The 225,754-nt window shown below is 63.7% G+C and carries 196 protein-coding genes, 6 tRNA genes and 1 pseudogene (2 of these 203 only partly in view); 123 read left to right on the plus strand and 80 right to left on the minus strand.

The genetic code is table 11. The features are described from left to right. From ACP7DW_RS15400 to ACP7DW_RS15415, 4 genes are all read right to left on the minus strand, one after another. On the minus strand, positions 1-205 hold the 5' portion of the coding sequence (locus ACP7DW_RS15400; protein WP_426055354.1) for a methionine ABC transporter permease. The gene continues 470 nt to the left of window position 1, outside the view; the window shows 205 of its 675 coding nt (coding positions 1-205); its start codon is at positions 203-205; its stop codon lies beyond the left edge, outside the window. Further along, on the minus strand, positions 198-1,007 hold the full coding sequence (locus ACP7DW_RS15405; protein ID WP_298413651.1) for a methionine ABC transporter ATP-binding protein: 810 nt from the start codon (positions 1,005-1,007) through the stop codon (positions 198-200). The genes ACP7DW_RS15400 and ACP7DW_RS15405 overlap by 8 nt, the downstream gene beginning before the upstream one ends. Before the next feature lie 324 nt (positions 1,008-1,331). Beyond that, entirely contained in the window at positions 1,332-1,769 is a 438-nt protein-coding gene (locus ACP7DW_RS15410) for a YbaN family protein (protein WP_426055353.1), read from the minus strand. Positions 1,770-1,979: 210 nt separating this feature from the next. Beyond that, positions 1,980-2,243: a hypothetical protein gene (locus ACP7DW_RS15415; RefSeq protein WP_426055352.1), complete on the minus strand. Its 264-nt coding sequence runs from the start codon at positions 2,241-2,243 to the stop codon at positions 1,980-1,982. A 26-nt stretch (positions 2,244-2,269) separates the two neighbouring features. On the opposite strand from ACP7DW_RS15415, the gene ACP7DW_RS15420 reads away from it, so the two are divergent. Continuing rightward, complete coding sequence (locus ACP7DW_RS15420) at positions 2,270-2,836, plus strand: YceI family protein (RefSeq protein ID WP_100873620.1); 567 nt, start codon at positions 2,270-2,272, stop codon at positions 2,834-2,836. A 126-nt stretch (positions 2,837-2,962) separates the two neighbouring features. Here the strand turns inward: ACP7DW_RS15420 and ACP7DW_RS15425 are convergent, their stop codons facing one another. Then, positions 2,963-4,771, minus strand: coding sequence for an NAD(P)-binding domain-containing protein (locus tag ACP7DW_RS15425; protein WP_426055351.1), 1,809 nt, complete (start codon positions 4,769-4,771; stop codon positions 2,963-2,965). 143 nt (positions 4,772-4,914) lie between these two features. Further along, positions 4,915-6,057 carry a helix-turn-helix domain-containing protein gene (locus ACP7DW_RS15430; protein WP_426055350.1) on the minus strand — a complete coding sequence of 381 codons (1,143 nt, stop codon included), beginning with the start codon at positions 6,055-6,057 and terminating at the stop codon, positions 4,915-4,917. Positions 6,058-6,271: 214 nt separating this feature from the next. Here ACP7DW_RS15430 and ACP7DW_RS15435 point away from each other — a divergent pair, with 214 nt between their 5' ends. From ACP7DW_RS15435 to ACP7DW_RS15445, 3 genes are all read left to right on the plus strand, one after another. Then, entirely contained in the window at positions 6,272-7,768 is a 1,497-nt protein-coding gene (locus tag ACP7DW_RS15435; protein ID WP_426055349.1) for an alginate export family protein, read from the plus strand. Positions 7,769-7,940: 172 nt separating this feature from the next. After that, a complete protein-coding gene (locus tag ACP7DW_RS15440) occupies positions 7,941-9,137 on the plus strand; it encodes a serine hydrolase domain-containing protein (protein WP_226939519.1) in 1,197 nt (398 codons plus the stop codon). Between the two features lie 106 nt (positions 9,138-9,243). Further along, on the plus strand, positions 9,244-10,785 hold the full coding sequence (locus ACP7DW_RS15445) for a CHASE2 domain-containing protein (protein WP_426055348.1): 1,542 nt from the start codon (positions 9,244-9,246) through the stop codon (positions 10,783-10,785). A gap of 174 nt (positions 10,786-10,959) precedes the next feature. Here the strand turns inward: ACP7DW_RS15445 and ACP7DW_RS15450 are convergent, their stop codons facing one another. Genes ACP7DW_RS15450 through ACP7DW_RS15460 form a run of 3 tightly spaced genes read right to left on the minus strand, consistent with a single transcriptional unit; the run spans position 10,960 to position 16,189 of the window. Further along, complete coding sequence (locus tag ACP7DW_RS15450; RefSeq protein WP_426055347.1) at positions 10,960-13,731, minus strand: Hsp70 family protein; 2,772 nt, start codon at positions 13,729-13,731, stop codon at positions 10,960-10,962. 2 nt (positions 13,732-13,733) lie between these two features. Next, positions 13,734-15,605 carry an Hsp70 family protein gene (locus tag ACP7DW_RS15455; protein ID WP_426055346.1) on the minus strand — a complete coding sequence of 624 codons (1,872 nt, stop codon included), beginning with the start codon at positions 15,603-15,605 and terminating at the stop codon, positions 13,734-13,736. Continuing rightward, entirely contained in the window at positions 15,602-16,189 is a 588-nt protein-coding gene (locus tag ACP7DW_RS15460) for a DUF2760 domain-containing protein (RefSeq protein ID WP_298413617.1), read from the minus strand. The genes ACP7DW_RS15455 and ACP7DW_RS15460 overlap by 4 nt, the downstream gene beginning before the upstream one ends. Positions 16,190-16,524: 335 nt before the next feature. On the opposite strand from ACP7DW_RS15460, the gene ACP7DW_RS15465 reads away from it, so the two are divergent. The 6 genes from ACP7DW_RS15465 to urtE all read left to right on the plus strand — a co-directional run bounded on the left by ACP7DW_RS15465 (position 16,525) and on the right by urtE (position 23,173). Further along, positions 16,525-17,331: a DUF4349 domain-containing protein gene (locus tag ACP7DW_RS15465; RefSeq protein ID WP_426055345.1), complete on the plus strand. Its 807-nt coding sequence runs from the start codon at positions 16,525-16,527 to the stop codon at positions 17,329-17,331. 188 nt (positions 17,332-17,519) lie between these two features. Further along, positions 17,520-18,770, plus strand: a complete 1,251-nt coding sequence (gene urtA, locus ACP7DW_RS15470; RefSeq protein ID WP_426055344.1) for an urea ABC transporter substrate-binding protein — start codon at positions 17,520-17,522, stop codon at positions 18,768-18,770. A gap of 176 nt (positions 18,771-18,946) precedes the next feature. Beyond that, positions 18,947-20,533, plus strand: coding sequence for an urea ABC transporter permease subunit UrtB (gene urtB / locus ACP7DW_RS15475; RefSeq protein ID WP_426055343.1), 1,587 nt, complete (start codon positions 18,947-18,949; stop codon positions 20,531-20,533). Beyond that, the gene (gene urtC, locus ACP7DW_RS15480; protein WP_426055342.1) at positions 20,530-21,645 is read left to right on the plus strand and encodes an urea ABC transporter permease subunit UrtC; all 1,116 of its coding nucleotides are present in this window, start codon (positions 20,530-20,532) and stop codon (positions 21,643-21,645) included. Before urtB ends, urtC begins: the two co-directional genes overlap by 4 nt. Then, positions 21,642-22,472 (plus strand): urea ABC transporter ATP-binding protein UrtD, encoded by an 831-nt coding sequence (gene urtD, locus ACP7DW_RS15485; RefSeq protein ID WP_071076532.1) that lies wholly within the window; start codon positions 21,642-21,644, stop codon positions 22,470-22,472. The genes urtC and urtD overlap by 4 nt, the downstream gene beginning before the upstream one ends. A 2-nt stretch (positions 22,473-22,474) precedes the next feature. Further along, positions 22,475-23,173, plus strand: coding sequence for an urea ABC transporter ATP-binding subunit UrtE (gene urtE / locus ACP7DW_RS15490; RefSeq protein WP_426055341.1), 699 nt, complete (start codon positions 22,475-22,477; stop codon positions 23,171-23,173). 139 nt (positions 23,174-23,312) lie between these two features. Here urtE and ACP7DW_RS15495 read toward each other — a convergent pair whose 3' ends face one another. Both ACP7DW_RS15495 and ACP7DW_RS15500 read right to left on the minus strand, forming a co-directional pair. Continuing rightward, positions 23,313-23,897 (minus strand): chromate transporter, encoded by a 585-nt coding sequence (locus ACP7DW_RS15495; protein ID WP_426055340.1) that lies wholly within the window; start codon positions 23,895-23,897, stop codon positions 23,313-23,315. Further along, positions 23,894-24,487 carry a chromate transporter gene (locus tag ACP7DW_RS15500; RefSeq protein WP_426055339.1) on the minus strand — a complete coding sequence of 198 codons (594 nt, stop codon included), beginning with the start codon at positions 24,485-24,487 and terminating at the stop codon, positions 23,894-23,896. The genes ACP7DW_RS15495 and ACP7DW_RS15500 overlap by 4 nt, the downstream gene beginning before the upstream one ends. A gap of 220 nt (positions 24,488-24,707) precedes the next feature. On the opposite strand from ACP7DW_RS15500, the gene ACP7DW_RS15505 reads away from it, so the two are divergent. Next, positions 24,708-24,929, plus strand: coding sequence for a hypothetical protein (locus tag ACP7DW_RS15505; protein WP_298413586.1), 222 nt, complete (start codon positions 24,708-24,710; stop codon positions 24,927-24,929). Between the two features lie 417 nt (positions 24,930-25,346). Here ACP7DW_RS15505 and ACP7DW_RS15510 read toward each other — a convergent pair whose 3' ends face one another. Continuing rightward, positions 25,347-25,946: a response regulator gene (locus tag ACP7DW_RS15510; RefSeq protein WP_426055338.1), complete on the minus strand. Its 600-nt coding sequence runs from the start codon at positions 25,944-25,946 to the stop codon at positions 25,347-25,349. A gap of 361 nt (positions 25,947-26,307) precedes the next feature. Beyond that, a complete protein-coding gene (locus ACP7DW_RS15515; RefSeq protein ID WP_426055337.1) occupies positions 26,308-26,850 on the minus strand; it encodes a phosphohydrolase in 543 nt (180 codons plus the stop codon). A gap of 203 nt (positions 26,851-27,053) precedes the next feature. Here ACP7DW_RS15515 and ACP7DW_RS15520 point away from each other — a divergent pair, with 203 nt between their 5' ends. Further along, positions 27,054-30,215 (plus strand): NAD(P)-binding protein, encoded by a 3,162-nt coding sequence (locus ACP7DW_RS15520; RefSeq protein ID WP_426055336.1) that lies wholly within the window; start codon positions 27,054-27,056, stop codon positions 30,213-30,215. A gap of 36 nt (positions 30,216-30,251) precedes the next feature. Here ACP7DW_RS15520 and ACP7DW_RS15525 read toward each other — a convergent pair whose 3' ends face one another. After that, on the minus strand, positions 30,252-33,143 hold the full coding sequence (locus tag ACP7DW_RS15525) for an ATP-binding protein (RefSeq protein ID WP_426055335.1): 2,892 nt from the start codon (positions 33,141-33,143) through the stop codon (positions 30,252-30,254). A 154-nt stretch (positions 33,144-33,297) separates the two neighbouring features. Here ACP7DW_RS15525 and ACP7DW_RS15530 point away from each other — a divergent pair, with 154 nt between their 5' ends. Next, positions 33,298-33,927 (plus strand): LysE family translocator, encoded by a 630-nt coding sequence (locus ACP7DW_RS15530; protein WP_426055334.1) that lies wholly within the window; start codon positions 33,298-33,300, stop codon positions 33,925-33,927. Here ACP7DW_RS15530 and ACP7DW_RS15535 read toward each other — a convergent pair. Beyond that, positions 33,890-34,678: a YceI family protein gene (locus tag ACP7DW_RS15535; RefSeq protein ID WP_426055333.1), complete on the minus strand. Its 789-nt coding sequence runs from the start codon at positions 34,676-34,678 to the stop codon at positions 33,890-33,892. The genes ACP7DW_RS15530 and ACP7DW_RS15535 overlap by 38 nt on opposite strands. 504 nt (positions 34,679-35,182) lie before the next feature. After that, positions 35,183-37,888 (minus strand): M1 family metallopeptidase, encoded by a 2,706-nt coding sequence (locus ACP7DW_RS15540; protein WP_426055332.1) that lies wholly within the window; start codon positions 37,886-37,888, stop codon positions 35,183-35,185. A gap of 253 nt (positions 37,889-38,141) precedes the next feature. Between ACP7DW_RS15540 and ACP7DW_RS15545 the strand changes: the two genes are divergently transcribed. After that, the gene (locus ACP7DW_RS15545; RefSeq protein ID WP_332861687.1) at positions 38,142-38,765 is read left to right on the plus strand and encodes a glutathione S-transferase family protein; all 624 of its coding nucleotides are present in this window, start codon (positions 38,142-38,144) and stop codon (positions 38,763-38,765) included. Positions 38,766-38,814: 49 nt separating this feature from the next. Here the strand turns inward: ACP7DW_RS15545 and ACP7DW_RS15550 are convergent, their stop codons facing one another. Beyond that, positions 38,815-40,926 (minus strand): prolyl oligopeptidase family serine peptidase, encoded by a 2,112-nt coding sequence (locus ACP7DW_RS15550; protein ID WP_426055331.1) that lies wholly within the window; start codon positions 40,924-40,926, stop codon positions 38,815-38,817. Between the two features lie 213 nt (positions 40,927-41,139). Continuing rightward, positions 41,140-42,771 (minus strand): CehA/McbA family metallohydrolase, encoded by a 1,632-nt coding sequence (locus ACP7DW_RS15555; RefSeq protein ID WP_426055330.1) that lies wholly within the window; start codon positions 42,769-42,771, stop codon positions 41,140-41,142. 395 nt (positions 42,772-43,166) lie between these two features. Here ACP7DW_RS15555 and ACP7DW_RS15560 point away from each other — a divergent pair, with 395 nt between their 5' ends. The 7 genes from ACP7DW_RS15560 to ACP7DW_RS15590 all read left to right on the plus strand — a co-directional run bounded on the left by ACP7DW_RS15560 (position 43,167) and on the right by ACP7DW_RS15590 (position 53,888). After that, on the plus strand, positions 43,167-44,462 hold the full coding sequence (locus ACP7DW_RS15560) for an MFS transporter (protein WP_426055329.1): 1,296 nt from the start codon (positions 43,167-43,169) through the stop codon (positions 44,460-44,462). Between the two features lie 10 nt (positions 44,463-44,472). Then, the gene (nirB, locus tag ACP7DW_RS15565; RefSeq protein ID WP_426055328.1) at positions 44,473-47,025 is read left to right on the plus strand and encodes a nitrite reductase large subunit NirB; all 2,553 of its coding nucleotides are present in this window, start codon (positions 44,473-44,475) and stop codon (positions 47,023-47,025) included. A gap of 12 nt (positions 47,026-47,037) precedes the next feature. Continuing rightward, entirely contained in the window at positions 47,038-47,391 is a 354-nt protein-coding gene (nirD, locus tag ACP7DW_RS15570; protein WP_096236303.1) for a nitrite reductase small subunit NirD, read from the plus strand. Next, positions 47,388-48,614 (plus strand): NAD(P)/FAD-dependent oxidoreductase, encoded by a 1,227-nt coding sequence (locus tag ACP7DW_RS15575; protein WP_426055327.1) that lies wholly within the window; start codon positions 47,388-47,390, stop codon positions 48,612-48,614. The genes nirD and ACP7DW_RS15575 overlap by 4 nt, the downstream gene beginning before the upstream one ends. An 11-nt stretch (positions 48,615-48,625) precedes the next feature. Next, entirely contained in the window at positions 48,626-51,295 is a 2,670-nt protein-coding gene (locus tag ACP7DW_RS15580) for a molybdopterin-dependent oxidoreductase (RefSeq protein WP_426055326.1), read from the plus strand. Between the two features lie 62 nt (positions 51,296-51,357). Continuing rightward, positions 51,358-51,888, plus strand: a complete 531-nt coding sequence (cysC, locus tag ACP7DW_RS15585; protein WP_426055325.1) for an adenylyl-sulfate kinase — start codon at positions 51,358-51,360, stop codon at positions 51,886-51,888. After that, on the plus strand, positions 51,885-53,888 hold the full coding sequence (locus ACP7DW_RS15590) for a diguanylate cyclase domain-containing protein (RefSeq protein ID WP_426055324.1): 2,004 nt from the start codon (positions 51,885-51,887) through the stop codon (positions 53,886-53,888). The genes cysC and ACP7DW_RS15590 overlap by 4 nt, the downstream gene beginning before the upstream one ends. A 3-nt stretch (positions 53,889-53,891) precedes the next feature. Here the strand turns inward: ACP7DW_RS15590 and ACP7DW_RS15595 are convergent, their stop codons facing one another. From ACP7DW_RS15595 to ACP7DW_RS15605, 3 genes are all read right to left on the minus strand, one after another. Continuing rightward, a complete protein-coding gene (locus tag ACP7DW_RS15595) occupies positions 53,892-54,809 on the minus strand; it encodes a pyridoxal-phosphate dependent enzyme (RefSeq protein WP_426055323.1) in 918 nt (305 codons plus the stop codon). A gap of 79 nt (positions 54,810-54,888) precedes the next feature. After that, positions 54,889-55,392 carry a MarR family winged helix-turn-helix transcriptional regulator gene (locus ACP7DW_RS15600; RefSeq protein WP_141169981.1) on the minus strand — a complete coding sequence of 168 codons (504 nt, stop codon included), beginning with the start codon at positions 55,390-55,392 and terminating at the stop codon, positions 54,889-54,891. 321 nt (positions 55,393-55,713) lie between these two features. Continuing rightward, on the minus strand, positions 55,714-56,595 hold the full coding sequence (locus ACP7DW_RS15605) for a LysR family transcriptional regulator (RefSeq protein WP_426055322.1): 882 nt from the start codon (positions 56,593-56,595) through the stop codon (positions 55,714-55,716). A 124-nt stretch (positions 56,596-56,719) separates the two neighbouring features. Between ACP7DW_RS15605 and ACP7DW_RS15610 the strand changes: the two genes are divergently transcribed. Continuing rightward, on the plus strand, positions 56,720-57,724 hold the full coding sequence (locus ACP7DW_RS15610; RefSeq protein WP_426055321.1) for a zinc-dependent alcohol dehydrogenase family protein: 1,005 nt from the start codon (positions 56,720-56,722) through the stop codon (positions 57,722-57,724). 61 nt (positions 57,725-57,785) lie between these two features. Here ACP7DW_RS15610 and ACP7DW_RS15615 read toward each other — a convergent pair whose 3' ends face one another. Further along, positions 57,786-58,547, minus strand: coding sequence for a DeoR/GlpR family DNA-binding transcription regulator (locus ACP7DW_RS15615; protein WP_141169978.1), 762 nt, complete (start codon positions 58,545-58,547; stop codon positions 57,786-57,788). Between the two features lie 194 nt (positions 58,548-58,741). On the opposite strand from ACP7DW_RS15615, the gene glpD reads away from it, so the two are divergent. From glpD to glpK, 8 genes are all read left to right on the plus strand, one after another. Continuing rightward, on the plus strand, positions 58,742-60,313 hold the full coding sequence (gene glpD / locus ACP7DW_RS15620) for a glycerol-3-phosphate dehydrogenase (protein WP_426055320.1): 1,572 nt from the start codon (positions 58,742-58,744) through the stop codon (positions 60,311-60,313). 74 nt (positions 60,314-60,387) lie between these two features. Then, positions 60,388-61,488 (plus strand): ABC transporter ATP-binding protein, encoded by a 1,101-nt coding sequence (locus ACP7DW_RS15625; protein WP_426055319.1) that lies wholly within the window; start codon positions 60,388-60,390, stop codon positions 61,486-61,488. A 1-nt stretch (position 61,489) separates the two neighbouring features. After that, the gene (locus tag ACP7DW_RS15630; RefSeq protein ID WP_426055318.1) at positions 61,490-62,581 is read left to right on the plus strand and encodes an ABC transporter ATP-binding protein; all 1,092 of its coding nucleotides are present in this window, start codon (positions 61,490-61,492) and stop codon (positions 62,579-62,581) included. Then, positions 62,581-63,465, plus strand: coding sequence for a carbohydrate ABC transporter permease (locus ACP7DW_RS15635; RefSeq protein ID WP_071076566.1), 885 nt, complete (start codon positions 62,581-62,583; stop codon positions 63,463-63,465). Before ACP7DW_RS15630 ends, ACP7DW_RS15635 begins: the two co-directional genes overlap by 1 nt. Beyond that, positions 63,462-64,268 (plus strand): carbohydrate ABC transporter permease, encoded by an 807-nt coding sequence (locus ACP7DW_RS15640; RefSeq protein ID WP_096236286.1) that lies wholly within the window; start codon positions 63,462-63,464, stop codon positions 64,266-64,268. Before ACP7DW_RS15635 ends, ACP7DW_RS15640 begins: the two co-directional genes overlap by 4 nt. Before the next feature lies 1 nt (position 64,269). Then, complete coding sequence (locus ACP7DW_RS15645; protein WP_426055317.1) at positions 64,270-64,572, plus strand: DUF2160 domain-containing protein; 303 nt, start codon at positions 64,270-64,272, stop codon at positions 64,570-64,572. Between the two features lie 70 nt (positions 64,573-64,642). After that, the gene (locus ACP7DW_RS15650) at positions 64,643-66,370 is read left to right on the plus strand and encodes an ABC transporter substrate-binding protein (RefSeq protein WP_099763197.1); all 1,728 of its coding nucleotides are present in this window, start codon (positions 64,643-64,645) and stop codon (positions 66,368-66,370) included. An 80-nt stretch (positions 66,371-66,450) separates the two neighbouring features. After that, entirely contained in the window at positions 66,451-67,944 is a 1,494-nt protein-coding gene (gene glpK, locus ACP7DW_RS15655) for a glycerol kinase GlpK (protein ID WP_426055316.1), read from the plus strand. 134 nt (positions 67,945-68,078) lie between these two features. Here glpK and ACP7DW_RS15660 read toward each other — a convergent pair whose 3' ends face one another. Then, positions 68,079-68,639 (minus strand): YdcF family protein, encoded by a 561-nt coding sequence (locus ACP7DW_RS15660; protein ID WP_426055315.1) that lies wholly within the window; start codon positions 68,637-68,639, stop codon positions 68,079-68,081. 54 nt (positions 68,640-68,693) lie between these two features. Beyond that, positions 68,694-69,326, minus strand: coding sequence for a cysteine hydrolase family protein (locus ACP7DW_RS15665; RefSeq protein ID WP_426055314.1), 633 nt, complete (start codon positions 69,324-69,326; stop codon positions 68,694-68,696). 160 nt (positions 69,327-69,486) lie between these two features. On the opposite strand from ACP7DW_RS15665, the gene ACP7DW_RS15670 reads away from it, so the two are divergent. Continuing rightward, a complete protein-coding gene (locus ACP7DW_RS15670) occupies positions 69,487-70,452 on the plus strand; it encodes a GlxA family transcriptional regulator (protein WP_426055509.1) in 966 nt (321 codons plus the stop codon). Positions 70,453-70,454: 2 nt separating this feature from the next. On the opposite strand, the gene ACP7DW_RS15675 is transcribed toward ACP7DW_RS15670, so the two are convergent. From ACP7DW_RS15675 to ACP7DW_RS15695, 5 genes are all read right to left on the minus strand, one after another. Next, positions 70,455-71,846, minus strand: coding sequence for a chemotaxis protein CheW (locus tag ACP7DW_RS15675; protein WP_426055313.1), 1,392 nt, complete (start codon positions 71,844-71,846; stop codon positions 70,455-70,457). A 2-nt stretch (positions 71,847-71,848) separates the two neighbouring features. Beyond that, entirely contained in the window at positions 71,849-73,570 is a 1,722-nt protein-coding gene (locus tag ACP7DW_RS15680) for a methyl-accepting chemotaxis protein (RefSeq protein WP_426055312.1), read from the minus strand. 317 nt (positions 73,571-73,887) lie between these two features. Further along, positions 73,888-74,763: a tetratricopeptide repeat protein gene (locus ACP7DW_RS15685; protein WP_426055311.1), complete on the minus strand. Its 876-nt coding sequence runs from the start codon at positions 74,761-74,763 to the stop codon at positions 73,888-73,890. Between the two features lie 77 nt (positions 74,764-74,840). After that, positions 74,841-75,188 carry a hypothetical protein gene (locus tag ACP7DW_RS15690; RefSeq protein ID WP_426055310.1) on the minus strand — a complete coding sequence of 116 codons (348 nt, stop codon included), beginning with the start codon at positions 75,186-75,188 and terminating at the stop codon, positions 74,841-74,843. A 147-nt stretch (positions 75,189-75,335) separates the two neighbouring features. After that, the gene (locus tag ACP7DW_RS15695; protein ID WP_034754979.1) at positions 75,336-75,836 is read right to left on the minus strand and encodes an Lrp/AsnC ligand binding domain-containing protein; all 501 of its coding nucleotides are present in this window, start codon (positions 75,834-75,836) and stop codon (positions 75,336-75,338) included. 105 nt (positions 75,837-75,941) lie between these two features. Between ACP7DW_RS15695 and ACP7DW_RS15700 the strand changes: the two genes are divergently transcribed. The 16 genes from ACP7DW_RS15700 (at position 75,942) to ACP7DW_RS15775 (ending at position 92,245) form a co-directional block, all read left to right on the plus strand. After that, positions 75,942-77,231 (plus strand): D-amino acid dehydrogenase, encoded by a 1,290-nt coding sequence (locus ACP7DW_RS15700; protein ID WP_426055309.1) that lies wholly within the window; start codon positions 75,942-75,944, stop codon positions 77,229-77,231. A gap of 13 nt (positions 77,232-77,244) precedes the next feature. Then, entirely contained in the window at positions 77,245-78,363 is a 1,119-nt protein-coding gene (gene alr / locus ACP7DW_RS15705) for an alanine racemase (RefSeq protein ID WP_426055308.1), read from the plus strand. Between the two features lie 86 nt (positions 78,364-78,449). Beyond that, the gene (locus ACP7DW_RS15710; RefSeq protein ID WP_096236264.1) at positions 78,450-79,007 is read left to right on the plus strand and encodes an NADPH-dependent FMN reductase; all 558 of its coding nucleotides are present in this window, start codon (positions 78,450-78,452) and stop codon (positions 79,005-79,007) included. Between the two features lie 126 nt (positions 79,008-79,133). Then, complete coding sequence (locus ACP7DW_RS15715; protein ID WP_426055307.1) at positions 79,134-80,726, plus strand: diguanylate cyclase; 1,593 nt, start codon at positions 79,134-79,136, stop codon at positions 80,724-80,726. A gap of 154 nt (positions 80,727-80,880) precedes the next feature. Next, positions 80,881-82,314 carry a cytochrome ubiquinol oxidase subunit I gene (locus ACP7DW_RS15720; RefSeq protein WP_426055306.1) on the plus strand — a complete coding sequence of 478 codons (1,434 nt, stop codon included), beginning with the start codon at positions 80,881-80,883 and terminating at the stop codon, positions 82,312-82,314. Then, positions 82,304-83,311, plus strand: a complete 1,008-nt coding sequence (gene cydB / locus ACP7DW_RS15725) for a cytochrome d ubiquinol oxidase subunit II (protein WP_426055305.1) — start codon at positions 82,304-82,306, stop codon at positions 83,309-83,311. Before ACP7DW_RS15720 ends, cydB begins: the two co-directional genes overlap by 11 nt. Next, positions 83,311-83,454: a DUF2474 domain-containing protein gene (locus ACP7DW_RS15730; protein WP_298413413.1), complete on the plus strand. Its 144-nt coding sequence runs from the start codon at positions 83,311-83,313 to the stop codon at positions 83,452-83,454. The genes cydB and ACP7DW_RS15730 overlap by 1 nt, the downstream gene beginning before the upstream one ends. Further along, a complete protein-coding gene (locus ACP7DW_RS15735; protein ID WP_426055304.1) occupies positions 83,454-83,984 on the plus strand; it encodes a hypothetical protein in 531 nt (176 codons plus the stop codon). Before ACP7DW_RS15730 ends, ACP7DW_RS15735 begins: the two co-directional genes overlap by 1 nt. Before the next feature lie 41 nt (positions 83,985-84,025). Next, positions 84,026-84,445 carry a hypothetical protein gene (locus tag ACP7DW_RS15740; RefSeq protein WP_426055303.1) on the plus strand — a complete coding sequence of 140 codons (420 nt, stop codon included), beginning with the start codon at positions 84,026-84,028 and terminating at the stop codon, positions 84,443-84,445. 115 nt (positions 84,446-84,560) lie between these two features. Beyond that, complete coding sequence (locus tag ACP7DW_RS15745; protein WP_426055302.1) at positions 84,561-84,893, plus strand: hypothetical protein; 333 nt, start codon at positions 84,561-84,563, stop codon at positions 84,891-84,893. A 1-nt stretch (position 84,894) separates the two neighbouring features. Beyond that, on the plus strand, positions 84,895-86,262 hold the full coding sequence (locus tag ACP7DW_RS15750; RefSeq protein ID WP_426055301.1) for a TolC family protein: 1,368 nt from the start codon (positions 84,895-84,897) through the stop codon (positions 86,260-86,262). A 2-nt stretch (positions 86,263-86,264) separates the two neighbouring features. Beyond that, positions 86,265-87,644: a multicopper oxidase family protein gene (locus ACP7DW_RS15755; RefSeq protein WP_426055300.1), complete on the plus strand. Its 1,380-nt coding sequence runs from the start codon at positions 86,265-86,267 to the stop codon at positions 87,642-87,644. A 192-nt stretch (positions 87,645-87,836) separates the two neighbouring features. Next, complete coding sequence (locus ACP7DW_RS15760) at positions 87,837-89,492, plus strand: methyl-accepting chemotaxis protein (protein WP_426055299.1); 1,656 nt, start codon at positions 87,837-87,839, stop codon at positions 89,490-89,492. Between the two features lie 83 nt (positions 89,493-89,575). Beyond that, entirely contained in the window at positions 89,576-90,343 is a 768-nt protein-coding gene (locus tag ACP7DW_RS15765; RefSeq protein WP_426055298.1) for a transporter, read from the plus strand. 93 nt (positions 90,344-90,436) lie between these two features. Next, positions 90,437-90,931, plus strand: a complete 495-nt coding sequence (locus ACP7DW_RS15770; RefSeq protein ID WP_426055297.1) for a hypothetical protein — start codon at positions 90,437-90,439, stop codon at positions 90,929-90,931. Positions 90,932-90,946: 15 nt separating this feature from the next. Next, positions 90,947-92,245: an NAD(P)/FAD-dependent oxidoreductase gene (locus ACP7DW_RS15775; protein ID WP_426055296.1), complete on the plus strand. Its 1,299-nt coding sequence runs from the start codon at positions 90,947-90,949 to the stop codon at positions 92,243-92,245. Between the two features lie 42 nt (positions 92,246-92,287). Here ACP7DW_RS15775 and ACP7DW_RS15780 read toward each other — a convergent pair whose 3' ends face one another. Together ACP7DW_RS15780 and ACP7DW_RS15785 are read right to left on the minus strand one after the other, a co-directional pair. Then, positions 92,288-92,803, minus strand: coding sequence for a DUF6265 family protein (locus ACP7DW_RS15780; RefSeq protein ID WP_426055295.1), 516 nt, complete (start codon positions 92,801-92,803; stop codon positions 92,288-92,290). A 50-nt stretch (positions 92,804-92,853) separates the two neighbouring features. After that, complete coding sequence (locus ACP7DW_RS15785; RefSeq protein WP_426055294.1) at positions 92,854-93,567, minus strand: sensor histidine kinase; 714 nt, start codon at positions 93,565-93,567, stop codon at positions 92,854-92,856. 307 nt (positions 93,568-93,874) lie between these two features. Here ACP7DW_RS15785 and ACP7DW_RS15790 point away from each other — a divergent pair, with 307 nt between their 5' ends. Next, positions 93,875-94,270: a hypothetical protein gene (locus tag ACP7DW_RS15790; RefSeq protein ID WP_071076604.1), complete on the plus strand. Its 396-nt coding sequence runs from the start codon at positions 93,875-93,877 to the stop codon at positions 94,268-94,270. A 74-nt stretch (positions 94,271-94,344) separates the two neighbouring features. Here the strand turns inward: ACP7DW_RS15790 and ACP7DW_RS15795 are convergent, their stop codons facing one another. Next, complete coding sequence (locus tag ACP7DW_RS15795) at positions 94,345-95,328, minus strand: diguanylate cyclase domain-containing protein (RefSeq protein WP_426055293.1); 984 nt, start codon at positions 95,326-95,328, stop codon at positions 94,345-94,347. A 310-nt stretch (positions 95,329-95,638) separates the two neighbouring features. Then, positions 95,639-98,119: an ATP-binding protein gene (locus tag ACP7DW_RS15800; protein ID WP_426055292.1), complete on the minus strand. Its 2,481-nt coding sequence runs from the start codon at positions 98,117-98,119 to the stop codon at positions 95,639-95,641. A 425-nt stretch (positions 98,120-98,544) separates the two neighbouring features. On the opposite strand from ACP7DW_RS15800, the gene ACP7DW_RS15805 reads away from it, so the two are divergent. The 4 genes from ACP7DW_RS15805 to ACP7DW_RS15820 all read left to right on the plus strand — a co-directional run bounded on the left by ACP7DW_RS15805 (position 98,545) and on the right by ACP7DW_RS15820 (position 99,172). Next, positions 98,545-98,621, plus strand: a tRNA-Arg gene (locus tag ACP7DW_RS15805). Between the two features lie 82 nt (positions 98,622-98,703). Next, positions 98,704-98,780, plus strand: a tRNA-Arg gene (locus tag ACP7DW_RS15810). A 78-nt stretch (positions 98,781-98,858) separates the two neighbouring features. Next, positions 98,859-98,935 (plus strand) — tRNA-Arg (locus ACP7DW_RS15815). Between the two features lie 160 nt (positions 98,936-99,095). Next, positions 99,096-99,172: transfer RNA gene (locus tag ACP7DW_RS15820), tRNA-Arg, on the plus strand. 55 nt (positions 99,173-99,227) lie between these two features. On the opposite strand, the gene ACP7DW_RS15825 is transcribed toward ACP7DW_RS15820, so the two are convergent. Further along, positions 99,228-100,100: a helix-turn-helix domain-containing protein gene (locus tag ACP7DW_RS15825; RefSeq protein ID WP_426055291.1), complete on the minus strand. Its 873-nt coding sequence runs from the start codon at positions 100,098-100,100 to the stop codon at positions 99,228-99,230. Between the two features lie 115 nt (positions 100,101-100,215). Here ACP7DW_RS15825 and ACP7DW_RS15830 point away from each other — a divergent pair, with 115 nt between their 5' ends. Further along, positions 100,216-101,172 (plus strand): phytanoyl-CoA dioxygenase family protein, encoded by a 957-nt coding sequence (locus ACP7DW_RS15830; RefSeq protein ID WP_426055290.1) that lies wholly within the window; start codon positions 100,216-100,218, stop codon positions 101,170-101,172. Positions 101,173-101,264: 92 nt separating this feature from the next. Next, positions 101,265-102,410: an alpha-hydroxy acid oxidase gene (locus tag ACP7DW_RS15835; protein ID WP_426055289.1), complete on the plus strand. Its 1,146-nt coding sequence runs from the start codon at positions 101,265-101,267 to the stop codon at positions 102,408-102,410. A 77-nt stretch (positions 102,411-102,487) separates the two neighbouring features. On the opposite strand, the pseudogene ACP7DW_RS15840 reads toward ACP7DW_RS15835, so the two are convergent. The 3 genes and pseudogenes from ACP7DW_RS15840 to ACP7DW_RS15850 form a co-directional block, all read right to left on the minus strand. Continuing rightward, positions 102,488-102,613 (minus strand): annotated as a pseudogene (locus tag ACP7DW_RS15840) (AAA family ATPase); the annotation flags it as partial. Between the two features lie 194 nt (positions 102,614-102,807). Further along, on the minus strand, positions 102,808-103,458 hold the full coding sequence (locus tag ACP7DW_RS15845) for a hypothetical protein (RefSeq protein ID WP_426055288.1): 651 nt from the start codon (positions 103,456-103,458) through the stop codon (positions 102,808-102,810). A 9-nt stretch (positions 103,459-103,467) separates the two neighbouring features. Then, positions 103,468-104,235, minus strand: coding sequence for a CPBP family intramembrane glutamic endopeptidase (locus ACP7DW_RS15850; RefSeq protein WP_426055287.1), 768 nt, complete (start codon positions 104,233-104,235; stop codon positions 103,468-103,470). Between the two features lie 178 nt (positions 104,236-104,413). On the opposite strand from ACP7DW_RS15850, the gene ACP7DW_RS15855 reads away from it, so the two are divergent. The 8 genes from ACP7DW_RS15855 (at position 104,414) to ACP7DW_RS15890 (ending at position 109,815) form a co-directional block, all read left to right on the plus strand. Then, a complete protein-coding gene (locus ACP7DW_RS15855) occupies positions 104,414-104,977 on the plus strand; it encodes a GNAT family N-acetyltransferase (RefSeq protein ID WP_426055286.1) in 564 nt (187 codons plus the stop codon). Next, a complete protein-coding gene (locus ACP7DW_RS15860; protein ID WP_426055285.1) occupies positions 104,974-105,321 on the plus strand; it encodes an SMI1/KNR4 family protein in 348 nt (115 codons plus the stop codon). Before ACP7DW_RS15855 ends, ACP7DW_RS15860 begins: the two co-directional genes overlap by 4 nt. Before the next feature lie 19 nt (positions 105,322-105,340). Next, entirely contained in the window at positions 105,341-105,880 is a 540-nt protein-coding gene (locus tag ACP7DW_RS15865; protein ID WP_426055284.1) for a GNAT family N-acetyltransferase, read from the plus strand. After that, positions 105,877-106,578 (plus strand): response regulator transcription factor, encoded by a 702-nt coding sequence (locus ACP7DW_RS15870; protein WP_426055283.1) that lies wholly within the window; start codon positions 105,877-105,879, stop codon positions 106,576-106,578. Before ACP7DW_RS15865 ends, ACP7DW_RS15870 begins: the two co-directional genes overlap by 4 nt. Beyond that, positions 106,575-107,798 carry a sensor histidine kinase gene (locus ACP7DW_RS15875; protein ID WP_426055282.1) on the plus strand — a complete coding sequence of 408 codons (1,224 nt, stop codon included), beginning with the start codon at positions 106,575-106,577 and terminating at the stop codon, positions 107,796-107,798. The genes ACP7DW_RS15870 and ACP7DW_RS15875 overlap by 4 nt, the downstream gene beginning before the upstream one ends. Positions 107,799-107,871: 73 nt before the next feature. Then, positions 107,872-108,747 (plus strand): extracellular catalytic domain type 1 short-chain-length polyhydroxyalkanoate depolymerase, encoded by an 876-nt coding sequence (locus ACP7DW_RS15880; RefSeq protein WP_426055281.1) that lies wholly within the window; start codon positions 107,872-107,874, stop codon positions 108,745-108,747. 70 nt (positions 108,748-108,817) lie between these two features. Then, positions 108,818-109,306: a hypothetical protein gene (locus ACP7DW_RS15885; protein WP_426055280.1), complete on the plus strand. Its 489-nt coding sequence runs from the start codon at positions 108,818-108,820 to the stop codon at positions 109,304-109,306. Beyond that, a complete protein-coding gene (locus ACP7DW_RS15890; protein WP_426055279.1) occupies positions 109,303-109,815 on the plus strand; it encodes a DUF1993 family protein in 513 nt (170 codons plus the stop codon). The genes ACP7DW_RS15885 and ACP7DW_RS15890 overlap by 4 nt, the downstream gene beginning before the upstream one ends. Before the next feature lie 3 nt (positions 109,816-109,818). Here ACP7DW_RS15890 and ACP7DW_RS15895 read toward each other — a convergent pair whose 3' ends face one another. Genes ACP7DW_RS15895 through ACP7DW_RS15905 form a run of 3 tightly spaced genes read right to left on the minus strand, consistent with a single transcriptional unit; the run spans position 109,819 to position 112,201 of the window. Continuing rightward, on the minus strand, positions 109,819-110,274 hold the full coding sequence (locus tag ACP7DW_RS15895) for a hypothetical protein (protein ID WP_426055278.1): 456 nt from the start codon (positions 110,272-110,274) through the stop codon (positions 109,819-109,821). Then, complete coding sequence (locus ACP7DW_RS15900; protein ID WP_426055277.1) at positions 110,271-111,242, minus strand: D-2-hydroxyacid dehydrogenase; 972 nt, start codon at positions 111,240-111,242, stop codon at positions 110,271-110,273. Before ACP7DW_RS15900 ends, ACP7DW_RS15895 begins: the two co-directional genes overlap by 4 nt. Continuing rightward, positions 111,239-112,201: a LysR substrate-binding domain-containing protein gene (locus ACP7DW_RS15905; protein WP_426055276.1), complete on the minus strand. Its 963-nt coding sequence runs from the start codon at positions 112,199-112,201 to the stop codon at positions 111,239-111,241. Before ACP7DW_RS15905 ends, ACP7DW_RS15900 begins: the two co-directional genes overlap by 4 nt. 191 nt (positions 112,202-112,392) lie before the next feature. On the opposite strand from ACP7DW_RS15905, the gene ACP7DW_RS15910 reads away from it, so the two are divergent. The 6 genes from ACP7DW_RS15910 (at position 112,393) to ACP7DW_RS15935 (ending at position 120,359) form a co-directional block, all read left to right on the plus strand. Continuing rightward, a complete protein-coding gene (locus tag ACP7DW_RS15910; protein ID WP_298413286.1) occupies positions 112,393-112,563 on the plus strand; it encodes a hypothetical protein in 171 nt (56 codons plus the stop codon). Beyond that, positions 112,560-113,420 (plus strand): alpha/beta hydrolase, encoded by an 861-nt coding sequence (locus ACP7DW_RS15915; RefSeq protein WP_426055275.1) that lies wholly within the window; start codon positions 112,560-112,562, stop codon positions 113,418-113,420. The genes ACP7DW_RS15910 and ACP7DW_RS15915 overlap by 4 nt, the downstream gene beginning before the upstream one ends. Positions 113,421-113,689: 269 nt before the next feature. After that, a complete protein-coding gene (locus ACP7DW_RS15920; RefSeq protein ID WP_426055274.1) occupies positions 113,690-114,934 on the plus strand; it encodes an efflux RND transporter periplasmic adaptor subunit in 1,245 nt (414 codons plus the stop codon). Positions 114,935-114,936: 2 nt separating this feature from the next. After that, the gene (locus tag ACP7DW_RS15925; protein ID WP_426055273.1) at positions 114,937-118,134 is read left to right on the plus strand and encodes an efflux RND transporter permease subunit; all 3,198 of its coding nucleotides are present in this window, start codon (positions 114,937-114,939) and stop codon (positions 118,132-118,134) included. Positions 118,135-118,184: 50 nt separating this feature from the next. After that, entirely contained in the window at positions 118,185-119,630 is a 1,446-nt protein-coding gene (locus ACP7DW_RS15930) for an efflux transporter outer membrane subunit (RefSeq protein WP_426055508.1), read from the plus strand. A 171-nt stretch (positions 119,631-119,801) separates the two neighbouring features. Next, positions 119,802-120,359, plus strand: coding sequence for a fasciclin domain-containing protein (locus ACP7DW_RS15935; protein ID WP_426055271.1), 558 nt, complete (start codon positions 119,802-119,804; stop codon positions 120,357-120,359). A gap of 67 nt (positions 120,360-120,426) precedes the next feature. On the opposite strand, the gene ACP7DW_RS15940 is transcribed toward ACP7DW_RS15935, so the two are convergent. The 6 genes from ACP7DW_RS15940 to ACP7DW_RS15965 form a co-directional block, all read right to left on the minus strand. Beyond that, positions 120,427-120,699, minus strand: a complete 273-nt coding sequence (locus ACP7DW_RS15940) for a hypothetical protein (protein ID WP_426055270.1) — start codon at positions 120,697-120,699, stop codon at positions 120,427-120,429. 45 nt (positions 120,700-120,744) lie between these two features. Further along, entirely contained in the window at positions 120,745-121,095 is a 351-nt protein-coding gene (locus ACP7DW_RS15945) for a hypothetical protein (RefSeq protein WP_426055269.1), read from the minus strand. 115 nt (positions 121,096-121,210) lie between these two features. Further along, positions 121,211-122,230, minus strand: coding sequence for a serine hydrolase domain-containing protein (locus ACP7DW_RS15950; protein ID WP_426055268.1), 1,020 nt, complete (start codon positions 122,228-122,230; stop codon positions 121,211-121,213). A gap of 213 nt (positions 122,231-122,443) precedes the next feature. Then, entirely contained in the window at positions 122,444-122,776 is a 333-nt protein-coding gene (locus ACP7DW_RS15955; RefSeq protein WP_426055267.1) for a hypothetical protein, read from the minus strand. 41 nt (positions 122,777-122,817) lie between these two features. Beyond that, positions 122,818-123,162, minus strand: coding sequence for a hypothetical protein (locus ACP7DW_RS15960; protein ID WP_426055266.1), 345 nt, complete (start codon positions 123,160-123,162; stop codon positions 122,818-122,820). A 222-nt stretch (positions 123,163-123,384) separates the two neighbouring features. Then, positions 123,385-123,714: a hypothetical protein gene (locus ACP7DW_RS15965; RefSeq protein WP_426055265.1), complete on the minus strand. Its 330-nt coding sequence runs from the start codon at positions 123,712-123,714 to the stop codon at positions 123,385-123,387. A gap of 210 nt (positions 123,715-123,924) precedes the next feature. Here ACP7DW_RS15965 and ligD point away from each other — a divergent pair, with 210 nt between their 5' ends. Further along, positions 123,925-124,845, plus strand: a complete 921-nt coding sequence (ligD, locus tag ACP7DW_RS15970) for a non-homologous end-joining DNA ligase (RefSeq protein WP_426055264.1) — start codon at positions 123,925-123,927, stop codon at positions 124,843-124,845. Here ligD and ACP7DW_RS15975 read toward each other — a convergent pair. Both ACP7DW_RS15975 and ACP7DW_RS15980 read right to left on the minus strand, forming a co-directional pair. Next, entirely contained in the window at positions 124,829-127,141 is a 2,313-nt protein-coding gene (locus tag ACP7DW_RS15975; protein ID WP_426055263.1) for a PAS domain S-box protein, read from the minus strand. The two genes, ligD and ACP7DW_RS15975, sit on opposite strands and share 17 nt — an antisense overlap. A gap of 346 nt (positions 127,142-127,487) precedes the next feature. Then, complete coding sequence (locus ACP7DW_RS15980) at positions 127,488-128,465, minus strand: SDR family oxidoreductase (RefSeq protein WP_426055262.1); 978 nt, start codon at positions 128,463-128,465, stop codon at positions 127,488-127,490. Positions 128,466-128,590: 125 nt separating this feature from the next. Here ACP7DW_RS15980 and ACP7DW_RS15985 point away from each other — a divergent pair, with 125 nt between their 5' ends. From ACP7DW_RS15985 to ACP7DW_RS16005, 5 genes are all read left to right on the plus strand, one after another. After that, positions 128,591-129,160 carry a TetR/AcrR family transcriptional regulator gene (locus ACP7DW_RS15985; RefSeq protein ID WP_426055261.1) on the plus strand — a complete coding sequence of 190 codons (570 nt, stop codon included), beginning with the start codon at positions 128,591-128,593 and terminating at the stop codon, positions 129,158-129,160. A gap of 66 nt (positions 129,161-129,226) precedes the next feature. Continuing rightward, positions 129,227-130,867: a SulP family inorganic anion transporter gene (locus ACP7DW_RS15990; RefSeq protein WP_426055260.1), complete on the plus strand. Its 1,641-nt coding sequence runs from the start codon at positions 129,227-129,229 to the stop codon at positions 130,865-130,867. Beyond that, positions 130,864-131,253, plus strand: coding sequence for an Imm1 family immunity protein (locus ACP7DW_RS15995; protein WP_426055259.1), 390 nt, complete (start codon positions 130,864-130,866; stop codon positions 131,251-131,253). The genes ACP7DW_RS15990 and ACP7DW_RS15995 overlap by 4 nt, the downstream gene beginning before the upstream one ends. A gap of 135 nt (positions 131,254-131,388) precedes the next feature. Then, entirely contained in the window at positions 131,389-131,526 is a 138-nt protein-coding gene (locus ACP7DW_RS16000) for a hypothetical protein (RefSeq protein WP_426055258.1), read from the plus strand. Next, positions 131,523-131,696 (plus strand): hypothetical protein, encoded by a 174-nt coding sequence (locus ACP7DW_RS16005; RefSeq protein WP_426055257.1) that lies wholly within the window; start codon positions 131,523-131,525, stop codon positions 131,694-131,696. The genes ACP7DW_RS16000 and ACP7DW_RS16005 overlap by 4 nt, the downstream gene beginning before the upstream one ends. A gap of 4 nt (positions 131,697-131,700) precedes the next feature. On the opposite strand, the gene ACP7DW_RS16010 is transcribed toward ACP7DW_RS16005, so the two are convergent. The 7 genes from ACP7DW_RS16010 to tssF form a co-directional block, all read right to left on the minus strand. Next, positions 131,701-132,180 (minus strand): GNAT family N-acetyltransferase, encoded by a 480-nt coding sequence (locus ACP7DW_RS16010; protein WP_426055256.1) that lies wholly within the window; start codon positions 132,178-132,180, stop codon positions 131,701-131,703. A 72-nt stretch (positions 132,181-132,252) separates the two neighbouring features. Continuing rightward, a complete protein-coding gene (locus tag ACP7DW_RS16015; RefSeq protein ID WP_426055255.1) occupies positions 132,253-133,368 on the minus strand; it encodes a T6SS immunity protein Tli4 family protein in 1,116 nt (371 codons plus the stop codon). Between the two features lie 2 nt (positions 133,369-133,370). After that, on the minus strand, positions 133,371-135,299 hold the full coding sequence (locus ACP7DW_RS16020; protein WP_426055254.1) for an esterase/lipase family protein: 1,929 nt from the start codon (positions 135,297-135,299) through the stop codon (positions 133,371-133,373). Then, complete coding sequence (locus ACP7DW_RS16025) at positions 135,296-137,893, minus strand: type VI secretion system Vgr family protein (RefSeq protein WP_426055253.1); 2,598 nt, start codon at positions 137,891-137,893, stop codon at positions 135,296-135,298. Before ACP7DW_RS16025 ends, ACP7DW_RS16020 begins: the two co-directional genes overlap by 4 nt. Positions 137,894-137,905: 12 nt before the next feature. Continuing rightward, complete coding sequence (locus ACP7DW_RS16030; protein WP_092605755.1) at positions 137,906-138,160, minus strand: PAAR domain-containing protein; 255 nt, start codon at positions 138,158-138,160, stop codon at positions 137,906-137,908. A 28-nt stretch (positions 138,161-138,188) separates the two neighbouring features. Beyond that, on the minus strand, positions 138,189-139,178 hold the full coding sequence (tssG, locus tag ACP7DW_RS16035; protein WP_426055507.1) for a type VI secretion system baseplate subunit TssG: 990 nt from the start codon (positions 139,176-139,178) through the stop codon (positions 138,189-138,191). Beyond that, positions 139,178-140,983: a type VI secretion system baseplate subunit TssF gene (tssF, locus tag ACP7DW_RS16040; RefSeq protein ID WP_426055252.1), complete on the minus strand. Its 1,806-nt coding sequence runs from the start codon at positions 140,981-140,983 to the stop codon at positions 139,178-139,180. Before tssF ends, tssG begins: the two co-directional genes overlap by 1 nt. A gap of 172 nt (positions 140,984-141,155) precedes the next feature. On the opposite strand from tssF, the gene tssK reads away from it, so the two are divergent. The 12 genes from tssK (at position 141,156) to ACP7DW_RS16100 (ending at position 156,073) form a co-directional block, all read left to right on the plus strand. After that, on the plus strand, positions 141,156-142,502 hold the full coding sequence (gene tssK / locus ACP7DW_RS16045; protein WP_426085220.1) for a type VI secretion system baseplate subunit TssK: 1,347 nt from the start codon (positions 141,156-141,158) through the stop codon (positions 142,500-142,502). A gap of 147 nt (positions 142,503-142,649) precedes the next feature. Beyond that, the gene (locus tag ACP7DW_RS16050) at positions 142,650-145,715 is read left to right on the plus strand and encodes a response regulator (RefSeq protein ID WP_426055250.1); all 3,066 of its coding nucleotides are present in this window, start codon (positions 142,650-142,652) and stop codon (positions 145,713-145,715) included. Next, entirely contained in the window at positions 145,712-147,877 is a 2,166-nt protein-coding gene (locus ACP7DW_RS16055; protein WP_426055249.1) for a sensor histidine kinase, read from the plus strand. Before ACP7DW_RS16050 ends, ACP7DW_RS16055 begins: the two co-directional genes overlap by 4 nt. 175 nt (positions 147,878-148,052) lie before the next feature. Continuing rightward, complete coding sequence (locus ACP7DW_RS16060; protein WP_426055248.1) at positions 148,053-150,257, plus strand: two-component system response regulator; 2,205 nt, start codon at positions 148,053-148,055, stop codon at positions 150,255-150,257. A 160-nt stretch (positions 150,258-150,417) separates the two neighbouring features. Further along, complete coding sequence (locus tag ACP7DW_RS16065) at positions 150,418-151,260, plus strand: urease accessory protein UreD (protein ID WP_426055247.1); 843 nt, start codon at positions 150,418-150,420, stop codon at positions 151,258-151,260. Positions 151,261-151,281: 21 nt separating this feature from the next. Further along, the gene (locus ACP7DW_RS16070) at positions 151,282-151,584 is read left to right on the plus strand and encodes an urease subunit gamma (RefSeq protein WP_426055246.1); all 303 of its coding nucleotides are present in this window, start codon (positions 151,282-151,284) and stop codon (positions 151,582-151,584) included. A 21-nt stretch (positions 151,585-151,605) separates the two neighbouring features. Beyond that, complete coding sequence (locus ACP7DW_RS16075; protein ID WP_071076649.1) at positions 151,606-151,935, plus strand: urease subunit beta; 330 nt, start codon at positions 151,606-151,608, stop codon at positions 151,933-151,935. 1 nt (position 151,936) lies between these two features. Further along, positions 151,937-153,637 (plus strand): urease subunit alpha, encoded by a 1,701-nt coding sequence (gene ureC, locus ACP7DW_RS16080; protein ID WP_426055245.1) that lies wholly within the window; start codon positions 151,937-151,939, stop codon positions 153,635-153,637. A gap of 13 nt (positions 153,638-153,650) precedes the next feature. Beyond that, complete coding sequence (gene ureE / locus ACP7DW_RS16085; RefSeq protein ID WP_426055244.1) at positions 153,651-154,175, plus strand: urease accessory protein UreE; 525 nt, start codon at positions 153,651-153,653, stop codon at positions 154,173-154,175. Then, positions 154,175-154,855 (plus strand): urease accessory protein UreF, encoded by a 681-nt coding sequence (locus ACP7DW_RS16090; protein ID WP_426055506.1) that lies wholly within the window; start codon positions 154,175-154,177, stop codon positions 154,853-154,855. The genes ureE and ACP7DW_RS16090 overlap by 1 nt, the downstream gene beginning before the upstream one ends. Before the next feature lie 22 nt (positions 154,856-154,877). Further along, the gene (gene ureG / locus ACP7DW_RS16095) at positions 154,878-155,516 is read left to right on the plus strand and encodes an urease accessory protein UreG (protein ID WP_034783159.1); all 639 of its coding nucleotides are present in this window, start codon (positions 154,878-154,880) and stop codon (positions 155,514-155,516) included. Continuing rightward, entirely contained in the window at positions 155,513-156,073 is a 561-nt protein-coding gene (locus ACP7DW_RS16100; RefSeq protein ID WP_426055243.1) for a HupE/UreJ family protein, read from the plus strand. The genes ureG and ACP7DW_RS16100 overlap by 4 nt, the downstream gene beginning before the upstream one ends. On the opposite strand, the gene ACP7DW_RS16105 is transcribed toward ACP7DW_RS16100, so the two are convergent. Further along, complete coding sequence (locus tag ACP7DW_RS16105) at positions 156,070-156,681, minus strand: 1-acyl-sn-glycerol-3-phosphate acyltransferase (protein ID WP_298404313.1); 612 nt, start codon at positions 156,679-156,681, stop codon at positions 156,070-156,072. The two genes, ACP7DW_RS16100 and ACP7DW_RS16105, sit on opposite strands and share 4 nt — an antisense overlap. A 250-nt stretch (positions 156,682-156,931) precedes the next feature. On the opposite strand from ACP7DW_RS16105, the gene ACP7DW_RS16110 reads away from it, so the two are divergent. After that, positions 156,932-157,153, plus strand: a complete 222-nt coding sequence (locus ACP7DW_RS16110; protein WP_426055242.1) for a hypothetical protein — start codon at positions 156,932-156,934, stop codon at positions 157,151-157,153. Positions 157,154-157,201: 48 nt separating this feature from the next. Here the strand turns inward: ACP7DW_RS16110 and ACP7DW_RS16115 are convergent, their stop codons facing one another. The 3 genes from ACP7DW_RS16115 to ACP7DW_RS16125 all read right to left on the minus strand — a co-directional run bounded on the left by ACP7DW_RS16115 (position 157,202) and on the right by ACP7DW_RS16125 (position 159,104). Beyond that, the gene (locus ACP7DW_RS16115; protein ID WP_426055241.1) at positions 157,202-158,266 is read right to left on the minus strand and encodes an alkene reductase; all 1,065 of its coding nucleotides are present in this window, start codon (positions 158,264-158,266) and stop codon (positions 157,202-157,204) included. Between the two features lie 56 nt (positions 158,267-158,322). Then, entirely contained in the window at positions 158,323-158,619 is a 297-nt protein-coding gene (locus ACP7DW_RS16120) for an ArsR/SmtB family transcription factor (protein ID WP_426055240.1), read from the minus strand. A gap of 122 nt (positions 158,620-158,741) precedes the next feature. Beyond that, complete coding sequence (locus ACP7DW_RS16125; protein WP_426055239.1) at positions 158,742-159,104, minus strand: DUF1304 domain-containing protein; 363 nt, start codon at positions 159,102-159,104, stop codon at positions 158,742-158,744. 194 nt (positions 159,105-159,298) lie between these two features. Here ACP7DW_RS16125 and sugE point away from each other — a divergent pair, with 194 nt between their 5' ends. Beyond that, positions 159,299-159,619, plus strand: a complete 321-nt coding sequence (sugE, locus tag ACP7DW_RS16130; RefSeq protein ID WP_289949514.1) for a quaternary ammonium compound efflux SMR transporter SugE — start codon at positions 159,299-159,301, stop codon at positions 159,617-159,619. A gap of 23 nt (positions 159,620-159,642) precedes the next feature. Beyond that, positions 159,643-159,972, plus strand: a complete 330-nt coding sequence (locus tag ACP7DW_RS16135) for an SMR family transporter (protein ID WP_426055505.1) — start codon at positions 159,643-159,645, stop codon at positions 159,970-159,972. Here the strand turns inward: ACP7DW_RS16135 and ACP7DW_RS16140 are convergent, their stop codons facing one another. Continuing rightward, positions 159,973-160,935, minus strand: coding sequence for a succinylglutamate desuccinylase (locus tag ACP7DW_RS16140; RefSeq protein WP_426055238.1), 963 nt, complete (start codon positions 160,933-160,935; stop codon positions 159,973-159,975). Positions 160,936-161,074: 139 nt separating this feature from the next. On the opposite strand from ACP7DW_RS16140, the gene ACP7DW_RS16145 reads away from it, so the two are divergent. After that, entirely contained in the window at positions 161,075-162,187 is a 1,113-nt protein-coding gene (locus ACP7DW_RS16145; protein WP_426055237.1) for an acyltransferase family protein, read from the plus strand. A 3-nt stretch (positions 162,188-162,190) separates the two neighbouring features. On the opposite strand, the gene ACP7DW_RS16150 is transcribed toward ACP7DW_RS16145, so the two are convergent. Then, positions 162,191-162,655, minus strand: coding sequence for a hypothetical protein (locus tag ACP7DW_RS16150; protein WP_426055236.1), 465 nt, complete (start codon positions 162,653-162,655; stop codon positions 162,191-162,193). 148 nt (positions 162,656-162,803) lie between these two features. On the opposite strand from ACP7DW_RS16150, the gene ACP7DW_RS16155 reads away from it, so the two are divergent. From ACP7DW_RS16155 to ACP7DW_RS16210, 12 genes are all read left to right on the plus strand, one after another. Then, positions 162,804-162,880: transfer RNA gene (locus tag ACP7DW_RS16155), tRNA-Val, on the plus strand. 80 nt (positions 162,881-162,960) lie between these two features. Beyond that, positions 162,961-163,037 (plus strand) — tRNA-Val (locus ACP7DW_RS16160). Between the two features lie 210 nt (positions 163,038-163,247). Then, positions 163,248-165,155: a threonine--tRNA ligase gene (thrS, locus tag ACP7DW_RS16165; protein ID WP_426055235.1), complete on the plus strand. Its 1,908-nt coding sequence runs from the start codon at positions 163,248-163,250 to the stop codon at positions 165,153-165,155. A gap of 12 nt (positions 165,156-165,167) precedes the next feature. After that, positions 165,168-165,728, plus strand: a complete 561-nt coding sequence (gene infC / locus ACP7DW_RS16170; RefSeq protein ID WP_426055504.1) for a translation initiation factor IF-3 — start codon at positions 165,168-165,170, stop codon at positions 165,726-165,728. A gap of 227 nt (positions 165,729-165,955) precedes the next feature. Then, positions 165,956-166,153, plus strand: a complete 198-nt coding sequence (rpmI, locus tag ACP7DW_RS16175) for a 50S ribosomal protein L35 (protein ID WP_010399216.1) — start codon at positions 165,956-165,958, stop codon at positions 166,151-166,153. Between the two features lie 26 nt (positions 166,154-166,179). After that, positions 166,180-166,539 (plus strand): 50S ribosomal protein L20, encoded by a 360-nt coding sequence (gene rplT / locus ACP7DW_RS16180; protein WP_010399214.1) that lies wholly within the window; start codon positions 166,180-166,182, stop codon positions 166,537-166,539. 145 nt (positions 166,540-166,684) lie between these two features. Further along, positions 166,685-167,701 (plus strand): phenylalanine--tRNA ligase subunit alpha, encoded by a 1,017-nt coding sequence (gene pheS, locus ACP7DW_RS16185; RefSeq protein ID WP_034751917.1) that lies wholly within the window; start codon positions 166,685-166,687, stop codon positions 167,699-167,701. Positions 167,702-167,782: 81 nt separating this feature from the next. Next, positions 167,783-170,209: a phenylalanine--tRNA ligase subunit beta gene (gene pheT / locus ACP7DW_RS16190; RefSeq protein WP_426055234.1), complete on the plus strand. Its 2,427-nt coding sequence runs from the start codon at positions 167,783-167,785 to the stop codon at positions 170,207-170,209. A gap of 169 nt (positions 170,210-170,378) precedes the next feature. Continuing rightward, positions 170,379-170,726 (plus strand): integration host factor subunit alpha, encoded by a 348-nt coding sequence (locus ACP7DW_RS16195; protein ID WP_010399205.1) that lies wholly within the window; start codon positions 170,379-170,381, stop codon positions 170,724-170,726. A 10-nt stretch (positions 170,727-170,736) separates the two neighbouring features. After that, entirely contained in the window at positions 170,737-171,141 is a 405-nt protein-coding gene (locus ACP7DW_RS16200; protein WP_426055233.1) for a MerR family transcriptional regulator, read from the plus strand. Between the two features lie 199 nt (positions 171,142-171,340). Next, positions 171,341-171,973: a response regulator gene (locus ACP7DW_RS16205; RefSeq protein ID WP_034783185.1), complete on the plus strand. Its 633-nt coding sequence runs from the start codon at positions 171,341-171,343 to the stop codon at positions 171,971-171,973. A gap of 144 nt (positions 171,974-172,117) precedes the next feature. Continuing rightward, the gene (locus tag ACP7DW_RS16210) at positions 172,118-173,533 is read left to right on the plus strand and encodes a sensor histidine kinase (protein WP_298404214.1); all 1,416 of its coding nucleotides are present in this window, start codon (positions 172,118-172,120) and stop codon (positions 173,531-173,533) included. A 73-nt stretch (positions 173,534-173,606) separates the two neighbouring features. On the opposite strand, the gene ACP7DW_RS16215 is transcribed toward ACP7DW_RS16210, so the two are convergent. Together ACP7DW_RS16215 and ACP7DW_RS16220 are read right to left on the minus strand one after the other, a co-directional pair. After that, complete coding sequence (locus ACP7DW_RS16215; RefSeq protein ID WP_077406202.1) at positions 173,607-174,416, minus strand: Crp/Fnr family transcriptional regulator; 810 nt, start codon at positions 174,414-174,416, stop codon at positions 173,607-173,609. 226 nt (positions 174,417-174,642) lie between these two features. Then, on the minus strand, positions 174,643-176,700 hold the full coding sequence (locus tag ACP7DW_RS16220) for a methyl-accepting chemotaxis protein (RefSeq protein ID WP_426055232.1): 2,058 nt from the start codon (positions 176,698-176,700) through the stop codon (positions 174,643-174,645). 174 nt (positions 176,701-176,874) lie between these two features. Between ACP7DW_RS16220 and ACP7DW_RS16225 the strand changes: the two genes are divergently transcribed. Beyond that, on the plus strand, positions 176,875-178,551 hold the full coding sequence (locus tag ACP7DW_RS16225; protein ID WP_426055503.1) for a peptide chain release factor 3: 1,677 nt from the start codon (positions 176,875-176,877) through the stop codon (positions 178,549-178,551). A 120-nt stretch (positions 178,552-178,671) separates the two neighbouring features. On the opposite strand, the gene ACP7DW_RS16230 is transcribed toward ACP7DW_RS16225, so the two are convergent. Then, entirely contained in the window at positions 178,672-180,564 is a 1,893-nt protein-coding gene (locus tag ACP7DW_RS16230) for a putative bifunctional diguanylate cyclase/phosphodiesterase (protein ID WP_426055231.1), read from the minus strand. A gap of 590 nt (positions 180,565-181,154) precedes the next feature. Between ACP7DW_RS16230 and rnk the strand changes: the two genes are divergently transcribed. Further along, on the plus strand, positions 181,155-181,562 hold the full coding sequence (gene rnk / locus ACP7DW_RS16235) for a nucleoside diphosphate kinase regulator (RefSeq protein ID WP_167389686.1): 408 nt from the start codon (positions 181,155-181,157) through the stop codon (positions 181,560-181,562). 56 nt (positions 181,563-181,618) lie between these two features. On the opposite strand, the gene ACP7DW_RS16240 is transcribed toward rnk, so the two are convergent. The 3 genes from ACP7DW_RS16240 to ACP7DW_RS16250 form a co-directional block, all read right to left on the minus strand. Further along, positions 181,619-182,647: a transporter gene (locus ACP7DW_RS16240; protein ID WP_426055230.1), complete on the minus strand. Its 1,029-nt coding sequence runs from the start codon at positions 182,645-182,647 to the stop codon at positions 181,619-181,621. A 116-nt stretch (positions 182,648-182,763) separates the two neighbouring features. Next, complete coding sequence (locus ACP7DW_RS16245) at positions 182,764-183,462, minus strand: YXWGXW repeat-containing protein (RefSeq protein ID WP_426055229.1); 699 nt, start codon at positions 183,460-183,462, stop codon at positions 182,764-182,766. A gap of 187 nt (positions 183,463-183,649) precedes the next feature. Beyond that, positions 183,650-183,886: a hypothetical protein gene (locus tag ACP7DW_RS16250; RefSeq protein WP_426055228.1), complete on the minus strand. Its 237-nt coding sequence runs from the start codon at positions 183,884-183,886 to the stop codon at positions 183,650-183,652. 321 nt (positions 183,887-184,207) lie between these two features. Here ACP7DW_RS16250 and ACP7DW_RS16255 point away from each other — a divergent pair, with 321 nt between their 5' ends. The 5 genes from ACP7DW_RS16255 (at position 184,208) to ACP7DW_RS16275 (ending at position 191,010) form a co-directional block, all read left to right on the plus strand. Then, positions 184,208-186,523 (plus strand): hypothetical protein, encoded by a 2,316-nt coding sequence (locus ACP7DW_RS16255; protein WP_426055227.1) that lies wholly within the window; start codon positions 184,208-184,210, stop codon positions 186,521-186,523. A gap of 19 nt (positions 186,524-186,542) precedes the next feature. After that, entirely contained in the window at positions 186,543-188,867 is a 2,325-nt protein-coding gene (locus tag ACP7DW_RS16260; RefSeq protein WP_426055226.1) for an SUMF1/EgtB/PvdO family nonheme iron enzyme, read from the plus strand. A gap of 35 nt (positions 188,868-188,902) precedes the next feature. Further along, positions 188,903-189,649: an SIMPL domain-containing protein gene (locus tag ACP7DW_RS16265; RefSeq protein ID WP_426055225.1), complete on the plus strand. Its 747-nt coding sequence runs from the start codon at positions 188,903-188,905 to the stop codon at positions 189,647-189,649. Positions 189,650-189,727: 78 nt separating this feature from the next. After that, on the plus strand, positions 189,728-190,126 hold the full coding sequence (locus ACP7DW_RS16270) for an OsmC family protein (RefSeq protein ID WP_099763291.1): 399 nt from the start codon (positions 189,728-189,730) through the stop codon (positions 190,124-190,126). Continuing rightward, on the plus strand, positions 190,123-191,010 hold the full coding sequence (locus ACP7DW_RS16275) for a pirin family protein (protein WP_426055224.1): 888 nt from the start codon (positions 190,123-190,125) through the stop codon (positions 191,008-191,010). Before ACP7DW_RS16270 ends, ACP7DW_RS16275 begins: the two co-directional genes overlap by 4 nt. Before the next feature lie 7 nt (positions 191,011-191,017). On the opposite strand, the gene ACP7DW_RS16280 is transcribed toward ACP7DW_RS16275, so the two are convergent. The 5 genes from ACP7DW_RS16280 to ACP7DW_RS16300 all read right to left on the minus strand — a co-directional run bounded on the left by ACP7DW_RS16280 (position 191,018) and on the right by ACP7DW_RS16300 (position 197,784). Continuing rightward, on the minus strand, positions 191,018-193,492 hold the full coding sequence (locus ACP7DW_RS16280; RefSeq protein WP_426055223.1) for a TonB-dependent siderophore receptor: 2,475 nt from the start codon (positions 193,490-193,492) through the stop codon (positions 191,018-191,020). Positions 193,493-193,605: 113 nt separating this feature from the next. After that, the gene (locus tag ACP7DW_RS16285) at positions 193,606-194,574 is read right to left on the minus strand and encodes a FecR domain-containing protein (RefSeq protein WP_426055222.1); all 969 of its coding nucleotides are present in this window, start codon (positions 194,572-194,574) and stop codon (positions 193,606-193,608) included. Continuing rightward, complete coding sequence (locus ACP7DW_RS16290) at positions 194,574-195,092, minus strand: sigma-70 family RNA polymerase sigma factor (RefSeq protein ID WP_426055221.1); 519 nt, start codon at positions 195,090-195,092, stop codon at positions 194,574-194,576. Before ACP7DW_RS16290 ends, ACP7DW_RS16285 begins: the two co-directional genes overlap by 1 nt. A 105-nt stretch (positions 195,093-195,197) precedes the next feature. Next, a complete protein-coding gene (locus ACP7DW_RS16295) occupies positions 195,198-195,800 on the minus strand; it encodes a metal-dependent hydrolase (protein ID WP_426055220.1) in 603 nt (200 codons plus the stop codon). 391 nt (positions 195,801-196,191) lie between these two features. Further along, complete coding sequence (locus tag ACP7DW_RS16300; protein WP_426055219.1) at positions 196,192-197,784, minus strand: FHA domain-containing protein; 1,593 nt, start codon at positions 197,782-197,784, stop codon at positions 196,192-196,194. A 333-nt stretch (positions 197,785-198,117) separates the two neighbouring features. On the opposite strand from ACP7DW_RS16300, the gene ACP7DW_RS16305 reads away from it, so the two are divergent. Continuing rightward, positions 198,118-198,537, plus strand: a complete 420-nt coding sequence (locus ACP7DW_RS16305) for a DUF2177 family protein (protein WP_426055218.1) — start codon at positions 198,118-198,120, stop codon at positions 198,535-198,537. Here ACP7DW_RS16305 and ACP7DW_RS16310 read toward each other — a convergent pair. The 3 genes from ACP7DW_RS16310 to ACP7DW_RS16320 form a co-directional block, all read right to left on the minus strand. Next, positions 198,518-199,468: a PP2C family protein-serine/threonine phosphatase gene (locus ACP7DW_RS16310; protein WP_426085158.1), complete on the minus strand. Its 951-nt coding sequence runs from the start codon at positions 199,466-199,468 to the stop codon at positions 198,518-198,520. The two genes, ACP7DW_RS16305 and ACP7DW_RS16310, sit on opposite strands and share 20 nt — an antisense overlap. Positions 199,469-199,775: 307 nt before the next feature. Continuing rightward, positions 199,776-200,228 carry a glycine zipper 2TM domain-containing protein gene (locus ACP7DW_RS16315; protein ID WP_426055216.1) on the minus strand — a complete coding sequence of 151 codons (453 nt, stop codon included), beginning with the start codon at positions 200,226-200,228 and terminating at the stop codon, positions 199,776-199,778. A gap of 120 nt (positions 200,229-200,348) precedes the next feature. Then, entirely contained in the window at positions 200,349-200,879 is a 531-nt protein-coding gene (locus tag ACP7DW_RS16320; RefSeq protein ID WP_298414566.1) for a GNAT family N-acetyltransferase, read from the minus strand. A 173-nt stretch (positions 200,880-201,052) separates the two neighbouring features. Here ACP7DW_RS16320 and ACP7DW_RS16325 point away from each other — a divergent pair, with 173 nt between their 5' ends. Next, positions 201,053-202,501, plus strand: coding sequence for a M20/M25/M40 family metallo-hydrolase (locus ACP7DW_RS16325; RefSeq protein ID WP_426055215.1), 1,449 nt, complete (start codon positions 201,053-201,055; stop codon positions 202,499-202,501). Between the two features lie 6 nt (positions 202,502-202,507). Next, positions 202,508-203,413 carry a LysR family transcriptional regulator gene (locus ACP7DW_RS16330; RefSeq protein WP_426055214.1) on the plus strand — a complete coding sequence of 302 codons (906 nt, stop codon included), beginning with the start codon at positions 202,508-202,510 and terminating at the stop codon, positions 203,411-203,413. Between the two features lie 52 nt (positions 203,414-203,465). Here the strand turns inward: ACP7DW_RS16330 and ACP7DW_RS16335 are convergent, their stop codons facing one another. From ACP7DW_RS16335 to ACP7DW_RS16345, 3 genes are all read right to left on the minus strand, one after another. Further along, positions 203,466-204,911: an MFS transporter gene (locus ACP7DW_RS16335; RefSeq protein WP_426055213.1), complete on the minus strand. Its 1,446-nt coding sequence runs from the start codon at positions 204,909-204,911 to the stop codon at positions 203,466-203,468. 127 nt (positions 204,912-205,038) lie between these two features. Beyond that, positions 205,039-206,427 carry a virulence factor gene (locus tag ACP7DW_RS16340; RefSeq protein WP_426055212.1) on the minus strand — a complete coding sequence of 463 codons (1,389 nt, stop codon included), beginning with the start codon at positions 206,425-206,427 and terminating at the stop codon, positions 205,039-205,041. A gap of 144 nt (positions 206,428-206,571) precedes the next feature. After that, positions 206,572-207,429 carry an MBL fold metallo-hydrolase gene (locus tag ACP7DW_RS16345; RefSeq protein WP_426055211.1) on the minus strand — a complete coding sequence of 286 codons (858 nt, stop codon included), beginning with the start codon at positions 207,427-207,429 and terminating at the stop codon, positions 206,572-206,574. A gap of 166 nt (positions 207,430-207,595) precedes the next feature. Here ACP7DW_RS16345 and ACP7DW_RS16350 point away from each other — a divergent pair, with 166 nt between their 5' ends. The 7 genes from ACP7DW_RS16350 (at position 207,596) to ACP7DW_RS16380 (ending at position 216,549) form a co-directional block, all read left to right on the plus strand. Then, entirely contained in the window at positions 207,596-207,832 is a 237-nt protein-coding gene (locus tag ACP7DW_RS16350; protein ID WP_426055210.1) for a hypothetical protein, read from the plus strand. A 123-nt stretch (positions 207,833-207,955) separates the two neighbouring features. Continuing rightward, complete coding sequence (locus tag ACP7DW_RS16355) at positions 207,956-208,204, plus strand: hypothetical protein (protein WP_096236077.1); 249 nt, start codon at positions 207,956-207,958, stop codon at positions 208,202-208,204. A gap of 342 nt (positions 208,205-208,546) precedes the next feature. Further along, positions 208,547-209,434: a methylisocitrate lyase gene (gene prpB / locus ACP7DW_RS16360; RefSeq protein ID WP_071076691.1), complete on the plus strand. Its 888-nt coding sequence runs from the start codon at positions 208,547-208,549 to the stop codon at positions 209,432-209,434. 75 nt (positions 209,435-209,509) lie between these two features. After that, positions 209,510-210,664 carry a bifunctional 2-methylcitrate synthase/citrate synthase gene (gene prpC, locus ACP7DW_RS16365; RefSeq protein ID WP_071076692.1) on the plus strand — a complete coding sequence of 385 codons (1,155 nt, stop codon included), beginning with the start codon at positions 209,510-209,512 and terminating at the stop codon, positions 210,662-210,664. 11 nt (positions 210,665-210,675) lie between these two features. Beyond that, on the plus strand, positions 210,676-213,270 hold the full coding sequence (gene acnD / locus ACP7DW_RS16370) for a Fe/S-dependent 2-methylisocitrate dehydratase AcnD (RefSeq protein ID WP_426055209.1): 2,595 nt from the start codon (positions 210,676-210,678) through the stop codon (positions 213,268-213,270). A gap of 99 nt (positions 213,271-213,369) precedes the next feature. Further along, positions 213,370-214,560, plus strand: coding sequence for a 2-methylaconitate cis-trans isomerase PrpF (gene prpF, locus ACP7DW_RS16375; protein WP_426055208.1), 1,191 nt, complete (start codon positions 213,370-213,372; stop codon positions 214,558-214,560). Positions 214,561-214,662: 102 nt separating this feature from the next. Then, positions 214,663-216,549 (plus strand): propionate--CoA ligase, encoded by a 1,887-nt coding sequence (locus tag ACP7DW_RS16380; RefSeq protein ID WP_426055207.1) that lies wholly within the window; start codon positions 214,663-214,665, stop codon positions 216,547-216,549. A gap of 44 nt (positions 216,550-216,593) precedes the next feature. Here the strand turns inward: ACP7DW_RS16380 and ACP7DW_RS16385 are convergent, their stop codons facing one another. Then, positions 216,594-217,316: a S24 family peptidase gene (locus ACP7DW_RS16385; protein WP_426055206.1), complete on the minus strand. Its 723-nt coding sequence runs from the start codon at positions 217,314-217,316 to the stop codon at positions 216,594-216,596. A 170-nt stretch (positions 217,317-217,486) separates the two neighbouring features. Between ACP7DW_RS16385 and ACP7DW_RS16390 the strand changes: the two genes are divergently transcribed. The 3 genes from ACP7DW_RS16390 (at position 217,487) to ACP7DW_RS16400 (ending at position 220,163) form a co-directional block, all read left to right on the plus strand. Continuing rightward, on the plus strand, positions 217,487-217,876 hold the full coding sequence (locus ACP7DW_RS16390; protein WP_426055205.1) for a winged helix-turn-helix transcriptional regulator: 390 nt from the start codon (positions 217,487-217,489) through the stop codon (positions 217,874-217,876). Between the two features lie 81 nt (positions 217,877-217,957). Beyond that, complete coding sequence (locus ACP7DW_RS16395; protein ID WP_426055204.1) at positions 217,958-218,386, plus strand: hypothetical protein; 429 nt, start codon at positions 217,958-217,960, stop codon at positions 218,384-218,386. A 277-nt stretch (positions 218,387-218,663) separates the two neighbouring features. Next, entirely contained in the window at positions 218,664-220,163 is a 1,500-nt protein-coding gene (locus ACP7DW_RS16400; protein WP_426055203.1) for a nucleobase:cation symporter-2 family protein, read from the plus strand. 27 nt (positions 220,164-220,190) lie between these two features. On the opposite strand, the gene ACP7DW_RS16405 is transcribed toward ACP7DW_RS16400, so the two are convergent. Then, positions 220,191-225,233 carry a diguanylate cyclase domain-containing protein gene (locus ACP7DW_RS16405; protein WP_426055202.1) on the minus strand — a complete coding sequence of 1,681 codons (5,043 nt, stop codon included), beginning with the start codon at positions 225,231-225,233 and terminating at the stop codon, positions 220,191-220,193. Positions 225,234-225,468: 235 nt separating this feature from the next. Here ACP7DW_RS16405 and ACP7DW_RS16410 point away from each other — a divergent pair, with 235 nt between their 5' ends. Continuing rightward, positions 225,469-225,754: the 5' portion of a hypothetical protein gene (locus ACP7DW_RS16410; RefSeq protein ID WP_426055201.1), read on the plus strand. 77 nt of this gene lie beyond the right edge of the window; the window shows 286 of its 363 coding nt (coding positions 1-286); it begins with the start codon at positions 225,469-225,471; the stop codon falls past the right edge of the window.

Below are 225,754 nucleotides of genomic sequence, written 5' to 3' on the forward strand. Positions count from 1 at the left end.
TATTGACCAGCCAGCCCAGGACCATCGACAGCGGGCGGTTTTCCAGCGACTGGCCTTCCGAGACGAGGAACAGCACAATGCCCAGCGGGCCGCCGATCAGGATCGCGGCCGTGAGACCGATACCCAGCATGGTCATGGTCTGGCCCAGCGCGACCCAGATTTCCGGCAGCAGGTTGACGACGTTATTGATCGATTCTTCAAACATGTGTTGCATCCTTCCATGCGGTGGCTTCAAACGCCTCGGTGCCGTAATACGCCAGCTCGCGTCCCAGCGCCGTCTTGCGCGGGGTGGCCGTGTCGCTCAACTCGAATTGTTCGGCGATGGCGCCGTTTTCCACGACGGCGACCCTGTTGCAGATGGCGCCCAGCACCGACAGCTCATGGCTGACGATGACGATGGTCACGCCAAGGCGCGCATTGATGTCGCGCAGCGTGTCGAGCAGGGCGCGCGTGGTTTCCGCGTCCAGCGCGGACGTCGGCTCGTCGCACAGCAGCACGTCGGGGTGGCTGGCCAGGGCGCGGGCAATCGCCACGCGCTGTTTCTGCCCGCCGGACAATTGCGCCGGATAGCTGTGCAGCTTGTCGGACAAGCCGACGAGCGCCAGGCATTCCTCGACCCTGGCGGCGATCTGCTCGCCCTTGGTCGTGCCATGGATTTTCAAGGGGAAGGCGACGTTGTCGAAGACGCTGGCGTTTTGCAGCAGATTGAATTGCTGGAAAATCATGCCGATATTCTGGCGCGCGTCGCGCAGCTCGCTCTTGCTCAGGCTCGTCAGTTCGCGCCCGGCCACGGTAATGGTGCCGCTGTCGGGACGCTCGAGCAGGTTAATCAGGCGCAGCAAGGTGGATTTGCCGGCGCCGCTCTTGCCGATCAGGCCGAAAATATCACCGGGATAGACGTCCAGCGTGACCGATTTGACCGCGTGGAATTGTTCGCCCTTGGGCAGCGCGAAGGTCTTGTTCGCGCCATCGATGCGAATCACCGGCGTACGGGGTGGTGTGGTCATGCAGTGTTTCCTTTTTTATTGGACCGTGACAGGCTTGCTTGCAGGGGCCAAATCGCCCGGCCTGCTACGTCGGTTGCGTAGTATACCTCCGATCGTGTTATTACTCCTACGACAGAATCTTGCTTTGAATATGCAAATAATGTCTATGCGCCCGTTTTCAAGTTGAAAAAGCGGGAAATTGGCGCTCCTGCCGAATTTAATCGCGTGGACGGGCGCAGTGGAGCCGCATCCTGGTGAAAAGTTCGACGCGCGCCGCGTGGGCGTCGCGGTGTTTTTATGTGCAGTTCGGCTGATTTGCCGTTTTTTTGATGTGGGCGCGGCCGTTTACTGCCCGCCGCTACCGTCTTCGCGGGCAGATTCTGCTCCGCTGGCGGCAGGGCCTTCGGGACGCCGCAACAGGTAGACGAGGACGGCGATTTCCATGGCGCCCACCATGGCGATGACCCACCACGGCGGATGGCCCAGGCACATGGCGACAAAGCCGATGGCCATGCCCAGGCAAGCCATGGCCTTGCCGCGCCGCGAGACGGCGCGGTGTTCGCGCCACTGGCGCAGCGGCGGGCCGAAGCGGGGATGCTGCAGCAGCCAGTGCTCGAGGCGCGGCGAGGCGCGGCTGAAGCAGGCCAGGGCGAGGATCAGGAAAATCGTCGTCGGCATGACGGGCAGCATGGCGCCGATGATGCCCAGCAGCACCATCAAGGCGCCAGCGGCGGTCCAGGCCCAGCGGCGCAGGCGCACGCCGTGCGCTTCGCGCAATGGCATCCGGGCGTGCGGCTCCTGCATCAGGCGAAGGCGCCGGCTGTCATGCCCTGGCTGCGGGACGGGGAGGTGGTGGGGTGCGAGTTCACTGTGCTCGTATCGTGGCGGGTGGCCGTCATGTTTTTCTGCTCTGGGTTCGGCTCTGTTTTTGGCTCTATTATGGAGGAATCAAGGCGACGCTGCATGCACGCCAGGGCCGCGATGATACCTAGCCTAAAGAATAATAACAAGAATCATTCTCATTTGATGCATGCTGCGGCGCCGGATAACGCTGGATATTTTGGGCAATGCAGACAATAATCGGCAGCAGTAGGCGCTGTCGTGGACATCATCATCGTTATTATCGATTTTATCGATGCTAACTAGGTATATTTTGCGTTTTACATCGATCTTCATGCCATGCATAATCTGTTGTAACTGAAGCCAGACAATCAGCCGCATGCGTTGCTCGCCTGCAGCTGCTTGCGGTTTTGACATCCTCCACTTTTTATCAGGAATCCACAATGAAAAAACTGCTCGCTTTTATCGCCGCCGCCGGCTTCTCGCTGTCCGCCGTTGCCGCGCCTGAAGTCTATGTCATCGATGGCAGCCACACTTTCCCCCGTTTCGAGTACACCCACATGGGCTTCTCGACGCAGCAAAGCCGTTTCAATAACACCACCGGCAAGGTCACGCTGGACCGCGCCGCCAAGACGGGCGCCGTCGAAGTGCTGATCGACACCAAGTCCGTCGATACGGGTTCGACCCTGTTCAACTCGCACATCCAGGGCGAAGACTTCCTCGACACGGCCAAGTACCCGGTCGCCACCTACAAATCGACCAAGTTCAATTTCGACGGCGACAAGCTGGCCTCCGTGGAAGGCAACCTGACCCTGAAAGGCGTGACCAAGCCAGTGACCTTGACCGTCACCTCGTTCGCCTGCGCACCGCACCCGATGCTGAAAAAAGACGCTTGCGGCGCCAACGCCACGGCCAAGATCAAGCGCTCGGAATTCAACGCCGGCAAATATGCGCCAGCTGTCAGCGATGACGTGACCCTGACGTTTGCCATCGAAGCTATTAAACAGTAATTGTTGGCTGCATGATGCAAAATGGCGGCGGACTTCGGTCCGCCGCCATTTTTTTTGGGGTGGCGGTAGGTCGGATTAGTGCGGCAAAGCCGCGCGTAATCCGACATGAGCCGGCATGCAAGACGATCACGCCAGGTGATGCACCTCCTGCTGTCCATACACGGGCGTGTTCAACCCCTCCATGCGCGCCTTCAACTGCAGCGACAGGTACTGCGAATAGTGGCGCGACTGGTGCAGGTTACCGCCGTGGAACCACAGCGCTTGCTGCTGCGTGGGCTTCCACATATTGCGCTGTTCGCCCTCCCACGGGCCAGGGTCCTTGGTGGTGTCGGAACCGAGGCCCCACACCTTGCCCACTTTATTCGCCACCTCGGGCGAGATCAGGTCGGCCGCCCAGCCGTTCATGGAGCCGTAGCCGGTGGCGTACACCACCAGGTCGGCCGGCAGTTCCGTGCCGTCGGACAGCACGATGGAATGACTTTTCAGCTCCTGCACGCCGACGCCGCTTTTCAGCTTGATCTTGCCGTCGGCGACCAGCTCGGAGGCGCCCACGTCGATGTAGTAGCCGGAGCCGCGGCGCAGGTATTTCATGAACAGGCCGGAATCGTCGTCGCCGAAATCGAGCATGAAGCCGCGCTCTTCCAGGCGCGCATAAAAATCCGCGTCGCGTTCGCGGATGGCCTTGAAGACGGGCTTCTGGAAGTCGGCCAGTATCTTGTACGGAATCGAGGCGAACGTCAGATCGGCCTTGTTTGTGGTCATGCCGGCCGCCAGCGCGCGTTCCGAATACAGGTCGCCCAGCGCCAGGTCCATCAGGGAATCGGACTTGACGATGTGCGTCGACGAGCGCTGCACCATGGTCACGTCCACGCCCGCTTCCCACAGGGCGGCGCAGATATCGTGCGCGGAATTGTTCGCGCCGATGACCACCACCTTCTTGCCCGCATACGCGTCCGGCCCCGGATGCTGCGACGAGTGCTGCTGTTCGCCCTGGAACACGTCCATGCCCTTGAACTTCGGCATGTTCGCCTTGCCCGACATGCCCGTGGCCAGCACCAGCTGCTTCGGCTTCAGGGTGACGGGCTGGCCGTCGCGCAGCACCTGCACCGTCCACTCGCCGGACGCTGCATCGAAGCTGGCCGATTCGCATGACGTTGAACCCCAGTAGTTCAGCTCCATCACCTTGGTGTACATTTCCAGCCAGTCGCCGACCTTGTCCTTCGGCGTGAAGACGGGCCAGTTGTCGGGAAAGGGGATATACGGCATGTGGTCGTACCAGACCGGGTCGTGCAGGCACAAGGACTTGTAGCGCTTGCGCCAGCTGTCGCCCGGGCGCGCGTTTTTCTCGATGATGATGGTGGGGACGTTCAACTGGCGCAGCCGCGCACCCAGCGCGATGCCGCCCTGGCCGCCGCCGATGATGACGCAATAGGGCTGGCGCGCGTAGCCCAGTTCCGTCGCTTCCTGTTCGCGCTGCTCCAGCCAGCTGCTGCGGTCCGTGCGCGCGCCGTGCTCCGCGCCCATGGGCCGGCGTCCGCCCTTGGCTTCCTCAAAACCCTTCAATTCGCTCATGGTGGTGAGCAGGGTCCAGATCTTGCCGTCGCGGATGCGGATGAAGCCCACGCCGCGCGCCACGTTCGTCTCCACCGTGATCCAGCTTTGCAGCACGCCGCCCGCTTCCACCGCATGTTCGCCGTCGGCGATGCGGATGGCAACGGGCTGCACGGCGCCCAGCTGGGCGGCCAGCATGGCGGCGATCTGCTCGCGGCCTTCCAGGGTTTTCAGGTTCCAGGTAAACAGCACCAGGTCGCGCCAGTAGCCGTCCTGTTCGAACAGTTGCGCGGCGCCCGTATTATCGTTGGCGCGAAGAGAGCCTTCGAGCTGCTCCAGGATGCCGGCCACGGCCAGGTCGTGCGGGTTGTTATCGGTTTGCATCGTGTCTCCTCCAAGTCTGCTGACTTTATGATGGGATGCGGCTGTGTTGCCGCTGACGATGTTGTAACACTGGCGTTTTGGCGCCGCATCCTGCAGCGCAGCATGGCGGCGATTGAGACGGAAATCTCAGCGCCTTTATCGCGTCATTGCCGGTGCGGCGGCGCGATGTGCAATTGCTTGAGGCGCCGGTACAGGGTGGCGCGCGAGATGCCCAGCATGGCCGCGGCCTGCAGCGGGCGCCATTTGGCGCTGTTCATGGCATGGATGATGCGCGTGCGCTCGGCCTGTTCCTGCGGCGTGCAGGCCGCCACGCCATCCGTCACGGGGGCCGTGTCCTTGACGCGTGCGCGCGGGCTGGTCTGGCGCAGCGGCGCGCGCACGCGGGCGTGCAGCCAGGTGCTGCCGCCGGCCAGGCGCAAGGACAGCAGATTGTGTCCGGCGCGCGCGTCGAACAGCCGCTCGGCGCGCACGTCCAGCACCTCGCCGACGGGGCGCGGCAGGGTGTCGAGACCCCCGATGACGTCGCGCGCGCAGCCGTTGGCGGCGACGACGTTGCCATGTTCGTCGATGGCGAGCAGCATCTCCGGCTGCACCTCCACGAAGTGGCGGTTGCGGTGCGCCAGCAGGATGCAGCAATGGCTGTAGGACTTGAGAAAGAAGCCGTCCTCGATCAGGGTGGCACCCTGTCGCACCAGCTGCCTGACTAGCCGCTGGCTGTCGCGCGCGTCGGGCGAATTCAGGGCCGATGCATCGAGCACGCCGATCAAGTCGCCGTGCGGCGAAAAAATCGGCGCGGCGCTGCAGGTCAGGCCCGTGAACGCGGCGCGGAAATGGTCGGTCTTGTGCACGGTGATGGCTTCCTGGTCGAGCAGCACGGAGGCGATGCCGCACGTGCCTTCCTCTTCTTCCGACCAGCACGAACCCGGGTACAGGCCCGCCTTCTTGAAGTCCTTGCGCTGGTCCGTGTCGACCACGTAGTCGATCGTCACGCCGCGCGCGTTGGCGAGGATGACGCAGTAGCCCGCTTCGCGCACCATGGCGTGCAGGCGCGGCAGGCACTGGCCCGTGGAACGCAGAAAGCCTTCCTCGGATTGCTGGATGGCGCGCAGTTCGGCGCCCGTCAGGATGCGCGGCCCCGTGGTGGAGGCGGGGTCGAGCCGGTAGTCGTCCAGCGAGCGCCGGTACGACGACGCCAGCCTGGCCGTCTCGGCCCCTGGGTTGACGATACGCCCGGCGATCAGGTCGCGCACGCGGTCGATATGGCTGGTCTGGCGGACGTAGGGCATGGCGCTCTCCGGTGTCTCGGTTGCTGGTGTTTGGATGGTTTTCCGTTTGTAGCACGAAGCGCAGGCACATGCATGTCGCATTGCAGCATGGAACTGTCGTGAGACGATCGTCTCAGCCCCTGGCCCCGCACAATTGGATGCTTTACAACAATAAAAAAGAGCATCTCTGATAACATCCGCTCAAATTGACAGTCGGTAATCGCAAGGGATATCTATGGCAATGCAAGTGATGTTCCTGATACGCAGAACGATGGTGCCAGCCTTGCTGGGAGCGAGCGCCGCCTGCGGCGCCGCCGGCCAGCTCGATCCCGATGGGCAGAGCAGCATGGAAAAAGAGGTGGCCCGGCGCGCCGCCGTAGAACTGGCCATCGGCGCCGACTGGCACATGACGCGTTCCGTGGAAGCGGGCGTGCAGGTGGCCGGCGAGAGCAATCTGTTCTGGAAGCTGTCGAATACGCCGGCGCGCAATCCCGACTTCGATTTCCATCCCTACTGGTACGAGTTCTATGTCAAGCCTGCGCTCGGCTTCAAGCGCAACCTGAGCGACGGCAGGCAGCTGTATGCACGCGTGTCTGCCGTCGGATCGGGCACCTTGCGCCACGACCCTTTCGGCGCGGGCGACACGGGCCGCATCTCGATCGAGGAATTCGTCGCCGGCATCCGCATGCCGCTCGGCGGCACGCGCGCCATGCTCGACCTGTCGGCCGGCGCGCAGAATTTTACGCTGGGCACCGGCATGCTGATCGCCAATGGCGGCTCGAACGGCTTTGACCGCGGCGCGCTGAAGCTCGGCCCGCGCAAGTCCTTCCAGAATTCCGTGGTGGCCAAGATAAGCCAGGATGCGTTCAGCGCCCAGGCGTTTTACCTCGACCCGAATGAAAACCCCGACAACGATAGCGGCACGCGCGTCGTCGGTGTCGACGTCAGCTACGCGCCCGCGAACGACCGCAAGGCCGGCATCGCGTATGGCAAGGTACCGCGTTCGCATGCCGCGTATCCGCAGGCGGCGCCGGGCGGCATCGGCGCACCGCTGGCCGTGCCCGATGGCCGCAAGGATCTGCAGTTCGTGTATGGCTACGCGCGCGTTCCCGTGCTGCCCAGCGTGTTGTCGAAAGGCTGGTTCGGCTTTGACGCGGCGCGCGAATGGAATACGCGCGAGCCGATGCGGGGCTGGGGTTGGCGTACGGAAGGGGGCTTTTCGCTGCCCGACGTGGCCTGGACACCGAAGTTCACGCTTGGCTACCAGAGTTTTTCAGGCGACGATCCGCGTACGGCGCGCAACGAGCGCTTCGACCCGCTGTTCTTCGAAGGCACGCCGGGCGCCTGGGCTTCGGGCAGCAAGGCCACCTGGGTTTTTGTGAATGCCAACGTGAACGCGCTGCAGGCCACCATCGAGCTGCACCCGACGCCAAAAGACACCGTGACCGCCTACCTGGCCCAGGTGCGGGCCAATCAGATGGGCAGCCCGCTGCAGTTCGGCCAGGCCACGCGCCTCGACGTGCCGGGCGACGCGCCCGTGGTGATCGCCGGCGTATTGCGCCCGATGCTGGCCAACGATGTCTTCGTCAAGTATGTGCGCGTGGTGAACCCGAATACCTATCTGACCCTGGGTTTCAGCGCCTCGTTCGCACAGTCGGGCGTCAACCAGCTGGTGAACGGGCAGGCCAGGACGTGGACGGGCTGGCTGGCCAACGTCGTATGGGTCTATTGAATATTCTGACAATCAAGGAGAGCATCGCATGAACGATTTCCCCAGCATGAAACGCCTGGCCCTGGCCGCCGCCTGCCTGGCGCTGGCCGCCGGCGCCCACGCGGCAGAGACGGACAAGGTAGCCGCCGCGCCGCTGTCGGCCGCCGCCAGCGATCCGGCCGCATTGCAATGGATGGTGGGCGCGCCGCCACCGCCCGATAAAATCATCCGCTTCGACGATGGCAGCTATTTCACGTTCCCGCAGTTGCGCTGGAGCGTGTCGCACTTCCGCCAGTTGATGCCGACGGTGAATGTGTCGCGCGGCCTGGGGGCGCCGCAGCCCCTGCAGCGCGCGCTGCGCAAGGATATCGACAGCCTGCGCTTCACGCCGCTGGGCAGCAAGGACAGCATGACCTGGGAGCAGTCGCTGGGCGCCAACTACACGGATGGCATCGTGGTGCTGCACCGCGGCCGCATCGTGTACGAACGTTATTTCGGCGTGCTGAAGGACAGCGGCCAGCATGGCGCCATGTCGGTGACGAAGTCCGTGATGGGCACCCTGGGTGCGGCGCTGGTGGCCGAAGGCAAGCTCGATCCGGACAAGCTGGTGGCCGACTACATCCCGGAACTGGCCAAGTCGGCGTTTGGCGACGCCACCGTGCGCCAGGTGCTCGACATGACCACGGGGCTGAAATTCAGCGAAGACTACGCCGACCCGAAGGCGGAGGTGTGGCAGCACGCGGCGGCCGGCAATCCGCTGCCCAAGCCCAAGGATTACACGGGGCCGCGCAGCTATTTCGAGTACCTGCAGACGGTGCAGCACCAGGGCAGGCATGGCGAGGCGTTCGGCTACCGCACGGTCAATGCCGACGTGCTGGGCTGGCTCATCGCCCGGGTCACGGGACAGAACGTCAACGAGTATCTGTCCGAGCACGTCTGGCGCAAGCTGGGCGCCGAGCAGGATGCCTACATGTCGGACGATTCGACGGGCACGCCGTTTGCCGGCGGCGGCTTGAGCGCGGGCTTGCGCGACCTGGCCCGCTTTGGCGAGATGCTGCGCAACGACGGCCGCTACAACGGCCAGCAGATCATTCCGAAGGCGGCGGTCGCGGACATCCGCCGCGGCGGCGACAAGCAGCTGTTCGCCAAGGGCGGCTACGATTTGCTCAAGGGCTGGAGCTACCGCGACATGTGGTGGGTCACGCATAACGACCATGGCGCCTACATGGCGCGCGGCGTGTACGGCCAGCGCATCTATGTCGATCCGAAGGCGGAAATGGTGATCGTGCGTTTTGCGTCCACGCCGACGGCGGCCAATGCGGCGAACGACCCGACCACCACGCCGGCCTTCGAGGCGCTGGGCAAGCTGCTGCTGGCCAAGCCGAAGTAGGCTGCCAGCCGTGCGGCGGACTGGGCATAACTACAATATACTGTCCTTCCGTCATCACTTGTTGCTTAAGTGATAATTTATTCGCCGCACGCAAGGAGTACGCCCAGTGGAAACCAGCCAGCCAGATCAACCGCGCCCGCCGCTCTGGCGGCGCCTGCTGTGGCCAATCGTCCAGCTGGGCTCGGCCTTCAAGCTGACCGGCACGCATCTGCTGCACCACGTGATCGGCGCCAGCCTGATCGCCGCGCTGATGCTGGTGCTGGAAGGTTTTCACGTGCTCGAATGGCTCGATGCGGCCATGCTGCGCGCCAGCGCGGAACAGGGGCAGCTGCTGGAGCGGGGCAAGGACCCGGGCGCCGCCTACCGGCCCGGCATCATCGAAATCGACCAGCCAGCGTTCGAACAGGTCTTCGACGAGCGTGAACCGTTGGAGCGCACGCGCCTGGAGCAATTGCTCGCCAGCGCCGCCGCGCGCGGCAGCAAGGTCTTGGCCATCGACCTGGACCTGGCGCCAGCCGTGTATGAACAGCACCAGGCGGGCGAACGGCCGCTGGACCGCCTGCTCGACCAGTTGGCCGCCGATGGCCGGCAACTGGTGCTGATCCTGCCCGAACAATCGGACCGGAATGCGAACCTGCCGTGGATACGCGCGCGCTGCGCGGCCGGCATTCACTTCGCCAGCCCGCGGATCCGCGAGCGCATGGGCGCCGTCACGCGCATCGAGCTGAAAAGCCCCGTGCTGGCGGCCGTGGCCTTCGAACTGGCGCATGGCGCCGATGAACAGGAACAGCAGCAACCGATGCCGGCCGTCTTGTCCGAGCAAAAGCAAGGGCTGGCGCTGGCCGGCCGCGTGTGCCAGCTGGCGCGGCGCACGGGCAGCGAAAAGGAATTGGCGCGCTGGGCGTTCGAGCCCGTCATCCACGGCGACGCCAAGGCGGCGTCCGAACAGAACGCCGTCACCGCGCCGTTTCACCCGGCCGCCGTGGCACCCCAGTTCCTGAACCCCACGCGCACGCGCGTCCAACTGATCGATGGCCAGGCCGGCGTGGCGGCGAATGCACTACGCAAGAACGTCGTGTATATCGGCAGCACCTATGATGTGCGCGACCGCTATACGACGGCCGAAGGCGAGCAGGCCAGCCTGCACCTGCACGCGGCGGCCCACACCTCGCTGGGCATCGGCACGGCCGACGTCAACAAATATGCGGTATTCGTGGCCGATATCGTCATCGGCGTGCTGCTGGGCTGCCTGTTCGGCGGCCTGTGGACCCTGTACGGCCGCGCCGAACTGGCCATCGACAAGCGCATGGAAGACCACGATTTCAGCCGCCTGCACCGCCTGGGTACCCTGTTCGAATTCTATGGCATCCGCCTGATGCTGGCGCTGGTGTGGGCTTCGCCGTTCGTCATCGGCGCGCTGGCCATCTACCTGTCGCGCGGCTTGCTCGAACAGGGCTGGTGGGTCAATCCCGGCCCCCTGATCGCCGGCATGTTCCTGCACGCGATGTCGCTGCGCGACGAAGCCCACCATCCGCACGAGGAAGTCGCTGGTCTGTCCGTGTGGGCCCAGCTGCGCCGCACGCACCCCGGCATCGTGCTGGTGCAGGCGCCGCTGGCGGTGGTGCTGTTGATCATCGCCGTGATTTAGCGCAGGGCGGCGTGCCGCAATGGCCTGGGTATGGCTGGCCGATAGTTTGCCGCGGTATTGCGGCGCGCGCAGCGAAGGGTAGGTCGGATCAGGCCGCAGGCCGTCATCCGACAACATTGTTGGCGATGCCTGTCGGATTACGCTACGCTAATCCGACCTACGTGACCCATGGTTTCAGCCGATCAGTTTCAAGCCCGGCGGCAGCGCCTCGCCCAGCATGCGTTTCGTGTTCGTTTCGTCCAGTTGCGTCACTTCGCTGACCATCGCCTGCCACAGGGGCGGGGCGCCCACGGCTTTCAGGCGGGCCAGGATGGTGGATCGCAGCTCGTCGGCGATGTCGCGCGAGCGGTCGCCCGTCATGCGCGCCAGGTGGGTGGCGGCAAACGCTGCCGGCTCCACCTTTTTCCAGTCCAGCGCCAGCAGCATGGTGAGCCATTCGGCCACGGTGGCGCTGTCGACCACTTCGTGCGCGCTGCCGTGGAAGGGCTGGCGCGCGCCGACCCTGGCCAGCGCCCACAGGGTATTCGTATCCGCCGCTTCGCTATCAGCCTTCTGCAGACGCTTGATCAGCCAGGCGCCCACTTCGGCCTTGTAGGCGCCGGGGATGCGCTCGAGCGAGGCGCCCAGGCGCAGCATGTCGTCGTCGCTGCCGTTCACCAGGGTCACGGGGCGGCTGCCGCGCTGGGCCGCATCGGCTTGCAGGTTGAAGGCGAAGTCGTCGAGCAGCCGCAATTGCTGCTGCGTGCTCAAGCCGCCGGCGACCCGGCGCCACAGGGTCCACCATTCGGCGCAGACCTGGTTGTCCTTGTGATGCTGGATGCCCGTGTCGAACAGGGCCCACAGCTGTTCGATGCGCCACGGGTCGAGCGCGTCGCCATAGCCGGGACGCAAACAGTAGCCTGCCAGGTTCAGCCAGACACGTTCGTGCTCGGCGGAGCGGCGCCGGCCACGCGCGCGTTGTAGCAAGGCGTCGAACAGCTGGCGCAGCAGCGGCGTGTCCCAGCTTTCGCGTCCGCCCAGCCCCCGTTCCAGGTGCTGGCGCAGCTGGCGCACTTCTTTGGCGTCGACCTTTTGCGCCTTGCCGCCGAAGATGCGCTCGATTTTTTCGATGGCTTCCTTCACGCGCGGCGAGGCAGTGGACGTTACGGCGTGGTTTTCCTCATCGCCCCGTAGCTGGAATTCCAGCAGCCAGCGCTGGCCGGCATCGGCTTCGGCCACGCAGTGCACTTCCAGCGTGCCCACTTCCGTCATGACGGTGGCCAGCTGCACGGTGATGTCGCGCTTGTCGCTGGCATCCTGTTTATCATGCAGCACGCTGGCCAGCGGCGGCAGGCGCAGGTATTCGCCGGCATCGAGGTCGACGAGCTCGCCCAGCTTGGGCGGCGTGCCCGCCTCAAAGAGGGAAGTGGCCAGGTGAAAGCGCACGGGCCGGCCCAGGCGCAGCGCGAACAGGCGCTCCGTCAGGCGGATTTCTTCGCCGCTGGCGCTGCCACGGGGCAGGATACAGACGGCGCGGTTGTCTTTGCCCGCTTCGCCCAGCACGAGAAAATAGCTGCGCGGCGAGCCGCCGCCGATGCGCGGCGCCTGGCCACGCCGGGCCAGCGCGTAGGCGACGGCGCCACGCGCCACGGCCACGTCGGGATTATCGTTGTGCAGGATGGTCAGGGGCTGACCCCTCCAGTGTTCCAGGGTGGCGGCCAGGCGGCGCGCCAATGCGTCGGCGCGGAACACGCCGCCGTTCAGCAGCAGGGTGTCGGGCAGCGCGCCCTGTTGCTGGTGCAAAAAGCTGGCCAGGTGGCGGGTGATGGCCGCGTCCTGCGCATACGGCAGGCCGAATTCGACGATGCCGGCGCGGCTTTTTTTCGCCGTCTCGCTCAGTTCCACCTTCGGGAAGAAGCCATCGACCACCAGGGCCGCCACTTCCTCGCGCGTGACGTCGGCGGAACGGCTGGCGCCGATCAGGCGCGATCCCGCGCCCAATAACGTCACGGTGGCGCTCTCGGGCGCGTCGTTCGACAGCAGCAATTCCTTGGCGGCGCGGCAGCGCTCCATCAGCTGCGACAATCGCGCGGCGGACAGCTTCATGCCACCTTCGACGCCTGCCGCCATGCGCGTTTCCACCAGGTGGGCCAGCGCCAGGTCCATATTGTCGCCGCCGAGTATCAAATGGTTGCCCACGCTGCTGCGCGTGAGCTGTGGTTCGCCATCGTCGTCGAAGGCCACGTCGATCAGGCTGAAATCGGTGGTGCCGCCGCCCACGTCGCACACTAAAATGCGGCGCGTGTTGGCCAGGTCGTCGCGCAGGGTGGCGCGCCGGCGCTGCAGATAATCATAAAAGGCCGCCTGCGGTTCTTCCACCAGACGCAAGGTGGGCAGACCCGCCAGGCGCGCCGCCTCCAGTGTGAGTGCGCGCGCACCCTCGTCGAACGAGGCGGGGATGGTCAGCACCAGTTCCTGGTTTTCGAGGAGAGCCTGCGGGAAGCGGTGATTCCAGGCTGCGCGCACATACGCGAGATAGCTGGCGCTGGCCGCCACGGGCGATACCTTGGCCACGTCGGCATCGGCGCCCCACGGCAAAATCGGCGCCTGGCGGTCCACGTTCGCATGCGACAGCCAGCTCTTCGCGCTGGAAACGAGGCGGCCCGGTACTTGCGCGCCGAGCTGGCGCGCCAGGGCGCCCAGCACGGGGTGTTGCGCGCTGGTGACATCGTCCTGTGGCCACGGCAGCGTCAAGTCGCCCGCCGCCAGCTCGCCGGGGGCAGGGTGGTAACGCACGGAAGGCAGCAGGGGGCATGCGCCCACTTCGCCGGGAGCGAGCAGCTGCTCGATGGCGAACAGCTGGATTGACGCCTGCGCATCGGCCGCATTGGCATAGGCGACCACCGTGTTGGTGGTGCCCAGGTCGATGCCGACCAGGAAGGCCGGCTTGCCCGCAGCGCTGCGCATGCTTATGGCTGCGGCGTGCCGCGCACGTCGAATTCCACCTTCCAGCGCTCGGCGCCGTCAGGGGAAACGGCCAGCAGTTCCAGCGTGCCCGCTTCCGTGACTCTGGCGTGCAGTTTGACTTGCACCACGTCGCCGGCCGAGCGGCCTTCGGCGGACAGCGTCGCCTGGATTTCGCTCAGCTCCTGCAATTCATCGGGACCCCAGAAGTCGAGCAAGTCGCCGATCTGGTCATTGCGGCGCGTGGACGAGGCGAAGAAGCGGAAGTGCACGGGTTCACCGACAACCAGGCCGAATTGCTGGCCTGGCAGTTCCAGTTCGCTGCCTTCTTCCATGCCGAACGGCGCCACGCACAGGGCCTGGATAGGCGGTTCCATGCCGGGGATGGCCGGCATGGCCGATTCGATGGCGACGTAGAAGGCGCTGGCCGTGCCGCCGCGAATGCGCACGCCATGGCCGCGCCGCACGTAGCTGTAGTAGGCGGCGCCGCGCGCCACGGCCAGGTCCAGGTCGGCCCCGGCCAGCATGCGCGCCGGTTCCGCGCCTTCCAGGTACAGCCAGTCATTGACGGTGGCCATGATGCGCTGCACCAGCAAGTCCGACTTGAAGACGCCGCCGTTGAACAGCACGGCCGTCGGGTGCAAGAAACTGGCGTCTTGTGACTGGCGGCCCGCGAAGCCTTCCAGTTCGCTGGTGGCCGCCACTTGCCGGCCCAAAAACGCGGCCAGATGGCGCGTGATGGCCGCGTCCTGCGCATACGGCAAGCCCAGTTGCGTCAGGCCGGCGCGCGTGCGCACGGCGGGGCGGCTCGATGCTTCCACTTGCGGGAAGAAGCCGTCGAGAATGAAGGTGGACACTTCGGCGCGCGTCAGTTCCGTGCGGATGGAGCCGCCGATCAGTTTCGAGCCGCGGCTCGGCACGACGATCGGTGCCACATCGAGGCCGCTGTCGGCCAGCAGGCTTTCCTTGGCGCTGCGGCAGCCGTAAGTGAGTGCGCGCATTTGCCAGGCGTCCAGCTGGGTGCCGTTGGCGGCCAGCTTGCGTGCCACCAGGTGGGCCAGCGCCAGGTCCATATTGTCGCCGCCGAGCAGGATGTGTTCACCGACGGCCACGCGGTGCGGTTCCAGCACGCCGTCGCGTTCGAGCACGGCGATCAGCGAAAAGTCGCTGGTGCCGCCGCCCACGTCGACCACTAAAATGATGTCGCCCGGCTTGACTTCCTTGCGCCAGCGGCCTTCGCTGGTCTGGATCCAGCTGTACAGGGCCGCTTGCGGCTCTTCCAGCAAGGTCAGCGAAGTGTAGCCGGCCGCCTGCGCCGCTTCCATCGTCAGCTCGCGCGCGGCCGGATCGAACGAGGCGGGTATCGTCACCGTGATTTCCTGCTGCGCGAACGGCGCTTGCGGGTGGGCGTGATCCCAGGCCTGGCGCAAGTGCGTCAGGTAGCGCGTGGCGGCCGTGATCGGCGAAATGCGCGCCACCTCAAGCGGCGCATCGTTGGGTAAAATCGCCGCGCGGCGATCGACGCCAGGGTGGCACAGCCAGCTTTTCGCGCTCGAGACCAGACGGATCGGCGTGGTGGCGCCGCGGCTGCGGGCCATCTCGCCCACGACGAACGGCGCTTCGGCTTCCTCGGTGACCCAGGGCAGGGCCAGGTCGCCCGCCGCCACTTCATCGGCGTGCGGCAGGTAGACGAACGAGGGCAGCAGTGCAAGGTCTTCGACCGTGCCCGGTGCCGACAGCTGCGGCACTTTCAGCACGCCGTGGCTGGACTTTTCGCCATCGCTCTCGACCAGGTTCACATAGGACAAGGCGCTGTGGGTGGTGCCCAGGTCGATGCCGATGGCGTAGCGCGGGGTCGGGTTGACGATATCGCTCACAGTTCCACCTCGGCCGGGGCCAGGATGGCGGCGTCGTGCTGTCCGCTCAGTTTCGGCAGGCGCACGCTGGCGGCGCGCCAGCCACGGTGGCTCAGGGTGCCCGTGAATGGCGCCGAGCCGACCACGTTGCCCGTCAGGCGAACTTGCGCGGAATCAAAACCTTCCTGCAGCACGATGCGGCTGCCCTCGGCTTCCTGGCGCACAGCCTCGATGGTGAAGTATTCGCGCATGACCTTGGCGCAGCCTTCGTGCACCACGCGGGCGGCCGCGCCGATGTCGGCATCGGCATGGCTGCCCAGGTTTTCCTGGGTGAAGTCGATCAGGCGTGCTTCGCGTTGCAGCAGCGCCAGCAGTTGCAGGGCGGCGTCCGGCGTGGCTTCTTTTAATATGACGGGCGCGGCGGCCGGCGTCGGCACGGGGGCTGGCGCAGGAGCAGGCGCCACGGGAGCGACGGGCGCCGCCTCGGGCAAGGACAGTTTTTCCACGCGGGCCGCATAGGCGGCGTCCGACAGGGTGCTGAAGAAGGCGCCGAAAGCCAGCGGGACGCGGCGCCAGAACGATGGGTGGGACGATGGTGTGCTCATAGGAACTCGTTTCTCTGATCTGTAGGGTGGCGTCGGCGGCGGGGGCCGCTTCGCAGGGTAGTGCATGTGCCAGGCCGACAGGGCCGGCTGCGTTTGCCCGCATGATACCAGCTACCGGGCCGCCGCCAAAGCCGCAGCGGCCGCTCACTGCGGGGAACAGGCCGCATTTTTATTGCGCTGGCGCAGAAGAACAGCGGATAGGCCTGTCTTTCGACTAAAATCGCCCCTTGTTTTTTCCTCATGACTTTTATGTGGCAATAAACTTGGCATGCGCAAGGCCACGCTTCACGCTTAACTAACAAGATAACAAGATAACAAGATAACAAGAGGAATCCATGAACACCCGTTTATACACAGGCATGCGGCTGCTGGCAGTGGCCGGCATGATCGTGCTGGCCGGTTGCGGTGGCAAGGGCGAGAGCGGCGGGCAATCCAGCGCCGCGCGTCTCGATGGCAAGGAAAAAGGCAGCGAGTTTCTTGCCTATGAACACAATGTCAGCGTCGATACGCACGAGGCGCAAGTGCGCCCCCTGTATGAACAAGTGGTCGCCGCCTGCAAGGCCGACACGGAAAACGGCTGCTTGCTGCGCGATTCCAGCGTCGACAGCGGACGTTACGTGCACGCGCGCATCAGCATGCGCGCCAAGCCGGCTGGCATCAAGAAGCTCGTGGCGCTGGTCGCGGCCGGCGGCGACGTCACGAGCCAGGGCACCAAGGTGGAAGACCTGGGGCGTCCCGTGCTCGACAGCAAGAAACGCCTGGAGATGCTCAAGCAATACCAGGCGCAGTTGCAGGACCTGGAAAAACGCTCGGGCACGAACGTCGACGCGCTGATCAAGGTGAGCAAGGAACTGGCCACCGTGCAGGTGGAACTGGAGCAGGCGACGGCGGCCAATGCGCTGTTGATGCAGCGCATCGACACGGACTTGCTGAATGTGGCCATCAGCGCCGAAGGCAAGCAATCGTTCTGGCGTCCCGTCAAGCGGGCGCTGGGCAATTTCACGGAAAACCTGTCGGAAGGCGTGGCCAACGCCATCACGGCCATGGCGTATATCCTGCCGTGGCTGGTCGCGTTCGTGCTGCTGTTCCCGCTGGGACGCAAGGGCTGGCGCCGCCTGCGTGGCACGCCGCGCAAGATGTAACGCCTGCCGCGCACCGTTTTACGGCAATTTGAAACCTGGCTGCACAGTCCTTGTGCAGCCAGGTTTTTTTTCGTGCGATGCTGGCCGCGTGCACCATGGCGGATGCCTGCCGGCGCTGGCATGCATTCTGCTTTAACAACATCGTATGCCCAGTCCGTCCCCCCCACGAATACATCACAGGAGTCTCCATGTCACGACGCATCATCCTGAAAGCGGCCGCCGCCGCATTCGCCCTGGTCACGTCCACCACCATGCAGGCCGCCCTGGCCGCCGACACCATCAAGGTGGGCATCTTGCACTCCCTGTCGGGCACCATGGCCATTTCCGAAACGTCGCTCAAGGATGTGGCGCTGATGACGATCGCCGAGATCAATGCCAAGGGCGGTGTGTTGGGCAAGAAGCTGGAAGCCGTCGTCGTCGACCCCGCGTCGAACTGGCCCTTGTTCGCGGAAAAAGCGCGCCAGCTGGTGGCGCAGGATAAAGTCGCTGTCGTGTTTGGCTGCTGGACGTCCGTGTCGCGCAAGTCGGTTTTACCCGTCTTCAAGGAACTCAACAGCCTGCTGTTTTACCCGGTGCAATACGAAGGCGAGGAGCTGGAAAAGAATGTGTTTTATACGGGCGCCGCGCCGAACCAGCAGGCGATCCCGGCTGTGGAATACCTGATGAGCAAGGATGGCGGCGGCGCCAAACGCTTCGTGCTGCTGGGCACGGACTATGTGTATCCGCGCACCACCAACAAGATCTTGCGCGCCTTCCTGAAAAGCAAAGGGGTCAAGGATAGCGATATCAGCGAGGTCTACACGCCGTTCGGCCATGCCGACTATCAAACCATCGTCGCCAACATCAAGAAGTTTTCCACGGGCGGCAAGACGGCCGTCATTTCCACCATCAATGGCGATTCGAACGTGCCGTTCTACAAGGAGCTGGGCAATGCGGGCTTGAAAGCCACGGACGTGCCCGTCGTCGCGTTTTCCGTGGGCGAGGAAGAGCTGCGCGGCATCGATACCAAGCCGCTGCTCGGGCACCTGGCGGCGTGGAATTACTTTGAATCCGTCAAGAACCCCGTGAATACAGCCTTCATCAAGCAGTGGAAGGCGTATGCGGTGGCGCAAAAGTTGCCGAACGCGGGTTCGGTCGTGACGAACGACCCGATGGAAGCGACCTATGTGGGCATCCACATGTGGGCGCAAGCCGTGGAAAAAGCCAAGTCGACGGATACGGACAAGGTGATCGCCGCCATGGCCGGCCAAAGCGTCAAGGCGCCATCGGGCTTCACGCTGACCATGGATGCGACGAATCACCATCTGCACAAGCCTGTGATGATCGGCGAGATCAAGGCCGATGGGCAATTCAATGTCGTGTGGAAAACCAAGGAGCCGATACGCGCCCAGCCGTGGAGCCCGTTTATCAAGGGTAATGAGGGCAAGCAGAAGTTGTAGGAGCTTGCGCGTCGAATCGTCATCGCAACCCCAGGCAAAGAGCTGGGGTCAGTAGCCTCGCGATCGGAATGCGGCCCCATTGGGGCGCATTCCCCCGGCGGGTCTGACCCCTGTCCTTGTCTTTGGGGGAAGGATACTTATCAAGACCTCGGCTTTACTACATGGAATCCATGCGCATGCAGATCCTCCCCAAACTGCTGGTCCTTGCCTGCCTGTTTTTAGTATCGTTGGCGCAGGCCGCCATCCCTCCCGAGCTGCTGAAACCGCTGTCCGGCGACGACCCCGATGCCCGCGTTGCGGCCGTCGCGCAGATTGCCGCCATGGCCACGCCCGAGGCCGCCCGTGTGCTGCAAGCCTTGCAGGACGACGCCTTGTATGCCGCGCCCGATGGCAAGGTGTATGTCGTCGACGGCGAGCAGGCGTACGACCCGGCAAGCGGCCAGAATGTGCCGCTGCCCGACGGCATCGATGGCGTGATGGTCAACAACCGCTTGCGCGCGGCCGTGGCGGGCGCCTTGTCGGGCTTGCAGTTGCTGGCGCCGGAGCGCAGCGCCCGGTTGGCGGCCGCGCAAGCCTTGCAAAAGGCCGTCGATCCCGCGCAGCTGCCCCTGATCCGCACGGCGCTGGCACGGGAAAACGATGCTGACATTAAACAGCTATTGCAGGTGCTGATCGCCAGCGCCAACCTGCATGCGCCCGACGCCTCCACGCGCAAGGCCGCCGTGCAGGCGCTGGCCGGCAGCAGCGATGCGCGCCTGCTGCCCGTGCTGCAAGCCATGCTGGAAAAGGATGGCGAGCCCGACGAGTCTGTGCAGCTGGCCGCCATCGAGACCATGCGCCAGATCAAGGGACGGGTGTCACGCATGGAGTTCGCCGGCAATGTGTTCTACGGCATTTCCCTGGGCAGCGTACTGCTGCTGGCGGCACTGGGCCTGGCCATCACCTTCGGCTTGATGGGCATCATCAACATGGCACATGGCGAATTGCTGATGATCGGCGCTTACACGACGTATCTGTGCCAGCTGTTTTTCCGCAGCTACTTGCCGGCCATGCAGGACTGGTATTTGCTGGCCGCCTTGCCGGCCGCCTTTGTTGTTGCCGGCCTGGTGGGCGTGGCGCTTGAGCGCACGGTGATCCGCTGGCTGTATGGCCGGCCGCTGGAAACCCTGCTGGCCACCTGGGGCATCAGCCTGATTCTGATGCAGCTTGTCCGCACCATCTTCGGCGCGCAAAACGTGGAGGTGGCCAACCCGGCCTGGATGTCGGGCGGCGTGACCGTGCTGGGCGGCCTCGTGTTGCCGTACAACCGGCTGGCCATCATCGTCTTCGCCGTCATCGTCGTGGTGGCCGTGTGGCTGATCCTCAACAAGACACGGTTGGGCCTGTTCGTGCGGGCCGTCACGCAAAACCGCCGCATGGCCGATTGCGTGGGCGTGGCCACGGGCAAGGTCGACATGCTGACCTTCGGCCTCGGTTCCGGCATCGCGGGTCTGGGCGGCGTGGCCCTGTCGCAGCTGGGCAATGTGGGGCCGGACCTGGGCCAAAGCTACATCGTCGACTCCTTCATGGTGGTGGTGCTGGGCGGCGTGGGCCAGCTGGCCGGCACCGTGATCGCCGCGCTGGGCCTGGGCGAAGTCAACAAATTCCTCGAACCGGTGGCCGGCGCCGTGCTGGCGAAGATCGCCATTCTCGTGTTCATCATCATTTTCATCCAGCGCCGGCCGCAGGGCCTGTTTGCCATGAAGGGACGCAGCGTCGAATGACTACCTCCTATCCGATAAAGCAGGGCCTGTTCACGCGGCCCGTCTGGCTGGCGATTGCCGCATGCACGGTGCTGGCGGCGCTGTTGCCGATTTTTAACCTGGCGTTTGCCGAAGGGCATGCCTTGCATGTGTCCGCCTACGCGGTGGCGCTGGTGGGCAAGTTCATGTGCTATGCGCTGGCCGCGCTGGCGCTGGACCTCGTCTGGGGTTACACGGGCATCCTGTCGCTGGGCCATGGCGTGTTCTTTGCGCTGGGCGCGTATGCGCACGGCATGTATCTGATGCGCGCCATCGGCGACCAGGGTCAGTACCACAGCAGCTTGCCCGACTTCATGGTCTTTCTCGACTGGAAGACTTACCCCTGGTACTGGGCCTTCACGGAACACTTCTGGTATTGCATGGCCCTCGTCGTGCTGGTGCCAGGCGTGCTGGCTTTTGTCTTCGGTTACTTTGCCTTTCGCTCGCGCATCAAGGGCGTGTATTTTTCCATCATCACGCAAGCGATGACGTATGCCTTCATGCTCTTGTTTTTCCGCAATGACACCGGCTTTGGCGGCAACAACGGTTTCACGGATTTCAAGACCATTCTTGGCCACAGCATCACGGCGCCCGCCACCCGGGCCGTGCTGTTCCTGCTGACGCTCACCTTCCTGCTGGCAGCGCTGGTCGGTGCGCGCGCCATCGTGCGCTCGAAGCTGGGCCGGGTGCTGCAGGGCGTGCGCGACAGCGAGGCGCGCTTGATGTTCCTCGGCTACAACCCGCTATGGTTCAAGCTGTTCGTCTGGACCTTGTCGGCCGTGCTGTGCGGCATCGCGGGCGCCCTGTACGTGCCGCAGGTGGGCATCATCAACCCGTCCGAGATGTCGCCGGCCAATTCCATCGAAATGGTCGTGTGGGTGGCCGTTGGCGGGCGCGGCACCTTGCTTGGCCCGATTTTGGGCGCCTTCACCGTGAACGGCTTGAAAAGCTGGTTCACGGCCGCCTTGCCGGAACTGTGGCTGTTCGCGCTGGGCCTGCTGTTCATCGGCGTCACCCTGTTCATGCAGCAAGGCATGCTGGGCGTGTTGAGCAAGCTCAAACGCAAGCCCGTCGTGGCAGAGGAGGCCGCATGAGCATCCGCATGTTGCCCGGCATGGCCAGCGCCGAAGCTGGCCCCACGTATTCGCGCGTGAAAGGCGAGGGTGTCGACACCACGCACGGCGCCATTTTGTACCTGGAAGACATCAGCGTGTCGTTTGACGGCTTCAAGGCCATCAACAAGCTGAGCCTCGATATTTCCGTGGGCGAATTGCGCTGCATCATCGGCCCGAACGGGGCGGGCAAGACGACGATGATGGATGTGATCACGGGCAAGACGCGGCCCACGTCCGGCACGGCCTGGTTCGGCCAGACCATGAATCTGGCCACGATGACGGAAGCGCAGATCGCCCACGCGGGCATCGGCCGCAAGTTCCAGCGTCCCACCGTGTTCGAGCAACACACGGTGTTCGATAACCTGGAGCTGGCCATGAAGATGGACAAGCGTGTGGCGCCCACCCTGTTTGCCCGCTTGAGCTCGGAGCAGGCGGGCAGGATCGAAGCGATCTTGCGGTTGATCCGTCTCAACGGCCATGAGGCGCGGCCGGCCGGCTTGCTGTCGCACGGGCAAAAGCAGTGGCTGGAAATCGGCATGCTCCTGATGCAGGAGCCGCAGCTGATCCTGCTGGACGAACCGGTGGCCGGCATGTCGGACGCGGAAACGGCGCGCACGGCGGAATTGCTCAATGAATTGCGCGGCAAACATTCGATCATGGTGGTCGAGCACGACATGGGTTTCGTCACGGACATTGCCCAGCAAGGCATCGTCACCGTGCTGCATGAAGGTGCCGTGCTGGCGCAGGGTCGCATGGACGAAGTGCAAGCCGACGAGCGGGTCATCGAAGTCTATCTGGGGAGGTAACCATGCTCGAAGTGCAACAGTTAAATCAATACTATGGCTCCTCGCATACCTTGCGCGGCATCAACCTATCGGCGCGCAAGGGCGAGTGCCTGGCCTTGCTGGGCCGCAATGGTGTGGGCAAAACGACCTTGTTGAAATGCCTGATGGGCGTGCTGCCCGTGGCGCAGGGCAAGGTCGTGTTTCAGGGGCGCGACATCACCAGGCTGGCGCCGCATGCGCGGGCACAGCTGGGCATCGCCTACGTGCCGCAGGGGCGCGACATCTTTGCGCGCCTGACGGTCGAGGAAAACTTGCTGATGGGTATGGCGGTGAAGCGCGGCAGACTGGCCTCGCGCATCGATCCTCACGTGTATGAACTGTTTCCGGTGCTCAAAGAGATGCTGCAGCGACGCGGCGGCGATTTGTCTGGCGGGCAACAGCAGCAGCTGGCCATCGCCCGCGCGCTGCTGGCCGAACCGCAATTGATCATCTTCGACGAGCCGACGGAGGGTATTCAGCCGTCCGTCATCAAGGATATCGGCAGGGTCATTTCCTTGTTGAAACAACGCGGCGACATGGCCATCGTGCTGTGCGAACAGTATTTCGATTTCGCCCGCGAGCTGGCCGACGACTTCATCGTGCTGTCGCGCGGCAGCGTGGTGGCCAGCGGCACGGCGGAACAGATGGATGGCGAGGAGGTCAAGCGCCACCTGGCCGTGTAGGCTTAATAACTGGCTTAACAACGCCTAACAAAACCGTAGCGAGCGGAAGGAAGTTGTGGTCGAGAAGCGCAACTGTACGAATGTACAGTGAGCATCGCAGGCCGCAAATTACGACGCGCAGTAGGTTTTGATAGGCGTACTAAACCAGCTGGAACCAGCCTAGTACGGCGCCAGCCGCCAGCAGCCACAATAAATGGATCTTCGTGCGCCAGATGATCAGGCCGGCCACGATGGACAGGCTCCACAGGGGCCAGTCCGTGCGGAGGTCATGGTTGGCGCCGCCCAAAATCATGCCGGTGGAAATCAGGAGGGCGACGACGACGGGCGCCATGCCTTGCTTGAAGGCGCGCACGGGACGCAGGTCGCGGTTGCGGTAGCCCCACTGCGCCGCCACGTAGGTGAGGGTGGTGCTGGGCAGCATGATGCCCACCATGGTCACCAGCACGCCCAGGTACGCGGCCGTGTAGCTGCCCGCATTCATGCCCACGTTCCAGCCCATCAGGGCGACGAACAGCACGTTGGGGCCGGGCGCGGCCTGGGCGATGGCGATGGACTCGTTGAATTGCGCCTGCGTCAGCCAGCCATGCTGCTCGACGAGGAAGCGGTGCATTTCGGAGGTAGTGGAAATGGCGCCGCCGATCGACATCAGCGACAGCATCAGGTAGTGGCCGAACAGGTTCAGCCAGTCGCCCGCGCTCAACACCAGTTGCAGCGGCGGATTCATGTGGACAGCTTTCGATACGTCAGCAGGCAGCCGATGCCGCCCAGGCCCAGCAGGATGTACAGCAGAGGCCAGCGCAGCACGGCCACCATCAGCACGCCCAGCGCGGTGATGGACAAGGTCAGCCACAGGGGCAGCGGATGTTTCACCAGCGCGGTCGCCAGTTTCACGCCCGTGGCGGCGATCATGCCGGCCGACACGGCGGCCATGCCGCGCAGTGCGCCCGCCATCTGCGGGTTGTCGCCACAGCGCGTGTACAGCACACCGAGCAGCAGCACGATAACGAGGGGCACGGCCAGCATGCCGGCCAGCGCCGCCAGTGCGCCGGGCAAGCCGAAATAGCGCCCGCCCACCATCAGCGACAGGTTGACGACATTCGGTCCGGGCATGATTTGCGCCACGGCCCAGTCTTCCAGGAATTCCTCCTGCGTCAGCCAGCGCTTGCGTTCGACCATTTCGCGCTGGATCACGGCCAGCACGCCGCCGAACCCCTGCAAGGCCAGCCAGGTGAAGGAGAAGAACAGGTCGGCCAGCGAGGCCGGTTGCGGGCGGGGCAGGTCGGGCGGGAGGGCGGCAGGGGGGGATGAGGGCATGGCTGATTATCGCCGTGGCCGATTGCGCTTGTCCATCGCTTTCGGCTCCAGTTGTGCCTGCAAGAAAAAAACTGTGGCTCATGTTTCCCTGCCATTGACTTCGAGAGTTTATCGGCAATACTTTATCGGCAACACGACCACTGTTCCTGTCAGCGCTGGTGTGGTTCGTACCGCTACGCCGTCTCCCCCCCTCCGTTCCCCTTCGCAGGAGTTGTTCATCATGCCACATTCCACCGAAACGCTGCATATGCCCGTCAAGACCGTCATGCCGCATGCCCGGGTCGATCAAAAGATGTGCGACATCGTCAATCTGGGCATTGCCGTGCAGGCCGCCTTCAGTACCTTGTGTGCGCTGGAATACCTGAAGTCATACAATGTCGCCCCGGAACTGATCGAGCGCGTGCTGCTGCATCCGGAGCAGCGCCGCCAGACTATGCATTGAATAGCCGCACAGCAACTATGTTGCCGGCAGCGCCAGTCCGGTGTTGTCGGATTGATCATTACGGCTCAGTTATGCACAAATGATGAGTTAACGAAATTGGCGAAATAATTTTCTTGAGATGATGAGTGGATTTCTAAGTAATTGATTTTAATGGGTTTTATTTTTGCTGTTTGATTGAGCAGTTTATTGAAAGCCGCACGGGCTGTGGCTTTGAAGCCTGTCAATAGGCGCTTATCCACAAAGATATCCACAGTCCGTGTGGATATCTGAAAAAGCGCTTAACAATCCGCTACTTAGGCAATAGGGGCCGATCAGCGCATGCCATCGGCCAGCAAGATGGGCCGGAATGGGGCATGCGGCAAACCTGTATGCCTATCCAGTGCTTTTGTTTTTATGACTGAAAGTAGCTGCGGCTGCTCAGGGTTTGCCGCCAGCCGGTTCCGCTGGCGCGTCGCCGCAGTGGGCCAGGGCGGCGGCGAGGTCGGCGACTTGTTGCTGCGCTTCGCGCAAGGTGGCATAGGTGCGCAGCGAGGCGATCACGGTGGTAAACAGCTTGCGCGTGGTCAGGTCGGTCTTGCACCAGAAATCATTGATGTCGTAGTCGATGATGATGCGGTGTTCCAGTGCCTGGCCAGGCTGGCCCGTGCGCAGGATGATGCGCACGGCACTGTTGTGCAAGTCTTCGCGCACCTGGCGCGCCACTTGCAGTCCGGCATCCTGGGTTTCCATGATGACATCGAGCAGCACCACGGCGATATCTTGTGTGCTGCGCAGCAAGGCGAGCGCCTCGGCGCCCGAATACGCGTGCAGAAAGCTCAGCCTGCGGCCCTGGAAACTGGCCTGGCTGAGCGCGAACTTGGTCACCACGTGCACATCGACATCGTCATCGACAATCAGCACGCGCCATGGCGCCGCGTTGGCGGACTCTGCCGCCGCGTCTGCCCGCCCGAGTGGTTCCTCAACCAGCCAGTCGGGTTCATCCGCTCCCTTGGCGGCACTGTCGCTATCCATATTCATGCATTTATCCACCGTTGATCGTGCTCACTCACTCCACACTATGCCAGTCTGCGGGGTTTGTCAAAACAATGCGGTTCAGGCAAGTCGGCCTGGAGCAAGATTGCGTATGCTCAGAAAAATATATTTTCATGGTGTTCGAGCAACTTTGCTTCGACGCAAAATCATGATTCTAAGTCATTGATTTCATTGGGGTAAAAAATTGCCTGTGAAATCAGCAAATTGTTGAAAGCCGCATCGATACTGGTGTTGCGGCTTGTCAAGAGGGGCTTATCAACAACTTTATCCACAGTTGCTGTGGATATCTGAAAAAGCCGTGCAAAAACCGGGGCTTACGCCCGTTCGTGCGGCAGGGTGGAAGCATTCACGCTACCAGCCCCAGCCCGCTCAACTGGGCAAAGGCATGCAGGAAGCGCTGCTTGGCTTCGGCCGGACCCATGGCGTCGATTATACCGGGCAAGGGGGCGATGCCGTCAAGGTACGCCCAGCGCTCGGCCGAGTGCGGCATCAGATCGCGCTTTTCCGTGGCCAGCGCGATCAGGTCGGCCCGCTTGATGGGCGCGTAATCGGAAAAATCCAGGCCATAGGTGGCGGCGATGATGGCGCTGACCTTGTCTTCCAGCACGGCAAATTCCGGCAGCAGCACTTTCAAGGGCTTCACCATGTCGCCCAGGTAGGCTTCCGCCGCGTCGTGCAGCAGGGCGGCCAGGCGCAAATGGGGCGGCACCAGCCCGGCGACGATCAGGCTGTGCTGGGCGACCGAGTAAAACACTTGCGTCTGTCCATTGAAGCGGCACTGATAAGCGAGGCCGTGGGCGATGTCTTCGATGGCGACCTTGTCGATATGCGGGCGCAAGGGATAAAAACGGTTGCCGGAATAAGTGGATACGTAGTCGGTAGTAATCATTTCTGGGTCAGCTCGCCTGCTTTGCACGGATGGTCCATCCTACACCGGATGGCCGCCACTTGCCTTTCGCTGCTACTTTTCGCCCTCCTGCTGAGCCTATGCATCTTGGCAAATCCTTTAATTTATTTCATATCATTCATTGATATTTCTCAAATACACTGTGGAAATCTTGTTTGTCTGAAATTCAAATTGGGGGCAGGGCAATGACGGCGATACCTTCGGCAAGACCTTCGTATATCTATCAGGGCGGTTCGGTGATGATGCACGCGCCGCTGCAATTGAAACAGTCGGAAATGTACGGCTATTTCGTCAGGGGCGACCTGGCCAGGCTGCAGGCCACCGTGAATACCACCTTGAACCAGGTGGCGGGCAAGCGCATGACCCTGAAAGCGCTGTCGCCGTACGTGATGCTGACGTTTACGCGCGTCAACCATGCGGATTCCGCCAACCCCGTCGACCAGGCCAAGGGCTGGATCACGGAAGTCGACATCGTCACCTGGATCATGGTGGGTCAGATGGATGCGGCGGGCAAGCTCGCGCAACTCTATTGGTACCCGTGCCATATCTTCGTCGATGACGCCATGGCCCTGATCAACGGGCGCGAACTGTTCGGCTATCCGAAATACCTGTGCGACTACGAGATGCCCGCCGCCGGCAGCGAGCCGCTGCGCTGCGCCGTCGCCGCCAAGGGTTTCCAGCATTTTTCGCCGGAAACGAAACTGGCGCTGCACCCCTTGCTGGAAGTGAACGCCACCGTGCAGACGGGGCAGCACAAACCCGTCAACAGCTTCCTGGAACTGATCGAGCAGGCCTTCCAGATTTTCCTCTCCATTCCCGATTTCTTCGACATGGACCAGGCCGGTTGGGCCGACATCCTGTCGCTGTTGCGCAAGCCCCGCATCGACCAGATCTTCCTCAAGCAATTCCCCGACAGCGCGGGCGTGAAAGCCGTGTACCAGGCCCTGGTGGCCGCGCCGGCCGAAGTCAACCGCCTGCACAGCGCGCGCCTGCTCGGCTACGAGTATGAATGCACCTTGCACGCGTTCGACAGCTTCCCGCTCGAGCAGACTTTGGGCTTGCAGCTGGGACCGCAGGCGGCGATATTGCCGTTCCATGTGAACTTCGACTTCACGGCCATGCCGGGCGAGGAACTGGTCGACAATTCGCAGATCGCGCCGGAAAAGATCGCCATCCTCGGTGGCGGCGTGGCGGCCATGACGGCGGCATATTATTTGACGAGCCAGCCGGGCTGGCAAAACCAGCATGCGATCACCGTCTACCAGCTGGGCTGGCGCCTGGGCGGCAAGGGCGCCAGCGGGCGCAATGCGCACGTGGGCCAGCGCATCGAGGAACACGGCCTGCACATCTGGTTCGGTTTCTATGCCAACGCCTTCAGGATGATCAAGGAAGCGTATGCCAGCCTGGAACGCCCGCCGGGCGCGCCGCTGGCCACCTGGCGCGACGCTTTCAAACAGCACGATTACGTGGCCCTGTCGGAAGACGTCAAGGGCCAGTGGCGCAACTGGTCGGTCGTCTTTCCCACCTTGCCGGGCGAGCCGGGCGAGGGCGGCGAAGACATCACCCTGTGGCAGATGGCCATCGCCATGGTGGGCTGGATCGAGCAGTGGCTGCGCCAGATCCGGCAAGTGGCCGATGCCGATGCGCGCATAGAGCGTGCCAGTGCCAGTGCCAGCGCCAGCGCGCAGTCAGGTGAAGGCGAAGGCGTGTGGCCGGGCTGGCTGCGCCGCCTGGCCGATGAGGTGGTGGGGCAGGCCGATGAACTGGGCCTCGACGTGGGTCTGTCCGTGGGCGCGCTGGCGGCGCTGGTGGCCGACCTGGCGCCGGACTCCGCGCGCCACGACCAGGCCCGCCACCAGCTGCTGGCAGGCACCCTGAACGGCATCCGCGCCTGGCTGCGCCTGCGCTACCGCACCCTGATCGATGGCGACGATGCGTTGCGCCGCCTGTTCACCTGCCTCGATCTGGGCATCACGGTCATGAAGGGCATGTTCGAGGATGGCGTGTTCAAGCACGGCTTCGACGTCATCAACGATATCGACTTCCGCGCCTGGTTGAGAAAACATGGCGGCGACGAGCAGTTCAGCGTCAACTCGGCGCCCGTGCGCGGCTTCTATGACCTGGTGTTCGCCTACGAAGGTGGCGACTTCGGGAAGCCGAACATCGAGGCGGGGACGCTGTTGCGGGCGATGGCGCGCATCGGCCTGGCCTACAAGGGCGGCATCATGTTCAAGATGCAGGCCGGCATGGGCGACACGATTTTCACGCCGCTGTACCAAGTGCTCGCCAAGCGCGGCGTGGAATTCAAATTCTTCCAGCGCGTGGAAGAGCTGGTGCCGGGCGCGGGCGACATCGACAGCATCCGCATCACGCAGCAGGTGCAATTGAAGGACCCGGCCGCAGGCTACGCGCCGCTGGTGGACGTGAAAGGCCTGGCTTGCTGGCCCAGCGCGCCCGATTACGCGCAGATCGAGCCGGCCCAGGCGGCGCTGCTGCAAGCGCAGGACGTCAACCTGGAATCGTACTGGAGCGGCTGGCCGCAGCAGTACCAGCAGGCGTTCGGCCGCCAGCTGCCGGCCACGGTCTTGAAAAAGGGCGTCGATTTCGACAAGGTGGTGTTCGGCATTTCCATCGGCTCGCTGCCCGCCCTGTGCCCGCAACTGCTGGCGCAAAGCCCGGCCCTGCAACTGGCGGCCGAGAAGGTGCAAACGGTGGCCACGCAGGCTTACCAGGTGTGGCTGAACAAAAACCTGGCGCAGATGGGCTGGACCACGCAGCCGAAAGGCCAGCAACCGGTGCTGTCGGCCTTCACGGAACCGTACGACACGTGGGCGCCGATGGATCAATTATTGGCGCACGAAGACTGGCCGGCGGGGCAGGAACCGAAAAACGTGTCGTATTTTTGCAGCGCCTTCCCCGTCGACAGCTACCCGCCCGTCACCGACACGGGCTTTCCCGCCCGCTGCGCGGCCAGGGCGAAAGCGGGCGCGCTGCACCAGCTGGAACGCGAGATCGGCGCACTGTGGCCCGAGGCGGGCGCGCCCGGTGCGTTTCCGTGGCAATGGCTGGTCGACGCGAAAGCCGGCACGGGGCCGGCGCGCTTCGACAGCCAGTACTGGCGCGCCAACGTCGACCCGTCCGAGCGCTACGTGATGTCGGTGGTGGGCAGCACGCAGTACCGGCTGGCCACCGACCAGTCGGGCTTCAGCAACCTGTTCCTGACGGGCGACTGGATCCGGACGGGCCTCAACGCGGGCTGCGTGGAAGCGGCCGTGATGGCGGGCATGCAGACCTCGCGCGCGATGACGGGCTATCCGGCCGTGATCCAGGGCGAGACGGATTTCTAGCCATGCGACGCCTGAGTTTGTTGTGTCTTGTTCCGCTCAAGCGCCCGGCTGAGCTTCCAGGTCGCGCCGCGCCACGTCCAGCGCCGCCTGCAGCTGTGGCAGCAATGGCTCCACGGTATCGAGCTGGCCATTCGAGGCCAGGGTTTCCATCTGGTGGCACAGGCCGTGCAGGGTGGGGCGGCTCAGGTAGCCGGCGCTGCCTTTCAAGGCGTGGAAGGCGGCAGCGGCCGCGCTGGCGTTGCCATCGCGCACGGCGTGGCAGGCCAGGTCCAGGCGCCGCGGCGCTTCCGTCAGGAACGCTTGCGCGATGCGCTGCAAGTGCTGCGGCGACAGGCCTGCCAGCGGCAGGATGTGCACGGGCGCCGTCATGGGATCGGCCGGCGCGGATGGCTCGTCGTCGGCGGCGTCCAGGCCGAACTGGCGCGCCAGCGTGTCGTCCCCGGTGGGCACGGCCGGCGGCAGCGCATGGCCGCGCGCCAGCAGCAGGTCGATGATGGCGTCGATTTTCTGGAACAGCAGCGCTTCGTCGACGGGCTTGCTGAGGAAGTCGTCCATGCCGCAGGCCAGGTAGCGTTGCCGGTCATGTTCGCTGGCGTTGGCCGTCAGCGCGAGGATGGGGATGTGCGCGTCGGGAATCGGGAATTGCGCGTTGCCGCCGTCGCGGATCAGGCGCGCCGCCTGTTCGCCATCCATCAGCGGCATGCGGCCATCCATCAGCACGCAGTCGTAGGCGCCCGTGCCCAGCGCGCGCAGCGCCTGCTCGCCGTTTTCCACGATGGTCACGGCATGGCCCATGCTTTCGAGCAGGGTGCCGATGATGATCTGGTTGGTGCGCACGTCTTCGGCGCACAGGATGCGCAGGCGGCAGGCATGGCGCGCCTGGCGTGCCGGCCGGCGCGCGTCGGCCGCCGGCGCGCTGCCATCGTGCAGCGGCAAGGTGAAATGGAAGCGCGAGCCGATGCCGACCCGGCTTTCCACGCCGATGCTGCCCTGCATCAGTTCGACCAATTCCTTGCAGATGGCCAGGCCCAGTCCCGTGCCGCCGTAGCGGCGCGTAGTGGAGTGGTCGGCCTGCTCGAATTTCTGGAACAGGCGCGGCAAGGTGTCCGCGTCGATGCCGGTGCCCGTGTCGCTGATGATGAAGTCGATCTCGCTGCGGCCATCGCGGCGCGGCGGCGTGCGGGCGCGCCGCACTTCCAGCAGCACTTCGCCATTGGCCGTGAATTTCAGTGCGTTGCCCAGCAGGTTGATGAGAATTTGCCGCAATCGCGTGGGATCGGCGCGCACGTAGCGCGGCAGGTCCAGCGCCAGTTCGCGGCGCAGCAGCAGGCTCTTGGCGTCGGCCTGGCCCTGCACGATGCCGGCCGCGTCGCCGATCAGCGCCAGCAGGTCGAAGTCCACCGTTTCCAGGGTCAGCTTGCCCGCGTCGATCTTCGAAAAATCGAGGATGTCATTGAGGATGGTCAGCAGCGAGACGCCATTGTGCAGGCCGATGCGCAGGTATTCCTGCGTGCGGCCCTTGACCGACTGGTCGCGCAGGGCGAATTTCAGCATGCCGATCACGCCGGCCAGCGGCGTGCGGATGTCGTGGCTCATGGCGGACAGAAAATCGATGCGGTGGCGGCTGACCACTTCCGCGTGCTCCTTGGCCTTGAGCAGGGCGTCGTTGCTGAGGGTCAGCGCCAGCGTGCGTTCCTGCACGCGCTGCTCCAGGTTGTTGCGCAGCAGGCGGATCTGGTCGGCCAGGGCAAACGCCAGCAGCAAGCCGTCGAGCGTGCCGCCGAGCAGGGTCACCAGCTGGGCGTTGGCCACCATGGCCGGCATCAGGCCCAGGTTGGCCGGCAGGATCAGGAAGCCGGGCAGCATCAGGGCGACGAAGGCGAGCACGAAGAAGCGCGCCGGCTGGTAGCCGCGGCACCAGACAACGATGCCGCAGATCAGCGCCAGCAGCATCCAGATGCTGATGACGATGGTGGCCAGGGTGTGCGCATACGACAGGGTAACGAAGCAGCTCGGTAGCAGCAGCAGGGGCAGCACCAGGTTGACTTTGCTGAGGTGGTACAGCCGCGGCGAGTAGTCGCGCAGGCGCAGGAAATGCGTGTAGAACAGCGTGCTGAAGACGGGCAGCAGGAAGAACGGCACGTAATGGAGCTGCAGCTGGTGCCAGTCGAACAGGTCGGCAAAGACGTGGAACGTCATGGCCCAGGCCAGGCCATACGTCAGCACGTACAGCGCGTAATACGCCGAGGCTTTTTCCAGGGTGATGGAAAAGATGAAGAAATTGAACAGGCCCAGCGCCAGCAGGGCGCCGATGGAGGCGACGATGAGGAAGTTTTCCTTGCCCACCAGCTTGCGGTAATCGTGCTGCGTCTGCACGCCGAACAGGGGGGCGCGCGCGTAATACGGGCTGGAAAAGCGGATCAGGATGTCATACGTGGCGCCCGGCGCCAGCTGCACGTTCTTGCCGTAGTGCAGCAAATACTCGTGCGGACGCTGGTAGCCCGTCAGCAAGGTCTGCGGCGCCGTCTGCGGTCCGGGGCCATACACGTGCAGGTCGACCAGGTCGATCAGGGTGTCGTTCGGGTCGATGACCCAGGCCGCGACGCTGCTGTCGTTGCGCACCTGCGCATGCAGCCAGTAGGCGCCGCCGAACAGGTCGACCCGTTCGGCCGGGCGCTGGCGGGCCAGCCAGGCGGGCAGGGCGGCCGCATCGGCAGGCGCGGTATCATTTCCGGCGAAAAACAGTTGCCCGCCGCTGCCCAGGTGCGCGATGCCTTGATTGCTCAGGGACAAGGGAGCCGCCTGCGCCGCGCCCGCCAGAGCCAGCAGACCGAACAGCAGGCCGAACAGGAGCGGCCAGCCGCATAGCCAGGCGCAGACGCGGAAACTCGAAGCGCTGTGGCGGGAGGGGGGCGGGTGGATAGGCATCGATGAGTATGGTGATGGTCGCGCGGGAACTGGCGGCAACGCCGTTGGCTGTAGAGTACTCATTTTAATCGACTCTTGGTGGCGCAAGGGCACTCATGTCCTGCCGGGATGGCGAGTGCTCCGGTATCATGGCGCCTTTGCCCGCGAGATATTCATGCTCAGTCCCGACCAGTTCCTGGCCTTCCTGGCCGCCGCCGTGTTGATCACCGCCAGTCCCGGCCCCGACAACCTGATGGTGCTGGGTGTGGGCATGTCGCGCGGGCGCCGCCAGGGCATGGCGTTCGGCCTGGGCTGTGCCCTTGGCTGCCTCACGCACACGGTGCTGGCGACCATCGGCGTGTCGGCCCTGCTGGCCGCCTCGCCCACGGCGTTTACCATGCTGAAAGTGGCTGGCGGTCTGTATCTGGTGTGGCTGGGCATCGGCGCCTTGCGCAGCCGTGGCGGCGCCAGAGTCGATGGCGCGGGCGCCTTGCCCGACGAGTCCTTGCTGCGCCTGTTTGGCAAAGGACTGTTTGCCAACAGTATCAATCCGAAAGTCGTGCTGTTTTTTCTGTCGTTCCTGCCGCAGTTTATCGTCGCGGGCCAGGGCAATGCCAGCTGGCAGACGGCGCAGCTGGGCCTGGTCTTTACGGCGCAGGCGTGCGTGCTGTTCGGCCTGCTCGGTTATTTTTCCGGCGCCGTCGGCCTGTGGCTCAACCGCCGCCCGCGCGCCGGCCTGTGGCTGGACCGGGTGGCCGGCACCATCTTCATCGGCCTGGGCTTGCGCCTGATCCTGGCGCGCTGAGGTCTTGCCGGGCGGTAATGCGAAACGCCAGTTCCATCTGGTCCTGCACGGCCATGGCGCCGCCCAGGATGGCGAACGGCACGATGCCGAAGTCGCTCTGTTTCAGCAGCAGGCTGCCGCTGGCCTGCAGGCCGCGCCCATCGGCCGCTTGCTCGACCCGCACCGGCAGCTGCACTGTGCGCGTCACGCCGTGCAGCGTGATGTCGGCCTCAAACACCTCGTTGTCGCCCGTGCGCCGGGCCTCGATGCTGACCCACGGATAGCGCTCGGCATCCAGCACGCGCACCAGCATATTGTGGCGCGTGCCGGCGATGGCGTCGGCCGACGGCGTCGTCGTCAGGCCGGCCGCCTGGCGCAAGCCCTCTTCATCCACACTCATCTGGTCGAGCCGGAACTGGAATTGCGCGCGTCCCGGCGCGGGCGTCACCACGCCCTGCAAGGTACGGCTGGCGATCACGTGGTCATGTCCCAGGCGGGCCAGCGCGCCGCCGCGCCGCACGGTGATCGTCAGCAGGGATTCCTGCGCGACGATATGCAGCACGCGCATGTCCGGCTGTTGCCACGCAGGCGCGGATGTGGCGGATGTGGCGGCAGCGGCGGCCGGCGCGGGTGCCTGGGCAGGAGCGGGCGGCAAGGGCGTGCAGGCCGCCAGCACGGCGCAGGCGAGCAGAAACGTGCTGCGGATGGCGGACGACAGGCGGTGGTTCTGGCTGGGCATGGGCAGAGAAGAGGGCAGGGGCAACAGGAGCATAGTACGCGATCGGCGCGGCAGCGCGTGCAATGTTAGAGCTACGTCATAAGGCGGTCATATGGCGCTGTTATGATGCTTTCGTTGGCACACAGCATGCGTTGCGCACATCACTACGTTCCGGGAGCGATAGGATGCAGGCATGACTCAACAGCTTAGCCGGTGAGCTCAACCATCGGCACCAGACACGTGAAACTTGTTTTTGTACTAATTATCGCAGGGTGCGGCAGGGGAAATACAGGGATAGGGCGGGGATTTAATGAAGTCCTAAGCCTGTCTAAGGCAAGGGCTGGCATAGTGGAGTCATGGCGCACGGAAACCCCGGGCGCAAGGTTGCCGGACACCTCAATGACCGGCACGATTTCCGCTTTCTTGTTTTTCCCAGTTTATCCCTGCGCTCTGAAACAGCGTTTCAACCGGCTACCGCACTTTGCGAAGCCGGTTTTTTTTGCCTGCGGTTTCATCGATCTTCATCGCCTCCCGGCGCCGCGGCGCCGGGAATGCCACTTAGCCCGTTTGCTTGGCCAGCCACGCATCGACGGCGGGCAGGCGCTCGGCGCGCACCTTGATGCGGTACTTGATGCCGGCCACGGAACTGTCGGCGTCGCCGCGTGCGCTGGCCGGCAGGTTGGCCTGCGCATACGCTTCCAGCTTGGCGATCATCTGCGGCTGCGCCGAGCCGGCGGCCAGGCGCGGGAAGTAACGGCTGCGCGAACTGGCGTCGATGCGCGCATTGACTTGCTCCAGGTGCGCCAGCGCGAAGTCGAAGGCCAGTTCCGGATGCCTGCGCGCCACGCGCGAGATCATGGCCGGGCTGTTGGTCACGCCCGGTTCATCCGTCAGCGCCAGCGCCAGCGCGCGCTGCGCCAGTGCCGTGTCGTCGCTCGACGCCAGCAGGTCGTACAACTGGTTCTTGACCAGCGGCGTCTTTTCCTGCTGCGCCCTGGCGTGCAATTGCTCCCAGGTGGCGGCGTCCGCATGCTGCGCCACCACGCCCAGGATGGTGCGGCGCAGCGGTGCGGGCATGGCGGAGGGATCCTGCTCGCTGGCCGCGTAACGGCGGCGCGCCTCGGCGATCACGCCCGGTTCACCCATGTCGCCGAGGATGGCGATCAACTGGCCGCGCAGGGTCGCCACGCTTGACGCTTCGCCCGCGCGCGCTTCCCAGCCCGTCTGCGCCATCATGGGCGCCAGGCGCGTCATGGCGAAGCGGCCGAAGGCCTGCTGGCGCGCTTTGCTCTCCGTGCTATCACCGGCATACTGTTCGTACAGGCCGCCCAGGGCGCCGGACACCTTGCCCAGCACCTGCGGGTCGGCCGACAGCGGCGTCGCCTTCACCAGTTCCAGGAAATCGGCCAGGTTTTGCGCACCGGCCAGGCCCAGCGACTGGCTGTCCGCTAGCAAGCCCAGTTGATCGATCGGCGCCAGGCGCGCAAAGCTGCCCGCCAGCGCGCGCGTGTTGGCGGGCGCGTACACGGTGCGGTAGTAGCCGCTCTGGCCCGCGTTCACCAGCAGGGCGCCGCAGCCGGGCACGTTCATGGTTGCCTTGCCATGCTTGACCAGCACGCGCGCCAGCTTGCCGTTGCCGACCGTCGAGGCGATCACCGGCACTTTCCATGACAGCGCTTTCTTCTCCGGCTGGTCCTTGGAAAATTCCGTTTGCGTCAGGCGCACGCGCGTATTGCCGTTCCTGCACACGGCGTCGCCCACCGTGATCATCGGCACGCCCGGCTGCAGGGTGAAATCATGGGCGATGGCGCTGACGGGCTTGCCCGCGGCCGCATCGACTTCGCGCCACAGGTCGTCCGACACCGTATTGCCATATGCATGCTTGCGCATGTAGCTGCGCACGGCCGTGCGCCAGGTGTCGGCCCCCACGTACGCTTCGAGCATGCGGATCACCGCTTCGCCTTTTTGATAGGTGATGCCGTCGAAAGCCTGGCTGGCCTGTTCCACGGTGGCGATGCGCTGCACCACGGGGTGCGTGGTGCGCAGCGCGTCCTGGCTCATCGCCGATTCGCGCCCGCCCACGCTGGACAGGGCCGTGTTCCATTCCGGGTGCAGACGCTCCGTGGTGCGGCTTTCCATCCACGACGCAAAACCTTCGTTGAGCCACAGGTCGTCCCACCAGCGCATGGTGACCAGGTCGCCGAACCACTGGTGCGCCATTTCATGCGACAGGGTGGTGTAGATGTTTTCCTTGTCCGACTGGGTCGAGATGGCCGGGTCGAGCAGCAGGCCGTATTCGAAGGTGAAGACGGCGCCCCAGTTTTCCATGGCGCCGAAGAACTGGCTGCGGCCCGGCGCGGCGATGTTGTCGAGCTTGGGCAGCGGGTAGCGCACGCCAAAATAATCGTTGTATTCGCGCAGCAGGGCGGCCGATTCTTCCAGCGCGAAGCGGCTTTGCGCCAGCGCGCCGCGCTTGGTGATGACGCCGATCTCCGTGCCGTCGGCCATCTTTGTCGCCCGCTCGAAGTCGCCCAGGCCGAAGAACAGCAGATACGTCGACATGCGCGGCGTGGTGGCGAAGTACACGTGCTTCATGCCATTGCCCAGTTCTTCGCTGCGGGCGATCGGCATGTTGCCGACGGCCATCTGCTTGCTCGGCACGACCACATCCAGCGCGAAGGTGGCCTTGTAGTCGGGTTCATCCCACGACGGCAGCATGCTGCGCGCGTCCGAATTTTCGAACTGCGTGTACAGCGCGCGCTGGCGGCCTTCGGGTGTGTCGTAGTCGAGCGAGAACAGGCCCGTGGCCTGCGTGCCGATCTTGCCGCTGTAATCGATGCGCAGCAGATACTCGCCCTTGGCCAGTGGCTCGGCAAAATGCACGGTGGCCGTCTGCTTGTCCGCATCGAAGTCGATCTTGCGCGTCACCTGCTTGCTGCCGCCCGCGCCTTCGATGGCGGCGGCCGTAAACGCCAGGTTCAGGGCATTGAAGGTGATGCTGGCCGTTGGCCTGTCGACGGCCACCTTGATGGCGGCTTCGCCCTTGAAGGTGGCGGCGGCGGCGTCCGGCGTGATCGACACGATATAGTGCAAGGGCGTGACGCCGCGCGGCAGCTGCGTGGTGGTGCCGGGTGCATGGCTGGCCGAGATGTACCTGGCGGCGGGAGCGGCGTGGCCCGCATGGGCTGTGGTGATGGAAGCCAGTGCCAGGACGGCGGCGGCCAGTTGGCTGCGCCGGAAGCGCGGAGTCGGTGTGCGATGCATGGTATGCCCTTGGTTCATGGATAAAACGCCCGCCAGCCGGATAGGCTGCGCTCGTTGATGACGGTTGGGGGACATCGCTGGAACGGGTGGCCAGCGTTCCCGTGCAGCAATCTAAGGCGAAACGGGGGCAAAGTCAACGCGCCAGGGGCGCCGCGCCACGACGGTGCGCTGGTATGATGAGGACCTGACTGTACTGCCACAGGCCAGTCCCGCAGCCGATTGTCCACCCCATAACGAGACGAGACCTACGCACATGAAACTGACTATCAGCCCCCGCACGCCCAATCCGCGCCGCGTCACCATGTTCATCGCCGAGAAGGGCATCACCGGCATCGAGGAAGTGGCGCTCGACCTGATGGCGGGCCAACACCGCGATCCCGCCTTCCTGGCGAAAAACCCGCTGGGCCGCGTGCCCGTGCTGGAACTGGACGACGGGCGCGTGCTGACCGAGACGCGCGCCATCTGCACCTACCTGGAAGGCTTGCAGCCGCAGCCCAATTTGATGGGCGAGGGTTTCGAGGAGCGCGCCTTCATTGAAATGGCCGACCGCCGCGTGGAACTGCACCTGTTCAGCGCCGCCGCCAACTGGGTACGCCACGGCCATCCGGCCCTGGTGGCGCTGGAAAATCCGCAGTTTCCCGATTTCGCCACGGCGCAGGCGGGCAAGCTGCGCGAAACGGCGCAATGGCTGGACCAGGTGCTGGCCGGCCAGCCCTACATCGCCGGCGAACGGTTTACGATTGCCGACATCACGGCCTTCTGCGCGCTGGAATTTGCGCGCGGCCTGATGAAATACCGGCCGGGCGCGGAAGGGTTACAGAACCTGCAAGCTTACCGCGACCGCATCGCCGAGCGCCCCAGCGCGCAGGCGAAGTAGGTCCACAAAAAACAAGGCCTGCGCCGGAATCCGGTGCAGGCGTTCTTTTTTACTTCAGCTGCTCCCACAGGAAGGTGTAGGTCAGTGCCCACATCAGCGCCTGCTGGTCGTTGTTGGCGGCGCCTGCATGGCCGCCTTCCGTGTTTTCCCAGTACAGCACGTCGTGGCCTTGCTCTTCCATCTTCGCCACCATCTTGCGCGCATGGCCGGGGTGGACCCGGTCGTCGCGCGTCGAAGTGGTAAACAGCACGCGCGGATATTTCTTGTCCTTGAAGACGTTATGGTACGGCGAGTACTTGCTGATGTAAGCCCATTGATCCGCCACGTCCGGATCGCCGTACTCTCCCATCCACGAGGCGCCCGCCAGCATCTTGTTATAGCGGCGCATGTCGAGCAGCGGCACCTGGCTGACGACGGCGTTGAATAAATCCGGACGCTGCACCAGCACGGCGCCCGTCAGCAGGCCGCCATTGCTGCCGCCCATGATGCCCAGGTGGCGCGGACTGGTGACCTTGCGCTTGATCAGGTCTTGCGCCACGGAGATGAAATCGTCATATGCGCGCTGGCGGTTTTCCTTCAAGGCCGCCTGGTGCCAGCGGGGGCCGAATTCGCCGCCGCCGCGGATATTGGCCAGCACATACACGCCGCCCTTTTCCAGCCAGGCCACACCGGTGGTGCCGCTGTAACTAGGTTTGAGCGACACTTCGAAGCCGCCGTAGCCATACAGCACGGTGGGGTTGCTGCCATCGAACTTGGTCTTCTTGTTCATGATGGCGAAATACGGCACCCTGGTGCCATCCTTCGACGTCGATTCGAATTGCTCCACCTTGTACGGCGCCGCGTCGTAGTAGGCGGGCAGCGACTTGATTTTCGTGCGTTTGTCGCTCTGCGCCGTGGCCAGGTACAGGGTGGTCGGGTTGAGGAAGTCCGTCACCGTCAGGAAGTACTGGTCGGAGTCGACGGGATCGAGCGCGCTGACGGCCAGGGTGCCCAGCTTCGGCGCATCGACGGCGCGGCGCTGCCACTTGCCGTTCACGTGGCGCAGTTCCGTCAGGCGGTTCTTGACCTTGTCCAGGGTGGTGACGAGGATGGCTGACTTGGTCGGCGTGACATTGTCCAGCGACGACGTGGCCGTGGGCGCGTACAGCACTTCCAGGTCCTGCTTGCCCTGCATGAAGGCCTTGAAGTCGGTCGCCAGCAATGAGCCTTGCAGGTAGGTTTTGCCGTTGACTTTCCAGTCCGAGCGCAGGGTGAGGATCAATTGGTCGCGCACGGTGAAGGCCGTCGCGTCGTCCGGCTTCGGCACCTTCTTCAAGTCGGCGCCGTCGCGCAGGAACATTTCGCCGCTGTAGAAATCGATTTGCCGCTCGATGAACTGGTGTTCGTAGCCGGGCGTGAAATCCTTGTAGGCGCCGGCGCTCAAGTCGTCGGCTTTTGCTTCATACAGCGTGTGTGCCTGCGCCAGCGGCGTGCCGCGCTGCCACTGTTTGATGATGCGCGGGTAGCCGGAGCTGGTCATCGTGCCGGGGCCGAAATCGGTGGAGACGAACAGGGTGTCCTGGTCGATCCAGCTGGCGCTGCCCTTCGCTTCGGGCAGGGTAAAACCGCCGTCGACAAAGGCGCGTTTGGCCACGTCGTATTCGCGCACCACCTTGGCGTCGCCGCCGCCGCGCGACAGGGAAATGAGGCAGCGTTCGCCCTTTGGATACAGGCAGGACGCGCCGCCCCAGACCCAGTTTTCATGCTCGCCGGCGGCCAGCTGGTCGAGGTCGATCACGGTTTCCCAGGCGGGTTCCGCCAGCTGGTATTGCGCCAGGGTGGTGCGGCGCCAGATGCCGCGCACGTGCTGGGCGTCGCGCCAGAAATTGTAGTAATACTCGCCTTCCTTGCTGACGTAGGGAATGCGTTCCTTCGAGTTGAGGATGGTTTTCAGGCGCGCCTGCAGGGCGGAGAAGCCGGGCCGGGCTTCCAATTCTTTGGTGGTGACGGCATTGTGCTGCTTGACCCAGGCCAGCGGCTTGTCGCCGAGGACGTCTTCCAGCCACAGGTGGGGATCAGCCGGAGCAGTGGCAGCGGCGGGCGTGGGTGCTTGTGCATGGGCGATGCCCGCTGCGGCCAGGCCGAGCAGCATGCTGCCGGCGAGATTGCGATATGACGACATGTAGGGTTCCTGGTTGGTCCGATGGAGGCCGCGTTGCAGGCAAAACGGCGCAGCCATGGTGCCATGGATTGCTGTTGGGAACCAGTGTCTATGGACGGCTACTTAAAAAATAGCTACTTTTCCAATATTGTTTGCTGGAAAAGGGCGAGGCCGTAGAATCTGCGGCACATGGTGTACCAGTTTGTGCTGTTGCCGTACCCTGATCCGCGGCGTTCACGGCAACTGATTGACCCACACGGGCGCCGACCAGACGATATTGCCATCGTCCTGCGTCAGGCGCACATAGTAGAAATGCGGGCCGGGCGCGGGCGTGAGGGTGAGCTCGGCCTGATCCGATACCTGCGTGACGGAGCCGTTGCCGCCCGGCACGCCGTGCAAGATGGCGATGGCCGCCGCCTGCCGCCCGGCGCTGTTGCTGAAATGGGTAGCCAGCTGCAAGGGGCCATGGTTGTCGAAACGCTCGCCCATCAGCTTGCCGTTGGCCGTGAACAGCAGCTGTGCGTGTTTGTCCATGGTGGCAAACACGCGGCGCGCGCGCAGCGCGTCGAGGAAGCTGTCGCGGGAAACGGGCATGCCGGCCGCCGGGCTGGCCACCAGCACGGCCGTGCGGTTGCCGTAGGCCGCGCCCCAGTTGGCGCAGTGGTTGTCCTGGTTGCTGCTGAATGCCAGGTGGTAGCCGGCCGCCAGGGCGCGGTTGCAGGCCGCCTCGTAATTGCTGCGCCGCGTCTCCGTTTCCTGGTCGTTGGTGGAAAACGCGGACGTGTTCATCACTTCGCACAGCACCATGGCCGTGTCGCCATCTGGTGTGTAGCCCAGCGGCTGGCCGTTGACGAGAAACTGGCCCGCATAGGCAGGGTGGTTGAACTGGCCGAGCCAGCCCCGTTCGCGCATCAGCGCGTACAGGCCCGCATAATCACCCTTCGGCGTTTCCAGGTCGGCCAGCAGTTCGCCGCCGGCATTCCTTTCCCAGCCCAGCAACTGCTCGCTATTGAAGATATTTAGATGGCCACCCTTGTTGATGACGCCCCATTCCATGCCGTACAGGGCCAAAAAGCCGGGATGGGCGTTTGTATACGCGGTCGCTTCGGCCAGGCCCGTCTGGTACAGGGCCTTCGCTTCGGCCGGCACGGCAGCACTGTTGGTACCGTCCGAACCGTCATACATATGGTTGTGCTCGGATGTCAGCAGGGCGTCCAGGCCGTGATCCTGCGCATACTTATAGGCATCGATGGGGCCGAACGGCGCCGTTTGCGGCTCTTGCGCGCCATGGCAGGCATCGAGTGCCGCGCCGCCGTCGCTGTGGCGCGTCTGGCTGTGCAGGTTGGCGTAGACGATGCGGTAGCCGGGCTGGTCATCGAGGCTGGACAGCTGTCGCAGGCCGGCCTGGAAGGCGGGCACCTTGGGCGCCGTGCTGGCGCCCCGCTGCACCTGGATGTGCCATTGCTGCTCCACTTGTGCCTCTTGCGGCGTGCCCGCATCGGCCACGGCCAACAGGCGCAACTGGTACAAGCCATCGGGCGCCAGCATGCGCCGTTCGCACGCATCGGCGTCGGCGCGGCCATCCCAGGGCAAGTTCACGCTCTTGCCGCCGGCGTCCACCTGTTGCGTGCCCGACCAGCGCCGCAGCACGGCCCCTTGCGGGCCGGGGCCGGACAAGGTCAGTGTCCAGTGCACGGCGTGCGTGCGGCCTGCGTCAGGATAGCTGAGGCGCACGACAAACGTACGGGCCTGCGTGACCCGCTCGCCGCGCGAGGCGTGAAAGGGCGCAACGACGGTGGCATCGAGTTCGCTATGCTCCTTCGGTTCTTGCGCGGCGGCGGTGTTGCTCCACGTAATGAGCAGCACGCCGGCGCACGCGCAAGCCAGCCAAGGCGGCCTTAGGCGTCGTCGCAGTGTCTTGACCATCGTGGCCTCCCGTGTCTGCTTCAGATGTAGTTTAGACAAAAGTTGCCACTTGCTGGTTCCCGCATGCACCAGCAAGTGGCGTGCTTGCACCTTGATTGGCCATGATCTGGCGCAAAGTCAGTGTGCATGGTGCCGCGCGCCCCTGGGAAAGCTGGCACGGCGCTTGCTACACAAGAGATACGGATCAACGGCGATCCCCTGAATAAACGCACAACGGTCCAACGACGGACCACCTGGACAACGGCGTCCGCTCTGGCTGATTTTTTTCATCGGCGGGGGCGGGCGCCGTTTTTGTTTGCATTTTTGTTATTTTCGGGATACTTCGGGAACCTATCATGGCCAGCCAAAAAGCAACGCGCATCGCGCTCTTCTCCCTCGCCACGCCGCCCATGCGGGCATTCCACCTGACGTGGATGGCATTTTTCGTGTGTTTCTTCGCCTGGTTCGCCTGCGCACCGCTGATGCCTGTCATCAAGGGCGAGTTCGGCCTTTCCCTGGCGCAAGTGGCGAACATCAATATCGCGGCCGTCGCCATCACCATCCTCGTGCGCCTGATCGTCGGACCCTTGTGCGACCGCTACGGCCCGCGCAAGACGTACACGGGCTTGCTGCTGCTGGGCGCCATTCCCGTGCTGGGCGTGGCCGCTTCGCAAAGCTATGAAAGCTTTCTGTTCTTTCGCCTGGGCATCGGCGCCGTCGGTGCCAGCTTTGTCATCACGCAATATCACACCTCCGTGATGTTCGCGCCCCGCGTGGTGGGCACGGCGAATGCCGCCGCCGCCGGCTGGGGCAATGCGGGTGGCGGGGCGGCACAGGCGCTGATGCCGCTGCTGCTCGGTGCCGTGCTGATGCTGGGCGTGTCCGAATCGCTGGGCTGGCGCATCGCCTTGCTGGTGCCGGGCGTGCTGATGCTGGTGATGGCCGTGCTGTACTGGCGCTATACGCAGGATTGCCCTGAAGGCAATTACTCGGACTTGCGCGCCGCAGGCGTGCCTATCGAGGGTGGCAAGAAGGGGGGCTGGGACAGCTTCAAGGCGGCCAGTTCCAACTATCGCGTGTGGCTACTGTTCGTCACCTATGGCGCCTGCTTCGGTATCGAGATTTTCATCCATAACATCGCCGCCGTGTATTACGTCGACCATTTCGGCCTGTCGCTGAAATCGGCGGGTCTGGCCGCCGGCAGCTTCGGCTTGCTGGCCCTGTTTGCCCGCGCCCTGGGCGGCTGGATGTCCGACAAGCTGGCCCTGCGCGGCAACCTGAACAGCCGCGTGACCCTGCTGTTCATGCTGATGATCGGCGAGGGCGTGGGCTTGCTGTGGTTTGCCAAAGTCGACAGCGTCACCTGGGCCGTCATCGCCATGCTGGTCTTCGGCCTGTTCACCCACATGGCGTGCGGCGCCACGTATGCGCTGGTGCCCTTCATCGACAGCCGCGCGCTGGGCGGCGTGGCCGGCATCATCGGCGCGGGCGGCAACGTGGGCGCCGTGGCGGCCGGTTTCCTGATGAAGGGCACGGGCGACATCCGCCAGACCCTGATCATCTTGAGCGCGCTGGTGGTGATCTCGGCCCTGTGCGCCATCGCCGCCCGTTTTACCGGACTGGCGGCCGAACCGAACATGGCCGCGGCCTGAGGAGAGCAGAATGAACCATCCCTTGAAGATCGTCGTCCTTGGCCATGGCATGGTCGGGCACAAATTCCTCGAACGCCTGGCCCTGGAAAACGCACCGCACTTGTGCGTGACGGTCTTGTGCGAAGAGCCGCGCCCCGCCTACGATCGCGTGCACCTGTCCGAATTTTTCAACGGCAAATCGGCCGAGGACCTCTCCCTGGTGGCGCCCGGCTTCTTCGACAAGGGCAACGTCGTGCTGAAGCTCAATGCGCGCGCCGTGTCCATCGACCGCGTGGCGAAAACCGTCACGGCCAGCACGGGTGAAGTGCTGGCTTACGACAAGCTGGTGTTCGCCACGGGTTCCACGCCCTTCGTGCCGCCGCTGCCGGGCAAGGAGCGCGATGGCTGCTTCGTTTACCGCACCATCGAAGACCTGGAAGCCATGCTGGCCTGGGGCGCCAAGTCCACCACGGGCGTGGTGATCGGCGGCGGACTGCTGGGACTCGAATGCGCGAAGGCCTTGCGCGATTTGAAGCTCGACACACACGTGGTGGAATTCGCGCCGCGCCTGATGGCCGTGCAGGTCGATGAAGGCGGCGCGCGCGTCCTGCGCCGCAAGATCGAGGAACTGGGCGTGACCGTGCACACGCAAAAGAACACCCTGGCCATCGTCGACGGTTTAGCGGCCACGCACCGCATGCAGTTCGCCGACGGCAGCCACCTGGAAGCGGACATGATCGTCTTCTCGGCCGGCATCCGCCCGCGCGACGAACTGGCGCGCGCCTGCGGCCTGGACGTGGGGCCGCGCGGCGGCATCGCCATCGACGACCGCTGCGTCACCTCCGACCCCGATATTTATGCGATCGGCGAATGCGCGCTGTGGGGCGGTTTGATCTTTGGCCTGGTGGCACCCGGCTATGAAATGGCGCGCATCGCCGCGCGCCATGTGTTGCAGGAGGAGGGCGAAGCGTCGTTCAAGGGCGCCGACATGAGCACCAAGCTCAAACTGATGGGCGTGGACGTGGCCAGCCTGGGCGACCCGCACGGCAATGCGCCGGGCAGCCGCTCCTACCAGTTCATGGATGAGCGCAAGCAGATCTACAAGAAGATCGTCGTCTCCGATTGCGGCAAATACCTGCTGGGCGGCGTGATGGTGGGCGACGCCAGCGAATACGGCACCTTGCTGCAGATGATGCTCAATAAAATCGAGCTGCCTGCATCGCCCGAATTCCTGATCCTGCCGCAGGCCGACGGCCAGCAAAAAGCGGGCCTGGGCGTCGATGCCTTGCCCGATGCGGCGCAAATCTGCTCGTGCAACGACGTCTCGAAAGGCGCGCTGTGCGCGGCCGTCGCCGCGGGCGCCACCAGCATCGGCGCGCTCAAAAGCTGCACTAAGGCGGGCACCGCCTGCGGCGGCTGCGTGCCCTTGGTGACGCAGATCATGAAGGCGGAAATGCAGAAGCATGGCCTGGCCGTCAACAACCACGTGTGCGAGCACTTTGCGTACTCGCGCCAGGAATTGCACCACCTGGTCCGCGTGGGCAAGCTCCGCAGCTTCGGCGAACTGCTGGCGGCGCATGGCCACGGTCTCGGTTGCGACGTGTGCAAGCCCGTGGCAGCGAATATCCTGGCATCGTGCTGGAACGATTTCGTGCTCTCGCCCGTGCACGCCAGCCTGCAGGACAGTAACGATTATTTCCTTGGCAATATCCAGAAGGATGGCACATATTCGGTGGTGCCGCGCATGCCGGGCGGCGAAGTGACGGCCGACGGCTTGATCGCCGTCGGCATGGTGGCGAAAAAATACGGGCTCTACACCAAGATCACGGGCGGCCAGCGGGTCGACCTGTTCGGCGCGCGCGTCGACCAGTTGCCCGCGATCTGGGAAGAGCTGATCGCGGCCGGCTTCGAATCGGGCCACGCCTACGGCAAATCCTTGCGCACGGTGAAATCGTGCGTCGGCTCCACCTGGTGCCGCTACGGCGTGGCCGACAGCGTGGGCTTTGCCATCGCGCTGGAAAACCGCTACAAGGGCTTGCGCACGCCGCACAAGATCAAGTTCGGCGTCTCCGGCTGCACGCGCGAATGCGCCGAGGCGCAGGGCAAGGATATCGGCCTGATCGCCACGGAAAAGGGCTGGAATTTGTACGTGTGCGGCAATGGCGGCATGAAGCCGCGCCACGCGGAACTGCTGGCGTCCGATCTCGATGAAGCGACCCTGGTGCGCTATGTCGACCGCTTCCTGATGTTTTACGTGCGCACGGCGGACCGCCTGCAGCGCACCAGCGTGTGGCGCGACAACCTGGAAGGGGGCCTCGATTACCTCAAGCGCGTCATCATCGACGACAGCCTGGGCTTGGGCGCCGAGCTGGAAGCGGAGATGCAGCACGTGGTCGACACCTACGCCTGTGAATGGAAAGCGGCCGTCACCGACCCCGCCGTGCGCCAGCGTTTCCGCCATTTCGTCAACAGCGAGAAGCACGACGAAAACGTGGTGTTCGTCGAAGAGCGGGGCCAGATCCGGCCCGCCACGCCGATTGAACGCCGCAGCAGCGTGATCCCCATCCTTGCCGTGGAGGCTTGAGCCATGAATGCGATGAATGAACTGTCCGGCGCCAGCGCCGACAACTGGGTGGCCATCTGTCCCTTGACCGACATCGTGCCCGACACGGGCGTGTGCGCATTGTTGAACGGGCGCCACGTGGCCGTGTTCCGCGTCGGCGATGCCGCGCCGCGCGTGTACGCGATCGACAATGTCGACCCGAATGCGGGCGCTTCCGTGCTCTCGCGGGGCCTGGTGGGCAGCATCGGCGAGCGCGTCGTCGTCGCCTCGCCCATCTACAAGCAGCATTTCGACCTGGCCAGCGGCGAGTGCATCGAAGCGCCCGAGCATTCGGTCGCCGCCTGGCCCGCGCGCGTGTTCGGCGGCATGGTGTGGGTGGCCCTGTGAATCCGCCCCGGCGTCCCTCGCTGGTCGTGGTCGGCAACGGCATGGCCGGCATGCGCACGGTCGAGGAGTTGCTGAAACTGGCCCCCGACCTGTACGACATCACCGTCTTCGGCGCCGAACCGCATGGCAATTACAACCGCATTTTGCTGTCTCCCGTGCTGGCCGGCGAAAAGACGGTGGACGACATCATGCTGCACACGCGCCACTGGTATGCGCAGCACGGCATCACCCTGCACGCGGGCGACCCCGTGGTGCGCATCGACCGCCAGGCGCGAAAGGTAGAGGCGCGGTCCGGCATCACGGTAGCCTACGACCGCCTGCTGCTGGCCACGGGATCGACGCCCTTCATCGTGCCCGTGCCGGGCCACGACCTGCCCGGCGTGATCGGTTTTCGCGACATCAGCGACGTCGACACCATGCTGCAGGCGGCGCGCAGGCACCGCCACGCGGTGGTCATCGGCGGCGGCTTGCTGGGGCTGGAAGCTGCCAACGGCTTGCAGCGCCAGGGCATGGACGTGACGGTGGTGCACATGAGCGGCGCCCTGATGAACCAGCAGCTGGACGCACCCGCATCGATGCTGCTGAAAACGGCGCTGGAAGCGCGCGGCCTGCGGTTTTTGATGCAGGCGCAAACGGCGGAAATCCTCGGCACCGACCGGGTGCAGGGTGTTCGCTTTGCCGACGGTACGTCGATCCCGGCCGACCTGGTGGTGATGACGGCCGGTGTGCGCCCGAACATCGCGCTGGCGCAAGCGGCCGGCCTGCACTGCGAGCGGGCCATCGTCGTCGATGACTGCCTGCAAAGCTATGACCCGCGCGTGTACGCGGTGGGCGAATGCGTGCAGCACCGCCGCGCCACCTTCGGCCTGGTGGCGCCCATCTGGGAGCAGGCGCGCGTGTGCGGTGCGCACCTGGCCGGCGCGGGACACCGGCGCTACGTGCAGCAGGCCAGCGCCACCAAATTGAAAGTGACGGGCATCGACCTGTATTCGGCCGGCGACATCCTCGGCGGCGAAGGCAGCGAAGACCTGGTGCTGCGCGATCCGCGCCGCGGTGTCTACAAGCGCCTGGTGGTGCAGGGCAGCCGCCTTGTGGGCGCCGTGCTGTATGGCGAGGTGCAGGACGGTCCCTGGTATTTCGACCTGATCCAGCAGCGCCGCGACATCAGCGCGCTGCGTTCCCATTTATTGTTTGGCCAGGCCCTGTGCGGCCAGGCCGCCTGACAGGACATCTCATGACAAGCTGCACGCCCGTAAAAACCACTTGCCCGTACTGCGGCGTCGGCTGCGGCGTGGAAGCGACACGCCTGCCCGATGGCGCCATCCGCATCGCCGGAGACGCCGCGCACCCCGCCAACCTGGGGCGCCTGTGCGTGAAAGGCTCGGCGCTGGGCGACACCCTGGATCTGGACAACCGTTTGCTGCAGCCGCAGGTGCGCGTCGATGGTGCGTTGCAGCCGGCTTCCTGGGATGTTGCGCTGGACCGGGTGGCCGGCGGCTTGCGCGCCATCATCGATGCACACGGCCCCGACGCCGTGGCCCTGTATGTCTCGGGCCAGCTGCTGACGGAAGATTATTACGTGGCCAACAAGTTCATGAAGGGCTATGTTGGCAGCGCGAATATCGACACCAATTCGCGCCTGTGCATGTCGTCGGCCGTGGCAGGACACAAGCGCGCGTTCGGCGAGGATATCGTGCCGGGTTGCTATGAAGACCTGGAACTGGCCGACATGGTGGTGCTGGTGGGCTCGAACACGGCCTGGTGCCATCCGATCCTGTTCCAACGCATCGCCCGCATCCGCGAAAGCCGGCCGGAGATGAAACTGGTGGTGATCGACCCGCGCCGCACGGCCACCTGCGAGCTGGCCGATGTCCATTTGCCCGTGAAGCCGGGTACCGACGTGTGGCTGTTTAACGGCTTGCTGTGCTATCTGGCGCAGGCAGGCGTGATCGACGATGCGTTCGTCACGCAGCACAGTGCGGGACTCGACGCCGCGCTGGCCGCGGCGCATGTCGACTGTGCAGATCCTGCGCAGGTGGCGAAAATCTGCAAGGTCGACCCGCAAGCCCTGCTGGCGTTTTACCGGGCGTTTGCCGCCACGCGCAAGGTCGTCACGGCGTTTTCGCAGGGCGTGAACCAGTCGTCCTCCGGCACGGACAAGGTCAACAGCATCATCAACTGCCACCTGGCGACGGGGCGCATCGGCCAGCCGGGCATGGGGCCGTTTTCGCTGACGGGCCAGCCGAACGCCATGGGCGGGCGCGAAGTGGGGGGGCTGGCCAACATGCTGGCGGCGCACCTGGAGCTGGATAATCCCCTGCACCGCGACACGGTGCAGACGTTCTGGGACGCGCCGCGCATGGCGCACAAGCCTGGTCTGAAAGCCGTGGAACTGTTCCACGCGATCGAAGCGGGCAAGGTGAAAGCCGTGTGGATCATCGCCACCAATCCGCTGGTCAGCATGCCGGACGCCGACCAGGTGCGCCGCGCGCTGGCCAAGTGCGAACTGGTGGTGGTGTCGGACATCAGCGCGCAGTCGGATACGAACGCGCATGCCGACGTGCTGCTGCCGGTGCTGGGCTGGGGCGAGAAGGATGGCACGGTGACCAATTCCGAGCGGCGCATCTCGCGCCAGCGGGCGTTTTTGCCGGCGCCGGGCGAGGCGCGCGCCGACTGGCAGGTGCTGTGCGAGGTGGCCACGCGCATGGGCTATGCGGGCTTCGATTTCACGGCGCCGCAGGCCATCTTCGACGAGCACGCGCGCCTGTCCACCTTCCGCAACGCGGCGGAAACGGCGCGCCTGTTCAATCTGGCGGGCCTGGACAAGCTGGATGCGGCGCAATACGACGCCCTGGCGCCGCAGCAGTGGCCGCAGGGCAGGGCACGGCTGTTCGGCGACGGCCGCTTCGCGCATGCGGACGGGCGCGCGCGCTTCGTGCCCACGCCGCCGCGCGCGCCGCGCAATGCGCCCGACGCAGAGTATCCGCTGATCCTCAACACGGGCCGGGTGCGCGACCAGTGGCATACCATGACGCGCACGGGCAAGGCGACGAAATTGTCCGCTCACGTCGCCGAGGCCTTCATCGACCTTCACCCGCAGGATGCGCTGCTGTTCAGCGTGCGCGAAGGCGAGCTGGCGCGCATCTCCAGCGCCTGGGGCGCGATGGTGGCGCGCGTCGTGCACGGCGGCGGCATCGCGCGCGGCCAGGTCTTCGTGCCGATCCACTGGAGCGACGCGAATGCCTCCGATGCGCGCGTGGGCGCCGTCGTCAACCCGGTCGTCGATCCCGTCTCGGGCGAGCCCGAATTCAAGCACACGCCGGTGCGCATCGAGCAGTTCCGCGTGCACTGGCATGCTTTCGTGCTGAGCCGCACGCCCTTGAACCTGGACGGCGTGGCGCACTGGACGCGCATCCAGGGCGAGCAATTCCTGCGCTACGAGCTGGCCGGACGCCAGCGCATCGAGGACCTGGGCGCCTGGGCGCGCGCGCTGCTCGGCGTCACGGACGACAAGGCCGACTGGCTCGATTATGCCGACGCCAGCGCCGGCGTGTACCGCGCCGTGCACCTGGACGAAGGGCGCATCGCGCAATGCGTATACGTCTCGCCGCGTCCCGACCTGCCGTCGCGCAGCTGGCTGGCGGGCCTGTTTGCGCACGCCCAGCTCGATGCGGCCGACCGCGCCGGCGTACTGCTGGGCCAGCCCATTGGCAAGGGCGTCGACGCCGGCCCCACCGTGTGCTCGTGCTTTGGCGTGGGGCGCAACACCATTTGCGCCGCCATTCAGGATCAACAGCTGACGACGACGGCGCAGGTGACGGCCTGCGTCAAGGCGGGCGGCAATTGCGGCTCCTGCGTGCCGGAGATACGACAGTTGCTGCTTGAGGCGCGCAGCGCGGCCTGATAATCTGTCCTTTCCGGCGCGGCTTTGTTATATTGCCAGCTCTACAACAGAGAGGCAGTGTGATGACAGCAGCACAACACCCCACGGTCTGGCTGACGGGCTTGAGCGGCGCCGGCAAGACCAGCATCGCGCTGGCGCTGGTGCAGGCGCTCAAGGCGCAGGGCCGCGCCGTGGCGCTGCTCGACGGCGACCAGCTGCGCCATGGCCTGAACCGCGACCTCGGTTTTACGCCGCAAGACCGGCATGAAAACATCCGCCGCGCGGCCGAAGTGGCGCGCCTGATGAACGCGGCGGGATTGACCGTCATCGCCGCCTTCATTTCGCCGTACCGCACCGACCGGGCCATGGCCGCCGACATCATCGGCGCGGCGCATTTCATCGAAGTCCATGTCAGCACGCCGCTGGCCGAGTGCGAGGCGCGCGATCCGAAAGGCCTGTATGCAAAGGCGCGCGCGGGGCAGATCGCGCAATTCACGGGCGTTTCCGCGCCGTATGAGGCGCCGCTGTCGCCCGCGCTGAGCCTGGACCCGGGCACGCTGTCGCTGGACGAGTCGGTTGAGCGCCTGTGCCACTACCTTCAGCAGCGTACGTGACGAACTGGCGAAAACGATTGCGCCGACGCCTGCCCGCCAGCCTGAAGGCGCGCATGAGCGTGGTCGTCTTCCTGCTCGTGCTGGCGGCCGTGGCCTCGCTGGCGCTGGCCACTCTGAGCGTGGCCGAGCGCGGCATGCGCGATGTGACGGGACGCCAGCAGTATGTATCGCTGGCCAGCGCCGCTGTCTTCATCGATGAAGAACTCGACGCGAAGCGTAATGTGCTGCGCGCCATCGCCGACAGCCTGGCGGCCAGCGGCGCGCACGATGGCGCCGGTCTGCAGCGCTTCCTGGACGCGCAAACGGTGCTGGGCAAGGAGTTCTACACGGCCGGCGTGGTGGCCACCGATGGCTCCCTGCTGGCCAGCATGGGACCCGTTAAGCCGCAGGCGGGGATGAACCTGAAAGGCCGCCCGTATTTCGACCAAACGCTGGCGACCCGGCGTTCGGTGATTTCCGCGCCGCTCAACGGCAGCATTTCCGGCATGCCCATCGTGGTGGTGACGCAGCCCGTGTTCGACGCGCAGGGCGCCATGCGCTATGTGCTGGCGGCCAGCGTGAACCTGCGCCAGCCCGATTTCCTGGGGCGCCTGGGCGCGCTCAAGCCGGGCGCGGGTGGTTATCTGTACATCATGACCAGCGAAGGCGTCATCGTCGAGCATCCCGACAAGTCGCGCATCATGCAGCATATCGACGCGCATGGCCCCATCAGCGAACCGACGCGGCGCGCCATGCAGGGCTTCGAGGGCTGGCTGACGGGCACCACCACGCAAGGCGTCGATGCCTTGTTCGCCTATCACCGCATCGCCGCCACGGGCTGGATACTGGCGTCCGTCTATCCCATGAGTGACGCGTTCGCGCCGCTGCACGCCATCCGCAGCAAGATCCTGCTGGCCGCCGTGCTGCTGGCGGCGCTGGCGGGACTGGCCGGCTGGCGCGTGGTGCTGCGCCTGTTGCAGCCTTTGGAGCGCCTGCGCCGCCAGGTGCACCAGATTCGCCGCCAGCGCCTGGGCATCGAGGCGCTGCAAATCGAGCGGCGCGACGAAATCGGCGACTTGAGCCGCGATTTTTACTCGCTGGTGGCCGAGCGCGAAATCGCCGAGGCGCAGACGCGCGACAGCGAACGGCGCTTGAAGCTGCTGACGGACCATGTCCCCGTGGTGATCGTCTACATCGACCGCGAGCACCGCTACCAGTTCATCAACGCCACGTTTGAAAAATGGTTCGGCCGGTCGCGCAAGGAAAGCATGATGCAGTCGATCCGCGAGGTGCTGGGCGAAGAAGCGTATCAATTGCGCGAAGCCTACCTGCAGCGCGCCTTCGCGGGCGAAGAGGTCGAATATGAATTCACCATCGACGGCGAGGGGGAGGCGGGCCAGCGCTCCTTCCAGACCAGCTATGTGCCCGATGTGGGCGAGAGCGGCGCGGTGGAAGGCGTGTATGGCCTGATCCACGAAATCACCAAGACCAAGGCGGTACATACGGCGCTGCAGTTTGCCGCCGCCACCGACACCCTGACGGGCATCGCCAACCGGCGCCGCTTCGACGAACAGCTGGCGCAAAGCATGCAGCGTACGCGCGTGGCGCGCGCGCCCATGGCGCTGGCCTATCTCGATATCGACCGTTTCAAGGCCATCAACGACAGCCTGGGACACAAAACCGGCGACGAGGTACTGAAGGAATTCGCCGCGCGCCTGGTGCGCAGCGTGCGCGCCAGCGACCTGGTGGCGCGCCTGGCCGGCGATGAATTCGTGATCATTTTCGAAGGCGTGAACGGCGCGGCGGAAGTGCGCCAGATCGGCGCGAAGATCATCGACGCCATCCGCCAGCCGTTTGAGCTGGCCAGCGGCCCGCTGCCGGTGACGACCAGCGTCGGCATCGCCATCTTCCGCGAAGGCGCGCTGACGCCGGCGCAGTTGCTGGACCTGGCGGACCAGGCCCTGTATGGCGCCAAAGGGCAGGGCCGCGACGGCGTGGCGCTGCTTGAGGCGGCGCCGTAGGTTTTACAGAGTGGCAGTCCAGTGGTCGAGCTGCTGCGTGGTGGCCGTGACGCCGCCGCAGACGATGACCAGCACATTGCGGTAGGGCGCCAGTTCCGGCACCTTGCCGTAGACGGCGGCCAGCGCCGCGCCGCAGGCCGGCTCCACCACCAGGCGCTGGTCGTCTTTAAAGCGCTGGCAGGCATCGACGGCGGCCTTGTCCGAGACCACCACGCTGTGCAGCAGGCGCGTCTGGCTGATGGCGTAGGCTTGCGCACACACCTGGCGCGCGGCCAGCGAGGTGGCGATGCTGGCGACAGATGGCAGGGCCACGTGCTCGCGCGCGGCCACGGCGGCGGCCAGCGAGGCCGCGCCTTCGGTTTCCACGGCCACCAGCGCCACGTCGTCCCAGCCGTTGCGCTGCAAGCCTTCGGCCACGCCGGCCAGCAGGCCGCCGCCGCCCACCGACAGCACCACCGCATCCGGTTTCAGGCCAGCGCGCGCCACTTCATCGATCATGCCGGCATGGCCCTGCCACAGCAGCGGGTCGTCGAACGGATGCAGGAAAGCGTCTTGCGGCGTGAGCATGGCTTGCGCCAGCGCGTTGGCTTCTTGCCAGGCGGCGCCGTGCACGATGACTTCGGCGCCTTCCTGGGCGATCAGGGCCCTGGCCCGCGCGCTGGTCGTTTCCGGCACCACGACGATGACGGGAATGCCCAGCTGGCGTCCCGCATAGGCCACGGCGATGCCGGCATTGCCGCCGGAAGAAGAGATGAAACGGCTGGCGCCGCGCCGCGCGTATTCTTCGCAGGCCAGGCCGATGCCGCGGATCTTGAAGGAGCCGGGCGGCTGCAAAGCTTCGAGCTTGAGCCAGATGGCGCGGTCGCTGTGCAGGCTCAGGGCGCGCGAGTTGAGCAGAGGGGTTTCGATGTGCAGGGCCATGCGTGTTCCTGGTAGACGGTCAGGCCTGCATCATAGCCGAAGCGCCCGTGCCACCGTCCCACCCTTGCCGCAAGCGGCCTTAATTCAGGGGCGCGTTCTTGAGCTGATGCGTGCGCGCCACTTCCTTCATTGCCTCGAGCAGGTCGTCGCGCAGCTGGCGCGGCAGCTTGCCGAAGAATTCCTCGTCGTTCTGGTCGGCCATCTCGGCCAGCACGGGCACCAGCGCTTCGCCTTCCGTGGTCAGTTCGATCGAATGCTGACGGCGGTCCGCCAGCAGGATGGACTTGCTGACCATGCCCTTGCTTTCCAGTCGGTCGATCAGCTTCGACACGGCGCCCTTGCTCATGCCGGACACTTGCGCCAGCACCGTGGGCGAGGTGCAGCCCAAGCGGAACATTTCGCGCAGCACCACCCATTCGGACACCGTCACGCCGTTGGCTTCGGCTTTTTTCTGGAAGCTGTGGGAAACGTGGTTGGAGACGAAACGCAGCCAGTAGCCGAGGTGGGCTTCCAGCTCGCTGACGGGAACGCTGTTGGGATGGGCGGTTTGCGGCATGCCGGCCGTTTCAAAATTATGGCTCATTTCTTTTCCTTCACTGGGCGACGTTGTCGGCATGGTCAGGGCCTTGACGCTGGCTGTCGAGTGGTTTGTTTGGGAATAATCATCGTGCTTGAGATCGTTTTAACACTGTTTTCACAGGAAATCACTGAGCGACAAAGAGTTTTTCCTTATTTCCTTGCTCTGGATAGATAAAAAGCAATATCAAGCGGGTAATCGTATTGCCGGAGAGGAAGATAAAAAAAATAACTCATGTTGCATCAATGGTAACAGCTTTTTTGCTGAATTGATAAATATTTCATCTGCAATCGATGTCGAATGACAGCGGCTTGTTACTGCCGCCATTCAGCTGAACCGTTCCACCAGAAAATCGACGAAACTGCGCAACTTGGGCGAGCGGTAGCGGTCCGGCAGGTAGACCACGCTCAAGGGGCGGCTGGGCAGCGCATGCGTGGGAAACAGCTGGACCAGGCGACCCGCCCGCACGTCCGTTTCCAGCAGGAAGGCCGGTTGCAGCACGATGCCCATGCCATGCAATGCGGCAACGCGCAGCGCCTGGCCGTGATTGACTTGCAGGCGACCCGAGACGGGCACACTGCAGACGTCGTCCTGGTGGCCCGTCAGGCGCCAGTGCGCCAGGGCGGCGGGAGAAAAGGACAGGCATTCGTGCTGGCTCAGGTCGGCCGGCTGGCGCGGCGTTCCCTTGCGCGCCAGGTAGTCGGGCGAGGCGCAGATCATCAGCCGGTAGGGCGCCAGCGGCCTGGCGATCAGCGACGAATCGGGCAGCTGACCGATACGGATGGCGGCTTCGAAACCTTCCTCCACCAGGTCGACCACGCGGTCGCTCAGCACCACATCGATGCTCACCTCGGGATAGCGCTCCAGGTACGCGGCCATGGCGGGCATCAGCGCTTCCGCGCCGAAGGTGAGGGGCGCCGTGATGCGCAGCTTGCCGGCGGGCGCCAGTTGCAGGTTTTGCGCCTGGACATCGGTTTCTGCCACCAGCCTGAGGATGTCCTTGCAGCGCGCGTAGTAATCCTCGCCGAAGGCGGTCAGGTGCTGGCGCCGGGTGGTGCGCCGGAGCAGTTGCATGCCCAGGCGTTTTTCCAGCGTCCGCAGGTGGTTGCCGGCCATCGTCGCGGAGATCCCGCAGGCGGCCGCAGCAGCGCTCAGGCTGCCTTTCTCAACGGCCAGTACGTACACCTTCATGCTGTCGAACAAATCCATTGGCAATCCCTAGTGTCAAATCATTGAATCAAACCATAGTTTATCTATTAATTATTTTAAATGACACTGATGTTTTTCCCGCCAGCGCGCGGCCACCCTGACACACATCGCCCGAGAACAGACCATGAAAGCCATACAACTGACCGCTCCTTCCCTCACCGCGTTTCGCCCGACCGAGCTGCCCCAGCCGCAGGCCGGCCGGGGCGAGGTGCTGCTGCGCCTGCGCGCCGCCACGCTGAACTTCCTGGATGTGGCCATTGCAACGGGCAATTTTGCCGGCGCGGCCTTTCCGCTGATCCCCGTCGCCGACGGCGCGGGTGAAGTGGCGGCGCTGGGCGACGGCGTCAGCGGCCTGGCCGTCGGCGACCGCGTCATCCCCCATTTCATGCCGAATTGGCAGGGCGGGGCCATCACGCCGCACAACGTGGGGGCGATGCGCGGCGTCACCTTGCCCGGCTCGCTGGCCGAGTACGTGGTCGTCCCCGCTGCCAGCCTGGTCGCCTTGCCGGCCCACCTTGATTTTGTCCAGGGCGCGGCGCTGCCCATCGCGGCGACGACGGCCTGGAACGCCGTGCGTTCGGCGCCAGTGCGCCCCGGATCGGTGGTGTTGTTGTTGGGAACGGGTGGCGTCAGCCTGTTTGCCTTGCAGTTCGCCAAGGCGTCGGGCGCCACCGTGATCCTGGCGTCGTCCAGCGATGACAAGCTGGAACGTGCGCGCCAGTTGGGGGCCGATCACCTGATCAACTACCGGGCCACGCCCGCCTGGGACGGGGAAGTGCTGAAACTGACCGGTGGGCGGGGCGCCGACCTGGTGGTCGAGACCGTGGGTGGCGCCACCATCGTGCGCTCGCTCAATGCGGCGGCGGTGGGCGGCACGGTCTTCACCGTGGGCTTTGTCGGCGGCACGGCCGCCAGCATCGATTTGCTGCCCGTCATCGTCAAGGCTTTGCGCATCGTCGGCAACAATACCGGTTGCGTGGCGGACCTGGCCCAGGCGGCGCAGGCCATCGCCGCGCATGGCATCGTGCCCGTCATCGACCGTGTGTTCAGCATCGACGACACGGCCGAAGCGTATGCGGCGCTGGCTGCCGGCGGACGCCACTTCGGCAAGCTTGCCATCGCGCACTGAGCCGGGGAAGCCAGGTCTTGCCCGGTGATGCTGCCTGGCACGGCCAGTGGACGAGTCGCCGTCAGGTGGCCACGTGCACTTTCACGTTGGCATCGCGCAAGACCTGGGCAAAGCGGGCCGGCGGCGGCGCATCCGTAAACAGGATATCGATCTGCGCCAGATCGGCCAGGCGCACCAGCGCCTTGCGGCCGAATTTATGCTGGTCAGCCACCAGCCACACTTCGCGCGACTGCTCGATGATGGCTTGCGCCACCTTCACTTCGCGCGCATCGAAGTCGCGCAGGCTGCCGTCTTCGTCGATGCTGGAAATGCCGATGATGCCGATGTCGACCTTGAACTGGCGGATGAAGTCGATGGTGGCTTCACCCACGATGCCACGGTCGCGTCCGCGCACCACGCCGCCAGCCACGATGACTTCGCAGGCGGCGTTGTCGGCCAGGATGGCGGCCACGTTCAGGTTGTTCGTCACCACGTGCAAGCCCGTGTGCTGTCCCAGCGCGCGCGCCACTTCTTCGGTGGTGGTGCCGATATTGATCAGGAGCGAACAGCCATGCGGCACTTGCGCCGCCACGGCGGTGGCGATGCGCCGCTTGGCGTCGCTGTTGAATACCTGGCGCTGGCTGTAATCGATGTTTTCCACGGACGAGGGCAAGCCCACGCCGCCGTGATAGCGCGCCAGCAGGCGCGCTTCTTCCATCTGCTTGACGTCGCGCCGCACGGTTTGCGGCGTGACGTCGAGTTGCTGGGCCAACTCCTCGACCGACATGGTGACTTTCTGGCGCACCACTTCAAGCAAGCGGCGCTGGCGGGGATTCAAATTCATGGGCGTGTCTCTTTAAAATTGCATAAGCGAACAAAATCGAACAAATGTGGGTGAAAACATGTTGCTATGAGTTCGATTTATGGCGTAATCTTATCCATATTGCATTCGTATGACATCCGTATTGATCTTAACCACAGTCGCCGGGTGTGCCTAGTCTTTCTTGATCGCTTGTCCTTGATAACGATGGAGTCCCGATGGCCTCAATGCAGCAGCGAATCGACGCAGTGCCGCAGCCGGCGATGGCATGCGACGTACTGGTGGTGGGCGGCGGCATCAACGGCGCCGGCATCGCGCGCGACGCGGCCGGGCGGGGCTTGTCCGTGGTGCTGTGCGAAAAAGACGACCTGGCCGCGCACACCTCGTCCGCGTCCACCAAGCTGATACACGGCGGCCTGCGCTACCTCGAATACTATGAGTTCGGCCTCGTGCGCAAGGCGCTGATCGAGCGCGAAGTGCTGCTGCGCTCGGCGCCGCACATCATGTGGCCCTTGCGCTTCGTCATGCCGCATGCGCAAGGCCAGCGCCCCGCCTGGCTGATACGCGCCGGCCTGTTTCTCTACGACATGCTGGCGAAGCGCGAAATCCTGCCCGCCTCGCAAGGCATCGACCTTGAGCGCCACGCGGCGGGAACACCATTAAAGCCCCAGTTCAAGCGCGGTTTCGTGTATTCCGACGGCTGGGTCGACGATGCGCGCCTGGTGGTGCTGAACGCCATCGACGCGGCGGACAAGGGCGCGCACGTGCTGACGCAGACGCGCTGCACGGCCCTGCGGCGCGATGGCGCGGGTGCGGACGCTTGCTGGCAGGCGACCCTGCAGCAACGCGATGGACGTGAACTTTCCGTGCGTGCGCGCAGCGTCGTCAATGCGGCCGGGCCGTGGACGGCCGAGTTCCTGCAACAGGTGGCGCCCGGCGGACAGGGCCGGCATTTGCGTTTGATCAAAGGCAGCCATATCGTCGTCAAGCGCCTGTTCGCGCATGATCATGCGTATATCTTCCAGCATCCGGACGGACGCATCGTGTTTGCCATTCCGTACGAGCACGATTTCACCCTGATCGGCACCACCGACCTCGACTACCAGGGCGAGCGCGGCAAGGTGGAAATCGACGACGAGGAAATTCGTTACTTGTGCGAGCTTTCCAGTTACTATTTCAGCAAGCCCGTTGTGCCGGCTGATGTGGTCTGGACGTATGCGGGCGTGCGCCCGCTGGTGGAAGACGCGGCGGCCGACGCCAAGGCCGTCACGCGCGATTACCGCTTCGAACTGGACCAGGAAGGCGCGCCGCTGCTGAGTATCTTCGGCGGCAAGATCACCACCTTTCGCAAGCTGGCCGAGGAGGCGATGGACATGCTGGCGCCCTTGCTGGGCAACACCTTGCCGGCCTGGACGGCCAACGCCTGCCTGCCCGGCGGCGACGTGTTCGGCAGCACGCCGCAGAACCGGTCCGTGCGCGAGTTCGGCCAGTTCGTGCAAGGCTTGCAGCGCGACTATGCGTGGCTGCCGGCGGCGCTGGTGGCACGCTATGCGCGCGCCTACGGCACGCGTATCCACGTGCTGCTCGACGGCAGGGCGGACGTGGCGGCCATGGGCGAGGCAATCGCCGCCGGCCTGTACGCGGCGGAGGTGGACTATTTGCGGCGCCATGAATGGGCCGTCAGCGCGGCCGACATCCTGTGGCGGCGCTCCAAGCTGGGCCTGCACCTGCCGCGCGAGACGGCATCCCGGCTTGATGCCTGGCTGTTGCAGCACCCGTTGTCGTCGTAAACGCAATACGTTGGCGACCGCGCCCCGCAGAGGGTGCGGCGAAGAATAAGAAACCATCATTGGAGGAGACGCGCGTGCAACTGGTACTGGACAAGATCAGCAGGAAGCAGGGGGCTGACGATTATTTATATCCGATGTCGCTGGCGCTGGTGCCGGGCGCCATCAACGTCTTGCTGGGCACCACGCGTGCCGGCAAGACCACCCTGATGCGCGTGATGGCGGGCCTGGACAAGCCCAGCGGGGGCACGGTCACGGCCGATGGCGTCGACGTGACGGGCGTGCCCGTCAGTAAACGCAATCTGGCCATGGTGTACCAGCAATTCATCAACTATCCGGCCTTTACCGTGTACGACAATATCGCCTCGCCCTTGCGCTTGCGCTTGCGCAAGGTGCCCGAGGAGCAGATTCGTACCAAGGTGCTGGCACTGGCCGAGCGCCTGCATATCACGCCGTATTTGCAGCGCACGCCCGGCGAACTGTCGGGCGGCCAGCAGCAGCGCACGGCGCTGGGGCGCGCGCTGATCAAGGATGCCTCGCTGTTGCTGCTCGACGAGCCATTGGTGAACCTCGATTACAAACTGCGCGAGGAATTGCGCCGCGAATTGACGGAACTGTTTTCCAGCGGCAGCACGACGGTCGTGTACGCGACCACGGAGCCGCTGGAAGCGCTGCAGCTGGGCGGCCACGTGGCCGTGCTGCACGAGGGACGCTTGCTGCAGCAGGGGCCGACCCTGGACGTCTTCAACGCACCCAATTCCATCGCCGTGGCGCGCACCTTCAGCGATCCGCCCATCAACCTGATCCCCGCGCGCGTCGATGCGAATGGCGTGGCGCAGGCGGCGGACGGCCTGTCAATTCACTTGAGCGGCGCACAGCGTGCCCGCCTGGGCGACGGCACGGAGGTGATCCTCGGCGTGCGCGCGCACAGCCTGCATTTGTCTCCCCAGTCCGATGGCGACGTGGCCATCGCAGCGACGGTGGACCTGGCGGAAATCAGCGGCTCGGAAACCTATGTGCATGCGCGCCGTGGCGACCTGGCCCTGGTGGCGCAACTGGGCGGCGTGCATAACCTGGAGATCGGCAGCGCCTGCACCGTGTATTGCCAGCCGCACGCCTTGCTGATTTTTGCGGACGATGGCGGGCTGCTGTTCGCCCCTGTGCAAGGAGGAGTGTGACATGGCGCGCATCGAACTGGTCGACCTGGCCCACGCCTACAAACCGAACCCGGCGGCGCCAAGCGACTATGCGCTGCGGCCCATGAGCATGGCGTGGCATGACGGCGGCGCGTATGCCTTGCTGGGGCCGTCCGGCTGCGGCAAGACGACCTTGCTCAATATCATCTCCGGCCTGGTGAAACCGTCGCATGGCAAGGTGCTGTTCGACGGCAAGGATGTGACGCAGCTGCCGACCGAGGCGAGGAACATCGCGCAAGTGTTTCAGTTTCCCGTCATCTACGACACCATGACCGTGCACGACAACCTGGCGTTTCCGCTGCGTAATCGCGGCTGGAAAGAAATCGAAGTGCGCAAGCGCGTGCAGCAGGTGGCGCAGATGCTGGAGCTGACGGGCGACCTGAAACTGCGCGCCAGCGGCTTGTCCGTGGACGCGAAGCAAAAGATTTCGCTGGGACGCGGTCTTGTGCGTCCCGACGTGGCGGCCGTGCTGTTCGATGAACCGCTGACGGTGATCGATCCGCACCTGAAATGGCTGCTGCGCAGGAAACTCAAGGAAATCCACCACGAGCTGAAATTGTCCCTGATCTACGTCACGCACGACCAGGTGGAAGCGCTGACCTTTGCCGACCAGGTGGTCGTCATGACGCAGGGCGAGGTGGTGCAGACGGGCAGCGCGCAAGCGCTGTTCGAGGAGCCCGAGCACACGTTTGTCGGCTATTTCATCGGCAACCCGGGCATGAACTTGCTCGATTGCACCCTGGACGATGGCGGGGCGAGGGTGGCGGGCCAGCCGCTGGCCGTGTCCGCCGCCGCCCGCGCGGCCCTGGCTGGCGCGCAAGGCCAAATCACCTTGGGCGTGCGGCCGGAATTCGTCGAATGCCTGAAAGCGGGCGAGGGTGGGGAGGATACGCTGGACGCCACGGTGACGGCCGTACGCAACATGGGCACGCATTACCTGGCCGAGTTTCAGCTGGGCGGCGCCACGGTGGCGGCCAAGCTGCGCGCCATCGATGCCGTGGCGGGGGAGGCTGTACGGCTGCGCTTTCCCCAGCAACGCACCTTGTACTACGTCAACGATAAGCGGGTGGCCTGATGATACATAACGGTAAAACCGATAACAACCGCCGCGCCTGGCTGCTGATCCTGCCCGTGCTGCTGTGCGTGGCCTTTTCCGCCATCCTGCCCCTGATGACGGTGGTCAATTATTCCGTGCAAGATATCCTGAGTCCCACGCAAAAGGTGTTCGTGGGCACCGAGTGGTTCCGCATGGTCATGCTCGACGGCGACTTGCACAGCGCCTTGCTGCGCCAGTTGCTGTTTTCCGGCTCCGTGCTGGCGATCCAGATTCCACTTGGTATTTTGATTGCCCTGTGCATGCCGGCCGAGGGCTGGAAGGCGTCGCTGGCGCTGGTGCTGATCGCGCTGCCCCTGCTGATACCGTGGAACGTGGTGGGCACCATCTGGCAAATCTTTGGCCGCGGCGACATCGGCCTGATGGGCTACACTTTGAATCAATTGGGATTTGACTACAATTACAACGGCAACTCGCTCGACGCGTGGCTGACGGTGATGGTGATGGATATCTGGCACTGGACGCCATTGGTCGTGCTGCTGTGCTATGCGGGCTTGCGCGCCATTCCCGACGCGTATTACCAGGCGGCGCGCATCGACGGCGCCTCGCGCCTGGCCGTGTTCCGCTACATCCAGCTGCCGAAACTGCGCAATGTGCTGATGATCGCCGTCTTGCTGCGCTTCATGGACAGTTTCATGATCTACACGGAACCGTTCGTGCTGACCGGTGGCGGACCGGGCAATGCCACCACCTTTTTGTCGCAATACCTGACGCAAAAGGCCGTGGGCCAGTTCGACCTGGGGCCGGCCTCGGCGTTTTCATTGATTTACTTCCTGATCATCCTGCTGTTCTGCTTTGTGCTGTACACGTGGATGCAGCGCGTCGGCACGGGAGACCAGAAATGATGCACAAGAAAATCAGCGCCACCATCCTGATCGTATTCCTGCTGGGATCGCTATTGCCCATCTACTGGATGCTCAACATGTCGCTCAAGACCAACGAGGAAATCGTCGGCGTGCTGAGCCTGTGGCCCGAGCACCTGACGTTCGCCAACTACAAGACCATCTTTACGGACCCATCGTGGTACAGCGGCTACATCAATTCCATGATTTACGTGGCCTTGAACATGGTGATGTCGGTCACCGTCGCCTTGCCGGCCGCGTATGCCTTTTCGCGCTACAACTTCGTGGGCGACAAGCATCTGTTCTTCTGGCTGCTGACCAACCGCATGACGCCGCCCGCCGTCTTCCTCGTGCCCTTCTTCCAGCTGTACTCGACGGTGGGCCTGATGGACACGCACCTGGCCGTGGCGCTGGCGCACATGGTCTTCAACGTGCCGCTGGCCGTATGGATTTTGGAAGGCTTCATGTCCGGCGTGCCCAAGGAAATCGACGAGACGGCGTACATCGACGGCTACAGCTTCCCGCGCTTCTTCATTCGCATCTTCTTGCCGATGATCAAGTCGGGCGTGGGCGTGACGGCCTTCTTCTGTTTCATGTTCAGCTGGGTGGAACTGCTGCTGGCGCGCACCTTGACGTCGGTCAACGCCAAGCCGATCGCCGCCACCATGACGCGCACCGTCTCGGCGGCCGGCATGGACTGGGGCGTGCTGGCGGCGGCGGGCGTGCTGACCATCGTGCCCGGTGCGCTGGTGATCTGGTTCGTGCGGCATTACATCGCCAAGGGTTTCGCGATGGGGAGGGTGTGACATGGACAATACCGATAGCACAGCCAGCCTGTTCGGCTGGATGGCGTGGACGCCGGAAGTGGCCATCTTCTTTATCTGCATCGGCTTGATGCTCGCTGGCATGACGGTGTGGCAATGCCGCTCGCCCAGCATCGCGCGCAAGGGCTTCTTGCCCATGCCGACGACGCGTGGCGACCGTTTGTTCATCGGCTTGCTCACGGCGGCGTACGTGAATCTGGCCTGGGCGGGGTTGACGGAAATGCAGCAGGCCATCGGGGCTGCCATCAGTTTTGTACTTTTATTAGTGGTAATGCGTTGGGGGTGAGCCGGCTTGCCGGTGTTGATGGAGGCCGGACCGCCAGCAGGCGGCCGGTAAAACTATAAGGAGATTCACGATGAAATTGAAGTTCACGGTCTTCGCGGCGGTGGCCATGCTCGTGTCGAATGCGGCCCTGGCCGACGCCAAACAGGCGCAAACCTGGATCGACAAGGAATTCCAGCCATCCAGCCTGAGCAAGCAGCAACAGCTTGCTGAAATGCAGTGGTTCATCGATGCGGCGGCCAAGCTGAAAGCCAAGGGCATCAAGGAAATTTCCGTGGTCTCGGAAACCATCGACACCCACGTCTACGAATCGAAAACCCTGGCCAAGGCTTTCGAGGAAATCACGGGCATCAAGGTGCGCCACGACATCATCCAGGAAGGCGACGTGGTGGAAAAGCTGCAAACGTCGATGCAGTCGGGCAAGAGCATCTATGACGGCTGGATTTCCGATTCCGACCTGATCGGCACGCATTACCGCTATGGCGCCGTCGAACCGCTGTCCGACTACATGGCTGCCAAGGGCAAGGAATTCACCAATCCCGGCCTGGACTTGAAAGATTTCATCGGCATCAGCTTTACCACGGCGCCCGACGGCAAGGTGTACCAGCTGCCCGACCAGCAATTTGCCAACCTGTACTGGTTCCGCGCCGACTGGTTCGCGCGCAAGGATTTGCAAGCCAAGTTCAAGGCCAAGTATGGCTACGAGCTGGGCGTGCCGCAAAACTGGTCCGCGTATGAAGACATCGCCGACTTTTTTACCAATGACGTGAAGGAACTGGACGGCAAGAAAGTGTATGGCCACATGGATTACGGCAAGAAAGATCCATCCCTGGGCTGGCGCTTCACCGATGCCTGGCTGTCGATGGCCGGCGCGGCCGACAAGGGCATCCCGAATGGCTTGCCCGTCGACGAGTGGGGCATCAAGGTGGCGGCCGACAAGTGCACGCCCGTGGGCGCGTCCGTTTCACGCGGCGGCGCCACCAATTCGCCGGCGGCCGTGTATGCGCTGACGAAATACATCGACTGGATGAAGAAATACGCGCCGCCGCAGGCGAACGGCATGAATTTCTCGGAAGCGGGCCCGGTGCCGGCGCAGGGTGAAATCGCCCAGCAAATCTTCTGGTACACGGCATTTACGGCTGGCATGACGAAACCGGGCTTGCCAGTGGTGAACAAGGACGGCACGCCGAAATGGCGCATGGCGCCGTCGCCGCACGGCCCGTACTGGAAAGAGGGCATGCAGAACGGTTACCAGGATGTCGGTTCCTGGTTCCTGTTCAAGTCCACGCCGGACGACCGCAAAGCCGCCGCCTGGCTGTACGCGCAATTCGTTACCTCGAAAACCGTGTCGCTGAAGAAATCCATCGTCGGCCTGACTTTCATCCGCGATTCCGACATCCGCCACGATTACTTCACGAAACATGCGAACGAGTATGGCGGCTTGATCGAGTTCTACCGCAGCCCTGCACGCGTGGCGTGGACGCCGACGGGCAACAACGTGCCCGACTATCCGAAGTTGGCCCAGCTGTGGTGGAAAAACGTGGCCACGGCCATCACGGCGGAAAAAACGCCGCAGGCCGCCATGGATAACCTGGCCGAGGAAATGGACCAGGTCATGGCGCGCCTGCAGCGGGCGGGCATGAAGGCGTGCGCGCCCAAGCTCAATGCCAAGGGCGATCCGAACCAGTATCTGTCGGACCAGCATGCCCCATGGAAAAAGCTGGCGAATGAAAAGCCGAAGGGTGAAACGATTGCCTACGATAAATTATTGCAGGCTTGGAAAGAGGGCAAGGTAAGGTAGTCGTGTAAACTTCTGCTGCCGCTTTCCCGGGGCACGGGCGTTTGCCCGTGCCCTTTCACTGTATAGACGTAGTAGCGACCATGACCAAATACATACTTGCTTTAGACCAAGGCACCACCAGTTCGCGCGCCATCCTGTTTGACCATGCGGGCCGGCCGCACGCCAGCGCGCAACGCGAATTTCGCCAGATTTTCCCCCAGCCGGGCTGGGTCGAGCATGACGCGAACGACATCTGGGCCTCGCAAGAAGGCGTTCTGCAGCAGGTGCTGCGCGACAGCGGCGTGGCGGCAAGCGATGTGGCTGCCATCGGCGTGACCAACCAGCGCGAAACGACGGTATTGTGGGACCGCGCCACGGGCGAGCCCGTCGCCAACGCCATCGTCTGGCAAGACCGGAGAAATGCCGCCTATTGCGAGCAACTGGTCGGGCAGGGCAAGGCGGACCTGATCCAGCAAAAGACGGGGCTCGTGCTGGACGCCTATTTTTCCGCGACTAAATTGAAATGGCTGCTCGACAACGTTCCCGGCGCACGCGCGCGCGCCGAGCGGGGAGAACTGGCCTTCGGCACCATCGACAGCTGGCTGATCTACAAGATGAGCGGCGCCCACTTGACGGACACGAGCAACGCGGCGCGCACCATGCTGTTCAACATTCATACTTTGCAGTGGGACACGGATCTGCTGGCGCTGCTCGACATTCCCGCCTCGCTGCTGCCCGACGTCGTGCCATCGAGCGGCGTGGCCGCGCACACGCACGTTGACCTGCTGGGTATCTCCGTGCCGATCGCCGGCATCGCGGGCGACCAGCAGGCCGCGACGTTCGGCCAGGCCTGTCTGAAGCCGGGCATGGCGAAAAATACTTACGGCACGGGCTGTTTCATGCTGATGAACGTGGGCAAGCGCCCCTTGCCATCAAAAAACCGGCTGTTGACGACGGTGGGCTGGAGTCTGGGCGCGGGTAGCGACACGACCGACTACTTGCTCGAAGGCAGCGCCTTCATCGCGGGCGCGGCCGTGCAGTGGATGCGCGATGGGCTGGGCATCATCCGCGACTCGTCCGAAGTGGAAGCGCTGGCCACCAGCGTGCCCGATTCGGGCGGCCTGGTCTTCGTGCCCGCGTTCGCCGGCCTGGGCGCGCCATACTGGGACCCGTACGCACGCGGCACCCTGATCGGCATCACGCGCGGCACGGGCAAGGCGCATATCGCGCGCGCCGCATTGGAGGGCGTGGCGTACCAGAACGTCGATGTGCTGTCCGCCATGCAGGACGATGCGGGCATTGCCTTGAGCGAGCTGCGCGTCGACGGCGGCGCAGCGCGCAACGACATGCTGATGCAGTTCCAGGCCGACATTCTGAACGTGCCCGTGGTGCGTCCGGTGGTGACGGAAACGACGGCCCTGGGCGCCGCCTACCTGGCGGGCCTGGCCGTGGGTTTCTGGGCATCGCAGGAAGAAATCGCCGCCCAGTGGCAGGTGGGACGCCGTTTCGAACCGGCCATGGCGGCCGACGAACGCCTGAGCCGGCTGCACAAATGGCAGCGCGCCGTGGAACGCTCGCGCGACTGGAGCGAGTAAGAACATCTGACCAAACCTACTGCGCGTCGCGCTTTGCGGCCTGCGATGCTCACCGTGCTCAAGCACGGTTGCGCTTCTTAGCCACAAATCACTGCCGCTCGCTACGGTTTTGTCAGACGTTGTAAGAACCGGGATCAATGGCGCATGAAATACACGGCATAACCCACCGTTTCGCGCGGCACCGAATACAGGTCGCGCAGCTCGAAGTAGGGCGCGTGCACCTGGCCGCTGACGGCGATGCCGGCCCGCTCCAAAGCCAGCCGGAAGCGGGGCACGTGAAAGTATTGTGTGGCGACCATGGCTGTCTGCCAGCCATGCTGGCGCATGAGAAGCGCCGCGTTGCGGGCCGTGGCGTCCGTGGTCCAGCCTTGATTATCCTCAATGACGGCGCCGGCCGGCACGCCGCGCTTGCGCAGATAGCGCGCCATCGATGCGGCCTCGTCAAAACCTTCCTTGCCCGTGGCCCCGCTGACGAGGATGCGCGGCACCCGGTGTTCCTGGAACTGTCTGAGCGCCACGTCGAGCCGCGCCTGCAGACGGGGGCTGGGCGTGCCATCGGGCAGGATCGTGTTGCCGGGCACGACGATCACGTCGGCGGGCGCCAGTTTGTCGTTGAGTCCAGCCCCTACCAGCGCTGTCGTGGCCAGCAGGAAGCCACCCGCAGTCGCTAAGCCCAGCACAGTTATTTTTCGCATCGTTCATCATCAAGTGGGGAATGGACGCATGATACCCGTCCATTCCCGCCCGCGTCAGTTCGCCTGCGCCTTGCGCGCACGCTGGTTCGACAGATAAATATTGTCCTTTTCCAGCGGCTTGCCCTCGCGCACGGCAGCCAGCCAGTCCCGCGTGCTGGCGACGGCGGCGAAATTCGAGTGGAACACGGTGCTGAAGACGCGGTGGATTTCCTCGGCGCTGGCTGTGCCGCCCGCGTTCGCGTAGGGCAGGGTGCCGCTGGCGTCCTGCAGGAATTCGACTTGCAAGCCGTCGTGCGCGGCGTGGTAGATGGTGGCGGCGTCGCAGTTGTGCGTCATGTAGCCGGTCACCGTCAGGGTGTCGATGTTGTGGTTTTCCAGCCAGGCGCGCAAGTCCGTGCCCGCAAAGGCGCTGCCCATGCTCTTGTTGATGTGGTGGTCGGCGGCAAAGGCGGCCACTTGCGGATGCAGCTGCCAGCCGTCGCTGCCCCTGGCGAAGATGGGGGAAGCTTCCGGCGCATCATGCTGGACGACGATCACGGGCACGCCGGCGGCGCGGGCGGCGGCCATGGCGGTGACGATATTCGGCAGGGAAATGTCGACGGACGGATACTCGATGGGCAAGTCGCCCGTGAAGTATTCATTTTGTACATCGATGACGAGCAGGGCGCGGCGCGGGGTGGTGGACATGGGTTCTCCTGACATGGTTGAAAGAGGAAACGGCTCCTCGATAACGCCATTCTCGGGCCGCGTGATTGAAATAAAAAGTGGCCCAAAGGCCAGTATGCGATAAAATCGGGCCATGCCTACCATTTCCGCTACTTCCGCTACTTCCGCTACTTCCGCTCCCTTGCGCATCGCCGTGATCGCCTTCGACGGCATGACGCCATTTCACTTGTCCGTGCCTTGCCTCGTGTTTGGCGCCCAGACGGAAGAGGCCGATCTGCCGCCTTTTCACGTGCGCGTCTGTGCCGCCGATCCCGCGCCCTTGCGCACGGCGGCCGGCTTTTGCATCACGCCCGAGTGCGGACTGGAAGGGCTGGAGGGCGCCGATATCGTCATCATGCCGGCCTGGCACGACGATTGCCGCGATGCCGCACCGTCGCTGGTCGCGGCGCTGCAGGCGGCCAGCGGGCGCGGCGCGCGCATGGTGGGTTTGTGTCTGGGCGCGTTTCCGCTGGCGCAGGCGGGCTTGTTGGATGGCAAGCGCGCGGCCACGCACTGGGGCATGGCGCAGCGGCTGGCGGCCCGCTATCCCAAGGTCAGGGTGGACCGCGAAGTACTGTACGTGGACGATGGCGCCGTGCTGACGTCGGCCGGCGTGGCGGCCGGCCTCGATTGCTGTTTGTACCTGCTGCGCCAGCTGGCCGGCGCCGAGGTGGCGAACCGCGTGGCGCGCCGGCTGCTGGTGGCGCCGCACCGCCAGGGCGGGCAGGCGCAGTTCATCGAGCGCCCATTGCCCGTGTCCGGCAGCGAAGGGCGCTTTGCCGACGTGCTCGCTGGCGTGACGGCCAACCTGGGCCAGGCGCACAGCATCGACGCGCTGGCCGAACGGGCCGCCATGAGCCGGCGCAACTTCACGCGCCATTTCCGCCAAGCCACGGGTACGTCCTTCAAGCAATGGCTGCTGAGCCAGCGTCTGGCGCATGCGCAAGGCATGCTGGAAAAAAGCGCGGCCTCGATCGATGTCGTGGCGCAAGAGGCGGGCTTCGGCACGGCGTTGTCGCTGCGCCAGCATTTCCGGGCCAGCTTGCAGACGTCGCCGTCGGCGTACCGCAAGCTGTTCCGCGCGAAGCTGGCGTGCGCGGGGCGCTGAGATCAATGCGCAGGGCTTGTGGCGCCTGCCAGTTCCTCTGCTTCCCATACGCGGTAGCTGGCTTTTCCTTGCGCTGAATCGAGTGTGATCATCGTCTGCGCTTGCCCGCCGAACTGGCTGAAGCTGGTTTTGGTCGCCGCGTAGGCCGGTACCAGGGTGACGAGATTACGCACCAGCAAGCCAACATGCCGTGTCGCGTGCTCGATGACGACGATGCGCGCCGTTGGCGCACCCTGGGGGCCGAGCGCGATCAATGGCAGCGTGCGTCCTTGCCAGGTAAAGCTGCCAGGCGGCGCGGCCGGGTCGTCGGGCGAGGGGGCTTGCATGTCGGCAGGCAGGGGCAGGATGGTGACGATGGCGGCCATCGGCAATGCCAGTTCTTCGCCCGCATCGCAGACGATGTAGGCATCGCTGCTGCGCCTGTCCTGCGCCAGCGCCTGCACTTGCGCGCGCGTGTCGCGCGAGGTTTGCGGACATAGCGCCAGCAAGGCCGCGTCATCGAGCAGCAGGTGTGGCGGGCCCGATTCGGCCGTGATGGTGGCGGCCACCAGTGGGTGGCTGCAAGGCCCGTCCGTCGCGTGCAGCAGCTGGCTGCAGGCGATATCGCGCACGGCCAGCGTCTTGTCGATGCGTAGCCCCAGGCAGAGGCCGTCGCGTTCCAGCACGGCCAGCAGGGGCGGCGGCGCTGACGGTGCCGGCAAGGCCCCGTTGAAAACGGCGCCATTGAGGACGTAGACCTGGCGACCGCGCCAGCCGGCCACACCGGCCAATGGCCCATTCCAGCCGAATGCCGTGTCCATTGGCGGGCAGGGCAGGACTTCGGCTACCAGCGTCGCGGGCATTGCCAGCACGCGCCCTGCCAGTTCGAACAGGGCCAGCGGTATGGCAGGGCCGGCCTGGGCCAGGTCGGGCGGTGCATCGCCCCCTGCTTGCATACCCGCCGTACGGGTCCAGGCTTGCGCCCGCAGCATCAGGCGCTGCGGCTCCAGCAAGTTCAGCAGTTCATCATCGCCAGCGGATCGCGCGACGTAACGGAAGAAGTGGTCAGGCTCATCGTCGTGGTACACCTGCTCGATGTGCTCAGGATGAATCTTCTGCGCGCTGGAGACGGCATCGACGGCGAGCCCGGCCAGCAGGCCGTCCACCGCCAGTACCAGCACGTAAGCGCAGCGCGTATCGGTCGCCATGTGGAGCCAGGGGCGCAAGTCGATCAGGGGAATCACCCGGCCCTGATGGGAGAAAACCCCGGCCAGGGCGCCTGTTGCGCCCGGCACGGGAAGCACACCGGCGGGACGCGCCAGCGCCTGGTACACACAGGAAGATGCAATGCCCACCTGCAGCGAGCCTATCCTGACCCGCACGTAGTCCTGTGCCGCCGCTAGCGGGGCCGTCATGCTCAGTGCTCCGCAGCGGTGGTCGCTTGCAGCTCGGTCAGCAGTCGTGCCACGTGCCTGCTGGAGTCGACCTGGGCCGCCGTGGCCTGGTCGATCTGGCCGATCGATTGTGTCGTGTTATGCACGGAATCACTGATCTGTTCGAACGACTGGCGCACCTGTTCCGACAGGGTGCCGCTTTGATCGACGCGGCTGATGGTGGTATCGATCAGGCGCGCGATGTTGCGCGCCGCATCGCCGGATTTTTCGGCCAGTTTGCGTACTTCATCTGCCACGACGGCAAAACCGCGACCGTGCTCCCCGGCGCGGGCCGCCTCGACGGCGGCATTGAAGGCCAGCAGATTGGTCTGGATCGCAATATCGCTGATCGTGCTGACGATTTCATGGACGTCCTGCGACGATTTCTGGATCTCCAGGATGGAGTCGATGGATTGGCCCAGCAGTACGCGTCCCTGCCGGGCATGCTGTTCCGTTTGCTGTGCGATGGTGTTCGCATGCGCGGCACCCTGGCCGATGCTGTCGATGGCGCCGGCGAGCTCCTGCATGACATCGCCGATGCCGGCGACGCGGCTGCTGACGGTCTGTTCGCGCTCGACCTGCTGCGTGATGTCCATGGCGAATTTGACGACCTTGAAGGCCCGGCCGTTGGTGTCGAGAATCGGATTGTAGGTGGCTTGCAGCCAGATGGCGGCGCCATGCTTGGCAAGCCGGTGAAAACGGGCGCTCTTGAATTTGCCTTCGCCGAGATCGGCCCAGAAGTTACGGTAAGCTTCGCTCTGCACCAGCACGTCATCGCAAAACATGCTGTGGTGCTGTCCCTGTACTTCTTCCAGCGTGTAGCCGACGGCCCGCAGGAAATTGCTGTTGGCCGTCAGGATATTGCCCCGCATGTCGAATTCGATCACCGCTTGCGAGCGGGCGATGGCATCGATCTTGCCGGCCGTCTCGGAGCTGAGGCGCTTGGCGGCGGTGATGTCCGTGGCAAACTTGATCACTTTGAGCGGCCGGCCATCGATATCGAGGATGGGATTGTAGGACGCCTGTATCCACACTTCGCGCCCCAGCTTGTCAATCCTGCGAAACTCGCCGGACTGGAATTGACCGCGTTCCAGGCCTTCCCACAGGTGCCGGTAGCTGCTCGCCTGCACATCTTCCGCAGTGCAGAACATGCGGTGGTGCTGGCCGAGCAGTTCCTGCTCCTGATAGCCGAATGTGCGCAGGAAGTTGTCGTTGGCGCGCAACACGCGGCCCTGCAGATCAAATTCAATCACGGCCTGGACCCGTTCAATGGCCTCGATCTTGCCCGAAAAATCCAGGCGCGAGCGCATCTCGGCCGTGATGTCGTCGAAGAGCGCGATGACGTGGTCGGCTTGTCCGCCATCGTGCGACAGCGGGACATAGCGGGCCTGTATCCAGAGTTCCCGTCCTTGCCTGTCCACGCGACGAAAATCGCCGCACTGTGACTGGCCGCCGGCCAGCAGGCGCCAGAATTCCCGCTCCTCCTGCTGCCGTTCGCGCGTGACCGTGCATAGCAACTGATGGGGCTGGCCCAGCAATTCATCGCGCTGATAGCCGAACAGATCCAGCGCGATCTGGTTGGCGTTGCTCACGCAGCCGTGCAAATCGAATTGCAGCAGGCCTTGCATCTTGCCCAGCGCGGCTGCCAGGCCAACATCATCGATGCCTTGCTTTGCCTGCTCAGCTTCCATCATCGGGTAGTTCATTGCGATCTCCATGTTCTCAGGCCGGGGCGCACCGGCACAACGGTGCGTGGCTGTTTGCATCGCGTGGCAGTCAGGCTTGCCTCGGCATCCGAAAAAAACAAATAAATTAAATATGCCTAATTAAACAAATATTCAACAAATTAGTCAAATGGTATTTGAGATTTTTTCTCTGCAGGATGCCGAGTTTTCCTGTTCTCACCCCTATGAAGGCCGGATGGCTGAATGGCTGGATATGTTTCTTTATGGATACAAGTGCGGCTGGCCGTATGGGAAAAACAAATATGACAAATATGCCAAATAATGTGGCGCTGACGTCGTCAGCGAGGGGCGGGGCAATCTGTACCGGCAGCAATTAATCCTGCCGGGTCCCGGCTGCCGTGCGGCAGCCGTGCACTGACGGCGATCTGGCGTGCGATGAAGGCGGCTGGCTCGAAGCCGTAGCGCTGCTGGAACGAGATGGTTTCCGCACTCATCAGTTCGGCATACGTCTGCATCAGGGTCGATGCGCGAAGGTAGTTGCGCTGCTCCACATAGGTGGCTATGGCGCCCAGCAGCACGGGATAATCGGCATTTTCCTTGCTGCCGCCAAAGTTGAATGACAATTGCCCGCAGGCGCGCCAGATGGGGTCGGGTTCCCCGTCCGGCACCGGCTGCGTGCGCAGCCATTGCAAGGCCTTGAAGGGCGGGCCGCCAAACGACGGTGGCGAGATGATGGCCTCGATGGCCACCTTGACGGCTTCCCCGATTCTTCCCGCGCGCACATACTGGCCATGCAGCAGCACCAGGGCGTCCGTATATTCGGGCACGATGGCCAGCGCCGCTTCCAGCAGCGCGATGGCCGCGTCCGGGTTGCGCTGCGCAATCAATTCCTTGGCTTCCAGAAAGGCGGCGCGCGGCGAGGCGGGATCATCGGCCAGCGACGGCGTGCCGACATACTCGTCCTGCGCGGCCGCATGGGCTTGCAGAAATGCCGCCAGGCTGGAAAAGTGCGGCTGGATGCTCCACTCGTCGTGCCAGGTCTCGACGACGATCGGTTCGGACGCTTCGCGCCCGATGGGCCAGTACAGGCCGAAGGTGTCGCCATTGCCCAGCGCGCCTTCGGAGAAGGGCGTGAAGCCGAGCGGCGGGTACGCTGTCGTGTGTTGCCAGTCCTGGTCTGTCGAGACGTGGGCGAGGCTTGCGGGTAATTGCATGGTGGCACCGGAATATAAAACACCAGTGTAGAACAAGAGGACGCAGCGGGCGCGTCCCCGTGGCGTGCTTGCGCGACCTACTTGCGCGGCTCGTGTATCCGGAATTTCCTGACGATGCCCGCCTGGTCGAACATGACGGCCACTTCGCGTGTGCCTTTTTCGCCCAGCATGGGGAGCAGCCGCGTCACCGTGGGGGTTTGCAACTGGTTCTTGTAGACCCAGACTTCATAGCCGGGATCGAAGCTGACGACGGTGGCGTTGCCCAGGGCCGCGTCAAGGTCGAGGCGGGTGGTCTTGCCGACCTGGATGTTCTGATAGATGGCGCCATTGTCCGGCGCGCGGTTGACCTTGTATTCACTGGCGGTGCACATGGCCACGGCCAGGCCCGCGAGGCAGGAAGCTGCCAGTTTTATCAATGTGTTCATAGGGACTCCCGGTGTGCATCACTGCTTCCAATCTCAGAGGGGACGGGCGTGATGTCAGGAGGGAGTGTGCTTGGGTCGCGCCGAATGTGCTACCAGATTATACAAAGGCGCACAAAATGATGCCTTTGGTGCCGGCTGGTGCTACCTTTAGCGGCTCTGCAGCACGTCGGTCGAGAGCGCCAGGGTTTCCTTGATTTCTTCCATCACCACATAGCTTTTCGATTGCGCGGCGCCGGGCAGCTGCAGCAGCATGTCGCCCAGCAGTTTGCGGTACTCGGCCATTTCATGGATGCGCGCCTTGATCAGGTAATCGAAGTCGCCCGACACCAGATGGCATTCCTGCACTTCGGGAATTTGCAACACTTCGCGGCGGAATTGCTCGAAGGCGGACGCCGACTTTTGATTGAGAGTAATCTCTACGAAAACGAGCAGCTTGGCGCCCAGCGCGGCCGGGTTCACCTTGGCATGGTAGCCCGTGATGACGCCGTCGCGCTCCATGCGCTTGACCCGTTCGATGCAGGGCGTGATCGACAGGCCCACCTGTTCGCCCAGGTCCTTCATCGAGATGCGGCCATCCTGCTGCAGGATGCGCAGGATGTGGCGATCCAGCTTGTCGAGACCACGTGCTGATTCTTTAAGGATTCTCATGATTTATTGCTGAATATCTCGATTTATACGTGAACAAATACTGGCTCTTTCCCAATATGATAGCGGTTAATCTGGCAATAGCCTAAAAAATATAATGAGGAAACTATGCGTATCGTGATTCTGGGTAGCGGCGTCATCGGCGTCACCAGTGCTTACTATCTGGCCAAGGCAGGACATGAGGTGACCGTCATCGACCGCCAGCCGGGCCCGGCACTGGAAACCAGCTTCGCGAATGCGGGGCAAATCTCGCCCGGCTACGCTTCGCCATGGGCAGCGCCCGGCATTCCCCTGAAAGCCGTGAAATGGATGATGCAGCGCCACGCGCCCCTGGCCATCTCGCTCGACGGCAGCGCCGCCCAGCTCAAATGGATGTGGCAGATGTTGCGTAATTGCACACCGGAAGCGTATGCCGTGAACAAGGAACGCATGGTGCGCCTGGCCGAGTACAGCCGCGACTGCTTCAAGGTCTTGCGCGCCGAAGCGGGCATCACCTATGAAGGCCGCCAGCAAGGCACGATGCAATTGTTCCGCACCGAAAAGCAATACAACGACGCGGCCAAGGATATCGAAGTGTTGAAAGACGCGGGCGTGCCGTATGAAGTGCTGCAGCGCAACGATCTGTCGCGCGCCGAGCCGGCCCTCGAAGCGGTCAAGGATAAACTGTTCGGCGGCTTGCGCCTGCCCAACGATGAAACGGGCGATTGCCAGCTGTTTACCACGCGCCTGTCCGAGATGGCCGTGGCGCTGGGCGTGAAGTTCCGCTATGGCGTGTCCATCGACGCGCTGCTGACGCAGGGCGATGCAATCGCCGGCGTGCAATGCGGCGCGGAAGTCGTCAAGGCCGACTCCTACGTGGTGGCCCTCGGTTCCTACTCGACAGGCTTCATGCAGCCGCTGCTCGACATTCCCGTGTATCCATTGAAGGGTTATTCGATCACCGTGCCGATCGTCAACGCGGCCAAGGCGCCCGTGTCGACCATCCTCGATGAAACCTACAAGATCGCCGTGACGCGTTTCGACGACCGCATCCGCGTGGGTGGCATGGCGGAAATCGCCGGCTACAACCTGGACCTGAACCCGCGCCGCCGCGAAACCCTGGAAATGGTCGTCAACGACCTGTTCCCGGGCGGCGGCAACACCGCCGAAGCCACGTTCTGGACGGGTCTGCGCCCGATGACGCCGGACGGCACGCCGATCGTCGGCCGCACGCCGCTGCGCAACCTGTTCCTCAACACGGGCCACGGCACCCTGGGCTGGACCATGTCCTGCGGCTCGGCGCAATTGCTGGCCGACCTGATGTCGTCGAAAAAACCGGCGATCCTGGCCGACGACCTGTCCGTCAGCCGCTACAGCGGCGCGCAGGGCAATGGCAAACTGCAACACGCGGTGGCCTGAGATGGGGGCCAGCATGCCTGCGAAAGAGCGTAGCGGCGCCATCCTGACGGTGGACCTTGACGCCGTGCGCGCCAACTACCGCTTGCTGCGCGACAAGGCGCACCCGGCCGCCTGCTCGGCCGTCGTCAAATCCGACGCGTATGGCCTGGGCGCCGCGCAAGTGGGCGCGGCCCTGTATGAAGAGGGTTGCCGGCACTTTTTTGTGGCGCACCTGGAAGAGGGCATCAGCCTGCGCCCCCACGTGGCGCCGGACGCGGCGATCTTCGTGCTGCACGGCCCGCCCGTCGATACGGAAGGCGAATTCACGGCCCACGGCTTGATTCCCGTGCTCAACAGCGAGCCGCAGGTGGCGGGCTGGCGCGCGCACGCCAAGGCACTGGGGAAAACCTTGGACGCCATCGTGCAGGTGGACACGGGCATGTCGCGCATGGGCCTGTCGCCGCAGGAAATCGACGCCTGGCTGCTGGATGCCCACTTTCTTGACGGCATCAAGGTACGCTACATCATGAGCCATCTGGCCTGCGCCGACGAGCGCAGCAACCCCATGAATGGCGAGCAGCTGGCGCGCTTCATCGCCATCCGCGCCCGTTTGCCGCAATACCGCGCCAGCCTGGCCAATTCCTCGGGCATCTTTTTGTCGCCCGACTACCACTTCGACCTGGTGCGCCCCGGTGCGGCCCTGTACGGCATCGGACCGCAGGGCGGCGAACCGAATCCGCTGCGCTCGGTCGTGCGCCTGCAAGGCAAGGTGCTGCAGACGCGCACGATCGCCGCCGGCGACCACGTGGGCTACAGCCGCCGTTACACGGCCAGCGAGCCGCGCCAGGTGGCGACGGTGTCCGTCGGCTATGCCGATGGCTGGCTGCGCAGCATGAGCAATCAGGGCCTGGCCATCGTCGACGGCGTGAAAGTGCCGCAGATCGGCGCCATTTCCATGGATTCCATCACCCTGGACGTCAGCGCCATCGCGCAGGAACGCATCGTGCCAGGCAGCCTGGTCGACCTGATCTGCGCCGAACACCCGGTCGACGCCGTGGCGGCCATGGCCAATACCATCGGCTATGAGGTCTTGACGAACTTGGGCGGGCGCTATTACCGCGAGTATCGCGGCCTCGCGCAGTCCGCACGCTAGCGCGCAAAACCCATGATTGTGTGGCAAGATAGTCCTGCAGTGAAGTTCACTCCAGGGCTATTTTTTCACCATCATCGGGGATATATATGAGTCAATATCAAGTCGCAATCATCGTCGGCAGCCTGCGCAAGGATTCCTTCAATCGCAAGCTGGCCGACGCCATCATCAAGCTGGCGCCGCCCGAGTTTTCCTTCAAACATATCGAGATCGGTGACTTGCCGCTGTACAACCAGGATGACGATGGCGCGCAAGCCGAACAGGTGTTGCGCCTCAAATCCGACATTTCCGCATCGCAAGCCTTGCTCTTCCTCACCCCCGAATACAACCGCTCGATCCCCGGCGTGCTGAAAAACGCCCTCGACCACGGCTCGCGCCCGTACGGCCAGAGCGTGTGGGGCGGCAAGCCGGGCGCCGTGCTGGGCGTCTCCGTGGGTGCCACGGGCACGGCCCTGGCGCAGCAGCATTTGCGCAATGTGCTCGCTTACCTGGACGTGCCGCTGCTGGGCCAGCCGGAGATGTTTATCCAGGCCAAGGAAGGCCTGTTCGACGAGCATGGCGGCATCGGTCCGGCCAGCCTGGGTTTCTTCCAGGGCTGGATGCAGCGCTACGCGGACTGGGTACGCAAGCACGCCGTGCATGCCTGAATGGCCCAGGCTTGTCGGGCGGGGAGAAATGGGGCAATAAACCGTCGCCCATGACACTTTGTTGCTGTATGGACATGTATAATGGGCTTTTTTTCAGGCGCAATCCTACGCTGCCCCGTCTCTTCCATGCCGCTTCAACCTGTGGCGCAACCGTTGTTGCGCATCAATCTGCGCCGTCTGATCGTGCTGGTGGCGTTTGCCAGCGCCGTCATCTCCCTGGCTAACAGCTTTTATGCCACGTATCAGGTGCAGCGCCAGTTGCTGATCGATACGACCCTGGAGGCGAACTACGCGTATGCGCTGAAGCTGGCCAGCAGCACGGAGAACTTCCTGCTGGCGGCGCGCCAGCAGCTGGCCTACAGCGCCGGCCAGCTGCCCCGGCATTTTGCCGACCCGGCCGCCCTCAAGACGGAAGCCGAGCGCTTGCGCGGGCAGACCAACACCTTCAATTCCGTCCTGATCGTCGATGCGCAGGGCAAGGTGCTGGGCGTGTCGCCCGAGACGCTGGGCCTGCAGAACAGCCAGCTGGCCTCGGAAGGGGCGCGCCTGGCGCTGCGCGAACGCCGCCCGCTGATCACCCGGCCGTATATGTCGTCGGTGGGCAACCTGGTGGTCTTCATTTCCCATCCCGTGTTCGATCGCGGCGGACGCTATCTGGGCTATGTGGGCGGTTCGATCTACCTGAAGCAGAAAAACATCCTGTTCACCTTGCTGGGACAGCATTATTACCGCGATGGTTCGTATTTATATGTGGTCGACCAGAACCGGCGCCTGCTGTACCACCCCGATCCTTCGCGGGTCGGCGAAGTGGCCGGCAAGAATACCGTGATCGACGCCATCCTGCGCCAGGAAAGCGGCAGCGGAAGCACCGTCAACAGCCGGGGCACGCAGATGCTGGCCGGCTATGCCGTGCTGCCGTCAACGGGCTGGGGCATCGTGGCCCAGCGGCCCACGGCCGCCACTTTGGCCCCGCTGAACCAGCTGATGCTCAACACCCTGTGGTATTCCTTGCCCATTGCCTTGCTCAGCCTGCCGTTCATCTGGTGGCTGGCGCGCCTCATTTCACGGCCCCTGGTGCAGCTGGCCGAAAGCGCCAGCCGCATGGACGCGCCCGGCATGTCCGAGCGCATCGGCGGCATCCGCGCCTGGTATCTGGAAGCGGCGCAGATCAAGCGCGCCTTGCTAGTGGGAATGTCCTTGCTACAGAAAAAGATCGGCAAGCTGAAATTCGACGTGCAGACGGACCCGCTGACGGGCCTGTCGAACCGGCGCGGCATGGCGGCGGCGCTCGATGCCTGGCAGGCGCAGGCGCGGCCGTTTTCCGTCATCGCCATCGACATCGACCATTTCAAGCAAGTCAACGACCAGTGGGGCCATGCGGTGGGCGATGAAGTCATCCTGCACCTGGCGCAACTGATGCGCGCCTGCTCGCGCGATGCCGACGTGCTGTGCCGCAATGGCGGCGATGAATTCATCATGCTGCTGCCCGAGGCCGACCTCGACGTGGCGCTGCAGGTGGCCGAGCGCCTGCGCGCCCGGGTGGCCGCCGCCGAGATCCCCGGCGCCGGTCCCGTCACGGTGTCGCTGGGCGTCGTGTCGTCGGAACAGGGGGCGGGCAAGGTGCTCGGTGCGGACGCCGTGCTGCTGGCGGCCGACGCGGCCCTGTATGTGGCCAAGGAAAATGGACGCAACCGCGTGGGCCTCGCCGAGCCTGCCTGAGGCGTTTTTGCGCCGGATCAGATGGACCTTGTCATTCGGCAAACGTCAAACTGATCCTATGTTTTCTCCGATTTCTGAGTCTGTTATGTTTTACTCGAAAAGCCTAGAGTGGAGGCCTGGGTAAAACAGACGTCACACGTCGGGAAGGCAACACATGTCAGGGCTTACTGCATTGGAACTGGCGCGCGTCCAGTTCGGCTTCACCATTTCATTTCACATCATTTTTCCTGCCATCACGATCGGCCTGGCCAGTTACCTGACGGTACTGGAGGCGGCGTGGCTGCGCACGCAGGATGGCGTGTACCGCGACCTGTACCACTTCTGGTCGAAGATTTTCGCCGTCAATTTCGGCATGGGCGTCGTTTCCGGCCTCGTCATGGCTTACCAGTTCGGCACCAACTGGAGTTTCTTTTCCGATTATGCGGGCAGCATCACGGGTCCGCTGCTGGCCTATGAAGTGCTGACGGCCTTCTTCCTGGAAGCGGGCTTCCTCGGCGTGATGCTGTTCGGCTGGCACCGCGTGGGGCCAGGCCTGCACATGTTCGCCACGGCCATGGTGGCGCTGGGCACTTTGATTTCCGCCACCTGGATCATCGCCTCGAACAGCTGGATGCAGACGCCGCAAGGCCATGAAATCATCGACGGGCGCGTGGTGCCCGTGGACTGGCTGGCCGTCATCTTCAATCCCTCGTTCCCGTACCGGCTGCTGCACATGAGCGTGGCCGCCTTCCTCGCCACGGCCTTGCTGGTGGTGGCGTCGGCCGCCTGGCACTTGCTGCGCGGTAACGACAACGCGGCCATCCGCAAGATGATGACGATGGGCTTGTCGATGCTGCTGATCGTCGCGCCCATCCAGGTCGTGATCGGCGACCTGCATGGCTTGAACACGCTGGAGCACCAGCCGGCCAAGCTGGCCGCCATGGAAGGCCACTGGGAAAACACCGGCGGCGAGGGCACGCCGCTGATCCTGTTCGGCTGGCCCGACATGGAACGCGAGGAAACCCTGTACAAGGTGGAAATTCCCCGCCTGGGCGGCCTGATCCTCGCACATGACTGGAATGGCACGATACCCGCCTTGAAAGAATTCGCGCCGCGCGACCGGCCGCCTTCCGCCGTCGTGTTCTGGTCTTTCCGCATCATGGCGGGGCTGGGCATGCTGATGATCGCGCTGGGCATCTGGAGTGCGTGGCTGCGCTGGCGCGGCACCCTGTGGCGCTCGCGCCTGTTCCTGCGCTGCGCCCTGTGGATGGGGCCCAGCGGGCTGGTGGCCATGCTGGCCGGCTGGTACACGACCGAGATCGGCCGCCAGCCGTGGACCGTGTACGGCTTGCTGCGCACGGAGGATGCCGTCTCGGCGCACGGCGCCACGCAGCTGGGCATCACCCTGGTGCTGTTCATCGTCATTTATTTTGCCGTCTTTGGCGCGGGCATCGGCTACCTGCTGCGCCTGATCCGCGTGGGGCCGCAGCCGCATGAAGGCGAGCGTGTCGAGCACGGCGGCCCCGGCCAGGAACGCACGCCTGCACGGCCGATCTCGGCCGCGCATCTGCAAGAACAAGCGCAAGGAGGACATTCGCATGGGCATTGATCTGCCACTACTGTGGGCCATTATTATCTTGTTCAGCATCATGATGTATGTGGTGATGGATGGCTTTGACCTGGGCATCGGCATCCTGTATCCGTTTTTCCAGGAGAAGAGCGAGCGCGACGTGATGATGAATACGGTCGCGCCTGTCTGGGATGGCAATGAAACCTGGCTGGTGCTGGGCAGCGCGGGCATGCTGGCGGCCTTTCCGCTCGCCTATTCCGTGGTGCTGAGCGCCTGCTACCTGCCGCTCAGCTTCATGCTGATGGGCCTGATCTTTCGCGGCGTGGCCTTCGAGTTCCGCTTCAAGGCGCGCGAGCATGAGCGCCATGTGTGGGACAAGGCGTTCATCGGCGGCTCGGTGGCGGCCGCCTTTTTCCAGGGCGTGACCCTGGGCGCCACCATCCAGGGCATGCCGGTAGTCAACCGCAGCTATGCGGGCGGCGCGCTGGACTGGCTGACGCCGTTCTCGCTGTTCACGGGTGCGGGACTGGTGGTGGCGTATGCCTTGCTGGGCAGCACCTGGCTGATCATGAAGACGCAGGGCAACCTGCAGGCGCGCGCGGGCCGCATCACGCGCACGCTGGTGTGGCTGCTGCTGGGCGTGATCGCCGTCATCAGTCTGTGGACACCCTTCGTCGATCCGGCCATCGCCGCGCGCTGGTTTGCGCTGCCGCACCTGTTCTGGTTCCTGCCCGTGCCGCTGCTGGTACTGGGCGCGGGCGGGCTGCTGCTGCGCGCCGTGCGGCGCGGGCGGCAGACGGCGCCGTTCCTGCTGACCCTGGCGCTGGTCTTTCTCGGCTACAGCGGCCTGGGCATCAGCGTGTGGCCCAACATTATTCCGCCGTCGGTATCGATCTGGGAGGCGTCGTCGCCGCCGCAAAGCCAGGGCTTTACCCTGGTGGGGGCGCTGTTCATCATTCCCGTGATCCTGATGTATACGGTGTGGTCATATTATGTGTTTCGTGGCAAAGTCCATCCGGAAGATGGCTATCACTGATGAAACAATTTGAACAGGGACAACAATCATGGTGCAAACGACTGGCATGGCTGGCCGGCATCTGGCTGGCCAGCGTGGCGACCCTGGGCCTGGCCGCCTGGGCGATGCGCCTGCTGATGCGGGCGGCGGGGATGGGCAGCTGATGGCGCAGGTATCTGGCGTGCGCTGCGAGGTCGGTGGCCAGCTGCACCCGCTGGCCTTCCTCGGCTGCCGCGAATTCAACTACGGCCAGCGCAGCGCGCTGCCGCTGCACCCGTTCCGCCTGAGCGTGCCGGAAGCGGCGCTGGCGGGCCTGCTCGACGAGCCGTTCAACAGTTTTATCCAGACTTGTCGCGCAGACGACCTGCAGTACGAGGAAAGCGACTTGCCCGAACTCAAGGAAGCTGGCTACCCGGACATCACGGCCATGCTGGCGGGCCACCGGCCGCTGCTGGCCGACATGTTGCTCGACTTCATGATCGGCGACCTGCTGGCCGCCATCGGGCGCGCCAGTGGCTACCGGCCACCGCGCGCGCGCCATTGGGGCGACGTCGAGGCGGCCGATGGCCGCGCGTATTTCACCATCAATGAAGTGCAGACAGTGACTTTTGCCGATGGCGAGGCCCTGTTCGAAGGGCAGGGATATTATGGCGAGTACGTCATCTGGCTGACGCATGGCTACATGCGCAAATAGGGACTTGACCTTCCTCGCGTGGGAAGGTTTATAGTTGTGCCATGAACCGTGCCTTTTTCCGCTCACTCGCCCGCTCGCTGCTCTGGCTGCTGGCCGTCACCTTGCCCCTGCAGGGCTTTGCGTCGGCCATGCGCAGCTGCTGCGTGGACGAGCTTGCGGTGGCCGTCACGCTCACCGTCGAGGCCATGCCGGCGCCTCAGTGCCATGACATGGACGATGCGGCCGACATGCAGATCGCGCACCAGCCGATGACCATGGCCATGGACGATGGCGGCGCCACGCAGCACGGCCACAATTGCAGCAGCGCCTGTACCGTGGGCGCCACGGCGCCGCCCGGCATGCCGGCCCTGCACGCCTTGACCCTGCGCGCGCCGCCTCCGGCGCTGGCGCCCGATTCCCGGTTCGCCGGGCATATCCCGCCTGGTCCTGAACGTCCCCCGAGAAGCACGCGCTCCGCCTGACCGCCCGTTGAACCTGGCGGTGTGGTTCTTGCACGTCCATCGCGGCCGTGCTTGCCGCGCCTTCACGTTCCACCTGCGCGCCCGCCGCGCCATACCCTGTCATTCAAGGAATACCATGAAATACCTGTTCAGCCTCGCGCTGGCTGTACTGCCGCTGGCCGCCGCCGCTCAGTCCCAGCCCAAGCCCGCCCCGCAAGAGGCGCAAGCCTCCGTGCCTGCCACCACCTACCGCTCCGCCTTCACCGGCTACCGTCCCGCCGCCGAGGAGGACGCCACGCCCGACCAGACCTGGCGCGCCGTCAACGAGAAAGTCGGCAAGGCGGGCGGCCACATGGGCATGATGAAGATGGATGGCCACAAGATGGAAGGCCACAAGATGCCAATGGATAAGCCCAGTCCCAAGCCGGCGGATAAGTCCACCCCGCCACACCAGCATGAAGGACATTGACATGGCCCGTTTCACACAATCCACTTGCCTCACGCCGCTGGCGCTGGCGGCCGTCCTGCTGCTCAGTGGCTGCGCCAGCTTCAGCCCCGATGGCGGCATGCAGACGGTGTCCACGCTGGCCGACATCCGCACGGGCGCCCCCGCGGCGCTGGCCGGCGAGGGCGGCGAGGAAAAACTGGCCTCCCTGCTGGCCCAGCCCCTGGACGCCGACGGCGCCGTGCGCATCGCCCTGATGAACAATCACGGCATGAAAGGGGCGCTGGCCGAACTGGGCGCGTCCGAGGCGGACCTGGTGCAGGCGGGGCGCTTGCGCAACCCGGGCCTGTCGTTCGGCCGCTCGCATGGCAGCCACGGCAATGAAATCGACCGCGGCGTCAGCTTCGACCTGGCGGGCCTCTTGACCATGCCGCTGCGCGTGAACATCGAGCGGGGCCGCTTTGAGCAGGCCAAGCTGCAGGCCGCCAGCAGCGCCGTGCAACTGGCGGCCGACACGCGCCGCGCCTACTTCAATGCGGTCGCTGCCGTGCAGACGGAAGCGTTCATGCAGCGCGCGCTGCTGTCGGCCGAAGCGGGCGCCGAACTGGCCACGCGCTTGCGGCAGGCGGGCAACTGGAGCCGCCTCGACCAGGCGCGCCAGCAAGTGTTTTATGCGGACGCCGTCGGCGACCTGGCCCGCGCGCGCCACCAGGCCACCGCCACGCGCGAGCACCTGACGCGCTTGCTGGGCCTGTGGGGCAAGCAGGCCAGCTTTACTTTGCCGTCGCGCCTGCCCGACTTGCCGGCCCAGGCGGTGGAGGCGGGCAATATCGAGGCGCAGGCGATGGAACAGCGCCTCGACGTGCAAAGAGCGAAACTCGACGCACAGGCGACGGCCAGCGCGCTGGGCCTGTCGAAGGTGACGGGTTTTATCAACGTGCTCGACGTGGGCTATACCAACAAGAGCAGCAGCGAGGCGCCGCGTGAAAACGGTTACGAAGTGTCCTTGGAGTTACCCCTGTTCGACTGGGGTTCGGCGCGCAACGCGAAGGCGCAAGCGCTGTACGAGCAGTCGCTGCAGCGCACGGCGGGCACGGCTGTCAGGGCCCGCTCGGAAGTGCGCGAAGCGTATTCCAGCTACCGCACGGCCTACGACCTGGCGCGCCACTACCGCGATGAAGTCGTGCCGCTGCGCAAGACGATCTCGCATGAAGTATTGCTGCGTTACAACGGCATGCTGGCCAGCGTGTTCGAGCTGCTGGCCGACGCGCGCGAGCAGGTCGCCAGCGTGAACAGCGCCATCGAGACCCAGCGCGATTTCTGGATCGCCCAAACTGAATTGCAATCGGCCATCAATGGCAGCGGCCCCGCGGCAACTGCGGCAAAGGAATAATGATGATTACACGTAGAAACTTTTTCATGAATGCGGGCGCTGTCGCCCTCAGTGCCGCGGCCGTCAGCCGAGTCGGTGCGGCCTCATTGCCGGAAGCCGTCAGCATGGCCGGCGCGGAGACGAAAGCGCCGCCACCGCCGCCGAACGGGCGTCCCTACAACCCCGTCGTCACCCTGAATGGCTGGTCCTTGCCCTGGCGCATGAACAACAACGTCAAGGAATTCCATCTGGTGGCCGAACCCGTCGTGCGCGAACTGGCGCCCGGCATGCAAGCGAACCTGTGGGGCTATAACGGCCAGTCGCCGGGGCCCACCATCGAAGTGGTGGAGGGCGACCGCGTGCGCATCTTTGTCACGAATAAATTGCCGGAACACACGAGCGTGCACTGGCATGGTCAGCGCTTGCCCAACGGCATGGATGGCGTCACGGGCCTGACCCAGCCGGGCATTCCTCCCGGCAAGACTTTCGTGTATGAATTCGTCGCGAAGCGGCCCGGCACCTTCATGTACCACCCGCATGCCGATGAAATGACGCAGATGGCCATGGGCATGATGGGTTTCTGGGTGACGCACCCGAAAGACCCGAACTTCATGAAGGTGGACCGCGATTTCGTCTTCTTGCTCAGCAACTACGATATCGATCCGGGCAGCTACACGCCGAAGATCATGACCATGACGGATTTTAATCTGTTCACGTTTAATAGCCGCGTCTTCCCCGGCATCGATCCCATGGTGGTGCGCCAGGGCGACAAGGTGCGCGTGCGCGTGGGCAATCTGACCATGACCAACCACCCGATACACATGCATGGCCATGAGTTCGAGGTGACGGGCACGGATGGCGGCTGGACGCGCCCCGAATCGCGCTGGCCCGAGGTCACCACGGATGTGGCCGTCGGCCAGATGCGCGCGGTGGAATTTACGGCCACCGACCTGGGCGATTGGGCTTTCCACTGCCACAAGTCGCACCACACGATGAACCCCATGGGGCATGACGTGCCCACCATGATCGGCGTCGACCACCAGGGCGTGGCGGCGAAGATCAACCAGCTCGTGCCCGGCTACATGGTGATGGGCGAACGGGGCATGGCCGACATGGGCGAGATGCAGATGCCGATTCCCGACAACACCTTGCCGATGATGGCCGGTGACGGCCCGTTCGGCGCCATCGGCATGGGCGGCATGTTTACCACGGTGAAGGTGCGCAAGGACCAAAAGCCGGGCGACTACCGCGATCCGGGCTGGTACAAGCACCCGGGTGGCAGCGTGGCGTATGAATGGACGGGCGCCCTGCCGGAACCGGTGCGCAGCCAGGGTACAGGCAAGGCGGCGGCGAAGGGCGGCGTCGAGATGACGGTGCGCAAGCCGCTCAGGCATGATCATTGATGTCTTAATAATATTATTATTTTTAAATTAATATCAAGGGCTTGCCTAGCACGGCAAGCCCTGCTGCATGTTGTTATAAATCAAGCTATTGTCATTTAGTGACAATGTGCGTATTTCTACCTCGCTATTTTCTTTATATTCAACACATTCCGCTGCTTCTTCGAGCACTGGTGGCCGGACTATGGGGGAATCATGTTGAGGCAAATGAAGGTGGGCACGCGCCTGATCGCGGCGTTTTTTTGCGTGGCACTGATGGGGGCCATCGTGGCCGGCATCGGCATCTTTAACATGGGCAAGATCGACGCCATGGCCGCGCAGATGTACCACAATGAATTGCTGGGTCTGTCCCACATCAAGGAAGCCAATATCGCGCTGATCAAGGTGGGCCGCGCGCGCAGTAATTTCTTGCTGGCCACCACGACCGAGGAGCGCGCCACGCGCCAGGCCGACATCGCCAAATTCCTCGAATTAAATAAAAGCCACCTGGCCAAGGCCCGGCCGCTGTTCGTCACGCCGGCCGCCAAGGAGCTGTTCGCCCGCTTCGCGGCCGTCGAGGCGCAATACATCACCGTCATGACGCAGGCGCTGTCCCTGGCGGGGACCGAGCCGCTGGCCCAGCGCAGCGCCGAGCTTGTCGGCTTGCTGAAGCAGACGCGCCAGCATGCCGATGAACTCGACGGCATGCTGGAAAAATTATCGTTGCAGAAGGAGGAGCGCGCCAAGGCGGCGGCCGAGCAGGCGTCGGGCGTGTACCAGGCCAGCCGCAGCTTCATGCTCGCGCTGGTGCTGGGCAGCATGGCGGCCGGCCTGGCGCTGGGCGTGCTGATCACGCGCGGACTGACGCGCCAGCTGGGCGGCGAACCGGCATATGCCGTCAAGATCGCGGGCGCCATCGCCGAGGGCGACCTGAGCGTCGATATCCGCACGGCCAGCCATGACAATGCCAGCCTGCTGTTTGCCATGAAAGCCATGCGCGACAAGCTGGTGGGCATCGTCAGCCAGGTGCGTGCGGGCACGGACACCATCCATACGGCCTCCAGCGAAATCGCCCGGGGCAATCTCGACCTGTCGTCGCGCACGGAAGAACAGGCCAGTTCGCTGGAAGAGACGGCATCCTCGATGGAGCAGCTGACCTCGGCCGTGCGGCAGAATGCGGATAACGCACGCCAGGCCAACGCGCTGGCCGGCGCCGCTTCCGACGTGGCCGGCAAGGGCGGCGCCGTGGTGGGGCGGGTGGTGCAGACGATGGAATCGATCAATGCCTCCTCGCGCAAGATCGTCGACATCATCAGCGTCATCGACGGCATCGCCTTCCAGACCAACATCCTCGCCTTGAATGCGGCAGTGGAAGCGGCCAGGGCGGGCGAGGAGGGGCGCGGTTTCGCCGTCGTGGCGTCCGAAGTGCGCAACCTGGCGCAGCGCTCGGCCAGTGCCGCCAAGGAAATCAAGACCCTGATCGGCGACTCCGTCGAGCAGGTGGAAATCGGTTCCAGGCTCGTGCATGACGCGGGCAAGACGATGGATGAAGTCGTCACCAGCGTGCGCCAGGTGGCCGACATCATGCAGGAAATCACGGCCGCCAGCGCAGAACAGAGCGCCGGCATCGAGCAAGTCAATCAGGCCGTGCTGCAGATGGACCAGGTGACGCAGCAGAACGCGGCCCTGGTGGAAGAGGCGGCGGCGGCCGCCGAATCGCTGCAAGACCAGGCGCAGATCCTGACGGACCTGGTGGGCGTGTTCCGCCTGCATGTCCAGGCCGAGCGCATCGCCGTGGCGCCGGCCAGCAATGTCTCGCCGCTGCGCCGGCCGCCGCCCGCCGCCAGGCAGGACGTGCGGCGCCTGGCCTGAGCCCGGCAGGATCGGCGCAACACGGATACCTGGGCTTGGTGGTAGGCTGTCGCTATTGCGTATTTGCCACTTCCGGGTCTTCCATGTCTTCTCTCTGCTTGCCGTTGCTGTGCTTCTCCCTGCTGTCCCTGGCGCCATTGGCGCAGGCGCAGGAGGGCGATCCCATCCTGCCTTACCGACCTTCCGTGGCCAGTCCCGCCCAGCTGCCCGTGCCGGGCCAGCTCGAGTTCGAGGTGGGCGGCCTGCTGTCCAAAACGGACGATACGCGCCGCGCCAGCCTGCCCTATACGTTCAAACTGGCGTTCACGCCCGAATGGGGCGTGCTGCTCGAAGGCGAGGGATTCGTGCGCGCGCGCGATGACGCGGGCCGGCGCGAGACGGGTGTGGGCGACACGACTGTCGTGCTCAAGCGCGCCTTTTTGCTCGACGACGTCACGGCGCTGGGCCTGGAACTGGGCTGGAAGTTACCCACGGCCAAGGACAGCATCGGCAGCGGCAAGAACGACGTGTCGCTGAATGGCATTGTCAGCCGCGACCTGGGCGTCGTGCACATGGACGCCAACCTGAACGCCACACGCCTGGGCGCATCCGACCCAGGCACGGGCCGGGTACAAACGGGCTGGGCGGCCTCCTTTTCCACGCCCGTCAGCGCGCGCTGGGGCGCCACGGCGGAAGTGTCGGGCACGCGTTTGCGCGGCGCGCCGGCAACGGCGCAGTTGCTGCTGGCGGCCACCTGGAGTCCCACACCACGGCTGGCCATCGATATCGGCATGGCGCGCGGATTGACGGCGGCGTCGCCGGACTACTCGCTGTTCAGCGGGCTGGTCGTGCCTTTGGGCAAACTGTGGTGAGATGGTAACGCTGGTCCTTATGTGTCCTTGCGAACAAACAACGTGGCGCACGAGGTCTACAATCGAGGCATAACTGATAAAAGGAGTGTCCCCATGAAAACCCTGATTCTTGCCGCCGTCTTGCTGTCGGCCGCCACCGCCGCCGTTGCCCAGGTCTCCGTCACCGTTGGCCAGCCTGGTTTTTACGGACGCATCGACATAGGCGACTATCCCGCGCCGCAATTGATCTACGCCCAGCCCGTCATCGTGCAGCGCCCGCAATACACTTCCGCCCGCCCCATCTACCTGCGCGTGCCGCCCGGCCATGCGAAAAACTGGTCCAAGCACTGCCGCAAGTATAATGCCTGTAACCAAGAGGTCTATTTCGTCCAGGATAGTTGGTATAACAACCAATATGCGCCCCGCTATCGCCAGCAGCATGGCGACCATGGCCGTCCCGATTACGGCGACCGCGACCGTGATCGCGGCCATTATGACAAGCATGATGACAAACGCGATAAACATGAAGGCAAGCGCGACAAGCATGATGACAAACCAGGCAAGGGCCATGGCAATGGTCACGGCAATGGCAACGGGCACAGGGATTAACAAGCAGGAGGATCTTTGCATAGTAAAATCGTTATCGTAGGCGGCGGTGCAGGCGGCCTGGAGCTGGCCTGCAAACTCAGCCGCAAGCTCGGCACCGGCCAGGTCACCCTGGTCGATAGCCGCCTGTACCATATCTGGAAACCGTCGCTGCATGAGGTGGCGGCCGGCACCCTGGATATACACCAGGAGGGCCTGTCGTATCAGATGCTGGCGCATGACAATGGGTTTACCTATGTCTATGGCCCCCTGATCGCGCTCGACGCGGCCACGAACAGTCTCACCGTGGGCGCCATCGCCACCGACAAGCATGAACAGCTCTTGCCGCAGCGCACGGTCCACTATGACCAGCTGGTGCTGGCCGTGGGCAGCACCTCGAATTACTTCGGCGTGCCCGGCGCCAAGGAAAACACGATTTCCCTGAATGCCACGGAAGACGCCGAACGTTTCCGTCTGACCCTGCTGAAACTGCTGGCCATGGCCGAGCAGCGCCAGGGCGATGCGGGCCATCCCGGCGTCGATATCGTCATCATCGGCGGCGGCGCCACGGGCGTGGAGCTGGCGGCCGAGTTGCGCGAAGCGAGCGGCGTATATGCCGCGTATGGCTTCCAGAATCTCAACGCCATCAAGGATGTGCGCATCACCCTGCTCGAAGGGGCGCCGCGCATCCTCGCGCCGCTGCCCGAGCGCGTTTCCATCGCCGCCTCGAAACTGCTGCATCAGCATGGCATCAGCGTGGTGACCGATACGCGCGTCACCACGATCGAAGCGGACAAGGTGACGGTGGCCAGCGGCACCAGCTATGCGGCCGACATCTGCGTGTGGGCCGCCGGTATCCGCGCGCCGGAATTCCTGGCCACGTTGGGCTTGCCGACCAACCGCGCCGGCCAGCTGGAAGTGACGGGCATGCTCAATGTGCAGGGCCATGCGAATATCTTCGCGCTCGGCGACTGCGCCGCCTGCATGGGGCCGGACGGCAAGCTGGTGCCGCCACGTGCCCAGGCCGCGCACCAGCAAGCCGATTACCTGCTGAAAACTTTCCTGCTGCAAGCGAAGGGCAAGCCGCCGCAAACGAAACCGTATGAATACCTCGACTACGGTTCGCTCGTGTCGTTCGGCCGCACCACCTCGGTGGGCACCCTGATGGGTTCGCTGAAGGGCCTGAGCTGGTTCGTCGAAGGCTTCGTGGCGCGCATGATGTATGTCAGCCTGCACCTGATGCACCACAACGCCGTGCTGGGCAGCGTGCGCACGGCCGTCATGGCCATGGGCCGCTTCCTGATCAAGCGCAGCTCGCCGCAGGTCAAACTGCATTAATTGAGTGGGTGTCAGAGCAGAAAGGGGCCTTGCGGCCCCTTTTTATTTGCTGCGCGTCATCGGCGCCGCTTCGCAGCGGCCCCGCGTCATGGGGAAATCGATGGTGGTGAGCTTGCCCTTCAAGGTGCCAACGATGCTGGCGTGCAAGATGCGCTCGCTGTCGTGGCGGTAGATGATGCGGCTGGGGAAGTCGTTGTCCAGGTTGGCGAAGATGAATTCATTCGGCTTGTCCTGGCGCAGCAGATTGAAGATCACGGGTGGCTGGCCCGACGGCTGCACGATGTAGGCCAGCTGGCCCGGGTCGGTGAGGCGGATCTGCACGAATTCAAAGGCCGTCGTCTTGCCGCCCTTGACGGTGCGGCTGGTGCCCAGGAGGGTGCCGCCGGCGGCCGTGCTCCATTGTTCGCCGGAGCCGGGTTCGGCGCCGTCGACGTTCCAGCAGCCTGCCAGCCAGGCCAGCTTGTCCACCGTTTCCGGCGGCGCCACGGGTTTGTCGGCGGCCTGGGCGCTGCCCAGGGTCAGCAGCGCTGCCAGCAGGGTGGGGATGAGTCGTTGCATGCGGTCTCCTGTGGTCGAAGCGTTCAGCGTATGAGGGCGCCTGGCAAGGACTATTCTTTCGGATTGATGCGCGGCAAGACGACGGTCAGTGCCGTGCCGCCTTGCGGGTTGGCTGTCAGGCTCAGGCTGCCGCCCAGGTAATGCACGCGCTCGCGCACGGAGCGCAGGCCGTGCTTGCTCATTTCAGCCGGTTCGCTGGCCGGCAGCCCCACGCCATTATCCTTGACGGTCATCATCAGTGCTTCGTCGTTGTCGTCGATGATGATGTCCACCTCTGTGGCGCTGGCGTGCGTGGCGATGTTGCTGAGCGCTTCTTCCAGGGTGCGCAGCAGGGCCACGCCCACGTTGCGCGGGCAAATCAGTTCATCCTCGGGCAGGCTGCAGCGCACGGCGATCTTGTGCTGGTCGGCAAATTGCGCGGCCAGCTCGCCCAGCGCGACATTGACGCCGAGAAACTCCAGCTTGTCGTTCCACAGTTTCATCTGCATTTGCCGGTTGGTTTCGATCACATTCAGCAGCAATTGCTTCATGGTTGCCGCACGGTCGAGCAAGGCCGCTTCCTGCGGCATTTTTTGCGTCAGCAGCGACAGGTGCATGGTCAGCGCCGTCAGCGAGGAGCCGAGGCTGTCGTGCAGCTGGCGCGACAGGGCGCGCCGCTCATTGTCCCAGCTGGTGTTGACATGGCCGAGCAACTCGCTGAGATCGGCGGCGCGTTCCGCATCGGCCCGGGCCGCTTCCTTGTTCGGATCTGTTTGTGCGGACATAACGCCCCGTGAATGGTGAAAGGTGGACCAAATTCAAGTGGTGGATCATACATGAGGATTTCATCGCAAGGCGCATGGATGAAAAATTTCTGTCTTTTCGGCAATTTTTATCTCTTCCCATCATTTTTATATGACAGGCAAGATTATCGTTTGCGCCGGGGCACCGTTCCCGCCGTTGCGTACGGCTGCGCACATACCGGAGCGCTGCGCGCTGCCATAGTGGGGCATGCATTCCCCCCATGCAGCGTAGCCGCTCCGCGGCGCAGGGCGCAGCACCGGCCCGTTTACCGAAACGAAAGGACATGCCATGAATATCGATACCATCGTCGACCAGGAATATGCCGACAAAAGCTTCCGCGACATCGTCAATGCGCCCATCAGCGCCCTGCGCGGCGTCAGCGCCAAGGATGCCAAGGCCTTGCAGCAGGCGTTTGGCGTGCATACCGTGCGCGAACTGTCCAACCTCAATTTCGTCAAATGGGCCAGTGCGCTGGCCATCCTGGCCGATGAAGAGGGCATGAGCGGCGAAGAGCGGGCCAAGGAAGAGTTGCTCGACGATGCCGTCGAAATGACGTTCCCCGCCAGCGACCCGATCTCCGTCGATGCCGGCATCACGCGCATCGAAGTGGCGCCGGACACCGTGAATGCGCAAACGGACCACCAGCATGCGGGTCAGCATGAAGTGACGGCTGGCAAGAAATAACGCCTCCCAGGCAGAAAAAAACCGGCTGGCCGTGAGGCTTGCCGGTTTTTTCATGGGCCGCGCGAAAAGTAAGGTCAGGCGTTCGAGGCGATGCTGCTCTTTTGCATGTTGACCTGCGACGCGATCACTTCGTGGGGCGAGCAACAAAAACGGTTCTTGCCGGCGCGCTTGGCTTCATACAGGGCCGTGTCGGCCGCGCCCAGCAGCGATTCGACGGTGCTGGCATCGTCCGGGTAGATGGCGATGCCGATGCTGGTCGACAGGCGCAAGGTCAGGTCGTTGATGAAATACGGCTCGGAAATGACTTCGATCAGTTTGGCGGCCGGTTCGCGCGCGTCGCCCTTGCCAGCCAGGTTGCCCAGTACAACGACGAATTCGTCGCCGCCGATGCGCGCCACCGTGTCTTCCTTGCGCGACACGCTCCCCAGGCGGGTCGCCACCATTTTCAGGATGTCATCGCCATAGCCGTGGCCGTAACTGTCGTTGATGGCCTTGAAGCCGTCCAGGTCCAGGTACAGGACGGCCGACTTGGCGCGGCTGCGCGCCGATTGCTGCAAGGTGTGTTCGATGCGGTCTTCCAGCAGGCGCCGGTTCGGCAAGCCTGTCAGCGGGTCGTGCAGCGCCAGTTCCTGCTGCTGCTTGCTGTATTGCGCCAGTTCCTTGTACAGCAGGCGCACTTCCAGCATGTTGTGGATGCGCTTGTGCACTTCCATCAGGTCGAACGGCTTACTGATGAAGTCGCGCGCCCCCGCTTCCAGGGCGGCGATCTTGAAACTCGGTTGTGCGGTCAGGGCCAGCACGGGCAGGTAGCCGCCATGCTCGATTTCTTTCAATCCTTTCATGACCTGGAAACCATTCAGCTCCGGCATTTGCAGGTCCAGCAAGATCAGGTCGTAGCAATGCTCCCGGTGCAGGGGGCAGACCTGGGCCGGACGCATGGTCGCCGTGACATTGGTATAGCCGACATCGCGCAGGATTTCCAGCATCAGGTCGACATTGTCGGGCGAATCATCGACGACCAAAATTTTGGCTTTCAAAATCTCATCTTGGCTGGGCATGTAGGGTCTCGGTTAATACGGTCTATGCAACGCTGGCTTGTACCGCTGATGATTGGCTGACGGCGGAGGGGAAGATAGTAGCGCCTTGCAACAAGATACGGCGCACAACAGCGCTTGAACTCGCTTCTGCCACTGATGGCAGCCAAGGCTGCCTGTCTCCTGCCTGCCGTGCAGGGAGTGCTTCTGCATTTCAGTGTAGCAAACTTCAGCTTAGTTGCTTGTAGGACAGTGCCGCGTCTGGAAGTAGGAAGGTCAACCCACGCCAATAGCCATTTTGTTCTGCAGTATGTATTTCTTTGCATCATCTTGTTCAGGGTGGGGCCGTGATGTGCGCCGCGGCCAGTTGCGCCACGGCCGCCAGCAGTTCTGCCGGGTCCAGCGGTTTCGAGACCCAGGACTGGAAGCCGCTGGCCAGCGCCCGCTGGCGATCCTGCGGTTGCGCGAACGCCGTCAGCGCCAGCGCGGGCAGGCGGGCGGCGTCAGGGGAAGCGTGCGCGCGGATTTGCGCCAGCAAGTCGAAACCGTCGGCATCGGGCATGCCGATGTCGCTGACCAGTACATGCGGGCGCACCTGCTCGAGCAGTCGCAGCGCCTGCGCCACGCTGCCGGCGCTGTGTACTTCGGCGTGATTGTCGCGCAGGATGCGTTCCGTCAGTTCGCGCGCATCGGCTTCGTCATCGACCAGCAGCACCCTGACGCCGCGCAAGTCAGGGCTGGCGGACGGGGCGTCATCCGCCTGGCGCGCGGCAGCGGTGGGCGTGCCCTGGGGCAGGCGCACGGTAAAGCTGGCGCCCTGCATGTCGCCGGCGCTGCTGGCCGTGACTGTGCCGCCATGCTGTTCCACCAGGTGCTTGACGATCGCCAGTCCCAGCCCCAGGCCGCCATGCCGTCGCGTGGTGGAGGCGTCGGCCTGGCGGAAACGGTCAAATACGTGGGGCAGGAAGTCTTGCTTGATGCCCACGCCGTTGTCGGCCACCGTGATGGCCAGGCGGCTCGCCTCGCGGCGCACGCCGATATCGACCCGTCCCCCCTGCGGCGTGAACTTCAGGGCATTCGACAGCAGGTTCCAGATCACTTGCTGGATACGGCCGGGGTCGCCCATGATGGTGCCCGCATCGCTGGCGATGCTGCTGTGGATGGCGATGTGCTTGGCGTCGGCCGCCGGGCGCAGGGTTTCGATGGCCGAGGCGATGACGCTGGCGGGCGCAAGGGGCTGCAGGTCGAGCAGCACCTTGTCGGAGGTGATGCGGTTCATGTCGAGCAAGTCTTCGATCAGTTGCGCCTGCGCGCGCGCATTGCGTTCGATGCTTTGCAGGCCGCGGTTCAGGTCGGCCTGGTCGCGCGTGCCGCGCCGCAGCACCTGGGCCCAGCCCAGGATGGCCGACAGCGGCGTGCGCAGTTCATGCGAGAGGGTGGCGAGAAAATCATCTTTCAGCTGATTCGTGCGCTCGGCCTCGGCGCGCGCCTCGCGTTCGCTGTCGAGCAGCACCTTGCGCTCTTCGGCGGCGCGCGTGGCGGCCGCGTACAGGCGCGTATTGTCGAGCGCGACGGCGGCCTGCGCCGCGATGGCCGAGACGATGCGTTCGCTGCGCGCGCTGAACATGCCCGCCTGCGGATGACCGAGCAGCAAGCGTCCCAGCAACAGGCCCGAGCGCGAGCTGACGGGCAGGCTCAGGCAACTGCGCAGCGGCGGCGCGTCATCGGCGCTGGCGTCGGGCGCGGCCAGCAAGTCGTTCTGGCGCATGGCCGGTCCCTGGCGCAGTTCCGCGGCGATGGTATCGGCCTGGCGCAGGCTGATGCCGTTGACGGCGCGCGCCGCCGGCAGGGCGCCGGGGCTGTCATGGACATCGCCCGCATCGTCATAATACAAGGCGCCGAAGCGCGCGCCGCTGATGCGCGTGGCCGCATCGACGGTTTCCTGCAGCAGGGCAGGCAAGTCGAGCGTGCCGGCCAGGGCCGCGCCCGTGTTGTTGAGCAATTCCAGTACGCGCGTCTCGTCGCGCAAGGCTTCCTGCGCACGCTTGACCTGGTCGACGTCGGTGCTCGTGCCAAACCAGCGCAGCAGGCGGCCGCCCCGGTCGCGCACGGGATTGGCGCGCGTCAGGAACCAGCGGTACTGGCCGTCGGCGCCGCGGATGGGGAACTCCATTTCGAACGGCGTGCCATCGCGCAAGGCGGCCTTCCAGGCTTGCAGCATGGAAGGCAGGTGCCGCGCGTCATAGGCGATGCTCCAGCCCTCGCCCGCCATCTGTTCGGCAGTGGTGCCCGTGTAGTCGTGCCAGCGCTGGTTGTACCAGGCGATGGTGCCGTCGAAGCTGGCGATCCAGGCCAGTTGCGGGATGGAATTGGCCAGTGCGCGCAAGTCTTCCTCGCTGTGGCGCAAGTTTTCCTCGGCCGCCTTGCGCTGGCTGATGTCCTGGATATACGTGGTCAAGCCGTCGCTGGACGGGAAGATGCGTACCTCCAGCCAGCGTCCCAGTGGCGGATACAGCAGTTCGACACTGCAGCTGTGCTGCTGCGACATACTGCGCCGGTACTGCGTTTCCAGTTCCGTGCCCTGCAAGTGGGGGCAGGCTTGCCACAGGCTGCTGCCAGCCAGCTGGCTGCCGGGCGGACGCTGCGGCGCGAGCATGTCGGCGCCGCGCGTATTGATGTAGCGGATGGTCCAGTCGTGGTCGAGCAGGCAGAAGCCGTCGGTAATACTCTCCAGCAAGTTGGCCAGGCGCTCGTCTGACAGGCTCAGCGGCGCTGATGGGGGGAGCAGATATTGCTTGTGGTCATGCTTAGCCATCGGAAATCCTGCAACGGTGAGTCTGCCGCACGGGCTGTTGCCCCGCCGGGCCGCCGTCGCCAAGCTCAGTGAGTGGGTCATGATGGAATTGCCTGCCGTCATGCATGAGCGGAGACACGAGCGCCCCTGTCTGACTGGTATTGTAGCCCCAAGCGGCGCGCCGCCACCGCACGCTTGCGTGCCGCCTGCAGATAGCACTGGACAGACGGGAAGGCAGTCCCTATAATCCCGCTTCTTTCGAGACAGCAACTTCTCGATGCGCTGGATGCCACTGTGAAAGCAGCTGTGTCCATCGATGCAAGGCGTGCGCTTTTCGGCAGTGAAAAGGTGGTGGATAGTGCGGGGCGGTATTCTGCAAAATCAGCTAAGCGATTGAAAAATCGAACTTTTCAAAGCGAAATGAATACGCTATAATGTTTGCCTGCGCGGCTGTAGCTCAGCTGGATAGAGTACTTGGCTACGAACCAAGGGGTCGTGGGTTCAATTCCTGCCAGCCGCACCAGAATACTGAAAATCAGACTTTGCCTGGTTTTGTTGTAACAAGTTTCACCTCCATGTTGTTCGTGGAATGTTGTAGAAGTTTTGCGGCTGTAGCTCAGCTGGATAGAGTACTTGGCTACGAACCAAGGGGTCGTGGGTTCAATTCCTGCCAGCCGCACCAGTATTGCCAAGACGGAGTTCGCTACGTTTTGATGAAAGTTTCAAGCTTCGCGCCGTCCGGCGAAGTGTGTCAGAGTTTGCGGCTGTAGCTCAGCTGGATAGAGTACTTGGCTACGAACCAAGGGGTCGTGGGTTCAATTCCTGCCAGCCGCACCAGTATCAGCAGTAAAGAAAAAACCCGGAAAGGTCACTTTCCGGGTTTTTTTTCGTCATGACAGCGGGCGGGCAGCGGCCATGTTGGCGGCCTGGGCAATTGTGAAATATCCGCACGGCGCCCTTTGCCATTCTGCAAAGCCCTGCTATAATCTTGTCTTAGGCGGCTGTAGCTCAGCTGGATAGAGTACTTGGCTACGAACCAAGGGGTCGTGGGTTCAATTCCTGCCAGCCGCACCAGAATATTGGGGGTCAGATTGTAAAATCTGGTCCCCTTTTTCGTTTCCGAATGGTTTTACGCTGCGCCTGTGGCGCCGCGCCGGTATTGCTGGCGGAACGCGCGCGGCGTGACGTGCCTGGTGGCGCGAAACTGGCGGTTGAAATGCGCCAGGTTGCGGTAACCCGCCTCTTGCGCGATGACGGCGATGGCGAGATTGCTCTCGATTAGCTGTTGGCAGGCGCGGCCGATGCGCAGCCGCGCCAGGTACTCGCCCGGCGTGCAATGCGCGTGGCGCTTGAAACAGCGGTGGAAGGCGCCCAGCGACAGGGCCGCCCGCTGCGCCAGGGTTTCCAGTGCAATCTCTTCCCGGAAATGCGCGTGCATGAAATCGAACACGCCGGCCATGCGCTTGTGCTGCCCATCGGGCAGCGGCGCCTGCGCCATCGAGGCCAGCGGCCGCGCTCCCGTATCTCCCGCCAGATCCAGCAGCACGTCGAGCAGCAGCGGCAAGCGCTGCGGCACGGGCAGGGCGTTCAGTTGCAGCAGTTTATCTGCGCTGCGCGCGCTCGTGTCCGCTGAAAAATGCAGGGCAGGGCCGGCGCGGGCCGCCAGTTGCCGCAAGCTGTGCAACTCGGGAAAACAGGCCGCCAGTTGCTCCAGCCATTCCAATGAAAACCACACGACGACGGCCAGCATCGGCTGCGCGCCGTCGATGCGCTCGCTGGCCGACCAGGTGTGCGGCAAATTCGGCCCCAGCAGCACCAGGTCGCCCGGCTCGAAGTCGCCCAGGTGGTCGCCGATGTAGCGTTGTCCCCGCGCATTGACGGTCAGGGTCAGCTCGAATTGCGGGTGGTAATGCCAGATGAAGGGAATGGTGTCGAGTTCGCGCCACAGCAAGCCCCAGGAGTGGCCCGTCGGTATCGTGACTTGTTCGAATAAAGGCGTCATCGTGACGTTTGAGGCGTATGAATAGTTAGGATAGTATCAGTATTGGCCGCTCAGCGCGCATTTCATGGCGCCGTGCCATCGCACAATCTGTCTCACACCAACACAGGAGACAGCGATGCAGAACCCATACCAATACGGCGAAGACCGTCCCGGCAACCCGTCCGTGGCCTACACGGAACAAACCCAGTTGCGCGACATCGAGAAACAGCTGCCCCTGCGCGTGCTGTCCGACAGCGACTTCTTGCACTGGCAAACCTATGGCTACGTCATCGTCAAGGATGCGGTGTCGCCCGAACAGGTGCGGCGCACGACGGATTTCCTGTGGGAATTCCAGGGGCTTGACCAGCATGATGCCTCCACCTGGAACCGGGACCAGTTGCGCGACCATGCGATGAAGGAACTCAACGGTTCCGGCATGGTCGAGGCCTATCACAACCAGACCCTGTGGGATAACCGCCAGACCCAACGGGTATATGACGCCTTCGTCGACATCTGGGACCGTCAGGATTTGTGGGTGACCATCGACCGCGCCAACCTGAACACGCCGAACCATGGCAAGCGCAAGTTTGGCGGCTTCATCCACTGGGATGCCGACACCACGCTCGACCCGCTGCCCGTCAACGTGCAGGGCGTGCTGGCCCTGTCCGACACCTCGCCCGAGAGCGGCGGTTTTCAATGCTATCCGGAGCTGTTCAACAACTTGCTGGCGTGGCGCAAGAGCGTGCCGCTTGACCGTAACCCGTGGCAGCCGGACCTGGCGACGGTGCCGTACCCGATGCAATTCATCGCCATGAAGAAAGGCGAATTGTTGATCTTCAACAGCCTGCTGGCGCACGGCATCCGCCCGAACACGTCCACGGACCAGGTGCGCCTGGCGCAATATATTTCCTTCACGCCAGCCCAGCAAGACAATCAGGCCTTGCGCGACTGGCGCGTGCAAAGCTGGCGCGAGCGCAGCGCGCCGCAGGGCTACGCGTTTCCCGGCGACCCCGAGGAAAAGGAAAAGCTGCGCTATCCGCAGGCGCGTTTGACGGCGCTGGGCGAGCAGATCCTCGGCGCGCGCGACTGGTAAGCCACGTTCTGTCCGACAGTCTTGCCTGCTGGATAGACAATTGCCGGTAAATGCACGATCATGGTTCGACTTGCCATCGACCGAGGAAACGCATGAGTATCATCACCTGCATCGAAGACTTGCGCGTGCTGGCCCAGAAACGGGTGCCGCGCATGTTTTACGACTACGCCGATTCCGGTTCCTGGACGGAATCGACGTACCGCGCCAACAACAGCGATTTCGCCAAAATCAAATTTCGCCAGCGCGTGGCCGTCAACCTGGAAAACCGCAGCCTGGCCTCGACCATGGTCGGCCAGGCGGTTTCCATGCCGGTGGCCCTGTCGCCGACGGGCTTGACGGGCATGCAGCATGCGGATGGCGAAATTCTCGCGGCCCAGGCCGCCGAGCGCTTCGGCGTGCCGTTCACCCTGTCGACCATGAGCATTTGCTCGATCGAAGACGTGGCGGCGAACACGACAAAACCGTTCTGGTTCCAGCTGTATGTGATGAAGGACCGCGAATTCATCAACCGCCTGATCGACCGCGCCAAGGCGGCCAAGTGCGGCGCGCTGGTATTGACGCTCGACTTGCAGGTGCTGGGCCAGCGCCACAAGGACTTGCGCAACGGCCTGTCGGCACCGCCGAAACTGACGATTCCCAACATCATCAACATGGCCACCAAGCCGCGCTGGGTGGCGGGCATGCTGGGCACAAAGCGGCGCGGCTTCGGCAACATCGTCGGCCACGCCACGTCCGTGTCGGACATGTCGTCGCTGTCGGCCTGGACGCAGCAGCAGTTCGACCTGAGCCTGTCGTGGGCGGACGTGGAATGGATCAAGCAGCGCTGGGGCGGCAAGCTCATCATCAAGGGCATCATGGACCCGGAAGACGCGCGCCTGGCCGTCAACAGTGGCGCCGACGCGCTGATCGTCTCGAACCATGGCGGGCGCCAGCTCGACGGCGCGCAATCGTCGATCGAAGCCTTGCCCGCCATCGTCGACGCCGTCGGCAGCCAGATCGAAGTGCACATGGATGGCGGCATCCGCTCGGGCCAGGACGTGATCAAGGCCGTGGCCCTGGGCGCCAAGGGCGTCTACATCGGCCGCCCGTTTTTATATGGCCTGGGCGCCATGGGCGGCCCGGGCGTAACGCGCTGCCTGGACATCATCCGCAATGAGCTCGACCTGACGATGGCCTTTTGCGGCTTGCGCGACCTGCAGCAGGTGGACAAGAAAATCCTGCTACCGGGAACGTTTTAAGCGGCAATCCGCACGATATCAAAGCCTTCCTCTGCTGAAGGCGGCACGAAGTGGCGCGTGATGTCGTCAAATTGCGCGTCGCTGATGCGCACGGTCTTTGGCGCCTCCGCAAGGCGGGCGGTCAGGGTGGATTTGCCCGAGCCAATCTTGCCGCACACGAGGTGCAGGGTGGGGGTAACTGGGGTGCTGGAAGTGGTGTGCATGGTCGCTCGCTGAAGTGAAAAATAAAACCTGCGAGACGTCTTGACCAGTTGCTGCAAATCAAAGCCGCCTTGCAGGCGGCTTGGGCAATCACACTCCTGCTAAGCCACCATCGTTGGAATGGCGGCAATAATCGAGGGCAGGGGCGGGTATGGTGATCGCATGGTGCAACGATGCCATGCGATGGCGGAAGCTGTCAATTGCCGATGCGCGTCCATGGCTCGCGGAACGTGGCCGTATCGAGCGGCCGCGCATGCGGGTCGTCGGGCTGGAACAGGCCGCCGATCAGCATGTCCTGGATGGCGCCCGTGAAACCGCCGTAGGGAGAGGCGCTGCCCCACTGGCGCCGCGTGTGGGCGAAGACGACGGCGTCTTGCTGCACGGCCAGTTGCGCCAGGGCTTGCCGCAAGGTGGCGGCCGCTTGCGGGCCCATGTCCGTGGCGATGGCGCACACCAGGCGCTGGCCGAATTGCAGGGGCTTGCCGGCCTGGCCCAGCAGCGATTCGTTGGCCAGCGCGAGGAACACATCGGGCGCCTGGTCGTCTTTTTCGCACAGGGTCCAGGTGGGCGCCCACGCTTCCAGGCTCATGAAGCGCGCTTGCGTCGTGGCCGCCGTGTGCGTCCACTTCGCGTGCGATGTGGCGTCCCAGCCCAGGCGGCCAAACGCAATCGGCTTGCCCTTGGGATTGTATTGATGGCTGCGCACGCCGGCCTTGCCCCGCGCTTGCGCCATGAGGCCATCGAGGCTGGCGGCAAACGGCGTCCATTGCACCGCCTGCCACAGCGGCGTCGCATTGGGCGCGGCCAGCAGCAGGAACACTTCGTACTCACGGGAAAAAAACGCCATGCGGATTCCTTATCGTTGCAGTTGCGATATGGCCGCCCTCTGGCTGGGGCGCAGCAGGTACACGCCATACAGGCACAGGGGCAGCACGGCCAGCAGGGCGATAGTCGGCAGGATGGACGCGCCATCTTCGGCCGGGTTTGGCAAGGTGGCCGTCACCAGCGCGTAGTCCCACAGTCCATGCACGAGGACCATGGGCCATACCGAGCGGGTGCGCAGGCGGATGGCCGCATAGCCGACGCCCTGCAGGGTGGCGGCGACGGCTTGCCACAGCGCGCCGCTGACGTCGCCCGTAGCCAGGCCGTTGGCCAAGTGGGCCAGGCCGAACAGCGCCGATGACATCAGGACGGCGGGCCAGACGGCGTAGCGGTCCAGCATGCCCTGCAGCAAGATGGCGCGGAACATCAGTTCTTCCGAGATGGCCACCAGCGCCGCATTGCACGCCACGATCAGCAGCACGCGCGGCTGCGGCCAGCCGCCGGCCCAGGCCAGCAACAGCATCAGCAGCGCATACAGCAGCGGCGGCCAGACCAGCCACAGCGTTTTCCATGGCTGCGGCGCGCACAGGCCCGCCGCGCGCGGCCGGCTGGACGCCAGCAGCAGCGCCAGCGCGAACAGGGCGGCCAGCGCCCACGACAGGCCGATACGGCCGGTGACGGCGGCGCCCGGCAAGGCGTAGCCGGCCGCTTCCAGCCAGCGGCCTGCCATGCTCAGGCCCAGCCAGATGGCCAGTGCGCCGATGGCGAGTGGCATGGTGAGGTCGATTCTAGGGCTGGACATGGTCGGCTTCGGTGTGTGCTGCATCGTTTACTGCGTGCATGAGCGGATCATGAAGTTGCATCTATGATATGGAGAAACATTGCCATAGTACATTAAAAGCCGCGCTGTAAAGTTGCCACATCATTACAGTTGCATGGAATAATACGCATTGCCCGTCTCAACCTTTGATTGGAGTTGTATGGCCTACACGAAAATCCTCACCACTGAACGCCTGATCCTGCGCAAGCCGCAGCCATCCGATGAAGCGGCCCAATTCGCCATGCATGCCGACCCCGAAGTGATGCGCTATTTCAGCGAACCGCCGTGGACCGATGTCGGCCGCGCCACGCGCCAGATTGCCGAAGACATCGCCGCTTTCGAGAAAGAGACATTCTTCCGCTTCGCCGTCGAGCTGAAGGCGACGGGCGAATACCTGGGCAGCTGCAGCCTGTTTTCCGAGCACCGGCAGAACCGCCGCGCCGAAATCGGCTACGCGCTGGGCCGTCCGTACTGGGGCCGTGGCTATATGCACGAAGCCTTGTCGGCACTGCTGGAATTCGCCTTCGTCGAGCGCGACCTGAACCGGCTGGAAGCCGACATCGATCCGCACAACGCCGCTTCGGCCAGCGCCCTGGAACGCCAGGGTTTCAACAAGGAAGGCTTCCTGCCCGAACGCTGGATCGTCGATGGCCACGTCAGCGATTCGGCTTTGTACGGCTTGCTGCGGCGCACGTGGGAAGCGCGGCGCCAGGGCGCCGCGTGAACGGGCAAGACATCGATGCCGTCCAGCGCTGGCTGGGCCACGCCTTGCCGGCGCACTACCTGCGTTTTCTCGCGGACTGGCAAGATGGCATGCGCGGCGAACAGGTAATGTTGTACGGTCTGGACAGCTTGCGGGAACGCAACGAAACGTATGACACGCTGCAAACGTGCCCCGGCTATATCACCATTGGCGACGACAGCGGCGGGCGCGCCGTCATGCTGGCGCTCGATGGCGCCTCAACGGCTGTGTATTTGGTGGGCCATGGCTCGATGCAGCGCGACGATTTCGAACGCATCGCCGATGATTTCCATGCCTGGCTGGCCGCCGATTGCCCAGTCGACTGAGCCATTGCAGGAGCGAACGATGAAACGACCTGATTTGCCCAGTTGCATCCATCCCCTGGTGACCTTGCGCCACCTGGAACGCGACGATGCGCGCGCGTGGTACGCGTACCTGGCCGACCCTGTTGTCGTCGAGCACACGAGCTGGCACTTGCCCAGCATCGACGACTTGCTGCCCCATTTCGATGACTACGCATCGGCCCGGCCGTCCTCGCCCATGCGTCTGGCCGTGGTGCTGCGCGACGGTGGCCGGCTGGTTGGCACCATCGGCTTGAATGCCATTTCCCCGCAGCACCGCACGGCGGAAGTCGCCTACGACCTGGCGCCCGCCGTCTGGGGGCAGGGCGTGGCGACGTCCGTCGTGAACGCCGTCGTGGACTGGGGCTTCCAGCGTCTGGGCTTGCTGCGTATCCAGGCGACCGTGCTGGAGAGCAATGCACGTTCGATCCGCGTGCTCGAACGCTGCGCTTTCGAGCGCGAAGGTTATCTGCGCTGCTACCGGCAAATTCGTGGAAGATCCGGCAATTTCTGGCTGTATGCGCGCATTGCCGACGTGCCATGAGCAAGCTTCCGCTGAGTATCCTGCTGGTGGAAGACCACCTGGCCATCGCGCGCCAGGTGCTCGACTTCCTCGACGGCCTGGGCTGGCAGACGGACCATGCAGGCACGGGCGCGCTGGCGGTGCAATTGGCCACGTGCAACAATTATGACGTGGTGCTGCTGGACCTGAACCTGCCCGACATCGATGGCTTGCAAGCGTGCCGCGCCATCAAGGCGGGCGCGCCCAGCAATGTGCCGATTCTGATGCTGACGGCGCGCGACGCGTATGAAGACAAGGCGCGCGGCTTTCGCGATGGCGCCGACGACTATTTGACCAAGCCGTTCGACTTGCGCGAACTAGCCTTGCGCTGCGAAGCGCTGGCACGCCGCCAGCAGTTGCACGTGCACCAGGAAATGCGCGTGGGACCGTTTACCTTGCAGACGCGCGCAGGGCGCGCCTTGTATGCCGACACACCCCTGCCACTGACGCAGACGGGTTTCAAGATCTTGCTGCTGCTGTGCCGCGAGTATCCGCACGCCGTGTCGCGCTCGGCCTTGCTGCAGCAGTTGTGGGGCAGCCAGCCGCCCGACAGCGACGCGCTCAAATCGCACATCTACGCGCTGCGCAAGCAGCTGGAGTTGGCAGGCGCGGCTGGCGCGTTGGTGACCATCCCGCAGCTGGGCTACCGCCTTGCCTTCGACTCTGCGGCGTCTCCGTGAGCAAGTCTATCCGCCACCAGCTATTCGCCGCCCTGGCCGGCTTCACTGTCCTGCTGTGCCTGTGCTACACGGGCCTGGCGCTGGTGATCTCCTATGTGACGGAAGACATGCTGGTGCAGCGCCTGCTCGAACGCGAAGCGGCGGCCGTCAGCCAGCGCTGGCGCCAGCAAGGTGAGCTGACGCCGTCTGGCAGCGACCTCATCACGGTTTATGGCGGCTACCTTGACTTGCCACAAGCGGTACGTGCGCAAGTGCCGCCGTCCGCCCCGCGCGGGGAGGTGTTCACGACGACGGGCCAGCATTATCACGTGCTGGCGCTGGACCTCGCAGCCGCTGGCCAGCCGCAGCGCGTGTATCTGCTGGCCGACGTGGCGCCCGTGCTGGTGGTGTCGCGCCTGGCGCAGGAAGTGGGCGGTGTCGTCGCTGGCATGGCGCTGGCGCTGATCGCTCTGGCCCTGCTGCTGGCGTACTGGCTGGCGCGGCGCCTCGTGCAGCCCTTGCAGAGACTGGCCCAGGAAGCGCGCCAGATGGCGCCCGGCAGCGCCGTGCATTTCAGCGCGCGCGATCGCCCCGACGAGATCGGTTTCCTGGCGCGCCGCCTGGACACCACCTTTGCCGAACTGCAGGCGGTGTTGCAGCGCGAACAGGCATTTACCCGCGACGTCAGCCACGAACTGCGCACGCCGCTGACCCTGATGCACAACACGCTGGTGCTGGCCGGTGCGCAGCCTTTGGGCGGGCAGGCGCAAGCGCAGCTGCGACAATCGACGGACGAGATGCGCGCCACCATCGAGGTGTTGTTCGCGCTGGCGCGGGCCGAGCAGTTGCCCGGCGAGGTGGTGGAGTTGCGCGGCTGCATCGAGCAATGCTTGCTGCGCCTGCTCGAAGATTTCGCCTGGGATGCTAGCCTGCTGAGCCTGGACTTGCCCGAGCGCTTGGAGGTCGTTGGCAACGGGCAGCTGATGCTGTTGCTGATTAATAATTGCCTGGCCAATGCGCTGTTCCATGGCGGCCCCGCTTGCCGCGTCAGCATCGCTTATGCGCAAGGCTGCCTGAGCATGGTCAATACCGTGCCGGCGGGCCAGCCACGGCGCGTCCACGGTTTTGCGCACGGCCAGAACCTGCTGCTGCGCCTGGCCCAGGCCATGCACTGGGACATTGCTTTCCATCCCGGCGAGAGGCAGTACCGTGTCGCCATCGTTCCAGCCCGGGCGCAATAAAGTCACCGGATTTCACCGCGATTTCACCGGCGCTTGCCTAAGCTGCAAGCTCTTGATCAACGGAGAAAACCGCATGAAATTGTTTATCAGCCTGCTGGTGCTGGCGTGCACCTGCATTCCAGTGCTGGCGCAAGTGACCAGCCTCGTTCACAAAGACGAAAAACGCCGCTACATCGTCTATACGCCTGCCGCTTATCAAAGTCAGCCGCAGCAAGCGTTTCCCGTCGTCTTCAATTTCCATGGCAGCGGCATGAGCATGGCGGAACACATGCTGTACACGCAGATGAACAAGGCGGCCGAGCGGCACCGGTTCATCGTCGTCTACCCGCAAGGCATCAGGCAGGACTGGAACGTGGGCTTTGGCATGGATTACCTGGCGGGTACCGATGACGTCGGTTTTACGCAAGCGATGTTGCGTAAACTCCAGCAGGATTACCGCATCGACGACAAGCGCGTGTATGCGACGGGCCTGTCGCGCGGCGGCTTTTTTGCCCTGCGCCTGGCGGCCGAGCTGCCGCAGCAGTTCGCGGCCGTCGCTTCCGTGGGCGCGCCGATGCCCGTGCCCGTCATCACCCACCATGTCGTGCCATCGCCGGTGGGCGTGCTGCTGATACAGGGCACGGCCGACAAGGTTGTCTTGTATGGGGGCAAGGATGGCGGCTATCTCTCCGCCGAGGACACGTTCGATTACTGGCGCAAGCAAAACCGCCTCGAAGGCGCCGCGCCACCGGCGCGCCTGCTCGCCAGCGTGCCAGGTGACGAGACGCAAGTGACGCAGGTGGAGCAGGGCAATGGCGCGCAGCAGGTGGCCTTGATCACCGTCAAGGACGGCGGCCACACGTGGCCCGGCGCCGATGCTTTTAATATTGGCCTGCCCATCGGCAAGACCACGCGCGCCATCGACGCGAATGAGGTGATGTGGGAATTTTTCAGCCGCCATCGCCGTTGACGCCATGCTAGCATGGCGGCCATCGCTGCAGTGCTATGCGGCAAATCAGGGGAAGGGGAGCACGGTGGCAATGTCAGAAGCAGGTATCGCGGCCATGGCCGAGGCGATCTTCTCCAAGCCCGGCGCGGCCGTGGCAGAAGCGTATTCGGCGCCGGAACAGGAAACGCTGCATTTTCAATCGCCTGCCGAGCTGTGCGCGTATGCGGCCAGGCTGGAGGCCGAAGGGGCCAGCTGCGTGCTGCTGGCCGTGCATTACCCCGACATGGGTGGACACTTTGCCCCGACCCGTATCGCGCTCGATCCGGCCAAGTGCGATGGCCTCAGCTACCGCTACGTGTGCGAAGGCTGGGGCGTCATCCGCGTCTACCTGCGTTTGTCCAGCGGCAAGGGCCTGGCGTCGAACGTGGGCGCCAATTCGCAGCAGCGCGCGGAAAAATGGCAGCGCCATTACCCGGCATTCGGCCCGACCGACGCCTGGCACTGGGATGCCGTGGGCCGCCATGAACGCCGGCTGATCCGCGTGCTGAAGCAGGTCGCCGCACAGGAGGGCTTGCCATGACGGACGCGATGCCGATCCACCCCGCCGCCATCTTTTGCCGCTCGCTGGCGCAGCTGTCGGCCATGCTCGACAAGACCGGCACCGCGCCGCAGCTGCTGGCGGCGCGTCTGCACCCGGACATGCTGCCCTTCGCCCAGCAGGTGCGCGCGGCCGTGAGCTTTTCGCTGCGCGGCTGCTGCCCGCTGGCGGGCCTGGACGTGGCCGATTTCAGCGCCGCCGCCAGCCTGCAGGAACAGATCGCGCAGACCATGCGCTACCTCCAGGCCATCCCCGCCGAGCGCTTCGACGGGCCGCCAGGGCGCCTCTGCCGCGACCGCGCCGGCTTCGCCGACATCGCCTTGCCGGCAGGCGAGTATTTGAATTTGTACATCCTGCCGAATTTCTATTTTCACTTCTGCATGGCGTATGCGATCGCGCGCAGCCAAGGCGCGCCGCTAGGCAAGGGCGATTTCGACGGCTATCACGCGTATGCGCCGGGGTTTTCATTCGAAACGCCAGCCGCGCCATAGTTCCTACAGCCCCGCATCCTTCCAGGCGGAAAATCCCAGCCGCTGCAACAGCCGGCCCGACAGCCCGCAACTCCAGCAACTGATCTGGATTTGCCGCTGCCGCTCCTGGTGCGCATGCCAGGCTTGCTCGGCGTAGTCGAGCAGGGCGTCGCTGAGGGCAGAGTGGTCGGCGACGGGCGGCAGGCGCGTCATCAGTTCGAACACGCCGAAAGGCGTCGCCTTGATCTGCAGCAAACCGGCCAGCAGGGCGCGCAGCACGGCGCCGTCGATGTTGCTGCTCGCTTGCGTGAAACGCTGCTGCCAGGATAGATCGCGCTGTTGCCACAGGGCCAGCAGCGCGGGCACGTCGGCCGCCCGCAGTTGCCCGATCAGCTCGTCCGCTTCGAGAAACAGGTCGAGGCGGTCGTAGTCACCTTCGTCCCCGCACAGCAATTCATCGAGTGCGTGCAAGTCGCTCATGCCACCACGTTCGTCGGCGCACCGCGTTCGAACGCTTCCACGTTGCCGATCAAGATGTCGGCCAACTTCTGCATGGCCTCGCCACTGGCCCAGGCCGTGTGCGGCGTGAGGATGAAGTTGGGCAGGCGCAAGTTCAACAGCGGGTTGTCGGGCGGCGGTGGTTCCTGCGACAACACGTCGAAACCGGCGCCGGCGATCACGCCATTCGTCAATGCCTGGGCCAGCGCCGCCTCGTCGACCAGGCCGCCCCGCGCCGTGTTGATCAGCAGTGACGTGGGCTGCATGCGCGCCAGTTCCTTGGCGCCAAGGATATTGCGCGTCTTGTCCGTCAGCGGCAGGTGCAGGCTCAGCACGTCGGAGCTGGCCAGCAATTCGTCGAAGCTCACCTGCGTCACGCCGTCTTCGGCGATGGGCGAGCGGTTGTGCACGATGACTTGCATGCCGAAGGCGCGCCCCAGCTGCGCCACGGACTTGCCCAGCGCGCCATAGCCGAGCAAACCGAGGCGGCTGCCGGCCAGGTCGCGGATCGGGTGGCCGAACAGGCAGAAGCGGTCCGACGCCTGCCACAGGCCCGCTTCCACGTCCGCGCGGTAGGCGACCAGCTGGCGGCGCAGGGCCAGCATCAGGGCCAGCGTATGCTCTGGCACGGTGGCGCGCGCATAGTCGCGGATGTTTGCCACCACGATGCCCCGTTCGCGGCAGGCGGCCAGGTCGAGGATATCCGTGCCGGTAGCGGCCACGGCGATCATTTTTAAATCCGGCAACTGGTCCAGCTCGGCTGCGCGCAGCGGCACCTTGTTCGTGATGGCGATCGTGGCGCCTTGCAGGCGCGACACCGTCTGTTCGCTGCCCTTGGTGTGCGGATACGCTTCCCAGCGGTGTGCGAAGGCGGGCGGGCGTACATTGGCGATCAGGCTGTCGCGATCGAGAAAGACGATGCGGTGGGACGATGTGCTTGCTGCGGTCATGGCTGGGCCTCGGTCAGGGTGGCGCGCGCGCTGGGCAGGCTGCTCTTGCCCTTCAGCTGCGTGGCCGGGTGGTTGGTAAACATGTCGGCGACCCACTCGACGAACACGCGCACCTTGGCGGACAGATGGCGGTTGGGCGGATAGATCACGTGGATGGGCAGCGGGTCGCACTCCCATTCATCGAGCAATTCCACCATTTTGCCCTGTTCTATCAGCGGCGCAAGCATGAAATGCGTCATTTGCACGATGCCCAGTCCCGCCAGGCCGGCCGCCGCGTAGGCGTTCGAGTCGTTCAGGGCGATATGGCTGGGCATGGACATCTGGATGCGTTCGCCGGCGCGCGTGAAATCCCAGTCAAACGTTTTACCTGTCTTGGCGGAGAAAAAATTCACGCCCCGGTGCTGCGCCAGGTCGTTCGGGTGCAGCGGCGTGCCGTAGCGCGCCAGGTAGCCGGGCGCGGCGCAGGTAATGAAATGCAATACGCCGACCCGGCGCGCGATCAGGTTCAGGTCGCCCAATTCTCCGCCGCGCACGGCGCAGTCGACGCCTTCCTCGATCAAGTCGACGGGGCGGTCGCTGCAACCGAGTTCGAGCACGATATCGGGATAGCGCGCGAAAAAGTCGGGCAGGGCGGGGATGAGCAATTCGCTGGCCAGCGCCGTGGGCGCATCCACGCGCAACCGTCCGCTGGGGCTCAGGCGTGTGCGCGACAGCGATTCCTCGGCCTCGCGCACGTCGGACAGGATGCGCACGCAGCGTTCGTAATACGCGGCGCCGTCGGAGGTGATGCTGACGTGGCGCGTGGTGCGGTTGAGCAACTTGACCGACAGGCTCGCTTCCAGCGACTGGATCAGGGTCGACACGGTGGCTTTTGGCAACTGCATGTTTTCCGCCGCGCGCGTAAAGCCGCCCGCATCGACGACTTGGATGAACACTTCCATGGCTTGCAGCTTGTTCACTTGATTTCCTATCACTTTATCCGTGATTGTTCATAATTCTGAACAATCAATTCGTCATTGCACTCTTTATCAGATTGTAGAACAAGTCTATAGTTGTTGTACTGCAGCATAAATGTGATTGCCGCAGGAAGGACAACAGGAGAAAAATCATGGGTCATCGGAATGGAATCTTTGCAGTGCTTGCTCTCGCTATGAGCTCGCTCGCTCTGGCCGCGATGGTATCGACGGACGCATATTCACTGGCGGCGCAAAGCGAAGCCAGTGCTTACAGCGCCCTGACCCATGAAGTGGGCGGCGTCGCCCTGTTGTGCCTGAACGACACGCTGCGCGATGTTGCGGTGCAGCCGGTGGTGGCGCAATGAGCGTTGCCGACACCGCGGCCGAGCTGGCACCTGGCCAGGCGCTGAAGATACGCGACATCGAGGTGCAGGGCGCGCAGGATGCGCTCGCCGCGCGCGTCTACACGGCCGGCGTGCCGGGCGCCAGGCAGTCGAGCCTGATCGTCTTCTTCCACGGTGGCGGCTTCGTCGCCGGCGACCTGGAGGACGCGGACGACTTCCTGCGCTGCCTCGTGCTGAGCAACCCGGACCACGTGGTGCTGGCCGCGAACTATACGCTGGCGAAGGTGCGGCCCTTCCCCGCCGCCGTGGAAGACGCGCATGCCGTGCTGTTGTGGGCAAAAAAGAACAAGTCCAAGTTGGGCTGGACGGGCAAGCAGATGGTGGTGTCGGGCATCGAAGCGGGCGCCAACCTGGCCGCCGTGTGCGCCATGATGTCGCGCGACCGGGGCGGACCGCCGCTCGCGGGCCAGGTGCTGATCATGCCCATGCTCGACCCCGGCCTGTCGACCTGCTCGATGCGCAGCTTGCCCAGTTGTCCTGACCTGGCGGAAGTGGCCGATCAATGCGCCGCCGCCTACCGTGGCTACCTGCCGAATGCCGCTGACCGTACCCATCCGTACGCGTCGCCATTGCAGTCGAGCCGGCTGAAGAACCTGCCGCCAGCCTTGATATTGTCCAGCGAAGACGACCCATTGCGCGACGAGGCTGAACAATACGGCAGCAAACTGATCGCCTGCGGCATCAAGACCACCGTGCGCCGCATGGCCGCCGCGCCGCTGCAAGACGCGACCGCCCGCAATGAATGCGCCTGCAAGGTGCAGGTATTGAGCGAAATTAGCAGTTTCGTCGCCGGACTGGGGCAAGAGCCCGAGTCATGACGCCGCCATCTGCGGCACCGCAAAAAACTTACACTAACTAGTTTACTTTTTGAGTTTCGGTTGCTACACTACGCAGTGTAGTTCCCATCTTGTCTGCGTTGTGCGCTCGCACAGCCAGCTTCGTCGTCCCCGTCCGCTTTTACGCAGCTGGCGGCCTGTTTACCTTTGATCGAGCGCCGTCGGGCGCCATGGCACCACCATTCACTTTTCAGTTGGGTTGCTTCCTGCCGCCCATACCATTAGAAATTTTCATAAAACAGGGAAATAAAATGAAAAACGTTCAACAATTTTCCACTCTGCTGAAGCCCCTGGCTGCCGCGCTCGCGCTGGCAGGACTGGTGTCGGTGAGCCTGGCCGGCTGCGATTCGGCCAACAGCAAGGTGCCCGACGCGCCAGCGGCCGGCGGCCCGCCCATTTCGGCCGCCGCCGTCATTGAAAAACAGATCACGGAAACGCAGGAATTTTCGGGCCGCCTCGAAGCGATCGAGCGCGTGGAAATCCGCTCGCGCGTCGGCGGCTTCATCACCGCCGTCAATTTCAAGCCGGGCAGTGAAGTGAAGAAGGGCGAGGTGCTGTTCGTCATCGATCCGCGTCCATTCCAGGCTGAAGTGTCGCGCGCCGAAGGCACGGCAGCTTCCGCCCGCGCCAAGGCGGAACTGGCCAAGCTGGAACTGTCGCGCGCAGAAAAACTGCTGGCCGAAAAAGCCATCGCCCAGCGCGAATTCGATGAAAAGGCATCGGGCCTGAAAGAGCTGGACGCGAACGCCCGCTCGGCGCAAGCCGCGTATGAAGCGGCCAAGCTGAACCTGTCGTACACGCAGGTGCAGGCGCCGATCAGCGGGCGCGTCAGCAAGGCCGAAATCACCGTCGGCAACCTGATCGACGCTTCCGCCATCCTCACTTCCGTGGTGTCGACGGACCGCATCTACGCCAGCTTCGACGGCGATGAAGATACGTATCTGCGCGTGGCCGGCACGGCGCAAAAGGGCACGCCCGTCACCGTCAAGGTGGGCCTGGCCAATGAAACGGGCTTCCCGCATGAAGGCAAGCTGGAATTCGTCGACAACCAGCTCGACCCGGCCACGGGCAGCGTGCGCATGCGCGCCACCTTCGCCAACGCAGAGCGCCAGCTGGTGCCGGGCCTGTTCGCGCGCATCTTGCTCGACGGTGGCAACGGCCCGCAGGCGCAAAGCACGGCGCTGTTGATCTCCGACCGCGCCGTCGGCACGGACCAGAGCCGCAAATACGTGTACGTGGTGGGTGCCGACAACAAGGCCGAATACCGCGCCGTCAAGCTGGGCCCGAACTCGGATGGCTTGCGCGTGGTGCGCGAAGGCTTGAAGGCGGGCGAAAAGATCGTCGTCAACGGCTTGCAGCGCGTGCGCCCCGGCGCGCCCGTGACGCCGCAGATGGTGGCCATGGATTTCGATCCGACCGCGCCGGTCGCCCCCGCAAAACCTGAAGTAAAAGACGCCAAGATCGCCGCGAAAGCCGCATCGACTTCCAAGGAATAAACATGAATTTTTCCCGCTTTTTCATCGACAAGCCGATCTTCGCGGCGGTGCTGTCGATCGTCATATTCGTGGCCGGGCTGCTGTCGATTTTCGGCCTGCCCATCTCCGAGTATCCCGACGTCGTGCCGCCATCGGTGGTGGTGCGCGCGCAATACCCGGGAGCCAACCCGAAAGTGATCGCCGAAACCGTCGCCGCGCCGCTCGAAGAGCAGATCAACGGCGTCGAGAACATGCTCTACATGTCCTCGCAAAACACCTCCGATGGTTCGATGATGCTGACCGTGACCTTCAAGATCGGCACCAACGTCGAGCAGGCCGAGACGCAGGTGCAGAACCGCGTGCAGCGCGCCTTGCCGCGCCTGCCCGAGGAAGTGCGCCAGATTGGCGTGACGACGGTGAAATCGTCGCCGAATCTGACCATGGTGGTGCACCTGGTCTCGCCCAACAAGCGCTATGACGATATGTACCTGCGTAACTACGCGGTGCTGAACGTCAAGGATCAATTGGCCCGTCTGCCCGGCATGGGCGACATCCAGATCTTCGGCGCGGGCGACTATGCCATGCGCATCTGGCTCGACCCGCAAAAGGTGGCGGCGCGCGGCATGACGGCCAACGACGTCGTCGACGCGATTCGCGAGCAGAACGTGCAGGTGGCCGCCGGCGTGATCGGCGCTTCGCCAGCGAAGAACTCGGACTTCCAGCTGACCGTCAATACCCAGGGCCGTCTGCAGACGCCCGAGGAATTCGGCGCCATCATCGTGCGCACGAACGCCGACGGCGCCATCACGCACCTGAAAGACGTGGCGCGCGTGGAAATGGGCGCCAACAGCTACTCGCTGCGTTCGTTGCTGAACAATAATCCGGCCGTCGGCATGGGTATTTTCGAGGCGCCCAACGCCAACGCGCTGCAATTGTCGTCCGACGTGCGCGCCAAGATGGACGAACTGAAAAAAGACTTCCCGCAAGGCGTGGAATACCGCATCGAGTACGACCCGACGCAGTTCGTGCGCTCGTCCATCGAAGCGGTGATCCATACCTTGCTCGAAGCGATCGCCCTGGTGGTGCTGGTGGTGATCATCTTCCTGCAAACCTGGCGCGCCTCGATCATTCCGCTCTTGGCCGTCCCCGTGTCGATTGTCGGTACCTTTGCCGTGATGCTGGGCTTTGGCTTCTCGATCAACACCTTGTCGCTGTTCGGCCTCGTGCTGGCCATCGGTATCGTTGTCGATGATGCCATCGTGGTGGTGGAAAACGTCGAGCGCAACATCGAGGAGGGCCTTTCGCCGCGCGACGCCACCATCCAGGCCATGAAAGAGGTCAGCGGTCCCATCGTCGCCATCGCCCTGGTGCTGTGCGCCGTGTTCGTGCCGATCGCCTTCGTGCCCGGCCTGTCGGGCGAGTTCTACCGCCAGTTCGCGCTGACCATCGCCATTTCGACCGTGATCTCCGCATTCAGCTCGCTGACCCTGGCGCCGGCCCTGTCGGCTGCGCTGCTCAAACCGCACGATGCGCCGAAAGACGCGCTGACGCGCGGCATGGACATGGTCTTCGGCCGCTTCTTCGCCTGGTTCAACCGCTTCTTCGGCCGCGCTTCGCACCGCTATGAAGCGGGTGTAAAAGGTGTGTTGGGCCGCAAGAGCGCCTCGCTGGGCGTGTATGCGCTGCTGGTCGTTGCCGCCATCTTTACCTTCAAGTCCGTGCCGGCCGGCTTCGTACCAGCGCAGGACAAGCAATACCTGGTGGGCTTTGCGCAACTGCCCGACGCCGCTTCGCTGGACCGCACGGAAGATGTCGTGCGCCGCATGTCCGACGTCATCAAATCGGTGCCCGGCGTCGAATCGACGATCGCCTTCCCCGGCCTGTCGATCAACGACTTTACCAATGCGCCGAACGCCGGCATCGTCTTCGCCACGCTGAAACCGTTCGACGAACGCACCACGAAGGAATTGTCGGGCGGCGCCATCGCGGCCGAGATCAACAAGCGCCTGGGCGGCATCCAGGACGCCTTCATCATGGTCTTCCCGCCGCCGCCGGTCAACGGCCTGGGTACCATCGGCGGCTTCAAGATGATGATCGAAGACCGTGGCAACCTCGGTTACGACGCGCTGTACAACGCCACCCAGGCGCTGGCCGCCAAGGCCTACCAGACGCCGGAACTGGCGGGCGTGTTCTCGGGCTATCAGATCAACGTGCCGCAGCTGTTCGCCGACGTCGACCGCGTGAAAGCCAAGCAGATGGGCGTGCCGCTGGCGACCATCTACCAGACCTTGCAGATCAACCTCGGTTCGCTGTACGTGAATGACTTCAACCAGTTTGGCCGCACCTACCAGGTGCGCGTGCAGGCCGATGCGGCGTTCCGTTCGCATGCGCAGGATATCGCGCAGCTGAAGGTGCGTAGTAACAAAGGCGAAATGATCCCGCTGTCGTCGCTGATGCGCGTCAAGGACAGCTATGGTCCGGACCGCGTGCAGCGCTACAACGCTTACGCCGCAGCCGATTTCAACGGCGGCGCCGCGCCTGGCGTATCGAGCGGCCAGGCGCAAGCCGCGCTGGAACGCATCGCCAAGGAAGTGCTGCCGCAAGGGATTTCGTATGAATGGACGGAGCTGACCTACCAGGACATCTTGTCCGGCAATACGATGATCTATGTCTTCCCGCTGTGCGTGCTGCTGGTATTCCTGGTGCTCGCCGCCCAGTATGAAAGCTGGACCCTGCCGCTGGCCGTGATCCTGATCGTGCCGATGTCGATCCTCTGCGCGCTCCTTGGCGTGAAACTGACTGGTGGCGACAACAATGTGTTCACCCAGATCGCGCTGTTCGTGCTGGTGGGGCTGGCGTCGAAGAATGCGATCCTGATCGTGGAATTTGCCCGCGAACTGGAAGAGCATGGCCGCACCGTCGTGCAAGCGGCGCTGGAAGCGTGCCGTCTGCGTCTGCGTCCGATCCTGATGACGTCGATCGCCTTCATCATGGGCGTGGTGCCCCTGGTGTTCTCGCACGGCGCCGGTTCGGAAATGCGCCATGCGATGGGCGTGGCGGTATTCGCCGGCATGCTGGGCGTGACCTTCTTCGGCCTGTTCCTGACGCCCGTGTTCTACGTACTGCTGCGCACCCTGGCGCAGCGTTTTGAGAAAAAACCAGCCGCCGCTGCCGCCAAGCCTGTCGCGCCAGCGCTGGACCTGGAAGGAGATATATATTGAAAACCAACGCAACTACGCGGGTAACTGTCCTGCGCACGGCCTTGACGGCCATGGCAGCCGCCGTGCTGCTGGCCGCCTGCGCGGCGCCGGAGTTCAAGCAGCCGCAGATCGACACGCCCACCGCGTTCAAGGAAGCGCAAACCTTGCCGGCCGTGCAGACGGCGGCCGACGGCACGCGCTGGAAGCAGGGCGTGCCAGCCGAGCGCCAGGCGCGCGGCGAATGGTGGCTGGCCTTCAATGATCCGGCCCTGACTGGCCTGATCAACGAAGCCACGCAGGCCAACGCCAACCTGGCGGTGGCCGCCGCCCGCGTCAAGCAGGCGAGGGCGATTGCCGGCATCGCCGAAGCGGACCGCATCCCGCAAGTGGGCGTGAACGTGGGCGGCCAGCGCAACCGCGCTTCCGGCGTGTCGCTCGGCTTGCCGAACGGCGCGCCGGTGGCGGCGACCAATGTCTACCAGGCCAGCCTGACGGCCAGCTACGAAGTCGATCTGTTCGGCAGGGTAGCGGCTAACGTCAGCGCCTCGCGCAGCGATGCGCTGGCCGTGGAGGCGACGTACCGCTCGGTGCTGCTGTCCTTGCAGGCCGACGTGGCGCAGACCTACTTCCAGCTGCGCGCCACGGACGCCGAACTGGCGACCCTGGAGCAGACGGTGCGCCTGCGCGAGGAAAGCGTGCATGTGAACCAGCGCCGCTATGACCTGGGTGACATCGGCGAATTCGATTTGTCGCGTGCCCGCACGGAGCTGTCGACCGTGCGCGCCGAAGCCATCGGCCTGCAGCGCCAGCGCGCCACCGGCGAGCATGCGCTGGCCGTCCTGCTGGGCAAACCGGCCGCCAGCTTCACGGCGAGCGTCAACCCGCTGCAGGACAGCGGCTTCCTGCCCGTGATCCCGGCCGGCATGCCGTCGTCCCTGCTGGAGCGCCGTCCCGACATCGCCTCGGCGCAGCGCACCATGGAAGCGTCGAATGCGCGCATCGGCGTGGCCAAATCGGCCATGTTCCCGGCGCTGACCCTGAACGCCTCCGGGGGCGGGGCGTCCGATACCTTCTCGGACATCTTCAAGTGGAGCAGCCGCTCCTGGCTGCTGGGCGCCCTGATGTCGATGCCCATCATCGACGGTGGCCGCAACAAGGCGGCCGTGAGCCGCAGCGAAGCGCAGCTGGAGGAATCGGTGGCGACGTATCGCCAGAGCGTGCTGGTGGCCTTCGCCGAGGTGGAAGACAACCTGGCCGGCCTGCGCATCCTGTCGGGCCAGACGCAGCAGATCGACGAAGCCGTCGTTTCGGCGCGCCGCTCGGCCGACCTGGCGCAAAAGCTGTACGACGCGGGCCGTTCCAGCTACCTCGATCTGCTCGACGCGCAGCGCAACCTGGCGGCCATCGAGCGCAATGCCGTGCAATTGCGCGGCAACCGCGCCGTCACCACGGTGGCGCTGATCCGCGCCCTGGGCGGCGGCTGGGGCGAGCCGGAGCCGCAGGTGGCGGCCAACTAGTTTCCCGGCACCGCGGGCTGGAGTGTCCGGCCCGCGGCAAGGGATGCATATCGGGAACGGCGTCGTGCGCTTGCACGGCGCCGTTTTTTTTAGTCAGTTGAATCCGTTTGCCGACAGGCCGCGTAAATACTCCTGCAATCACGCAAACGCAGTCATCCAGGAGATAGCACCATGCGCACCTTCGTTCCCGCAGTACTGTTCATTACTTCCATGCTGGCCGCCAGCAGCCCCTTTGCCGCCGACATGACGACCATGGTGGGTGGCCAGAGCATGTATCCGTCCAGGGACATCGTCGACAACGCCGTCAATTCGGCCGACCACACGACCCTGGTCGCTGCCGTCAAGGCGGCCGGCCTGGTCGATACCCTGAAAGGCAAGGGTCCGTTTACCGTGTTCGCGCCGACGAATGCGGCCTTCGGCAAACTGCCCGCCGGCACCGTCGAGACCCTGGTCAAACCGGAAAACAAGGCGACCCTGACGAAAATCCTCACCTACCACGTGGTGCCCGGCAAATATGACTTCAAGGCGCTGGCCAGGGAAATCAAGATGCACGACGGGAAAGCCACTTTGTCCACGGCCAGCGGGGGCAAGCTGATGTTCGCCATGAACGGCATGCACAATATCGTGGTGATGGACGAGGGCGGCAACAGCGCCAACATCAGCACCTATGATGTGTACCAGTCGAATGGCGTGATCAACGTCGTCGACACGGTCTTGATGCCGAAATAAATGTACGAAAAAGCGGACGAAAAAAAAGACAGGGAAAACCCTGTCTTTTTGCTTGCTGCCGCCGCGATTACTTGGCTGGCGCTGCTGCCGGTGCGGAAGCTGCCGCCGCGGCCGAAGCAGCTGGTGTTGCAGGCGTTGCCGGTGCGGCTTTCTTTGCCTTGTGATGCTTGGCTTTCTTGTGCGTCGCTGGCTTGACGGCGGCGGCCGGTGCTTCGGCCTTGACGACAGGGGCGACGACAGGAATCGGTGCTACTGGAGCGACTGGCGCGACGGCTGGCGTCTGGGCGAAAGCGGCGGTGGCGAACAGGCTGGCGATCAGGGTGGCGATAACTTTTTTCATGATGAGATCCTTGGTGTATTGTCGGGTTGATGCAGTGGAAAGGAATTACTTCGCTGGTGCCGCTTCGGCGGTGGCCGATGCCAGCTTGTCGTCAGCCTTGGCTTTGGTTTTCTTGGCTTTGTGATGGGCCTTGGCTTTCGTGGTGGCCGCTTCCGCTTTGGCGCTGGCGACGTCCGTTTTCGCGGCGACGACGGCTTTCGCTTCTTTCGCATCGGCCTTGACGACGGCTTGCGCTTCCTTGGCGTCCGCTTTCACGACGGCCTTGGTATGGGCCGCTTCCACTTTGGCGGGAACCGAGGCTGCCGCGGTGGCATGCACTGCCGGAGCTGCTGGCGTTTGGGCGAAGGCTGCGGTGGCGAACAGGCCGGCGATCAGGGTAGCAATTACTTTTTTCATGGTGCAGTCCTCGGTGGTGGTTTGTCTGGTGTGTCTGTTGGTGCCGGGATGATTCCCGTGTCACTGAGCATAAAACGCGCCCCCGGACGCTTGCGTTGACGGTCATTACAAACGCTTACATCTGCGTTGCATCCGCCTTCAGGATGGCCTGCAGGATGTCTGCCGAACGGCGCTGCCCATAACCCTTGCCATACGCGCTCGATGCGATGCTGACCACCATGCGGCGCGCGGGTATCACATAGATCTTGTTGCCGCCATTGCCGGAGGCGAAATGCACGGCGATCTGCTGTCCACCGATGTCCTGTGTCTTCGCGTACCAGAAATAGCCATAGCTGTCGGCGTAGCGGTCCACCGTGCCGATGGCCACGCGCGGCGCCAGCGCGGCCTTGATCCATGCTGCATCGATCACCTGCCGGCCATCGACCACGCCGTCGTCGAGCACCATCTGGCCAATTTTTGCCGTGTCGCGCGCGCGCAGCGACAGATTGCCCTGGCCTTTCGGGTGCTTGGCCACGTCGCGGCCCCAGCTCCAGCGCGTGATGCCCAGCGGTGCGAACAGCACCCTGGCGGCATAGTCTTCCAGGTCGGCGCCGCTGGCGTTTTCCACCACTCTCCCCGCGATGTAGGAGCCCAGCGAGTTGTAGCGATAGGTGCTGCCCGGCTTTGTTGCGGCCGGCACGCCGCGCACGAAGGCGGCGGGATCGGGCGCCGCATCGAGCTTGTCTTCATTGCCCGGCGACTGTTCCTCTTCATCAAAGGCGGCCAGGCCTGAACGCATGGTCAGCAAGTCGTCGAGGGCGACCTTGCCGGCCGGGCTGCCAGCCACTTCGGGCCAGTAGTCGCCCACCGTTTTTGTTGTCGCCAGCTGGCCCCGCGCCACGGCCGCGCCCAGCAGCAGGGCGGTGATGCTCTTGCCGGCCGAACGGATGTCGTGCAGGGTGTCGGCCGTCTCGCCGTTGTAATAGCGTTCGGCGACGATGGCGCCATCGCGCAGCACGACGATTGCGCGCAAGTCGCCATGGCTGTCGCCGTCCTGGGCTTGCAGGACTTGTTCCAGGGTGGCTGGGGTGTCTTGCGCGCTGGCGGCGCAAGGCAGGCACAGGGCGGCAATCAGGAGCAAGGGCAGGTGGCGCATGGGATGGGCTTCGTGGCAATGGTGGGAGTGCCAGTGTCCCTCATGTGCGTCGCTTTGTCGCGCGCAAGCGGGCCTGTTCGATGAGGTTTGCATGAAGGCGCAGTGCAAGAGGCAACATGCAAAAAGGACAGCCGAAGCTGTCCCTGGTAGTGCAGGCGAAGTGGTCACGTTAGCGCAGACCCGGCGGACGCGCTCCCGTGACGATGTTCGTGCTTACTTTGCCGGCGTGGCAGCAACTGCTGCGTCTGCTTTGGCAGCATCCGCTTTCACTTTGGCTTTGCTGGCCTTGTGATGGGCCTTGGCCTTGGTGGCTTTGGCATCGGCCTTGGCGCTGGCGACATCGGCTTTCGCATCGGCGGCGACAACCGCTTCTTTCGCGTCGGCTTTCACGACTGCCTTGGTTTCCTTGGCTTCTGCCTTGGCCACGGCTTTCGTGTGGGCCGCTTCCGCCTTGGCGGGAACCGATGCTGCCGGAGCGGCTGGAGTTTGTGCGAAGGCTGCGGTAGCGAACAGGCTGGCGACGAGGGTGGCGATAACTTTTTTCATTGTAGTTTCCTGGAAAGTGGCAAGTGATGGTGTGTCGATGATTACTTGGCTGCTGCGGGTGCGGCTACCGGAGCTGCTTCGGCGGTGGCCGATGCCAGCTTGTCGTCAGCCTTGGCTTTGGTTTTCTTGGCCTTGTGATGGGCTTTGGCTTTCGTGGTGGCCGCTTCCGCTTTGGCGCTGGCCACGTCCGTTTTCGCGGCGACGACGGCTTTCGCTTCTTTGGCATCGGCTTTGACGACGGCTTGCGCTTCCTTGGCGTCCGCTTTCACGACAGCCTTGGTGTGGGCCGCTTCCACTTTGGCGGGCGCTGCCGGGGCGGCAGGGGTTTGGGCGAAGGCTGCGGTAGCGAACAGGCCGGCGATCAGGGTAACAATTGCTTTTTTCATGGTGCAGTCCTCGGTGGTGGTTTGTCTGGTATGTCTGTTGGTGCCGGGATGATTCCCGTGTCACTGAGCATAAAACGCGCCCCGCCAGGTTGCCGTTGACCTTGTTTACACTTTCTTACAATCAGGTGTTTTGAAAGACGTTGCTGCATGATGTGGTGGTGAAAATGAAAAAAGACAGCCGAAGCTGTCTTTTTGTGTGGCGCAAAAAACGCGCGGTACTGATTATTTGGCTGCTGCTGCGGTCGCTTCAGTTTTGGCTTCGTCAGCCTTGGCCTTGGCTTTTTTTGCTTTGTGATGGGCTTTGGCCTTGGTGGCTTTGGCGTCGGCCTTGGCGCTGGCGACATCGGCTTTCGCATCGGCTGCGACGACGGCTTCTTTCGCATCGGCTTTCACGACGGCTTTGGTTTCCTTGGCTTCTGCTTTGGCCACTTCCTTGGTGTGCTTGGCTTCGGCCTTGGCCGGAGCTGCTGGTGCTGGCGTTTGAGCAAAGGCTGCGGTAGCGAACAAGCCGGCGATCAGAGTAGCAGTCAGGTTGACAATGCGTTTTTTCATGATGCAGTTCCTCGAGAAGTGGGTGGTAGTTCAGGAGATGCATTTCCCCTGTCACTGAGGCAAAAACGCGCCGTGAGGCAATTGCGTTGACACGCCATTACAAATACTTACACTTGCCATGTGACCGCCTTGCCGCATGGCCTGTGCGAAGATAAAAAACCGGCCGCCATCGTGCGCGAGCGACCACTGCGAATCGACAGGGAGAAACCGATGCCAAACCAATCCACGCCGGACAGCGTCTTGCCGGCCAGTTTCAAGGTCAGCCATGCGGACCGGGTGATCGACCAGGACAGCGGCGCGCGCAAGATCGATCTGGTGCGCTATTACGCGCGGGTGGGCAAGCAGATGCTCGTGCATTTGCGGGGCCGGCCCGTGTCGCTGGTGCGCGCGCCGGCCGGCGTGGGCGGCACGCTGTTTTTCCAGAAGCATGCCGATACGTCGACCATGCCCGGTGTCAAACAGCTCGATGCGCGGCTCGATCCCGAGCATACGCCCATGCTGGAAGTGGCCAGCGTACAGGGCCTGTTGTCGGCGGCGCAGTGGAATGTGGTGGAGTTTCACACGCAAAACGCGCTGGCCAGCGCCTACGACACGCCGAACCGTCTGGTGTTCGACCTGGACCCGGGCGAGGGCGTGGCCTGGCCCGCCATGCGCGAAGCGGCCATGCTGCTGCGCGCCTTCCTGACGGAGCTGGGGCTGCCCGCCTGGCTGAAAACCAGCGGCGGCAAGGGCTTGCACGTGGTCGTGCCCATCCGTCCGCTATACGACTGGGACACGGTCAAGGCGTTTTCGCAAGCCATCGTGGCGCACATGGCGCAGCAGATGCCGGCGCGTTTTGTCCTCAAGAGCGGTCCCGCCAACCGCGTCGGCAAGATCTTCATCGATTATTTGCGCAACGGACGCGGCGCCACCACCGTGTGTGCGTGGTCGGCCCGCGCGCGCTCCGGGCTGGGCATTTCCGTGCCGCTGGCCTGGGACGAGCTCGACACGCTGAAGGCGGGCGACCAGTGGAATGTGAGCAACGTCCACGGCCGCCTCGACGTGGGCAATGCGCCCTGGGCTGGCTATGCGCGCAGCGCCAGGGGCATCGACGGGGCCATGAAAAAGCTGGGTTTCAGTCCGCCGGCTTGAGTGGCAGGCTGGTGCGCGTCAGTTGCAGGGCTTCGTCGATGGCAGCGTTGAGCTGGGGAATCTCGACGGGTTTGGTCAGGTAGCGGAAAAAGCCTGCGGCCAGGCCGTGGTGGATGTCGCCCTTCATGGCATTGGCCGTCAGCGCGATGACGGGGATGTGCGCCGTGCGCGGATCGTTGCGCAGGATGCGCTGCGCCTGGTTGCCATTCATGCCGGGCAGGTTGATATCCATCAAGATCACATCGGGGCGGCGCTCCAGCGCCAGCGCGATGCCATGGCGCGCGTCGGTGGCCGAGATCATGCGCAGATGGGGCAGGAAGCTGATGATGTCTTCCACCAGCCGCAGGCTGGCCGGATTGTCTTCCACGTACAGCAGCAGGGCCTGGTCGCCGGCATCGTCGTCGGCGTCGCCAGCAGGTTCGGCCAGCCCCGCCGTGTCCAGCGGCATCCTGGCGGGCGGCGCGGCCATGGTGTCGAGTTCGATCCAGAAGACGCTGCCCACGCCGACGCAGCTGTGCACGCCCATGGCCCCGCCCATCAGTTCGATCAGGCGCTTGGTGACGACCAGGCCGATGCCCGTGCCTTCCTCGCTGCCCGCCTCCTGGCCCAGCCGGTTAAACGGCTGGAACAGTTCGGCCATCTGCGCGTCGTCCAGGCCCTTGCCCGTGTCGCGGATGGCGATGCGCACGCGCTGCGCAGCGGGTTGCGAGATTTCCAGCTCCACCTTGCCGGCCGGGCGGTTGTACTTGATGGCGTTCGACAGCAGGTTCAGCAGCACTTGCTTGAGGCGCGTATGGTCGGCCCTGACGGTCAGCGGCGCGCAGACCGAAAAGACCATCTCGAGCTGGCGCTGCTGCGCCTGTTCTTGCACCATCACGCGCACTTCCTCGATCAGCGCGGGTAGCGCCACCGCCTCGATCGACAGGCTCAGGCTGCCTGACTCGATCTTCGCCAGGTCGAGGATTTCATTGATCAAGGTGAGCAGGTGGCGGCCCGAGGTGACGATGTTTTGCACGAAGGCGCGCTTTTGCAGCACGGTCGCGGGCAGCGATTCGTTGGCCAGCAGCTGGGCAAAGCCGAGGATGGCATTGAGCGGCGTGCGCAATTCGTGGGACATGCTGGTGAGAAAACGGTCCTTTGCCTGGCTGGCCCGCTCCAGTTCGATTTTCTGTTCATTGAGCGTGTGTTCGATGCGCTTGCGCTCCGTGATGTCGCGGATGGCCGACGACACCAGCACGCCTTCCTCCGTTTCCAGCGGCGACAGGCTGATTTCGACGGGAAACTCGGTGCCGTCGCGGCGCAAGCCGTACAGTTCCAGGCCTGCGCCCATGGAGCGGGCGCGCGGCGCCGTGGAGAAGGCTTGCCGGTGTTGCGGATGGTCAGTCGCGTAGCGGGCCGGGATCAGCACTTCCACATTGCGTCCCAGCAGCTCCGCGCGCGAATAGCCGAACAGGCGTTCCGTTTGCGAGTTGACGAGCACGATCTCGCCATCGCCATTGACGATGACGATGGCGTCCGGCGCCGATTCGAGCAAGCCGCGGAACTTTTGCTCGGCCCGGCGCCGGTCGCTGACGTCGCGGATGGCGCTGATGACGAAGGTGCCGATCTCCGTCTGGATGGGCGAGAGGCTGATTTCGACGGGGAACTCGACGTTGTCCTTGCGTAAGCCCAGCAACTCCAGGTCGGCGCCCATGGTGCGCGTACGCGGCTGGTCGAAATAGCGCGCGCGGTGCCCCACGTGCGCGTGGCGCAGGCGTTGCGGCAACAGACTATCGATTTGCCTGCCGCTCAATTCGCCCTCCGCATAGCCGAACAGGCGCTGCGCCTGCTGGTTGGCCAGCACGATGGCGCCCGTGGCATTGACCATGATGACGCTGTCCGGCGTCGATTCGAACAGTACCCGGTAGCGCACATCGACAAACTGGGCGTCGCGCGCCGCCTTCAGCAAGGTCGTGTCCTTCATGGTGGAAATCAGGTAGCAGGGGGCGTCCGGCGCGGCGCGTGCGGCCTGGCACGCGACATCGACGTAGATGAGTTCGCCATCCTTGCGCCGCCGCAGCGATTCGCGGTCATAGCTGCCTTGTAGCGCCAGTGTCTCGGCGATCAGCGGGGCCGCTTCGGCCTGTCCCGGCAGCGAGATCAGTTCCCACAGCATGCGGCCCAGCGCCTCGTCGCTGGCATAGCCGAAGATGCGCTGCGCGCCGATCGTCCAGCGCACGACGACATGCTCTTCATTCGTGATGACAACGCCGCCAGGGGCGCCGCTGAGGATAAGCTGATCTAACTCGGCATCCATTGTTTTCCCGCACGCATGACAGGGCTTGCCGGACGGCAGGCTGTGTGCATACGCTAGCGAGAAGCTTGATCAAAGTCAACGAATTTATGATTGAAGAGCATCCCGGGCGGGGTGATGGTCGTGGTCAGTTTGGCCTTGACTTTTTTTTGACCAGCGCCAGCACGTCTGCGCGATAGCTGTCGTGGTATTGCCCGGGTTTCCATGTTTCGCTCATGCCCTGCTCATGCCCGTCGCGAGAGCACGATGGCGTCGCTGGCGCGGACGGGCGCGCAAAAATGCCGCTTGGTGCGCATGACTACGCTGGCGATACCCACCTTATTCGCCTTGCCACAGCGCGCGCGATGGTCTAGTTCCCCACCGTGCCGGTGACGGGCAGGATGATGCCGGTGATGTAGCTGGAACAGGCGGGCGAGGCCAGGAAGACGTAGGCGGGCGACAGTTCCTCGGGCTGCGCCGGGCGGCGCATGTCCGTGTCGGCGCCGAATTTCGCGATGTCCTCGGGCGTCTTGTCGGCCGGGTTGAGCGGTGTCCAGACGGGCCCCGGTGCGATGGCGTTGACGCGGATGCCCTTGTCGAGCAGGTTGCCGGCCAGCGCCATGGTAAACGCATGGATGGCGCCCTTGGTGGTGGAATAGTCGAGCAAGTGCCTGGAACCATGCAAACCCGTCACGGACCCCGTGTTGATGATGGATGCACCGCGCTGCAGATGCGGCAACACGGCCTTGGCCATGTGAAAGTAACCGTAGACATTGGTTTTCATGCTGAGGTCGAAGCGTTCCTCGCTCAGGTCCAGCAAGGACTCCGCGTGTTCCTGGAAGGCGGCGTTGTTGACCAGGATGTCGATGTGTGTGAACCGTTCCAGTACTTGCTTGACGGCTTGCTGGCAAAAGCCCTGCTCGCGCACGTCGCCGGGTATCAGCAGGCAGCTCTGGCCTTCCGCTTCCACATAGCGCTTCGTTTCGTTGGCGTCTGCGTGCTCGTTCAGGTAAATGATGACAACATCGGCCCCTTCGCGCGCATACAGCACGGCCACGGCGCGGCCGATGCCCGAATCGCCGCCCGTGATGATGGCCACCATGCCGGCCAGCTTGCCGCTGCCGCAGTAGTCGGGCGCCAGGAAGCGGGGTTTCAACGACATCTGCGCTTCGCTGCCGGGTTTGGCCAGGTGCTGGGCGGGCAGGGGCGGGGCAGGCTGGCTGCGGTGGCCCGTCTGCACGGGAGGCTTGCTGTCCCGCGTGCTTTTTGCTGCGGCGTCGCGGCCATCTTGCTCTTGCTGTATCGTGCGCTGCAAGTTACCGGCGGACTGGTCCTTGTTCTCGTTCATGCTGGCCTCCGTGTAAACGAAACTCCAGTATCGGCGCGGCACCCGCATCGAACGGTGCGCTTGCTAACAGAGTGGCGTAAACGGGTGTAAAATTAAATGATGATTAACATCATAGTGGAGGCGGCATGAAAGTGAGCAGGGAACAGGCAGTGCTGAACCGCGAGCGCATCGTGGACGTGGCGGCCAGACTGTTCCGCGAAAAAGGGTACGACGGCATCGGCGTGGCCGACCTGATGAAAAGCGCGGGTCTCACGCATGGCGGCTTCTATGGCCATTTCGCGTCCAAGGAAGACTTGATGATCGAAGCGTGCCAGCATGCCTTGCACAAGTCGCTGGAAGGCTGGCGGGCGAAGGTCGCCAGCGACCCGCAGCGGGCGCTGCCGGCCATTATCGAGAACTATCTGACCACCAGGCACCGCGACCAGCCGGGCGGCGGCTGTCCGGCGGTGGCCATGGGCGTCGATGCGGCGCGTACGTCGCCCGGTGCGCGTCCCGCGTTTACGCAAGCCACGCAGCAGCAGTTCGCGCTGTTGCAAGATTTGCTGCCCGACGGCGCGCCGGAAGCACGGCGCCAGCAGGCGATCGCCACGTTTGCGGCCATGGTGGGCGCCATGGTGCTGGCCCGTTCCGTCGATGACGAGGCCCTGTCGGCGGAAATCCTCGACGCCGTGAAGGCGCAATTGCTGCCAGACTGAACATATCCCCCTGTCAGCCGGCCGCGTCGCATGATAGGCTTCGGTTTTCAGATTTCGGGATCATTCATGCTGCTCTGGCTCAGGCAATACCGGCGTCCTCTGTTGGCCGGAGACATCACCGCCGGTATCGTTGTCGCCATGATGATGGTGCCGCAGGGCATGGCTTACGCGCTGGTGGCCGGCTTGCCGCCCGTGGTGGGCATCTATGCCAGCATCTTGCCGCCCGTGCTGTACGCCTTGTTCGGCAGCAGCATGACCCAATCGGTGGGCCCCATGGCCATCGTCTCGCTGATGACGGCTGCGGCCCTGGCGCCGCTGGCCGACCCCGGCTCCTCCCTGTATATCGTGCTGGCCGCCCAGCTGGCCTTCATCAGCGGCCTGGTCCTGCTGCTGTGCGGCGTGCTGCGCCTGGGCTTCATGGCCAGCTTTTTGTCGCGCCCCGTGATCAGCGGCTTCAGCAATGGCGCCGCGATCCTGATCATCTGGGGCCAGATCACACCCTTGCTGGGCGCCAGCCTTCCCCACTGGCACACGCCCAGCCTGGTCCTCGGGCTGTCCGGCCTGCTGTTCCTGCGGCTGGCCAAGCGTTACGCATCGCGCCTGCTGCAGCGCTGTGGCTTGAACCCGGTGGCGGCCGACGTGGGCGCGCGCCTGGCGCCGATGGCGCTGGTGCTGGCCGGCATCGCGCTCGTCGCCTATGGCGGCCTGCAAGCGATGGGCGTGCAAACGACGGGCCACGTGCCCAGTGGTTTGCCCGGGCTGAACCTGGCCACCTCCGGCGCCCATTGGCGCACCTTGCTGTCGCCGGCGCTCTTGATCGCCTTCATCATCTTTTTGATGAGCATGTCCGCCGCCCAGACGCTGGCGCAAAAACGCGGCGAAAAGCTGCAGACGAACCGCGAACTGCTGGGCCTGGGCGCCGCCAACGTGGCCAGCGCGCTGTCGGGCGGCTTTCCTGTCACCGGATCGATTTCGCGCTCGGCCGTCAATTTCCAGGCGGGCGCCAACACCCCCTTGGCCAGCATCATCACGGCGGGCTTGCTGGCGCTGGCGCTGGTGGCGCCCACGGGCTGGCTGGCCCTGCTGCCGCTGCCGGTCCTGGCGGCCACCATCATCTTTGCCGTGTCCAGCCTGCTGGACTGGGACACCTTGAAACTGTCGTGGCGCTACGACCGCAGCGATGCGCTGGCCCTGCTGGCGACCACGGCCGGCGTGCTGGTGCTGGGCGTGGAAGCGGGCGTGGTGATCGGCGTGCTGCTGTCGATGGGCACCCTGATCTGGCGCGCCAGCCGTCCGCACATCGCCGTGCTGGGGCGTATCCCGAATAGCGAGCACTTCCGCAACGTGGAACGCTACGAGGCGCAAACCCTGCCGGACGTCTTGCTGTTGCGCATCGATGCGGGCCTGTTCTTCGGCAATGTGGAAGCCGTCACGGAGCGCGTGGAAGACGAACTGCGCGGCCATCCGACGGCGCGCCACCTGGTGCTGGTGCTGTCGGCCGTCAACCAGATCGACAGCACGGCCTTGCTGGGCTTGATCGAGCTCAACAGCGCGCTGGCCAAGCGCGGCATCAGCCTGAACCTGGCCGAAGTGAAGGGCCCCGTGATGGACCGCCTGCGCCAGAGCAGTTTATTGCAAGACTTGAGTGGCAAGCTGTATCTGAGTACGGCGCTGGCGACGGCTGATTTAAGTGGAGAACATGCATGAGGATGGAACTGAATCTGCATGGCGAGGCGCATGTGATGGATAACCTCCTTGCGCTGGAACAGGCGCTGCAGCAAGCGCGCGCGCTGGCGCAATGCGAACTGTGGCTGACCCTGGCGACTGATGCGGAGCAGGGCCCGGCCCTGTGCCTGCTGCGCAATGGCGGCAACGCCTGGCTGATGTATCTGTCGGGGCAGGACGACCTGAGTTTTCACTCGCTGGGTGACGAGGAGGAAACGGGGGAATGCAGCTACCTGCTGTCGAATGGCCAGGTGGATGTGTATCCGGAAGCGTGGTGCGTGGAGGTGGGCCAATGCGAGCGTGCCTTTCTCGCGTTTTTCAGGACGGGCGGCGCGCGGCCGGCCGGCATCGCGTGGGAAGCGGATTGAGATGCTGCACACCATCCTCGCCGATATCGACAGGGACTTGTTCGCCGCGCTGGACGCCAGCGCAGGTTTGTTGACGCTGCGCGCCATCCTGCGCGCTACCACGCCAGCGGCGTGACGGCCGCGCAGGTGGCCGCCTTGCTGTACGAACTGCGTCCGTCTATGGAGGACAGCGCGCGGGAAGACCCGCTGGAAGACGTGATACTGGACGCCCTCGACATGGTGACGGGCTGGTGCGCGCCGCAGCTGCGGGTGTGGGACGAACAAGTCATATGAATCATCAAGAAGAACGCCTGGCCGCCTGCTACGACGGGTCGGCCATCTGCCTGATCGCCGTGGGTGCGCACGGCGCCCCGCTGGACCTGGCCGACGACGCAGTGCGCGCGCTGATCGCGAAGCTGCAGCAATGCCTGGCCGAATCCGACGCTGCTGCGACAGACGACTGACGGCTCAGGCGGCGGCCAGCACCTTTTCCATCGCCACGCTGGCCAGGCTGATGCCGCTGGGATGCGCATACGCTTCCTCGCGCAAGGCAGCAAAACCGGCGGCGCGGTAAAACGGCACGGCATTGAGCGACGCGGACAGGTGCAGGCGCGCCATGCCGCGCGCGCGCGCCAGCTGCTCCAGCGCCGCCAGCAAGCGCTTGCCGATGCCCAGACCCGCGCGCGCCGGATCGACGAACACGGCATCGACTTCGTGTTTATCCACATCCAGCATGGCGTAGCCGGCAATGGACTCGCCGTGCATCGCCACGATGCCGCCACCGGCAACCAGCATGGCCGCATAAGAGTCCGGCACGGGCGAGGCCGTCCATACGGCGATCTGTTCCGGCGCATAGTGCGTGGCGCAACCGACGCGCACGGCCACCGTGCGCAGGGCCCACAGGGCGTCGATATCGAGGGGCAGGGCGGGGCGCAGGGTGATGGGCATGGAAGCTTCCCAGGCAAAAGGAGCGTGCTGGCGCAATGGCTGGCATGGCGCCAGCATGAGCTTATCCAGCCATCACTGCGCCGGCTTGTCCGGATCGATGTAGTACGAGCCCGGCGGCGCACCCGGCACTTTCACCCGGAACTTCAGGCCCGATAGCAGCTTGTCCCACAAGGCGATGGCCTCTTCGTCCGTCAGCGACGCGGCTTCGGCGGCGCCGACCATGTTGTGGGCGACTTTGGTGTACATCTTGACTTCCAGCACAGATGGATTTGCGATGTCTTTCGGTTTGCCTACAAATGCCCATTCAAAATCATGGACGCCATCGGTACGACGTATCAGCGATTCTTCGCCTTTCCAGTGCTGGACGTTGCGTTTGCCCTCGCGCAGCAAGGTGCGCTTGGGATAGTGATTGCCTTGCATTTTTTTTGCGTCTTGTATGCGACTGAGTAGTGATAGTTCTCCACGCAACCTTGATTCAAATTCTGTCGGCGGGTAGTCACCGTATGCATCCTTATTTGAACTGATGGAGAAAGTAACATCTGGCAAGCTGGGTAAAAAAATACCTACGTCGTCTATTTCTTGATATTTATACTGATTTTCACTTATGAATCCATGCTCTACGCAAAGGCCAGGCGTGACCGGAATTTCTTCAGTAGCACGCAAACGCAGACTTTTTGCTTGAAGGAATTGTCTTTCCGCTGTTGCTCTTTCGGTGTCACCATTATCTACTGCGTCGCCTATGGCAAATATGAAATTCCCTTTGTTGATTAAGGTTCGATAAATTATGAAATTGTCTTCTTTGGCTGATTTGCTATTGTAATATCGAAGTTGCCAACTGTTTTCTATTGGTCCACTTCCATTGTAAATAATTTCAGGGGAAATATTTAAAGATCGTATTTTTTTTAAGTCAACTTCTGCTTGATGTTTTAAAGATTCAGGTCCTCCTTTAAATAGTTCAACTTCAGAATTTCCGATTATTAACTCTGCCTCGTTTGGTAGATTTAATAAATATCTTCCAAAGCAAAGTTTTTTTGTTTTTTGAAATAAATTTTCTATTTTTTTTATTGGTATTGTGTTTGTATGCATTTTATTTTCCTCATGTTTCTTACTTGGAATTGTTTCATTTGCCATTGTCCTTGAAGGTAGTGCAATTATCGCAATAATGAGAATTTTTTTATAATTTAACATGTTCATTCCCATTCTGCTTTTTTGGCAATTTGCACAATTGAATAGAGCATAGATGCCAGGACATGTGGATGAGAGTAGCTATTTTGATGTTCATATCCATTTTCAGATTTGGCGCCATGGGAAAATTTTTCCCCAGGTATGTGTTTTGCTGAGCGATCCGATGGGACAGTTTCATCGCCAGTAGAATTTGGTGGTTGTAATTTTAGTTTCAAAACACGTGTTCCTGCTTGTACAGTAAGGTTGCCTTTTGCATCGTCAGTCAATAGCTGCCACTTATTTGGTGATGGTATAATTTTTTCCGAGTCGGATGAATTTTTAATTTCCAAACCCTCGGTAACTTTGAAAGTGATTTCTCCATAGCTTAAGAATTCTTTTGAGGCACAATAGCTTGCATATGTATTTGGATGAAATATTTGTTCTATTTCTTTTAATAATTCTGATGCATCTTTCAATCGTCGCATGACATTGTTGATGCCGCCCCCTTTTTTTGGCGGAATATTTGCAGGGTTCACCCAGGAAGGATTTATCATCCTCCACCAAGCATTCGCAGGTTGTAAGTAGATACTTTCTAGCGCACTATCCTTACCTCGTGGCCAGCTCCAAAGTAATTTATCTGTTGCATCAACAACCTTGATCCATTCTTGACCATATGCAATGCTTGGCAACATTTCTAATGGTGCAGGTGTATTTGCGAGAATTGCGGTGGCGTGTTGACCATCAATGCCAAAAATTTTGGCTTCGAGAGTATTAATTGGGCCACTCTTTTCCTTAAAGCCGAAACGCATGCGTTTGTATGCACTGGCAGCCCCTAAGGTAGGCATCACATTATGATATATTCCAAGTATTTTTACACTTTTATCATTAAGCATATTTCCATATCTAGGATGCATTAAGGCTCGGGCGAGCAGACCTCCCATGCTATGTGTGACGAGAATGACCTCACTGCATTTGAAGCCGCATTTCTGATAGCCTATTACTATGCCGCGTATGCGTTTGGATATAATAATAGCGGTAATGGCATTGCTCTGTAAAAAGTTGTATCCCAATGCATGGACCGGATACCAGCATGGGGAAATCTTGACCATGTCAGAATTGTTAATTGGTATTCCGGAGGAGCCACCAAATTCTTTTGGATCTTTTATAAGAAGCTTGGCCACAGACGGATAGGCTTGTTGCCCATATGAATATCTGCCAGTGGATTGATCGGACGGGTCAATTTTCCAGTGAGGTAAAACTTGCCCTTTTTTTGTTATATTGTTCATGAAAAATTCTGTTTTTTGAAGCATTTCGCCATACGCGCCGGCGAAAAGAACTTCACTCCATCCACGCCACCGTGCAATATGTGCTGGCGTTTCACGTATTTCACGGGGAATGAATTTCCCCGCTACACCAGGTTTCTGAATTGCATCTACCTGAGAATTTTTTTTAGAACTAACAGAAATCAATGGAGGAACACCAAGAAAATCGTCAGGGACGTTGTTATGACGGGCGTCAGATCCTTTGGTTACGTCTCCACCAGGGAAGAAGCGCTCATTTTCGATAGAATATTGATAGTACTCAACTTCAGTTTCATTTGGATCAAAGACCAATTGTCGATCTCTGGGGGATGCTCCCCTAAACCAACCACCTAAACCACTACCGGTTGCAACCGCCAAATTACCAGATTTGTCGACCATGTCATCTGGTCTCCATGATCTGTTATCCGGTCGCTTCAGATCGTCTTGACGTTGTTTTGTCATTCTTAAATTGCTACCCATAACGCCGGGTAAAAATATAATCGGTATGATTTTTCTGGGTGGAATCGTGACGTCATGACGAATCGTATCTTCTATTTCCGTCATATGAACGGTGTATTCAGCCCACCCACCGACAGTCTGTCGAAAATCACCTTGGTGATTGCCGTGTTCATTCAAGTCGTTATCATCACTCATGGCAGTTCTCCCTTGTAACGTATCGTATAGCTGTCCATGCCATCTCCTTTTTGTAGTGGCGTCAGTCCGTCAGCGCCGCTTTTTTCGCTAATAATGTTGCCGTCGTCACGTATGAGTTCAAAGGCGATATCGGGTGCAGGTTTTCCGTCCACTTCCAGCAGTCGAACGGCCTGATCAAAACGCGCTACTGGCCGTTCATTAAATTCCTGCGACACGCTCTTCGGCGCCAGGGTTTCCAGGTTGCCGTTGAAGAGCACGGGGGATGAAGTGAAGAACTGCACCTTGTCGCTGATTTCCAGCATGTGGTTGGCGCCGTGCAGGCGGATACCTTTCTTGCCCTTGATGTTGACCCAGTCCGCTTCGCTGATCAGCGACAGCACTTTTTGGGCGAGGATTTCCACCTCGTCGCTGTGCGCTTCGATGGACACCTTGCCGCTGGCGGCGATCAGCTTCATGCCTGCCTTGTGCACGAACAGGCTGAAGGATTTGGCGATGCTGGCAAACATGCTGTCGCCGCTGGCGAGTGAAATATGCTTGCTGCTGCTGAGCGCCACGTGCTCGCTGGCGGCCAGGTGGATGGATTGGGCCGTGCTCAGCTCGATGCCGGCCGGGCTGGCCAGCAGCAGATGCGCTTCGGACAGCTCCGGGAAATCGCCAGCGCTCCCCTTGATGGCGGCGTTTTGCCGCTGGATGGACTCGGCCACGGCGCCCTGTTGTGCGGCGCTGTCTTGCGCACCCGCGTCGACGGCCATGCCGGCCAAGCCTTGCTGCAGTTGGCGTGCCTGCGCCAGGCGGGCCTGTGTTTCGTCGAGCTGTTTGACTGACCCCGTTCCCGTTGATGTTTCGGTGGTGATCAGCATGCCTTTGGCTGCGCGCAGGGCGCCCCAGGCGTTGCTGGCCAGTTCAAAGCCGACGCCGCGCGCTTCCTTGCGTCCGGCGTTGTCGTCGATGCGGGTGATGTTGCCCAACGAAAGCCGGCTATCCTGGTGCTCGCTGCGCAGCTGTGCCTGGATCGCGCCCTTGGTGTCGTCGAGCACGAGATGGTTGGCGCTGCGGGCGCCCAGTTCGCGGCTGCGCAAGCCGGACAGGGCACGCTGCTGCGGCAATTGCCATGGCGGCGGATTGGCGCTGTTGTAGACCACGCCGATGACGATGGGGTGGTCGATATTGCCGTCCTGGAATTGCACGACGACTTCCTGGCCCACACGGGGCAAGGCGATGTGCCCCATTTGCGGCCCCGCCATCGGCATCATGACTCTTATCCATGGCGAGCTGCGTTCATCGAATGTACCCAGGCGGTCCCAGTGAAATTGCAGGCGGATGCGTCCCAGCGCATCTGTATGGATTTCCTCCCCGGCCGGCCCGACCACCAGCGCCGTCTGCACGCCGGCAACGATGCATGGCGTGCTGTTGTAGCCACGGCCCGGCCGCCAACGGATGTCGCGGCGCACGCACACCATACTGTTGACATAGTGGGAAGGTGCGCTGGGGCCAACCTGATAATTATTGCTGGCGCCATGCACCACTGACAGGATCAGGTATTCGCGTTCGGCGATACTGTCAGGGCGCTCCTGGCCAGGCTGGTAGCGTTTTTCCTCGGCGCTGAAATGGCCATCGAGCCGGAAGCAAAGGCCGGGCTGTGCGCCACGATGATTGCCGGCTGCCTCGAAATACTGGCGCAGATGGTCGCTTTCTTCCATGCGGCGTTGTGCCAGCGCTTCCCCCTCATCGACATTCTGATAGCCATAGGCGCCCGTGTTTTCATACAGTTCATGGGCAAATACATCACCCTGGCGGTTCAGGGAGTAGCCGCTGGCCAGGCGGGGCTGCGGATTTTTATAGTCGAAACTGGCCAAGGTCAGCTGCCCGGAGCCGATCCGGCGCACGGCTTGCCACTGTTGCAGGCCATCGTCTTCCATGGAACCCGACTCGGAGTGGAAACGCATGGCGCCGTCGCCCGATACCGTGGCGATCATGTCCGCCAGGGTGCTGTTGTCCGCGAGCCACAGCGTATGGCCATCGGCGCGGTGCTCGTACCAGTAATGCCAGCCTAACGCCTCCCAGCGCCGGTGCAGGTGGTTGTAGTCGGTTTCATTGTGCTGATTGGCGCAGGTGAGCTGTGGGTCGTCGCCATGGATGCTGGTTTTCCAGTCGCGCTGCCCGTAGTGCGCAAACGTTGTTTCGGTCAGCTGCATCACGCTTTGGCCATGAAAGGAGACGTTGTCCTGGCGCAGCCGGGCAAAGGCCAGCCAGGGTTGCAGCACCATGCGGTACCACGCAAAGCCGCCATCGGCGCGCAGCAGGCAAAACTCGCCCACATAGCCGTTAAAGTAGCGCAGCGTGCCATCGTCGCGCAGCATGGAAATGCTCACCATGCGGCCCATCATGGCCTTGAGCGCGATGTGGGCGTCATCGGACAGCAATTCGGCCTCGAAACGGAAGTCGCGCGATACTTCTTCCCTGGCAGTGAGCGAATTGACCAGCAGGATGGCGCCGGCTGGCCCATCTGCATGGGGGAACGCGATTTTCAGCAGGCGCTGCTCTTGCGCGGCGAGGTCGAAGGCCGACAGTGCCGCCTGGATGCTTGCATGCATGGCCTGCCTCCGTTATAGCGATGTGATCAGGTGGGCGCCGCAGGCAGTGGCATCGCCGTCATAGGCGTACGGCTTGCCCATGTGTTTTGCGCCGGCGCCGTCCGGCGTGATGGGAAAGCTGCCCTTGCACTTGGGGCAGAAGGTGGTGTCATCGGCCAGCGCCGCCGTCTTTCCCATCACGGTGCTGCCGGATGATGCGCTGGTGACCTTGCCGCCGTGATCGGTTGCATCGCCGAGCCGGATGACGCCGCGTCCTGCATGTTTCATGTTTGCCTCGCTTTCCAGGGATGACTGCTCAAGCCAGTTGCAGCAGATAACGCACTTCGGCGCCGCCTGCCTTGCCTTGTGCGGTCTGCAAGAACGTCGTCCAGCCAAGGCGCCTTCTTTCTGATGGATTGGCGCTCAGGATCAGGGGGGTAATGCATGGCGGACTCAATATCAGCCGCACTTCATATTGCAAGTCCGGCACGCCAAACAGCGCCAGCATCTTTGCCAGCGCCGCCGCGCCTGCGCTGCGCGGCAGGAAGCGTTGCAGGCTGGCGGCATCCAGCGGTCCGATATGCAGGCAGACGCGCATGTCCTGGCGCCACAGCCGCAGGCCCAGCGTTGCGCCGCGCGCCAGCGTAAAATTGACACTGCCTAGCAGACTGCGCCGGTTTTTTTCCAGATAGTCCCAGCCACCGACAAATGGTTGCAAGGTGACGGGTACGCCGCAGTACTCGGCCAGCACGGGGCCGATCGCTTGCGCGGAGACGGGACGGCAGCGCAGCAGACCCGCGTACCAGGCCGCGACGTCCTGCGTCACGGCATCCGGTTCGGCCCTCGACGGCAGCGCGGTGCGCCGCACGCCGCCCAGTGCCAGCAGCAAAGGCAATTGTGCATCGGTTGCCTGGGTCTGCAGCGTCGATTCCAGCCGATACTTTTCCCACGCCTGGTAATACAGCGCGACCATGCGGTGCGAAAAGATATCGAGGAAGGCCGAGACGCCGGCATCCTTGCTCGACAAGCGGTAGGCGGCGATGCGTTCCGAGTGATGCAAGGGCAAGGTGCCGCCGACGCCCAGAAAACGCATGAACGTCGGTATCAGGGTCAGTTGTTCATTCTCGTCGAGCGAGAGCTGTTCGATTTCACTGGCGGGGAAACTCAACGACAGGCTGTTCTTGAAGCGCAATACCTGGCTGAAGGCTTGCACATGGGATACGTTCTGCTGACGTAGCCAGCACAGCAAAATACGCACCGCCTGGATGAACTGGTAGCGGTATGGCTCGGCCAGCAAGTGGTGCATCACACCAGATTCTGCAGTCCGCTTCTCGGTTTGCATCGGATCAGCTCCTCTCCGCTTTGCAGTGACAGCACCACCAGTTCGATGAAACTGTTGATTTGCACATACAGCCCAAGGAAGTGATCGATCACTTGTACAAACAAGTGCATGCCGCTGCCGACGAACGCTTCCTCGTCCAGCGTGATGCGCACCTCCACGCCATGCGCCAGCGAGGTGCCGCGCTTGTGCCGCAGCCATGTCGTGGTCGGCGAGTGCGCCAGCGCGGCGATGCCGCCGATCTGGCGTTGCGAGCTTGCCGATTGAGACAGGTCATACAGCGTGAGCATTTCGCGCAGCGCCGGCAGGCCCTCCTGGACCAGCGCGTGATGATTCAGCGCCAGGTGCGAAATGAGGCGCCAGTGCAGGCCCGCGCCCGGCGAAAAGCGTCGCGGCGGGCTGGGGCGTCGCAGCATGTGCAGCGCCGGTCCGCCGCCGCACGGTTGCAAGTCTCCCTGCGGCTGGCCGTATTTGAGCGACAGCGGCAGGTCGCGGTTGCTGCACGTCAGCGACAATGACAGGCTGGCCTTTTCATGGATCAAGGGATTGAAGTCGCCATCGACCAGCGTGATTTTCTTTTCGTGACCAGGGCTTTTGATGGCCAAAGCCGTATCGTGGCGCATGACCCAGTAATGGCCCTGTTGCGCCGTGCCTTCGCCATGGCGCAGGCTGTACAGCGGGCGAAATTCGCTCAGCGTGCTTTCGCCTCCCCGTTGGCGCAACAAACGCACCGCATCGACGGAGACGACTTCATAGCCATGCGCATGGGTAGCATGGGCCAGCACGGAGTAGTCGGTTTTCTGCCGGGTGACGGTGATCGGCACGCCTTCCTGGCGGAAGAGGTTGACCGCCGGACTGCAGCCCAGCTTCAGGTTGTCGCTGGAAATGCTGGACAACATGCGCGCCGCGGCGGAATCGGGCCGCAAACCGGCCATGCACAGATGCAGGGTAAAGCGCCGGCAAGCAGGCGGCAGGGCCGCACTCAGCGCCGCCATATCGAGGTCAAAGAAATTGAATTTTTCCGGATACGCAAAATACTCGCTCAGCACGCGGTAGGCCGGCTGCGAACGCGCACCGAAAGGTAGCAAGGCATCCGTGTCGGCGAAGCCAACGGGCGTCACAGGCACGGCGGGCAAGGCCATCCATTGCAGCGCGTCGATCGACACGAAAGCGCAGACTGTCTGCATGAACAAGGCATCGCGCAATGCGGCGGAAAAAGACGCTTCGCCATCGATGAAAACGCGCAGCGATGCGGGCGCCGCGTCGAGATGCCTGATGCCGATGTTCAGCGAGGAAGTCGCTGATGCAGGCAGGCGTACGCCTGGCGGCGCCTTGATCATGGCATCGAATGCAGCGCTGTCGAGTGCCGATGCGCCTGTCGTCAGGTCGTAGACCGTCTTGAAGCGACAGCGCACGCCGCGCACGGGCGTTGCGTCCATTTCACTGCCGGCCGGCAGGTGCAATCTGCCCGCTCCGGCCGCCGGGGCGGGCTGGTGCACGATCGTGCATGATGGAAAGGGCCGCAGATAATGCGGGAACAGGGCTTCGAACAAGGCTTCGGTAAATTGCGGATAGTCGTCATCGAGACGCTTCGAGATGCGTGCCGCCAGCATGGCCACCGATTCGATCAGGTGTTCGACGTGCGGATCTTCGCAAGACTCGCCGGACATGTGCAGTTTTCCGGCGACTCTCGGATAACGTTCGGCAAACTCACGGCAATGTCGCCGCAGCATCACCAGCTCGCGCTCGAAATACGGCAGCAAATCCTCCATCTCTTTTCCTGTGTCTTTGCGGCGGAATGGCCAGTATCCGAGCGTTTTCTTAAAGGCAAATTGCGTTTGCGCAAATAATTGAACAGGGTGCTGCGCAACATCAAGGGCTTTCAAGCTAACAACATCAGACTGGCAAGGCAGCAAGATTCCAACGGTCACCATGGAGAACGCAATGACACTGCCATCCAAATTACTTTGGTCCGAAGGCCTGGCCATCGGTCCCCAGCAATTCCAGCAGCTGGACCGCTACCATGAAGCGCGCCTGCAACGACTGGCCTCGTTGATTAATCCCCATTTATGGGGCTTGCATGGCGTCAGCTGGAATGCGGATGCACTGGCCAACAATAGCCTGCGGGCGGACGCCATGTCGCTCGTCTTTCAGGATGGAGAGCTGTTTGAGGCGCCGCTTGGCGATGTCTTGCCCAGTGCCGTTGACCTGTCCAAGCTGCCTGCCAGCGAACATAGCTTTACTTTTTATGCCGCGCTACCGGCGCTGCAGGCACATGGCGGCAATGTGAACTCCGCAGGCGCGCGCTATGTCCAGGCGGATGTCGAGACCCCGGATCTGTACAGCGAGGCAGTCAGCATCGAGGTGGCTTATTTGAAGAAGCGCGTGTACCTGCTGTCGCAACTGGAGCCCCTGAATGATTACCTTGCCATCCCGGTGATTCGTCTGTACCGCGCCGGCAACGGCGGCTTCGAAGTCGATACTTCCTTCATTCCACCCGGCCTGACCATCAGCGCCGAGTCTTCGCTGCAGAAAATGCTCGAGTCGCTGATCGACCGCATGGGCGCGAAAATTGAAGCGCTGTACAGCCGCCACCGCCAGCCCGGTAACCATACGGTGGAATTTCATGGCGGCGATGTTTCCTCGTTCTGGATGCTCAATACCTTGAGCACGGCCAGCGCCACGCTCAGTCATTGCGCCAGTTACCGGCGCCACCATCCCGTGTATTTATTTGAAAAATTGATGGCATTGGCCGGTGGCTTGATGACGTTTTCGAAAAAATACACGTTGAGCGACCTGCCGGCTTATTCTCACGATGACGCGGCGCCCGGTTTCGGCAAGCTCGATGGCATCATTCGCGACCTGATCGATACGGTGCTCCTGTCGCGTTACTTCCCGATTGCGCTGTCCAACGACGCGCAACAAAACACCCACTATCACGGCTTGCTCGACGCCAAGCGGATTGACCGTCAGACCGAACTGTGTCTTGCGGTAAACGCCGATATGCCGGCGCTGGAACTGGTCGCCACGGTGCCGTTGCAGTTCAAGATTTCATCTCCGGACAATATCGACCTGTTACTGGGCCGGGCACTTCCGGGTGCCGAGTTGCGTCATATGGCCCAGGTTCCTGCTGAAGTGCCGGTGCGGCCCAATACGTATTACTTTTCGATCGAGAACAAGGGCAGTATTTATGACAGCATGATCAAGGCCCAGGCGATTGCGATTTATGTGCCGTCCGGCATAAAAGGGCTGAAGCTGGAATTGTTCGGTATTAGCGGCACTGCGGCGTAACGAGCGGGCGGATTGTCAAAAGATTGCCCTAAGGAATGGACTTGTCCCTGCAGTTGACGTTATCATGTTTTTGTAAGTGTCGGTGGCTGATCAGCCAGCGCATGGGTGAAACATGGTGACAGGCGGGAGTGAGCATGGGCATGGCGAATGATGCGTGATGTGCCGGGCGGTGGGCAGGGCAGGGCAGCGGTGCGCCGCTGCTGCCGCGCATTGCTGCTGGCGTTCTGTGTCGCCGCCCCCTGCGCCGCCCTGCCGGCAGCAGCGCCCACCGTCGCACCGCCGCACCAGGGCCAGCGCGTGCTGTTCCTCAACGCCTACGACTATGGCCGCGCCGGCGTGGAATCGTACACGCGCACCTATGTGGCCGCCATGGCCGCCGCGGGCCTGGCCAGCGAAGACATCATGGTCGAGCACCTGAACCTGAATACCCAGGGCGACCCGGCGCTGCGCAACGAGATGCGTGATTTGTTGCTTTTGAGATACACCCAGATGATGGGGCGCAAGGCCGACCTGATCATCGCCATGCAGCAGCCCGCGCTCGATTTTTTGCTGTCGGACCTGGCGCCGCTGGCGCGCGGCGTGCCCGTGCTGGCGATTAACACCTCGGGCAGGGCCTTACCGGCGGGCAGCCCGGCATCCATCTGGCAGCAAAAGGCGAATGTCGATTTTCCCGGCACGCTGGCGCAGGCCATGGCGCTGTTCCCTGACACCAAGACCATCGTCATGGCCGTCGGCACCAGCGAGGCCGACCAGGCATTGAAGCGCAGCATGCAGCAGGCGGCGCTGGCGTGGCAGGGCAAGGTGGCCATGCGCTACCTCGATGACCTGACCCTGGCGCAGATGCGCGCGGCGGTGGCGCGCCTGCCCGCCGATAGCGTGCTGGTGGCGGGCACTGTCAACCGCGACGTGGCCGGCATCATCGCCACGCCCGTGCCGTTTTCCGTGCAGCTGGCGCGCCTGGCGAATGTGCCCACCTTTGGCATGTACAACGCGACGGTCGGCAAGGGCATCCTGGGTGGCTCCATCCTGCACATCGAACAGGCCGCGCAGCAGGTGGCGCAGATGTCGCTGGCCGTGTTGGATGGCAAGGCGCCCGCCGTGCCGGGCACCTTGCTGCCGCCGGCCCGCCCGGTGCCCATGTACGACTGGGAACAACTGCAGCGCTGGGATGCCGACATCAGCCGCCTGCCGCCGCACACGCTGTTCCTCAACCGGCCGCCGCAACTGTGGCACGAGCACCGCCTTGCCGTGCTGCTGGTGGGCGGCGTCTTTATCGTGATGGCCGGCTTGCTGAGCGCCTTGCTGCTGCAGCGGCGGCGCCTGCGGCGCGCCGAGAGCGATGCGCGTGAGAGCGAGCAGCGCTTCCGCATCCTGGTCGAGCATGCGCCGGAAGCCATCCTGGTGTACGACCTGGATCTGGACCGCTTCGTCGACGCCAACAGCAGCGCGCAGCGCATGCTGGGCCTGTCGCGCGCAGCGCTGCTGGCACGCGGGCCGTTCGACCTGTATGCCGGCAAGCAGCCCGATGGCTTGCCGCTGGGGCTGATGATGGAAGAGCATCTGCGCCGCGCCATGCTGGGCGAGCCTGTCCTGGTGGAGCGCAATGTGCGGCGTGCCGACGGCAGCGTTTTTCCCTGCGAGGTGCGGCTGGTCAAATTGCCCATGGAAGGGCGGCGCCTGGTGCGCAGCGGCATCGTCGACATTTCCGAGCGCAAGCACAGCGAGCAGGAATTGCTTGGCTACCGCGACCACCTGGAAGAACTGGTGCAGCAGCGCACGGCGGCCCTGTCGGTGGCCGTCACCGAGGCCGAATCGGCAAATCGCGCGAAAAGCGTCTTCCTGGCCAACATGAGCCACGAACTGCGCACGCCCTTGAATTCCGTGATCGGTTTTTCGCAGATGATGGCCGATTCGAGCAGCATGTTCGAGGAAGAAAAGCATAACCTGGCCATCATCAACCGCGCCGGCCATCATTTGCTGACCTTGATCAACGACATCCTCGAATTGTCGAAAATCGAAGCGGGCCGCATGCAGCTGCAAACGGGGCCCGTGGACTTGAATGGCTTGCTCGACGAGGTGCTCGAGATGGTGCGCATGCGTTCGAGCGACCAGGGCATCGCGCTGCAGCTCGAACGTTCCGGCGTGCCGCCGCTGGTGCGCCTCGATGGCGCCAAGCTGCGCCAGGTGCTGCTCAATTTGCTGTCGAACGCGCTCAAGTTCATCGAGCAGGGCAGCGTGACCCTGTCGCTGGCGTGCCAGACGGCAGAAGGCGGGCAGATGGCGCTGGCGTTTGCCGTGCGCGATACGGGCAGCGGCATCGCGCAAGCGGATCTGGAGCGCATCTTTGAACCGTTCGTGCAGGCCGACAGCGCCGTGGCGCAGGCCGGCACGGGACTGGGGCTGACCATTTCGCGCGAATTCGTGCGCCTGATGGGCGGCGAGCTGCGCGTCGACTCCACCTTGGGGGCCGGCTCCGTATTCCATTTCGACCTGCGCGCGCCGGTGCTGCGGCAGCCGGCCACCGCGGCGCTGGCGCCGGGCCGCGTGGCGCGCCTGCCGCCGGGCCAGCGCGGGCGCATGGTGCTGCTGGTCGACGATGACGACAACTGCCGCAAGCTGCTGGCCGGCTTGCTGGCGCCGCTGGGTTTCCAGCTGCAGGAAGCGGCGGGCGGTGCGCAAGCGCAAGCCATGCTGGCGGCGCAGCGCTATGACATGGTGCTCAGTGACTGGCGCATGCCGGACATGGATGGTCTGGCGCTGACGCGCTGGCTGCGCGCGCAGCCGGCGCTGGTGCAGCCGCGCCTGGTGATCATGACCGCCTCCGCCTTCGAGGAAGAAAAGCAGGAGGCGCTGGCGGCCGGCGCCGACGGCTTCCTGCGCAAACCGATCGAACAGGAACACCTGTTCGTCATGCTGGAGCAGCAACTGGGCGTGCGCTTTCAGCGCACCGCCGCCGCGCCGCCGCGCGTGCCGGCGCCCGCCTTTGACCTGCAGCAGGCGCTGGGCCAGCTGGGCGCGGACGAACGGCAGGCGCTGCTCGAATCCGTGCAAGCCCTCGATTTGCGGCGCAGCGCCATCGTGCTGGCCGGCGTGGCGACCGGCCTGCCGCAGCTGTCCGCGCACATCGCCGCCATGCTGGAACAGCATCAGTACCAGCCGCTGTGCGCCTTGCTGGCGCAGCTGGCCAGCGAACCGCAGGGTGAAGGCGCATGACTTTTCACGCATCCGAAGGCGCGCGCCTGGGCAGCGTATCCATCGTGCTGGCCGTCAGCGTGGCGCTGACCTGTGTCGTCACTGCGCTGCTGCTGGTGTTTGCCGTGCTGTTTTACCAGTCCGAACGCGAGCAGCGCTGGCAGCAGCTGCATCGCAGCCTGGCCGTCAGCGCGGACCAGCTGGCCGTGGCCATCGAACTGCCCTTGTGGAACCTCGATGAAAAGCAGATGCAGGCCATCATGCGCAGCATGCTGGGCAAGCGCGACCTGGTGGCCAGCTCCCTCACGCCGGGCATCGGCAAGGAGGCGCTGATCCTGCGCCGTACTGAGGACGGCGCCATCGAGAGCCTCGCCGCGCTGTCCGCCGAACCGGGCTGGCTGGTGCAGCGGCGCTCCGTGACGGCAGGCGGACAAGTCATCGGCAGCGTTGCCGTGTATGCCACGCCGGCCCTGCTGGACGCGGAGCTGCGGCAGCGCGCGCTGGGCATCGGTGCGATGATCGTGGCCCTCGACGTGATCCTGGTGGCCTGCATCTGGCTGCTCCTGTGGTGTCTGATGCTCAAGCCGTTGAAGGCGATCGGCCAGTACGCGGCCGGCGTCAAGGCGGGGCAGGGCGAAGCCTTCGGCACGCCGCCGAAAGCGTGGTTCCTGGGCGAGCTGCGTACCCTGTACCGCTCCATCCGCGACATGGTGGCGCTGCTCGACAGCCGCTACCGCGCCCTGCAGCGCAGCGAGGAGCGCGTGCAGATGGCGACCGGCGCGGCCAGCATCGGCATCTGGGACTGGAACGTCAGCAGCGACGCCTTGCAATGGGATGAACAGATGTACGCGCAGTTCAAGGCCGATGCGGCCAGCAGCATGTCGCCGGCGGTCATCTGGCGCGCGGCGCTGATGCCGGACGACGTGCCGGCGGCCAAGCAGGCCCTGCGCGCCGCGCTGGGCGCCGGCCAGGCGTTTACGCACGAGTACCGCATCCTGTGGCCCGACGGCGCCATCCGCTACATCAAGGCCGACGCCGTGATCTTCCGCGACGGGCGGGGCCAGCCCATGCGCATGGTGGGCTCCAATTACGACATCACGGCGCACCGCGAGGCCGAACTGGAACTGCTGCGCCACCGCCACCACCTGGAAGAACTGGTGGCCGAGCGCACGAGCGCCCTGTCGGTGGCCGTCAGCCAGGCGCAGGCGGCGAACCGCGCCAAGAGCACCTTCCTGGCGAACATGAGCCATGAACTGCGCACGCCCTTGAATTCCGTGATCGGCTTTTCGCGCCTGATGGCCGCCTCGCCCAACATGCAGGACGATGAAAAGCGCAACCTGGCCATCATCCACCGCTCCGGCAATCATTTGCTCACCCTGATCAATGAAATCCTCGAACTGTCGAAGGGCGAGGCGGGGCGACTGCAGGCGCAGGCGACCGTGGTGGCGCTGGCGCCCCTGTTGCAGGAAGTGATGGATATGCTGGACATGCGCGCCGAGCAGCAGGGGCTGACCCTGCGCCTCGATTGCGCGGACCTGCCGGCGGCGGTGCTGCTCGATGCGACGCGCTTGCGCCAGGTGCTGTTGAACCTGATGTCGAATGCCGTCAAGTTCGCCGGCAGCGGCGAGGTCACCTTGCGCGTGCGCGGCGAGCTGCTGGATGACGCCACGTGGCGCCTGTCGTTCGCCGTCAGCGACACGGGCATCGGCATCGCCCTGGAAGACCAGCAGCGCATCTTCGAGCCGTTCGTGCAGGCCGACAGTGCGGGACCGAAGGATGGCACGGGCCTGGGCCTGGCCATCTCGCGCGAATTCGTGCAGTTGATGAAAGGCGAACTGACGCTGGAATCCACGCCGGGGCAGGGCGCCACCTTCCGTTTCAGCATACCCGCGCAGGCGGCGCAGGCGCCAGTGCAGGCAACCGCGCCGCCCGCCATGCCGGCGCAGGCGGCAGCGCCGCCGGCACTGCGGGCGCAAGACTTGCTGCTGCTGGCCGGGGAAGAGCGCGCCGCCTTGCTGGTGGCGCTGCGCGAATTGAACCTGGCCAGGGTGGCGCAGCTGCTGGCGGCCCTGCCGGCGGCAGCGGCACCGTTGCTGGCGCCGCTGCAGGCCATGCTCGAGCAGCACCAGTACCGTCAGCTGTGCGTCTTGCTGGAGAGCGAGGGTGCGCTGGCGCATACCTGAAAGTGTGGGCTGACAACATCGGATTCGATGAAAAGACCGACTAAGTGCCGTGGATGGATGGTGCTAAATTGCAATAAAGATTATGATGATAGTACGTAGTTCATCGCAAAAGAAATGTCTTGTCCAGCGTGGCAATCGAGCGCCGCGCCTCATCCAAAGCTGAGAGAACTGCTACATGCACCGCGATTTTTCGGAAGTGAATGCTAAGGGCGAAGTACTGATCGTTGAAGATACACCGGCTTCGCTGAAGCTGTTGAGCGACTTGCTGGGCGCCGCCGGCTATGCGGTGCGTCAGGCGCCGAATGGTGAACTGGCCCTGTGGACAGCCCAGGCGCGCCCGCCGGAGCTGATCCTGCTCGACGTGCGCATGCCGGGCCTCGACGGCTTTGAGGTGTGCCGCCGCCTGAAGGAGATACCGTCCTTGCGCCAGGTGCCGGTGATCTTCCTGTCGGCCCAGTACGATACGGACGACAAGGTGCGCGGCTTTGCGCTGGGCGCCGTCGATTTCATCGCCAAGCCTTTCCAGGCCGAGGAAATCCTCGCCCGTACCGACGCGCACGTGCGCCTGGCGCGGGCGCAGCTGCAGCTGGCGCAGGAGCGCGCCAACCTGGAGCGCAGGGTGGCCGAACGCACGGCCGAACTGGAACAGGTGGCCAGCACCCTGGCGCGCGAAGTGCAGATCCGCCGCGCCAATGAAGAATTGCTGCGCCTGTCCGGCCAGGTCTTCGAAGCCACCCAGGACGCCATTTTGATTACCGATCCTGCCGGCATCATCGTCACCGCCAATCCCGCCTTTACGCGCATCACCGGCTACGCGGCGCAGGAAGTGGTGGGCACGGACATCCTGCGCCTGCACGCCGAACACACGGGCGAAGCGGTGCTGCAGGCCATGCGCCAGGGCTTGCGCAGCAGCGGCTGCTGGTCGGGCGAGGTGCAGACGCGGCGCAAGAGCGGCGACACCTATCCCTGTTTGCTCAGCGTGTCCACCGTGCATGGCCCGGACGGCGCCGTCGTTAACTATGTGGGCGTCTTCCTCGATATCAGCGAGCGCAAGGCCGAGCAGCACTTGATCGATTTCCTCTCCTACCACGACGCGCTGACGGGTTTGCCGAACCGCGTGCTGCTGCGCGAGCGTTTCGAACAGGCGCGCGCCAACGCCCTGCGCGACAGCCAGCAAGTGGTGCTGATGTGCCTGGACCTGGACCGTTTCAAGAACATCAACGATTCGCACGGCCAGGCCGTGGGCGACAAGGCGCTGCAAGTGGTGGCGCGTTTCCTCTCCGGCTGCGTGCGCGAGGGCGACACCGTGGTGCGCCAGGGCGGCGACGAATTCCAGATCCTGCTGCAGGACGATGCCCTGTTGGGCCGCACCTTGGCGCTGGTGCAAACCATCCTGGCCGGCTTGCGCGAAGAGCTCAATGTCGGTGGCGAGCGCCTGGCGCTGACCACCAGCATCGGCATCGCCATGTGCCCGGCCGACGGCGACAGCCTCGACGACGTGCTGCGCCACGCCGACACGGCCCTGGTGCGCGCCAAGGAAATGGGGCGCGATCATTACGCCTTCTTCACGGAGCGCATGGGCAGCGATATCCGCGCCCGCCTGGCCATGCAGCAGCAGCTGCGCGGCGCCATCTGCCGCGATGAATTCGAAGTGCACTACCAGCCGCAGATGTGCTTGCGCACGGGCGCCTTGCTGGGCGCGGAAGCCCTGCTGCGCTGGGAGAACCCGGTGCTGGGCAAGGTGTCGCCGGGCCTGTTCATCGCGCTGGCCGAGGAATACGGCCTGATCACGGCCATCGGCGAATGGGTGCTGGAAAGCGTCTGCGCCCAGATCCGCGCCTGGCACGACGCAGGCCTGGGCAGCATCAAGGTGGCCGTCAACCTGTCCGGTAAACAGTTCGCGCAGGATCGCACGGTGCCTTTCGTCGAGGCGGTATTGCGTAAATACGGCATCGCGCCCGCCTGCCTGGGTATCGAGATCACGGAAAGCACGGTGATGGGCGACCCGGACAAGGCGGTGGCGGCGCTGACGCGCCTGAAGGATATCGGCGTGGGCATTTCCCTCGACGACTTCGGCACCGGCTATTCCAGCCTGGGCTACCTGAAGCGTTTTCCCATCGACGTGCTGAAGATCGACAAATCCTTCGTCGACGACGTCACCACCAGCAGCAGTGACGCGGCCATCGCCCGTTCCGTCATCTCGCTGGCACACAACCTGGACATGCGCGTCATCGCCGAAGGCGTGGAAACGCGCGAACAGGTGGACTTCCTGACGGAACACGGCTGCGACGAAATGCAGGGCTATTATTTCAGCCGGCCCCTGGCTGCCGCACCATTCACGGCCTTGCTGCGTGAGCGGCGCACCCTGGCCGTGGCCTGAACATACACGCCGCGGTGCGGCCGATGCACCATGCCGGTGCATTCGCAGCAGCGCGGTGCAGGATGCTCACTTTTTATTCCTCTGACGCTGGCACATATCCTGCTTAGGTAATCGCTTATTTACGCGATTGCCCCGCATGCCAGACAGTACCCATCCAGCCATGCCTTCACAGCCCAGCGCGCACGGCGCCTGGCAGGCGCATTTGCGCCTCGGTTTTGCGCTGCACGATGGCGTCAGCCGCCTGGTCGAGCGCACGCACCGCGGCCCTTTGCGCGTGCAAAAGCCCTTGTACCCGGAAGGCGATGCCGTCTGCCACGCCATCATCATCCATCCGCCAGGCGGCGTGGTGGGCGGCGACCAGCTGGCCGTCGACGCCACGGTGGGCGCGGGCGCACACGCCTTGCTCACGTCACCGGGCGCCGCCAAGTGGTACCGCGCGAATGGCCACGTCTCGGGTCAGCACATCGTGCTGCGCGCGGGTACCGGCGCCGCCATCGAGTGGCTGCCGCAGGAAAGCATTTTCTTCGACCAGGCGTGCGTGCGCCTGCGTCACGAGGTGGAACTGGCGCTCGATGCCAGCTACATCGGCTGCGACATCGTCTGCCTGGGCCGCAGCGCCTCGGGCGAAATGTTCAACACGGGCAGCATCAGCCAGCAGGTGCAGATCCGCCGTGGCGGCAAGCTGCTGTGGTGGGAGCAGGGCGTGCTGGCGGGAGGCGGCGCGCTGATGGCCAGTCCCCTGGGGCTGGCCGGCCACACGGTATGCGCCACCCTGATCGCCGTCGGCACACCCGTTTCTTCATCGGTACTGGCGGCCGTGCGCGAGATCGCCGTGCCGGCCGGCGCCGTGTTTGGCGCCACGCACATGAAAGCGCTGGTGGTGGTGCGCCTGCTGTGCGGCGACAGCGAGGCGGCGCGCCGGATCATGCTGGCCGCCTGGCTTCTGCTGCGCCCCGCCATGCTGGGACGCGACGCCGTCGTGCCCCGCATCTGGAACACTTGAACAGGAAAGACTAGGAAAACCATGGACCTGACTCCCCGCGAAAAAGACAAGCTGCTCATTTTTACGGCCGCGCTGCTGGCCGAACGGCGCCTGGCGCGCGGCTTGAAATTGAATTATCCCGAAGCGGTGGCCCTGATCAGCGCCGCCATCATGGAAGGCGCGCGCGATGGCAAGTCGGTGGCGCAGCTGATGTCGGACGGTAGCAAGATACTCTCGCGCGCCGACGTCATGGACGGCATCGCCGAGATGATCCCCGATATCCAGGTGGAAGCGACCTTCCCCGATGGCAGCAAGCTGGTGACCGTGCACCATCCGATACCGTAGTCTTTTGAGAAGGAGCCCCTCATGACCCCAGGTGAATACAAATTGGAAGAAGGCGAGATCAGCCTCAATGCGGGCCGCGCCACGGCCACCGTGGTGGTGGCCAACCGGGGCGACCGGCCGATCCAGGTGGGCTCGCACTTTCACTTTTTTGAAGTCAATCCGGCGCTGGCCTTCGAGCGCTGGCGCGCCTACGGCATGCGCCTCAATATCACGGCCGGCACGGCAGTGCGCTTCGAACCTGGCCAGCAGCGCACGGTGGAACTGGTGGCGCTGGCGGGCGAACGCAAGGTCTACGGCTTCAATGGCGCAGTGATGGGCGACCTGCAAGACACTCCACCGGGAAAGGATTGAGATGGCCAGCATTCCCCGCAGCGCGTATGCCGAGATGTTCGGCCCCACCAAGGGCGACCGCATCCGCCTGGCCGACACGGAACTGTTCATCGAGATCGAGCATGACTATGCGATCTACGGCGAAGAAGTGAAGTTCGGCGGCGGCAAGGTGATCCGCGACGGCATGGGCCAGTCGCAGCGCTGCGCGGCCGAGGTGATGGATACCGTCATCACGAATGCCGTCATCCTCGACCACTGGGGCATCGTCAAAGCCGATATCGGCCTGAAAAACGGCCTGATTTTCGGCATCGGCAAGGCGGGCAACCCGGACATCCAGCCTGGCGTGACGCTCTCCATCGGCGGCGCCACCGAGATCATCGCCGGCGAAGGCCTGATCGTCACGGCCGGCGGCGTCGACACGCACATCCACTTCATCTGCCCGCAGCAGATCGAGGAAGCCCTGATGAGCGGCGTGACGACCATGCTGGGCGGCGGCACGGGACCGGCCGTGGGCACGGCCGCCACCACCTGCACGCCGGGGCCATGGCATCTGCACGCCATGCTGGCGGCCGCCGACGCCTTCCCGATGAACCTGGGCTTCATGGGCAAGGGTAACGTCAGCCTGCCGCTGCCGCTGGAAGAGCAGGTGCGCGCGGGCGCCATCGGTTTGAAACTGCACGAGGACTGGGGCAGCACGCCGGCCGCCATCGACAACTGCCTGTCCGTGGCCGACCGCATGGACGTGCAGGTGGCGCTGCACAGCGACACCCTGAATGAGGGCGGCTTCCTGGAGCACACCCTGGCCGCCTTCAAGGACCGCACCATCCACACCTTTCACACGGAAGGGGCAGGCGGCGGCCATGCGCCCGACATCATCGCCGCCGTGGGACAGGCCAACGTGCTGCCGTCATCGACCAATCCGACGCGCCCGTTTACCGTCAACACGCTCGACGAGCACCTGGACATGCTGATGGTGTGCCACCACCTGGACCCGGCGATTGCCGAAGACGTGGCGTTTGCCGAGTCGCGCATCCGCCGCGAAACCATCGCCGCGGAAGACATTTTGCACGACATCGGCGCCATTTCCATGATGTCGTCCGACTCGCAAGCCATGGGCCGTGTCGGCGAAGTGATCATGCGCACCTGGCAGACGGCGCACAAGATGAAGGTGCAGCGCGGGCCGCTGGCGCCCGACACGGCGCGCAGCGACAATTTCCGCGCCAAGCGCTACATCGCCAAGTACACGATCAACCCGGCCATCACGCATGGGATATCGCACGTGGTCGGTTCCATCGAGGCGGGCAAGATCGCCGACATCGTGCTGTGGAAGCCGGCCTTTTTCGGCGTCAAGCCGTCGATGATACTCAAGGGTGGCATGATCGCCGCCGCGCAGATGGGCGACCCGAACGCCTCGATTCCCACGCCGCAGCCCGTGCATTACCGCATGATGTTCGGTGCCTTCGGCGGCGGCCTGAAAAAGTCGTTCACGTTCGTGTCGCAGGCGGCCTACGAGCTCGATATCGGGCATCAGCTCAAACTTAATAAATCCGTCATCGCCGTGAAAAACATGCGCGGCTTGCGCAAGGCCGACATGATCCACAACGGCGCCACGCCGCACATGGAAGTGGACCCGGAAACCTATGCCGTGCGCGCCGACGGCCAACTGCTCGTGTGCGAGGCGGCCGCCGTGCTGCCCATGGCGCAGCGTTATTTTCTATTTTAAGCGGGAGACAAGCATGCTCACATTGCATACCAAGCTGGGAGCGGACGACGACCGCATCCCGTTCGCCCAACTGGTGCTGCCCTATGACCAGCGCGAAAAATGCCGGCTGCGCGCCGTGCTGTCGAATGGCGACGAGGTGGCCGTGTTTACCGTGCGCGGCACGGTGCTGCGCGACGGCGAGCGCATGACGGGACCGGAAGGGCAGGTGGTGCAGATCGTCGCCGCGCGCGAGCCGACCTACCTGGTGCGCTGCGCGGACGCGCACACCCTGCTGCGCTGCGCTTTTCACCTGGGGAATCGCCACACGCAGGCGCAGGTGGGCGACGGCTTTTTGCGCATCCGCAAGGACCCCGTTTTAAAAGAGATGCTGCAAGGCTTGCAGGCGAGCGTGACGGAGGAAAGCGCGCCGTTCGAGCCGGAGGCGGGCGCGTATGGCGGCGGCCATGGCCACCACGACGGCCACGGCCAGCACTTGCTGGCGCCCGTGCCGCTGCGGCAGAAAATCCACCGCCCCGGCGATGTGCCAGGCGCTGCATGATGCAGGCCTCGGCCCTGCTGCATCTGCTGCAGTTCGCCAGCCCGGCCTTGCCGATCGGCGCTTACAGCTATTCGCAGGGGCTGGAAGCGGCGCTGGAATCCGGCCTGGTGGCGGATGCGGCCACGGCGCGCGCGTGGATCGCCGAGCATCTGGCGCACGTGGTGGCGCGCTGGGAAGCGCCGCTGTGCTGGCGCTTGATGCAGGCGTTTGCAGCGCAGGACTTATCCTCCGTGCAGTGCTGGAGCGAGCGTTTCATCGCCTCGCGCGACACGGCGGAATTTCGCGCCGAAACCATCCAGATGGGGTATTCCTTGACCAAATTGCTGGCCGAGCTGGGCGTGGCCGACGGCGTGCTGATCGACATGCTGCAGGGGCAGCCGGAAGTGGCGCTGCCCACAGCCTATGCCTGCGCCGTGGCGGCGCTGGCGATTCCGCGCGAAGAGGCGCTGCTGGCCATGCTGTTCGCCTGGGCGGAAAACCAGGTGCTCGTCTGCGTGAAATCCGTGCCGCTGGGGCAGGTGGCGGGCCAGCGTTTGCTGCTGTCGCTGCGCCCGGAACTGGAAGCGGCGGCGCGCACGGCGCAAACCTTGGCCGACGACGAGATGGGCAACTGGGCGCCCGGCCTGTCGCTGCTGTCGATGCGGCACGAAGTGCAGTACAGCCGCCTGTACCGTTCCTGAACTATTCAATGAAAGAGCAAACATGACATCGATTACCTCCAATCCCCTGCGCGTAGGCATCGGCGGCCCGGTCGGCTCGGGCAAGACGGCCCTGTGCGAAATGCTGTGCAAGGGCATGCGCGAGCGCTACGACATGGCCGTCATCACGAATGATATCTATACCAAGGAAGACATGGAAATCCTGCTGCGCGCCGATGCCTTGCCGGCCGAGCGCCTGATGGGTGTGGAGACGGGCGGCTGCCCGCACACGGCCATCCGCGAGGATGCATCGATCAACCTGGAAGCGATCGCGCGCATGCAGGCAGATTTTCCCAACCTGGACTTGATCCTGGTCGAATCGGGCGGGGACAATTTGGCCGCCACCTTCAGTCCGGAACTCTCGGACCTGACGATCTACGTGATCGACGTGGCAGGTGGCGAAAAAATCCCGCGCAAGGGCGGGCCCGGCATCACGCGCTCCGATTTGCTCATTATCAACAAGACGGACCTGGCGCCGTACGTGGGCGCCAACCTGGACATCATGGCGCAGGACGCCAAACGCATGCGCGGCGAGCGCCCCTTCGTGTTTACCAACTTGCGCAGCGGCGACGGCGTGCAGGTGGTCATCGATTTTATCCGCGAGCAAGGTTTGCTCGATCAACCAGGCAAGGAGCTGCAATGAGCGCAAGACTGATGACAAAAACGGCCGCCGTGGCGGCGCTGTGCCTGCTGGCCTTGCCAGCGATGGCCCACCCCGGCCATGGCGACAGCGTGGGTTTTCTGGCCGGCTTCGCCCATCCGTTCACGGGCATCGATCATTTGCTGGCCATGCTGGGCGTGGGCATCTGGGGTGGCCAGCAGCGCCGCAGCCTGGCCCAGCCCGCCACTTTCCTCGGCATGATGCTGCTCGGCGCGCTGGCCGGCATGGTGGGCTTGACGCTGCCCGGTCTGGAAACGGGCATCGCCGCCACGGTGGCGCTGGTGGGGCTGGCCATCGCGCTGGCGCTGGCGCTGCCGAACTGGCTCGGCATGCTGCTCGTGGGGGTGTTTGCGCTGGCGCATGGCAATGCGCATGGCCAGGAATTACCGGCTGCCTCGGCCGCGTGCGGCTTCCTGCTCGCTTCGGCCGTGCTGCTGGGTGCGGGACGTTTCGCCGGCCAGGTGCTGGCCGGGCGCGTACTGCGCGTGGCCGGCGTGGCCTTGACGGCCGCCGGCGTGGTGCTGATGGGAATAAATTAAGCGCCGGGGCGCTTGTCGGACAGCACGATGGGCGCCGCCTTTTCCGGGTGCAAGCCCTGATGGCCCGCATACACGGCGGCGATGGCGGCCATGTCGGCCTCCTTGTCGCCCGTCAAGTAGATATGGTCGACGACGCCCAGCACCTTGTTCGGGTAGTCGATATACACCAGCAACAGCGGCACCTTGGCAGCCAGGGCCAGGTGATAAAAGCCGCTTTTCCAGTTCGGGCGGTAGCTGCGTGTCGCTTCCGGCGTGATGGCCAGCCAGTACCAGTCGGCGGCCAGCATGCGCTCGGCCTGACGTTGAATCGTGCCGCTGGTGGTGCTGCGGTCGACGGGTTCGCCGCCCAGGTAGCGCAGCACCTTGCCCATCGGGCCGCGGAACAGGGAATCCTTGGCCAGCCAGTGGAACGGCAGCGACAGCGCCCATTTGCCGAACAGGCCCACCATGAAATCCCAGTTCGACGTGTGCGGGTAGACGACGACGATGCCGCGTGGCCCCGGCAGGGGACGGAAGCGCATGCGCCAGCCAAACAGCCGCAGCACGCGCAACGCACAGCGCTGGTGCCAGGTCGGCAAGTCGCCCGCTTGTACAAATAAATCGTCCATTGATACCCTTCAGTGACACTGTTTTTAATCGGATGGCGCTGCTGGCCATTTTCCTTGAAGCAAAAATTCTGCGCAGGCATTCTATACGGGGCTGGCGGTGGCGACAAGCAGCCGAGGCCGCTATTCATGCGGTGTCGGGCCGGCTGTTGCTGCTATTTTAACGATGCTTTGCCACCGTGGCGGGCACTAAATGCACACAATGTGGTCAAAACTTGATACAGCATTGATCCACCCGACGGGGAGCCATGGCATGAATAACAGTATCGAGGATGTACCTGGGGGGCATGTCCGAACGGACAAGGTGATGGCCGAGCTCGTCGAGCGGGGCGTGGCGTTTCATCATGCCCTGGGGCGGACGGTGGCGACAGCCTACTTGCGTGAGCACGCGGTGCCGGCCGAGGTGATACGCCGCGTTTTCAGCAGCGTGCAGGCGCGCCGTCCGGCGCGGCCGGCACGGCGCCGATGGCGCTGAAGGGCAGGCAACAGCGACGAGTGCCGCTGCTGTCGCCCCGAGTGCCGTTTAGGCCAGTGCCGCCAGTGCCGGGTAGTCCGTGTAGCCGGCCGCATCGGGTGCGTACAGCGTATCCGGGTTCAGGGGATTCAAGGGCGCGTCGCTGTGCAGGCGGATGGGCAGGTCGGGATTGGCGATGAACCACAGGCCGAAGGCCACGGCATCGGCTTCGCCCTTGGCCAGCAAGGCTTCGGCCGCCGCCTTGTCCATTTTCTCGTTGGCAATGTACACGCCGCCGAACTCCTGTTTCAGGTACGGGCCCAAGCGGTCTTCACCGAGCGCTTCGCGCGCGCAGATGAAAGCGATGCCCCGTTTGCCCAGTTCGCGCGCCACATAGCCGAAGGTGGCGCGCGGGTCGGAGTCGCCCATGTCGTGCGCGTCGCGGCGCGGCGCCAAATGCATGCCCACCTTGTCGGCGCCCCATACCTCGATGCACGCATCCGTCACTTCCAGCATCAGGCGGGCACGGTTTTCAATCGAACCGCCGTAGTTGTCGGTGCGCAAGTTGGTGCTGTCTTGCAGGAACTGGTCGAGCAAATAGCCATTCGCGCCGTGGATTTCCACGCCGTCGAAACCCGCTTTTTTCGCATTCTCGGCGCCCAGGCGGTAAGCCGCCACGATGCCGGGAATCTCTTCCGTATCGAGTGCGCGCGGCGTGACGAATTCCTGTTTCGGGCGCAGCAGGCTGACATGGCCGGCCGGCTTGACGGCGCTGGGCGCCACGGGCAGGTCGCCATCGAGGAAGACGGGCGCGGAGATGCGGCCCACATGCCATAGTTGCAGCACGATCAGGCCGCCCGCGTCATGCACGGCCTTGGTAATGTGTTTCCAGCCTTCCACCTGTTCTTCGGACCAGATGCCCGGCGTGTCCGCATAGCCCACGCCTTGCGGCGTGACGGCCGTCGCTTCCGAGATGATCATGCCGGCCGAAGCGCGCTGCGTGTAGTACTCGGCCATGAGGGCGTTCGGCACGCGGCCCGGATTGCCGGCGCGCGAACGCGTCAGCGGCGCCATGATGATGCGGTTTTTCAGTTGCAGGCTGCCAATGGTGATGGGGTCGAATAAGGTTGCCATGGTTGCTATCTTTCCTGTCGAGAGTGCCGCGGACGGCGATATGGATGGGGCTGCGGTTACAAACCTTGCTGCATGTGCTGCAGAAAAGCCTGGAGGGTGACTTCATTACGTTTAAAAAAGCTCCATTGGCCAACTTTCCTGGCTGAAATCAAATCGGCCTTTTGCAAGGTAGCCAGGTGGGCCGAGACCGTAGATTGCGACAGACCCAGCTTGCGGTCGATCAGTCCGGCACAGACGCCGAAGTCGAGCGGATGCTCTTGCTGGGCGAAATGCTGCTGCGGCTCCTTCAGCCATTGCAGGATCTGTCGCCGCACGGGATTGGCCAGCGCCTTGTGGATGGCGTCGATGTCCATGGTGTTTCTCCTGATCGATGTTCGTCTGTAGACGATATATGGTTCGTCTTTTGTGAATTTCAATATCGGAATTTTACGATATAATCAAAAAACATGCTGGCGGCGGATATTTCAGGCAAGTATCAGGCGAAATGGAACAGCAGCAGGGCGATGACGGCGGGCACCGTTTGCAGGTAGAGGATGCGCGTCATGACGGTGGCCGCGCCCCACACGCCGGCCACGGCGATGCAGGCCAGGCCGAAGACGGTGAACGCCTGGGCGATGGCCGCGTCCGGGTGAAAAAAGCCCAGCGCCAGCGCGGCGACGAGAAAGCCGTTGTAGCAACCCTGGTTCGACATGGCGGGACGCACGATCTCCGCCTTTTCCTTCGACAGGCCAAACACCTTGCGTCCGCGCGCATCGAACAGCACGGTTTCCAGCAACACGATGTAGACGTGCAGCAGCAAGATGAGGGCGGTAAGGATTTGGGCCAGTAGCAGCATCATTGTTCCCGAGAGTGAGTGGATGCAGCGATTATGCTGCCATCAGCCTCTTTTTTGGCAGCAGCACTGGAAAAAATGTGTTGGCGGCAAGAGCTTGCACCCGATGGTATACTTTTCCTTTTGCTCCTGTGGGGACGACCCCGCTCGATGTGGGGGCTGTATGGCGGGGACGACCCTGCCGCCTCAGGAGAAAAGTAATGGCGTGGATTATTCTGGTACTGGCCGGTTTGCTGGAAATCGGCTGGGCCATCGGCCTCAAATACAGCGCGGGGTTTACCCGTCTGCTGCCGTCCGTACTGACGGCTGTTTCCATGCTGGGCAGCGTGGTGATGCTGGGCCTGGCCTTGCGCACCTTGCCGTTGGGCACGGCGTACGCGATCTGGACGGGCATCGGCACCGTGGGTACGGCCATCTTCGGCATCATGGTGCTGGGTGAGCCGGCCAGCGCCGCGCGCATCGCCTGCATCGCATTGATCGTGTCCGGTATCCTGGGCTTGAAACTGCTCAGCCCACAATAAAGGATGCCAGCATGAGTCTCGCCATGACGTATTTCTACCTGGCCATCGCCATCATCGCCGAAGTCATCGCCACCAGCACCTTGAAGGCGTCCGACGGCTTCAGCCGCTTGTGGCCCAGTGTCATCACCGTGATCGGCTACAGCATCGCCTTCTGGTGCCTGTCGCTGACCTTGAAGGTCATTCCTACCGGCATCGTGTATGCGATCTGGTCGGGCGTGGGCATCGTGCTCATTTCCGCCGTGGGCTGGTTCTGGTTCAAGCAAAGCCTCGATACGCCGGCCTTGATCGGCCTTGGGCTGATCATTGCCGGCGTGCTGGTGATCAATTTGTTTTCGAAGTCCGTCGGGCATTGATCAAAAACTGCTGGCCACCCGCGCCAGGTAATACCACTCGGCATTGGCTTGCGCGTTGACGTCCGGGAACAGGATGTAGGCGTCGAATTCGGCCGTCACGGGCGTGCCGTCCGCGCGCACGCCAATTTGATCACCCTGTTTGACCTTGTCAAAGCTGGACCAAGTCTTGATGAAGCGGTCATCCGCATGCAGCTTGTCGTGCACGACGACCATGTTCAGCGCTTCCATGTCGGCGTCGGCGATCGGTTCCGGCTGCGGCGCGTCGATGAAGCCGAGGAAGGCCAGCGTGTTCATGATGGCGCGGTAGGCCACGTCCGGCGCGGCCGGGTCCGCGTGCTGGCCGCATTCCAGGGTCAGGGCATAGCCACCCGTCGAGCGCATGTATTCGGTGGTGCCCACGCCGTAGCGCAAGACCAGGCCCACCTGGTCGCTATTGCCCAGGCGGCGTTGCACTCCCTGGCCATACGCATGCAGCCAGCCATCGACGAAGCGGCGCACGCCCAGGCGGCGCGCCAGCGCGCGTTCCTTCTCTTCATGTTGAAACGGTTGCAGCGGGCCATCGTTGTTGCGCGGCCCCACCATGACGAAGGGCTGGCTGTCGGCATTGAACGAGTGCAAGTCCAGCAGCACGTCGTGTTGGCCCAGCAGCGGGCACAGCCAGTTGGCGATGCGGTCTTCGAAATCCTGCGGATGGTCGTTCGGGAACAGATTGCGGTTCAGGTTGCGGTCGCCGCTGCGCACGCCCTTGGCATAGGCCAGGGGATTGGTGATGGGCACGAAGGTGACGCTGCCGGCCACGATGGAGAGGGCGCCGCTGTCGAGTTCAGCCATCACGCGGTGGATGCCCTTGGTGCCGCAGGTTTCATTGCCGTGCACGGCGCCCGTGACGATCAGGCGCGGGCCGCTGCCCTGGCCCGTGTAGTTGATGGATTTGAAGTGGAGTGCGCTGCTCATGCTGGACATATCCTATGCTGTTGCGGGAAGGGAAAGCGGGGTCGGCATATTTTAGCGGCATTCCCGGGGTGCACCCGTAAAAATGTGGCCATGGCCGGGTGCGCCGTGGCATGATCGGCGCCACCGTTGTTTTTCCTTGCCGAGATCCATGTCGTTTTCTTCCTCTTCTTCGCGCCTGTATGGCCTCGACACCTTGCGCGCGCTGGCCATCGTGCTCGTCTTCATGAACCATTATCTGCTGTTCGTCAGCGAGGGCGGGGCGTTCGGTTTCTGGGGAGAAATTGGCTGGGTCGGGGTGGACCTGTTCTTTGCCCTCAGTGGCTATCTGATCGGCAACCAGATCTTTGCGGCCTTGCGCAGCGAACACGGCTTTTCCTTGCCGCGTTTCTATGTGCGGCGCTTCCTGCGCACCTTGCCCAGTTTCTATGCCGTGCTGGCGCTGTACTATCTGTGGCCCGCGTTTCGCGGCGAGAGTACGCTGCTGCCCTTGTGGAAATTCCTGACCTTTACGCAAAACATCAACCTGACGCCGGGCACGGCGTTTTCGCATGCGTGGTCCTTGTGCGTGGAAGAACAGTTCTATGTGTTGCTGCCGGCCGTGGCCTTGGCTATCGCGGCGTGCCGCAGATCGCTGCTGTGGGCCTGGCTGGCCGTGGTCGCCAGCTTGATCGTCGGCATGCTGCTGCGTGCGTATCTGTGGGAGGAATATGTGCACCTGCCGCGCGGCGGGTTCGGCTATTACAAGTACATTTACTATGCGTCGTGGTGCCGCTTCGACGAACTGGTGGCGGGCGTGGCGCTGGCGCTGCTGAAGAATTACCATCCCATCGCCTGGACGCGCCTCACGTCCTACGGTAACCGCACCTTGCTGGCGGGAATCGCTGGCACGGCGCTGATGTTTTACGTGTTTCTCACCGATCACTACGGTTATTGGGTGACCGTGTTCGGCTATCCGGCCCTGGCCGCCAGTTTTACCCTGCTGCTGATCGCCGCGCTGAGTCCCTCCAGCATCCTGTACAAGCTGCGCGTGCCGGGTGCGGCCAGCCTGGCATTGTGGTCGTATGCGATTTATTTGCTGCACAAGCAGCTGTGCATTTTGCTGCGCCCGCTTTTGCAGGATATCGGTTACGGGCCGGACAGCCTGCCGGCGATCCTCGTGATGATTATTCTCAGCATTGCCACGGGCTGGCTTTTATATGCATTGGTGGAAACACCGTTCATGCGCTTGCGCGCGCGCTATGTTCCCGCCAATCATGCGTGACGGCTACATGTCGATGACGTCGAGTCCCCGTGGCGTGCCCACCAGCAATTCCAGGATCGCATGCACGCGCAGATTCGTGTCTTCATGTTCCGTGTTGAAGATCAGGGTGCGCAGGCCGGGCACGGCTTCCGTGATGTGGTCGCTGGCGTAGGCATGGATCAATAACAAGACCAGGTCGGTGGCGCCCGCGCCGGGCTGGCGCCGCAGCCGGTCGTGGATCACGTTCAGCAGCGCGCGCTGCATGCGCGGCGTGGGATTGGTGATATAGGCGAAGACGCTCGGCGTGTTGGCGATGGCCGCACAGATGCGCCGTTCGATCTCGTCGGGCTTCACGTCGGAGGCGATATCGAAATACGCGGCGTCCCAGCGCGTGCGCGCATACGGGTGGCCGGGCGGGAAGGAGTCGGCCGTTTCAAAACCGCAGATGCGGCTCAGGGTTTTCAGCCAGGCTAATATGGTGGAGTTCATGCCGCGATTCTAGCGGCATTCCGTGTGTGCCGGGCCGACTCTGTATAAAGAGGGCTGACGCCCGGGAAGCGGATCAAAAACAGATTAAAGTTTCCTGTAAAACAGCCCTTGTCATTCTGGGAAAGCCTCTCTATAATGCTGGTCTTCGGGGCGGTTAGTTCAGCTGGTTAGAATACTTGGTCGACATCCAAGGGGTCGGGGATTCGAATTCCTCACCGCCCACCAGAATTTGGCAGTAGATGGTTTTTAAGCTGGCGCAAGCCGCAAGCAGTCATTTGAAATACAATGATCAACAAAAGTTTTACGGGCGGTTAGTTCAGCTGGTTAGAATACTTGGTCGACATCCAAGGGGTCGGGGATTCGAATTCCTCACCGCCCACCAGAATGCAGTTAGAGAGAAAGGGTAAACCGGTTATGACACCGCGAACTACTACCAAGCTTTGGGAGTGACGCTAGTCGAACGGGTTTCCTTTGTCTCAAGAAAGTGAAAAACGCGGCTAGTCCGCGTTTTTTTGCGTCTGCGTTTTCCTTTCAGTATTTTACCCATCACATCGCAGTTTTACCTGGCGCCAGCGCCGATATGGAGATCAATATGCTTACAATCCGACTTCCCGATGGTTCCGCCCGTCAATTTGACGGCCCGGTCACCGTGGCCCAGGTTGCGGCCAATATTGGTACCGGCCTGGCCAAGGCTGCCCTGGCCGGCAAGGTCGACGGCAAGCTGGTCGATACTTCCTACCTGATCGAGCAAGACGCGGAACTGGCGATTGTCACGGACAAGGATGCCGATGGCCTGGAAGTGATCCGCCACTCGACGGCCCACTTGCTGGCCTATGCCGTCAAGGAATTGTTCCCGGACGCGCAAGTGACCATCGGTCCCGTGATCGACAACGGCTTTTATTATGACTTCGCCTACAAGCGTCCGTTCACGCCGGAAGATTTGACGGCGATCGAAAAGAAAATGGCGGAACTGGCCAAGAAGGATGAGCAAGTCACGCGCAAGGTTGTCGCGCGCGACGAAGCCATCGAGTACTTCAAGGGTATCGGCGAAGCCTACAAGGCAGAGCTGATCGGTTCGATTCCGGCTGACCAGGAAGTGTCGCTGTATTCCGAAGGCAAGTTCACCGACTTGTGCCGCGGCCCCCACGTGCCGTCGACGGGCAAGCTGAAAGTGTTCAAGCTGATGAAGCTGGCCGGCGCCTACTGGCGCGGCGACTCGAAAAACGAGATGCTGCAGCGTATCTATGGCACGGCCTGGGCCAAGAAGGAAGACCAGGAACTGTATCTGCACAACCTGGAAGAGGCGGAAAAGCGCGATCACCGCAAGCTGGGCAAGCAGCTCGATTTCTTCCATTTCCAGGAAGAAGCGCCGGGCCTGATCTTCTGGCATCCGAAAGGCTGGTCGATCTGGCAGCAAGTCGAGCAATACATGCGCAATGTGTACCAGGTCAACGGCTACCAGGAAGTCAAGGCGCCGCAAATTCTCGACCGTGGCCTGTGGGAAAAAACCGGTCACTGGGATAATTACCGTGAAAACATGTTCATCACGGAATCGGAAAACCGCGCGTATGCGCTGAAACCGATGAATTGCCCCGGCCACATCCAGATTTTCAACAATGGCATGCGCAGCTACCGCGACCTGCCATTGCGCTACGGCGAATTCGGCCAATGCCACCGCAACGAGCCGTCGGGCGCCTTGCACGGCATGATGCGCGTGCGCGGCTTTACGCAGGATGACGGCCACATCTTCTGCCTGGAAGAGCAGATCGCCGGCGAAGTGACGGCCTTCCACCAGCAGGCGATGGATGTGTACACGGCCTTCGGCTTCACGAATATCGATGTGAAGCTGGCCTTGCGCCCCGATAACCGCATCGGCACGGAAGAGTCGTGGGATTTCGCCGAGGAATCCCTGCGTTCGGCTCTGCGCGCCTGTGGCGTGGAATGGACGGAATTGCCGGGCGAGGGTGCGTTCTACGGTCCGAAGATCGAGTACCACCTGAAAGACAGCCTGGGCCGCGCATGGCAAGTGGGCACCGTGCAGATCGATCCGTCGATGCCGGGCCGCCTGGGCGCCGAATACGTGGCCGTGGATAACACGCGTCAGGTGCCGATCATGTTGCACCGCGCGATCGTCGGTTCGCTGGAACGTTTCATCGGCATCCTGATCGAACACTATGCGGGCGCCATGCCGTTGTGGTTGTCGCCAGTGCAAGTGTCGGTGTTGAATATTTCCGACGCTCAAGCCGACTACGTACAGGAAGTTACAACAAAACTGCGCAAAGCGGGGCTGCGCGTACAGGCTGATTTGCGTAACGAGAAGATTACCTATAAAATACGTGAACATTCCGTACAAAAATTGCCTTACATCTTAGTAATTGGCGACAAAGAACGGGATGCAAATACAGTGGCCGTGCGGGCGCGGGGCAATATCGATCTGGGCGTTATGTCCGTCGATGCCCTGATTGAGCGACTCAAACATGAAGTCGACACCAAGGCCTGACGAGGAAACTCGCTGCACGACCGTCTTACAAGATTTTTAAAGGAAACTACAATAGCTACTGACAAGTCACATCGCATCAATGGCGAAATCACTGCCCCTGAAATGCGTTTAAGCGGGGTCGATAACGAGCCACTCGGTATCGTAAGTTTGGCTGAAGCCTTCCGCCTGGCGGAAGAGGCAAACGTCGACCTGGTGGAAATTGCGCCTACCGCGCAGCCACCGGTGTGCCGTTTGATGGACTACGGCAAATTTAAGTATTCGGAGCAGAAGAAAGCTCACGAAGCCAAATTGAAGCAAAAGATCATCCTCGTGAAGGAAGTCAAATTCCGTCCGGGGACTGATGATGGTGACTACAATATCAAGTTGCGTAATCTCATCAAGTTCCTCGATGAAGGTGATAAAACCAAAATCACGCTGCGTTTCCGCGGTCGTGAGATGGCGCATCAGGATATTGGCTTCCGCATGCTGGAACGTCTGAAAGCCGATCTGGAGCCGTATGGCCAGGTCGAGCAGTTCCCGAAGATGGAAGGCCGCCAAATGATCATGGTTCTTTCGCCGAAGAAGAAGAAGTAAGCTACAATAGCGTTTTACTGTGAGTCGACGTGATTTGCGCCAGTCTTGGTGCGGCACCCGATTCCAGGCAGAATTTGCGCGGCCCTGACAGCAATGTCCGGGCCGCGCGAACTGTAGCGGACTCGCATCCGCTGCACAGCATGTGAAAGCAGGCATCTAAGCGCAGCGTCGTGTTGCCACCTGCAATCCTGTTATAAATGGAGCTGTCCGTAAGAGGACAGATTGCTATGCCTAAAATGAAGACCAAAAGCTCTGCGAAAAAACGTTTTCGCGTGCGCCCGGGTGGTACTGTTAAATGTGGTCATGCGTTCAAACGCCACATCTTGACCAAGAAAACCACCAAGCTGAAACGCGCTCTGCGCGGTACCACCAATGTCGCTGCGTCTGACGTGAAATCCGTCTACCGCATGATGCCGACTGCTTAATCTCACACTCAATATAAGGAGTTACTATGCCTAGAGTAAAACGTGGGGTTACAGCTCGTGCCCGTCATAAAAAGATTCTTGTTCAAGCTAAAGGCTACCGTGGTCGCCGCAGCCGTGTATACCGTGTTGCCAAGCAAGCAGTTATGCGCGCTGGCCAATACGCTTACCGCGATCGCCGCAACAAGAAACGCGTTTTCCGCCGCCTGTGGATCGCCCGTATCAACGCCGCTTCCCGTGAGCATGGCGTAACGTACAGCGTATTCATGAACGGCTTGAAAAAAGCAAATATCGAACTGGACCGTAAAGTCCTGGCCGATATGGCTGTGATGGACAAGCCAGCATTCGCTGCGATTGTCAACGCAGTTAAAGCAAAAATCGCTGCGTAAGCATCGGTGATTGCAGAACGTCATCCGTAGGGTGACGTCATAAAGAGCGGGGCAGGGGTGTGAACCTTATGCCCCGTTTCCGTTTTTGATTGTTGGACTTTTGATAACCGAGTCCAGAATTGATGTCCAAAACAGGAAATGCCGCATGAACTCCCTAGAAGAACTCGTCGTCTCGGCTCAGGCTGACTTTATCGCCGCCGCAGACGCTGCCGCACTTGAAAACGCCAAAGCCCGCTACCTGGGCAAGACTGGCCAGATTACCGAAATGATGAAGGGCCTGGGCAAACTGGATCCAGACGCGCGCAAGGCGCAGGGTGCCCTGATCAATGCCGTCAAAGTGCAGATCGAGGACGCGCTGACGGCGCGCCGTGATGCACTGGCCGATGCCCAGATGCAAGGCCGCCTGAACGCCGAAGCGATCGACGTGACCCTGCCAGGCCGTGGCCGCATGCCCGGCGGCATCCATCCCGTGATGCGCACGTGGGAGCGGGTCGAGGAAATCTTCCGCTCGATCGGCTTCGACGTGGCCGACGGCCCCGAAATCGAGAACGACTGGACCAACTTCACGGCGCTCAACAGCCCGGAAAACCACCCGGCCCGTTCCATGCAAGACACGTTCTACATCGATGGCAACGACACCGATGGCAAGCCCTTGCTGCTGCGCACGCACACCAGCCCGATGCAGGTGCGCTATGCGCGCACGCATACGCCGCCGATCAAGGTCATCGCGCCGGGCCGCACCTACCGCGTCGACAGCGACGCCACCCATTCGCCCATGTTCCATCAGGTCGAAGGCCTGTGGATCGCCGAAGACATCAGCTTTGCCGACCTGAAGGGCGTGTACCTGAATTTCGTCAAGGCGTTCTTTGAAACGGACGATTTGCAAGTGCGCTTCCGTCCATCGTACTTCCCGTTCACGGAACCGTCGGCCGAGATCGACATCGCCTTCGGCTCGGGTCCCTTGAAGGGCCGCTGGCTGGAAGTGTCGGGCGCCGGCCAGGTGCATCCGACCGTGGTGAAGAACTTCGGCCTCGATCCCGAGAAATTCATCGGTTTTGCTTTCGGCTCCGGCCTGGAACGCTTGACGATGCTGCGCTATGGCATCAACGACCTGCGTCTGTTTTACGAGGGAGACTTGCGCTTCCTCAAGCAGTTTAACTAAGGCGTTTCATTATTCCATGTCACTCGATGCGCTGGAGCGTGCCCTTGCATGCTCGCGTATTGAACATTTGAAAGCTTGATTATGCAATTTTCCGAAAACTGGCTCCGTACCATGGTCGATCCGAAGATGACTTCGGACGAACTGGCCCATCTGCTGACCATGTCCGGTCTCGAAGTCGAGGACGTCGATCCCGTCGCCCCGCCATTCTCGAACGTGGTGGTAGGCCTGGTCCTGGAGATGGAAAAACATCCGAATGCGGACCGCCTGAATGTGTGCCAGGTCGATGTCGGCACGGGCACCATGCTCAACATCGTCTGCGGCGCGCCCAACGTGCGTCCGGGCTTGAAAGTGGTCTGCGCGATGGCGGGCGCCGTGCTGCCGCCTGGCGCCGATGGCAAGCCGTTTGAAATCAAGGTGGGCCAGCTGCGCGGCGTCGAGTCGCAAGGCATGCTGTGCTCCGCGCGCGAATTGAAATTGTCGGAAGAAAACGCCGGCTTGATGGAATTGCCGGACGACGCGCCGATCGGCCAGAATTTCCGCGATTACTTTGCCTTGAACGACTTGAAATTCACCATCAAGTTGACGCCGAACAAGGCGGACTGCCTGTCCGTGCTGGGCGTGGCGCGCGAAGTGTCGGCGCTCACGGGTGTGACCCTGAATGTGCCGCAGTTCCGCACCGTGCCGGTGTCGAGCGACGAAATCCTGCCCGTCAAAGTCAGCGCGCCGGACCTGTGCGGCCGTTTCACGGGCCGCGTCATCCGCGGCTTGAACGCCCGTGCCGCCACGCCGGACTGGATGAAGCAGCGCCTCGAGCGCAGCGGCCAGCGTCCGTTGTCGGCCCTGGTCGACATTTCCAACTATGTCATGCTGGAACTGGGCCGTCCCAGCCACGTGTTTGACCTGGCGAAGATCCACGGCAGCCTCGACGTGCGTTGGGGCAAGGCGGGCGAGTCCGTCAAGCTGTTGAATGGCAACACCATCGCCGTCGACGAATGGCTCGGCGTCATTGCCGATGAGCAGGAAATCGAATCGCTGGCCGGCATCATGGGCGGCGACGCCAGCTCGGTCTCGGACGATACGGACAGCATCTATCTGGAAGCGGCATTCTGGTGGCCGAACGCCATTCAAGGCCGCGCGCGCCGCTTGAATTTCTCGACCGATGCGGCGCACCGCTTCGAGCGCGGCGTCGATTTCGCCACCACCGTCGAGCACATCGAGCGCATCACGGCCCTGATCGTGGAAATCTGCGGCACGCCGGCAACGACCGTCGGCCCCGTTGACGACCACGTGGTGAACTTGCCGCAGCGCCAGCCTGTATCGATGCGCACGGCGCGCGCGCAAAAGGTCATCGGCGTGCCGCTCAACGATGCGCTGATCGCCGATATCTTCACGCGTCTGGCCCTGCCATTCACCCTGGCCGACGGCGTGTTTTCCGTGACGTCGCCCAGCTACCGTTTCGACATCGAGATCGAGGAAGACCTGATCGAGGAAGTGGCGCGCGTGTACGGCTTTGAAAACATCCCGACCCTGCCGCCCGTGGCCGCGAACGTGATGCAGATTGCACCAGAAAATACCCGCTCCCTGTTTGCGGTACGTCATGAACTGGCCGACCTGGGCTTCCAGGAAGTGGTTAACATGAGCTTTGTCGATGCGGCATGGGAGCGCGATTTCTCGGGCAACACCAATCCGATCAAATTGCAGAACCCGATCGCCAGCCAGATGAGCGTGATGCGCTCCTCGCTGATCGGCAGCCTGATCGCCAACGTGCGCTATAACCTGAACCGCAAGACGAACCGCGTGCGCATCTTCGAAGTGGGCGCCATCTACCAGCGCGACGACAGCGTGGAAAACGGTCCCTTGTCGGTGGCCGGTTACGCCCAGCCGAAGCGTGTGGCGGCCATGGCCTACGGCGCGGTGGCCGACGAGCAGTGGGGCCAGCCCGCTCGCACGGTCGACTTCTTCGACGTGAAGGCGGACCTGGAAGCGCTGTTCGCGCCGCTGGTCTTGCGTTTCACCAAGGCGGAGCACCCGGCCCTGCATCCGGGCCGTTCGGCCAACGTGGAACTCGATGGCAAGGTCATCGGTTTCATCGGCGAATTGCATCCGCGCTGGATGCAAAAGTACGACTTGCCGCTGGCGCCCGTGCTGTTCGAAGTGGATGCCGCCGCCCTGACGCAAAGAGTCGTGCCCGTGTACCAGGAAATCTCGAAATTCCCTGGCGCCAGCCGCGACCTGGCCGTGGTCGTCAAGCAATCGGTAGCGGTGCAGGATCTGCTCGACAGCTTCCATGCCGCCGCCAAGGCAAGCGCTGCAGCGCGTATCGTGCAAGCCATTGTTTTATTTGATGAATATCGTGGAAAAGGGCTGGAAACGGATGAAAAAAGCCTTGCTTTCCGGATTAGCTTGCAAGATACTCAAAACACTCTGCAAGACGATGTCGTCGATGGCTTGATGGCTGTCCTGATCGATGCGGCCAAGCAGGGCCACGACGCGAAACTGCGTTCGTAATACCGGACTGGCCGTCGCCTTGCGTGACGGCCTTTCCGTCGTCAACCGTAGACGAGCTTGCCATGTGGCGGGCTCGGGCGCACAGAAAAGGCAGGGCAGGAAAATTAATAACAGCGACGTTGATTCCGCCGTACTGCAATCCGCACTGGCCGCCGATTTGCATCGGGCCATGCTGGTTGCCAAGGTGCGCCAGGAAGCGGAAAAAGATTTACCCACCTTGACCAAGGCGGAACTGGCCGAACTGCTGTTCGAGCAAGTGGGCCTGAACAAGCGCGAAGCGAAGGATATGGTCGAGACCTTTTTCGACGAGATCCGCAATGCGCTCGAGCGTGGCGAGGCTGTCAAGCTGTCCGGCTTCGGCAATTTCCAGTTGCGCGACAAGCCGCAGCGTCCGGGTCGCAATCCGAAGACGGGCGAAGAGATTCCCATCACGGCACGCCGTGTCGTGACTTTTCATGCGAGCCAGAAGCTGAAAAGCATGGTCGAAGAGACCAGTCCGCTGGCACGTGCTGCCTGAGTGAGTGGCGATGAACGAGCGCATCAGTAAAACCGAGTTGATCGCCTTGCCGCCCATTCCGGCGAAACGCTATTTCACGATCGGCGAGGTGAGCGAGTTGTGCGGCGTCAAACCGCACGTACTGCGCTACTGGGAGCAGGAGTTTTCCCAGCTCAAGCCGGTCAAACGACGTGGCAACCGCCGTTATTATCAGCACCATGAGGTGCTGCTGATACGCCGTATCCGCGAATTGCTGTATGAACAGGGCTTTACCATCAGTGGCGCGCGCAACAAGCTCGATAGCCGTGGCGCATCGCATGCCGTCCTCGACGCATTGCCTGTGCTGCCGGCCATGCCTGTCGTGCCGCAGGAAGCACCGCTGGACCGCGTGTGGATACGCAATGAATTAATTGCGATTTTAAACTTGCTAAAATAAGATTTGTACCAATATAGGTCGGGTTGTCCGATACCGGCTGACTATATTGCATGGGCTTGCCGCCCGGCCGCTGCCGTTAGTCTGCGGCGCCATATTTTGAATATAATGTTAATGTTGCGTTTTTGTTAGTGACGCCAAGCCGGAGCAGCGTGCAGGTTCCGGTAGTCTTTCCCAGGCCAGGAAAATTTAAGGGGAAACAATGATACGCGTTGCCATTTGTGATGATCACCAAATAGTACGAGCTGGATTCAAGCAGATTTTTTCGTCGTCAAGCGATTTCAGTGTGGTGGCGGAAGCCGGTACGGGGCGCGAAGCGCTCGATATCGCCCGCCGCGAAATATGCGATGTATTGCTGCTCGATATCGCCATGCCCGATCAGAGCGGCATCGATACCTTGCGCACGATCCGCCAGGGCCAGCCGGAATTGCCCGTACTGATACTCAGCGGCTATCCCGCGCAGCAATACGCGCTGAACCTGTTCAAGATGGGCGCGAATGGCTATCTGAACAAGGAATGCGAAGCCGACGAGCTGATGACGGCCGTGCGCACCGTGTTCCAGGGGCGCCGCTATGTCAGTTCCACCGTGGGCGAGTTGCTGGCGCAGTCGTTCGACCGCGACACGAATGCGGCCCTGCATACGGAATTGTCGGACCGCGAGTTCCAGGTTTTCCTGCGCCTGGCGCGCGGCGCGACCGTGTCCGATATCGGCGTGGCCTTGTCGCTGAGCATCAAGACGGTGAGTACTTACCGTACGCGCATCATGGAAAAAATGGGCTTGCAATCGAACAGCGACTTGACCTATTACGCAATGAAAAACAATTTGCTTGACTAGCGCTGGGGTGCGATCATGGAAACATGATCGCTCAGCCAGCTAGCCGGCACGACTTGTGCAGTGCAGCAGTCTGTGGCGAGGACTATAATTGGCCGGCGCCGGCGCTTTTTCTTGCGCCGAACCTTGCTAAGGATGCACATCAGGATGTATTTCACCGCTGAACCGGCCCCGCATCACCGCCTGCCCCTGTACAAGACGATCCTGTGCGTCACTTGCGCCTTGCTGCTTGTACTCAATGGTTTCAGCCTCTATCACAACTTGCAGTCGCTGAAGGGCACGAATGCCTTGCTCAGCCAGAGCGCCCGCGTGGCCGATCGCCTGCAGTATCTGAACGTGCTCGTGCTCGATGCGGAAAGCAGCTTGCGCGGTTATTTCATTTCCGGCTCCGAAACGTATCTGGGCCCGTCGAAGACGGCTGCCACCGAAATCGACAACGAATTGAACGAGCTGCAAGCCTTGCTCGCGGGCAGTCCCACCCAGCTGAAAAACCTGGCGCAATTAAAAAGCTTGATCCGTCGCAAGATGTCGATGCTGCAAGAGTCGATCGAGGTCTACAGGCAGGGCGGGTTGGCTGAAATCGTCAATATCTCGCGCGTGACCGATGACCGCGCCACCATGGATGAAATCCGCCTGCAGGTGGTGATCATGACGCGCGAACAGAATGAAGCGCTGACGTCCGGCAGCGCGGCCTTTTATCATGAGTACCAGAAAGCCGTGCTGCTCGGCATCGGCATCAATGCGCTGGCCATCCTCGTGCTGATCATGTTTTACCAGTTGGTGCGGCGCAGCTTCCAGAACCGCGCGGCCGTCGAGTATGCCCTGCAAAATGCCAACGACACGCTGGAATCGACGGTCAGCAAGCGTACGGAGCAGTTATCCGTGCTGTCGCGCCATTTGATCAGCGTCAATGAAGTGGAGAAGGCGCGCCTGGCGCGCGAGCTGCATGATGAGCTCGGTGCCAATTTGACGTCGATCAGCATGGACCTGGGCGCCGTCACGCAGCAACTGGCGCACACGCAGCCTGAACTGGCCGCGCAATTGCGCCGCGCCAAGGCCACCCTGCTCGAAACGGTGGAACTGAAGCGCCGCATCGTCGAGGATTTGCGCCCCAGCCTGCTTGATAACCTGGGCCTGTGCGCCGCCATCGAAAGCTATTGCGAGGATTTTGCGCGCATGAGCTCGGTTCGCTGCGAAACGGACGTGGCCATCAATATCGACAACCGCGAAGCCACCCTGACGATTGCCCTGTTCCGCATCGTGCAGGAATCGCTGACGAATATCCTCAAATATGCGCGCGCCGGCATGGTCAGCGTGACATTGAAGCGCAATGAGCACGGCCTGGTGCTGCGCGTGATCGACGACGGCATCGGCATCACCGACGATGCGTTGCAAAAACCCATGTCGCACGGCTTGCTGGGCATGCGCGAGCGGGCCTTGCTGCTGGGCGGCACCCTCACCGTGCGCCAAGGGCCGGAAGGCAAGGGCACTTGCGTGGAAGCCGTGATTCCACTGCCGCTGACGCCGGAGCCGGAAGAGCTCGACGAGGACGCCAGCGTGTGAGTGTTGCTGGATGCAAAAAAATGGCCGGGCATGCAGCCCGGCCATTTTTTTATCTATGCAGATCAGCAGCGGTTCAGCAGCGCGACACGTCGCGCAGCAAGCGGTCGTATTCCGTCTTGGCCACCTTGTAGCACTCGCCCGCATAGCATTCCAGGCCGGCGCGGTCCAGCACCGTGATATTGCCGCGGCGATAGTGGATCAAGCCTTCTTCCTGCAATTTGCCGGCGGCGGCCGTGATGCTTTCGCGGCGCACGCCGAGCATGATGGAGATCAGCTCCTGCGTCACTTTCAATTCGTTCGATGGCGAACGGTCCAGGCGGTCCAGCAGCCAGCGGCACAGTTTTTGCTCGATCGAGCTGTGGCGGCCGCCGACGGCGTTCTGCGCCATTTGCGCAAACAGCGCGTTGGTGTAGCGCATCAACAGCTGGGGCAGGGCGCCGCCTTGATTGAAGGCGTCGCGCAAGCTTTGCGTTTTCAGGCGGTAACCGTAGCCGGCGCTTTGCACGACGGCCGTGCACATGGCGCGTTCGCCGGCCAGCAGCGAGGCACCAGCCACGCCTTCATGGCCGACGACGGCGATTTCCGTCGTGGCGCCATCTTCCATTACGTACAGCAGCGAAATGATGGCGGTGGTGGGGAAATAGCTGTATTCCAGGTTGTTACCGTAGGCATACAATTCCTTGCCGAAAGGCAATTCCACCAGTTCCAGGTCTTCGAACAGCGATTCGAGCGCGGCGCGTGGCAGGGCGGCCAGCAATTCATTTTGTTGGGCACTGCTGAGGCTAACCCGCGACGCAAGCTTGATTTCCCGGCCAGCCGCCGGCATGGCGCGCGGCAGCAACTGGTTCTTCTGGACCGGGGTGATAAGTTGAGTATGGCTCATAGTATTCCTCACAGGCTTTTTGCATCGGAGTGCGACTGCCGCGTTGCTGGTCGAAAGCTGTGCCGCATCCATCGGATAACGGCGTTTTTTTTCGACCGCGCGGTGCAGATCGCGATGTAGCTACTTTAAAAGCTTATGTAAGTGGCGAACATAAGATTAGCAGTCGCCACTTTGTAGTCTCTTTTGAGGTGGAATTGTAGTCCTTGTCCTACATGCACACTTTAGCCTAGCTAGCCTTGCGCCGTTCTGCGCGATTTTGTGATATGACGCGCGGCTTATTGGCGCTCCACAGGCCGGCCGGACGCACGCTGGGCAAGCCGTCGCGCATGCTTGCTGCGGGCGCCGGGCGCGCGGCTGGCGCCTCGTGTTCGCCCAGGCGGAAGCGGCTGACGGCCTGCGTCAGCGCCTCGCCTTCCTGGTGCAGGCGCTGCGAACCGGCGCGCGCCTCGTCGACCAGGCCCGCGTTCTGGCGCGTCATGTCGTCGATTTGCGCCAGCGCGCCGTTGATGCGGGCGATCTCGCCATTCTGCTCGGCGCCGGCGCTGCTGATGCGCCCGATCACCACGGCCACCTGCTGCACCGCATCGACGACTTGCCGCATGGTGTTGCCGGCGGCATTGACGAGCTCGCCGCCCGCATCGACGGTGGCCACGGAATCGCCGATCAGGCGCTTGATTTCCAGCGCCGCCTCGTTCGAGCGCTGCGCCAGGCTGCGCACTTCGGAGGCGACGACGGCAAAGCCGCGTCCTTGCTCGCCGGCTCTAGCCGCTTCCACTGCCGCATTCAGGGCCAGGATATTCGTCTGGAAGGCGATGCCGTTGATGACGCCGATGATGTCGACGATCTTGTGCGAGCTGGCCTTGATCGAGGCCATGGTCTCGACCACGGCGCCCACCGTTTGCCCGCCGCGCAGGGCCACGTCGGCCGCCGTCGCCACCAGGGTGCGTCCCTGTCCTACATGGGCTTCGTTGCGGCCCACGGTGGCCGTCAGCTCGCGCATCGAGTCCACGGTGGCGCCCAGCGCGTCCGCTTGCGTGGCCGTGTGGCCGGACAGGGCCGCATTGCCCTGCGCGATATCGGCGCCGGCCGCCGCGATGACGGCCGCGCCGCCGCGGATTTCCTGCACCAGCGTGGCCAGGCCGTGCGTCATGGCGCCGAAGTCGCGTACCAGGTCGCCGATTTCATCATGCGCCTGCGAGGTGATGCGCTGCGACAGGTCGCCCGCCGCCGCCGCGCCGACGGCCACGCGCAATTGCGTCACGTCGCGCGCGAACGCGGCATAAAAGCCCGCGCACAGGTAGGCGGCGGCCAGCAGTACCAGCAGCATGGCCGCCAGGATCAGGCCGCGGCGCGCCTCGTCGCGCGCGATGCGCTGCGCCAGCAAGTCGTCCAGGGCGCTGGCCGAGGCGCCGGACAGCGCCTGCAGCGCGTCGATCGCCTGCATGCCGGCCGCGTGGAATTGCGCGCCCGAGGTCTGGTCGTAGGAATTGGTCACTTCATTTTTCGTGCGTTCGAGGAAGGCCAGTGCCGTCGGCACGGCTTTCAGGGCCGGCTGCAGGCTGGCGCGCAAGGCCGGCTTGGCGGCGAGGATTTCGTCGAAGCGGGCCGGCAGGCGTTCCAGTTCGTGGCGCGCGATCAGGGCGTTGGCGTTGACGAGTTGATCTTCGTTCGCTTCGAACAGGCCCGTGTCGATGTAGGCGGCGCCGCGCCCGGCGATGTCGGACAGGCTCTCGGCCAGATCGGGCAGGGTGGCCGTGAAGACGGCGCTCAGGTGGTTGGCGCCCGCGTCCGGGTCGAGGCTCAGGTGCGAACGGTCGGCCACCAGCTGGCCCAGTTTGGCCGCCTGGCGCAGCAGCGCCGTGTGCGCCGCATAGCTGTCGCGCGCCGCGAGGCCCGCCTGGCGGCCCAGCAGGGCTTGCCACTGCTGCGTCAGTTCGGCCGCCTGGGGCAGGCCGGCGCCGGCCGGCAAGCGCGCCAGGGACGCCAGTGCGGCCGTGATGCGCGCATTCAGGGCCGAGTTGTCCATGCCCGCCTTGCCGCTCAGGCGCAAGTGTTCCAGGCCGCGCCGTTGCTGCAGCAGCCGCGTGCCTTCCTGCAACTGGCGCACATAGGCCACGCCCCGCTGCGCATCCTGCGCCTGCGCCAGCGACTTGCCCAGCTCCGAGATCAGCAGGGTGGTCGCCAGCGCCAGCGGCAGCAGGAAGACCAGGCAGACCAGCATGAATTTGGGCAGCAGGCGCAAGCGCTGCATGAGTCGGATCGCGGGGGTAAGGAGGATTTTCATCGGTTTTCCAGGGAAGGGTGGCAGCATTTCTGCAGAGCAATGTTGCCTGCGGATTGTGACCTCTTGATGAAGTGGGCAATTTTGCTTTCCGCCCGAGTGAAGCAGTTCACACGGAAGTGCGATCCTTCTGTAAAATCGAGGGTTTTTTGCGAGGGCCATATTATGGTCACCAATATGGCCAACGAGAACGACATCACTACCCCCGATTCCAGCGACAATGCGGACAGCGCCGCAGCGTCAGCCAGCAGCAAGGCGCCTGCCGTGATCGCGCGCGAAGTGGCGCGCCGCCGCACCTTCGGCATCATTTCCCACCCGGATGCGGGTAAGACCACGCTGACGGAAAAACTGCTGCTGTTCTCGGGCGCGATCCAGATGGCCGGTACCGTCAAGGCGCGTAAATCGGGCCGCCACGCGACGTCGGACTGGATGGAAATCGAGAAGCAGCGCGGCATTTCCGTCGCCTCCTCGGTGATGCAGTTCGAATTCCGCGACCACGTCGTCAACCTGCTCGACACCCCGGGCCACCAGGACTTCTCGGAAGATACCTACCGCGTGCTGACGGCAGTCGACTCGGCGCTGATGGTCATCGATGCGGCCAAGGGCGTGGAAGCGCAGACGATCAAGCTGCTGGCCGTCTGCCGCATGCGCAATACGCCCATCGTCACCTTCATGAACAAGATGGACCGCGAGACGCGCGATCCGCTGGACCTGCTCGACGAACTCGAATCGGTGCTCAAGATCCAGTGCGCGCCCGTCACCTGGCCGATCGGCATGGGCAAGAACTTCCGCGGCGTGTATCACCTGCTGAACGACGAGATCATGCTGTTCAAGGCCGGCGAAGAAAAAGCCGACGGCGCCTTCGAAATCATCAAGGGCATCGACAATCCGCGCCTGCAGGAGATGTTCCCGCTCGAGATGGACCAACTGCGCATGGAAGTGGAGCTGGTGCACGGCGCGTCGAACCCGTTCAACCTGGAGGAATTCCTCTCCGGCGTGCAGACGCCCGTGTTCTTCGGTTCGGCCATCAACAACTTCGGTGTGCGCGAGATTCTCTCGGCGCTGGTCGACTGGGCGCCGGCGCCGCGCGAGCGCGACGCGACCGTGCGGTCGGTGGCGCCGACCGAGCAGCCGTTTACGGGCTTCGTCTTCAAGATCCAGGCGAACATGGACCCGGCCCACCGCGACCGCATCGCCTTTTTGCGCGTGTGCTCGGGACGTTTCGAGCGCGGCATGAAGGTCAAGCATTTGCGCCTGGGGCGCGAGATCAAGGTGTCGAACGTGGTGACCTTCATGGCTTCCTCGCGCGAACAGGTGGAAGAAGCGTACGCGGGCGACATCATCGGCTTGCCGAACCACGGCAACATGCAGATCGGCGACAGTTTTTCCGAAGGCGAGATGCTGACCTTTACCGGCATTCCCTACTTCGCGCCAGACTTCTTCCGCTCCGTGCGCATCCGTAATCCCTTGAAAATCAAGCAGTTGCACAAGGGCTTGCAGCAGCTGGGCGAAGAGGGCGCGGTGCAGGTCTTCAAGCCGGTGCAGGGCGGCGAACTGGTACTGGGCGCCGTCGGCGTGCTGCAGTTCGAGGTGGTGGCGAGCCGCTTGCTCAATGAATATGGCGTCGACGCCGTGTTCGAGGGCACCAGCATCAGCAGCGCGCGCTGGGTCAGCTGCGACGACAAGCGCATCCTGCAGGACTTCGAAAACGCGCTGGGCCACAACGTGGCCTACGATGCGGCCGGCAACATGGCTTACCTGGCCACGTCGGGCGTGAACCTGCGTCTGACGGAAGAGCGCTGGCCGAAGCTGACGTTCCACGCGACGCGCGAACATTCGGCCAAGCTGGCTTGATGTGAGTGGTGTCGGGTTACGCGCTGCGCGCTAACCCGACCTACGCCGACCTAGCTGTTCATTGTGTAGGTCGGATTAGCGGCGGCACGCCGCGTAATCCGACACCATCGTTGGCGCAATTCAAGCCGGCATGACGGTGCGCGTACTCCAGTCGCGCCGTTCCAGCAGCAATGCCGTCAACTGCGCCGCCGTCATCGGGCGCGCAAAGAAAAAGCCCTGCACGTTGTCGCAGCCGGCTTTTCTCAAAAACTCCACCTGCTGCAGCGTTTCCACGCCTTCGGCCACCACTTTCAGATGCAGGCTGTGCGCCATGGCGATGATGGCCGTGACGATGGCTTCGCCTTCGCCGGGCAGGTCGTGCACGAAGCTGCGGTCGATCTTCAATTGGTCGATCGGCAGGCGCTTCAGGTACGACATCGAGGAATAGCCGGTGCCGAAATCGTCGATCGACAGGTGGATGCCCGTGTCCTGCAGGCGCCGCATCAGTTCCACGTTGGCGTGGACATTGTCCATCAGGACGCCTTCCGTGATTTCCAGCTCCAGCAAGCCATGCGGCAGCTGCGTCTCGTCCAGGATGGCGCGGATATCGTCCATCAATCCCGGGTCGCGCGCCTGGCAGGCCGACAGGTTGACGGCCACGTGTTCGAGCGAATCGAGCAGGCCGGCCTTGCACCAGCTGGCCGCCTGGCGGCAGGCGCTTTGCAGCACCCAGCGTCCCAGCTCGACGATGATGCCGCTTTCCTCGGCCACGGGGATGAATTCGCTGGGGCTCAGCTGGCCCATCTCGCGGCAGTTCCAGCGTATCAGCGCTTCCACGCCGACGATGCGCCCGCTGCGCAAGTCGATCTGCGGCTGGTAGTGCAGATACAGTTCCTCGTTTTGCAGGGCGCGGCGCAGGTTCGCTTCCATGCGCAGGCGGCGCTGGGCGCGCAATTCCATTTCGGCCTTGAACACGGCATAGCGGTTCTTGCCCTGGTGTTTGGCGTGGTACATGGCCGTGTCGGCATTGCGCGTCAGGGTGGCCACGTCCTGCGCATCGAACGGATACAGGCTCACGCCGATGCTGGCGCTGACATACAGCTGGTGGCCTTCCAGCGCGAACGGCGCGGCCAGCACGGCAAGGATCTTGCGCGCCACGCTGGCCATTTCCGAAGCGTCGTCGGCCGGTTCGACGATGACGACGAATTCGTCGCCGCCGATGCGGCAGATGATGTCGGTGGCGCGCAGGATCGCCACCAGGCGCTCGGCGACGAGTTTGAGCAGCTGGTCGCCGCAGTGGTGGCCCAGCGTATCGTTGACCACCTTGAAGTTGTCGAGGTCCAGCAGCAGCAGTCCCACGCTGCTGTCCTGGCGGTCGGCGCGCGCCAGCGCGTAGGCCAGGGCGCCGTTGAATTCATGGCGGTTCGGCAGTTGCGTGACAGGGTCGACGTGGGCCAGGTAGTGCAAATGGCTTTCCGCATGTTGGGCGGCGCTGCGCGTGCGGCGCACCATCAGGACCGTCAGGCCGAACGCACACAGGCAGACCAGCAGGGTGAAGGCGGCAAATTGCGCCAGGCTGCCGAACAGCGGCGCCAGGCTGGCGCGCAGATACAATGCGCCGCCGCCGGGCAGGTTTTGCAGCAGGGCGGCGCTGCCGTCGAGGTAATCGATCTGCAGGCCGCTGCGCGGCGCTGCGGGCACGGCATCGCTGGCGCTGCGCGCGTAGCGGGCGAATGGCGTGCCGTACGGACTGTAGAGCAGTGCTTGCCGGACATGCGGCGCGGCGGCGAGGGGAGCGAGCACCTGTTGCGCCGCAAGGCGATCATCGTGGCGCATGGCCTGGGCAGCGGCTGGCGCCAGCATGTCGGCCTGGATGCGCAGGTCGCGCTGGAGCGATGCCTGGAGGGAAAACAACTGGAAGAGGATCAGCAGCAGGCTGGCCGTGGCCAGCATGGCCGCTGCGGCCAGCAAGTTCAGTCTGGCTATCCGGTCACCGCGCAACTGCACCGAGGGCAGCATCAATGGCACCATCATGACGCTTTCTCCTGCCGGTCACGCTTGCCGCCGCCCCATGTGATCCCGCCTCGCCCTGCCATACTTGTCGTTCCAGTCTGATGAAAACCGAAGTGAGCCGGAACTCTCAACGTGTTGCTAAGTGTTGCTAAGGCCGACATCTTGTCATTTTGCGGCGTGAAAGTACAGCGTACGCGGCAATTTAGTGGGCATGCCGCAAGCCGGTAGCCGCATGCAAGGCGACAAGTCAGGCGGAAAAGGCGGTGCATGTCTTTCTAATAATAATGTAATCTGAATTTTAATCCTTTTTTTACCGGCGGGTTTTTTTCCCTAAAAACATGCTGCAGGTAAACAAAATGGCATGCAGAGTAACTTGAATGCCTGCAGCCGTCACGGCAGGGATTAACTTTTTGTCTGTATCGGCCAGTGCAAGTCATTGATTTTAATAAATTTTAATGAAGAATGCGAGAACGCTATGGCCTTGCTCCGCGAGTTCGTCCATAATCCGCTGATGATGGACGTTCTGATGCTGTTTATTTTGTCTGCCGCGGCCAAGTAAACTGCCGCCAGCAAAACCGGACGTCGCCCTAATGATCAATAGTGAGGATATCTTGGAAAAAAAACCAAAAATTATTTTGTCGTCACAAGACCTGGAACGACTGGAAGCGTTGTTGTATGCCTTGGGAAATAACTTGTCGCCGGACAAGGCCGCCTTGCTCGATGAGCTGGGCCGAGCCGAGGTGCTCGAGCCGCAAGAAATACCGCCCACCGTCGTGACGATGAATTCCACCGTGCGCTTCACGGTGGAAAACAAGGAGGAATTCTGCCTGACGCTCGTGTATCCGAAGGATGTGGATGGCCAGGCCGACCGCATTTCCGTGCTGGCGCCCGTCGGCAGCGCGCTGCTGGGCCTGTCCGTCGGCGACAGCATCGCCTGGCCCATGCCCGGTGGCGTGGTGAAGGTGAAGATCGAGGAGATCGTGTATCAGCCTGAACGGGCCGGCGAATACCACCGTTAAGCGCTGATGGCGGACGGCGCCTGCCGTTCGCCTGCCAGGCCGTGCCGGGAGCGGATTTAACTGTTTCGCTGCACGCGCACCACCAGCCATCCCGCCACGACGGTAAACGTGACGATGATGGCAACGATGATCCAGAAGCCCTGCGGGTGCTGGGCCAGCGGAATTCCCCCCACATTCATGCCCAGCATGCCGGCGATGATATTGATCGGCAAGGCCAGCACGGTGACGATGGTCAGCACGAACAGGCTGCGGCCGTTTTCCTCGTTGACCCTGGCGGCAATCTCTTCCTGCAGCAGCTTGATGCGTTCCTGCAAGGACGACATATCGCTGAGCACCACGGAAAATTCTTCCGTCGACTGGCGCAGTTCCAGGCTGTCCAGCTCCGAGACCCACGAAGGCGGGCGTTGCAGCAGGCGGAACAGGGCTGCCGGTTCCGGCGCCAGCAGGCGCTGCAGCCGCACCAGCACGCGCCGCATGGCGCCCAGGTCTTCGCGCTTGGGCACCAGGCGCCCGGCCAGCAAGTGGTCTTCGATATCGTCGACCCGCGCCACGGCGTCGCGCACGATGTTGACCAGCACGTCGGCCTGGTCGCGCAGCAGATGGATCAGCAGTTCCACCGACGAGCGGATCGGCTCGTGGTTCTTGATGACGGCCTGGCGCAAGCGCTCGATCGACTGCAGCGGCGCGCGGCGCGCCGTGATGACGAGGTCTTGCGCCACGCTGGCCCACATGGTGGAAATGTCGGACGCTTCGAACGAAAAATTGTGCACCACATCGTTGACCACGGCGATCAGGGTGTTTTCCGCCTGTTCGATGCGCGTCGAGCGCGAACCCTGGTGCAGCGTCTCATAGAATTCGTCGGCCAGCTGCGTATGCGCCATCAGCCATTTTTCGCTGGCCGCGTGCGATAAATTGAAATGCAGCCAGACGAATTGCTGCGCCGGCCTGGCCGCGCCATCGGCCAGCCAGGCCAGTGCGGCCGTCGAGTCGAGCGCCAGCGGCTGGGCTTCGCGGCCAAACAGGAAGCCCCAGACCAGGCCCGAGGTATCCGAGCCGTAAGTAAAACCGGCAGTTTCCATCGCCATCGTGAATCTTTCTCGCGCAGTGTGATTGATCGTCGCGCGATGTTAATACACGGATATGTCCGGAAAATGACAAGGCCACCGCGATGGGTGGCCTTGTCGGTAACTACAACTGCTTGTCAGCTGCGGTTCGGGTTGTCCGGACGCCGGTCGTCGCGGTTGGGGACGCCATCGCCGTCGCGGTCGCGGCGGTTGCCATTGTCGTGGTCATAACGATTCGGGATGCCGTCGCGGTCGCGGTCGCCGTTCGGTCCGCGTGGCGACCAGCGGCCCTGTTCCATCTGCCAGCGTCCATCGCGCTGGTTCCAGGCGGGCGCCGCATACACGTAGCCGGGGCGTTCGGCGATCCATACGCCGGGCGTCCAGGCGTAGCGCTGGCTGCGCCATTCCCAGTGGCCGGGCGCCCAGGTGTAGCCGTGGCGGGCGCGCGGGATGGCTTCGCGGCGCGGCGGCGGCGGGGCGATGCGGATGTCGTCATAGCGCACGGGCTGCACTTGCGCGGCGACCCAGCCGCCACGATCCAGGCGCCAGCGGTTGTTCTCTTGTATCCAGGCGGCGCGGCGGTACTGGTTGCCGCCGCGTTCGCGCAGCCATTCGCCGCCGGTCCAGACATGGCGCTGGCCGTCCCAGTTCCAGTAGCCCGGTGCCCAGACATAGCCGGCGCGCGGCGCGGGGGCGCGTTCAAAGCGTGGTGGAGGCGGGGCGTTGCCGACGACAATGCTCACGGCAAGCGGATTCTGTGCCATCGCCTGCGCCGGCAAAAAGGCTGCGGTGCTGATGGCAAGCATGGTTGCTGCGTAGAGTGCGATGGGTTTCATGGTGTGCTCCATTTCGGTGATTGCGTGAAATGGACTATAGGCGCTTGCTGGCGTTTTTTCGCCTTTGATTCAACTTATTACAATTGACACAATGCTGTGTGTCCGTGTATCCGTGGTCGATACAAATGGCGGCCTGGCGCGTGGCTATTTGCGCTGCGCCAGGCGGCGTACGGTCAGCATGGATGGATCACAGGGTGCTGGCGGTGGCGTTGCCCAGCAAGGCTTGTCGTTCCTCGATCAGCGAGATTTTCTTTTCCTGTTCCGTCAGGCGCTTGGCGCTGACCACCACGACGGGGATGGTGCTCGCTTGTGCCACAGCGGCGGTCCTGGCTGCCGATGGCTGCATGAAGCTGACATAGCTGGCGCCGCAAGCGATGGCGACGGCGACGGTGAAGATGGCTTCCATGTTTTTCAACGTTTTCATGATGGTTCCTTTCGGGTGGCGGGTGGGTATGCATGCACTGTAGCCAAGCGCGCCCCAGCGCGCCATGCGGATGCGACCAGCCGTGGTTTTGGCGGGATGGCCTGCAAAAAAACGGCGTTGAAATGCCGCCGCACGGGGCTGGCGGGCGACCGCTTGAATTGAGGCCTAAATTGCCCTGTATCCGGGCATATGAATGTAATTGCCGCGTGGCATTATTTGACGCTGCACACTGCCGCGCGCGGCAAGTGCAAGGCCAGCTGTCCTGCTAGAATCGGCATGGCGGCCCCGTCGCGTGGATAAAAATATCATCAGGAGTCACATATGTTCCAATTGTTTGGTTTTGGCGGCGCCCGCTGCCCGCGTTGCGAGCACAAGAACGGCGCTGCCGCCGGCTATTGCGCGCAATGCGGCTTGTCGCTGGGCGCGCCCGACAGCGACGCGGTGCTGCATGCCAACCAATGGCATCTTGCTGATGGGCAACTGGCCCTGTTCTTCGGCGTGCGCGAGTTGTCCTCGCTGTTCGGCAGCGCCGCGCGCCGCCTACAGGTGCCGGCCGAGTCACGCGCCTGGATCGTGCAATCGGACGCTTTCACCTTGATACCGGCCGGCGACTACGACAGCGCCGCCTTTTTCGCGCGCCTGCCCGCGCTGCTGCCGGCGCGCCCCGCCGAAGTGCTGATCGCGCGCGCCGACGCCGTCAGCCTGGAATTCGACCTTCCCGGCCTGGCCAGCACGGAACTGCTCAACGTCGCCGCGTCCTTGCGTATCGATATCGCGCTGGGTCAGCCTGATGCGTTCGCGCGCCAGTTCATGCGTGCGCCGGGCGCCGTCACGCGCGCCCACCTGCACGCCTTGCTGCTGCCGTCCGTGCGCCAGATCGCGCTGGAATTCATCGGCAGCCGCGCGCTGCGCGAGATGGACGCGAATGCCGACCTGCGGCCCGAACTGAACGAACGCCTGCAATCGGCGCTGACGCAGCGCCTGGCGCCATCCGGCCTGGCCGTGGCGCGCGTGGAGACGCTGGCGTTACGCCATGACAAGCGCGAAGGCAACGCCGACGCCGCCATCGGCACCCTGTGGCTGGGCGGCTTGCCGGCGCAGGAACTGGAGCAGCATAGGCTGGAGCGCATGAAGCAGCTCGACCAGCTGTATGACGAGGAAGAGTGGCAGCGCATCCGCCGCGAAGAACTGGCGGCGCGCCACGCGCACCGGCGCGCCGAACTGACGCAGGACGCGACGCTGGAAAAGGCGGAACTGAACCACCAGGAAGCGGAGCGCCTGCAGGCGCTGCGCGGACGCCAGATCGACCTGTATGGCCGCATCCTGGAAGCGAAATCGCGGCGCCAGGCGCTCGACCACGGCGCCGCGCTGGCGCTGGGTGAGCTGGAACAGGAACTGGCGCAGAAGGGCGCACAGCGCGCCGATGAAACGGCCAACTGGGAGCACGTGCGCGCGCTGGCCGCCATCAAGATGCGCAGCGAGCTGGAATTGTCGCAGCTGCATGGGCGCGAACAGATCCAGCTGGCGCAACAGCGCTTTACGCATCAGGTGCACTTGCAGTCGATCGCGCAGCAAGTGGAAAGCGCGCTGCTGATCGACGACGAGACGGGCCGCCGCACCCAGCTGGCGCGCCTGCGCCAGGCCGAGACGGATGCGGCCCAGCGCGAGGCGCAGCTGGAGGCGGAGCAGCACCAGGCCGCCTGGCAGGGCCTGATGCTGGCGAATGCGGCGCGCAAGCGCGAAGCGGAGCGGGTGCAGGAGTGGGAAGACCAGATGCAGCTGGCGCGCCAGCGCGAATTGCTGCGCGCCGAGGCACACAAGGATGAAGCGGCGCAGGTGCAGGCGGCGGACATCGCGGAAAAAGTCGCGGCGCTGCGGCGCGGCGGCGCGCGCGAAGACGCCATCGCGCAGCAGGAAAAACTGCTGCGCACCATCGAGGCCGACGGCGTGCACGCGCGCCAGCTGCAGCAGCAAACGCAGCTGGCGCAGCTCGACGCGCTGGCCATCGAGGAGCAGCGCCAGCAGCTGCGCCAGCTGGAACAGGAGGCGCAATGGCAGCGCGATTTGCTGGCCATGGCGCAGCAGCGCGAAAGCGATTACGCGCGCTGGAAGGGCGAATACGAAGCCCTGCTGGCGCAGCAGGCGCATGCGGCCGAACTGGCGCGCATCGACATCGACCGCATCGAGAAAATCGGCAGCTTGAGCGACACGGGCAAGCTGGCCATGGCCGCCGGGCAGAATGCAAGCGCGCTGGCGCAAGTGCTGAAAACGCAGCTGCAGGCGGGCATGAGCGCCGAGCAGATTCACGCGCTGGCGGCGCTGGCGGCGGCCGAAAACAGTATCGCGCCGCTGGACGCGCTGCGCATGGCGCAGGACAGCGTGGCGCAGGAGCGCAGCTACCTGGAAGGCCAGGCGGAACGCGAACGGCGCCAGCAGCTCGACCTGATCAACCTGCAGAACGCGGCGCACGCGCATGGCCTGTCGGCGCAGGCGCAGCTGGGCGTGGCCGTGGCGCAGGCGCTGCAGCCAGGCGCTGTCTCTGCCGCGCCGGTCCGCTGCAAGAACGGCCATGCGCAGCGCGCGGGCCATCCCGAAGATAAATTCTGCGCCGCCTGTGGCGTCGCCGTGCAGCCTTGATGGAAGCGTTTCACCCCAGATGATGCAAAAAGCACGAGACAAACTGCGGGAACTGCGCGCCCTCCATGACGACGGGCTGCTCAGCGAGCAGGAATTTGAACGCCGCAAGAACGCCATCCTCGACGCCGAGTACGCGCCGCCCGGCGCCGCGCCGGTGGCCGTGCCGCTGCCGGTGCGCCAGGGCACGGAGCTGGGCTTCATGACGGGCCAGGAAATCGGCCCGCAAAACCGCCGCTACCGGCTCGAACGGCTGATCGGCACGGGCGGCATGGGGCAGGTGTGGCAAGCCACCGACCTGGCCACGCACGCGGAGCTGGGCAGCAGCGAAATGGTGGCGCTGAAGATCTTGCCGCCGCAGCTGACGCAAAGCGCCACGCACGCCAAGCTGCTGATCGAGGAAGCGACCCAGGCGCGCAAACTCGCGCATGAAAACATCGTGCGCGTCTACGAGTGGGCGCAGGATCCGGCCACGGCCAGCTATTTCATCATCATGGAATGCCTCGACGGCGAAGACCTCGAGCACTATCTGGCGCGCGAGGGCGCGCTGCCGCTCTCCAGGGTGCAGCAATTGCTGCAGCCGGTGGCCGAGGCCCTGTCGTATGCGTGGGAAAAGCACAAGCTGGTGCACCGCGACATCAAGCCGGGCAATGTCTTCCTGACGGCGAAGGGCGACATCAAATTGCTCGATTACGGCATCGCCACGCGCGTGCGCAATGCGGACAGCAGCCTGGCGCTGGACATGCCGAACGCGGGCACGCACGGTTACCGGGCGCCCGAGGCCGGCGCCAACCAGCGCCAGCCCAGCCCGCGCCTGGACGTGTACGCGGTGGCCGTGATGATTTACCAGATGCTCGAAGCGCGCATGCCGTTCGACGATGCGCGCAGCGCCAGCCATCTGCCCTCGCCACCGCAGGCGCTCAATGCGGCGCAGTGGCAAGTGCTGCAGAACGGTTTTTCGCTGACGGCGGAATTGCGGCCGCAATCGGTGCAAGCCTTGCTGGAAAGTCTGGAGCGCGCGGCCGGGCCCTCGCCCGAAGAACTGGCGGAACAGGCGCGCCAGCAGCAGGCGCGCACGGCGCAGCAACAACGGCAGGCGGCGCTGGCCGCCGAACAGGCGCGCGAAGAAGAGATCAAGCGGGCCCGGATACGCCAGGAAGAACTGGACCAGCGGCGCAAGGCGGAAATCCATGCCGCCGCGCTGGAAAAGCAGCGGCAGGACAAACTGCGCCGCGAGCAGGAGGCGCAGCGCCATTTCGAAGCGGAAGAGGCGCGCAAGCTGCGCAAGGAAGCGCTGCGCGGCCAGCTGCGCGCGCGCCGCGAAGCCGATGCCGCCACGGCTTTGCAGGAGCATCAGGAATTGCAGCGCAAGGCCATCGTCGCCAAGGCGGAGGCGGCCTATCGCGCCGAGCAGGAACGCGCGCGTCGCGCCGAGGCCAGCCGCGCCGCCGCCGCGTCGGTTCCTGCGCCGGCATCCGCGCCGGCGCCAGAAGCGGAAGCGGAACCCGGACATGGGCAAGCGGTGGCCAATGCCGAAGGCATCTTGCGTGACGATTTCCTCGATGGCGCGGGGCAGGGGCCGGAACTGGTGCTCATTCCCAGCGGCCGGTTCCAGATGGGCGCGCACGAGGCGGAGCACAAGGCCGCCATCCAGGCCGGCTCGCTGCAGGCATGGCTGGAACGCGAAACGCCGCAGCACTGGGTCGGCATCGAGCGCCCGTTCGCGCTGGCGCGCCACCCCGTCAGCGTGGGCGAATGGCGCGCCTTCGTCAAGGCGACCGGCTGGGCGGGCGGTTCCGAGACGGACTGGGACAATCCCGGCTTCGTGCAAACCGAGCAGCACCCGGTGGTCGGCGTGAGCTGGAATGACGCACAGCTGTACCTGGCCTGGCTCAGCGAGCGCACGGGGCGGCAGTATCGCCTGCCCAGCGAAGCGGAATGGGAATACGCCTGCCGCGCCGGCACGCGCACGGCCTTCAACGTGGGCGACACGATCAGCACCGAGCAAGCCAACTACGACGGCCTGTATGTCTACAACGGCGGCCCGCGCGGCGTGTACCGGGGCGGCACCACGCCGCTGGGCAGCTTCGCGCCGAATTCCTGGGGCCTGTTCGACATGCATGGCAATGTGTGGGAATGGGTGCAGGACGTGGTGCACGACAATTACGCAGGCGCGCCCACCGATGGCAGCGCGTGGGAAGAGGGCAGCGACAGCAGCCGGCGCATCCTGCGCGGCGGCTCCTGGCTGTACCACCCGCGCTATCTGCGCTCGGCCCTGCGCAACGCTTTTTCCACCGTGCTGTCGAACGACATCGTCGGTTTCAGGGTGGCGCGCACGCTCGATTAATCCATTGTCAAATATGTCATCTTGGCGGATACTTCATGCATCCTAACCGTGCCGGAGTGTCCGTGTTCAAACGCCGCCTGCTGTCCATCGTGTTCGCCTGCCTGCCCGTCTGCGCCCTGGCCAGCGACTTGCCCTCCTATCCCTTCATCCATGCGACGGGGACGGCGTACAGCTTTGTCACGCCGGACCTGGGCGAGATCGATTTCGACGTCAGCGTCTTCGACCCCTCGCCCGAAGCGGCCACGCTCCTCGTGCAGACGCGCATTACGGAAGTCAAGGCGCTGCTGGTCGAGCAGGGCTTGCCCGAGGCGGCTGCCGGCATCGAGGTGCGCGACGTGCGCAAGGAAATCCGCAAGGGCGCCGAGCAGGACCCGGCCAACCCGCAGTACCTGATCAAGGCCAGCGTGCATATCAACGTGATGGACCTGTCGAAATGGCCCGCCGTCATGCGTCCGCTGCTGGCCATGCCCAACCTCGATGCGTTTGCCGTCACCTTCGGCGCCGCCGAACGCATCCGCCTGGAAGAGGAATTGATGGGCGAAGCCGTCAAGGATGCACAGCGCAAGGCCGACGCCATGGCGCGCGGCTTCGGCAAGCGCGTGGGCGCCGTGGCCGGCATCTCCTCGGACCAGCTGAAAAACCTGGGTAATGCGGTGGGCCTGGTGCCGTCCGACCGTTACCAGCGCGCGAACAGCCGCCAGCGGCAAAATCCCGACGACATGCTGATGGTCACCGTCATGAAGATGGGGCAGACGGTGGACGCCGTGTTCCGTATCAAATAGCCTGGCGCCCGGGGAGCGGGCTGCGCAAAGCGGGCAAACGGTGTAAATTGTGGCTTTCCAAACGCACCAAGGAACGCCATGACCATCAAAGCCATCCGCGACCAGTCGCAACCCATGCGCCACATCGTGCACGTGCGCGATCACATCATTTCCGCCGACGCTTCGGTGGCTGAAGGCGGCGGCGATGCCGGTCCTTCGCCGCACGACCTGTATGACGCGGCCCTGTCGGCCTGCAAGGCGCTCACGGTGGTCTGGTACGCCAAACACAAGGGCATCCCCCTGGAACATGTGGAAGTGTCGACCGAGCGCGATGCCAGCGAAGAGCGCAAGGGCGTGTACCGCCTGGCCGCCACCCTGCACCTGACCGGTGATTTGAGCGACGCGCAGCGCCAGGAATTGCTGGCCGCGGCTGGCAAATGCCCGCTGCATAAATTGATGACAGCTGTGACCACCGAAGTGACGACGGTGCTGGCATGAGCGCGGCCATCCTGAAAAGCCACGAAAAGGACCTGGGCGGCGGCTTTGTCGTGCGGCGTTTGCTGCCGTCCGCCGTCAAACAGGCCGTCGGTCCCTTCATTTTCTTTGACCATTTCGGCCCCATCGACGTGGCGCCCGATGCCAACCACGACGTGCGCCCCCATCCGCATATCGGCCTGGCCACCGTCACCTATCTGTTCGAGGGCGCGATCGATCACCGCGACAGCATCGGCTCGTACCAGCGCATCGAGCCGGGCGCCATCAACTGGATGACGGCCGGGCGCGGCATCGTGCATTCCGAGCGCACGCCGCACGACCTGGCCGGCCAGCCGCACCGCACGCACGGCTTGCAGCTGTGGGCCGCGCTGCCCAAGGCGCATGAAGAAGACGAACCGAGTTTCACGCACACGCCGCAGGCCGACATTCCCGTCGTGGCGCTCGATGGCGCCGTGGTGAAAGTGTTGATTGGCGCGGCGTTTGGCCAGACCTCGCCCGTGCGCACCTACATGCAGACGCTGTACCTGGATGTGGCGCTGCAGGCGGGGCGCGAGTTGCGCCTGGAGGGCTTGCCGCCGGAAGCGGCGGTGTATCCGATCAGCGGGGAGGTGCTGCTCGATGGCGTGGCGCTGGTGCCGCATACCATGGCCTTGATCGAGGCGGGCGCCGTGCCCGTGGTGACGGCAGGCAGCGGCCCGGTGCAGTTCGTGGTGATCGGCGGCGAGCCGCTGGACGGCCACCGCTTCCTGTTCTGGAATTTCGTCTCGTCGAGCAAGGAGCGTTTGTCGCAGGCGGCCGACGACTGGAGCGCCCAGCGCATGGGGCAAGTGCCGGGCGAGACGGAATTCATCCCGTTGCCGAAGGCGCCCCTGCGCCCGGCGACCTGAGTCCCTCTTAGAAGCGCGCGCGCAGGGTCAATGCGGCCTTGCGCGGCTCGCCATAGAAATTGCCCCAGGCCGGCGCGCCCACCGTCTGGTAGTAGCGCTTGTCGAGCAGGTTCGTCACGGACAGCGCCGCCGTCCAGTTGCGGTCGATCTGGTACGCGGCGCGCGCGCTCCACAAGGCATACGCGCCTTGCGCCACGGTCACGTCGCGCGTCACGCGCGAGCTCTGCGTCTGGAAGTTCACGCCGCCGCCCACGCTCCACTTCCGCAAGGCGCCGGGCAGGCGGTAGTCGCTCCACGCGCGCAGCATGTGGCGCGGCGAGTAGGTGCTGGCAAACATCACGCCCGCATTCGAGGTCTGCTCCAGGTACTTGAAATTGTTCAGGGTATAGCCGGCGAACAGCTGCCAGCCCGGCGCCACTTCGCCGCTGATTTCCGCATCAAGGCCTTCACTGCGCACCTTGCCCGCCGAGAAATAGCACTCCGTGCCGCTGGAGCAGGTATTGACCAGGTCGAGCTCCGCGCGGTTGCGCTGCTCGATGCGGAACAGCGCCAGCGAGGTATTCACCTTGCCATCGAACAGTTCCCCTTTCACGCCCACTTCCAGGTTGCGCCCCTTGAGCGGGTCGAGCAGGGCGCCGTCGGCCGTGCGCTGGTTCTGCGGCTGGAAGATGTCGGAGACGCTGGCGTAGCCGGACCAGCGCTGGTCGAATGCGTAGATCACGCCGCCATACGGCGTGACGACGCCATTTTCGCGGTACGGGTCGATATACACCTCGCCCGTGTCGCGGTACACGCTGCTCCATTTGTAGTTTGACACGCGCGCGCCGGCCACCACGGTGAGCGGATCGCTGACGCTGAAGCGGGCCACGCCATACGCGCCCGTCTGCGTCATCTTCGTCACACTGGGATCGCCCCGGTAGCTGTTTTCACGGAACCAGGTGTCGCCCGGCTCGGCCACGCCGTGATTCGGTTGCAGCGGGTTGTTCGGCTTCTGCAGCAGGGCCAGGCTGAAATCGCTGTCGCTTTCCAGCCGGTTCGTGCTGACACCGGCGCTGAAACCGTGGCGGCGGCCGAAGGCGTTGAATTTGCCATCGAGCGACAGGTCGATGCCCTTGTTGGTGCTGCCGTAGTCGAATACGCCGCCATACATCATCATGCCGGCCAGGGTGGCGGGATCGAGTGCGCCCTGGCTGAACATGTATTTCACGTCATGCCGCTCGCGCGTGTAGTTGGCGCTGGCTTTCAACGACCAGTCGGCGTCGAAGCGGTGCTCGAATTCGGCGAAGACGGCCGTTTGCTTGCTGTTCCAGCGGTTCCAGTCTGCGCCCAGGTAGGTCGAGCGGGGCAGCTTCGGATCGCTGCCGTCGCGGTAGCGGGGCATGCCGGAGAAGAACGGCGTCGAGTGCAGTTTTTCGTGGCTGGCGCCCGTCGTCAGTTTGCTGCCCGGCGCCAGGTCGAATTCCAGCACGCCGTACAGCACGTCCGTGCGGCTGTCGGCCACGTCATAAAAATAATCGCGCTGCTCATGCGCGGCCACGGCGCGGCCGCGCATGCTGCCCGACTCGTTCAAGGGACCGGTGACGTCGACTTCGCCGCGCACGTCGTTCCAGCGGCCCGCGCCGAGCGCCAGCTGCACCTGCTTTTCCGCCAGCGGGCGTTTGCGCACCATGTTGATGGCCGCACCAGGAGAGCCCGTGCCCTGCAGCAGTCCCGTGGCGCCGCGCACGATTTCCACGCAATCGAGCATGGCCGTATTGCTGGTAAAGCTGTTCGCCTGCGGGTAGTACATGGCGCGGTTGACGCCATCGAACTGGTACGTGTCGACCATGAAGCCGCGCGCATACACATAACGCCCGCCCATGGGGCTGTCGTACATGGTGATGCCGGTGGTATTGGCCAGCACGGCGTCGATGGTGTTGAGGTTCTGGTCGTCCATCTTCTGGCGCGTGACGACGCTGACGGACTGGGGAATTTCGCGCAGGGTTTGCACGCCCTTGCCGACGGTGACGGCGCGCGCCGCGTACGAGTTGCTGTGTTCACTGACGGGGTCGCGCTCCATGCTGGCGCTGACCATCACAGGCGCCATGGTCTTTTCCACGCCGGCCGCCGAGGCGGACGCTGGCGCCGCCTGGCGCAGCACGTAGGCGCCGTTCGGCAGTTGCACGGCTTCCAGGCCGCTGCCGGCCAGCATCTGGGCAAAGCCCTGTGTCACGTTGACGCTGCCGCGCACGCCGGGCGAGCGCAGACCGCGCGTCTGCGCGGGATCGGTCGACAGGCTGACGCCGGCGGCCACGGCAAAATCGTTGAGGGCGGTGGCCAGCGGGCCGGCGCTGATGGCGTAGCTTTGTGACGCGGCGGCGGCCTGGCCTTGCGCCAGCGCGGGCGTGGCGAGGAAGGCGGTGGGGGTGGCGCACGCCATGGCGAGGACGGCCAGGCGGATGGCGCGCGCGGCGGGATGGAGGACGGGGGTGGTCAGCTGCATGCTCGGTCTTTCTGTTCAGGGTATGGTCAATGGAGGATGAATCGGCTACTTATCCATGAAGCCGAAGCAGCGCAGCGAAACACCAACCCCTGGCGCAAAAAAACTGAAAATAATCAGGTTGAACGGGCCGCCACCGTGGCCCAGTAGCGTGTGAAATACGTCACTTGCAGCCCATGCGAGGCGCACAGGCTTTCCAGCACGGCGTCGATATCGTCGAGGCGGTAGGTGCCCGTGACGGGGCGCCGCGCCACCTTGGCGTCGCAGACGAGACGCCCGCGCCGGTAGCGCGCCAGTTCCGCTACCAGCTGCTGCAGCGGCCAGTCGGCGGCCACCAGCATGCCGCGCAGCCAGCTGTCCTGGTGCGCGGGCATGGCCAGCACGGCTGCCAGGCCCGTGTCGGAGAAGTGCAGCTGCTGGCCCGCTTCCAGGCGCCGCACGGCGTCCGGGCGCGCCGCGCAGCGCACTTCCACCGCGTGTTCGAAGACGCTGACGGTGCTGCCATCGCCGTCGCAGCGCACGCCGAAGCGCGTGCCCAGCGCGCGGATCACGCCGTGCGGCGTATCGACCAGGAAGGGGCGGGCATCGGATGCCGTCGTGATGATGATTTCGCCATGGTGCAGGCGGATGCGGCGGCGCGCGGCGCTGTAGTCGATATCCACGGCGCTATCCGTATTGACCTCCATGCGCCCGCCATCGGCCAGGGCCACGTGGCGGCGCTGGCCCGGCGCCGTGCGCAAGGACGCCGTCAGGGCTTGCCATGGACCCGATTGCAAGCCCGCCTGGCCCAGCGCGATGCCGCCGCCGGCCGCCACCAGCACGGCGAGTATCTTGCCGGCGGCGCGCCGGCGCTGCTGTGCCGCCTGCAGGGCGGGAATCGCCAGCGCTGCCGGCAGCGTGGCCAGCTGACCGTCCATGCGCTGCAGCAGCCGCCAGGCCCGTTCATGCTCGGCGCTGGCGTCGCGCCATGCCTGCAGGGCGGCCGGGTCGGCGCTGCCGCACTGGAGCTCCACATGCCAGTGGGCGGCGGCGGCCAGCACCTTGCGGGGGATAGGCGACGAAACGGAGGCCGATGCGGTGAACATCAGGCGGCCGCCAGCAGCAGGCATTCCGTGTAGGCGCGCACCAGGTGCTTCTTGACGGTGGGCAGGGAGACGCCGAGGCGCCGGCTGATGTCCACATAGCTGAGCTCTTCGATTTGCGCCAGCAGGAAGATGGTCCGCGTGCGCGCCCCCAGGCGGTCGAGCAGGCGGTCGACGGCGAGCAGGGTTTCAATGATGATGGCATGCGTTTCCGCGCTGATCGATGCCGGCTCGGCCTGCTGCGCCAGCGCTTCCAGGTAGGCGTGCTCCAGCGCCTGGCGCCGGTAGCGGTCGATCAGCAGACCGCGCGCGATGGTCGCCAGGTAGCCGCGCGGCTCGCGCAGGGGCGCCAGCGGTGCCACCTCGCGCTTGCCCAGCAGGCGTAAAAACGTGTCCTGCGCCAGGTCGGCCGCCTCGGCCCGGTTGCCCAGCTTGCCGCGCAGCCAGCCATACAGCCAGCCGTGGTGCTCGCTGTACAGGTTGCTCAGGTCGATGGCATGGACGGGACTGACGGTGCTCACTGCGTTCTCCAGGCAAGGGATGAGCTGGGCTGACGGAACGCGGGGTGCCGGCTGGCTGGGCTGTTTGAGAATGATACGCATTATCACATCGCCATGCCGCCGGCGTCAATTGGCGTGGGCTCCCAGGCGCCAGCGCGCTTGCCACTGTTGCAGATCCGCCCAGGCCGACTGGAGTGCGCCAGCGGACCAGTGCAGCAGGCTGTCCAGCGCCAGCGCGGTGCGGCGCAGGTGGATGCCATCGAAAAACACGTGGTCGGCCACGACGGTGGCGGCCAGCCAGGCGGCGAGGATGACGATGATGTCGTGCCGGCCGCTTTTCCACCAGCGCAGCGAGTGGCGGCGGAAAATCCACGGCACGCCGAGCGGATTGGGCCAGTCGGCCAGCAGATGCATGATGCCGCCTGCGGCAAAGCCGAACAGGGGCGGCGCCCACAAGTGGTGCGGCAATTGCAGATACGTGTAGACGAGCAGGGCGATCCAGGCCAGGCCCCAGTGCGTCCAGGTGCGGTGCGTGATCCACAACCGGTGCGAGCGCGCCCACCAGGCCACTTCCAGCCAGTCCGGCGCCGTGCCGCCCAGTGCGCCCATCACAAAGGCGAGCATGCTCAGCACTTGGTAGGGACCACCGGCGCCAGCGTGCGCGACCAGGGCCGCGGCGATCACGCCGGCAGCCCAACCGGTCGCATGATGCGCTTTGTTGGAAGCCATAGAAAATGTAAAACGCCATGCGGGCGTTGTGTGAAATACAGGGGGATATTAACTGGATGAATATACAGTATGCAAGGGCGTGGAGGGGTGCTATTTGCAGAATAGTTGGTGAAAATTTGTTAAATTGTGTGTCGGCAGGACCCGGGTAGCGCACTCGGCAAGTCATGCCGGGCGCTCAAGTGTGTTGTGCGGCTGATAATGCAATTGGCGCAGGGTGCGCTATGCTGAAAGTGGTTCCACGTTTTGAAGAGGTCTCGCCATGAAAATCCCGCGCGAATTGCAGATTCCCGCCATCGTGTTTACGCTGGAAGCGGTGTTCATTCTGGGCTTGTCGATGATCTTCCTGGTACTCGTTCCCCGCTAGCGGGTAGCGAGGTGCCAGGAAGCGTTATCAGGCGGTTAGCACGCTATCGCACAGCGCCGCGCCTTCGGTGCGGATGATCCAGCATTCCGGATACGGTTCGCTGGCGAAGCGGTTGTGCCGCGCGAAGCCGCTGAGTTTATCCAGCGCAGTGGCGGGGGCCAGCGCGGTTTCCTTGCCGCTGGCGTTGTCGAGGTGCCAGAAACCGCCGTTGCGGTGGAACAGCACGGGCAGACAGCTGGCCTGCGGCGTGGCCAGGTGGCTGGCCGGCGTGGGCTGGGTGTCCGGCAGCAGCAGGTAAAAACACTCGGCGCGGGCGCCGTGGTCGATACGGTGCAGGATCACGCCGTGCGCCAGGATGGCCGTGACGCTGAGCACGACGATGCCTTTGATGCTGGCAGACAATTCGATGCGCATGCCCAGGCGCAAGGCGACCGGTTTGTGCTTGCCGGGCCACACGCCGTCGAGCAGCATGCCATAGCGCGATACGTCCTCGATTTCAAAGCCTTGGCCGCTGCGCCGGATGATGGCATGGCGGCCCGACAGGCGGCGCGTCAAGCCATTGTTATCCTGGCCGTCGGGACTGAAATGGCTGAGCAGCACATCGGCTTCCGGGTCCACCAGCTCGAAGCGGCCCAGCATGCATTCTTCCAGCGCGAACAGGCGGATCTGGCGCTGTTCGCCCGCTTCCGGCGCCGCATTGACGAGGCAGGCGGCCTGGCTCGGGTGCGGATGGCAGTGGCTGGCGGCGGGCAGGTCGACTTCGATCAACTCCTCATCCCAGGCGATGGTGGTAAAACCCATGTCGATCTTGCCTTGCGGCGCAGATAAATCCACGTGGGCAATGCCGGCATTGCGCGCCGTCACGTCGAGGTTGCAGCCGTCGCCGCCCGTCACGCGGGCGATCGAGGCGTCGTCCGCCATCACGCGCACATTCTTGTGCGTGCTGAGGAAGATCTGGTGGATTTCCGTCAAGGTAGCGTCGCGGCGCGGCACGAGGATGACGAAGGTGCATACCCATTTCTGCGCCACGGCGCCATCGACATGGCTGTGTACTTCCACTTCGATCTGGTATTGCCCGTGTTCCTTGTTGCGCGAGGAGAACTCGACAAACACGGGGCGCCAGTCGCCGCGCGTGGTGCGCACGAAATCATGCTGCACCCGGCCGCGGGGGATCAGGTCCGAGCACAGGCGCAAGGTCAGCTGCGGCGCGCAGGCGGCGCCCATGCCGCGCAATTCCATCTTCAGGGTTTGCCGTCCGCCTGCCGCGCGCGGATCGAAGCCGCTGATGTGCAGGTGGGCTTGCACCGGCTGGTAGGCGGGCGGCACCGTTGCCGGCGCAACGGGCGCTGGCGTGCATGACGGGGCGGCGGCCGGCGAGGAGCGGCTTGCCGTTTGAATGGCCGCATCGCGAATCACAGCGTCGCGAATATCAGCATCATGCGCAGGGGCGTGCGAAAGCGCCGTTGCCGATGGCTCGGAACGGGCGTTGCGCAGTGCGGTCAACAGGTCGTAGCTGCTGGGAGCAGTCGTCGCTTGCGGGTGGTTGCCCGCACAGACTGTATCCCCAGGCAAGACCCAGAACGTACAGTGCGGGTGCTCCGGGTTGCTGCATTTTTTCATGACATTCTGACTCGAATCGAGCGGGGACATTCTGCCCTCTGGTCTAGATGAGAGCTTACGCGCTTTTGCGCCTGCTTGGCAACTTCCGCGGCGCCCGAATGCGCACTTTTTGCCCAAATTCATGCCCCTGGTCACACCTGATCATACATGTCATGGAAACTATTGCTTAAAAACACATTTTATATCTTTCTGGATATGTTATTTTGATATGGTATGGCGTCGCTTCCCGTCAATGCGCGCGCGCCGGCCGGGCATTTTTACGTCCGCGATGCGGGCCTGGGGCGTTTTGCCTTATGCTGGCCGTTCCCCCAACGCTTGAATCGAGAGACCATCATGCCTGTCCAACGCCCGCTCCAGCTGGTCATTGCCTATGGCGCCACCTTGTGCGTCTTCCTGGCCATCGATGCCCTGTGGCTGGCGGTGCTGATGAAGCCTGTGTACGCCGCAGCGCTGGGGCCGCTTCTGGCGGAGTCCCCGCGCTGGGCGCCGGCCGTGTTGTTTTATCTGCTGTACGTGGCTGGGCTGCTGGTCTTTGCCATCTTGCCCGGACTGCGCGCGCGGCGCGGGCGCACGGCGGCGGCACTGGGGGCGCTGCTTGGACTGCTTGCCTATGGTACTTATGATTTGAGCAACTATGCCACCTTGCGCGACTGGCCGCTGGGCCTGACGGCGATCGACATGGCCTGGGGCGCCGTACTGTCGGCCGTGTCGGCGACGGCCGGTTATCTGGCCGCTAGCCGACTGGGGCGCTGAACGCCGCGTCGAAGCGCAGCGCCAGCATGGTAATGTTGTCGCTACACAAGCCTTTTGGCGGTCGTGCAAGGAAGTCGTCGAACAGGGCGCTGACGGCCTGGGCAGCACTCTTGCCGGCACACAAGGCGGGCCAGCGGGCCGTGAGCGCCAGCGGGTCGTCGCAGGCCCAGAAGCCGTCGCTGGCCAGCAGATAGTGGGCGCCGGGGCGCACGCGCAGCACGCGGCGGTCGCCCAGATGCGCCAGGAAGGGCGGCAAGGTGGATGCATCGAGGCCGCGCAGGGGCTTGTCGAGCTGCAAGCTGTCGCTGAGAGCGTTGCCTAGAATAAATGCCTGCGAGATTTGCGGGTGGTGTTCGCCATGCACGGCGGCGCGCCAGCGCGTCTCGTCGAGCGCGCCGCGCATGGCGTACGCGGTGGCCGGCACGTGGTCGACGGTGAGGATGCTGGCCACGCCATCGGCAAGCTCATACAGGCGTGAATCGCCCACGTGATACAGCAGTGGCGCTTCGCCGGGTGGCACTTCCAGCAAGGTCAGGGTGGTGCCCGGCGGTCGCGCCTGGGCGGGCGCGTTCCTGGCGAAATCGTCCTGCAAGCGCGTATGCAGAGCGTCGAGCCTGGCTGCCAGGCTGGCCGTGTCGAGGCAGGCGGGCATGGCCAGCAAGCCTTGCACGGCCGCTTCCGTCGCCTCGCGCCCCTGGCCGTGGCCGCCCATGCCGTCGAGCACGGCTGCGCGCACATGGCCGCGCGGCCAGCCTGGCACCTGGCAGTGGAATGGCGCCTGCCGCGACAGGCAGACGGCGTGGCCGCTGGCATCGATCAGCAGGAAGTTGTCCTGGTTCTCGCGCCGCAGCAGGGGGCCGGCGCCCATGCTGCTGCCGGCGGCGGCATCGAGCCAGGGGCCGAAGTCAAGCGCGTCTTTGATTAAATGCATCGGTGAACGGTCCAGGCGGTCGACAATATTGATCATGGGATACAGATTAGCCGAAATTATGCAGGGGCGATACCTTGCGTATCTAACAAAAAACCTGCGACAGCAGGCTGGCGCAGGTTGTAGAGCGGGCGCGTGCAGGGTGCTGCTTAGAGCCTATCCCAGTAGATGAATACATCCCCTGCTGGCGCCCCTCAGAAGCGGGGACTGCGTTGATCGTCGTTGCGTGGCTCGCCACGCGTCCTCCTCACGCCTTGTCCGCGCTCCTGATGCGCCGCCAGCAGAAGACGCTCCCTACTGGGATAGGCTCTTAGCGACGATGGCCCCAGCCGTGACCGTGACCGTGGCCGTGACCGCGGTCATAGTAGTCGCGGCGGTCATGGTCGCGGTAGTAGCCGCGGCCCGGTTGCACGTAGACGACAGCCGGTGGGCCGTAGTAGCGCGGTGGCGGCGCGTAATACACGGGCTGCGGTGCCGGCGCGTAATACACCGGTTGCGGCGCAGGCGCGTAATAGGTTTCGCGATAGCCGCCACGATAGCCGCCACGGTCATAATGGCGGTCATTCGTGCTGATGCTGTTGCCGACGGCGGCGCCAAGCACGCCACCGACGATCGCGCCATTGCGCCCGCCGGTGCTGTTGCCAATGGCCGCTCCGACAACGGCGCCTGCCACGGTATTGAAGTCGCGGTCACCGGCGACTGCGGCCGAAGACACAGCCACCGCAGCTACCATTACCGCACCCAGGAGTTTCTTGTTCAACATGGCATTTCCTTCCATTCCGGCGAGATCACAATGATCTGCATGGACCGGACTATATCTGCTGTCACCAGCTTGTTCCACGTCTAATACAACTTCTTACACTCCTGCCCCGATGGTAACAAGTCAGCGCAGGCGCGCCTGCCATTCGGGCCGCAGCAGGCTGTACATTTTGACATCGCGCATCGCGCCATTGATAAAAAACGCCTGGCGCATCAAGCCTTCCTCGGTAAAGCCGTTCTTTTGCGCGATGCGCTCGGAGCCGATGTTCAGCGGGTCCATCAGCAGCTCCAGCCGATGATACGCATAGGCGTTGAACAGGTAATCGACCACCAGGCGCGTCGCTTCGCTGATGTAGCCGCGCCCGTCCCGCTGCCGGTCGAACAGGCGGTAACCGATCTCGCGCGAGGCTGGCGTGCGGCTCTTGAAGTGCGTGATCGTGCCGATGATGTGCTGGGCTTTGTCTTCGATGAGGAACAATTCGCTGTCTTCGGTGACAAAGCCCGATTGCAGGAAGTCGCGCCGCATGGCCTCGGGCGACTTGAATTGCATCGAGAAAAACTCGCCGCGCGAGGGCAGGTCGTTGACGAGGGAAATATAGGCATTCAGATCGGCGGCCTGCACATGCCGGACGTTACAGAGGGTTCCCTTGAGCATGGCGGTATCCGGTAGCGATCACGATCTTGATGGTAATCGACTCCGGGGGGAGAGGCAATCGATCCCGTAAAAGTTGCTGCAATGACAGAATAAATACGCTATCGTAGAAAGCCGCGCCTTGCCCCTGGCCAAGGCGTACCCGCTTCGACCTCGTTGACTGGAATTGACATTACATGCATAGCATCCTGACTGGCGCGCCACTGCGCCGTTCCGCTTTCTTCATCGCCCTTGGCTGCGCCGTCAGCGCCGGCGCCTTTGCCGCCGCGCCAGGCAATGCGCCGCAAGCGCTGGCGCAGGTGCGCGACACGGCGCTGCAAAGCGACTGGGCGTATGCCCGCCTGGCCGACATGACGGATCTGATCGGCCCGCGCCTGTCCGGTTCCGCCGGCGCGGCCGCCGCCGTGCGGCAGGTGGCCGACACCATGCGCCAGCTGGGCGCCACCGTCACCTTGCAGCCCGTGAAAGTGCCGCACTGGGTGCGCGGTGTGGAAACGGCGGACATCGTCGATTATGCGGGCCGTCCGCAGGGCGTATCGCAGCGCGTGGTGCTGACCGCCCTGGGCGGTTCGGGCGCCACGCCGGCCGCCGGCCTGACGGCGCCCCTCATCATCGTCAAGAGCTTCGAGGAACTCAAGGCGCGCGCGGCGCAAGTGAAGGGCGCCATCGTGCTGATCGACACGCCGTTCGACCAGGAGATGGCCGAGCGGGGTCTGGCCGGTGTGACTTACGGCCAGGGTTCGCGCTTCCGTTTCAATGGACCGAAGGCGGCGGCCGACCTGGGCGCGGCCGCCGCGCTGGTACGTTCGGTGGGCGGCGCGAACTTCCGCATCCCGCATGCGGGCGCCACGGGCCTCGATGACAATAAACGCATTCCCGCCGCCGCCGTCACGGTGGAAGACGCCTTGCTGATCGGCCGCCTGGCCGCACGCGGCCCGATGAAAATGCACCTGACCCTGACGCCGCAAAACCTGCCCGAGGCGGACAGCTACAACGTCATCGCCGACTGGCCGGGTACGGACAAGGCCGACGAAGTGGTGGTGGTCTCGGGCCACCTCGATTCCTGGGACCTGGCGACGGGCGCGCACGACGACGGCGCCGGCGTGGTGGCGGCCATGGGAGTGGTGGAAACCCTGAAAAAGCTCGACTACCGTCCGCGCCGCACCATCCGCGTGATCGCCTGGATGAACGAGGAAAATGGCGGCCGTGGCGGCCAGGCCTATTTCGAGGCCCACAAGCAGGCGCTCGGCAAACAATATGCGGCCATCGAGATGGACAGCGGCGCCGGCCGTCCGTTCGGCATCAAGGCCAGCGTGGGGCCGAAGGCGGAAAAACTGTTTGCGCCTTTGCTGGTGGCCCTGCAGCCGATGGGCGCGCACGCGTTCACGCGCCGCGACGCGCTGGGCACGGGCGACTTGCACCGCCTGGAAACGGGCGGCGTGCCCAGCTTCGAGCCGCTGGTCGACAGCCACAGCTACTTCCACTACCACCACACGCCGGCCGACACGCTGGACAAGGTCGACCCGGATAACCTCAAGCGCAACGTGGCGCTGATGTCGTCGCTGGCCTGGTTCCTGGCCAATCTCGACGGCGAAATCGGGCGCGCGCCGGAGCAGGGCGAGTAAGCGCCAATGTCGCTACCCGACCTGAACCTGTTGATCACGCTCGATGTCCTGCTGGCCGAAGGCAGCGTCACGCGCGCGGCGCGGCGCTTGCGTTTGAGTCCCTCGGCCATGAGCCGCGCCCTGGCGCGCCTGCGCGAGACGACCGGCGATCCGTTGCTGGTGCGCGCCGGGCGTGAACTGGTGCCCACGCCGCGCGCGCTGGAGCTGCGCGCAAGAGCGGGGCCCCTGTTAGGCGAGGTGCTGGCCGTGCTGGCACCAAAGCAAGCGCTGGACCCGCGCCAGCTGGCGCAGACATTCACGCTGCGTGCTAGCGACGGATTTGTGGAAAATTTCGGCCCGGCGCTGCTCGCGCATATCGGCGCGCAAGCGCCTGGCGTGCGTCTGCGCTTCGTGCAAAAGCTGGACCGCGAAAGCGTGCAGCTGCGCGAGGGCAGCATCGACCTGGAAACGGGCGTAATCGGCAGTCTTACCAGCCCGGAAGTGCGCACGCGCAGGCTGTTCGGCGACCGTTTCGTGGGCGTGGTGCGCAGCGGCCATGCGCTGGCGCAGGGCGACATCAGCGCCGAGCGTTATGCGGCCGGCCGGCACGTGCTGGTGGCGCGGCGCGACCAGGATACGGGACCGATGGACGACGCCCTGGCCGCCCTGGGACTGCAGCGCACGATCGCCAGCATCGTCGGCGGCTTTACGGCGGCGCTGGCGCTGGCCGCCGGCTCCGACCTGATCGCCACCGTGCCGGAACGGCATACGGGCAATCTGCGCGCCGGCATGTTCAGTTTTGCGCTGCCGCTAGGCATGCCCGACCTGACCGTATCGCTAATGTGGCATCCGCGCATGGATGCCGACCCGGCCCACCGCTGGCTGCGCGGCTGCGTGGTCGACGCCTGCGCGGGCCGGATCAACGCCGGCTGATGCCGCCGGCAGCACCAGCGGGACAGGCAGGAGCGCGATTGCACGGCGCGGATCATGCGCGTTCTCCAGCCTTGCTCAGGGCGCGGCCGAGCGCGAAAATGGCCAGCGCGGCGAGTATCAGCGCGCTGGCGACGGCAAAAGTGGCGTGCAGGCCGCCGATCATGGCGGCTGGCGAAGCGCCAGTGATATCGCCGGCGCTGGCAATGAAGACGGCGCCCATCACGGAGGCGCCCGTGACGAGGCCCAGATTGCGCGACAGATTGAGCATGCCCGAGATAACGCCGCGCTGATCGGCAGCGATATCGCCCATCACGGCGGTATTGTTGGCGGCCTGGAACAGCGCGTAGCTGGCCGTGAGGAGCATGATGGGAGCGACATAGCCGGGAATACCCAGGCTGGCGGGCAGCAGGGCCAGCGCCAGGCAGGCGCCTGCCGCACCGCACAGGCTCGCGCCGCCCATGCGCTGTGCGCCGTAGCGGTCCACCAGCCAGCCGGACGGCACGCCGCAGAACGCCGCCACCAGCGGCCCGGCCGCCAGCACCATGCCGGTGACGGCGGTGCCCAGGCCCAGGCCGCGCGCCAGGTAGAAGGGGCCGACCACCAGGGTGGACATCATGACCGTCGAGACCAGCATGCTGGTCGCCAGGCAGGCGCTGAGCAAGGGCGCGCGCAGCATGGCCAGGCGTATCAGCGGCGCCGGCGCCTTCAGTTCGACCCGGACGAACACGATGGCGCCGACGCAGGCGGCCAGCAGCAGCGCCGCGTTGCGCGCGCCGAACTGGCCGCGGCCCAGGGTCATGGCCAGCGCATAGGCGCCCAGGGTCAGCGCCAGCAGCACGGTGCCGCGGTGGTCGAACACGGGACGTTTGGCGTGCGCGCCGCGCCGGTCCGCCGGCAGGTAGCGCCAGGCCAGCAGCAGCGCCACGCCGGACAGCGGCACGTTGACGAGGAAAATGGCTTGCCAGCCGAAGTGCGCGATCAGCAGGCCGCCCAGCGCGGGGCCGAGCGTGGTGCCGACCGCCGACATGGTGCCGAGCAGGCCCATGGCGCTGCCCGTCCTGGCCTTGGGCACGGTGCTGCCGACAAAGGCCATGGTCAGCGCCATCATGACGGAAGCGCCCAGGCCCTGCAGGGCACGCGCGGCAACCAGCAGCCACAAGGTGGGCGCCAGCGCGCACAGGATGGAGGCTATGGCAAACAGCGCGATGCCTGCCAGCAGCAGGCGGCGCCGGCCGAGCATGTCGCCGAGCCGCCCCACGCTGACGATCAGGGCGGTGATGGCCAGCAGATACGCCAGCACGATCCATTGCACATCCTGGAACGGTGCCTGCAGCGCCCTGGCCATGTCGGGCAAGCCCACGTTGGCGATGCTGGTGCCCAGCGCCGGCAGCAGCATCGCCAGGGACAGGCTGGCAAGCGCGCCGCGTACGGGTGTGGTGACGCTACCGGCCTCGGTGGTCTGCTGCTCGGGCGGTACGGGTTTTGACGGTGAGTGCATGGCGTGGTGGATCCTCGAATAGGGTCACCACATGGTACTGAGGGATCTGGCGTGGCGGAAGACGCATCATTTGCATTGTGTTATTGCGTTTGACGCCATGTGAGCAGCGGTGCCTTCGGACTTTAATCTAATCTGAGTAGCCCTGCATAGCGTCCGCCGCATCGTGGCGGATGCCCCACCACGGCAAATACGCATGGTTTTCGCCGCGCGCGCGGAACCACGGCCTGTCGTGGGCTATGGGCCGCACCGTGGCCGGCGGCGACACCAGCACACCCGTGACGCTGGCAGGATCGCTGGTGCCTGCCACCAGCACGCTCTTGCCGACGTGGTTCGCATGGGCGATGGCGAGGGCGACATTGGTCAGCGCCGTGCCGGCGCCCATTTCGCCCAGCAGGGCCGGCGTATTGAAGGTCTGCGGCAGGAAGTCGAAGCCCGGCACTTCCAGGGTCAGCGCGTGCGCCAGCTGGCCCAGCCGGTCGGAGGAGCTGGGCAGGCTCTGGCTGGCGTCGTGGATGACGTAGCCGATGTCTTCTTCCGTCTTGCCGCCCTGGCGCGCCGCCTCGGCAAATAGCGCCTGCCAGGCCTGCACGGCGCGCGGCGGCTGGTCCTTGGCCAGTTCAAAGTCCGCCACGTTTTTCGTGGCCGGATAGCCTATCCACGCCAGCGCCGCCCGCTCCGTCTTGTAATCGGGGCCGGCCAGCACCAGCAGCACGAGGTTTTCATTGATCTGCATGGTTTTCGGCCGGCTCGGCGCATCCCAGTTCATGACCCATGCGGTTTGCTGCGGATGCGCTTCCAGGTAGGCCAGCGCGGCTTGCAGGGAGACGAAGCCCGCATTGTTGCCACCCAGGGTGATGCGCACGTCGGGCGGCGTGGCGCGGGTCCAGAGGGTGGGGAAATTGACATTGCCGATGCTGAAGGTATCGATGATGCGTTCGCGCGTAGTGTTTCTTGCCTCTTCTGGGTCCAACTTGCCAGCAGGCAGGGCATATTCGACGCGGATGCCTGCCAGTTCGCGCCAGTTCTGTTTTTGATCCTTGGGATATACCCGATAAAAGTAGGTGGGGCTGGAGTAGTAAATGTCATGAAATAGGCTGGTTAATTTTCGCACATATTTATAGTGATAGCCCTTGAACGTTTCCGTGCCATCGAGATCGTGGGCAATGGGGGCGACGGCCTGCAAGGTGCTGAAACCCCTGGGATCCGTCCTGACCATATCGTCATTTTCGTTGGGCTTGGCCAATCCCAACGTCCATAGCAGTTGCCACTCGGTCGGATAGTCGAGCCGTTGCAGCGGATTGAGCCACTGCAGGCCCACCACTTGTGCCCGGAAGGGAGCGTGGGCAGTGAGTGTTGGGAGATCGTCTTCTTTCTGCGCAGGTTGCACGGCGCAGGCCGTCAATAGCGCAAATAGGGAGAACGCGGCGAGCATGGGCAGCGCATGGCTGAACAAGGTCGTGCCTTCGGCTTCGGCGAGCAGGATGCAATTGGTATCGAGCGTAGGGTCGGGCGACATGTGGGCGCTCCATCCAGGATGGGGAAGGAAAAATAGCTGCGCCCAAGCAAGCCCAGGCAATCTGCACTGTATGCGGATTGCCTGAGGTGGAACTTGCGTGGTGTCAAGAAAGGAAGAGCTGCGGGCGGGGAGTGCCCGAGCCAATCAGATCGCGTTCAGCGGTATTTTGAGGTAGCGCACGCCGTTGTCTTCCGGCTCGGGCAGCTTGCCCGCGTTGATGTTGACCTGGATGGCGGGCAGGATCAGGGTTGGCATGTCCAGCGTGGCGTCGCGGCCCGTGCGCATGGCCACGAATTGTGCTTCCGTGATACCGTCGCGCAAGTGGATGTTGCCGGCGCGCTGTTCGGCCACCGTCACTTCCCAGCGCGGCGCGCGGCCGTTCGGTGGATAGTCGTGGCACATGAACAGCCGCGTTTGCGGCGGCAGCGCCAGCAGGCGCTGCACGGAGCGGTACAGCAGGGAGGCGGAGCCGCCTGGAAAGTCGCAGCGTGCCGAACCCACGTCCGGCATGAACAGGGTGTCGCCGACGAAGACGGCGTCGCCGATCTGGTAAGCCAGGTCGGCCGGCGTGTGGCCGGGCACGTGCAGGGCGCGCACTTCCAATTTACCGATATGAAACACCTGGTCGGGCGCGAACAGCTGGTCGAACTGCGAGCCGTCGGCCCTGGCGCCATCCTGGTGGTAGACGGCGGCGAACGCCTGCTGCACCGTCTGGATGGCGGCGCCGATGGCCACGTCGCCGCCCAGCTGCTGTTGCAGGTAGGGCGCGGCGGACAGGTGATCGGCATGCGCGTGGGTTTCCAGCAGCCAGCGGCACTGCAAGCCGTGTTCGCGCACGAAGGCGATCACCTTGTCAGCCGAGGCGGTCGAGGTGCGGCCCGCTTTCGGGTCGTAGTCGAGCACGGAATCGATGATGGCGCAGTCCTGGCCATCGGCCTCGTACACAACATACGTGACGGTGGCGGTGGCGGGATCGAAGAAAGCTTGGATTTGTGGGGTCATCGCGGCGGCAGAGTACGGACAGGGAAGGGCATTATATCGCCAGAGTGCGCTAAAAAAATGCTGAGAATTGACCTTTGGCATGCGAAAAACAGATAAGGAGTGCGCGGCAGTCGTGCGCACCCTGGCGCTTGCAGCGTGGTAACCTCATTCTTACAAGGAGGAATTCATGAACGATATTACTGCACGCAGTGAACAATACCGCGGTTTTACGATTTCGGTGACCCCGCAAAAGGACAACGACGATTTATGGGATTTTACCTACCACCTGCAGCGCGAGGGCGAGAGCGCGGCGCAAGCGATTACGCGCAGCCGTACCCTGGGCGGCTATGCGGCGCCCGAGACGGCTTGCACTGCCGGGATAGAAGTGGCCAGGACGGAAGTGGATAATCTGCTGCGTCCTTGAGCCAGCGTAAATCGTTTAGCCTGAAAGTGCGCCTGACCGTGCGCCGGCGCCTGAAACACGTCGCTAGCGGTCGCGCTTCATGCTACGATTTCCACCATCGAGTCAGTCACAAGGAGGCACCCCATGGAAAACAGTTCTAAAATTCACTATAAAGGCTGGGAAATCGTTCCCCTGGCCGTGCCCACCACCGATGGCAAATGGTCGGCCAGCTGCGACATCGAACGCGCCACCGCGGAAGGCCTGGAAGTATTCGAAGGCTCGACCATGCAGTTCGTGCGCGACGACGAGGACGGCGCCATTGCCGCCGCCTGCGAAGAAGCCGTGCGCCAGATCGACAACATCATCGCCAACCCGCTGGTGCGGCTGGCTTAGCTCCTGCATTTCCAGCAAACCTGCAGCCGGCGCCCGCCGGCTGTTTTTTTATGTGCGCGCCCGGCGTCCCGCCTGGTGGCAGTCTGGCCCGTTTCATGTTTCAATGTTTCAAATGGAATGATTGAAACATATTTGAAACATCATTGACCTCAATCGTGACAGCGCTGTTCCCTTGCGTGGCACGGCACGCCACGCCGATACATGGCTGTTTCGCCCGTATGTCACTGGGTACCGGCGTCCTTTCCGGGTGGACGCGCGGCCCTGGCACGGCATTTGCAATACTGATGCTCATAGCCACTCCGTGAAACATTCGGGACCATCCGAAACCCATAAGGTGAACACATGACTCAATACTCCGCAGGTGCCGCATTCCGCAAGGCCGTCCAGGAAGAATCCCCGTTGCAAGTCGTCGGCGCCATCAATGCCAACCACGCCTTGCTGGCCAAGCGCGCCGGTTATAAAGCCATTTATTTGTCCGGCGGCGGTGTCGCGGCCGGCTCGCTGGGCTTGCCCGACCTGGGCATTTCCAGCCTGGACGACGTGCTGACCGATATCCGCCGCATCACCGACGTGTGCGACCTGCCGCTGCTGGTCGATGCCGACACGGGTTTCGGTTCGTCCGCCTTCAACGTGGCGCGCACCGTCAAATCGATGATCAAGTTCGGCGCAGCCGGCCTGCATATCGAAGACCAGGTGGGCGCCAAGCGCTGCGGCCACCGTCCGGGCAAGGAAATCGTCAGCAAGGAAGAAATGGTCGACCGCATCAAGGCGGCCGTCGATGCGCGCACGGACCCGAACTTCGTCATCATGGCGCGCACCGATGCGCTGGCCGTCGATGGCCTGGAAGCGGCACTGGAACGCGCCGTCGCCTGCGTCGAGGCGGGCGCCGACATGATCTTCCCGGAAGCCATCACCGACCTGGAGATGTATGCCACGTTCGCCAAGGCCGTCAACGTGCCCATCCTGGCCAACATCACGGAATTCGGTTCCACGCCGCTGTTCACGCTGGACGAATTGCGCAGCGCCCACGTGGGCCTGGCCCTGTATCCGCTGTCGGCTTTCCGCGCCATGAACAAGGCGGCCGACAACGTCTACCGCGCCCTGCGCCGCGACGGCACGCAAAAGAACGTCGTCGACACCATGCAGACGCGCATGGAGCTGTATGAATCGATCAATTATCACGACTTCGAGCAAAAGCTCGACGCGCTGTTCGCCGCGCAAAAGAAGTAAGCACCTATACAAGAGCGGGCCTTGGGAGGCCCAGGCCCGCCGCACTGGACTGACAATCATCTTCTGGAGAACACTATGACCGCACCGCAAGTCGCTACTTTCAAGCCTAAAAAATCCGTCGCCCTGTCCGGCGTTACTGCCGGCAACACGGCGCTGTGCTCGGTCGGCAAGACCGGCAACGATTTGCACTACCGCGGCTATGACATCCTGGACGTGGCCGACAGCTGCGAGTTCGAGGAAATCGCCTACCTGCTGGTGCATGGCAAGCTGCCGACCGCCGCCGAATTGAAAGGCTACAAAGCCAAGCTGAAATCCCTGCGCGGCTTGCCGTCGGCTGTCAAGTCGGCCCTGGAAGCGCTGCCGGCCGCCGCCCACCCGATGGACGTGATGCGCACGGGCGTATCCGTGCTGGGCTGCACCCTGCCGGAAAAAGACGACCATAACGCGCCTGGCGCGCGCGACATCGCCGACCGCCTGATGGCGTCATTCGGCTCCATGCTGCTGTACTGGTACCACTACAGCCATAACGGCAAGCGCATCGAAGTGGAAACGGACGACGACTCGATCGGCGGCCACTTCCTGCACCTGCTGCACGGCGAAAAACCGTCGGCATCGTGGGAAAAAGCCATGCACACGTCCTTGATCCTGTACGCGGAACACGAATTCAACGCCTCGACCTTCACCAGCCGCGTCATCGCCGGTACGGGTTCGGACATCCACTCAGCCATCACGGGCGCCATCGGCGCGCTGCGCGGCCCGAAACACGGCGGCGCGAACGAAGTGGCGCTGGACATTCAAAAACGCTACGACAACGCCGACGAAGCGGAAGCCGATATCCGCGAGCGCGTCGCCAACAAGGAAGTGGTGATCGGCTTCGGCCACCCCGTCTACACGATTTCCGACCCGCGCAATAAAGTCATCAAGGAAGTGGCGCGTTCGCTGTCGCAGGAAGCCGGTTCCACCAAGATGTTCGACATCGCCGAGCGCCTGGAATCGGTCATGTGGGAAATCAAGAACATGTTCCCGAACCTGGACTGGTTCTCGGCCGTGTCGTACCACATGATGGGCGTGCCGACGGCGATGTTTACGCCGCTGTTCGTCATTTCGCGCACCTCGGGCTGGGCCGCCCACATCATCGAACAGCGCATCGACAACAAGATCATCCGCCCGAGCGCCAATTACGTGGGCCCGGAAGACCTGGAATTCGTGCCGATCAAGGACCGCAAATAATGAGTGCCAATATGAATACCCTGCATCGCAAGCCCTTGCCGGGCACCCAGCTAGACTACTTCGACACGCGCGCCGCCGTCGATGCGATCGCCCCAGGCGCCTACGCCACCTTGCCGTATACCTCGCGCGTGCTGGCCGAAAACCTTGTGCGCCGCTGCGACCCTGCCACCCTGAACGCGTCGCTGAGCCAGTTCATCGAACGCCGCCGCGACCTGGACTTTCCCTGGTTCCCGGCCCGCGTCGTCTGCCATGACATCCTGGGCCAGACGGCCCTGGTCGACCTGGCCGGCCTGCGCGACGCCATCGCGGCCCAGGGCGGCGACCCGGCCCTGGTCAATCCCGTCGTGCCGACGCAGCTGGTGGTCGACCATTCGCTGGCCGTCGAATGCGGTGGTTTTGACCCCGACGCCTTCGCCAAGAACCGCGCCATCGAAGACCGCCGCAACGAAGACCGTTTCGACTTCATCGACTGGACAAAGAAAGCCTTTAAAAATGTCGACGTGATCCCGCCAGGCAACGGCATCCTGCACCAGATCAATCTGGAGCGCATGTCGCCCGTGATCCAGGTGCAAAATGGCGTCGCCTATCCCGACACTTTGGTCGGCACGGATTCGCACACGCCCATGGTCGACGCGCTGGGCGTGATCGCCATCGGCGTCGGCGGCCTGGAAGCGGAAAGCGTGATGCTGGGCCGCGCTTCGTGGATGCGTTTGCCCGACATCATCGGCGTCAAGCTGACGGGCAAACCGCAGCCGGGCATCACGGCCACCGATACCGTGCTGGCGCTGACGGAATTTTTGCGCAAGCAGAAGGTCGTCTCGTCCTACCTGGAATTTTTCGGCGAAGGCGCTTCGCACCTGACCCTGGGCGACCGTGCCACGATCTCCAACATGGCGCCGGAATTCGGCGCCACGGCCGCGATGTTCTACATCGATGCGCAAACCATCAAGTATCTGAAACTGACGGGCCGCGACGACGAACTGGTGAAGCTGGTGGAGTTGTACGCCAAAGAGACTGGCCTGTGGGCCGACAGCCTGGCCGACGCGCAGTATGAGCGCGTGCTGACTTTTGACCTGTCGTCGGTGGTGCGCAATATCGCCGGGCCGTCGAATCCGCACAACCGCGTGCCGACCTCGGAACTGGCCGCGCGGGGGATCTCCGGCGTGGTGGAAAACGAGCCGGGCAAGATGCCGGACGGCGCCGTCATCATCGCGGCCATTACCAGCTGCACCAACACGAACAACCCGCGCAACATGATCGCCGCCGGCCTGATCGCGCGCAATGCGAACCGCCTTGGTTTGACGCGCAAGCCGTGGGTCAAATCGTCGCTGGCGCCCGGCTCGAAAACCGTGGAACTGTATCTGCAGGAAGCGGGCCTGATGTCCGAGCTGGAGCAATTGGGCTTCGGCGTGGTGGCGTTTGCCTGCACCTCGTGCAACGGCATGTCGGGCGCGCTCGATCCCGTCATCCAGGAAGAAGTGGTATCGCGTGACCTGTACGCCACCGCCGTTTTGTCGGGTAACCGCAATTTCGACGGCCGCATCCACCCGTACGCGAAACAGGCTTTCCTCGCCTCGCCGCCGCTGGTGGTGGCCTATGCGATTGCCGGCACCATCCGCTTCGATATCGAGAAGGACGTGCTGGGCATCGCCCCGGACGGCAAGCCGATTTTATTGAAGGATATCTGGCCATCCGACGAGGAAATCGACGCTATCGTCGCTTCCAGCGTCAAGCCGGAGCAGTTCCGCAAGGTGTACATCCCCATGTTTGCCGCGCAAGTGGATGACGGCATCAAGGTCAGCCCCTTGTACGACTGGCGTCCGCAGACGACGTACATCCGCCGTCCGCCATACTGGGAAGGCGCGCTGGCTGGCGCACGCCCATTGAAAGGCATGCGTCCGCTGGCTGTGTTGGGCGACAACATCACCACCGACCATTTGTCGCCATCGAACGCCATCATGCTCGATAGCGCGGCTGGCGAGTATCTGGCGAAGATGGGTTTGCCCGAGGAAGACTTCAATTCCTACGCTACGCACCGGGGCGACCATCTGACGGCGCAGCGCGCCACGTTTGCCAATCCGACCCTGAAGAACGAGATGGTCATCGAAGATGGCAAAGTCAAAGCCGGTTCGCTCACGCGCATCGAGCCGGAAGGCACGATTTCGCGCATGTGGGAAGCCATCGAGGTGTACATGGAGCGCAAGCAGCCATTGATCATCATCGCCGGCGCCGACTATGGCCAGGGTTCCTCGCGCGACTGGGCCGCCAAGGGCGTGCGCCTGGCTGGCGTGGAAGCCATCGTGGCCGAAGGTTTTGAACGTATCCACCGCACCAACCTGGTGGGCATGGGCGTGCTGCCGCTGGAGTTTTTGCCAGGCGTGAACCGCAAGACCCTGGGCCTCGATGGCAGCGAAACCTACGACGTCGTCGGCGAGCGCACGCCGCGCTCCACGTTGACCCTGCTCGTCCACCGCAAGAACGGCGAAACGCTCGAAGTGCCCGTCACCTGCCGCCTCGATACGGCGGAAGAGGTGTCGATCTACGAGGCGGGCGGCGTGCTTCAGCGATTCGCGCAGGATTTCCTCGAGTCGTCCAAGGCCGCGTAGTTCACGATTGATGCAACGTAAATCAGGGGTCAGACCCGCCGGGTCTGACCCCAGCTCTTTGCCTCTGGGTTTAATCAGCCATTCAACGCAGGAACTCTAATGACCCATACCCCCCAAATCAAGATCCCCGCCACCTACATGCGTGGCGGCACCAGCAAGGGCGTGTTTTTCCGCCTGCAGGATTTGCCCGCCAGCGCGCAAGTGCCCGGCGCGGCGCGCGATGCGCTGCTGCTGCGCGTGATCGGCAGCCCCGACCCGTACGGCAAGCAGATCGACGGCATGGGCGGCGCCACCTCGAGCACCAGCAAGACGGTGATCCTGGCAAAAAGCAGCAAGCCTGAGCACGACGTCGATTACCTGTTCGGCCAGGTTTCCATCGACAAGCCGTTTGTCGACTGGAGCGGCAACTGCGGCAACCTGTCGGCGGCAGTCGGCTCGTTCGCCATTGCCAGCGGCCTGGTGGACGCCGCGCGCGTGCCCGAAAATGGTGTCGCCACGGTGCGCATCTGGCAAGCCAATATCGGCAAGACCATCATCGCCCACGTCCCCGTGACGCATGGCGAAGTGCAGGAAACGGGCGACTTCGAGCTCGATGGCGTGACCTTCCCGGCCGCCGAAGTGAAGCTGGAATTCCTCGATCCGGCCGCGGAGGAAGAGGGCGGCGGTGGTGCGATGTTCCCGACCGGGAATCTGGTCGACGACCTCGACGTGCCCGGCATCGGTGTCTTGAAAGTCACGATGATCAACGCCGGCATCCCGACGATTTTTGTCGATGCGCAGGCCATCGGCTACACGGGCACGGAACTGCAGGACGCCATCAATGGCGATCCGGCCGCGCTGGCCCGTTTCGAGACCATCCGCGCGCATGGCGCCTTGCGCATGGGTTTGATTTCCCACCTGGATGAGGCGGCGAAGCGCCAGCACACGCCGAAAGTGGCGTTCGTCGCCAAACCGGCCAGCTATGTCTCGTCCAGCGGCAAGCAGGTGGCAGCGGGCGAGATCGACCTGCTGGTGCGCGCCATGTCGATGGGCAAGCTGCACCACGCCATGATGGGCACGGCCGCTGTCGCCATCGGCACGGCGGCGGCCATTCCCGGCACCCTGGTGAACCTGGCGGCGGGCGGCGGCGAAAAAACCAGCGTGCGTTTCGGCCACCCGTCCGGCACCCTGATGGTGGGTGCGGAAGCGGCGCTGGTCGATGGCGCATGGAGCGTCACCAAAGCCATCATGAGCCGCAGCGCACGCGTGCTGATGGAAGGGGCTGTACGCATTCCCGGCGACGCGTTTTAGGCAGAAATACGCAGGCAGATGCTACACAGATCGTACACATAATGCGGCGGCCAGGCCCGTTGGCCCAGGCCCGACACAGATTGCACGCCTACCGGAGGAGACATGAATTTCGCAGCATTTTATCAACGCTCGATCGACACGCCTGATGCTTTTTGGCGCGAGGAAGCGGAAAAGATCGATTGGCATACGCCGTTTTCGCAAGTGCTTGATTATTCCCGCCCGCCGTTCGCCAAATGGTTCGTCGGCGGCACCACCAATTTGTGCCACAACGCCGTCGACCGCTGGGTGGACAGCCAGGGCGATGCCGCCGCGCTGATCGCCATTTCCACCGAAACGAATACCGAGCGCACTTACAGCTTTCGCGAGCTGCAGCGCGAAGTGGAACGCTGCGCCGCCATCCTGCAGTCGCTGGGCGTGGTCAAGGGCGACCGCGTCCTGATCTACATGCCGATGATCGCCGAGGCGGCCTTCGCCATGCTGGCGTGCGCCCGCATCGGCGCCGTGCATTCCGTGGTGTTCGGCGGTTTTGCCGCCAACAGCCTGGCCAGCCGCATCGACGATGCGCAGCCCAAACTGGTGTTCTCCGCCGATGCCGGTTCGCGCAATGGCAAGGCGATCGCCTACAAGCCGCTGCTCGACGAAGCCATCCGCATCGCCGCGCACAAGCCGCAGCAGGTGCTGCTGGTCGACCGCCACCTGGTGGCGATGCAACTGACGCCGGGCCGCGACGTCGATTACGCGACCCTGCGCGAGCAACACCTGGACGCGCAGGTGCCCGTCACCTGGCTCGAATCGAACGAGCCGTCGTACGTGCTGTACACCTCGGGCACGACGGGCAAACCGAAGGGCGTGCAGCGCGACGTGGGCGGCTATGCGGTGGCGCTGGCGTCGTCGATGCGGTATAACTTCTGCGCCAAGCCCGGCGAAACCTTCTTTGCCACCTCGGATATCGGCTGGGTGGTGGGCCATTCCTACATCGTGTATGGCCCGCTGATCGCCGGCATGGCCACCATCCTGTACGAGGGTTTGCCGATCTGCCCCGATGCGGGCATCTGGTGGAGCATCGTCGAAAAATACAAGGTCACGCGCATGTTCTCGGCGCCGACGGCCATCCGCGTGCTGCGCAAGCATCCGGTGGAACTGATGCGCAAGTACGACCTGTCTTCCCTGAAGGCGCTGTACCTGGCGGGCGAGCCGCTCGATGAAACCACCTCGCAATGGATCGCCGACGAGCTCAAAGTGGACATCATCGACAACTACTGGCAGACGGAGACGGGCTGGCCGATCCTCTCGGTGGCAAAAGGCGTGGCCGATACGCCGACGCGCCTGGGCAGCCCGGGCATGGCCATGTACGGCTACCAGGTCAAGCTGCTCAACGAAGCGACGGGCGAGGAGTGCGGCGCCAACGAGAAGGGCGTGCTGGTGCTGGAAGGCCCGCTGCCGCCGGGCTGCATGCAGACGGTGTACGGCGACGACGAGCGCTTCGTCGACACCTACTGGTCCACCTTCAGCGGCCGGCAAGTGTATTCCACCTTCGACTGGGGCGTGCGCGACGCGGACGGCTATTACTTCATCCTGGGCCGCACCGATGACGTGATCAACGTGGCCGGCCACCGCCTGGGCACGCGCGAAATCGAGGAAAGCATCACCAGCCATCCGAACGTGTCGGAAGTGGCCGTGGTGGGCGTGGAAGACAAACTCAAAGGCCAGGTGGCGATGGCTTTTGTGATCCTGAAAAACCCGCAGGGTGTCGACAGCATTGAAGCGAAAGCGGCGCTGGAACGCGAAGTGATGGCTGTGGTCGACCGCCAGCTGGGCGCCGTGGCGCGGCCCGCGCGCGTGCTGTTCGTGTCGCAGTTGCCGAAGACGCGTTCGGGCAAGCTGCTGCGCCGCTCGATCCAGGCCATCTGCGAAGGGCGCAGCCCGGGCGACCTGACGTCGATGGACGATCCGGCATCGCTGCAGCAGATCCAGGCAGCACTGGCGTAAGCGCCATGACGAGAATGGGGTTTATCGATTGATAAACTCCATTCTCAAATCCGGTCGCTTTCCTTGCGCACGACCCTGCCGACGATCAGGCATTCATTGCCACGGCAGAGTTTGCGGTGGTATTTGCGCTGATCCGGGTTGTCCGAGGTCAACCACCATTCGCCGATATCGCGCGCCATGCGCTTGACCACCGGTTCGCCTTCGTAATTGATGGCAAATACAATGCCGTCGGCCGGCCGCTTGTCGGCCGTATTGATGATCACCACGTCGTCCTCGTACAGGGCCGGCTCCATGCTCTCGCCCTTGACCTTGATGGCCACCAGTTTTTCAGGGTGGTAGCCATTGCGCTCGACCCAGCTGCGCGGCACGCTGATGGTGCTGCCATCGTGCGTTTCCGGTTCGATGGCAAAGCCCGTGATGCCGGCCGACAGGCGCAGTTTCACCTTGCGGATCGGGTAGAAGCGCGCATCTTCGCCATCGAGCACCACCACCGGCTGTACCTCACCTGGCGCGCCCAAGGCGCGCGCCGCCAGTTCCGCCTGGTCGGGCGCGGCACCCTGGTCGAAGTACATGCTGCCCAATTGCAGGTCCGCTTCCAGCTTGCGCGCGATTTTTTCGCTGAAGGCGCGTCCCTCGCGGTAGGTGGGCGAGAGGATTTGCGAGATGCGCGCCTCGCTCCAGCCGCTGACGTCGGAAATTTTCTTGCGCGTGTTGTCGTAGTGCTCGCGGATCAGGGCCAGCAGGCGGTCGCGTCTGTATTGATACATATTCATCTCCACATTAAACCCGAAATTTACCGTTTGATAAATTACCAAATGCTTGACTTTAACATTAGCGATTGATAAAGTCCACTCGTTGCCTGTCGCAAACGCACTACAGCGTCTGCCGATGGGCGACACCACGGGAGGTCAGGCAGATGTTGAACAGCAGTCGGTTGGTGGAAAGCAGGTTGGCGCCGCGCCAGGGGCGCCAGTTACAGGGACGCAGCAAGAAGTCGCAGCTGCATATCGCCCGCATCGTGCAATACATACGCGAGCAGGGCCAGGCCAGCGCGGCGCAATTGTCCGCCTTGCTGGGACTCGATGCGGGCACCATGAGCCGCTATTTGCGCCATATGTGCAGCATGGGACAGATTCACCTGGCGCAGCGCCATTGCACGGAACCGGGGCGCCAGCGACCCGCCCTGTACGCGCTGGGCGAACCGGACGAGGAGGTCGACGGCTGGGCCGAATTGCCGCCGCAGGTGCGCCGCACGGCGTGCTGGCCACGCGGTGCGGCGCGCCGCGATCCGCTGGTGGCGGCCTTGTTTGGCCCGGCGCAAGGGTAGGGCAGCAAGCCGCCTTCTCAAATGAATGACAGCAAGCAAGCTGCCAAGCGCAGCTTTTTTTGCCGCAACTGAAAGCACATCATGCATATCGATATCACCGCCGCAGGGGCTGCCTGGATCAAGCTGCTGGGCGTCCCTTTGCTGGCCGCCTTCTTTGCCACCTTGCTCAGCTTCATGGTCATGTGGCCACGCAACTGCAAGGAGGCGCTCATCCGTATTTGCTCCAGCATCATCATTGCCACGTTTGCCGGTCCCGTGCTGGTGTCGGCGGTGCTGGCGTGGTGGCCCGGCCTGTTTGACAGCGCGCAAACGGTGGCGGCGCTGTATGGCTGTGATCCGGCCACGGGCTTCCTGTTCATTGCCGCACCGCTGATGGTGCTCGTCGGTTTGCCGGCGTGGTGGCTGGTGAGTGCCAGCGTGCGCTGGTTCGACCGGCGCCGCGACAAGGATATCGGGGAACTGGCGGCCGATGCGGCCGCTGCCGTCAAGGAGGTGCGGACGCGACGCTGACGGCGCTGGCGTCCCCTTTTAGTGCATGCTCATGGCGGCGCGCCTGAAATCGGTGCGAAGGGGCAGGGCGCCATGCGCCGTCATGCTGGTTTGTCGCCACAAACTGTATACAATTTTACCTGGCACGAAGCGTGCATGGCATACCTTGGTCATCCCATCCAAGGAGCTTCGCATGCCTCATCCACCGTCAGTGTGTTCCTGTCGTCCCGTTTCTCTCTTGCTTTTCCCTTTCACCTGCGCCCATCCGGGCCGCGGTAACCCAGGAAATGGAGCGTAAATGGCCTCTCACCGCTTGAAATCCATCCACCGCAGCGTTCCGGGCAGCACGCCTGCCGCGCCATCGCCCGTCGATGAAATCCTGCCAGCCGGCAAGTTGTTTACCCTGGGCTTGCAACATGTGCTCGTCATGTATGCGGGGGCCATCGCCGTGCCGCTGATCGTCGGACGCGCCCTCAAGCTGCCGCCCGAGCAGGTGGCGGCACTGATCAGTGCCGACCTGTTCTGCTGCGGCCTGGTGACCCTGATTCAGTCCCTGGGGATAGGCAAGTACTTCGGCATCCGCCTGCCCGTGATGATGGGCGTGACCTTTGCCGCCGTCAGTCCCATGCTGGCCATGGCGAACAACCCGGCCCTGGGCATCACCGGCATCTTTGGCGCCGTGATCGGCGCCGGCGTCGTTTCCATGCTGATCGCGCCCTTCATCAGCCGCCTGCTGGCCCTGTTTCCGCCCGTGGTCACCGGCAGCATCATCGCCGTGATCGGCGTGTCGCTGATGCGCGTGGGCGTGAACTGGGCCATGGGCGGGCCGCCCGCCATGGCGCAAATTGCCGATCCCGCCTTCCTCAAGATGGCCGCTGCCGCCACGGCGGCCGGCTTGCCTGCGCCGCTTGGCCCCGTGCCGCTGATTGCCAACCCCGGCTATGGCGCGCTGGACAATATGGGCATCGCGTTCTTCGTGCTGGCCGTCATCTTGCTGGTGGCCAAGTATGGCCGCGGTTTCCTGTCGAATATCGCGGTATTGATCGGCATCATCGCCGGCACGGCCCTGTCGTTTGCCTTGGGCAAGGCCGATTTTGCCAAGGTGGCCGGCGCCAAGGCCTTTGCCATCGTCACGCCGTTCCAGTTCGGCATGCCGACCTTCGACGTGGTTGCCATCGTCACCATGAGCCTGGTGATGATCGTCGTCATGATCGAGTCCCTGGGCATGTTTTTGGCGCTGGGAGAGATGACGGACAAGCGCATCACGCAGGACGACATCAGCCGCGGCTTGCGCGTCGATGGCCTGGGCACCCTGATCGGCGGCATCTTCAATACCTTCCCGTACACTTCGTTCTCGCAAAACGTGGGCCTGGTGGGCGTGACGGGCGTGCGCAGCCGCTGGGTCTGCGTAGCGGCCGGCATCATCCTGCTGGTCATGGGCGTGATTCCGAAGATCGCGCAAACGGCCGAGTCCGTGCCGGCGTTCGTGCTGGGCGGGGCGGGGCTGGTGATGTTCGGCATGGTGGCCGCCACCGGCATCCGCATCCTGGCCGGCGTCGACTACAAGAGCAACCGCAACAACCTGTTCATCGTGGCCCTGGCTATCGGCTTTGGCATGCTGCCGCTGGTGGCCGAGCAATATGCGCAGCACATGCCCAAGGCCCTGTCGCCCTTGCTGCACAGCGGCATCCTGCTGGCCGCCATCGTTGCCGTGCTGCTCAATCTGTTCTTCAACGGCCTGGCTTCAAGCGAAAAAGCGAGGCAGCAGGCGCGCGAAAATAGCCACGGCAGCGATTGAGGCGCCACCCTGTAGCGTGAATGCGGATCAGCCGGACGGCAGCATCCTCAGCACCACGCAGTTGCGCCCCGCATCCTTGGCGTGGTACAGCGCGGCGTCGGCCAGGCGCAGCAGGGCGTCGGGATCGGCGGCGCCCGGTGGCGACTGGACCGCGATGCCGACGCTGATCGTCACCTGTGCCGCATCCGCACTCGCATGGGGGATGGCCAGCTCTTCGATGGCGCGCCGCAGCGCTTCGCCGATCTGGCGCGCCTCGTCTGCGCCCGTGTTCGGCAGCACCATCGAAAACTCTTCGCCGCCGTAGCGCGCCGTCAGGTCGCCTGCGCGCCGCATGCCGGCCGCCAGCGCCTGCGCGACCCGGATCAGGCAGGCATCGCCGGCCTGGTGGCCGTGACGGTCGTTGAAGCGCTTGAAGTAGTCGACATCGAGCATGACGACGGCCAGCGGCTGGCCGACGCGCGTGGCGCGCGCACATTCGGCGCGCAGCACGTCGTCGAAATGGCGCCGGTTCGCAAGGCCCGTCAGGCCGTCGGTGATGGACAGGGTTGCCAGCTTGCGGTTGGCGTCTTCCAGCTGTTCCGTGCGTTCGGCAACGCGCCGCTCCAGGCTGTCATGCAGCCTGGCGCTGGAGATCGAAATCATCGCCTGTACACCGAGCATGCGCAGGAAGGCGACGCGCTCCTGCGTAAACGAGGCTTCTGCCAGCCGGTTCTCGAAGTACAGGATGCCGTCGATCTGGCCGCCGTGCCGGATCGGCAGGCACATGACGGCACGCGGCCGCCGCAACTGCACGTACAGGTCGGCGGCAAAGCGCGACACGCCCGTGATGCTGTCTTCGATCACCTCGGCGCCAGTGCGGATCACGTAGCGCAGCAGCGACAGCGGGAACTGCGGGTCGCTGGCGGCGTTCAGGTCGAGCCGCCGCGCTTGCAGGACGGTGATGCCGTCGCCATCGATATTGGCCTCCAGCTGGTAGCTGCCTTCGGACAGCAGCAGCAGGCGCGCCACCTGCGCACCGGCGTTTTCGCACACGATGGAAATGAGGCGTGTCAGCACATTGCGCAGGCCGACTTCGTTCGACAGGATCTGTGCCGCCTTCAGCAGCGACACCAGGTCGAGCGCGGAACTGCCGTGCGTGTGGGTGCCCGCATGCGACAGCGTGGCGCGGCCATCCATCCGTGACAGCAGCGCAGCGTGGCGCGCCCGCAGTTGCGTCACCTTGCCCTCTGCGCCCCACTGGCCGTAGTGCGCGATGGCGTCCCGGATGAAGACGCCGGCCACGCGCGCGTGGCCCTGCTCGGACCAGTATTCGCCGCACAGCTCATTGCCCAGCGCTTGCACGTTGACGTAGCCTGCCAGGCCGGCGGCGTCGATCGCCTGCCGGTAATGGCGCGTGGCCAGTTGCAGATCGTCCCGGTAGCGTGCCATCTCGGCCATCACCAGCAGATGTTTGGCAGCGCTATTGTCCGAGCCTAGCCTGGCCCACTCGGTGAGGCTCGCCTGCAGTGCATCGATCACGCTCAGCACGGCACCCGCGTCGGGGCGCGCAGGAGTGCGACGCAAGGCGCGGATCAGGATCAGCGCGGCGTAGAAGCTCGACTCGGCAACCTTGGCCTGGCCGCGCATGATCTGGGTGACGATGCCGAGCTGGCCGGCCAGCAGCTCGGCATCGGCGCCGTCGAACAGGTAGGCGTTGCGGATCTTGCCTTGCAAATAGTAGGCGCGGTACAGCTGCGAATCGCCATACTGTTCGAGGAAGCGCGCCTCGCTGAACGTCGCATCATCGTAGCTGTCGTGCCGGGGCAGGCGGCCCATCAGGCATTTGATCGGCTGGATGGCCGCGGCGACGCAGCAATCGGCCATCGCCTGCTGGCCGTTGGCGCGCATCAGCGCCAGGTCGTGCTCGATGTCGTGCATCAGGTGCGGCAGATAGTCGCCGAGGATCATCCGTTCGGTGGCGCGCACGGCCGCCACCACGCCGACCTGCACGAAATCGGCGATTTCCAGCGCCCAGCCAAAGGCTTCTTCGTACAGGGCGTCGGAGCTGCGCAGGGGCTGCGTCCAGTGGCTGATCAGCGCGCCGAACATCAGGCCCGTGAGTGTGCGCGTCTGCAGATTGGCACGCCGCCTGGCCAGCGTCATCGCCATCGCGCCGAAGTCGTAGCCGCGCGCCACGTCGCCGTCGTACAGCACCAGCATCAGCGCGTAGCCGACATAGGCGACGGCGCTGAAATCGCTGTTCCCCCGTTGCATGGACAGGCGCGTCATCGACACCACCATCAGCGCGCTGAGATCCTGCTGGCCGGCGTAATAGCTGGCCATCCACAGGCCTTGCATCATCTGCATCGCGGCCACCGCGTCCGGCGCGCACATGTCGCCGGCCGCCAGCAAGGTGTCGGGCGCCTGCGCGCCTGGCAGCCGCCCGATATCGGCGAGGATGTCGTTGAAGCGCGCCTTCATGTGCGCGACATCGTGCGCAATGGCGATGTTCAACTGCGCCAGGCCTTCGCGCTGCACGGCGATGGCGTCGAGCAGGCGGCCCTGCAATTGATACTGGTGCGCCTGGATGGCAATGCAGCGTACCTGCAGCAGCGGGTGCAAGGTGCGGGCGCGCACCAGCGGATAGATCGCCTCGGCGGCATCGAACTGCCCGCACAGGTACGCCGCTTCGGCCGCGCCCAGCTGCAGGTCGAGCCAGAGGTCGGCGTGGACGCTCCACGCCTCTGCCGGCAGCAGGCCCAGACCAATGCGCATGTGCTCCAGCGTGGCCTGGAACGCGGCCGAGCGTCGTGCCTTGACGCCGGCCTGCAGATTGAGCGCCGCCAGCTGCACGCGCTCATCTGCATCGTCGAGCAGCGCACGGCCGGCGTTGAGCTGTTCGACGATCTCGAACAGTGCACTATCCTGACGCTCCGGCGTGGCATGCCGCAGCAGCAGGCGGCCGATGCGAAGATGGTTGGCCGCGCGGGTAGCGGCATCGGCGACCAGGTAGGCTGCCTGCTGCACCCGGTCGTGCAGGAAGCGGTAATGGACGCCGCTGTGGCCGGCGCGGGTGTCGCCATCGACGTATTTATAGCGTTCGTCGAGCGGCTGGACCAGTCCTGCCTGCAGCGCCGGCCACAAGGCTTGCTGCGTGTGCCGGGGCGAGCGGTCCACTGCCAGCGCAAGCGTGTCGAGCGTGAAGCGGTTGCCGCTGGAGGCGGCCAGTTGCAGCAGGTGCTGCGTTGCCGTGGGCAGGCGGTGGATTTTCTCCAGCAGCACATCGACCACGTTGTCGGTATATTTGACCTGTTGTATCGCGGGCAGGTCCCAGTCCCAGCAATCGTCGGCTGCGCGGTAGCGCAGGTGGCCCGTCTCATTGAGCGAAGCGAGGAACTGGTTGAGGAAAAAGGGATTGCCGGCGGTCCTGGTGTAGCAAATGCGGGTCAGTGGCGCGCAGTCAGGCGCCGCCACGCGCACGGTGGCCGCGACCATTTGCGCAACTTGCGCTTCGTTCAGGGGGCGCAAAAACAGCGTGGACAGGCGCACCTCGCGTGCGAGCAGCTTGTCGCGCAGCGCGATGAGGGGGTGCGCGGCGCTCACTTCGTTGTCGCGGTACGCGCCGATGAACAGCAGGCAGCACTGGTCGCAGGAGAGCATGAGCAGCTCGATCATCCGCAAGGTGGCCGCATCGGCCCATTGCAGGTCGTCCAGGAACAGCACCAGCGGATGCCCGGGGCAGGCGAAGACTTCGACGAAGCGGGGGAACAGGCGGTCCAGGCGCAGCTGGGCCTGTGCCGGTGCCGACGCGGGCACCGCGTCGGTGGGGCCGACGATCAACGCCAGTTGGGGAATCAGTTCGACCAGCACGCCGATGCCATCGCCCAGGGCGCCGTGCAGTTTTGCGGACCACTGCCGCAGCGTTGCTTCGGGCTGGCCCAGCAACTGGCGCACCAGCCCCTGGAATGCCTGGATCAGCGAGGCATACGGGACGTCGCGCTGCAGCTGGTCAAACTTGCCGGACAGGAAACAGCCGCGTCGGGCGACGATCGGTTTCTGCACTTCGTTGACGACCGCCGACTTGCCGATGCCTGAATGGCCGGCCAGCAGCAGCATCTCGCAGCGGCCCGCGGCACTGCGTTCGAACGCCGCCAGCAGCATGGCGATAGCATCCTCGCGCCCATGCAGCGTCTGCGGCACCAGGAAGCGGCCATTGTGGTCGGACAGCTTGAGCGCCTGCGCCGGCTGGTCCGCGCGGCAGGCTTCGAGGTCGCTGCGCAGGCCTTGCAAGCTCTGATAGCGCTGATCGGCATTTTTTTCCAGCAGGCGCTGGATGATCGGCAGCAGCTGGCCCGGCAAGTTGGCGAGTGCCGGGTGCGACCAGTCGGGACTGCGGGCAATGTGGCAATGCACGAGTTCCATCGCGTCGCCCGCCTCGAACGGCGCCTGGCCGGCCAGCAGTTCGTAGAAGGTGGCGCCGAGCGCATAGAAATCGGCGCGCCAGTCGACCCGCCGATTCATGCGCCCCGTCTGTTCCGGCGCCATGTAACGCAAGGTGCCTTCCAGGGCCTGGAGATTGACGATGCCATGGCTTTCGTAGGGCAGTTCACAGGCGATGCCGAAATCGGTCAGCTGCAGCAGGCGCCGGTCGGCGTTCCACACCAGATTGGAGGGATTGATGTCCTTGTGGATCACGCCATGACGATGGACCTCTTCCAGCGCCGCGCACAGTTGCAGCGCGATGTCGAAAAAATCGTCCAGCGCCAACGCAGGCTGCGCCGGCGTCCTGCGCGCCGCCAGCTGCGTGCGCAACACCTGGTCGAGCGCCAGGCCGCCGCTGTCTTCCTGCAGCATCGTCCAGCACCCGCCGTGCAACTGCAGCGCCAGCGGATGCACTACGCCAGGATGACGGCAGCGGCGCGCGATCGCATACTCGCGCTTGAATTGCGCCAGTTGCTGAAAGGAGGGGAACTGCTGATTGGGCTTCTTGACGATCAGCGCGGTGCCATCGGCGGCCCTGGCGCGATACACCCGCGAGCGGCCACCGCTGTGCAGCTGTTTGATGATCTCGTGGTCGAAAAGGGAGCGCATGGGCTGGGCTGGCGGTACACAAACGGTTGCGGGAGCCTTGAGGCGCACATTTCGTGGTGTTACTTGATTGTAAGTATTATATCAGTAGGAAGTCGTGGCGAAGCGAGAGGAGCGAAGGCTGTTGTTGCAAAAATGTCGGCGATACCGGGTGCACGCGTGCTTTGGCTCGGTGTGGCCGCGCCCGGCTTACTGGTAAATAGTCAGGTATTTCGCGGGAATGTCGAGCGGGTGGAGCATGCCCGCTAAAGCCAGGTCAATCAGCAGGGCGACCACGGCCACAGCGCCGGCCGCCGCCGGCATCGAGGCGTTTTCCTTCGGCGACCCGACGCCAGTGCTAGAGCACGCCGACATTCTCGATTGCTTCGAATGCTGGAAGAATGGCCACTGGTATGAGTCGCCCGTCAACCTGGCGGGCCTGGTCAAGTCCTTCAATGCTGGCGTGCACCACAGCAGCGCCATCCACTTCAAGGCCAACGTGCTGGCTTCCACGCTGATCCCCAGCAAGTACCTGCCGCGCGCGT

This window comes from Janthinobacterium sp. PSRC1-1, assembly GCF_049897525.1.
GTDB classification, from domain to species: Bacteria; Pseudomonadota; Gammaproteobacteria; order Burkholderiales; family Burkholderiaceae_D; genus Janthinobacterium; species Janthinobacterium tructae.

What these genes read in the sequence shown, in the direction of transcription:
- ACP7DW_RS15405 (WP_298413651.1), bottom strand. Translation starts at nt 1,007, where the DNA reads ATGACCACACCACCCCGTACGCCGGTGATTCGCATCGATGGCGCGAAC.
- ACP7DW_RS15410 (WP_426055353.1), bottom strand. Translation starts at nt 1,769, where the DNA reads ATGCCATTGCGCGAAGCGCACGGCGTGCGCCTGCGCCGCTGGGCCTGG.
- ACP7DW_RS15415 (WP_426055352.1), bottom strand. Translation starts at nt 2,243, where the DNA reads ATGTCAAAACCGCAAGCAGCTGCAGGCGAGCAACGCATGCGGCTGATT.
- ACP7DW_RS15420 (WP_100873620.1), top strand. Translation starts at nt 2,270, where the DNA reads ATGAAAAAACTGCTCGCTTTTATCGCCGCCGCCGGCTTCTCGCTGTCC.
- ACP7DW_RS15425 (WP_426055351.1), bottom strand. Translation starts at nt 4,771, where the DNA reads ATGCAAACCGATAACAACCCGCACGACCTGGCCGTGGCCGGCATCCTG.
- ACP7DW_RS15430 (WP_426055350.1), bottom strand. Translation starts at nt 6,057, where the DNA reads ATGCCCTACGTCCGCCAGACCAGCCATATCGACCGCGTGCGCGACCTG.
- ACP7DW_RS15435 (WP_426055349.1), top strand. Translation starts at nt 6,272, where the DNA reads ATGGCAATGCAAGTGATGTTCCTGATACGCAGAACGATGGTGCCAGCC.
- ACP7DW_RS15440 (WP_226939519.1), top strand. Translation starts at nt 7,941, where the DNA reads ATGGTGGGCGCGCCGCCACCGCCCGATAAAATCATCCGCTTCGACGAT.
- ACP7DW_RS15450 (WP_426055347.1), bottom strand. Translation starts at nt 13,731, where the DNA reads ATGCGCAGCGCTGCGGGCAAGCCGGCCTTCCTGGTCGGCATCGACCTG.
- ACP7DW_RS15460 (WP_298413617.1), bottom strand. Translation starts at nt 16,189, where the DNA reads ATGAGCACACCATCGTCCCACCCATCGTTCTGGCGCCGCGTCCCGCTG.
- ACP7DW_RS15465 (WP_426055345.1), top strand. Translation starts at nt 16,525, where the DNA reads ATGAACACCCGTTTATACACAGGCATGCGGCTGCTGGCAGTGGCCGGC.
- urtA (WP_426055344.1), top strand. Translation starts at nt 17,520, where the DNA reads ATGTCACGACGCATCATCCTGAAAGCGGCCGCCGCCGCATTCGCCCTG.
- urtB (WP_426055343.1), top strand. Translation starts at nt 18,947, where the DNA reads ATGCAGATCCTCCCCAAACTGCTGGTCCTTGCCTGCCTGTTTTTAGTA.
- urtC (WP_426055342.1), top strand. Translation starts at nt 20,530, where the DNA reads ATGACTACCTCCTATCCGATAAAGCAGGGCCTGTTCACGCGGCCCGTC.
- urtD (WP_071076532.1), top strand. Translation starts at nt 21,642, where the DNA reads ATGAGCATCCGCATGTTGCCCGGCATGGCCAGCGCCGAAGCTGGCCCC.
- urtE (WP_426055341.1), top strand. Translation starts at nt 22,475, where the DNA reads ATGCTCGAAGTGCAACAGTTAAATCAATACTATGGCTCCTCGCATACC.
- ACP7DW_RS15495 (WP_426055340.1), bottom strand. Translation starts at nt 23,897, where the DNA reads ATGAATCCGCCGCTGCAACTGGTGTTGAGCGCGGGCGACTGGCTGAAC.
- ACP7DW_RS15500 (WP_426055339.1), bottom strand. Translation starts at nt 24,487, where the DNA reads ATGCCCTCATCCCCCCCTGCCGCCCTCCCGCCCGACCTGCCCCGCCCG.
- ACP7DW_RS15505 (WP_298413586.1), top strand. Translation starts at nt 24,708, where the DNA reads ATGCCACATTCCACCGAAACGCTGCATATGCCCGTCAAGACCGTCATG.
- ACP7DW_RS15510 (WP_426055338.1), bottom strand. Translation starts at nt 25,946, where the DNA reads ATGAATATGGATAGCGACAGTGCCGCCAAGGGAGCGGATGAACCCGAC.
- ACP7DW_RS15515 (WP_426055337.1), bottom strand. Translation starts at nt 26,850, where the DNA reads ATGATTACTACCGACTACGTATCCACTTATTCCGGCAACCGTTTTTAT.
- ACP7DW_RS15520 (WP_426055336.1), top strand. Translation starts at nt 27,054, where the DNA reads ATGACGGCGATACCTTCGGCAAGACCTTCGTATATCTATCAGGGCGGT.
- ACP7DW_RS15525 (WP_426055335.1), bottom strand. Translation starts at nt 33,143, where the DNA reads ATGCCTATCCACCCGCCCCCCTCCCGCCACAGCGCTTCGAGTTTCCGC.
- ACP7DW_RS15530 (WP_426055334.1), top strand. Translation starts at nt 33,298, where the DNA reads ATGCTCAGTCCCGACCAGTTCCTGGCCTTCCTGGCCGCCGCCGTGTTG.
- ACP7DW_RS15535 (WP_426055333.1), bottom strand. Translation starts at nt 34,678, where the DNA reads ATGCTCCTGTTGCCCCTGCCCTCTTCTCTGCCCATGCCCAGCCAGAAC.
- ACP7DW_RS15540 (WP_426055332.1), bottom strand. Translation starts at nt 37,888, where the DNA reads ATGCATCGCACACCGACTCCGCGCTTCCGGCGCAGCCAACTGGCCGCC.
- ACP7DW_RS15545 (WP_332861687.1), top strand. Translation starts at nt 38,142, where the DNA reads ATGAAACTGACTATCAGCCCCCGCACGCCCAATCCGCGCCGCGTCACC.
- ACP7DW_RS15550 (WP_426055331.1), bottom strand. Translation starts at nt 40,926, where the DNA reads ATGTCGTCATATCGCAATCTCGCCGGCAGCATGCTGCTCGGCCTGGCC.
- ACP7DW_RS15560 (WP_426055329.1), top strand. Translation starts at nt 43,167, where the DNA reads ATGGCCAGCCAAAAAGCAACGCGCATCGCGCTCTTCTCCCTCGCCACG.
- nirB (WP_426055328.1), top strand. Translation starts at nt 44,473, where the DNA reads ATGAACCATCCCTTGAAGATCGTCGTCCTTGGCCATGGCATGGTCGGG.
- nirD (WP_096236303.1), top strand. Translation starts at nt 47,038, where the DNA reads ATGAATGAACTGTCCGGCGCCAGCGCCGACAACTGGGTGGCCATCTGT.
- ACP7DW_RS15580 (WP_426055326.1), top strand. Translation starts at nt 48,626, where the DNA reads ATGACAAGCTGCACGCCCGTAAAAACCACTTGCCCGTACTGCGGCGTC.
- cysC (WP_426055325.1), top strand. Translation starts at nt 51,358, where the DNA reads ATGACAGCAGCACAACACCCCACGGTCTGGCTGACGGGCTTGAGCGGC.
- ACP7DW_RS15595 (WP_426055323.1), bottom strand. Translation starts at nt 54,809, where the DNA reads ATGGCCCTGCACATCGAAACCCCTCTGCTCAACTCGCGCGCCCTGAGC.
- ACP7DW_RS15600 (WP_141169981.1), bottom strand. Translation starts at nt 55,392, where the DNA reads ATGAGCCATAATTTTGAAACGGCCGGCATGCCGCAAACCGCCCATCCC.
- ACP7DW_RS15605 (WP_426055322.1), bottom strand. Translation starts at nt 56,595, where the DNA reads ATGGATTTGTTCGACAGCATGAAGGTGTACGTACTGGCCGTTGAGAAA.
- ACP7DW_RS15610 (WP_426055321.1), top strand. Translation starts at nt 56,720, where the DNA reads ATGAAAGCCATACAACTGACCGCTCCTTCCCTCACCGCGTTTCGCCCG.
- ACP7DW_RS15615 (WP_141169978.1), bottom strand. Translation starts at nt 58,547, where the DNA reads ATGAATTTGAATCCCCGCCAGCGCCGCTTGCTTGAAGTGGTGCGCCAG.
- glpD (WP_426055320.1), top strand. Translation starts at nt 58,742, where the DNA reads ATGGCCTCAATGCAGCAGCGAATCGACGCAGTGCCGCAGCCGGCGATG.
- ACP7DW_RS15630 (WP_426055318.1), top strand. Translation starts at nt 61,490, where the DNA reads ATGGCGCGCATCGAACTGGTCGACCTGGCCCACGCCTACAAACCGAAC.
- ACP7DW_RS15635 (WP_071076566.1), top strand. Translation starts at nt 62,581, where the DNA reads ATGATACATAACGGTAAAACCGATAACAACCGCCGCGCCTGGCTGCTG.
- ACP7DW_RS15640 (WP_096236286.1), top strand. Translation starts at nt 63,462, where the DNA reads ATGATGCACAAGAAAATCAGCGCCACCATCCTGATCGTATTCCTGCTG.
- ACP7DW_RS15645 (WP_426055317.1), top strand. Translation starts at nt 64,270, where the DNA reads ATGGACAATACCGATAGCACAGCCAGCCTGTTCGGCTGGATGGCGTGG.
- ACP7DW_RS15650 (WP_099763197.1), top strand. Translation starts at nt 64,643, where the DNA reads ATGAAATTGAAGTTCACGGTCTTCGCGGCGGTGGCCATGCTCGTGTCG.
- glpK (WP_426055316.1), top strand. Translation starts at nt 66,451, where the DNA reads ATGACCAAATACATACTTGCTTTAGACCAAGGCACCACCAGTTCGCGC.
- ACP7DW_RS15660 (WP_426055315.1), bottom strand. Translation starts at nt 68,639, where the DNA reads ATGCGAAAAATAACTGTGCTGGGCTTAGCGACTGCGGGTGGCTTCCTG.
- ACP7DW_RS15665 (WP_426055314.1), bottom strand. Translation starts at nt 69,326, where the DNA reads ATGTCCACCACCCCGCGCCGCGCCCTGCTCGTCATCGATGTACAAAAT.
- ACP7DW_RS15675 (WP_426055313.1), bottom strand. Translation starts at nt 71,846, where the DNA reads ATGACGGCCCCGCTAGCGGCGGCACAGGACTACGTGCGGGTCAGGATA.
- ACP7DW_RS15680 (WP_426055312.1), bottom strand. Translation starts at nt 73,570, where the DNA reads ATGAACTACCCGATGATGGAAGCTGAGCAGGCAAAGCAAGGCATCGAT.
- ACP7DW_RS15685 (WP_426055311.1), bottom strand. Translation starts at nt 74,763, where the DNA reads ATGCAATTACCCGCAAGCCTCGCCCACGTCTCGACAGACCAGGACTGG.
- ACP7DW_RS15690 (WP_426055310.1), bottom strand. Translation starts at nt 75,188, where the DNA reads ATGAACACATTGATAAAACTGGCAGCTTCCTGCCTCGCGGGCCTGGCC.
- ACP7DW_RS15695 (WP_034754979.1), bottom strand. Translation starts at nt 75,836, where the DNA reads ATGAGAATCCTTAAAGAATCAGCACGTGGTCTCGACAAGCTGGATCGC.
- ACP7DW_RS15700 (WP_426055309.1), top strand. Translation starts at nt 75,942, where the DNA reads ATGCGTATCGTGATTCTGGGTAGCGGCGTCATCGGCGTCACCAGTGCT.
- alr (WP_426055308.1), top strand. Translation starts at nt 77,245, where the DNA reads ATGCCTGCGAAAGAGCGTAGCGGCGCCATCCTGACGGTGGACCTTGAC.
- ACP7DW_RS15710 (WP_096236264.1), top strand. Translation starts at nt 78,450, where the DNA reads ATGAGTCAATATCAAGTCGCAATCATCGTCGGCAGCCTGCGCAAGGAT.
- ACP7DW_RS15715 (WP_426055307.1), top strand. Translation starts at nt 79,134, where the DNA reads ATGCCGCTTCAACCTGTGGCGCAACCGTTGTTGCGCATCAATCTGCGC.
- ACP7DW_RS15720 (WP_426055306.1), top strand. Translation starts at nt 80,881, where the DNA reads ATGTCAGGGCTTACTGCATTGGAACTGGCGCGCGTCCAGTTCGGCTTC.
- cydB (WP_426055305.1), top strand. Translation starts at nt 82,304, where the DNA reads ATGGGCATTGATCTGCCACTACTGTGGGCCATTATTATCTTGTTCAGC.
- ACP7DW_RS15730 (WP_298413413.1), top strand. Translation starts at nt 83,311, where the DNA reads ATGAAACAATTTGAACAGGGACAACAATCATGGTGCAAACGACTGGCA.
- ACP7DW_RS15735 (WP_426055304.1), top strand. Translation starts at nt 83,454, where the DNA reads ATGGCGCAGGTATCTGGCGTGCGCTGCGAGGTCGGTGGCCAGCTGCAC.
- ACP7DW_RS15740 (WP_426055303.1), top strand. Translation starts at nt 84,026, where the DNA reads ATGAACCGTGCCTTTTTCCGCTCACTCGCCCGCTCGCTGCTCTGGCTG.
- ACP7DW_RS15745 (WP_426055302.1), top strand. Translation starts at nt 84,561, where the DNA reads ATGAAATACCTGTTCAGCCTCGCGCTGGCTGTACTGCCGCTGGCCGCC.
- ACP7DW_RS15750 (WP_426055301.1), top strand. Translation starts at nt 84,895, where the DNA reads ATGGCCCGTTTCACACAATCCACTTGCCTCACGCCGCTGGCGCTGGCG.
- ACP7DW_RS15755 (WP_426055300.1), top strand. Translation starts at nt 86,265, where the DNA reads ATGATTACACGTAGAAACTTTTTCATGAATGCGGGCGCTGTCGCCCTC.
- ACP7DW_RS15760 (WP_426055299.1), top strand. Translation starts at nt 87,837, where the DNA reads ATGTTGAGGCAAATGAAGGTGGGCACGCGCCTGATCGCGGCGTTTTTT.
- ACP7DW_RS15765 (WP_426055298.1), top strand. Translation starts at nt 89,576, where the DNA reads ATGTCTTCTCTCTGCTTGCCGTTGCTGTGCTTCTCCCTGCTGTCCCTG.
- ACP7DW_RS15770 (WP_426055297.1), top strand. Translation starts at nt 90,437, where the DNA reads ATGAAAACCCTGATTCTTGCCGCCGTCTTGCTGTCGGCCGCCACCGCC.
- ACP7DW_RS15780 (WP_426055295.1), bottom strand. Translation starts at nt 92,803, where the DNA reads ATGCAACGACTCATCCCCACCCTGCTGGCAGCGCTGCTGACCCTGGGC.
- ACP7DW_RS15785 (WP_426055294.1), bottom strand. Translation starts at nt 93,567, where the DNA reads ATGTCCGCACAAACAGATCCGAACAAGGAAGCGGCCCGGGCCGATGCG.
- ACP7DW_RS15790 (WP_071076604.1), top strand. Translation starts at nt 93,875, where the DNA reads ATGAATATCGATACCATCGTCGACCAGGAATATGCCGACAAAAGCTTC.
- ACP7DW_RS15795 (WP_426055293.1), bottom strand. Translation starts at nt 95,328, where the DNA reads ATGCCCAGCCAAGATGAGATTTTGAAAGCCAAAATTTTGGTCGTCGAT.
- ACP7DW_RS15800 (WP_426055292.1), bottom strand. Translation starts at nt 98,119, where the DNA reads ATGGCTAAGCATGACCACAAGCAATATCTGCTCCCCCCATCAGCGCCG.
- ACP7DW_RS15825 (WP_426055291.1), bottom strand. Translation starts at nt 100,100, where the DNA reads ATGACGCCTTTATTCGAACAAGTCACGATACCGACGGGCCACTCCTGG.
- ACP7DW_RS15830 (WP_426055290.1), top strand. Translation starts at nt 100,216, where the DNA reads ATGCAGAACCCATACCAATACGGCGAAGACCGTCCCGGCAACCCGTCC.
- ACP7DW_RS15835 (WP_426055289.1), top strand. Translation starts at nt 101,265, where the DNA reads ATGAGTATCATCACCTGCATCGAAGACTTGCGCGTGCTGGCCCAGAAA.
- ACP7DW_RS15845 (WP_426055288.1), bottom strand. Translation starts at nt 103,458, where the DNA reads ATGGCGTTTTTTTCCCGTGAGTACGAAGTGTTCCTGCTGCTGGCCGCG.
- ACP7DW_RS15850 (WP_426055287.1), bottom strand. Translation starts at nt 104,235, where the DNA reads ATGTCCAGCCCTAGAATCGACCTCACCATGCCACTCGCCATCGGCGCA.
- ACP7DW_RS15855 (WP_426055286.1), top strand. Translation starts at nt 104,414, where the DNA reads ATGGCCTACACGAAAATCCTCACCACTGAACGCCTGATCCTGCGCAAG.
- ACP7DW_RS15865 (WP_426055284.1), top strand. Translation starts at nt 105,341, where the DNA reads ATGAAACGACCTGATTTGCCCAGTTGCATCCATCCCCTGGTGACCTTG.
- ACP7DW_RS15870 (WP_426055283.1), top strand. Translation starts at nt 105,877, where the DNA reads ATGAGCAAGCTTCCGCTGAGTATCCTGCTGGTGGAAGACCACCTGGCC.
- ACP7DW_RS15880 (WP_426055281.1), top strand. Translation starts at nt 107,872, where the DNA reads ATGAAATTGTTTATCAGCCTGCTGGTGCTGGCGTGCACCTGCATTCCA.
- ACP7DW_RS15885 (WP_426055280.1), top strand. Translation starts at nt 108,818, where the DNA reads ATGTCAGAAGCAGGTATCGCGGCCATGGCCGAGGCGATCTTCTCCAAG.
- ACP7DW_RS15890 (WP_426055279.1), top strand. Translation starts at nt 109,303, where the DNA reads ATGACGGACGCGATGCCGATCCACCCCGCCGCCATCTTTTGCCGCTCG.
- ACP7DW_RS15895 (WP_426055278.1), bottom strand. Translation starts at nt 110,274, where the DNA reads ATGAGCGACTTGCACGCACTCGATGAATTGCTGTGCGGGGACGAAGGT.
- ACP7DW_RS15900 (WP_426055277.1), bottom strand. Translation starts at nt 111,242, where the DNA reads ATGACCGCAGCAAGCACATCGTCCCACCGCATCGTCTTTCTCGATCGC.
- ACP7DW_RS15910 (WP_298413286.1), top strand. Translation starts at nt 112,393, where the DNA reads ATGAGCTCGCTCGCTCTGGCCGCGATGGTATCGACGGACGCATATTCA.
- ACP7DW_RS15915 (WP_426055275.1), top strand. Translation starts at nt 112,560, where the DNA reads ATGAGCGTTGCCGACACCGCGGCCGAGCTGGCACCTGGCCAGGCGCTG.
- ACP7DW_RS15920 (WP_426055274.1), top strand. Translation starts at nt 113,690, where the DNA reads ATGAAAAACGTTCAACAATTTTCCACTCTGCTGAAGCCCCTGGCTGCC.
- ACP7DW_RS15925 (WP_426055273.1), top strand. Translation starts at nt 114,937, where the DNA reads ATGAATTTTTCCCGCTTTTTCATCGACAAGCCGATCTTCGCGGCGGTG.
- ACP7DW_RS15930 (WP_426055508.1), top strand. Translation starts at nt 118,185, where the DNA reads ATGGCAGCCGCCGTGCTGCTGGCCGCCTGCGCGGCGCCGGAGTTCAAG.
- ACP7DW_RS15935 (WP_426055271.1), top strand. Translation starts at nt 119,802, where the DNA reads ATGCGCACCTTCGTTCCCGCAGTACTGTTCATTACTTCCATGCTGGCC.
- ACP7DW_RS15940 (WP_426055270.1), bottom strand. Translation starts at nt 120,699, where the DNA reads ATGAAAAAAGTTATCGCCACCCTGATCGCCAGCCTGTTCGCCACCGCC.
- ACP7DW_RS15945 (WP_426055269.1), bottom strand. Translation starts at nt 121,095, where the DNA reads ATGAAAAAAGTAATTGCTACCCTGATCGCCGGCCTGTTCGCCACCGCA.
- ACP7DW_RS15950 (WP_426055268.1), bottom strand. Translation starts at nt 122,230, where the DNA reads ATGCGCCACCTGCCCTTGCTCCTGATTGCCGCCCTGTGCCTGCCTTGC.
- ACP7DW_RS15955 (WP_426055267.1), bottom strand. Translation starts at nt 122,776, where the DNA reads ATGAAAAAAGTTATCGCCACCCTCGTCGCCAGCCTGTTCGCTACCGCA.
- ACP7DW_RS15960 (WP_426055266.1), bottom strand. Translation starts at nt 123,162, where the DNA reads ATGAAAAAAGCAATTGTTACCCTGATCGCCGGCCTGTTCGCTACCGCA.
- ACP7DW_RS15965 (WP_426055265.1), bottom strand. Translation starts at nt 123,714, where the DNA reads ATGAAAAAACGCATTGTCAACCTGACTGCTACTCTGATCGCCGGCTTG.
- ligD (WP_426055264.1), top strand. Translation starts at nt 123,925, where the DNA reads ATGCCAAACCAATCCACGCCGGACAGCGTCTTGCCGGCCAGTTTCAAG.
- ACP7DW_RS15975 (WP_426055263.1), bottom strand. Translation starts at nt 127,141, where the DNA reads ATGGATGCCGAGTTAGATCAGCTTATCCTCAGCGGCGCCCCTGGCGGC.
- ACP7DW_RS15980 (WP_426055262.1), bottom strand. Translation starts at nt 128,465, where the DNA reads ATGAACGAGAACAAGGACCAGTCCGCCGGTAACTTGCAGCGCACGATA.
- ACP7DW_RS15985 (WP_426055261.1), top strand. Translation starts at nt 128,591, where the DNA reads ATGAAAGTGAGCAGGGAACAGGCAGTGCTGAACCGCGAGCGCATCGTG.
- ACP7DW_RS15990 (WP_426055260.1), top strand. Translation starts at nt 129,227, where the DNA reads ATGCTGCTCTGGCTCAGGCAATACCGGCGTCCTCTGTTGGCCGGAGAC.
- ACP7DW_RS15995 (WP_426055259.1), top strand. Translation starts at nt 130,864, where the DNA reads ATGAGGATGGAACTGAATCTGCATGGCGAGGCGCATGTGATGGATAAC.
- ACP7DW_RS16005 (WP_426055257.1), top strand. Translation starts at nt 131,523, where the DNA reads ATGAATCATCAAGAAGAACGCCTGGCCGCCTGCTACGACGGGTCGGCC.
- ACP7DW_RS16010 (WP_426055256.1), bottom strand. Translation starts at nt 132,180, where the DNA reads ATGCCCATCACCCTGCGCCCCGCCCTGCCCCTCGATATCGACGCCCTG.
- ACP7DW_RS16015 (WP_426055255.1), bottom strand. Translation starts at nt 133,368, where the DNA reads ATGTTAAATTATAAAAAAATTCTCATTATTGCGATAATTGCACTACCT.
- ACP7DW_RS16020 (WP_426055254.1), bottom strand. Translation starts at nt 135,299, where the DNA reads ATGAGTGATGATAACGACTTGAATGAACACGGCAATCACCAAGGTGAT.
- ACP7DW_RS16025 (WP_426055253.1), bottom strand. Translation starts at nt 137,893, where the DNA reads ATGCATGCAAGCATCCAGGCGGCACTGTCGGCCTTCGACCTCGCCGCG.
- ACP7DW_RS16030 (WP_092605755.1), bottom strand. Translation starts at nt 138,160, where the DNA reads ATGAAACATGCAGGACGCGGCGTCATCCGGCTCGGCGATGCAACCGAT.
- tssG (WP_426055507.1), bottom strand. Translation starts at nt 139,178, where the DNA reads ATGCACCACTTGCTGGCCGAGCCATACCGCTACCAGTTCATCCAGGCG.
- tssF (WP_426055252.1), bottom strand. Translation starts at nt 140,983, where the DNA reads ATGGAGGATTTGCTGCCGTATTTCGAGCGCGAGCTGGTGATGCTGCGG.
- tssK (WP_426085220.1), top strand. Translation starts at nt 141,156, where the DNA reads ATGACACTGCCATCCAAATTACTTTGGTCCGAAGGCCTGGCCATCGGT.
- ACP7DW_RS16050 (WP_426055250.1), top strand. Translation starts at nt 142,650, where the DNA reads ATGATGCGTGATGTGCCGGGCGGTGGGCAGGGCAGGGCAGCGGTGCGC.
- ACP7DW_RS16055 (WP_426055249.1), top strand. Translation starts at nt 145,712, where the DNA reads ATGACTTTTCACGCATCCGAAGGCGCGCGCCTGGGCAGCGTATCCATC.
- ACP7DW_RS16060 (WP_426055248.1), top strand. Translation starts at nt 148,053, where the DNA reads ATGCACCGCGATTTTTCGGAAGTGAATGCTAAGGGCGAAGTACTGATC.
- ACP7DW_RS16065 (WP_426055247.1), top strand. Translation starts at nt 150,418, where the DNA reads ATGCCTTCACAGCCCAGCGCGCACGGCGCCTGGCAGGCGCATTTGCGC.
- ACP7DW_RS16070 (WP_426055246.1), top strand. Translation starts at nt 151,282, where the DNA reads ATGGACCTGACTCCCCGCGAAAAAGACAAGCTGCTCATTTTTACGGCC.
- ACP7DW_RS16075 (WP_071076649.1), top strand. Translation starts at nt 151,606, where the DNA reads ATGACCCCAGGTGAATACAAATTGGAAGAAGGCGAGATCAGCCTCAAT.
- ureC (WP_426055245.1), top strand. Translation starts at nt 151,937, where the DNA reads ATGGCCAGCATTCCCCGCAGCGCGTATGCCGAGATGTTCGGCCCCACC.
- ureE (WP_426055244.1), top strand. Translation starts at nt 153,651, where the DNA reads ATGCTCACATTGCATACCAAGCTGGGAGCGGACGACGACCGCATCCCG.
- ACP7DW_RS16090 (WP_426055506.1), top strand. Translation starts at nt 154,175, where the DNA reads ATGCAGGCCTCGGCCCTGCTGCATCTGCTGCAGTTCGCCAGCCCGGCC.
- ureG (WP_034783159.1), top strand. Translation starts at nt 154,878, where the DNA reads ATGACATCGATTACCTCCAATCCCCTGCGCGTAGGCATCGGCGGCCCG.
- ACP7DW_RS16100 (WP_426055243.1), top strand. Translation starts at nt 155,513, where the DNA reads ATGAGCGCAAGACTGATGACAAAAACGGCCGCCGTGGCGGCGCTGTGC.
- ACP7DW_RS16105 (WP_298404313.1), bottom strand. Translation starts at nt 156,681, where the DNA reads ATGGACGATTTATTTGTACAAGCGGGCGACTTGCCGACCTGGCACCAG.
- ACP7DW_RS16110 (WP_426055242.1), top strand. Translation starts at nt 156,932, where the DNA reads ATGAATAACAGTATCGAGGATGTACCTGGGGGGCATGTCCGAACGGAC.
- ACP7DW_RS16115 (WP_426055241.1), bottom strand. Translation starts at nt 158,266, where the DNA reads ATGGCAACCTTATTCGACCCCATCACCATTGGCAGCCTGCAACTGAAA.
- ACP7DW_RS16120 (WP_426055240.1), bottom strand. Translation starts at nt 158,619, where the DNA reads ATGGACATCGACGCCATCCACAAGGCGCTGGCCAATCCCGTGCGGCGA.
- ACP7DW_RS16125 (WP_426055239.1), bottom strand. Translation starts at nt 159,104, where the DNA reads ATGATGCTGCTACTGGCCCAAATCCTTACCGCCCTCATCTTGCTGCTG.
- sugE (WP_289949514.1), top strand. Translation starts at nt 159,299, where the DNA reads ATGGCGTGGATTATTCTGGTACTGGCCGGTTTGCTGGAAATCGGCTGG.
- ACP7DW_RS16135 (WP_426055505.1), top strand. Translation starts at nt 159,643, where the DNA reads ATGACGTATTTCTACCTGGCCATCGCCATCATCGCCGAAGTCATCGCC.
- ACP7DW_RS16140 (WP_426055238.1), bottom strand. Translation starts at nt 160,935, where the DNA reads ATGTCCAGCATGAGCAGCGCACTCCACTTCAAATCCATCAACTACACG.
- ACP7DW_RS16145 (WP_426055237.1), top strand. Translation starts at nt 161,075, where the DNA reads ATGTCGTTTTCTTCCTCTTCTTCGCGCCTGTATGGCCTCGACACCTTG.
- ACP7DW_RS16150 (WP_426055236.1), bottom strand. Translation starts at nt 162,655, where the DNA reads ATGAACTCCACCATATTAGCCTGGCTGAAAACCCTGAGCCGCATCTGC.
- thrS (WP_426055235.1), top strand. Translation starts at nt 163,248, where the DNA reads ATGCTTACAATCCGACTTCCCGATGGTTCCGCCCGTCAATTTGACGGC.
- rpmI (WP_010399216.1), top strand. Translation starts at nt 165,956, where the DNA reads ATGCCTAAAATGAAGACCAAAAGCTCTGCGAAAAAACGTTTTCGCGTG.
- rplT (WP_010399214.1), top strand. Translation starts at nt 166,180, where the DNA reads ATGCCTAGAGTAAAACGTGGGGTTACAGCTCGTGCCCGTCATAAAAAG.
- pheS (WP_034751917.1), top strand. Translation starts at nt 166,685, where the DNA reads ATGAACTCCCTAGAAGAACTCGTCGTCTCGGCTCAGGCTGACTTTATC.
- pheT (WP_426055234.1), top strand. Translation starts at nt 167,783, where the DNA reads ATGCAATTTTCCGAAAACTGGCTCCGTACCATGGTCGATCCGAAGATG.
- ACP7DW_RS16195 (WP_010399205.1), top strand. Translation starts at nt 170,379, where the DNA reads ATGCTGGTTGCCAAGGTGCGCCAGGAAGCGGAAAAAGATTTACCCACC.
- ACP7DW_RS16200 (WP_426055233.1), top strand. Translation starts at nt 170,737, where the DNA reads ATGAACGAGCGCATCAGTAAAACCGAGTTGATCGCCTTGCCGCCCATT.
- ACP7DW_RS16205 (WP_034783185.1), top strand. Translation starts at nt 171,341, where the DNA reads ATGATACGCGTTGCCATTTGTGATGATCACCAAATAGTACGAGCTGGA.
- ACP7DW_RS16210 (WP_298404214.1), top strand. Translation starts at nt 172,118, where the DNA reads ATGTATTTCACCGCTGAACCGGCCCCGCATCACCGCCTGCCCCTGTAC.
- ACP7DW_RS16215 (WP_077406202.1), bottom strand. Translation starts at nt 174,416, where the DNA reads ATGAGCCATACTCAACTTATCACCCCGGTCCAGAAGAACCAGTTGCTG.
- ACP7DW_RS16220 (WP_426055232.1), bottom strand. Translation starts at nt 176,700, where the DNA reads ATGAAAATCCTCCTTACCCCCGCGATCCGACTCATGCAGCGCTTGCGC.
- ACP7DW_RS16225 (WP_426055503.1), top strand. Translation starts at nt 176,875, where the DNA reads ATGGCCAACGAGAACGACATCACTACCCCCGATTCCAGCGACAATGCG.
- ACP7DW_RS16230 (WP_426055231.1), bottom strand. Translation starts at nt 180,564, where the DNA reads ATGATGGTGCCATTGATGCTGCCCTCGGTGCAGTTGCGCGGTGACCGG.
- ACP7DW_RS16240 (WP_426055230.1), bottom strand. Translation starts at nt 182,647, where the DNA reads ATGGCGATGGAAACTGCCGGTTTTACTTACGGCTCGGATACCTCGGGC.
- ACP7DW_RS16245 (WP_426055229.1), bottom strand. Translation starts at nt 183,462, where the DNA reads ATGAAACCCATCGCACTCTACGCAGCAACCATGCTTGCCATCAGCACC.
- ACP7DW_RS16250 (WP_426055228.1), bottom strand. Translation starts at nt 183,886, where the DNA reads ATGAAAACGTTGAAAAACATGGAAGCCATCTTCACCGTCGCCGTCGCC.
- ACP7DW_RS16255 (WP_426055227.1), top strand. Translation starts at nt 184,208, where the DNA reads ATGTTCCAATTGTTTGGTTTTGGCGGCGCCCGCTGCCCGCGTTGCGAG.
- ACP7DW_RS16260 (WP_426055226.1), top strand. Translation starts at nt 186,543, where the DNA reads ATGATGCAAAAAGCACGAGACAAACTGCGGGAACTGCGCGCCCTCCAT.
- ACP7DW_RS16265 (WP_426055225.1), top strand. Translation starts at nt 188,903, where the DNA reads ATGCATCCTAACCGTGCCGGAGTGTCCGTGTTCAAACGCCGCCTGCTG.
- ACP7DW_RS16270 (WP_099763291.1), top strand. Translation starts at nt 189,728, where the DNA reads ATGACCATCAAAGCCATCCGCGACCAGTCGCAACCCATGCGCCACATC.
- ACP7DW_RS16275 (WP_426055224.1), top strand. Translation starts at nt 190,123, where the DNA reads ATGAGCGCGGCCATCCTGAAAAGCCACGAAAAGGACCTGGGCGGCGGC.
- ACP7DW_RS16280 (WP_426055223.1), bottom strand. Translation starts at nt 193,492, where the DNA reads ATGCAGCTGACCACCCCCGTCCTCCATCCCGCCGCGCGCGCCATCCGC.
- ACP7DW_RS16285 (WP_426055222.1), bottom strand. Translation starts at nt 194,574, where the DNA reads ATGTTCACCGCATCGGCCTCCGTTTCGTCGCCTATCCCCCGCAAGGTG.
- ACP7DW_RS16295 (WP_426055220.1), bottom strand. Translation starts at nt 195,800, where the DNA reads ATGGCTTCCAACAAAGCGCATCATGCGACCGGTTGGGCTGCCGGCGTG.
- ACP7DW_RS16300 (WP_426055219.1), bottom strand. Translation starts at nt 197,784, where the DNA reads ATGAAAAAATGCAGCAACCCGGAGCACCCGCACTGTACGTTCTGGGTC.
- ACP7DW_RS16305 (WP_426055218.1), top strand. Translation starts at nt 198,118, where the DNA reads ATGCCTGTCCAACGCCCGCTCCAGCTGGTCATTGCCTATGGCGCCACC.
- ACP7DW_RS16310 (WP_426085158.1), bottom strand. Translation starts at nt 199,468, where the DNA reads ATGCATTTAATCAAAGACGCGCTTGACTTCGGCCCCTGGCTCGATGCC.
- ACP7DW_RS16315 (WP_426055216.1), bottom strand. Translation starts at nt 200,228, where the DNA reads ATGTTGAACAAGAAACTCCTGGGTGCGGTAATGGTAGCTGCGGTGGCT.
- ACP7DW_RS16320 (WP_298414566.1), bottom strand. Translation starts at nt 200,879, where the DNA reads ATGCTCAAGGGAACCCTCTGTAACGTCCGGCATGTGCAGGCCGCCGAT.
- ACP7DW_RS16325 (WP_426055215.1), top strand. Translation starts at nt 201,053, where the DNA reads ATGCATAGCATCCTGACTGGCGCGCCACTGCGCCGTTCCGCTTTCTTC.
- ACP7DW_RS16330 (WP_426055214.1), top strand. Translation starts at nt 202,508, where the DNA reads ATGTCGCTACCCGACCTGAACCTGTTGATCACGCTCGATGTCCTGCTG.
- ACP7DW_RS16335 (WP_426055213.1), bottom strand. Translation starts at nt 204,911, where the DNA reads ATGCACTCACCGTCAAAACCCGTACCGCCCGAGCAGCAGACCACCGAG.
- ACP7DW_RS16340 (WP_426055212.1), bottom strand. Translation starts at nt 206,427, where the DNA reads ATGTCGCCCGACCCTACGCTCGATACCAATTGCATCCTGCTCGCCGAA.
- ACP7DW_RS16345 (WP_426055211.1), bottom strand. Translation starts at nt 207,429, where the DNA reads ATGACCCCACAAATCCAAGCTTTCTTCGATCCCGCCACCGCCACCGTC.
- ACP7DW_RS16350 (WP_426055210.1), top strand. Translation starts at nt 207,596, where the DNA reads ATGAACGATATTACTGCACGCAGTGAACAATACCGCGGTTTTACGATT.
- ACP7DW_RS16355 (WP_096236077.1), top strand. Translation starts at nt 207,956, where the DNA reads ATGGAAAACAGTTCTAAAATTCACTATAAAGGCTGGGAAATCGTTCCC.
- prpB (WP_071076691.1), top strand. Translation starts at nt 208,547, where the DNA reads ATGACTCAATACTCCGCAGGTGCCGCATTCCGCAAGGCCGTCCAGGAA.
- prpC (WP_071076692.1), top strand. Translation starts at nt 209,510, where the DNA reads ATGACCGCACCGCAAGTCGCTACTTTCAAGCCTAAAAAATCCGTCGCC.
- acnD (WP_426055209.1), top strand. Translation starts at nt 210,676, where the DNA reads ATGAATACCCTGCATCGCAAGCCCTTGCCGGGCACCCAGCTAGACTAC.
- prpF (WP_426055208.1), top strand. Translation starts at nt 213,370, where the DNA reads ATGACCCATACCCCCCAAATCAAGATCCCCGCCACCTACATGCGTGGC.
- ACP7DW_RS16380 (WP_426055207.1), top strand. Translation starts at nt 214,663, where the DNA reads ATGAATTTCGCAGCATTTTATCAACGCTCGATCGACACGCCTGATGCT.
- ACP7DW_RS16385 (WP_426055206.1), bottom strand. Translation starts at nt 217,316, where the DNA reads ATGTATCAATACAGACGCGACCGCCTGCTGGCCCTGATCCGCGAGCAC.
- ACP7DW_RS16395 (WP_426055204.1), top strand. Translation starts at nt 217,958, where the DNA reads ATGCATATCGATATCACCGCCGCAGGGGCTGCCTGGATCAAGCTGCTG.
- ACP7DW_RS16400 (WP_426055203.1), top strand. Translation starts at nt 218,664, where the DNA reads ATGGCCTCTCACCGCTTGAAATCCATCCACCGCAGCGTTCCGGGCAGC.
- ACP7DW_RS16405 (WP_426055202.1), bottom strand. Translation starts at nt 225,233, where the DNA reads ATGCGCTCCCTTTTCGACCACGAGATCATCAAACAGCTGCACAGCGGT.